Below are 230686 nucleotides of genomic sequence, written 5' to 3' on the forward strand. Positions count from 1 at the left end.
CAGGCTGTTAGAACTGAATAGTGATTATTGTGAGGAAGTAGATGGTGAAGTGACACCGCCTCCGACCAATTTGATGCAAAAGGATTTGAAAGAAGCTTACTCTGTTCAAACGCCTCACACGGCTGTTTCTTTATTTAATGTGCTGATGATGAACCGCTCTAGTGAAGAGCTTCACGGGCTCCTCTATGAAACTGCGAAACAAGCAGCAGCCCAAATCGAAGCCAATCTCAAACAGAAAACCGCTGCATTTCAACGCTTTAAACATTTTACACCCATCGATACAAACATCACGGTGTTAACGTATCATGAGCTGTACGAAAAAGCTGCTGAACGATCCGGCAAGCAGGAGGTCGAACGAATTGTCAACTACGCCTTTGCCAACCGGGGTGAGCTTGGGGATCGTGATTTTTCAACCAAAATTGTATCAGAACTGACGACCCTTTGTAAGGAAGATGGAGCACTGATTGTGTTGTTTTATAGTCCGCCATTTTACCCATCTGTTTCTTCAACAAACGATCTGCATATTCAAACGACCTTAAAGAAGATTCAAAGAGAAGCAAAAGAGATTTATGGAATCGAAGTAGAAGAAGTCAAATATTTTCCTGGTTTATCTGATTTAAGCTACTTACAGCTTGAAAATCAAGATATAGACGATTATACAGCCAACATGCCGCTATACCAAAAAGGCTACTCGTTACCACAAGGAGAAAAAGAAGCTCTTAACGTTCCTGTCATCAACGTTGGTCCATTAGGAAAGGATGCGCACAAATGGACAGAGCGGCTGCATGTCCCATTCTCTTTTGGCGTTTTGCCGTCGCTCTTAGAATCAACAATTCATGCTTTATTAGAAAAGAATTAAGTGAAAGCCCTATCGTCATGATAGGGCTTTTCTTTTTGATTTTAATCACCTTCTGTCTAAAGAAATAGAGTATGATATAGAATAATACTTACATATATTTGAAGGGGGATTGTGAGAGTGAAAACAGGAGTACTAACAAAAACTGAGATCATGACATCACTTCAAGAGAGTTTGCGTATGCTTGAGGAGTTATTATGGACATGTGATGAGGCTACATTAGATGAATCTTTTGGGGAAGGCAAGTGGTCGATTAAACAAATTGTTGGACATTTGTATGATACAGAAGAAGTCTGGTCAGAGCGGATAGAGCAGGCAATATCAAATGAGCACACGCTTTTCGCATCATATGATCCAGAGATATATGTGAAGGGAAGAGCTTATGAAACGTATACCGCACAAGAGGTCAGTGCATTGATCGAGCGCTTAAAAGAGAGCAGAAACAAAACACTACAACTATTAGAAAAGGATACATGGGATTTTTCAGGTCTCCATCCTGAAGAAGGGATGATGACAGTCCAAATATTAGCTGAAACCATTGCTTTACATGAAATTCATCACCTCGATCAAATCAAAGCCATCATGTCCATGAGAGCATCGAGTGATAGATGAAAAGCACCTGTCATCAAGGCAGGTGCTTTTCTATATTATTTATACGTACTCGCTGAAAACATGTCGTTTAATTCTGCTGCGCGTTTTGTCGCTGTTTTCACACAATCGACAATCGCTTCTTCAAATTGATAGGAAGCAAGGGTATTCAGTCCTGCTTCTGTCGTTCCACCTTCGCTCGTAATTTCTTTGCGCAATTCAGCAGGTTCCTTACCGCTATCCTGAAGCATATTTGCAGCGCCTGCAATCATTTGACAAATGAGCAATTTCGCTGTCTCTTGGTCCATCCCAAGTTCCGATGCACCTCGCTCCATTCCTTCAATCAAATGATAAATAAAGGCAGGACCGCTGCCTGCAATGGCTGTGACCGCATTCAGCTGTGATTCATCTAAAACCGTCACATGACCGATCGTTTCAAACAGCTGAACTGCTTTTTCCTTTTGCGCCTCTGTGACTTTATCACTGACAGCAATGCCAGTAGCTGATTGTTGTATGGCTGCTGATGTATTTGGCATCGCACGAACCACCGCCGTTTTTGCGCCAGCATAATGCTGAATGGTTTCAATAGAAATGCCCGCTAAAATAGAAATAATCAGCTGTCCATTTAAATGGGGCCTTACTTCAGAAATGCCACTTTCCGCATCTTTTGGTTTTAAAGCAAACACCAGCATATCGGCTTCTTCATAAATAAAGGAACGAGCGAAATCTGTTTTGACTCCATAACGTGCATTTAATTCTTCTAATCGTTTTTCATTTGTTTTATTTGTGACAATGATATCTTCATTTGACATAATGCCGCTCTTTAAAAGACCTTTAATCATAGACTCGGCCATTGAGCCTGCACCAATAAATCCAATTTTACTCATAAGCTGCTCCTCCTTGTAGAAAATAAAAAAACCTCTCGTCTGCAAAGGACGAAAGGTTTTTCGCGGTACCACCCTCAATTAGCATGCAATCATGCATACTCAGCTCTAGTCCCTTAACGCGGGAAACGTTTAGGTTTGCCTAACAGCTCAAAGGGCAGGTTCAGCAAATAAGAGGATGGTGAAGTCTTACAGCCGGCGGACCTCACTCTCTTGCATCGTTATTTTGCTTACTAATCCTTGTCATCGCGCATCTTATATTTGTTGTTCATTATGCAACGATGGACAAGTTTGTGTCAATAGGGAGAGATAAAAAAATTGACCATCTAAACCGCATGACAGTCTGCCCTTTGCAAGATACAATGAATAAAGAGAGTGAGTTCAGATGATCTATGAGTCAAAAATCAGGAGATGACGTATAAAAGTGAAAGAAGAAATGATTCAATTATCCATCCCTACACCGTTTGCGGTGGGGGATGTCCATGCATATGTATTAAAAGGCGATGCCGTGACCTTAGTCGATTGCGGACCGATGACACAAGAGGCGCAGCATGCCTTTGTCACGCAATTAAAGGAACATCATTTATCAATAGATGATATTGATCAAGTGGTTTTGACACATCATCATGCAGATCATGTCGGTCTTTTAGATCTGATGAAATCCCATGTCCGTGTCATCGGACACGAGTTGAATGAGCCCTATATTAGTCAGGATGAAGCGTTTAAACAGCGTCAAATCCATTTTATGAATGATTTTTTTCAGCAGTTAGGTGTGCCGCTTCGTCAAGGTGAGTGTGAAAGAATTGTGAGGCAGTCTTATACATATTCATGTACGGCACATGTCGATGACGTCATAAAAGAAGGCGATCGTTTGAAGGGACATGAGCACTTCCAAGTGCTGGAGACCCCGGGACATGCACAATCTCATCTTTCTTTTTTAGATGAAACAACAGGGAATTTCATCGGCGGTGATCTGCTGCTTACGACCATTTCTTCCAATCCGTTAATGGAAGCGCCAATGAAAGGAACAGAACGTCAAAAATCGCTGCTTCAATATAAAGCATCACTCGAGCGTTTATTGCATTTGCCCATTCAGGCGATTTATCCAGGGCATGGCCAGCTCATTACCTCTCATCACGAATTGATCGAAGAAAGATTTAAAAAACAGGGAAAACGGGCAAATACGATGTATCAGCTGCTTCAACGAAAGGAAATGACCGCCTTTCATCTTTGTCGCACCCTATTTCCGGGCCTGTATGAAGAAGCATTATTTCTGACAATGTCTGAGACAGTCGGACAGCTTGATGTGCTTTTAGCGGCTGGACATATTGAAGAAGTGCAAAAAGACGGAACCCTCTACTATCGAGCAAATGAAGGAGTGAAATAAATGGGGCGACTAACAGGAAAGAAAATATGGATTACAGGTGCTTCAGGCGGTATTGGTGAAAAGATGGCGTACTTGGCAGCAGCCGAAGGAGCAGAAATCATTGTGTCGGCAAGACGAATTGAAAAGCTCACAGGTGTAAAAGAAAAGATTATAAGTGCTGGCGGCGTATGTCACATCGTTCAGCTTGATGTCAGTCAGCTTGAGGACATTGATCAAGCCTATCAACAAGTGGGAGCTGTTGATATTTTGGTGAACAATGCCGGTTTTGGTGTGTTCGATCTCGTCGAGGACGCATCCATTGAGGAAATGGTGTCGATGTTTGAGGTCAATGTCTTTGGTTTAATTGCCTGCACAAAAAAGGTCCTTCCTGAGATGAAACAAAGAGGGAAGGGACATATTATCAATATTGCGTCACAGGCAGGCAAAATTGCCACCCCTAAATCCGCCATCTATTCCGCATCAAAGCATGCGGTTCTCGGTTTTTCAAACAGCCTGAGAATGGAGCTGGCAGACAGCGGAATTCATGTCACAACTGTCAATCCAGGACCGATTGCCACAGACTTCTTTACCATTGCAGACCGCAGTGGTGAATATGTGAAAAATGTTGATTTTATGATGCTCAGTGCTGACAAGGTAGCAGGGAAGGTCGTATCCGCCATGATGACAAAAAAAAGAGAGATTAATTTACCAGGATGGATGAATGCTGGCAGTAAGTTGTATCAATTATTCCCGTTTTTATTTGAAAAAGCAGCACGTAAAGCAATGATGAAAAAATAACAAAAAAAGAAACCGGTCACAGGCTGGTTTCTTTTTTTGTTTGATGGGGCTTAATATTGGTGACGCCAAAGACATTGCCATCAACATCTTCAAAGCTAAAACCGCCTAAGTCTGGGTCAGCTAATATTTGAATAACCGATACGGTCACTTCATGCTCGCTTAAATACTGGTGAAAGTTTTTTAAATCCTTCACAAATAGATCAATCATACTATGCCGAACTCCTGTAAAAGAGTTCATAAAGTAGATTCGTTTCTCGTGTTTTGTTTTGACGAGATAAAAAGAAGGTCCCTCGCCATGGGTAAAAGTGAGCATGGCGGCTTCTTCTGATTGATGTAGAACGATCATCTCTAAAATCTGTTCATACCAAGAGACAGCCCGGGTGATATCGGTCACAGGAATTTCAATCGTAGCAATTTGTTGAATGGTCAATGGCTTCACTCCTTTTTCTATATTCGTCTTGCCGCTTGCTGAAGTGGATCCCATACACTGTTAAAAGGAGGGGCATAGCTAATATCTAAATCTTCAAGGTCTGTCACAGTCAGCCCTTGATAAAGAGCAGTTGCCATGACATCAATTCGTTTATCAACACCTTCTTTACCGATGATTTGTGCGCCAAGCAAGGTGTGATCATCGCTTCTGTAAATCAGTTTCACTTTCATTTTCTCTGCATCTGGGTAATATCCAGCGTGGTCAGTGCTGTCGATAGTGATGGTGGAGAAAGGAAGGTCATCGTCTTTTGCTTCTTTCTCTGATAAACCTGTTCGTCCCGCCGTCACGTCCATAAATTTCATCACCGCTGTGCCGGTTACGCCTTGAAACGCACGGTTTGTTCCTGTCATATGAAAGCCTGCGATTCTTCCTTGTTTATTTGCTGTCGTGCCGAGCGGAATATAGTCCAGTTCCTTTTTGATACGGTGGTAGGTCGCTGCGCAGTCACCAGCCGCATAGATATCTTGTACATTGGTCTGCATGTATTCATTCACAACAACTGCACCATTTTGAAGACGCTGAATTCCTGTGCTGTCTAAAAAGGATGTTTGCGGAGTGACGCCAACGGCAATGATGACCATATCTGTTTCAATGGTCTGTTTGTCTGTTTGAACAGCTGTTACATGTGTCTTGCCCTTTAACTTTTGCACTGTTTCACCAAGTACCACGTGAATACTTTGATTGTCTGCTTCTTCTTTCAGATACTTTGCCATATCGGGATCAAAGCCTGGGCCAAGTGTTGCACCCCGCTGAATGATATGAACGTCTTTGCCTAGCCCTTTTAAATTTTCTGCCATTTCTAAGCCGATATATCCTCCGCCGATGATCGTGATATGTGTGACGTCTTTTTTTAGATTGTCTAAAATAGACAGCGCATGCGGGATTGTTTTTAATACGTGGACACCTTCTAATGAATGACTGTCTAGATCAAGTGTGACGGGGCTTGCTCCTGTCGCAATTAACAGGCGGTCATACGTTTCTGTAAAGGGCTTTTTTGTTTTAGAATGAATACCCGATACTGTTTTTTGCTCCGGGTCAATTGAGGTCACTTCGTGTAAGCATCTGGCATCAATTCCGTATTTGTCACGAAAAGTTTCAGCGCTGCGTGCGATGAGTTTTCTGTGATGATCAATGAGACCGCCGATCAAGTAGGGGAGTCCGCACTGTCCATATGAGAAAATCTCTCCTTTTTCAAAAGCTACAATTTGCGCGTCTGGATCCTCTCTATATATTTGCATAGCGCAGCTCATTCCTGCTGCATCTCCGCCAATCATCACATATTTCATTTGGTGTGCTCCCTTCTATCTATCAAACTGAATACTCTTATTTACCCTCATTTTCCTTTATTTAATGCTTTTTTTTCGCAAAAGAAGCAAACTTTCGTTGAAAAATAAAGACAGCGCCTTCATTTTAAGCTACAATCGGATTATCGTCTTTTTGGTTATGAGTTTAGTTTAGATTGGTGGGAAAGACTTTGGGTGACGAACGACTAGATTTTAATACACTATATACACGCCATACGAGAGAGGCATGGGCCGCTCTTGGAGAATATATGCCGGTATCTGTTTCAGAAGAAGAAGTGCGAGCACTTCAAGGATTAAACGACTACTTATCGCTAGAAGAAGTGCGAGATATTTACATACCGCTTATTCGGTTTCTGACATTACATGTCTTTGCAGAAAAACAAAAAAATCAGCATGTCAATGCTTTTTTAAACTACCCGCATCATGCGAAAATCCCTTTTTTAATTGGGATTGCAGGAAGTGTGGCCGTCGGCAAAAGCACGACAGCACGTATTATTGAAACACTTTTATCAAGGCTTGGAGATGGGCTGAAGGTGAGTCTCGTAACAACGGACGGCTTTTTGTATCCTCAAAAAGAGTTAAAAGATCGGGGGCTGATGGAAAAGAAAGGCTTCCCGGAAAGCTATGATGTTAAAGCGCTACTTTCGTTTTTAAATGAATTAAAATCAGGGAAACAAACTGTGCATGCACCTGTATATTCACATCTGACCTATGACCGTCTTGAAGGGGTGTATGAAACAGTAGAAGATGCAGATATTGTGATCATTGAAGGGATCAACGTGTTGCAATCACCGGCACTGGATGATCTGAAGGATGAGCCGCGCGTGTTTGTATCAGATTACTTCGATTTTTCGATTTATGTAGATGCCGCTGAGACGCAAATTCAATGCTGGTATAAAGAACGGTTCCGTTTGCTGCGGGAAACAGCCTTCCAAGATCCTGAATCTTTCTTTCATCAATACAAAGATTTGACGGATGAAGAAGCAGATCAGATGGCAAGCACGATTTGGAATACAGTGAACCGGCCTAATTTATATGAAAATATTTTGCCGACAAAATATAGAGCCGATTTGATTTTAAAAAAAGGCGATCAGCATAAGGTGGAAGAGATCGCCATCCGCAGGGTATAAAGAAAACCGCTCAAATTGAGAGCGGTTTTTTTAATGACCTCCACTTACTTTCACAGCCACGGCAGCCGCCGTTCGTTTTTTTAGGCGGTAGTATCCGATAAGTAAAAACGGAACGCCTGCAGCGGTGACAATCGCCAAGACTGAAAAAATAGAAAGGGGATGGGCTGCGCCAAATAAGTCAATACACAATCCTCCGACAAACGGTCCGACGACGCTGCCGAGCTGAGAAAACCCCATTGCGCCGAAGTATGACCCTTTCACTTCAGGTTTTGCAATATTGTCTACAAACAGATCCATCATCGCAAAGAGCAGCACTTCACCAATCGTAAACACGACAATGATGAAAGCAAGCGTACCGAGACTTTGTGAAAAAGCAATGGCAAACAAACTGCCTGCTAGAAGCACGTTCCCAGTCGTTAATGACAAAATCGTTGAATAGCGCTTAGCGATCATAATCAGCGGGTACTGAACGACAATGACAACCACTGCGTTTAAGGATAAAAGATACCCAAACAGTTTAGGGCCATCCTCAATCATAGGGGATGCCGATAAATATTGAGGCAGTGTTGAGCTTAGGTGTGAATAGCCAAATGAACATAAAGTAACGCCAATGAGGATGATGCTAAAGACCGTATCTTTCTGAATAATGGAAAGAGCTTTTTTGACGCCGATTTGTTTGGTGCTTTCTGGAGCAGCCACTGGATGCTTTTGAAATTGCCATGCCAGCGTTAACCCGTACAACAAGTAAATGAGGGCAGCGACGAGAAATGGAAAAGTCGTTTTTGATGACCCGAGATATAAGCCAAGCAGCGGGCCGAAAATGACACCAATGTTAATGGCCGTATACCGTAAGTTAAAGACAAACAACCGAATGCTCGATGGGGTGACATCGGATAAGAGTGCTTTAGACGTTGGTTCAAACAGCGCCCGGCACAGTCCATTTAAAGCATTCATAAAAAAGAAGACCCAAATGGCATCTGCAAATGCGAAGCCAACAAAGACAAGTGTCCAGCCAAAGATGGATAAAAGCATGACCTTTTTTCTGCCGATTCGGTCGGAAACATAGCCGCCGTAAAAACTCGCAACAATCCCAATAAGAGAGCTGACGGCAATGATCAATCCAGCTGAAGAGGCTGAGGCGCCTTTGACTTGTGTCAAATAAACGGCTAAAAAGGGAATGCTCATGGATGTCGCCATTCGACCAAATATCGTGCCGATGATGATCGTCCAACTAAGTGGATGTAAAGTGCGTAAGTTATTTTTCATGCTGTGTCTCCCCTGAGTTTGTAAGATGTTCCAATCATACATGAAAAATTGTGCAAATTAAATACACAATTTGATGGAGGAGTCATCCGTCAAATGACAGAGAAGCTTGAACCGTTCCGCTCATTCAAAGAGCATATGCCTCGTTTTCAAGGTTTTAAGCCTTGATGGGTCATAATTTTTCAGAAAAACGAAGCGTGTTTTTCAATGATCATGTTTTCGTTTTGCGAAAATCAATTGAGATCGATGGCAATAATTTGATGTAAGGAAAGGTTTAGAACATCTTCGTCATTCACGATTTTCATTTGGCGTGTTTCATAATGAATGGCTTTCACCCAGCCCCAAAACTGTGCTTTCATGCCTGATGAGACATATGTCACGCAAATCGCTTGATCCTCGGTAATCGACTGTGTGATCAAAACATTCATTTCCTCTAGCTGATCGGAGCTGAGCGGTAGAGGTGTATATTCTTTTTTCTTTCGTTTTTGAGCAAGTAGTTGCTCTCTGTGCTCTGGTAGCATCATTCGGCTTGATTCCCACATGATGTTGTATCCAGGTGTTAATTTATTGGGATTCATGCTTGTTCGCCTCCGTTATTTGTAATGCCCGCCAATTTTTTCGGCGCGGTGATATGCCTGCCCTGCGCTTGTCAGTGACGAAGCATGCAATAATGCCGCAGGTCCATATTTCAGATGGATTTCATCAAATACTTTGCTGAGTTGATCTTTCTTCAAATGATGATCAAATAAAGTCAGCTGATAGTGGCTGTCAGGCTGCAGTTGTGAGAGGGTAATGCCTACACTGCGAATGGGCTGGCCATCCCAGTGCTGCTGACATAGCTGAATCGCTGCCTCTGCAATATCTGAGCCATACTGTGTCGGTGAATGAAGCTTCATTTGTCGATGAAAGCCTGTTGGATGTGAAAAATCAGCCCCTCTTACACCAACAGACACCGTTTGACCGAGATAATGCTTAAAACGTGCCCGCCTAGCGACTTCCTCACTCAATTCAAGAAGAGCGACTTTGATCTCCTCAAAAGATGCGTAATCACGGGGAAGGGTCATATGATGCCCAACGGCTTTTTGTTGATCATGTGTGTGAATAGTGACTGGGGAGGGATCGTGTCCTAAAGCTGTTCGCTGCAGAAGCTCCCCATTGATTCCCCAGCGTTTTTTTAATCGGTCTAACGGATAAGTAGCAAGTGTGCCAATGGTACTGATGCCCATTCGTTTCAAATGATGCTCCATTCGTTTGCCGACGCCAAATAATTTTCCAATTGGAAGCGGCCATAAATCAGCAGCAACCCGGTCGGCACTCAGTTCATAGATGCCGGATGTGTTTTTTTTGGCAAAATGGTCACAGGCCATTTTAGCGAGCACTTTATTAGGGCCGATGCCCACACGTGCGTAAATGCCAGTCTGATTCATAATCGTTGTTTGTATATGTTGAGCGATCTTATGTGGAGAGCCGAATAGTGTAAGACTGCCTGTAATATCAAGAAACTGTTCATCAATGGAATATGGCTCGACAAGGTCTGTGTATTGTTCAAGCAGTTCTGTAATCATGACAGAGACATCGAGATAGCGCTGCATACGTGGACGTACAACCACTGCTTCAGGACATTTCTCCTGTGCTTCCCATAACCTTGATGCATTTTGTACGCCACGTTTCTTCGCGAGAGGGCAGGCTGCTAGGACGACTCCGCTTCTTCGTTCTGGATCTCCAGAGACAATGAGCGGTACATTCTCCAAATGAGGCGCCTCCACCTTCTCGACTGATGCATAAAATGACTGCATATCCACAAGCAGAATGGCTCGTTCATTCATTGTACTTCACCTCTAGGAACGTATGTTCTGTATCTATTGTAAACAACATGAGGTGAAATTCATACTGGTAAATCATTCAAAAGCTGTCCATACAAAAAAGACGAAGTGGTGAACACTTCGTCTCGTCTGCTGCAACGATTGTTAGGCATGTGCCATGTTGTGGAATGTTTGGAGCGGTTCAGAACGCAGACGATAAGCCATCAGCTTTTTCTTTGGCTTATGTGTAAACTGCCGAACCACATCCACATGGTCATCATAATGGAACAGATAAAGCGTGACATCATGTTTCCCATGCTTTGTTTGCATAGTAAGCGGCGCTGGCCCTTCATTCGGATGAAGAAAGCGTTCTTCATCACCAGGGTAAATATAATAGCGTTCAATAAAGATCGCATCATTAAAATGTTGAATGATTTCAGATGCTCGCTGCTCATCAAGCGAACGACCTTGAAAAGTAATATTTGTTTGCTCACTTGTTACTTTAGCATGTACGGCGTAGCGGCTAAAAAGGCGCTCAACAACACCAGAAGGCAAAGAGGTGACAAGCAGCTTTAAAAGACTAAATACAACAAGCGAAATAACAACCCAAACCAATCTCATCATCTCCAATAAACATTTGTACCATTTCCTATATGAACCATCTTAACATAACAAATGAATGAAACTTTCGCACAAAAAGTGAACTTTTTGAAATAAGTGTGAAGATTTAAAAGGAGATGACGGCTGAAAGACGAAGAACCAACAAGTGAATATGAAAAAAGACAGGCATACTGTCTTTACAACCATTTGATCAGACAGTAGACTATTGAAACAATCGCATTTTTGAGAAAAAACGAATCAAAGGAAAGCCAAAATGGAAAAAGGGGCGAGGCCATCATGATACGTCAAGTGAAACCGTCAGATTTTTACGCAGTCACATCCGTCATTCAAAGCTGGTGGGGAGGCAGAGATTTGCGTGCAAAATTGCCAAAGCTCTTTTTTGAACATTTCCAGCAAACAAGTTTTGTTGTCGTTGAAAAGGGAGAGCTGATCGGCTTTTTGGTTGGTTTTTTATCGCAATCTCATTCGGATGAAGCCTATATTCACTTTGTTGGCGTCCACCCAGATCACCGTAAATTAAAGATAGGTAAAATCCTCTATCAAGCTTTTTATGAAGCGGCTGAAAAGGAAGGAAGAACAACAATTAAAGCTGTCACAGCTCCTATCAATAAAGTCTCCATTGCTTACCATACAAAACTCGGGTTTCAGATAGAAAAGGGAGATAAAACAGTAGATGGCATCTCAGTCTTTTCAGATTACGATGGCATTCATGAAGACCGTGTGTTATTTGTGAAGAAGCTGGAGCCAATGAAATGATTGTTCATTTAGATCACACAATAAGTGATGTAGCAAAGCAAATCTTACATATTCAACTAGCTGCATACCAACAAGAAGCTGAACAAATTGGCTATGCTGATCTTCCGCCATTAAAAGAGACCATTCAAGATGTCATGAAAGCAAAAGAGCAATTTATTGGTTTTCAGCAACATGATCTCTTATTAGGTGTAGTCTCTTATGAAGAGCTGAAAGATTGTTTGATCATTAGTCGATTGGCTGTGCATCCAAAAGCGCTAAAGCAGGGTATTGGAACAAGACTTATGTCCACAATCATAGAGAAGAATGTTCCGATAGAACTGACCACAGGGCAGGAAAACACCCCTGCAAAAAGGCTATATGAAAAATTAGGGTTTTTTGAAACAAATGTCATTCATGTGGAAAAAGAGCTCACCCTATCAAAAATGAAATGGACACCGCGACGCAAGGTTGAGGTTGTCGAATTCAAAAAAGAATGGCATGAAGAATTCCGTCAAGAAAAGCAGCGACTCAAGCAAATCATTCAAAAGAGCTGGATAGAAGGATACCATATAGGCAGCACGTCAGTTACAGGACTTGTTGCCAAACCAATTATAGATATATTAATAGAAGTAAGCGATATAGAAGAGATTGATAGAAAAAAAGAGAGATTTGAACACCTTGGATACGAAGCGCTCGGTGAAAATGGTATAAAAGGGAGACGTTTTTTTCAAAAGGGTGGCTTGAATCGTACGCATCATGTCCATGTGTATGAAAGAAATCATCCTGATGTGAAAAGACATTTATTGTTTCGAGATTACTTAAGACTCCACCCAGAACGATCTGAAGCGTATGCGTCTGTCAAGGAACAATTAGCAAAACAGTATCCGGAAGATATACAAAGCTATATGGCGGGAAAGAATGAAATCATAAAAGAAATAGAAAATGAGGCATATCGCTGGGATAAAGAAGGAAGAGAGGGAGCTCTTAAATAAGCTGCCTCTTCTCCTCGGTTAATTAGGAAGCTGAACATTGCCTTTTACAATATAGGCCTGTGAAGCAGCAGTAGATGGAAGAGCGGGTAATTGATCCTTTACTATGACCCCGCGGATATCTGTGATTCGAACAGGAAGAGATGTAGACCCCATATGAAAGCCAAGGAAATGGTTGTAGTCGGTCTTTTCCATGTTCACCCATTGTCCATCTTTATAATATTCCATTTTCATAATCGGGTATTTATGATTGCGCACTTGAATCGCAGCCCACCACTCACTGCTACCTTCCTTTATTCTGTAAGCTACATTTCCGCTAATCGGTGCTTTTATAATTTTCCAACTAATTGGGATTTTTCCGTCTGCCATATTGCCAATTTTGGCAAAGGCATTAGGAGAAAGATCAAGAGCTCCTTTTGCTCCTTCTGGATATTTATCGGTTACATACACAACGGTTTTTCCTTTTGGTCCCGTTACTTCAAGGTAAGCCCCTGCAAGTGCCGCATTTACCCCTTTATAGTTATAGTCATGGGGATTTAAAGCCGTAATTTTCATGTCAGATGGAATAGGATCTAATAAAGCGGCGCCCCCTGAGTAACCAGATCCCGTATAAGTCGCATAGCTTTCTCGTACTTCATCAAGGATAGATACCGCTTTCATGTTGGGCATAGTGAAACTCAACATCAATATCAGCGCCCCGATAAAGCAGAGAGATAATCTTTTTTTCACGATCTAAAACCTCCTGTTTCTTCTTTTAAAATTGATAGCGTCATCAGTATAATTCTAAAAAACAGGATGCAGAAAGAGCCAATAGATAGATATAATCCTAGTGAGAAGAGCGTGTATTTCAAAGAGTATGACTTTCGGATTTAGTCGTGTGTCATGTTTTATGGTGTTTTATGTGTTACAATGTAAGCATCAATTTAAAAAGGATGTTCGCCATGTATATTCACATCACAGAACTGGCTAAAACGTATATAGAGAAACAGCAAACAGGAAACGGAACGAAGGAATTACTGCTTCGCTACGATTCAGAAGGTTGTGGCTGTGCAGTGAGTGGCGTACCGATGCTTTGGTTAACAAGTGAAAGAACAGGTGAATGGGAACCACTTAAAAATAGCCAACATTTAAAACTATATATACACACAGCACAAAAGGTGTTTTTTGACGAGGAAATGACGATTGATTTTAATGAAAAAGCCAATACACTTATGTTGAAAAGTCCTCAACAAATACTCAGCCCGAGAATGGGTATACTTGTAAAGTAAGGTGGAAACGTAGTGGATCAAAAGCTGAAAGTGATACAAAATACGGCACAAAATAAAACGTGGGTGTCGTTTTTAAATAATAATCATCCATATAGCCTTTTGCACTGGTCAATCGGTGGAATGGATTCAGTAAAAAAGGACGTCTGGCTTCTCCAAGATGAAGTCACATTTGAAACGGAAGAATTTCCAACGCTTGAATTAGCAGTCAGTTGGATAAAAGAGAATATGGAACACGTAACAGATGTGTTATAAGCCCTTTGCTGAAGAGGGCTTTTTTTGTGCCATCATCATCTCATCAAACAGGAGAACTGTCTAATTTGAAAAATGAGATTTTTCAACGATAAAAAGTCATTTTTAACAAACATTTAGACAAAATGAGAAAAATAGAAAGAGAAAAATAGAGACTGTAAATGCCGAAAAATCGGCAATGAAAGCGGTTATTGCGGGATACCGAAAACTTTACGAAAAACGACATTTCATATTTCTTCCATTCGAGGAAATATGATAGAATACAACATGTATCGTACATGAGGAGGGAGGTGCTAAGGTGAATTGAAGCTCAAGCTGTCATCGCCTCAGGTTGGAATCAAAATAAACGAATGGTATAGGCAGATTTGCGGATTTCATGTCATGAAAGCAGAGAAGCTAAAGGCCGAGATCGAGCAGGAAATCCTTGAGATGGAGCAAGATCAGAACTTGCTGCTTTTTTACCAGCTGATGGATTTTCGACATAAGGTCATGCTTGAATATTTTGAACCGGCAAAAAAAGCCTCGAATGATGAGGAGATTAAGAAGCTTCTAGAAACAATTGAACATTCGCAGACCAAATTAACAGATATGCTTGAATACTATGTTCATTTTTTTACAGGGATGTTTGAATTTGAACAGAGAAACTATTTGAGCGCCATTGCTTATTACCGTTCCGCAGAAAAAAAGCTCAATCTCATATCAGATGATATAGAAAGAGCAGAATTTTATTTTAAATTAGCAGAAATATACTACCACATGAAACAAACCCACTTTTCGATGCACTATGCTTTGCAAGCGTTAGATACGTACTCTGCCTACAGAACGTACATGCTGAGAATCATCCACTGTGAATTTGTCATCGGTGCAAACTATGATGATTTGAAATGCTATGAACATGCATTGCCCTACTTTAAAAATGCTCTAAAGCGAGCACGCTCAATTGGAAACCCTCGAGTCATAGGTTCGGCCCTTTTCAACTTAGGTAACTGCTATTACCAAATGAACGATCTTGCTACAGCAAGTCGCTATCTCAAAGACTCTCTTGAAGTGTTTGAAAAGGAGAATTTAACCCATCTGAATCGCTCTCTAGACCCACTATTTATGCTGACCCAAATCCTGTTTAAACAAAAACAAATAGAAGAGTCGTTAACCCTCTATCAACAAGGTATTATGAAAGCCTGTGAATTAGAAGATGAAATTTACATCTGCAAGTTTCAGTTTTTAAAAGCATTATACGTTGATGCAGAAATAAAAATCATAGACGATACATTAGATTTGTTGGAGGACAAGCGTTTATACCCAGATATTGAGGAACTGGCACTTGATGCGGCTCATTATTATAATGAGCTTGGATTATTTGAAGTTTCTACCCGGTATTACGAAAGGAAAATTCAAGCCATATCAAAAATTCAAAATGGAGGTCATTTATATGAAAATGAGTTTGATAGTTCTTTTATTGGCAGCAACTGCAGGGTTATCGGTCATGAGTCAGCAGCAATCGGAAGAGAGCCATATGGAGCTGGCGGGCAGACACCATACAACAGTGGTGACTATCGTATAAGTTAGCAAAAAGAGGAGACGAACGGCTGTTCATTCTCCTCTTTCATTTTGATTGAATTGAAATGCTTCCAGAAATGCTTCGACCTCTTGTTTATAGACTTCCTTATTGTCACTATAAGACATCGCATGCGCACCATGTGGCGCAATAAATAGCCGTTTATCACCTTTTTTGCGTGCGTATAACTGCTCGCTTTGCTCACAAGGGATATAGTCATCATGGAGGCTATGAATAAAAAAGATAGGTTCTTTCACCTGATCGATTACATCAAGTGGAGAAACTTGCCGAATGCTGTATCCGTCCCGCCATTTCAACACTTGATCACTTAGTGGAAGAATCCACTGTCCTGAAAGACGAAAATCTGTTTTTAATCGATACAGAAGCTGATCCTCAAAGGAAGCAAAAGGACAATCAGCGATGTAAAAATTGGCGTTTGCATCTGGTTTTGCAGCATATAATAAAGTTGTGACTGCGCCCATCGATTCTCCGTGTATCCCAATGATTGTTTTTTCCCCAAGCCTTTTTCTCAGCCACTTGACGACTTGAGCCAAATCTTCTTTTTCATAATATCCATAGCTCGTTGTTTTTCCGCCGCTCATCCCATGTCTTCTATGATCATAAAGCAGCACATTCCATCCAAGCTTTTGGAATAATTTCATATACTTTACGGAATTGATCAAACTGACTGTAACCCCGTGACAAAGAACGATGGTGCGTGTTGTATGAGGGAGCGGTACAAAATAGCCATGAAGATCATAACCAAATGCTGAAGGAATACAAACTTTCTCTTTTTGAAGCTGTTGAAACTCCTCGTGATGATAGTGCCCTTCATCTGATTCTCGTTTGATGAGCTCTTCATCCGTTAATTTTCGTATATACATCATTTTATTGGTAAAAAAAATGCCGATTGCAGCGAGTGGAAATAATACCAAGGCGAGTATAGCGAGCCATTTCTTCTTCAAGCTGATTCTTCCTTTCCGAAGGGTTTCTATGAAGATCATACCACATGTTGGGAGTTTGGCGTGACTCTTGCTGAGCAAATAAAACGGATGATACACTAAAGCAAAAGGAGAGAGGCAAAGTGAAAAAGAGCAATCAAGATCAAGCAAAGCTAAAGGACGGCATAAAGGATGATGTGAAACAGCAGCTCCTTCAAATGAAGCAGAATCTGGCCGCCGAGACAGAAAAAAGAGAAGAACAAAAACGACAAGACCTCCTTCGGCAACAGAAAGAAAAAGAAAAAAATAAAAGTTTCTCAGAGCTGCTAGATGAAAGTCATTTAGACTGGAGAAAGTATAAAAGTTAAAAAAGGGAGCTATGGTGCTCCCTTTTTTATGTTATATCATTGAGATGAATACATACTACATGAGCTGAGAGAAAACACGTCTGACTCCCTCGTATCACTTCATTTCAGAATCCCACCAATAGGATTTTACGTTCAAACCAAAACAAAACGTATTTTATAAACGATAAATTAAAACGAGGAGTATTGATTTATTTAAATTCCTTTTTATCCCAAAAATAGTAGTTAAGACCCTTTTGGGAAGGAGTCATTCCTCTTATAATTAAGATGTATTACAAAATTTGGGAATGGAGATGATTCACATGAAATTGAGAAGAACAATGACTGGAGTTGCTTTATCTTTAGGCTTGCTTTTACCTATTTCTGGACAAGCTCTTGCTACAAATCATTCAACGGATGCAGATCTGCGTACGAAGGCTACTAAAATTGTAGATTGTTCCGAAACTCCTTTTAAAAAAGAAACGAATAGATTATGTATGTACTCAGATAATGGTGTTTTTGCAAATAGTTTCAATAATTTCGGTACTACATTTTATTTTAAAGGCAAAGCTGGAAATTATGGATATTATGAAAGTAGCAGCAAAAGTTAATTAGTCAACGGGGGCTTTTAGCCCCTCAGTCTTAGAGGGAATCTTGATTAGCTCGCTGCTGTTGGATGAACGGGAAACAAAACGTAAGTGGCAAGTTGTTCTCCTATTTGCATGTAGAACATGAAAACGAACATCCATATATACATACGCTAAAAAGAGATCACATACATGTGATCTCTCAGCTTGTAGACAAAGTCTACAAGCTTTTTTGTATAATAAGGGTAATAACACAATTCTGTGGGGGATAAACATGTTATCGAAACGTGAAGAAGAAAGAAGAAATCAATTAGAAGTAGTGGCCTTAGATGAATTAGTGCCTGAAGATCATCTTGTACGAAAAATTGATCAAGCGATCGACTTTGATTTCGTTTATGATCTTGTCAAAGATCATTATAGTTCTGACAACGGTAGACCAAGTGTTGATCCCGTTGTTCTCATTAAGATGGTCTTAATTCAATATCTATTTGGCATTCGCTCTATGCGGCAAACCATTAGAGAAATTGAAACCAACGTGGCTTATCGTTGGTTTATTGGATATGGATTTTCCGAGAAAATCCCGCACTTTTCTACCTTCGGTAAAAACTACGTGAGACGCTTCCATGATACAGATTTATTCGAACAAATTTTTTACCGAATCTTAAGAGAAGCGATGAAAAAAGGACTCGTTGACCCTTCTATTGCCTTCATTGACTCCACTCATGTAAAAGCGAATGCCAATAAGAAAAAACTTGAAAAGAAAATCGTTCGAGTAGAGACGAGAAGTTATCAAAATCAGCTTCATGAGGAGATCAATATTGACCGTGAAGAACATGGAAAAAAGCCTTTACCCCTACAGAATAAAGAAGAGACAAAAGAAATCAAGGTAAGTACGACTGATCCAGAGAGTGGTTACTATGTGAAGGATGAGCGAGAAAAATCATTTGCCTATTCATTTCATACGGCTTGTGATTCTAAAGGATTTATTTTAGGATCACTGGTCACAGGTGGAAATGTTCATGATAGTCGTATGTTGGATTCACTCGTATTAAAGGTGACAGAAAAAGTCGGAAAACCATTTGTAGTCGCAGTAGATGCAGGATATAAAACACCTTACATCGCTAAGTTTTTAATGGATCAAGAGATAAGACCTGTCATGCCTTACACTCGCCCAAGAACAAAAGCTGGTTATTTGAAAAAGAATGAATACGTGTATGATGCATATTTTGATTGTTACATTTGCCCCAACGGGCAAATTCTCTCTTATCGTACAACGACTAGAGAAGGCTATAAGCAATATGCGTCTGATTCAGAGGTATGTAAATCCTGCTCGTTTTTAAATAACTGTACACAAAGTCAAAATCACACTAAACAAATTCATCGGCATATTTGGCAGGACTATCTAGATGAAGCAGACCATCTGAGGCTGACACAAATGAATAAAGACATCTATGCAAAACGGAAAGAAACAATAGAACGCGTTTTTGCGGATGCAAAAGAAAAGCATGGTATGCGTTGGACGAAACTTCGAGGACTGAAAAAAGTTTCAATGCAGGCGATGCTTACTTTCGCTGCCATGAATCTTAAAAAGCTAGCAAACTGGACATGGAAAGAGCCATGTCCAGCGTAAAACACATAATGTTTTTATCAAAAAATGTGAAAACCCCACTTTTACTTGAAGTAAAGGTTGGGTTTGTCTACGGTCTGAGAGATCACATACATGTGATCTCTTTTTGCTTTCTATTGATTCAAACGATGCGTCTCATACACAGACTGTTTTGTGAAATATGACAAAGCTTTTACTTCTTGGTCGCTTAATGAACGTGCATTTGCCGCTGCCACATTTTCTTTTAACTGTTTCACCGAGCTTGCGCCAAAAACAACAGAGCTGACTGCAGAATGCTTGAGCAAGTATTGAATGGACAGCTCTGTCAGTGATAGGTCATAAGCGACTTTCTTTAACGAAGGAATGATTTGCTGGAGCTCTTCAAATGAATATTCAAGATACCCGTTCTTTTGAATCGCCGCACTTGCTTGCGAAAGGGGTTTTTCAGTTAATAATCCTTTTGCTAAAGGACCTCTTGCCACGACACTAATGCTTTGTTCTTCAAGAAGAGAAAACCATTCTTCTGGGCGGCGATCGAGTAAACTATATTGCATCATCACACTCACGATATTTGATTTTTTGGCGTATTCTTTAATGACATTTGGACGGATTGACGATATGCCGTAATAGCGAATGACACCTTCTTCAACCAATTCTTCAAATGCCTCGATGGTTTCGTCAATTGGATCGTCAATTGTGCCGCCATGCAATTGATATAAATCAATATAATCTGTTTGAAGTCGTTTCAGGCTTTGTTTCACTGCCTCTTTTATATATGCTTTTGAAGGATCCCAGTCCCAGCCAGGTTTGCCTTTTTCAAAGCGGTTGCCGCCTTTTGTGGCCAAAATCAAATCTTGGCGTCTATTCTTAATAGCTTCCCCGACGATTTCCTCATTTGTTCCAAAATCATATAAGTCGGCTGTATCCAAATAGTTAATCCCAAGATCAATGGCTTCATCTAATAAAGAGAGCGCTTTTTCTTTTTCAGTCCCAAGGGACATACATCCTAGTGCCGCCTCACTAACCACGAGATCAGAGGTGCCAATTCGTCTTTTTTTCAATTCAATCACACTCCTATCCTTTCACATTAAGTGAAACAATTCTGGAATTCAAGCTAGGTGATTTCAAAAGGCGCATTGAAGCAGGCATCCGCATTTTGGCTTCTCCTAAAACATCTATGTTAAAATGAATGAAGTAAAAAGTGAAAGTAGAACGAGGAGCTGACAAAATTGAAGGACTTTGAAGAAAAAACATTATCGTCAAAAACATTATATAACGGAAAAATCATTGACTTGGTTCTTGAAGATGTAGAATTGCCGAACGGAAAACCAGGCAAACGCGAAATCATTAAACATCCAGGTGCAGTAGCAGTCATTGCACGTACAGACGAAAATAAAATCATTTTGGTCAAACAATACCGTAAAGCACTGGAGAGAGCCATCGTTGAAATCCCGGCTGGAAAACTAGAAAAAGGGGAAGAGCCGGCACATACAGCACTGAGAGAATTAGAAGAAGAGACAGGCTATACTACTCAGACGCTCCAAAAACTGACCGCTTTTTATACATCACCAGGGTTTGCGGATGAAATTGTTCATATCTACCTTGCCGATCAGCTGGTCCCGCTTGAAGAGAAACGAGAGCTGGATGAGGATGAATTTGTCGAAGTGATGGAAGTTTCGTTAGAAGAAGCGCTGCACCTCATCGAAAAACAGCATATTTATGATGCAAAAACAGCCTATGCCATTCAATACTTACAATTGCAAGAGGTACTTAAGTCTACAAAATGAGGGAATTCTTTGCAGATATCCATATCCATATTGGTCGAACAAGAACAGGCAGGGCTGTCAAAATTACAGGTGCAAGGTCACTGACCATTGACCAAATTCTCATTGAAGCGTCTCAAAGTAAAGGGATGGGGATGATTGGTGTGATTGATGCACAATCTCCTGAAGTACTAGAAGAATTGATAGAAGGTGTAGAGGAAGGCACGTACACTGAACTAAGCGATGGCGGTTTATCATTTGGAAAGACCGTTTTGCTTTTAGGCAGTGAGCTAGAAATCAATGATGACCAATCAAAAGGTCCGATTCATGTGCTTGCCTTTATGCCCACGCTTCGCAAAATGTCTGAGTTTTCCGCATGGCTTTCTCTTCATATGAAAAATGTGCATTTGAGTTCACAGCGATTATATGTGGATGGGAGAACGCTTCAGCATAAGGTGAAGGAACTAGGGGGATTATTTATTCCTGCCCATATTTTTACGCCGCATAAAAGTTTATACGGCAAAGGGGTCAATACGTCTTTAACCGAAGTATTCGATCCAGAACTCATTGATGCTGTTGAGCTTGGCCTTAGCTGTGATACGTCTATGGCCTCCCAGCTAAGTGAGCTAAACCGCTATCCTTTTTTAACAAATTCAGATGCCCATTCTTTAGGGAAAATTGCGCGGGAATATACTAAGATCCGAATGGATCATGCCTCCTTTGCTGAATTCGAGCTAGCGCTTCAAGGAAAAGATGGCAGAAACATCACTGGAAATTATGGGCTCGCTCCGCGGCTCGGAAAGTATTATCATACGACTTGTGAGAAATGCGGAGTAAGACCTGACAGTCAGGAGCAAGAACAGTGCCAAGCATGCGGCCATACCCGAATGACAAAAGGGGTGAGTGAGCGGTTAAAGGAGCTTGCTGACCAAGAAAGTGACAAAGGAATAAGGCCTCCTTATGTTCACCAGCTTCCTCTTCAATTTATTCCAGGTGTTGGAGCCAAAACGTTAGAAAAGTTAAAAGCTGTCTTTCATACAGAGATGAATATTCTTCATCAAGCAACAGAACAAGAATTAAAAGCGGTCCTGCCTGAGAAAACAGCCGATTACATCATCAAAGCAAGAAGAGGTGAAGTTGGACTGATCGCTGGCGGAGGCGGGGTCTACGGTAAGGTGGATATCAATCATGAATCAACTTAAATGGACATGTCACACATTTGAACAACTGTCTAAAGAAGACCTTTACCTGATTTTAATGGAAAGAGTGAATGTGTTTGTTGTAGAACAAACATGTCCTTATCCTGAAATTGATCATCGTGATCAAGAGGCGCTGCATGTAATCGCCAAAGAGAACGGCACGATTGTGGCTTATTGCCGCATTTTCCAAAGCGGGATCATGTACAAAGAGGCATCCATTGGCCGTGTCCTTGTGACGAAGACCGGCCGGAAAAAAGGTTACGGGAAGATCCTGCTCGATCAGGCGATAAAAAAGCTCAGTGAATTAGGCGAAACAAAGATTAAAATCCAAGCACAGGCTTATTTGAAATCGTTCTACGAATCGTTTGGCTTCGAAGCTGTCTCAGATTGTTATGATGAGGATGGAATTCCGCATCTTGATATGGTGAGAAAAGAAAGATAGGCGTGTATACGTCTATCTCAGCGTGTAGACAAACCCTCGCATTCTTTGTCAGTCCTGCGCTCCGGTGCTCACGAATGTCAAATTCGCTCCGCGCCAGTGCTCGTCCTTCCTAGACTGCAAAGGTTTTCTATCACGCTGAAAAGAAGACAAAAGGCTAAAATCAAGTACATTTTAGCCTTTTGTCAACAATTTGAGATAGGCGTCTATACGTCTATCTTTTTTAGGTTCTTTCATGTATCATAACGACAACGAAAGGGGTTTTGCGAAATGGGAAAAAGCAAAGCAAAGAAAAAGAGAGAACACCTTCAAAGGCAGCACAGTCGAAATCCAGAACAATCGAGAGGAAATATACCGCATTTTAGTACACACGAAAGAAAGACAAAAACAAAACAAGAAGCCTTGCAGCATATGATGAAAAAACATAAAGATAGGAATGCTTATGATCGCTATGAACAGGATCATAAGCATTTTTATTTAGCTTTTTTGTGACAAGTAGATCAAATAATTGGAAAAATTTTAAAAAATAGGACAAACGGTCGTTTCTTTTTGTCTAAAAATGTAGTTAAATGACAAAAAGAAATGAAAGGGAGAGTGGGTATCGTGAAGGTCAAATCATTTGGAGCAGGGCTTTGTATGGCAAGTATGCTGCTGGCATCGATGACATTCGGCGCATCAGATGTATCTGCAAAGGATCAAGCAAAAAAAGAGTATATGATCGGTTTTTCTTCTTCCGTTCAAGACAAAACACAAAAACAGCTTGTTGAAAAAGCTGGCGGTCATGTGAAAGAATCAATAGATAAAATAGATATGATGAAAGTTTCGTTGAACGAAGCATCAAAAGAAAAACTACATCAAGCAAAAGAAGTTACTTTTATTGAGGAAGACCAAAAAGCAAAAACAAGCGGTCAAAGCGTCCCTTATGGTATCAAAAGCATTAAAGCACAAAAGGTACATAAACGAGGATATGCCGGACAGAATGTCAAAGTAGCTGTTCTTGACAGTGGAATCGACGGCAAGCATGAAGATTTACATGTAACTGGTGGTGTCAGCTTTGTTCCAACAGAGTCCGATCCGCTCGTTGACCCGCATGAACATGGAACCCACGTTGCAGGCACGATCGCAGCATTAGATAATAAGGTAGGCGTCGTTGGTGTGGCACCAAAAGCTTCGATCTATGCGGTGAAAGTGGCAGATGAAAATGGTGACGGCTACTATAGCTGGATCATTAAAGGCATTGAATGGGCGATTGAGAATGAGATGGATGTCATCAATATTAGTATGGGGGGAGCAAGTGAATCGGAGGCGCTGAAAGAAGCGGTCGATCGAGCATATGACAACGGGATTCTCATTGTCGCATCTGCAGGAAATGCTGGGAGCTACGGGTCACTTAATACGATAGATTACCCGGCCAAATACAGCTCTGTCATGGCAGTCGCATCAGTGGATCAACGAAAGCAAAGAGCCTTTGATTCCTCTGTTGGGGAAGAAGTGGAAGTATCAGCACCAGGCGTTTCAACATTAAGTACCATTCCTCATAACGAATATGGATATAAGAGTGGAACGTCTATGGCATCACCTCATGTAGCTGGTGCTGCGGCAGTCATTCTATCAAAACATCCGAATCTCACAAATGATGAATTGCGTGAAAGGCTGACAAAAACGGCAACAAAACTTGGCGAACCTTTTTATTATGGAGCTGGGCTTGTGAACGTACAAAAAGCTGCACGATAAAGGAAACGAGAAAGCAGTGTGCAGCTGCTTTCTCGTTTTTCTTTTCATAAAACTGTCATGTTTCGTCTGCTCTCTCATAGAATCTAGTAACCTTTACTATTTGGGAGGAAGGCGCATGCGGAAAAAGTCTTGGAAAGAACATCTTCTTCAGCACGTGAAAGATCATTTATCAATTTATTTGTTTGTTTCTGTACTATTTTTAATGGGCGTCATTTTTGGAGCCATTATCGTCAATAGTATGACAATGAGTCAGAAAGAGGATTTATTCTACTATTTAAATCAATTTTTTGGTCAACTGACGAATGAGAAAGCAGCAGAATCAAAAGAAATGTTTTTGCAAAGCTTTTTGCATCATATGAAATATTTGGGCCTCATGTGGATACTCGGAATTTCCATCATTGGCCTGCCGCTTATTTTTCTTATGATCTTTTTAAAAGGGATTGTAGTTGGGTTTACTGTCGGTTTTTTGGTCAATCAAATGGGGCTTAGCGGTTTTTTTCTATCTTTTGTCTCGGTGCTTCCTCAAAATATCTTGCTCATTCCTGCGTATTTAGTGATCGGAACTTGTGCGATTGCGTTCTCCATTCGTTTAATTGGTCAGCTTTTTATGAAAAAAACCATCAGTCAAGCGCCAATCCATTGGTTTGGCCGGTATGCTTCTGTTCTACTGATGATTTTAACCCTCGCTGCTCTTTCGTCCTTTTTTGAATCATACTTATCATTCCTGCTGATGAAAAAGCTGGCAGGTGTTCTGTTTTGATGATTTTATAATCGTTATTAAATAATAATCAATTTATTTATCAATTTAAAATGATTATAGTTGGCTCTCTGCACATCATTTGATATAATGATCAAGTAATGTGGCGTAGGAGGGAAAGTCAATGGAAAATCGGATTGATCGAATTAAGAAACAGCTTCATTCTTCCAGCTATAAGCTCACGCCACAGCGTGAAGCAACAGTAAGAGTACTGCTTGAGAATGAAGAAGACCATTTAAGTGCAGAAGATGTATACCTCCTCGTAAAAGAGAAGTCTCCTGAAATTGGTCTTGCTACTGTTTATCGGACGTTAGAATTGCTTACTGAACTGAAAGTTGTTGATAAAATTAACTTTGGAGACGGCGTTTCGCGATATGATCTTCGCAAAGAAGGAGCCGCTCACTTCCATCACCATCTTGTCTGTATGGAATGCGGAACAGTCGATGAGATAGAAGATGATTTATTAGAAGATGTTGAAGAAATTATTGAACGCGACTGGAAATTTAAAATTAAGGATCATAGATTGACATTCCATGGTATTTGCCACCGGTGTCATGATGATGAATCCGGCAAATAATCCGAATTGGAACCTTTTCATTCAAAATGAAAAGGTTTTTTGCATGTTCGCTGTATATTCCTTGTCCCACCTGGCATATGCTGAAGTAATGAGAACACGAGAAAGGACATGAAGAACATGCGAAAATGGCTCAAAACAACAGGTGAAGTAATGAAAGTATTTATCTTGTTCACTGGTTTTACCGTCCTGTTCTATTATGCTATGATATGGATAAATTCAGAATATGAAAGCTATCATCGTTATGATAAACCAGAAGGTGCAGCGATAAAAGTGATGGAAATGGATCAGCCGAAACAAGACAGGTGGCAGGATCGATTGATTTATTTTTATCAAAACGGGGAGTAGAAACCATTGAAGGATCAATTATCCGACTTTATTCATTTTATGACAGTAGAGAGAGGACTCTCTGAAAATACCATTGTCTCTTATAAAAGAGATTTACAGAACTATTTGTCTTTTTTAATGACGCATGAACAATTGACAGATGTAAAAGACGTCACACGCCTTCATATTATTCATTATTTAAAACAGTTAAAAGACGAGGGGAAATCGAGTAAAACGTCCGTCCGTCATCTATCATCGATACGCTCCTTTCATCAATTCTTGCTCCGTGAAAAAGTGACAACAGATGACCCGTCATGGAACATTGAATCACAAAAAACAGAGCGGAAATTACCGAAAGTTCTATCATTAGATGAGGTAGAAAAGCTGCTCGATACACCTAAGCAGCAAACACCATTTGACTACCGTGACAAAGCCATGCTCGAACTTTTATATGCAACAGGTATTCGCGTAAGTGAAATGCTTGATCTGACTCTTGCAGATGTGCATCTGACCATGGGGTTTATCCGCTGTTTTGGAAAAGGAAGAAAAGAGCGAATCGTGCCTATTGGTGAAGCTGCTGCAAGTGCGATTGAAGTGTATATAGAAAAAGGCAGAAACAAGCTGCTCAAAAAACAGCCGGCCGATGCTTTATTTCTGAATCATCACGGAAAAAAAATGTCGCGGCAGGGCTTTTGGAAGAACTTAAAGAAACGAGCCATAGAAGCAGGTATTCAAAAAGAACTGACGCCTCATACGCTCAGACATTCATTTGCGACACATTTGCTTGAAAACGGTGCGGATCTTAGAGCCGTACAGGAAATGCTCGGACATGCCGATATTTCTACTACACAAATTTACACACATGTCACAAAAACAAGATTAAAAGACGTGTATCACAAATTCCATCCAAGGGCATAAGTAAAGCATGGCACGGTGAACGTGTATCATGCTTTTTTATGTTTGGACCGTTTATGGTTGTCAATTGACTTGAAAACGGTTTATACTTGAGATGTCTGACCTCTCCAGTTGTGAAAGGTGAAAGGACAAGAATATTGAAGGAGGCGCTTTTTTATGCCTGATTATCAGTATAAACGTATTTTCCTCATTGTGATGGATTCAGTAGGAATCGGGGAAGCACCTGATGCTGCTGATTTTAATGATGTAGGTGCAGATACACTTGGACATATTGCTGAAAAAATGAACGGGCTTCATATGCCGAATATGGCGAAGCTTGGGCTAAGTCATATTAAAGAAATTAAAGGAATTCCAGCGGACGAAAAACCGCTTGCGTATTATGGGAAAATGCAAGAAGCATCCAACGGGAAAGACACAATGACAGGGCATTGGGAAATCATGGGTCTTTACATCGACACACCATTTAAAGTCTTTCCAGACGGCTTTCCAGATGAACTGTTAAATGAATTAAAAGAAAAAACAGGGCGCGGCATCATTGGAAATAAACCAGCGTCTGGTACAGAAATTCTGGATGAGCTTGGCGAAGAGCATATGAAAACAGGCGATTTAATCGTTTATACTTCAGCAGATTCTGTGCTGCAAATTGCTGCACACGAAGAAGTTGTGCCATTAGACGAACTTTACCGCATTTGCGAAATCGCACGTGAACTGACTTTAGATGAAAAATATATGGTAGGGCGCATCATCGCTCGTCCATTTGTCGGGGAGCCGGGGGCATTTGTTAGAACACCAAATCGTCATGACTATGCATTAAAACCATTCGACCGTACCGTCATGAATGAATTGAAAGATGATGGACTTGATGTCATTGCGATCGGAAAAATCTCTGATATTTATGATGGTGAAGGAATCACCTCTTCACTCAGAACGAAATCCAACATGGATGGAATGGACAAGCTAGTGGAGACGCTGAAAACAGACTTTACTGGGCTGAGCTTCTTAAATCTTGTCGACTTTGATGCGCTTTATGGACATAGAAGAGATCCAGAAGGCTACGGTAAGGCACTAGAGGAATTTGACGCACGTCTACCTGAAGTGTTTGATCTATTAAAAGAGGATGATCTGCTTGTGATCACAGCAGATCACGGAAATGACCCGGTTCATCACGGAACAGATCATACAAGAGAATACGTTCCGCTTATTGCTTACAGCAAAAAGCATCAAGAAGCGAATGAGCTGCCAACAGCGAAAACATTTGCTGATCTTGGGGCAACGGTAGCAGATAATTTTAAATCAACGCTGCCAAAATACGGAACAAGCTTTTTATCTAAACTCAAATAGGGGGAAATCACGTGGGAGCACAGTTTTCAGAAGCGGCGGCATATATTAAACAAGCATCGACATATGTACCAACAGTTGGATTGATTTTAGGTTCAGGTCTTGGCATTTTAGCCGATGAGATTGAAAATCCAATCAAATTAAAATATGAAGATATTCCTGGATTCCCTGTTTCAACAGTAGAAGGGCATGCAGGCCAGCTCGTCATTGGAACGCTGAAAGACACGGTCGTTTGTGCCATGCAAGGACGTTTCCATTACTATGAAGGGTATGATATGAAGCAGGTGACATTTCCTGTCCGTGTAATGAAAGAAATCGGCATTGAGACATGTATTGTGACAAATGCAGCGGGCGGTGTGAATACGTCCTTCCATCCTGGCGATCTTATGTTGATTACAGATCATATCAATATGATGGGAACCAATCCGTTAATTGGACCAAACGACAGTCAAGGGGTTCGTTTCCCTGATATGTCTGCACCGTATGATAAAGATTTGTTGGCACTTGCAGAGAAAACGGCTAAACATTTAGGCATATCTGTGCAGCAAGGGGTTTATGCAGGAATGACAGGCCCTTCATATGAAACACCGGCAGAGGTTCGTTTCCTCAGAACGCTTGGCGCTGATGCAGTCGGTATGTCGACTGTGCCAGAAGTGATTGTGGCACGTCATGCAGGCATAAAAGTACTTGGTATTTCATGCATCTCTAATGCGGCTTCAGGTATTTTAGATCAGCCGCTTTCTCATGATGAAGTGATCGAAGTGACGGAAAAAGTGAAAGCAAGTTTCCTTGATTTAGTGAAAGAAGTTGTCAAACAACTCTCATAGATCGTGTGAAAAAGCCTTCTGTTCATAAACAGAGGGCTTTTTTTTATGGCAATCAAACGATCTCTGAATAAAACAGCCTTTATGAGGAAAAAATAGAAAGGATTACGATAATGGAGGTCTGCCACTTGAAACGTCATATATGTGCATTGCTTACTTTAATGATCCTTATCTCAATGGTTTCACCATCAGCGATGGCAAAAGAAAAGATTGAAAAGCCAGGAGAAAAACAAACATCAGAATTGGCGCATGAAGCCAAATCAGCGATTTTAATGGAACGTGACACGGGAAAAGTGCTTTACAACAAAAACAGTGATGAAAAACTTGCCCCTGCAAGTATGACCAAAATCATGACGATGCTTCTCATCATGGAAGCGATGGATCAAGGGAAATTAAAAATGACTGATAAAGTAAGAACGAGCGATCATGCAGCATCTATGGGAGGCTCACAAATTTTCCTTGAACCGGGAGAAGAAATGACGGTTAAAGACATGCTAAAAGGCATTGCGATTGCGTCAGGAAACGATGCTTCAGTTGCCATGGCAGAACATATTGCTGGATCTGAAGAACAGTTTGTTGAGCAAATGAACAAAAAGGCAAAAGAGCTTGGGCTCACCTCAACGGTCTTTCAAAATCCAACAGGACTTCCTGAAAAAGATCATTACAGCACGGCTCATGATATGGCAAAAATGGCGAAAGAGCTGTTGAAATATGAAGAGATCACCAAGTTCACAGGTGTATACGAAGATTATCTTCGTCAGAACACGGATAAAAAATTCTGGCTTGTGAATACAAACCGTCTCATTAAATTTTATCCAGGTGTGGATGGGGTGAAAACAGGGTTTACAGGCGAGGCGAAATACTGTCTAACTGCATCTGCTAAAAAAGGGAACATGCGCGTGATTGCTGTTGTATTCGGCGCAAGTACACCAAAAGACAGAAACGCCCAAGTCGTCAAAATGCTGGATTACGCCTTTAGTCAATATACAACGCATCCTCTGTACAAGCGTGGTCAAGATGTAGCAGAGATCAAAGTGAGCAAAGGGAAAAAGAAAAAAATTCAGCTTGTCACGTCTGAACCGATTTCTCTTCTAACGAAAAAAGGCGAAAATGTCGATCAGATCAAAAAAGAAATTAAATTAACTCAAGATGTCACAGCCCCATTTTCAAAAGGAACGAAACTTGGCACCATCATCTTGAAAAAAGATGGAAAAGTGCTTCATGAAAGTCCTGTTGAAGCGAAAGAAGATATGGAAAAAGCCGGTGTTTGGACGTTCTTCAAACGGGTTATGGCCGAATTTGTTAAATGGAAGTAAAAGGTGAAAGACTGCTGCAACTGGCAGTCTTTTTTGCTATGAACGAAAAGAACATCTAAATGTGACGAATGATCACTAGTTTTGTCATGGTGAAGGATTTGCATGTGAAGAAAGAGAAACATTCTTTATCCGAAAATAGAGCAAGGAGGAAGAAAAGATGAGCCTTGGTATTGATTTTCAAATAAAAGAGAGCGTACTTTGCATTCGGTTGACAGGGGAGCTTGATCATCACTCCGCAGAGACATTGAGACAAAAGGTGACGAATTATTTGGAAACAGAGGACATTCGCCACATCGTGCTGAATTTAGCTGATTTATCGTTTATGGACAGCTCTGGGCTCGGAGTGATTTTAGGAAGATACAAAGAAATTAAACAACTTGGCGGTGAAATGGTCGTCTGTGCGATCTCGCCAGCGGTGAACCGTTTATTTGATATGTCCGGCTTGTTTAAAATTATTCGTATGGAGCCTTCAGAGCAAACTGCGCTGCAAACATTGGGGGTGGCATCATGACAAATGAAATGAATCTGACTTTTTCTGCTTTAAGTCAAAACGAATCCTTTGCGAGAGTAACGGTGGCAGCATTCATCGCTCAGCTCGATCCAACATTAGATGAGCTAACAGAAATCAAAACCGTTGTATCAGAGGCGGTCACGAACTCGATCATTCACGGGTATGACGGGAATCCAGACGGCAAGGTGCACATTAGCGTTACGCTGGATGACCATATTGTGTATCTGACGATTCGAGACGAAGGTATGGGCATTTCAGATCTTGAGGAAGCAAGGCAACCGCTTTTTACGACGAAACCAGACTTAGAGCGCTCCGGGATGGGTTTTACGATCATGGAGAACTTTATGGATGATGTCATGGTGGACTCATCTCCAGAAATGGGCACAACGATCCGCTTAACAAAGCATCTATCAAAAAGCAAAGCGCTTTGTAATTAAGGAGCTGCTCATATGGATGTGGAGGTAAAAAAGCAAGCAAAAAAAGCACAGCTGTCTAATGATGAAGTGAAACAGCTCATCAAAAAAAGCCAAGACGGAGATCAACAAGCAAGAGACCTCCTCGTAGAAAAAAACATGCGTCTTGTTTGGTCCGTTGTTCAGCGCTTTTTAAATAGAGGATATGAACCAGATGATCTATTCCAAATAGGCTGTATTGGCCTGCTGAAATCTGTTGATAAATTTGATTTGTCTTATGATGTGAAGTTTTCGACGTATGCCGTTCCAATGATCATTGGTGAAATTCAGCGTTTCATTCGTGATGATGGGACCGTCAAAGTCAGCAGGTCTTTAAAGGAACTTGGAAATAAAATCAGGCGGGCAAGGGACGAATTGTCTAAATCTCATGGCAGAATGCCGACTGTTCAGGAAATCGCTGAATATCTGGACATCACACCTGAGGATGTCGTCCTTGCTCAAGAAGCGGTCCGCTCACCATCATCTATTCATGAAACCGTGTATGAAAATGACGGCGATCCGATTACGTTGCTCGATCAAATTGCCGATCATTCAGAAGAAAGATGGTTTGATAAAATTGCGCTAAAAGAGGCGATTAAAGAATTAGAAGAGCGTGAGAAACTGATTGTCTATTTAAGGTATTATAAAGACCAAACACAATCAGAAGTAGCAGAAAGACTCGGAATTTCCCAAGTGCAAGTCTCACGGCTTGAAAAGAAGATTTTAAAACAAATCCAAATCCAAATGGATCAAAAAGACAGCTAGCCAATTCGGCTGGCTTTTTTTGTGTGGTAATTACCGGTAAATCAAGTTCTTTCAGTATGAGAACCATTTTTCACCACATACTATTTTTAACCCATCGTATAGGAAGTGACTTGGATGGACGGACAAATCTTTATTCGGCTGCGCCATCGGATTAAGACTGGTAATGATCAGCTTATTTATTTAGAGGATATCGCCCAAATCACTGGAGATGACAGTGCTGTGCAAAAGCTGAGCAAAATGCCGATATACCATGTCAGCAAAAAGGATCGTCACATCGTTGTGTTAGATATCATGCATGTGGTCAAAACGATCAAAAAAACATGGCCTGACATCGACATTCAAACGGTCGGAGGCTCAGAAGCCATTGTTGAAATAGACACAGGCAAACGCCAGCTGTCCCCCGTATTATTCGTGTTTGTATGGCTTCTCTTATTTGTCGGAGCGGCTCTTGCCATCATGAATTTCCATGAGGATGTTAGTATGCGACTTGTTCATATCCGCCTTTACGAGATGATTACTGGAAACACGGTTGAGCATCCGTATTTATTACAAATTCCATATAGCTTTGGACTCGGTTTTGGCATGATTTTATTTTTCAATCATGTGTTTAAAAAGCGTTTAAACGAAGAGCCAAGCCCGCTTGAAGTGGAAATGTTTAAATATCAGCTCGATCTTGATCATTATGTCGCACTCAATGAAAACAAAGAAACATTGAAAGATATCCATGATCGGTAAATGGCTTTTTGTGGTGCTTGTTGGGCTCGGCGGCGGTTTAACGGTAGGGGCAGGATTTGTGGCGTTTCTCACAGTGCTTGGTATTATCCCTCGATTAATGCAATTAACGAAAACGCAGCGTTTTATTCAAGGATATGAGGCTGCCGTGATAAGTGGAGCGGTCGTTGGCGGCTGGGCTACTTTAAGTCAAGTCCATTTGCATTTATCCAAATGGCTGGCGCTACCGATCGGCCTTTTATCTGGCATTTTTGTCGGCATGCTTGCTGCCGCACTCACAGAAGTGTTAAATGTACTTCCTATCTTAACGAAAAGAATTGGAATGGACGGGAAAATTGTGCTGCTGCTCATGGCCATCGTCTTAGGAAAGGTGTTTGGCTCGCTATTTCATTGGCTTATTTATATTTAAAAATGTGGAGGGAACAACACGTGTCAAGTTTAAAAGAGAACTATCCATCTAAAGTGAAAACGTATCAGCCGAAACCTCCTTATGTACTGAACTGCATCAAGGCTTTTCTTGTCGGCGGTTTGATTTGTGCGATAGGCGAGGGATTGCAAAATTTCTATATTACTTTTTTTGATTTTAATGAGAAGACAGCAGGGAATCCAACGGTGGCGACCCTTATTTTAATTTCTTCTATTTTAACTGGTATTGGTATTTACGATAAAATCGGCCAGTTTGCTGGAGCGGGATCAGCTGTCCCGGTGACAGGATTTGCAAACAGCATGACAAGTGCGGCTCTTGAGCATAAAAGTGAAGGGCTTGTGTTAGGTGTAGCGACCAACATGTTTAAACTGGCTGGGAACGTCATTGTGTTTGGTGTCGTCTCGGCATATGTCGTAGGGATTATTCGATACGTCTTGGAAAAGATGTTTTCGTAGGAGGAATAAAACGTGAAACTAACAGGTAAGCAATCTTGGGTATTTGAACACAAGCTTTATGTGAATGCGGAAGGAACAGCTGCAGGACCGAAAGAAAAAGAAGGCCCAATCGGTCATCTCATTGATAAAACCTATGATGAAATGCACTGTTATCAAAAGAACTGGGAAATGGCTGAAAGGCAGCTCATGGATGATGCCATATCAATGGCCTTATCAAAAGCGAATTTGCAAAAAAGTGATATTGACCTTTTGCTGGCAGGAGATTTACTAAACCAAAACGTGACAGCCAACTATGTGGCAAGAGAACTCAAAATCCCGTTTCTTTGTTTATTTGGTGCCTGCTCCACATCAATGGAATCAGTCGCCATTGCCTCAGCGTTAATAGATGGTGGGTTTGCCAATAGAGCACTTGCTGCGACAAGCAGTCACAATGCGACGGCGGAGCGGCAATTCCGTAATCCAACAGAATATGGCGGGCAAAAACCAGATACAGCCACAAGTACAGTGACAGGGAGCGGTGCTGTCGTCATCAGCCAAGAACCTTCCCAAATTCAAATTACAAGTGCCACCGTTGGACGGGTGATGGATCTTGGGATTACAGATCCATTCGATATGGGTTCGGCTATGGCGCCTGCAGCGGCAGACACAATCAAACAACATTTAGAAGACTTAGGAAGAACAGTAGATGATTACGATCTCATCCTAACAGGAGATCTATCTGGAATTGGATCGCCTATTTTAAAGGATCTTCTGAAAGAAGATGGCATTCAGCTTGGACGGAAGCATGATGATTGCGGATTAATCATATACACACCTGATCAAAATGTATTCGCTGGAGGCAGTGGCTGTGCCTGCTCAGCTGTCGTGACATTCAGTCACATCTTTCAAGAAATGAAAGCAGGGAATTTGCAAAGAGTATTGGTTGTAGCAACCGGGGCGCTTCTCAGCCCAATGATGGTTCAGCAAAAAGAGACCATTCCAACCATTGCGCACGGAGTTGTATTTGAGCGTGCAGGAGGAGAAAGCTAATGGATTATTTGATTGCTTTTGTTGCAGGCGGACTGATTTGCGTGATCGGCCAGCTTTTACTTGATGTACTGAAACTCACACCGGCACATGTCATGACGACCTTTGTTGTGGCGGGGACGATTTTAGACGGGTTTGGTATTTATGATAAATTTATTGAATTTGCAGGAGCGGGTGCTACCGTCCCTATCGTAAGCTTTGGTCATAGCTTGCTTCATGGGGCGATGCATCAGGCCGATGTCCACGGATTTATTGGAATCGGAATTGGGATTTTTGAGTTAACCTCTGCTGGAATATCAGCTGCAATTTTATTTTCATTTATCATTGCACTTATCTTTAAACCGAAAGGATAACCTAATATGGGGCAAAGACGCAAAGTCATTTTAGTGACAGACGGAGATATATATGCTGCCAAAACGATTGAGCTTGTCGCAAAGAAAGTCGGCGGAAGATGTATTTCCAGCTCAAAAGGGAATCCGAGCAAACGAACAGGACCAGAACTGGTCCAGATGATTTTAAAAACGCCGTATGACCCAGTGTTTGTCATGTTTGATGATTCTGGCTTAACAGGTGAAGGAACAGGGGAGACGGCTATGAAGCACGTAGCACGTCACCCTGAAATTGAAGTGATTGGCGCCATTGCAGTGGCATCTAAAACCCATCAAGCGGAATGGACAAAGGTACATGTCTCCATTGACCGGGAAGGTGAACTGACAGAATACGGCGTTGACAAACATGGACTTCCAGAAATGGAACCACACAAAATGAGTGGAGATACAGTGTATTGTCTCGATTCACTACAGCTTCCGATTGTTGTCGGCATTGGAGATATTGGCAAGATGGGACGGAAAGATGATCTAAGCAAAGGGTCCCCCATCACAATGAAGGCAGTCGAATTAATTTTAGAAAGGAGTGGTTTCCATGAAGAAAGACAAGGTGCACGTGTACCGAGATCCGAAGAAAAATGAAGATTTTTTCAAAGACAATGTCGGGATGGGTCTCAGCTTTGACCTTGGCGTTCGGAAAATTTATGTCCATGATCAGGAAATCCAGCTTTACTATGTAAATGGATTATGTGATACACAATATGTGATCTATTTATTAAAAGAACTGATTGAAATCAATGACAACGAACCTGAATCAGATGATCTTGCACGTGTGGTAGAAAACCGTCTTGTCAATCAGCAAGTCTCAAAAGTTGAAACGCTTGATGAAGCAGTGGATCAAGTGTTGTCTGGACTTGTGGCAGTCGTTGTCGAAGGTGAAAATTACGCATTTATTATTGATGTCAGGAGCTACCCTGGCAGAATGCCGGAGGAACCGGATACAGAAAAGGTTGTCAGAGGTGCAAGAGACGGCTTTGTTGAAAACATCATTGTGAACACAGCACTCATTCGCAGAAGAGTGCGGGATGAAAAACTGCGATACAAAATGCTTAAAGTAGGCGAGCGTTCTAAAGCGGACGTCTGTGTTTGTTATATTGAAGACATAGCTGACCCTGATCTTGTTGATATTATCGAAAAAGAAGTGTCTGGGATTAAAGTTGACGGACTGACGATGTCTGATAAAACAATAGAAGAATTTATCATTAAGCAAGGATATAATCCCTTCCCGCTTGTGCGATACACCGAGCGCCCAGATGTAGCCGCTAACCATATATTAGAAGGGCATGTCATCATCATTACGGATACATCTCCTAGTGTCATCATTACACCAACCACTATTTTTCATCACGTTCAACATGCTGAAGAATACCGCCAGGCGCCAGCAGTTGGGACTTTTTTAAGATGGGTGCGTTTTTTAGGCATCTTATGTTCTACTTTTCTTTTGCCGATCTGGTTTCTTTTTATTCTAGAACCGAATCTTCTGCCAGACAATCTAAGCTATATTGGATTTAACAAACCCTCCCATATCCCTGTTATTCTCCAAGTATTCCTTGCTGATTTTGGGGTGGAATTTTTACGAATGGCGGCGATTCATACGCCAACGGCCTTGTCGACTGCTATGGGTTTGATTGCAGCCGTTTTAATTGGACAAATTGCAATTGATGTCGGTTTATTTACACCAGAGGTCATATTATACGTCTCGCTAGCAGCCATCGGCACATTCACCACTCCAAGTTATGAACTGAGTGTCGCTAATAAAATCATCCGACTGATCATATTAGCACTAGTAGCGATCTTTAAGCTGAATGGATTGATCATCGGTTTTACGCTGTTACTTATTTATTTAACATCCATTCGTTCCTTACAGACGCCTTATATGTGGCCGTTCATTCCTTTTAATGGAAAGGCTTTGTGGCAAGTGCTCATTCGGACGTCTGTTCCTGGCTCAAAAGTAAGGCCAAGCATCGTTCACCCTCAGAACAGATCAAAAATTCCGCCAAATTCTTAACGCTCGTTGAAAGTGGCTGAAGATTGTGATATTGTATTTTTAACTTTGAGAAACGGCAAAAGGCAGCTTGTGCAGCTGTCTTTTTTCAGCCGAGGCGGAGAAAGAGGGAATGACATTGTATTTACACGGCACTTGCAGACAAAATGAACTCGGACATTTAGAAATTGGTGGTGTTGATGCCGTTTCTTTAGCTGAAACGTATGGGACACCACTTTATGTATATGATGTGGCTTTAATACGGGAGCGTGCAAAAAGCTTTCAGAAAGCATTTATTGAAGAAGAACTAAAGGCTCAGGTGGCATATGCGAGTAAGGCGTTTTCTTCTATTGCCATGTTCCAGCTGGCAAAAGAAGAAGGCTTATCACTTGATGTCGTTTCAGGCGGGGAGCTGCACACAGCCATTTGTGCCGGGTTTCCAGTAGAAAAAATTCATTTCCATGGTAACAACAAAAGCAGAGAAGAATTAAAGATGGCATTAGCGCATGGAATCGGCTGTATTGTTGTTGATAATTTCTATGAAATCAACCTCATTGAACAGCTTGGGCAAGAGCTGTCAAAACAGGTGAAAGTACTCCTCCGCATCACGCCGGGCGTTGAAGCACATACGCATGACTATATTACAACAGGTCAAGAAGATTCAAAATTCGGTTTTGATCTTCATAATGGACAAGCAGACGAAGCGGTCAAACAAGTGCTTAAATCAGAAGTGATCGAGCTCTTAGGTGTTCATTGTCATATCGGCTCTCAAATCTTTGATACAGCTGGTTTTGTCCTTGCGGCAGATAAGATTTTCTTGAAGCTAGATGAATGGAGAGAATCATTTGGATTTATTTCCACAGTGCTGAACTTAGGCGGAGGCTTTGGCATCCGTTATACAGAAGAGGACGAACCACTTCCAGCAACTGAATACGTGGAGAAAATTATTCAAGCGGTGAAAGAAAATGTAGCCCGCTATGAGTTTAAGATGCCTGAAATTTGGATTGAGCCAGGCCGCTCCCTTGTTGGAGATGCGGGAACCACTCTTTATACGATCGGCTCATCCAAACATGTACCTGGCATTCGCGATTATGTAGCCATTGACGGCGGAATGAGTGATAACATTCGACCTGCTTTATATCAAGCAAAATATGAAGCAGCAAGCGCCAATAAAATGAGTCAAACGCATGATCAAACTGTGTCCATTGCAGGCAAATGCTGTGAAAGTGGAGATATGCTCATTTGGGATATTGATCTGCCAGAGTTATCACAGGGAGACTTGTTAGCTGTCTTTTGTACAGGAGCTTATGGCTACAGCATGTCAAACAACTATAACCGCATCCCGCGCCCGGCTGTAGTATTTGTAGAAGATGGGGAAGCGCAGCTTGTCGTTGAGCGTGAGACATATGAGGACATTGTCAAATTGGATTTACCTTATCAATCAAAAGTGAAATCATCGACTTAAAAAAAGCTGCCTGATCATCAGGCAGCTTTTTCTATGACATTTATTTTCCACCAGTAAATACAGAGACGATCGCGTTCCAAATGGAGACAAAGAAATCCCAAATCTTCTGTAGAAGGTTTTTCCCTTCATCTGATTCTATGAATTTTGTAATCTTGTCTTTTGCTTTATCAATTTGAGATCCGACTTGTTTCCAATCGATATTGATATTTTTCATCTTATCAAAGAGAGAGACAAGTTGATCTTTTTGGTCTTGTGTTAGATTTAAGTTCAAATCAGAAGCGGCTTGATCTACTTTTTCTTCCACTTCTTTTGTTGTTTTAGGAACTCCATTTTTGGCAATGTCATCTTTGATTTTTGCAATCAGGGCAGAAGCATTGTCTTTTCCAATAGAGTCTCCCAGTTTAGATGTTGTTACAAGCTCTTCGTTTGCCACCTGTTTCACATCTTCAGGAATGGCTTTGTCGCTTGACACTTCATAGGCTTTTAATAGACCTGTCAGTGCTGCTGTACCAGATACTTCAAACGGCGCCGTCACGACAACCTTTGCATCTTTCACGCCTGCGGTCATTAAAGCATTTAAATACATCTCATCTGTAATGGTCTTAATGTTATGTGTATCCACGGTCAGACCCGTACCTGATTTTTCAATGGTGATGGATGAAGATGATAATGCTCTCGTCCCGATAGAAGAACGAGGGATATACTTTCCTAAATATTCGTGCTCTTCTTTATTGGTTACTTCAATTTTTGTCGCATTTTCAGGTGGATTCAACTCGTCAAGCACCTTCTGACGATCAGCCGGTGTTAAGTCTTGCCCGAGTGTGACGATGACATCGCCGACAGCTGCATCCGCTAAGCTGACTTTTGGCGCACCAATCAGTAAAAGGAGCGCTGCCATCATACCAAGCATTGTTTTTTTAAACATGTTGACCTCCTTCAAGTCGAAAGCGTTTCTCGAGGGTGAGAAACTCATCTTTTGAGTACATGATTTGAATCGTACTCCATCATATAGACGTAACAAATCAGTCTGACGTTTCAATTTTCTTTTAAAGATGTTTGAAACCTCCAATATTATGAAGTGATTTGCTCAGTCTGTGATCATTTCCTTAGGAGAAAAGGATCAAGCTCTTTTATTTTATCAATGATGGCAAAAGAGGTAAATCACATTCGACAAGCAGGGGATGTTTAACATCACCGAAAATGTGCTATAATGAGCGTTGTTTAACCTGAAAGGAGAATGTGAAAAATGGCGAAAAAAGGATACATACAATTAACGAATGGAAAGAAAATTGAGTTTGAACTTTACCCAGAGGCTGCTCCAGGTACAGTAGCAAACTTTGAAAAATTAGCGAATGAAGGCTTCTACGATGGATTGAAATTTCACCGCGTGATCCCAGGGTTCGTAAGCCAAGGCGGCGATCCAAACGGTAATGGAACTGGAGGACCGGGTTACACAATTAAATGTGAAACAGAAGGAAACCCTCATCAGCACGAGAGAGGTTCATTATCAATGGCACACGCTGGTAAAGACACTGGCGGCAGCCAATTCTTTATCGTACATGACCCACAGCCGCACTTAAACGGTGTTCACACTGTTTTTGGCAAAGTAACATCTGGTATCGAAGCTGTTCTTGATATGGAACAAGGACAAGGCATGGAAAAAGTCGAAGTGATCGATGCTTAATCCAAAACACCGCTTAATTGCGGTGTTTTTTTATTTTACATCTGATGTTCCTGTGATCTGTGCCGTGAAGCGGTAGGTGATCATCCAATATAAAAGGGCTAAGGTGCTGATAGAGGCTCCAAATAAACATACCCCATTCCAGCCAGCGTTTGCGTATATGTTAGTTGATACAATAGAACCGAGCGCACTGCCGAGGGAATAAAAAATCATATAAGCAGCAGTCAGCCGGCTTCTCGCCTCAGGCCGGACCATGAAAATCATACTTTGATTGGTCACATGAACGGCCTGCACAGATAGGTCAAGAATGACTATACCAACGATTAATAAAATAAGGGAATATTCAGTGAAAAAAATAAAACACCATGAAAAGAGTAATAGGACAAGGGCGATGCACGTTGTTAACTGTCCTAAGCCTCGATCAGCAAGGCTTCCAGCTCGAGTGGCACCTAATGCTCCGGCAACTCCAGCAAGGCCAAATGCACCAATCGCCGTATGTGACAGATTGTATGGCGTAGTGCTGAGAGGCAGCACAAGTGAAGTCCACAGTGTGCCAAACACAACAAAGATCAGAAAACCCAGTACGCCACGAATACGTAGAATTCGTTCTTGTCTGAACAATATAAACATTGAAGCGAGCAAGTTCACATAGGATATGGAGGCTCTCTTGCTGTCAGCACGCGGAAGATACCGGTACAACACGCCAGTTATGATCAGCATCATCACGCCGGAAACGAGATAGACTGATCTCCAGCCGGCGAGATCGGTTAGTACACCAGCAAACGTTCGTGCGAGAAGAATACCAATCACAATTCCACTTTGAACCAAGCCCACTATGCGGCCACGTTCTTCAGGAGCGGCCCATGTCGCTGCGAATGCGACGAGTACCTGAGTGACTACAGCGAGCAGTCCCACCGCAGCTAGTCCTATGAACAGGACGGTGGCGGTAGGGGCGATACCGACTAGAATGAGAGATAACACGGATACTAGCATTTGAGCTACGATGAGCCGCCGTTGGTTGAACAGATCACCAAGTGGTACGATCAGTAGCAGTCCTAGCGCATAACAAAGCTGAGTAATCATAATGACCATACCAACGGATGAATAACTGATACCAAACTCGGATGCGAGGGAGTCTAATAATGGCTGTGCAAAGTATATGTTTGCAACTGCCATCCCTGAGGCTGTCGAAAACAGTAGAGCCATATTGCGAGTCATCGTTGATCGGGTGTTTATTTGTAAATGAGTCGTTTCCAGATCAGAATGTTCAACGGCATTCATTTTTTCTTTTTTCATGCATGTCATCCTCTCTTTTTGTACTAAATAGTATAATATACTGTTTGGTATAAAATAATTCCTGTTAAGGATAACCAGAGAAACGTTTTAAAGTCAAGATGATGTAGTGAAGATCTTGAGATGGGCAGTCGGTTTGACAATGATACGTCAATAAAATAAAATGATAATGTACCGATGAGTAAAAAATCCTTATAAGAAATAGATGATTGATTTAGTGAAGAGGTTTTTATGATAGAAATGAGGGTTGATGATGGTTCGACAACGGGAATTTGATGAGGAAAAAGCGTTAGATGAGGCCTTGTTGCTTTTTTGGGAGAAGGGGTACAGAGCGACTACATTAAGCGACTTAACTGCAAAAATGGGAATACAGCGACCAAGCTTATACTCAGCGTTCGGTGATAAAGAGGAATTGTTTGAAGCAGCATTACGCAAATATACAACTCAGCATGCTGCCCACATTCGAACAAAACTTCAAAACAATCTATCTGCAAAGGAAGCATTTCATACATTATTTGCTGAATTAATAGAAGAGGAATATGGACATGGGCCGAGTAAAGGGTGCTTCTGCATCAATACAATAGTCGAGCTTGCCCCCCATGAAGAGAAATTTGAAATTCTCACAAGAGAGCATCAGATGTATCTTTCGGTCATTTTTGAAGAAAAAATTGTACAAGGTATTCGCTCGGGTGAGCTCGAAAGCAGTCTGAATGCCAAAGCCTTAGCACAGGCGCTGGTTGTTTCTTTTATTGGACTTACAGTTCTCATGAAATCTCGCCCAGAGCGTTCATTTGTAGATCATTCTGTAGCGACGATCCTATCCATATTGAAATAAATAGTTTATATAAAGAAAGCGTATTTTGATCAATTGATTAAAACACGCTTTTTCTTTTAGGGTGTGATGGACACGTTTTTGTGATATGATAAGAGAACAAACATTCGTATTCGTGAGTGTCACCATATGTAGCTCTAAAAATAAGTGAAAGTGCACATCTAAAAAGCGTGTGATCATGCTGTAAGAAAGCAGGAGATACTTTGAAACCATTAACAAAAGAAGAAAAAAATCAGATGATGATTGCCATTCAGCGTTACTTTGCTGAAGAACGAGAAGAGGAGATTGGTGAATTAGCAGCCATCAATATATTAGAATTTATCACAAAACATCTTGGAAGCTACTATTATAATCAAGGGGTTCGTGACAGCCGAAATATCGCTGTTCAAAGATCTCAATTGTTAGAGGAAGATCTATTCGCATTAGAGAAAAGAATATAATCAAAAAGCTCGTCTTTCTTGTTCACCCTGCTAACAGATAAAGAGGAAAAAAGACCCCCTTAATAAAGAACGCATATTCGTATCATATGTAATGATGAAAAGGTGGAACCAAAAGTCCATTTGAATCGTTATATAAGTAACCATTAATGAAAATCAGCTTTTTTGGTTTTATTTCATCAAAAGAAGGAATAGAACATACAAATAGGCGAAGTGCAGATGATGGAGGTTCTAAATATGGGGAAAATTAAATTGAAAATCGCAATCTTATTTGTTTTACTGCTTTGTTTAGGCGCAGGTTATTTATACATGAATGGCATGAAAATTGAAGATGTGCCAACAGCCATTGGCGAAAGTTTAACGAATAATGATAAAGATTACACCATCTATGAATATACCATTACAAAAATTGATGGTGATGAGTATTACGGTCAAGCCAAAAATGGCACGAAAATCATTTTTAACGGAAAGAAATTTGAAGATGATGTGGCCGATCTGAAAAAAGGCGATCGTATTAAAGCATACTTTAGTAATGAAAAAAGAATAGACGGTCTTATAAAAGTAGTAAAAGTCGTCAATTAACAAGTCTCCTTTCCTATAGGGAGGCTTTTTTTATGAACAGGTGATAAATCTTGATTGTTGCATTTGACCACAAGGATCGCTATAATAGCCCCTAAGGACAGCTAAATATCGATTGTATCCTTCGGGGCAGGGTGAAAATCCCGACCGACGGTAATAAAGCAAATGCTTTACAGCCCGTGACCCGTTAATTTATTAACGGTTGATTCAGTGAGAAGCTGAAGCCGACAGTGAAAGTCTGGATGGGAGAAGGATAACGAAAGCTATGTATGAACAAAAAATATGTGTTGATCATAGTTTTATTTCTAATGCAAAAAAACCACAGCCCCGGAATTTTTCCGGGGCTTTCTGTATGTCAATATAGTCATCACATGCAGTGTTTATTAGGTGATCCCTCATTTACCTTGTATGGACCATAAAAAGCGACGAAGGTGTTCAATCGATCACATGTCCCAAACATCGCTTTTTCAAAAAGTGAGAAATACAAAAGAAAGAGAAAGGGAGGATCACATGTTTACGGGGATTATTGAAGAAGTGGGTACAGTCCAGTCATTAAGCAAAAGATCCGCAGATGCCATGGAAATTATCATCAAGTGCAGTCGTGTACTAGAAGATGTTCACCTAGGCGATAGTATCGCCATCAATGGCGTTTGTCTCACTGTCACAAGCTTCACAAAAGAACAGTTTGCGGCAGATGTGATGCCTGAGACGGTCAAAGCGACATCACTTGATCAGCTTGCGCCAGGTAGCCAAGTGAATTTAGAGCGAGCGATGTCATCAAATGGACGATTCGGCGGTCATTTTGTTTCAGGCCATGTTGATGGAACGGCTGTGATTACCCGTGTAGAAAAGAAGAGTAATGCCATTTACTATGATTTGAAAATGGACAAGACCCTCACAGATATGCTCACAAAAAAGGGATCGATCGCAATAGACGGCGTCAGCTTGACTATTTTCGATTTGCGAGATGCTCATGTGACAGTTTCTATCATTCCACATACGCTTGAAGGAACTATTTTCCCGACTAAATCTATGGGGGATGTAGTAAATATTGAATGTGACATGATCGGTAAATACATTTATCGCTTTTTAACAAAAGAGCAAAACGAAAAGCAGCCCTCACGATTAACCCCATCATTTTTAAAAGAGCACGGATTCTAGGAGGCGATTGTATGTATCATTCAGTTGATGAGGCAGTAAATGCCCTGAAACGAGGAGAAATCATTATCGTAGTAGATGATGAAGACAGAGAAAATGAAGGAGACTTTGTGGCACTTGCTGAGCATGCAACGCCGGAAGTCATTAACTTCATGGCTTTACATGGAAGAGGTCTTATTTGCACACCAGTTCATGCCTCGATTGCGAAACACTTGGATCTGCATCCCATGGTCGAGCGAAATACGGATGCACATCATACAGCATTTACAGTGAGCATCGACCATACGTCAACGACAACTGGTATAAGTGCTTTTGAGCGCTCAACGACCATATTGGCCATGTTAAATAAAGAGTCAAAACCAGAAGATTTTGCCCGACCAGGTCATGTTTTCCCTCTTATTGCGAAAGAGGGAGGCGTAGTAGAAAGACCAGGTCATACAGAAGCGGCCGTTGATCTTGCTAAACTTGCGGGTTCAGTGCCAGCGGGTGTCATATGTGAAATTATGAATGCAGATGGAACCATGGCCCGCGTACCCGAACTACAAAAAATTCAAAAAGAACACGATTTAAAGATGCTGACGATTGAAGCATTGCAGGCATATATAAACAAGCAAACAACGACAATGAAAACAAAATAAAAATCACAAAAAAGGATGATGAACATATGAATACAATACAAGGTAATGTAGTAGCAGAAGGATTAAAGTTTGGAATCGTCGTCGCTAGATTTAATGATTTTATTACAAGCAAACTGCTAGATGGAGCAGAAGATACATTGCTCAGACACGGAGCAAACGGTGACGATATTGATGTCGTGTGGGTGCCGGGGGCTTTTGAAATTCCGTATATGGCAAAAAAACTAGCAGAAACAAAAAAATATGATGCAGTCATTACACTTGGAACCGTGATTCGCGGGGCAACATCACATTACGATTATGTTTGTAATGAAGCGGCTAAAGGAATCGCACAAAGTGCCATCTCAACAGGGGTGCCGATTATCTTTGGTGTACTGACAACAGAATCTATTGAACAAGCCATTGAAAGAGCCGGTACAAAGGCTGGAAATAAAGGCAGTGAATCGGCTGCAGCTGCTATTGAAATGGCCAACCTAAATCGAACGTTTCGTTAATTTGATGAAAAAGAGTTTAAAAACAACCTAAAAGTGTTTATAATGTGTGATGAGCAAGTGATTCATAAGACATTTGCTGGAGAATAGGATAATTTTAATATTGAGGGGTATATATGTTAATTCGTTACAAGAGGTCTTTTGAAAAAATTGCCATGGGACTCCTGTCCTTTATGCCGGGTGAGAAAGACGTCAAACAGCTTCAGCAGACGATAAAGTCGTATGAAATGGATGAAGATCGGCAGCTGTTCCTTTGGAAAGATGGTGAGGATATCGTCGGTGCGATTGGTGTGCTGAAAACAGACGACCAAGTACAAATCGAACATATTAGTGTCAATCCGTCCCATCGTGACCAAGGCATCGGCAAGGAAATGGTATTAGCCGTGGAAGAAGTATTCAAAACGAAAACACTCATTCCAAATGAATTAACGCAAGGCTTCTTTCATAAGTGTCACAATGAAACAAACTAAATATCACACATGTAAAAGCAGAGGTTATATGCCTCTGCTTTTTTTACGTTCCATCTGTTTTTCACGTTCAAGCAATACGTCCGTCCGATCACGCAGTCTATGCTTTTCAATTAAGAATGTATGGGATAAGTTGCTCTCCTGTCCGAAGGTTAAGCCTTCTTTTTCCGCCATCTCTTGGCATAAAGAAAGAAGCGTTTCATCTCGGATTGGCAGCATCACACTTTCGTAGGGCATGTCTTCATCGATTTTCTTTTTCAGTGTTCTCAGCAGTAAAAGAAATGCCTCTTCATCAAGACCTAATTCTGTTAGTACGTTCCGGTCCGAATCTAATATATGAAGGCTGTTTGAAATCAGCCGTTTTGCTCCTTTTCCATTTCCTCGTCTTTGATGATACAAAGCAACAGCAAGCTGAATGAGACCCACCCAGTACTTTTTGCGCTGATGAGGAGGATCTTCTTTCCAAAATTCTTCAAGAATTTCATGACACTCAAAATAATCTCTTGTCGTATGAAATTCATGTAAAAAAGCCACGTACGCTTTAGGATACACAGCGGTCATCTCCTTTTCCACTATCAGTCTAACATACCGAAAAGAAAAGAAGAAAGAGCGCCCCTTTATGAAAGGACGCTCTGTTTCTTTAATAAACCCAAGCCGCGCCAACGATGATCAGCAAGATGAACAGCACAACAATAAGCGCAAATCCTCCGCCGAAGTAATAACCATCTCCCATAATGTTACGGCCTCCTTTTTCATCAGTTCTGATTACAATGGTATTCTATGTATAAATGCCCTCATTGGTATGGGCGAATCCACTGTTTTTCTTTTTTTGCCTGCTGCCTCATGGTCGAAATTATATTGGACGAGAGCTTTATCGTGTCTTATACTAAAGGTTAGCCGATGAAAACGGTACTTAGAAGACAGTAGAAATGGTGAGAAAAGAATGCTGGAATATCAGGTGAAAATAGATTCGTTTGAGGGTCCTTTGGACTTGCTTTTACATTTAATTAACCGTTTGGAAATTGATATTTATGATATTCCCGTCGCTAAAATTACGGAGCAGTATTTATTATATGTCCACACGATGAGGGAGCTTGAACTGGATGTTGCAAGTGAGTATTTGGTGATGGCTGCAACTCTCCTCAGCATTAAAAGCAGAATGCTTCTTCCAAAACAAGAGGAAGAGCTGTTTGATGAAGACCTGATGGAAGAAGAAGAGGACCCTCGTGATGAGCTGATTGGCAAATTAATTGAATACCGCAAGTATAAAAATGCAGCGCAAGAACTGAAGGAACGTGAAGAAGAGCGGCAAAACGCCTTCACAAAACCACCAAGTGATTTAAGTGAATTTGCAAAAGAAGCAGAAGCGAAGGACACAAACTTACATGTCACGGTGTATGATATGTTAGGTGCGTTCCAAAAGGTATTGAACCGCAAAAAAATAACAAAACCAGCACCATCAAAGATTACAAGACAAGAAATCCCGATTGAAGACAAAATGAATGAGATTATGAACCATTTAAGAAAAACAAAAAAGCGAACCAATTTCATGACTTTGTTTCAACATGATCAAAAGGAACACCTTGTCGTGACGTTTCTTGCTGTTCTCGAATTGATGAAAAGCCATCAAATCATGCTGGAGCAGGAAGGAAACTTTGAAGATATTTATATCATAGGGAGTGAAACGATTCATGACGCTTGATATCGTGAATTGGAAAGCCATCTTAGAAGCGCTGCTATATGCAGCAGGTGACGAAGGCTTAACAAGAAAACAGCTCATGTCTGTTCTTGAAGTTGATGAGGCAGCGTTGCTTGATATTATGTCTGCCGTAAAGGAAGAATATCAAAAACAAGAACGAGGAATTGAGCTTATTGAATATGCAGATTCATATATGCTGCTGACGAAAAAAGAATACAGCGTATATTTAAAAAAATTAGTAGAGACACCATCGAAAGGGTTGTCACAGGCAGCGCTAGAAGTGCTCGCCATTGTCTCGTATAAACAACCGATTACACGCAGCGAAGTCGAGGAGATCAGAGGCGTTAAATCAGAACGAGTGCTGCATAGTTTAGTTGCCAAAGCACTGCTCTGTGAAGTAGGACGTGCCGATGGACCGGGACGAGCGATCCTTTATGGGACAACACCTACCTTTTTAGAGCAATTTGGTTTAAAAGCCTTAGATGAATTACCGCCACTTCCAGAGAATGTGGAAGCAGATGGGGTGCAAGAAGAGGCTGATCTCTTTTTTGAAAACTTCAATCAAACATTTGAAGAGATAAAATAGTTCAAAATAAGGAAAAATGTATGATAAAATATAAAAAAGATTTTAGGTCTAAAATCTTTATTTGAAAGATAAAATGGTGACAAAGCCATGAGGGGAAGGTAAACACGAAACAAATGGCACATATGAATGTAAAGGCTCAAGTTGATCAAGCAGGCGTTTTTTTATCAAAGGTTGCAGTTGAAGTGAATGATTTTCTGAACGAAGCTACCTTATCAAGCTTGAAACGATTAAACCCGGAAGCGGAAGCCTATTATTGTGACATATTAAGTACATTGCGGAAGCTTGCAGTTTATAGCGAGGATGCCGCGGCGGTTTGTAGGAAAATCAGGCAGCAGCAGACATTCCCGCAGCAAGCCGCCCAGCAGACGCTTCATCGTATTTATCATCAATGTATTGAAGAATTTTTTACACCAAAAAAGGATACTTGGTATGAAAATAGCCGTTCAGCCTACACAGGAAAAAGCTGCATTGTTTTCCATCATGAAGTATCGGCTGAGGTCAAACGTTTGTTTTCTTCATTAGAAAAAGATTTTTTAACGATGAGAGAAGAGCTGGAATATACAACATCTCATCAGCAAATGAAAATGGTATAAAGAAGACAAGGCAACTCTCATATGAGAGTTGCTTTTTTTTATGGACGAGGCATCATAACTTTTTCAGCCGCGCATACACTTGTACAAAACGGACAAGGACGTGAATGAACATGCCCTATTTAAAAATTGGAACAGCAGTCCTTCTTCTATTAACACTCTTACTGCCTTTTTCCTCACACGCTCAAGCAGACGTCTCATTATCGGTGAGTGCGAGAAGCGCCATTTTAATAGATGGACAGTCAGGCAGAGTCCTATTTGGAAAGGACGAGCACGAAAAAAGAAGAATCGCCAGTATCACAAAAATTATGACGGCTGTATTAGCCATTGAATCAGGAAAAATGAACGACATGGTCAAAGTGTCAAAACGTGCGATTCAAGCGGAAGGTTCTTCGATTTATTTAAAGGAAGGACAGAAGGTGAGCTTAGAAGACTTGACATACGGGCTCATGCTACGCTCTGGAAATGATGCAGCTGTTGCCATTGCAGAACATGTTGGCGGCAGCTTAGAAGGCTTTATTTTTATGATGAACCAAAAGGCCTCTGAACTAGGCATGGAGAATACGAATTTTCAAAATCCGCATGGACTCGATGATCATAAAAACCATTATTCATCAGCTTATGATATGGCGATCTTAACGAAGTACGCCATGAAGCATCAGCAATATCAAAAAATTGCCGGTACCACCTTTTATAAAGCAAAAACAATCGAGGGTTATTGGAAAAATAAAAACAAGCTGCTCACGGGTTTGTATCAATATTCGACTGGAGGGAAGACAGGATATACAAAACTTGCAAAACGCACACTTGTCTCCACAGCTGCAAAAGGAGATGCTGCGCTCATTGCTGTGACGATTAATGCACCGGATGACTGGAAGGATCATATCTCAATGTTTGAGTATGCATTTGATCACTATAAAACGTATGTGCTTGCTGAAAAAGGCAGGCTCGCTTCGTTAAAAGGGACTTTTTACGAAAAAAAAGCGTTTATTAAGCGGGATGTGGACTATTTACTAAATGAGGATGAGAAAAAACTAGTGGAAATCGAAACGGAAATGCTGACGCCTGAAAAGAAATGGGAGAAAAACAAAGAAGCGATCCCAGATGTAGTAGGGAAAATGACGTTCTTACTGGATGGTCAGGTAATTGAGCAAGTCCCCATTTTTTATGAAAACAAACGCAACCGAATGCCCCAAAAAAGCTTTCAAGAAATGTTTAAGTCTGTCTTTCAGACATCGATAGGCGGATCTTCATGGTCAATCTGATTTGGGTATTCCTCACGGTCATCGGTCTTGTCTATGCAATGTTTAACGGAACGATGCATGAAGTGAATGAAGCGGTCTTTAAAGGATCAAAAGAAGCGGTCACCATTTCAATTGGGTTGATTAGTGTTCTTGTATTCTGGCTAGGATTGATGAAGATCGCAGAAGAAGCGGGGTTGTTACATTTTTTTAGTAAATTATGCCGGCCCTTTATCTCAAAACTATTTCCTGAGATTCCTGCGAATCATCCAGCGATGGGGTATATTCTGTCCAATCTCATGGCAAATTTCTTTGGGCTTGGCAATGCTGCCACTCCACTTGGGATTAAGGCGATGGAGCAGATGAAAGCATTAAATGGCGGGAAAAATGAGGCGAGCCGGTCTATGATCACTTTTTTAGCAGTCAATACATCTTCTATCACACTTGTGCCAACGACTGTCATTGCCATTCGTATGACCTATGGCGCAGATCAGCCAACAGATATTGTAGGCCCAACCATTTTGGCGACACTTATTTCAGGTATCGGTGCGATTATGATTGATCGCTATTTCCACTATCGCAGAAGCAGGCGGGGGTGATCTTGTGGCATTTATTAACTGGCTGTCACTTGCTTTGATTCCACTGATCATCGCAGGAATATTGATTGCAGGGACGATTAAAAAAGTACCGACGTACGAAACATTTGTAGAAGGCGGGAAAGAAGGCATTCAAATTGCCTTTTCAATTATTCCGTATTTAGTCGGTATGCTTGTCGCCATTACGATTTTCCGAGCATCAGGTGCCCTTGATTTTGTCATGGAATTATTGAAACCTGTGTTTACAGCGATTGGTGTTCCTACAGAAGTGGTGCCGCTTGCGCTTATTCGTCCTATATCAGGAACAGCGGCGCTTGGTATGACATCAGACTTAATTGCGACTTATGGTCCAGACTCTTTTATCGGCAAGCTTGCCGCCGTTATGCAAGGGTCAACGGATACGACCCTTTATATTTTAACCGTCTATTTTGGAGCAGTTGGTATTAAAAAAATGGGAGATGCACTGAAAGTGGGGCTACTTGCAGACCTGATTGGGATCATTGCATCAATTATTATCGTCAGTTTGTTATTTAGCGGCGCCTAATCAGGTGCTTTTTTTATTTCGTGGATGGAAAACAGCTTTTTTGTTGAAATTAGACAGATGAAACGCTTATTTTTCCGCGAATGCTTGTTTGTTTCAAGCCAAGCAAGTAAGATAGTACATGAGGTGAAAGACAAATGGAACGTTTACAGAAAGTAATTGCCCATGCCGGCGTCGCTTCTAGACGAAAGGCTGAAGAATTAATTAAAGAAGGACGAGTTACCGTTAATGGTGAAACAGTGACAGAGCTCGGAGTAAAGGTGGGCTCTTCAGATAAAATTGAAGTCAATGGCTTAAAGCTTGAAAGAGAAGAACCGGTTTACTTTATGCTTTATAAACCGCGCGGCGTCATTTCAGCTGCCGAGGATGATAAAGGACGCAAAGTCGTGACAGACTTCTTTGATGATGTTCCGCAGCGTCTGTATCCAATCGGCCGGTTGGATTATGATACGAGCGGTTTAATTTTGATTACAAATGATGGCGAATTTGCCCATAAGCTCATGCATCCGAAATATCAAATTGATAAAACGTATGCAGCGAAACTAAAAGGCATCCCTTCAAAAGAATTGCTTAGAAAGTTAGAAAAAGGAATCATGTTAGACCATAAAAAAACAGCACCTGCCCGTGCCAAAATGCTCTCGATTGATAAACGAAAGCAAACATGTATTGTGCAATTAACCATTCATGAAGGCAGAAATAGACAGGTTCGTCGCATGTTTGAAGCAATCGGCCACGACGTTCTAAAACTCAAAAGAGAGCAATATGCTTTCCTTCATATTGAAGGCATGAGACCAGGAGATCGCAGAGAATTGACGCCGCATGAAGTGAAACGTCTGAGAGCGATTGCGGATCATGGGAAAAGCGCTTTTTAATTTTCACATAAACTTCAAAAAATGAAGAAGCATCAAAAGAAGGAGAATGCTATAATTTACCTGAATGTCTATGGGGAAGGGGTACTTCAGATGAAGAAAAGACGATTTTTCATACGGACGGGCATTCTCCTCGTGATGCTTGCTGCACTGTGTTATACGATGTATAACTCAGTATTTGCCAAACAGGATCAAATCAAAGAAGGATCTATTGCGCCGAACTTTGTCCTTCAATCGGTAGATGGGGAACGGATTGAATTAAAGGACTTAAAAGGCAAAGGCGTCTTTCTCAATTTTTGGGGTACATGGTGCGGTCCATGTAAGCAGGAATTCCCTTATATGGCAAATCAGTATGAAGTGTTCAAGGATCGCGGTGTCGAAATTGTTGCCGTAAATGTGGGGGAATCCAATATTGCTGTGAAGAACTTTATGGATGCTTATGGCGTGAATTTTCCTGTTGCCATGGACAAAGATCGTCAAGTGACAGAGGCATATGATATTACGCCGCTGCCAACCACATTTTTAATTAATCCTGAAGGCAAAGTAATCAAAGTCATAAAGGGGACGATGACAGAACGTAATGTCTATGAATATATGAATTTGATTAAACCAAAGGGGTCATAGAATGAAAGAGGTAAAGTGCGAGTGTGGACATATTAATCCAATCGGTACTGTTCTATGTGAATCATGCGGGAATCCCATTTCAGTAAAAGAGAAAAATTCATCAAAACTGCTTGATATGAGATATGACGGCAGTGCAAGACGCTCGCAAACATACAACAAAACGATTGTTGATAAAGTATGGAACTTTTTTTCTTCCGTAAAAGTGGGTGTGTGGCTCATTGTCATCACACTGTTAGCTTCTTCGCTAGGAACTATTTTTCCGCAGGAGCGGTTTATTCCGCCAGGTGCATCAGCTTCCACTTATTATGAGGAGCAATATGGGTCGTTTGGTAAGTTATATTACATCCTTGGATTCCATGATCTTTATAATTCTTGGTGGTTTTTAGCCCTTGTCGCATCTATCGGAATTTCCCTTGTGATTTGCAGCCTTGATCGAGTGATTCCACTTTATCGTGCACTCAAAAATCAAGGGGTTGTCAAAAAAGAAGGCTTTATGAGAAGGCAGCGTCTTTTCAGTGAAACAAATCAAACATTAGATCAACATACATATGAAGGCATCGTTAGTAAGATGAAACAAAAGCGTTACCGCGTACGAGAAGAAGATGGACATATTTTAGCTGAAAAAGGCCGCTTTTCCCGCTGGGGACCTTACGTCAATCATATTGGATTAATTATATTTCTCATTGGATCCATGCTTCGGTTTGTCCCGGGAATGTACGTGGATGAAACATTATGGGTAAGAGAAGGCGAAACGGCACCAATCCCAGGGACGGGAGGCCAATACTTCTTAAAGAATAATGCGTTTTCAATTGACCGCTATGAATCTGAAAAAGAAAAAGAAGTCTTTGAAAATGCTATTGAAAAGGCTGGCGATGGTCAAGTCGTCAAAAGTTATAAAACCGATGCCGTTTTATACAAACGTGAAGGAGAAGTTGTTTTTGGTGAAAAGCCAAAGCTGAAGCAGGTAACAGAACACGATATTAAAGTGAATGAACCGCTTAAGTTTGACAATTTCTCATTATATCAAGTGGATTTTAAACAAAATGAACTCGATCAAATGGTCTTTCAGCTGATTCGAAAAGATACTGAGAAATCTTTCGGAACAGTGAAGATTAATCTGCTGGAGCCTAAGTCAGAATATGATCTTGGTAGCGGTTACAAAGTCAAGGTGATGAGTTATTTGCCTGATTTTTATTTTGACGAAGATGGCACACCTAGTACGAAAACGAGGAATCCGAATAATCCTGCGTTCGTCTTTGAAATGATCTCTCCTGAAAAACCAAAAGGTGAAAAAAGTTTTGTCGCGATTCAAGAGACAGTAGAGGGTTCTGATAACAATCTTTATAAAATGAAATTTGACCGGGTTGAAACAAAAAACGTGACAGGTTTAACGGTTCGAAAAGACTTAACACTCTGGGTACTTATTGTTGGCGGAATGATCTTTATGATTGGTGTCGTACAAGGGATGTACTGGCAGCATAGAAGAATCTGGCTGTCGGCAAAGGATGGAAAAGTATTTGTGGCAGGACATACAAACAAAAACTGGTTCGGCTTAAAGTCTGATCTCAAGGTGTTACTGCACGGCAGTGGCATCAAACAGCCAGTGGATCAAAAAGAACTGCCTGATACAACAAGTATCAGCAAAAGCAAGGGGGAAGGATTAGATGGCGGCAGTCAGTGAAAACCTGTTATTTGCAGCTTTTCTATTGTATTTAGCGGCAGTTCCTTTTTTTGGAGGGGCCATTAAAGGAAAAAAGAAAGAAGAGGGTCCGCGCAAAAACAAGGCGGCACTTATCGGCATAACGCTCACCATCATCGGTTTTTTGAGTCAATTTGGCTATTTTATTTCAAGATGGATCGCGTCTGGTCACGCACCAGTCAGTAATCTGTTTGAATTCACCACAGCCTTTGGCATGATGCTGGTGCTCGCATTTATTATTTTATATTTTGTCTATCAAGTGTCTGTGCTAGGTTTATTCACACTTCCAATCGCTTTATTAATCATTGCTTATGCAAGCATGTTTCCATCGGATATTTCACCGCTGATTCCTTCACTTCAAAGTAATTGGCTATATATTCACGTCACGACAGCAGCGCTTGGTCAAGCCATTTTGGCGATCAGTTTTGTGGCAGGTGTGATTTTTCTTTTGAAGCATGTCGATCAAACAAAACCGGGGAAGAAAACCTTTGGCTTAGAGCTGGTCATGTTTATGATTGTGGTCACCCTTGCATTTATCGCAGTCACGTCCATTTTTAGAATGACAGGGTATGAAGCGAAATTTAATTGGGTAGATAAAAATAAAGAAGAGAGCGTCATGGTCTATGAGCTGCCTGCTTTAGTAGGACCTCATAAAGGAGAACTTATCACAAAAGATCGTTTAGAGCCTGTAGTTGATCTGCCGCCTGTTTTTTCAGGTAGAAAGGTGAATACAGTGCTGTGGTCATTTGGCGTTGGGCTGATTATTTATGGACTGCTAAGATTGATCATTCGCAAACGACTAAGTGCGCTGCTTCAGCCGCTCGTAAGACAGGTGAATCTCGATTTAGTCGATGAAATTGGATACAGGGCTGTTTCCATTGGTTTCCCTGTATTTGCGTTAGGCGGCCTTATTTTTGCGATGATTTGGGCGCAAATTGCATGGACGAGATTCTGGGGATGGGACCCGAAGGAAGTGTGGGCTTTAATTACATTTTTATTTTACGCCGCCTATCTCCACCTTCGGTTATCAAGAGGCTGGCATGGTGAAAAGTCCGCTTGGCTTGCTGTAATCGGATTTGCGATCATTATGTTTAACCTCATCTTTGTCAACCTAGTGATTGCGGGGCTTCATTCTTACGCGTAATCGCATGAAAAAGGCCAACTTTTATGATTCAATTCGGCTTTTTGTTAAAATGTATGTAACAACGGAGAAAGCAGGAGGATTGTCTAATGGAACACACAACTCAAACGAAAATATTAGTCGTCGATGATGAGGCAAGAATTCGTCGCCTTTTAAAAATGTATTTAGAACGGGAAAATTATGAAATTGATGAAGCGGAAAATGGGGATGAAGCCATTCAAAAAGGACTTCAAACCGATTATGACCTCATTTTGCTTGATTTAATGATGCCTGGGACAGATGGGATTGAAGTGTGTAATCAAATCCGAGATAAAAAAGCCACACCAATTATTATGCTGACAGCAAAAGGTGAGGAAGCTAACCGTGTGCAAGGCTTTGAGGCAGGAACGGATGATTATATCGTCAAACCTTTCAGCCCGCGTGAAGTGGTCCTTCGTGTGAAAGCACTGTTAAGAAGATCGTCTCAAACGTCATACCTTAATACTGGAACAACCACAAAAGATGTTCTCGTGTTTTCTCATCTATCCATTGATCATGATGCACACCGGGTCACAGCAGATGGAAAAGAAGTCAGCCTCACGCCGAAAGAATACGAACTTTTGTACTTCTTGGCAAAAACGCCGGATAAGGTCTATGACAGGGAAAAGCTTCTCAAAGAAGTGTGGCAGTATGAATTCTTTGGGGATCTGAGAACAGTGGATACTCACGTCAAAAGGCTTCGTGAAAAACTAAATAAAGTGTCACCAGAAGCAGCGAAAAAAATCGTGACAGTATGGGGTGTCGGGTACAAATTTGAGGTCGGCGCTGAATGAAGCTGTGGAAAAGTGTCGTAGGAAAGCTATGGTTAACCATTCTTTTCCTCGTGCTCATTGTTTTATCGATTTTAACTGTGCTTCTTTTAGAGTTCATTGAGAATTACCATGTGGAAGAAGCAAAGTCTGATTTAACACAAATGGCCAACAAAGTAGCAGTCATTTTAGAAAGCCATGAGGATCAATCACTTGCAAGATCGATTACATCAGAACTAGCTGATAAATTGACAAGTATCGCGATTGTTCAAGAGGATGGACTAGAATGGTATTCGTCTGAAAAAGGCGGGAAGCTTCCTGCGATCACAAAAGAACAAATTGAAGCAGACAAAGATTTGAACAAAGCACTGACAGATCGAAAAAAAATCAGTAAACGAGCTGAATCTGATACAGGCAATCAGAAGGATGAACGCATTGTAGTAGGTGTTCCTTACGAGGCGAACGGAAAGAAAGGGATGGTCTTTCTTTCTCAATCCCTCCTCGCTGTAGAGCAGACAACAAAACATACGACGCGTTATATCTTCCTCGCAGCCGGAATTGCGATTGTGCTGACGACGATTTTCGCTTTCTTCTTATCCACTCGTGTCACCTATCCTCTCAGAAAGATGAGAGAGGGAGCACAAGATTTGGCGAAAGGGAAATTTGATACAAAGATTCCTATTTTAACGCAAGATGAAATTGGGGAACTGGCGATCGCCTTTAATCAAATGGGTAAGCAGCTTAAATTTCATATAACCGCTTTAAATCAAGAAAAAGAACATTTGTCCAACATTCTCAGCAGTATGGCAGACGGTGTCATCACGATCAATATTGATGGAACGATCCTCATGACAAACCCTCCTGCAGAAAGATTCTTGCAGGCTTGGTATTACGAGCAAAATATGAAGATCAAAGATGGGGATGAACTGCCGCCAGAAGCGCGTGAATTGTTTCATACTGCCGTCAGTACGGAAAAAGAGCAAATGATCGAAGTCACGCTGCAAGGGCGTACTTGGGTTCTTCTCATGTCTCCGCTTTATAACCAGCAAGATGTCAGAGGGGCGGTAGCGGTACTTCGCGATATGACAGAAGAGAGAAGACTGGATAAGCTAAGAAAAGACTTCATTGCAAATGTCAGTCATGAACTCCGTACACCTATTGCTATGCTCCAGGGCTATAGTGAAGCGATTGTCGATGACATTGCCGGATCAGAAGAGGAAAAGAAAGAGATTGCCCAAATTATCTATGATGAATCACTTCGAATGGGTCGTCTTGTGAATGATCTTCTCGATCTCGCACGTATGGAAGCTGGTCATATTACACTGAATCTTGAATCAACTGATACAGAAGAGCTGACTGAAAAAATCTACCGTAAATTCCTTGGAATTGCGAAAGAAAAACAAATCAACCTGACGTATGAAATTCAAGTAGAAGAACCGTATTTTGTATTTGATCCAGATAAAATAGAACAGGTTTTTACAAATCTCATCGATAATGCCATTCGTCATACACCAGAAGGCGGAGAAGTTCACTTCTCAGTTCAATCGGTGGAAAATGGGCTCAAAATGGATGTGAAAGACTCGGGAAGCGGTATTCCTGAAGAGGATCTCCCGTTTATTTTTGAACGGTTCTATAAAGCAGATAAAGCAAGAACAAGAGGACGTTCCGGTACGGGGCTGGGCCTTGCGATTGTGAAGAACATCGTAGAAGCGCATCAAGGCTCCATTCATGCACATAGTAAAGCTGGAACAGGTACTCACTTCACTTTCTATATTCCGAAAAAAAAGCAGGAACTCGTCTAATCTTGACGAAGAATCTTGTTACATGAGAAACACTTCTTTTCGAAAGAAAATGAAGTGTTTTTTCTATTTTCATATTTTTAAGGAGAAGTTAAACTAAAAGCCCTTTCCAAATTGTCGATCTTGTAATATATTTGTCATAAAGTTGTAATGTAACGTTTTGTGAGAGTCACTCGACAAAAATAAGTGAACGGAGGGGTTTCCTATGCATGAAACCTTTCAAAAAATATATGATTCGTACCATCAAGATTTGTACCAATTTTTATTTTATATGGTAAAAGATAAAAATCAGGCAGAGGATCTCGTTCAGGAGGTTTACATTCGGGTACTTCACTCATATAAAACTTTTGAAGGAAGAAGCAGCGAGAAAACATGGCTGTTTTCAATTGCAAGGCATGTGGCAATTGACTGGTTTCGCAAACAGCAAACCATCAGACAACGGGTGCTCGGCACGTTTGATTGGGATAAACAGGATGTAAAAGATCCAGACCTGCTCCCAGATGAATTGGCTGTACAGGATGAAAATATCAAAGAAATTTATGCCGCGCTTGATCATTGCACCATTGATCAACGAGCCGTCATCATTTTAAGGTTTATCCAAGGCTACTCAATCATGGAGACGGCCAAGGCGCTAAAGTTCTCGGAAAGCAAAGTCAAAACAACGCAGCACCGAGGCCTGAAAGTGCTCCGAAAACATATGGAGCTTTTGAAGGAGGAGCTAGTGAATGAAAACGAACAGGTCCAATTGGAGCGAAGAACGAATTAAAGTATTACTCAGTCAGCTTCCAAAGGTGGAGGACAACCGTTCATCTAAGCAGATTTACCAGCAAATGCTGATGGCAAGCGGGAAGAAAAAGAAAAGTGCCAGATGGATCGGTCCAGCGGTCGCAACCGTTGTGGTCTTATTTATGGCGTTTTTGATTTCTCCTCATTTATTTCAGCCGTCTGCTCAAGATATAAAGAAAGTGAAAATGGACTCGAGTGCTGAAAAAGGACAGGTGAATGCTACATTAGAGGCAGTAAAAAACACAAATGATCCTTCACATGTTGCTTACGCATCTGACAAAGAAAAGTATATGACGATTTCATACATAGATGAATCGACTTCTCAAGTTGTCCCAATCAGTATTCAAAAAGAAAATAAGCATGATGATGTGCAGGCGCTTCTTGATACATATGAAAAACTGGAGCTGCCTGAAATGACAAAACCTCTTCAAGCCTATATGGATATGGTGGATGTGAGTGAAAAAGGGGACACGCTGATTTTTCAGCTGAAAAATGATTTGTCTCTTGATACATTAAAAGAAGCCAATCGTTTTAAAGACATGGTCAAAGAAACGTTAAAATGGAGCCAATATAAACAAGTACAGGTCAAGTCTGTCAATGGCTCGCACCTTCAATTAGGGACGAATGGCCGTCTTGGTACCATTTCAATTAATAAACAAACAAAGCACGCTTACTACGTTTTAGAAAATAAGAGCGGGACATTTTTGGTGCCGTCAAAAGATGATTATCCTTCTTATAAAGATGCGGTAGAGGCGATGAAGCGGGCGAATGATGCAGGACTCGATCCACTCATTAAAGAAGAGCCTATTCAAAAGGTGACATCAAAAGGAAAACATGCAACCATCACGTTTGGAGCATCAGCACAATTAACGGACTCAATTGATCATATTTTACTTATTGAAGGACTGCTGCTCACAGCGAAAGATTTCGGTTTTACAGATGTCACGATACAAAATGCAGGAACAGATCAAGTAGGCCCATATGAATTAAAAGAACCGCTAGAGGTACCGGCACTGCCAAACCCAGTTGTTATCAAAGAACGCTAAAGGACGCAACTTATTGCGTTCTTTTTTCATGTATAGAAAAGGGCTTCCTTGAGGTATACTAAGCTGTCATGAAAAGAACTTCAAAGAAGGGAAGTCACTGATGAAAAGGTATTGCTACATATGTGCTAGCTGTTTCTTGTTCTTGACCTTATCACCGTTTGCCCATGCAGAGAAAACAACTGAGTGGGTGGAACCAATCAAAGGTGAAGTCACTGATTTGTTTGGGACAAGAGGTGGTTCGCATAAGGGGTTAGACATTGCTGCACCAGAAGGAGAATCCATTTTGGCTGCTAGCGAAGGTGTGGTTACTCGTTCCTATGTATCTGCTACATATGGAGAAGTTGTATTTATTCGGCATCCAAATGGATATGAAACCGTCTATGCGCATTTAAATGCGCGTTTTGTGAAGAATGGTGACCATGTACAAACAGGACAGCCGATCGGCATCATAGGCAACACAGGCGCTTCTAGGGGCACTCATTTGCATTTTGAGGTGCACAGGGGTCATTGGTCAGTTAGTAAAGAAGATGCAGTAGATCCGCTCACAATCATTGCAAGAGATCGTTTCCAAGAGCCAGCCCTTCATGTAGATGGATATGAGAAACATACATATGTCATACAACAAGGGGACACGCTCTGGTCCATTGCTAAAGCACATCAAATGACCGTTGATCAATTGAAAAAAATCAATGCACTGACAACGCATCTCATACGTACAGGTGAACGTTTAATCGTTTCAACAAAATAAACCTCATGCTTTTGCATGAGGTTTACCATTTTTTATAGGTCAATCAGACGTACAGAAAGAATATCGCTTACTTCAGTTAACGTTTGGACAATTTCATCTTCAAGGTGCTTGTCAAAAGAAAGCATCATGATGGCTTCGCCGCCTTTTTCTTTACGGCCTACTTGCATTGTCGCGATGTTCACATCGTGGTCGCCTAAAATCTTTCCAACTTGACCGATCACACCAGGTGCGTCAGTATGCTGAATATAGACAAGGTGCCCATCTGGGTAAAAGTCAATATTGAAACCATTAATAGAAACGACACGTTCACCTAGATGCGGGATATACGTTGCTTTTAATGTAAAGGTGGAAAGGTCACCTTTGACTTCAATGGAAATGCTGTTCTCATAACCAGATTCGCTTGAAGAAATTTTCTCGCTAAAGCTAATCCCGCGTTCTTTTGCCACCATACCAGCATTGACTTCATTTACAGTCGAATCGACACGCTCTTTCAAAAAGCCAGAAAGCAGACTTTTTGTAATAAATGATGTTTCGAGTTTTGCGATAGATCCTTCATATGAAATGCTGACTTCTTTTACAGGTTCTCTCATCGATTGAGAAACAAGACGTCCAAGTTTTCCCGCAAATTGATGATAAGGCTGGATTTTTTTGAACTCGTCTTTTGTCATCGCTGGTAGATTAATAGATGACATGACCGGGAGTCCTTTTGCAAATTGAAGGACTTCTTCAGAGACTTGTGCCGCCACATTTAATTGTGCTTCTTTTGTAGATGCACCAAGATGCGGAGTGGCAATGACGTTTGGATGATCCACAAGTGGATTCTCAGTAGGTGGTTCTACTTCAAATACATCGAGTGCAGCCCCTGCGACATGTCCATTTTCAAGTGCTTCAAGAAGGTCGCGTTCGTCAATGATGCCGCCGCGTGCACAGTTCACTAGACGAACACCTTTTTTCGTTTTTGCGATTGTTTCTTTATTGAGAAGTCCTCTAGTTTCTTTTGTTAAAGGTGTATGTACCGTAATAATATCTGATACTTCAAGCACTTCATCAAGTGATTTTGCATTAACACCAATTTTTTCGGCACGTTCTTTTGTGAGGAAAGGGTCGAATACGTTGACCGTCATGCCAAATGCTCTTGCACGCTGGGCGATTTCACTTCCAATTCTGCCTAAGCCAACAATCCCAAGAGATTTTCCGTAAAGCTCAGCACCAACATATGCGCTTCTGTTCCATTCTTTTGATTTCACAGAAATATTCGCTTGAGGAATATGACGCATGAGAGATGAGATCATCGCAAACGTATGCTCTGCCGTTGAAATCGTATTCCCATTTGGCGCATTGATGACAATCACACCATGTTTTGTCGCTTCATCAATGTCAATGTTGTCGACTCCCACCCCGGCACGGCCAACAATTTTTAATGAAGTCATTTTTTCATAAAGTTCTTTTGTCACTTTTGTGGCACTTCTGACAAGTAAGGCATCAAACGTGTGTAATTCATCTTCTGCTTCTGTTACATTTTTTTGAACAATTTCAACAAAATCTGATTCTAATAGTGGTAAAAGACCATCATTGCTCATCTTATCTGAGACTAATACTCGAAACATCGTAAGATTTCCTCCTAAAATAAACGTCATAAATATCTGATAATTTACCATATTCCTTTTCACTGTGTCAATCAAATTAAAGCAGTAAAGCGAAAAAGAAAACACGAACATTTTTTAGTGTCTTGATCAAGAATGGACACCTTTAAACAAAAGATAACCAATTTTTACGCATTTGTCATTATAAATTTTAGGTTTTTTACGATTTCTTAAAACTGATGAATTTGCTCAGGATTTTTATCTGTACAAATGCTCATATATCATATATAATGATGTCGAATTGAATAATGATCAATCTTCGGGGCAGGGTGTAATTCCCTACCGGCGGTGATGAGGCATAGTCTCTAAGCCCGCGAGCCTTTTTTGGCAGGATTCGGTGTGATTCCGAAGCCGACAGTATAGTCTGGATGGGAGAAGATGGAGGTTCGTAAACGTTGAAAACATGTCTGTTTATACGTTTATTTGTGTAGCCTAAATTTCCCGCTCCTGTGTATGTATTCAGAGCGGTTTTTTTGTGGCTAAAATTGAACAATCCTCTTTTCGAAAGATTTGATCGAAAAGGAGAGAGAATATTGAATCAAAGTAAAGTAAAACGTTTAGTTGTCATCAGCATGCTTAGCAGTATCGCATTTGTATTAATGTTATTGAATTTCCCTTTCCCTGGGCTTCCTGGGTATTTAAAAATTGATTTTAGTGATATTCCTGCGATTATTGCAATTTTAATTTATGGGCCAGGTGCTGGGATTGCTGTTGAAGCTTTAAAGAACCTACTGCACTACCTCATTCATGGTAGCATGTCCGGTGTTCCTGTGGATCAAGTAGCGAATTTTACAGCAGGTGTACTATTCATCTTACCGGTGGCTTTTATTTTTAAAAAGATTAAATCAGCAAGAGGGTTAGCGTGGTCCATGATTCTCGGAACATTACTCATGACAGTCATGATGAGCATCTTAAACTATTTCTTGTTCCTACCTGCTTATACATGGTTTTTGAATGCACCCGTCCTGTCAGATCATGTGCTAAAGGCAACCATTACAGCAGGGATCTTGCCTTTTAACCTGATTAAAGGAATCATCATCACCATCGTCTTTAGTTTCATTTTTGTCAAAATGCGTCCATGGTTTGAAAATAAACGCCGACTTCAAAATAGTTAATATAAAAAAGCCCCTTTTAAAGGGGCTTTTATCCTATTCATGCTTAAGTGGATCACCATCGAAAGTTTCGTCCGCAACTTTAATTGAGTCAGTTGGGCAACCTTCAAATGCATCAAGCATATCTTCTTCAAGTACTTCTGGAACTTCTACAGTCCCCTGATTGTCATCAAGCGTGACAAATGCAATGCCTTCATCATCATAATCATAAATGTCTGGAGCAGCTGCACCGCATGCGCCGCAAGCAATACATGTGTCTTTGTCTACAATTGTATATTTTGCCATGTTAAAAAAATACCTCCCAGATTGTTCGATGGAACAAATGGTTTAACCTTTTTAGTTTCACCGATAAAAAACCAATTTCCTCAAACCTTATTGTAATGATTTTAAATTCACATTTCAACTGTAAAGTGATTGAGAATGCTTATCACATAAGGGTTTGTTCATAACTTTCCCCCATTAATTGAGTTTAAACATTTCTTCTTCAATGAAATCTGTTAAAATGAAGGGAGAAAATATTCGAATTTTGTCAGGAAGACAGGTGCTTTGGTCAATGACGATTCATTACTTGGATGTCATGTTGATGGACAGCGTACATAAATTGAACGGCGAACGCTCCATTAGTGCTGTCTACCATCTCTTTAAAGGAAAAAAATCATCTCAAACGATACAGGATGCAAGTTTGTTTCAGCTTTCTAGCTACTTCGGCTGCTACCCAGCTTTTACGAGGGATCAGCTGAACCGCTCTGTACAAAGGCTAAAAGAGCAGCACTTAATCAGAAAGACAGGGGATACATTCATTGCCACAGATGCAGGAATAAGTATGCTCAGTCAGTGTTTCACTGAAAAACCGATGCCAGTTTATTTTAATGGTGCCAAGTATCATGATAAAGCAAAGGTGTTATGGATGAGGCTGTCTTTAATTGTGCAGGTCCTTTCGCATCATGCAGCGCGATCACAACACTATGTGCCGATTCAAAGAGATATATCGGTTCAAAACTGGACGAAATCCTTCTTCTCGCAATATCACCAGAAGAAAAAGCTTTCTGAAGATATCCATCATGAGCTTGAAACACTTCTTGCTCATTTAACTGATCAAGAGGCACTGCTTTTTGTTTATTCATTGACTTCCAATGAAAGAATCGGACGGACGTACCAGCAAATGGCGGAATGGATGAAAGAAGATGTATGGTATGTTTACTTGCTTTTTTGGAATGTGCTCCATTATTTTATTCAATGTGCGCAAAAAGGTGAGGCACCGATCATCCAGCGAATGATAGATGATCTTCAATTCAAACGTGTGCTGACCACCTCTACCCATAAAACGCTTGAGCTTGTACAAAAAGGGTTCAGTATTGATCAAATTGCTCATATTCGTTCATTAAAAAAAGCGACAATTGAAGATCATATTGTGGAGCTCTCGATACATGAGCCGAGTTTCTCGATCGAACCGTATGTCAGCAGTGAAGCTCAAAAGGCGATACATGAGGTAGCCGGTCAGCTCCAAACCAACAAGATGAAGCTGATCAAAGAAAGTCTCGAGCATTCATTTACTTATTTTCAAATACGATTGGCATTGACAAGGATGGTGAAAGCAAGTGGATAAGCTTCATCAGACGCTGATGCGATACTTTGGTTATGATGCCTTCAAAACAGGTCAGGAGGACATTATTCGAAGTGTACTTCAACAAAAAGATACGGTTGCCATGCTTCCTACTGGTGGCGGGAAGTCACTTTGTTATCAAATTCCGGGCTATTTGACAGATGGGTTAGTGCTGATCATTTCACCTCTTTTATCACTCATGGAAGATCAAGTGGAACGCATGAAAATGCGCGGTGAAAAGCGAGTGGCTGCGCTTAACAGTACACTGTCTTTTCAAGAAAGAAGACATATTATTCGGCATTTGCCATCATATAAATTTTTATTTGTCGCACCTGAGGCGCTTATGTCAGAGGTATTGTTAGAGCAGCTCAAAGCGATGCATGTGGGGCTATTCGTTGTAGATGAAGCCCACTGTATATCGGAATGGGGACATGATTTCCGCCCGGAATACTCCAAGCTTGGGGAATGGAGAGAAGCGCTCGGCAATCCTGTCGCCTTAGCACTAACGGCAACTGCAACGAAACAAACCTTAAAAGATACTGTGCAAACGTTGCGGCTAGAGCATCCAGATGTTCATATTCATTCAGTCAACCGGCCGAATATTGCACTATTAAAAGAGGCACATGAAACGAAAGAAGCAAAAGAGAAACGAGCACTGGAGCTTGTGGAAACCCTTCAAGGGCCTGGGCTGATTTATTGTCCGACCCGGCAAATGACAGAAGATATTTCACGTTTGGTGAAACAAAAAACGCATCAACGTGTAGAGTTTTATCATGGTGGAATGGAGTCAGGAGACCGCATGCTGATCCAGCAGCAATTTATCAGTGGTCAAATTGATCTCATTTGCTGTACAAGTGCTTTTGGAATGGGAATTGATAAAGCAAATATACGCTTTGTGATTCATATGAGTCCGCCTCAGTCAATTGAAGCATTTATGCAGGAAATTGGAAGAGCTGGACGGGACGGGAAAAATAGTGTGAGCGTTCTTTTATATACAGAAGAGGATGCGGATATTCAAAGTCATTTGATTCAAGCAGAAGGTTTTGATGATCCAGAAATTGATTTTTTCTTATCTCGAGTATCACAAATGCCGATAAATGATGAAAAGAAATTACGTGAACAATTGATGGAAGCAGGGCTTCAGGAGACGCGTGCGCGAATGCTCTCGCATTATTACAAGATGTACCAAACTGAACAGCCCCGTTTGCTCATGAAGAAGCTGAAAGAAAAGCTGCAGGATAGACAAACAGAAAAGCTAAAAAAAGTGTGGCAGTTTAAAGAGCATATCACTGGCCATCGCTGCTTTAGGCAATCTCTGTTATCATACTTTGATGAGCAGCTTGATCTAACGGAGGACGCTTCCTTTGGGAACTGCTGCTCTTCATGCGGACTTGACCTGTCTGATTATGAAAAAAAAGATCAACCATTGGAGCTGAATGAAATGAAACACTGGAAGACCGAGCTGGATCGTCTGTTTCACCTGACAAAAGAGGCGCAGCATTGATTGAACAACATCGCCGTATTATTGAAAAATTAACCGATCGACAAGTAGTAGAACAGTTGTATTTCACACAGCTGCTCATGCTGATTGTCTCTTTTTTACTAGGGATGTTTATGTTTGATCATTGGACTGATTTTACAGCCTTATGGCAGATCCGAGATATGCGTATCCTGACTTACGGAATTGGCGGCGCTTTGCTTGTGATTATTGTCGACGCTATTGTCATGAAGGTGTTTCCGGCTCATATGTATGATGATGGCGGATTAAATGAAAAAATGTTCAAAAACCGCAGCATTCTGCATATTGTTTGGTTAACGCTGCTCATTGCCTTTTCAGAAGAAATTTTATTTCGCGGGATCGTTCAGCAGCAATTTGGACTGGAGATTGCAAGCATTGTGTTTGCACTTCTTCACTTTCGCTATTTGTCAAAAATACTCTTGTTTATCCTTGTGGTTTCTATTAGTATTTTTTTAGGACTTTTATACGAGTGGACAGGGAATTTATTCGTTCCTGTCATGACACACTTTGTCATTGACCTAGTCTTTGCATGTCAAATTCGTTTTAAATATTGGGGGAGGGATGAACATGGAAGAAATGTCGAGAATGAAGAGAAAAAAGCAGCAGCTGACAAACATCCATGATGATGATGTAGAGGAAAATCTTGAAGAAGAAAAAGTGCATCCTTCAGATGACTCTCACTTTCCTACACGAGAAGATTTTCATGAATATAAAAAGCAGCGAACCAAAAAGGTGCGTAATCCATTGTTTACGACACTGGCTATTATCTTTCCTATTATTGTCGTCACGGTTTTCTTCCTGTTGATTTATTACACATCAAAGGAAATTAACGATAACAACAATCAAGGTGTTTATATTGATAAAACATCGAGTGCTGACACAGATCCAGTCCCGTCAGCACTTGTTGACACAAAAAATGATTCAAGCGCTGACAAAGCGGATGCGTCTGATGATGAGAAGAAAAAGAAAGATGCTGATAAAGAAAAGCAGCGTTCAAAAGAAAAAGCAGAGCAAAAGAAAAAAGAACAAGCCGCTAAAGAGAAGGCTGAGCGTGAAAAGGCCGAAGCTGCAAAAAAGCGTGAGCAGCAACAGCTCGCTCTTCAAAAACAGCAGGAAGAGAAAAAGCGAAAAGAAGCAGAAGAGAAGAAGAAGCAGGAAGAAAAGCCTGTTCGTGTCGTGCAGCATACTGTTGGACCAGAGGAAAACTTGTATCGAATTTCCATGAAGTATTATCAAAACCGATCAGGGGAAGAGAAAATTCGAGCTTACAATCATTTAAAAGGAAATAGCGTGTACAGCGGACAAGTATTGAATATCCCATTAGAAAATTAATATTTGACATGAATGAATCGAAAAGCACATACATATGTAGAAAAAAGGGACAAGGGTGTATGTGATGACTTTGCACGCAATCAGCCGCTATATGGATCAGCCGACACAGAAAATGATTGAAACATTGATCAAAAGGAAACGCAAATACGAGGGATTTGCAAAACAATGCAAAAGGTGGCAATGGACAGCCCTTTTATCACTTGCGATTCTTCTGTTTTATTTTGTGATAACAGCTAATAGCGGGGGCTCCCTGCAGCCGGAAGCGATGATTGCCACATTGCTTGGCCATGAGGTGTTTCTGTTTTGGATCATGGCTGAAGTGTTTGCTTTTTACGCATCGTATTATTATAAGAAAAAAGAAGAAAAGGCTGAGGATGAATATCATAAGCTCAGATGTGAAATTATACAGAAAAGCACAGATTTATGGCCTCAATCAAATCAGTGGAAAGAGCGCGAGGCCGTTTTTCACTTCATGCAGACGCAATATGACATCAACCTCTATTATGAAAGTAAATAAATGAGCAAAAGACGTTTAAACAGTTGAAACGTCTTTTTTCATTCAAGCGTCCTATAAAAGAAAGCTGATACAAGGGAGTCATTCATAATGAAATATGCCATCGGATTTACTGCTGCCATAGCCGCTGTGACAACAGGTGTGTGTGTAACAGCGAAAATGGTGAAAACGGCAAAACAAAACAACATCAAAAAGCATTACTTTACAATAGAAGGACTTCAGTCAGATCGACCTGCAGTCATTTTCTTTATTTCTGATACCCATCGCCGTCTAATTAGTGATACTTTATTAGCGGAAGTAGAAGAGCAGCAGCCTGATGTCATTATGATCGGCGGGGACTTAGCTGAAAAGGGAGTCCCTTATGCTAGAGTCGAAGAAAATGTGAAACGTTTAGCAAGGATTGCCCCGGTGTACTTTGTGTGGGGGAATAACGACCATGAGCTGCATCAGCAAAAACTCAAAGACCTCCTCCATACCTATCAGGTGACGACATTGCAAAATGAGACGGCTGTGTGGGATTTTGAAGGACAGCCCATTAAAATAGGCGGAATCGATGATATCAGGCTTGAAAAAGCAGATTATGAAGCGATACGGCCGGAGTTTGTCAAAGAAGACGTGAATATCCTTTTATCACACAACCCAGATGTGCATCACTTGATGAGTGAAGAAGAGGGAATTGATCTTGTTTTGAGCGGTCATACCCATGGGGGTCAAATTCGCATTGGGAAATTTGGTCCGTATGAAAAAGGAAGAACAGGCCAAGTCAAAGGTGCTTTCTTTCTGATTAGTAATGGTTACGGAACAACAAAGATCCCGATGCGTCTTGGAGCAGAACCAGAAACCCATCTGATCTATTTAATGCCGCTAAAAACGCGCTAAGTTGATGCCCCATCAATATTTTCCATAAAAGTCACCGTAAGCATAGCTTCATGCTTGTCTTCCGTCTTGACACAGTGTAAACTGAATACAAAATTAAGAACCTATGACTCATCATCTCATATACTACAGTATGATGTGTGTTAGAAGAGGCAGGAGGGAACGTTATGCGGCTAGAGCGTCTGAATTATAATAAAATCAAAATTTTTCTCACACTAGATGATCTGACAGACCGAGGTCTTACGAAAGAAGACCTTTGGAAAGATTCGTTCAAAGTTCATCAGCTGTTTAAAGACATGATGAACGAAGCGAATCAGGAGCTCGGTTTTGAAGCGAATGGACCGATTGCAGTTGAAGTATTTTCTCTTCAGGCGCAGGGGATGGTCGTCATTGTGACAAAGAGTCAGCAGGAAGATGCTGATGATGAGTTTGATGAAGATTACATTGAGATGCAAGTCAAGCTCGACGAGAGCAAGCATGTGCTCTATCAATTTGCCTCGTTTGAAGATGTGATTCAACTGTCCCATAGTTTAAGTCGTATTGGACTTTTGGGGGGGACAGTTTACCATTATGAAGGTCAATATTTTCTCAGCCTAGATGATTTCGAAGAACTGTCTGCAGATACGGTCATTTCTATTTTAGCGGAGTTCGGTTCTCCGACGACATTAACCATTCACCGGTTAAAAGAATACGGAAAAGTGATCATGCAGGAAGATGCAGTGAAAACGATTCAACTGTATTTTTAATCACTTTTTTCTATTATATTTAATACTGTTGTGATGAAACAACAGTATTTTTTTATATCCATTTTTATATTTATAAACGCTGATATTTTATTTTGATAAAAAACGCTTTTTACCTTTGCTTTACCAGTACGAAGGTGTATACTATTGCTTGAAAGGGAGCAGTAGATCATGAAAGATTTCTAGGGGGTTTATTTTAATGGCAGCCGATCAAAACGCCGCTCATAACGCAGAAGATAAGCTAGATGTTTTAAAGTCAACTCAAACCGTCATACATAAAGCGCTTGATAAATTGGGCTATCCGCAAGAAGTGTATGAATTGCTGAAGGAGCCAATTCGCCTATTAACGGTCAAAATTCCAGTACGTATGGATGATGGATCGGTGAAAATTTTCACTGGTTATCGTGCGCAGCATAATGATGCTGTCGGTCCAACAAAAGGCGGAATTCGATTCCACCCGAACGTTACTGAAAAAGAAGTAAAAGCGCTTTCAATTTGGATGAGTTTAAAATGTGGTATTGTGGATCTTCCTTATGGCGGAGGAAAAGGCGGTATTATCTGTGATCCAAGAGAAATGTCATTTAGGGAGCTTGAAAAACTAAGCCGCGGATATGTTCGCGCAATTAGTCAAATCGTTGGACCAACAAAAGATGTTCCAGCGCCAGATGTGTTTACAAACTCTCAAATCATGGCATGGATGATGGATGAGTATTCTAGAATTGATGAATTTAACTCGCCAGGATTTATTACAGGAAAACCAATTGTTCTTGGAGGCTCACATGGACGTGATACTGCAACGGCAAAAGGTGTAACGATCTGTATCAAAGAAGCGGCGAAGAAAAAAGGAATTGACATCAATGGGGCTCGTGTTGTCGTTCAGGGATTCGGAAATGCAGGAAGTTACTTGGCTAAATTTATGTATGATGCCGGAGCGAAAATCGTAGGAATTTCAGATGCTTACGGCGGTTTGTATGATGAAGATGGTCTCGATATTGACTACTTGCTTGACCGACGTGACAGCTTTGGAACCGTCACTAAATTATTTAATGATACAATTACAAACCAAGAGCTGCTTGAGCTAGATTGTGATATCTTAGTACCTGCAGCCATTGAAAATCAAATTACAGAAGATAATGCGGCGAACATTAAAGCCAAAATTGTCGTAGAAGCAGCAAATGGACCAACGACATTGGAAGGGACAAAAATTCTTTCAGATCGTGGTGTACTGCTTGTTCCAGACGTACTTGCAAGTGCGGGTGGAGTGACTGTTTCTTACTTTGAATGGGTTCAGAATAACCAAGGGTTCTACTGGACAGAAGAAGAAGTAGAAACTCGTTTAGAAGATATGATGGTGAAATCATTTAATAATATTTATGAAATGGCGCAAAACCGCCGTATTGATATGCGACTAGCAGCATATATGGTCGGTGTACGTAAAATGGCTGAAGCTTCTCGATTCAGAGGCTGGATTTAAGCGACTTATTTGCATCGCGCCTTAAAATCTCCTATCCTTAAATAGGAGATTTTTTTATGGAATCATGCAAAGAATCAAACAGCCCAGCAATTGTTATTGCAGTGAAACGACAGGAGTGGAACAAATGAAACAAGAAAAAGCGATCATAATAGGAGGCGGCCCGTGCGGTCTATCAGCTGCCATTGCATTCAAGCAAATTGGGATTGATGCACTTGTGATTGAAAAGGGCAATGTGGTCAACAGTATTTATCATTACCCTACACACCAAACCTTCTTCAGTACAAGTGAAAAGCTTGAGATCGGTGACGTCGCTTTTATTACTGAAAATCGGAAACCCGTTCGTATTCAGGCGCTTTCCTATTACCGAGAGGTGGTCAGGCGAAAAAGCCTTCGTGTGAATGCTTTTGAAAAGGTAAACGCTGTGACGAAAAAAGATGGCCGTTTTACGGTAAATACATCAAAAGACGACTATACATGTGACTATGTTGTGATTGCAACTGGCTACTATGATCATCCTAACTATATGAATGTAAAAGGGGAAGACCTTCCTCATGTGTATCATTATTTTAAAGAAGGACACCCCTACTTTGATAAAGATGTGACGGTGATCGGCGGGAAGAACTCTAGTGTTGATGCTGCCCTGGAACTTGTGAAATGCGGAAGCAGGGTGACGGTTTTATATAGAGGAACTGAATATTCATCCAGCATCAAACCTTGGATTTTACCAGAGTTTGAAGCGCTTGTTCGAAATGGCACCATTCGAATGGAGTTCGGTGCAGAGGTGAAGGAAATCACAGAACAGGATATTGTCTTTACAAACCAGCAGGGCCAAACGGATCGAGTGAAAAGTGATTATGTGTTTGCGATGACAGGTTATCATCCTGATCATTCATTTTTAGAAAAAATGGGTGTAACAATCGATCCAGAATCAGGCCGCCCAGCATTTGATGAACAAACAATGGAAACAAATGTAGAAGGTATTTTCATTGCAGGGGTCATTGCAGCTGGTAACAACGCCAACGAAATTTTCATTGAAAATGGAAGATTTCATGGCGGGTTAATTGCAGAAGAAATCAACAAAAGAATCAACGGGTAAAAAAAGAACTGGGTCCTTCTAAGGGATTCAGTTCTTTTTTATGTAAATTGGGATTATATAGAAGATTATTTTTGGGAAAATGGGCTCGAGTCATATAAAAAAGGGGTGATTCGTGGTACGATAATAAAGGATAATGTAGGGAAAGAGGTCTGATTATGATCGCAATCATTTCAGCAGGTTTAGCTCCCGGCATCGCACTTTTAAGTTATTTTTATTTGAAAGATCAATACGACAATGAGCCGGTTCATATGGTCATCAGATCTTTTATGCTAGGTGTCATACTTGTGTTTCCAACCATGTTTATTCAGTATGTCCTCCAAGAGGAAAATATCGCCACGAATCCTATCGTGATTTCATTTGTGACATCGGGTTTTTTAGAAGAATCATTAAAGTGGTTTATTTTAATGGTCAGTGTCTATGCGCATGTACAGTTTGATGAACACTATGACGGGATTGTCTATGGAACAAGTGTCTCGCTTGGATTTGCGACACTTGAAAATATTTTGTACTTAGTGGGTCATGGGGTAGAGTACGCGTTTACACGTGCCTTGCTGCCTGTATCAAGCCATGCTTTATTTGGTGTGGTGATGGGATTTTATATAGGTAAAGCTCGCTTCTCTGATAAAAAAGAGCAGCGAAAATGGCTGATTCTCTCTTTAATACTTCCTATCCTTTTTCATGGCTTATATGACTTCATTCTTCTCGGCATGAAAAATTGGGGATATATTATGTTGCCGTTCATGATTTTTTTATGGTGGTTTGGTCTGCGGAAAGCCAAAAAAGCCCGTGCGGTGAAGATGGTACAAATTTAAATTGGAAAACGTCCTATACGTCTTTAGGGCGTTTTTTGTCTTTTCCATCCAATTCCCTCCTGTGATGAATGTATAAAAATAGGGATCGGAAGAAACATATATTCAAACATCAAAAGTACAGGAGGATCAAATATGGACAAAGCTCGTTTCATGAAACAAATCGTCCTTATCTTCTCAATTGTTCTGCTCGCGTCTTCATTGATGACAGCTGAAAAAAGTGAAGCTTTCACGAATCAAGTGATTCAGCGGGGAGCTACAGGAGAAGATGTCGTCGAGCTCCAGGCAAGGCTCCAATACAATGGTTTTTACAATGGAAAAATAGACGGGGTGTATGGCTGGGGAACTTACTGGGCCGTGCGCAATTTTCAAAGCCAGTTTGGTGTAAAGAAAGTCGATGGACTCGTAGGGGAAAAAACAAAAAACCTATTAGTTCAAAAGACGAAATACTATAAAGAGTTTGTGCAGCAACAGCTGCAAAAAGGGAATCAGTTTACGCATTATGGCGGGAAACCTCTTGATCAGCAAACAAAGGCTCCTGCGCAAAGAAACACGCAAAAAAAGACAGCACAAGGTGCAAAAGAGAATCAAAAAAGTCAAAGCGGAGGAAACAGCTCGTCTGGAAAGCAGTCAGGAAATGGTCAAGCAAATCAAACGCCGAAACAAACAGCAGCCAACATGCCAGGTGGTTTTTCAAGCAATGACATTCAGCTTCTTTCACAAGCTGTTTATAGTGAAGCGAGAGGTGAACCTTATGAAGGACAGGTAGCGATCGCAGCCGTCATCTTAAACCGTTTAAACAACCCGACCTTTCCAAACACGATTGCTGGTGTCATTTTTGAACCGCTTGCGTTTACTGCTGTAGCAGATGGACAATTTTATATGGCACCAAATGAAACCGCTAAAAAGGCAGTATTTGATGCCATTAATGGCTGGGACCCATCTGAAAGCGCCGTTTATTACTTTAATCCTGATACAGCAACAAGCCCATGGATTTGGGGAAGACCACAAATTAAACGAATCGGGAAACATATTTTCTGTGAATAAAAAGAGGTGTAAATAAATGATCAGAGGAATATTGATTGCTATTTTAGGAATTGCTGTCATCTCAACAGGATACTGGGGCTATAAAGAGCATCAAGAAAAAGATGCAGTACTGCTTCATGCAGAGAACAACTATCAAAGAGCCTTCCATGATTTAACATATCAAGTCGATCAGCTGCACGATAAACTTGGCGCAACACTTGCGATGAATAGCCAAACATCTATATCTCCAGCACTGGCAGATGTATGGAGAATGTCATCAGAAGCGCATAACAATGTCAGTCAGCTTCCGCTCACATTGATGCCTTTTAACAAAACAGAAGAGTTTCTAGCGAACGTCGGTGACTTTAGCTACAAATCGTCACTTAAATCTTTATCAGATGAACCATTAAACAAAGATACACACAAAACCATTACCACTTTATATGATCAAGCGGCAGATATTCAAAACGAACTTAGACAAGTGCAGCATCTCGTACTCAACAAAAATTTAAAATGGATGGATGTTGAAATGGCACTGGCTGATGGAGATCGAAAAAACGACAACACCATCATTGACGGATTAAAAACCGTTGAAAGAAATGCTGATGCGTTTGCAGATGTTGATCTTGGCCCTACAAATGTGTCAACTGAATCAGAAACGCAAGGCTACAATCACTTAAAAGGGCAAAAGATTTCAAAAAAAGAAGCGATTCGCATAGCCCAGCAATTTGCGCCTGACCATAACAAAGATTTTAAGGTGAGAAAAAGTGGGAGTAAAACGAACCGTGATGTCTACAGCCTGTCAATGTCTGACCCAGACAACCGGGCAAACTTTTATTTAGACTTGACTGAAAAAGGCGGCCATCCTGTCTATCTTCTTCAGAACCGTGAAGTGAAAAAACAAAAAATCAGTTTAAATGATGCCTCAGAAAAAGCACTAAGTTTCTTAAAGAAGCATGGATTCGATACTGAATCATTTCATTTAGATGAGAGTGCGCAATTTGATAATATCGGCGTATTTACCTATGTACCTTTACAGAATAACGTATTGCTTTATCCAGATAGTATTCGAATGAAAGTCGCTTTAGATGATGGTGAGGTTGTGGGATTCTCAGCGAAAGACTATTTAATGAATCACAGAAAACGTGACATAAAAGCACCAAAGATTTCTCGAAAAGAAGCTGAAAAGACCTTAAATAAACATGTGAAGATCGAGGATACACATGTAGCTCTTGTTCAAAATGATATGTCAGAGGAAGTTCTCTGCTATGAGTTTTTAGGAACCATTAAAAACGACACGTACCGAATGTTTATTAATGCAGATACTGGAAAAGAAGAAAGAGTAGATAAACTAAAAAATGCAGAACCTATATATAAAGACCTATAGAAAAGGGAGCGAGGAAAAGGCGAATAAGCCTTTTCCTTTTGTTTTATACATGGTTTAATATAAGAGAGGATACGATTTCACAGATGAAAAGAGTGATGAGGAATGTTACAAATAGGGGATGCAATCACAATTGAGTATGTCAATGAGAACAAAGAAGTAAAAACTGCAAAATCGAAAGTTTTGGAAAATAATAACGATGATATTTGCATTAATTATCCAGCTGATAAAGAAACGGGGCGCACGATCTATTTAAATCAAGAAACAGAAATCACCGTCTTCTTTTTCGATGAAAATCAAATTCCATACAAATGTACAAGCAAAGTCATTGGGAAAAGAAAAGAAGATATCCCGATGATTGTCGTTTCGATTCCGCCAAAAGAAGAAATGATTCGGCTTCAGCGAAGAGAATATCTTCGAGTGGATACGATGGTGAAAGCGTCCATTACGCAAAATGGTGAAGAAACCTTCGACACATTTATTGTCAATATGAGTGCTGGCGGTGTAGCAATTGCTGTTCCAGAAGGTGTCTCACTAAAAGAATATGGCGAGGTCGTCACAGAGTTTGAACTTTCACTTAAAGAACCAGTGAAAATTAAAGCGATTGCAGAAATGAATCGTGTTTATCAAGATGAACAGACGGGGAAAACAAGAGCGATCATGGAATTTACTGAAATCACAAACGACCACCAGCAACACATCATGAAGTATTGTTTCCAGCAGCAGCTTCTAACACGTGTGAAAAAAGTATAAGAATAAAGGTTGTCAAAAGCTTCCATACTAGAGAGAAAGAATCTAGCGTTGGAGGCTTTTTGTATGAAAACAATGGAAAGATGTCTATTCAAAGCAGTGCTCATTCAGCTCATTCTGCTTTTGGCGGTTCAGGTCACCCTTCACTTGACGAAAGGAGAACTATTTTTGTCAAAAGTCGTACAATACGAGGGTGTGAATAACATGAGCATTGAAGATTGGATTGAGACATTTAAGCAAAAGGATTGATAGAAAATTCCCCCGTTTGAGCGGTGATCGTGTTACAATTCATAAGGGAGATTCAATCAAGGAGAGGTATTATGAAAAAGAAATTATCTATCGCAATTGACGGTCCTGCTGCAGCAGGAAAAAGCACTGTGGCAAAAATTGTCGCAGCGAAAAAATCATATATTTATATCGATACAGGTGCGATGTACCGCGCAATTACACTTGCAGCACTCAATCAAGGCGTAGACCTTGAAGACGAACAGGCACTTGATGCGTTATTGAAAAACACAGTCATTGAACTTGTGTCAACTGACGAAGGTCAAAAAGTACATTTAGACACGATCGATGTCACAGAAGATATCAGAACAGACCGCGTAAGCAATCAAGTCTCTGTTGTTGCAAAGCATCGAGCTGTTAGGGAAGAAATGGTCCGCAGGCAGCAAGAGCTGGGGAACCGAGGCGGTGTCGTCATGGATGGAAGAGACATTGGCACGCATGTTCTTCCAGATGCAGAAGTGAAAATTTTCTTGCTTGCGTCAGTAGAGGAAAGAGCAAAACGTCGTTTTGAAGAAAATCAGAAAAAAGGCTATGATGTCAACTACGATCAGCTGATCGAAGAGATTGCAAGACGTGACAAGCTTGATTCTGAGCGGGAGGTATCACCGCTGAAGAAAGCAGATGATGCCATCGAAATTGACACGACTTCCCTTTCTATTCAAGAGGTTGCAGGTAAAATTTTAGATGCAGCAGAGCGTGTAGAAAAACAGTAAGAAATTTTAGAAAACTTTTATAAGTTAGAGGTTTATCTCTTGACAAACAAGGTCTTTTATTAGAAGTTTATACTAATACTATTTTTATTGATCATTCAAGCAATTCTGTTGATTTGAATGTTTCTATAATACATATTCGGCTGGCAATCATCATGCTAAGGACACATATTCACCCAGTCGTTTTAACTAAGCTGTGTAGGTTTGGACCAAGGAGGTTATCGAAATGACAGAGGAAATGAATCAAATCGATGTTCAGGTACCAGAGGTTGGAGATGTAGTGAAAGGGATTGTTTCTAAAGTTGAGGACAAGCATGTCAATGTAGATATCGTCAATGTGAAACAACCTGGGATCATCCCAATCAGTGAATTATCAAGTCTTCACGTTGAAAAAGCATCAGATGTCGTGAAAGATGGCGACGAGTTAGAGCTTAAAGTAACAAAGGTCGAAGACGATGCTTTGATTTTATCGAAACGTGCTGTTGATGCAGACCGCGCTTGGGAAGACCTAGAGAAAAAGTTTGAAACAAAAGAAGTATTTGAAGCAGAAGTAAAAGACGTTGTCAAAGGTGGTCTAGTGGTCGACATTGGTGTTCGCGGATTTATTCCTGCGTCTCTTGTTGAGGCACACTATGTAGAAGACTTCACTGACTACAAAGGAAAAACACTCTCGCTTGTTGTGGTAGAGCTTGACCGCGAAAAAAACCGCGTGATTCTATCGCATCGTGCAGTCGTTGAGCAAGAACAATTAGACAAGAAGCAAGACTTCCTGCAAAAGCTTGCAGTAGGCAGTGTGATTGATGGAAAAGTGCAGCGCCTGACTGACTTTGGTGCATTTGTTGACATTGGCGGCATTGATGGATTAGTTCACATTTCTCAACTATCCCATGCGCATGTCGAAAAGCCATCTGACGTTGTTGAAGAAGGACAGGAAGTGAAAGTCAAAGTACTTGCTGTTGACCGCGATAACGAACGTATCTCACTATCTATTAAAGAAACATTACCAGGACCTTGGAGCCAAATTGGTGAAAAGGTAAAACAAGGTGATGTTCTCGAAGGAACCGTTCAACGTCTTGTGAGCTTTGGAGCATTTGTTGAAATTCTGCCAGGTGTAGAAGGACTTGTGCATATTTCCCAAATTTCACACAAACATATCGGTACTCCTCAAGAAGTCCTTGAAGAAGGGCAGACTGTGAAAGTGAAAGTGCTTGATGTCAATGAAGATGAAGAGCGCATTTCACTTAGCATTCGTGAATTAGAAGAGAATCCTGAAAAACAAATCGAAGAGGATTACCGTCAATATCAGGCGAAAGAAGAAAATACAAGCGGATTCCAGCTTGGTGACCTGATTGGTGATAAACTCAATAAACTAAAATAATTTGGTGATCAAAATTGACGCGAGCAGAAAGAAAGAAACAGCATATTGAGCATGCTTTGTCGACTGGCCAGCATGCAGCAACAGGTTTACAAGATGTTTCCTTCGTTCACGCCAGTTTACCAGATCTTGCGACATCACAAATTGATACACATACGACAATTGGCGGACTGACTTTCGGTTCGCCAATTTTTATCAATGCAATGACTGGTGGAGGCGGAGAATCGACCTATGAGATTAATCGCTCTTTATCTATCGCAGCGAAGGAAACCAATATTCCAGTAGCAGTCGGATCACAAATGGCTGCACTGAAAGATGCAGACGAACGTCGTACGTATGAAGTGGTTCGAAAGATGAATCCAGATGGACTCGTTTTTGCCAATTTGGGCAGTGAGGCGACAATTCAGCAAGCACGGGATGCCGTTGACATGCTGGGGGCAAACATGCTTCAAATTCACTTAAACGTGATTCAAGAGATTGTCATGCCTGAAGGAGATCGTGATTTCAGAGGTGCTGTTGAGCGGATCTCAGCCATTGCTGAATCAATTGAGGTGCCTGTTGTCGTCAAAGAAGTTGGATTTGGGATGAGTAAGGAAACAGCAAAGAAATTATTTGATGCTGGAGTTGCTGCTGTTGATGTAGGTGGATTTGGGGGAACGAATTTTTCTAAAATCGAGAACCTGCGCCGTCAAAAAGCACTTCGCTATTTTGACCAGTGGGGAATTCCAACTGCAGCGAGTCTGGCTGAAGTACATACAGCCTTTCCAGATCAAACCGTCCTAGCTTCTGGAGGCATTCAAGATGCACTTGATGTGACAAAATCAATTGCTCTTGGTGCGTCTGCCGTTGGATTAGCCGGCTTTTTCTTAAAATCCCTGACGAGTGGAGGAGAAAAGGGCCTCATCTCTGATATCATTGATCTACAAGATGATGTGAAGATGTTGATGACAGTACTTGGCATGAAAACAATTGAGGAGCTAAGGCAAGCTCCGATTGTGCTTACAGGGGAAACAAGTCATTGGCTGAAAGAAAGAGGCGTGGATACTACGTACTATAGTTTAAGAAATAAGAAGACAAAGGACTAAATGAAATGTAGCCCTTTGTCTTCTTTTCAGCGTGAAAGAAAACTTTTTTTGTCTATGAAAGAAAGCTACTTTTTGCGGAGCGAATTTGACATTCGTGAGCACCAATGCGCAGGACTGACACTGAATGCGAGGGTTTGTCTGCACGCTGAGACATGTGGTAATCACATGTCTTTTTTTATTGATTTCTTTTGCGAGCGTCTTCCGGGCCTTCTAAAGTTGTTGCCCCTTTGTGATGAATGGATTGATCGCGATCAGATTCAACTCTTCTTGACGCCTTTAGGCGTTTTTCCTGTCTATCCTTACCCATCATACATCCCTCCTCAATTATTAGGGTGTCACCTCTTGTTTATTTCATGCAAATCCCGCACCTTCTCATACGTTTAAAAACTGGAGATTTTCCCATAATGTAATTGAGGTGATGAGGGTTGGAGGCATTGTACTATTATTGGTCAATATGGTTCGTTTGGATTATGGTGACATTTATCATGGAGAAAAGCACGTGGCGCAATGTGCTGGGCGTATGTGTTCTCATTCATATTATATGCAGTCATGTCATGGTTTCTATTTTGGACATTAGGATCAATGCAGGATTTTTGATGACCTTTTTATATGCTTGCATGTCATTCGTGATCTTTCGGCCTGCTCATCGAATTATGCGAATCATGCAATTAGGTTCCATGGTCAGTGCGTATGCCTTTTTTATGATTTTTGCATTATATGATCCAGTTTGGTTCACGATAATAAAGGTGGACTGGGTTGTATTTGCCTTGCTGATCTTGATGTGTTTAACATATGGGCATCAGTTAACGGAACGGATCACTTTATGGATGATGGCTATATGTCTGGGGGAAGCCCTTTATGCGCTTACGATTCATCGCCTCACATCTTCCATTGTCATAGGAGATCTCTCGTTTCTTTCCATGGCTGTTCAAGGAGCTGTCTTTCTATTAGGTGTAGGTCAGCTTGAAAAACTCTTGAACACCCGTTCATCTAGAAAACCAGTAAAAGGGGCTGCAAAATCAACATGACGGATTACACGTTTCCTGTGATTATTGGTGTCATCTTTGGGATGGCGGCTAGGCTTTATATGTTAAGAACTGATTATCGGCAATATCCCACATATATTCATGGACAAGTGATTCACATTGCGCTAGGTTTTATCGCATCAGGGCTTGGTGCTATTATTATGCCTGCGCTGATCCAGGAAGAATTCACTGCAATTACCTTTCTGACGCTTGCAGCCACGCAATTTCGTGATGTGCGTAATATGGAAAGAAATACATTGACCCAAATGGATTCGTATGAGCTTGTCTCACGAGGCAGTACATATATCGAAGGCATTGCGATCGCCTTTGAAAGTCGAAATTATATTGCCATTCTTACTGCCCTTATTACAACGACCGCCTGTATTTTCTTTTCGCTCGTCGTTGGGACCGTGGTCGGTATTCTTTGTTTTTTCATGGCAAAACTATTAATGTCAGGGAGCCAATTAAAGGATATCGTGAATATTCAAAAAGGGGAACTGCGTTTTGACGGCGCAGGACTTTACGTAAATGATATTTACATTATGAATATCGGGCTGCCTGAAAAGCAAAAATTGATTTTAGAGCATGGAATGGGGTTCATCTTGACTCCGAAGAATTTTAACTCGGCCACAACCATCGCAAACCTTGGGCAGCGGCAAGCTATCTTATTTGATTTATCCAACGTGCTTGGTGTATACCGAGATTCTGGTGAACCATCGCTTTGTCCGCTCGCAAAACGTGATCTGAATAATGGCACACTTGGCGTATTCATTTTACCGCAATGGCAGCGTGAAGATTTAGCTGTCCGTGTATTAGAAGAGGTGCCTATTTTAGAAAATGCCATTAGAATGCCGACAGATTTCATTAAAAAGAAAGTGAGGTAATAGGGCATGGCGAACACCATTGAACAATTTATATTGGCTGTGGCGACAACAAATAAAGAGCGGGTCATTGGCGGAACAGCTGTTTTTTTCTGTGAAAATAAAGAAGAGCTCGACATGTATGCCATGAATTTAGAGGCCATTTTAGATGGAATTGCACACGGCATCGGAGAAGATCTTTACTTGATCGTCAAACATTTTTAAGTTATTCATTGTGGTCTGATTAAAAATTGATATAATATATAAGTTGAACCCTTCATGTTTGAAGGGTTTATTTCATAAAACTGAATGAAAATTATAAATCCCGGTTGAAACATGATGATGAACATATTGAATCGCGGCTGGATTGAAAGGAAGGGTACTATGGGTAAACCTGTCGTAGCCATTGTTGGAAGGCCCAACGTTGGAAAATCTACAATTTTTAATCGAATCGCAGGCGAAAGAATATCGATTGTAGAAGACACACCTGGTGTAACAAGAGATCGAATCTATAGCTCTGCTGAATGGTTAAATTATGACTTTAATTTAATAGATACTGGTGGAATTGATATTGGAGATGAGCCGTTTTTGGCGCAAATTCGCCATCAGGCTGAAATCGCAATGGATGAAGCGGATGTTATTATCTTTATGGTCAATGGAAGAGATGGCGTCACATCTGCGGATGAAGAAGTCGCAAAAATTTTATATCGCACAAAAAAACCTGTCGTACTTGCTGTCAATAAATTGGACAACCCTGAAATGAGAAGCGACGTGTATGACTTTTATGCACTTGGATTTGGCGAACCGTATCCGATTTCTGGAACGCACGGGCTCGGTCTAGGTGATCTGCTTGATGCTGTCGCAGAGCATTTCAAAAACTTACCAGATACACAGTATGATGAAGAAGTGGTCCAGTTCTGCTTAATCGGCCGCCCAAATGTAGGGAAATCCTCTTTGGTGAATGCGATGCTCGGTGAAGAACGTGTCATTGTCAGCAACATCGCTGGTACAACAAGAGACGCTGTAGATACAATGTTTACGTACAATCAACGTGACTTTGTCATTGTCGACACAGCCGGTATGAGAAAAAAAGGGAAAGTATATGAAACAACAGAGAAATACAGTGTACTCCGTGCGTTGAAAGCCATTGATCGATCGGATGTTGTCGCTGTTGTTCTTGATGGTGAAGAAGGCATTATTGAACAGGATAAACGTATTGCCGGCTACGCACACGAAGCGGGTAAAGCCGTTGTGATCATTGTGAACAAGTGGGATGCTGTTGAAAAAGACGAGCGTACAATGAAGGAATTTGAGCAAAACATTCGCGAGCATTTTCAATTCCTTGATTATGCACCTGTCTTATTCATGTCTGCTCTTACGAAAAAGAGAATTCACACGTTAATGCCAACAATCATTACCGCTAGTGAAAATCATGCGATGCGCGTTCAAACTAACATTCTAAACGATATTATCATGGATGCCGTAGCAATGAACCCAACGCCGACCCATAACGGACAGCGTCTGAAAATTTACTATGCAACACAAGTGGCGATCAAACCGCCGTCCTTTGTTGTGTTTGTAAATGATCCAGAACTTATGCACTTTTCTTATGAGCGTTTCCTAGAAAACCGAATTCGAGATGCATTTGGTTTTGAAGGAACACCAATTAAAATATTTGCGAGAGCGAGAAAATAAAAAGGGTGAGCAGGATGAAGAAAATTTCAGTACTTGGAGCAGGGAGCTGGGGAACAGCTCTTGCGCTTGTATTAGCTGATAATCATCATGATGTACACATGTGGGGACATAGACAAGAATTAATTGATCAAATCAACGAGAAACATGAAAATCATGATTACTTGCCTAATGTTGCATTGCCAGCGTCTATTCAAGCGACAACAGATATGAAACAGGCACTAGAAGGGACAGATGCGATTATTGTCGCTGTGCCAACAAAGGCTATTCGAGAAGTATTGAAACAGGCCAATGAGTTCATTACGTCAAAGGTGCCATTTGTTCATGTCAGTAAAGGAATTGAACCAGATACGCTTCTTAGAATTTCTCAAATGATTGAACAAGAAGTCCCAGAAGCGAAAAGGGAAGCAGTGGTTGTCCTGTCAGGACCAAGTCACGCTGAAGAAGTTGGCTTGCGTCATCCGACAACTGTGACTGTCTCGTCAGAAAATATTGAAGCAGCTCAATTTGTTCAAGATTTGTTCATGAACAATAATTTTAGAGTGTACACCAACCCTGATGTGATTGGGGTGGAAATTGGCGGGGCGCTGAAAAACATCATCGCTCTTGCGGCAGGGATCACAGACGGACTCGGATATGGCGATAATGCGAAAGCAGCGCTCATCACAAGGGGTCTTGCTGAAATCGCCCGCCTCGGCACAAAAATGGGAGGAAACCCTCTTACGTTTGCCGGATTAACAGGTGTTGGAGATTTGATTGTCACATGTACAAGTGTTCATTCGCGTAACTGGCGCTGCGGGAATTTACTCGGTAAAGGATATAAGCTCGAAGAAGTGCTTGAAAAAATGGGGATGGTTGTCGAAGGCGTCCGCACAACAAAAGGCGCTTATCAGCTCTCCAAAGAATACAAGGTCAGCATGCCGATTACAGAGGCTCTTTACGGCGTCCTATTTGAAGGGAAAAAGGTTGACGATGCTGTAGAATCCTTAATGGCACGTGTGAAAACACATGAGATGGAAGACCTTGTGAACATGTTCGAAAACCAAACAAAGTAATTGGAAGACTGAACTTAGGCGTGTAGAGGATGCAAGAAGGGAAAGACTTGCATAACATAACAATGAAGTTTGAATAGAGCTTTGCCTCTACAGAATGAGGAAAAATAGTCGACCTAATGACTGAAGCAGAGTCCCCCTCTTTGCTTCAGTTTTTTTATTCACTTTTTTCTGAATGATTGGAAAAATGATTGATATTTTACTTAATTTTGGTTTAGAATGAAATATAAACGCTTACAATTCGTTTATATTAAAGGGGGACAGGCACGATGAGTTTTGCTTTAATCAAGATGTGGTTTGCGCTTGGTTCAATGGGGCTCATGTTTTTAGCCGTTGTAACCATTTATCTGAGTAGGTTTAAGCTGAAGAGCCGATTTCTGAAAATAACAGCCTCAACTGTCGCGTACAGCTTAATGCTCATATCAGGTATCATTGTGTTTTTAGTTGTAGTTAGCGGGCCGGTCAATGAATAAAGAAAAAGGAAGAATGTGATGATCAAAGCAAAAATCAGTGTCATGCTGTTAACACTTATTTTACTTACGGGGTGCCTCTATCCAGAGAATCGCAAAGCTGAAAACCGCGTGCCATATAAAGAGCAGCTGCAAAGTGTGCAGACAGCGATTGAAGATTTTCAAAAAGCGACAAATGGCCTTTTACCGATTGAAACAAAAGAAGGCGACACACCTATTTATCAGAAGTATGTCATTGACTTTAAGCGTCTGTCACCAAGATATTTACACGATGTACCGTCGACATCTTTTGAAGGCGGGGGCGAATATATCTATGTCCTCACAGACGTCGAACAAAACCCAACGGTGAAACTGCTTGATGTCAAAATGACACAAACGATCAGTGAATTACGTCTAAGGATCAAAATATATCAAGATGAACATACATATCCGCCATATGGCAAAGTAGTATCCAAAGATTTATATACGTTAAATGAAAAAAAACTAGGGTTAAAAGCACCGCCTACAGTGACGAGCCCTGTCACGGGTGAATCACTTCCATTACTGATTTCCTCAAATGGCGAAATCTATGTTGACTATCGCAGTGATTTTGCCCAGATTTTGAAAAATACGAAACAAAAGCTGAAACCAGGTGAAAATATTCAAGATGTCTATTGGCAGGAAACCCCGTTTGTACCAGCGTTTTCTGTTCCATATACGATCAACAAAAAAGGTGAGCCGGCTTTTTTAGAAAAAAAGACGTCATAAACAAGAATGAACCTTTCTCCTCTGCATATAAATGAGGAGAAAGGTTTTTTTATGGCTAAACATACTCTCAAAACAAAAAAGGTGTCATATTCAAATAGGACAACGTCATACACATATATTGTCCTGACACCTTTCAAGCACCGTTTGATTGAAGTATAGAGTATTTTATTTGAAAACGAGGATAGCAAGTCCGGGAGGGGATCACTTGGAAAAAGTCGATATTTTCAAGGATATCGCTGAACGAACAGGAGGCGATATATATTTAGGAGTCGTTGGAGCTGTTCGTACAGGGAAATCTACGTTTATTAAAAAGTTTATGGAGCTCGTGGTGCTCCCGAATATCAATAATGAGGCAGACCGTGCAAGAGCACAGGATGAATTGCCGCAAAGCGCAGCAGGAAAAACCATTATGACCACAGAGCCAAAATTTGTGCCAAATCAAGCGGCATCCATTCACGTGAGTGACGGCCTGGATGTCAACATTAGGCTTGTCGATTGTGTAGGCTACACCGTGCCTGGTGCACGCGGATATGAAGATGAAAATGGTCCGAGAATGATTAATACGCCGTGGTATGAAGAGCCAATCCCGTTTCATGAAGCAGCGGAAATTGGTACACGCAAGGTCATTCAAGAGCATTCAACCATTGGTGTTGTGATTACAACAGATGGATCTATTGGGGAAATCCCAAGACATGACTATATTGAATCAGAAGAACGTGTCATTGACGAACTCAAAGAAGTTGGAAAGCCGTTTATTATGGTGATCAACTCTGTGAGACCTTATCACCCTGAAACAGAAGCACTGCGGCAGGAACTTAGTCAAAAATATGATATTCCTGTACTCGCGATGAGTGTCGAAAGTATGAGAGAACAAGACGTCCTCAGTGTACTTCGTGAAGCATTATATGAATTCCCAGTGCTTGAGGTGAATGTGAACCTGCCAAGCTGGGTCATGGTACTAAAAGAAGATCATTGGCTAAGAGAGAGTTATCAGGATTCAGTGAAAGAAACCGTCAAGGATATTAAGAGATTAAGAGATGTTGACCGAGTGGTAGGTCAGTTCAGTGAATTCGATTTTATCGAAAGAGCGGGCTTAGCGGGCATTGAAATGGGTCAGGGGATCGCAGAAATTGATCTGTATGCGCCGGATGATCTATATGATCATATCCTAAAAGAAGTGGTTGGTGTGGAAATTAGGGGCAAAGATCACCTTCTTGAGCTCATGCAAGATTTTGCACATGCGAAAACGGAGTATGATCAAGTGTCTGACGCTTTAAAAATGGTGAAGCAGACTGGTTATGGAATTGCGGCACCAGCTTTGTCGGATATGAGTTTAGATGAGCCGGAAATCATTAGGCAAGGATCAAGATTCGGCGTCAGATTAAAAGCAGTCGCGCCATCTATTCATATGATTAAGGTAGATGTAGAAAGTGAGTTTGCGCCGATTATCGGAACAGAAAAACAAAGTGAAGAGCTCGTCCGATACTTAATGCAAGACTTTGAGGATGATCCGCTTTCTATCTGGAATTCCGATATATTTGGACGCTCACTCAGCTCGCTTGTCAGAGAAGGCATTCAAGCAAAACTCTCGCTGATGCCGGAAAATGCAAGGTATAAACTAAAGGAAACGCTTGAACGAATTATTAACGAAGGATCAGGCGGTCTGATCGCGATTATTCTATAGGATGTGAGACCTCTCATTGATGGGGGTCTTTTTTTGCGTGCGGGTGAAGTCATAAAAAGACAATTGTATAAAGATTAGTCAGATTCAGGCTGAAATTAGGAATATTCGTTCGCAAAAGTGCCCTTAATCCTTGACGAATAAGGATTCTTCCCTTTAAAATGCTTGATATGGTATTTCATATGTGTTAATCTACTTACAGAAAATCTTCACTTTGTTGGACAAACATTCCTTCAAAGAGAAGTTTTCTAATGAAAAGCCATGTATGACGCTTTCTAGACGCTCTTTTTTTCAAAAAAAGTGTATAGAAAGAAGATGAATTGTGAAGAAATGATAACAATCTATTGAATGCATATTTTTGGGAGGAGGTGAAAGGCATGAACAAGACAGAACTTATTAACGCGGTTGCTGAAGCAAGCGAGTTATCTAAAAAAGACGCGACAAAAGCAGTTGATTCTGTTTTTGATACAATTTTAGATGCACTTAAAAATGGTGACAAAATCCAACTTATTGGTTTTGGTAACTTTGAAGTACGTGAGCGTTCAGCTCGTAAAGGACGTAACCCACAAACTGGTGCAGAGATCGAAATCCCTGCAAGCAAAGTACCTGCTTTCAAACCAGGTAAAGCACTTAAAGACGCGGTGGCAGGTAAATAATCGTTATGTGTAATGATCCTATTGAAGGAGTTATACATATACAGTTTCACACTGGTCTAGAAAAGCCCCTTTGATAAGGGGCTTTTCCTTTTGAATCAAATGGTTTGTTTAGAACGCTCTCCTTTGCTTTTAGGATCTGAAGTGTGCTAGAATCTGAATGAAATGTAATCGCCTTTGGAGGATATAATACATGAGTGAAATAAATAAAGAATTAATCGAACACGCGGTACGCGATATATTAAAAGCAATCGGAGAAGATCCAGATCGTGAGGGACTTCTTGATACCCCAAAACGAGTAGCAAAAATGTATGAAGAAGTGTTCTCGGGATTAAATGAAGATCCAAAAGAACATTTTAAAACCATTTTTGGTGAAGATCATGAAGAACTTGTTCTTGTGAAAGATATTGCTTTTCATTCAATGTGTGAACACCATCTTGTGCCATTCTATGGCAAAGCCCATGTCGCTTATATTCCGCGCGGCGGAAAAGTAACGGGACTCAGCAAGCTGGCGAGAGCAGTAGAAGCCGTGGCAAAGCGCCCGCAGCTTCAGGAGCGCATTACATCAACGATTGCAGATAGTATGGTGGAAACTTTAAATCCACATGGTGTGATGATTGTCGTTGAAGCAGAGCATATGTGTATGACGATGCGCGGAGTGAAGAAACCCGGCGCTAAAACCGTCACTTCAGCCGTACGCGGTACATTTGCAAATGATGCGGCAGCAAGAGCAGAAGTGCTTTCATTTATTAAAAACGACTAATCCATAGATGGAAGGTGAACAGATTGAGTGAAAATAAAGCATCTGATTTTGTGGTGATTAAAGCCATTGATAATGGTGTCAATGTGATCGGCTTAACTAGAGGTTCCGATACAAGATTTCACCATTCCGAAAAGCTCGATAAAGGTGAAGTCATTATCGCACAATTTACTGAGCACACATCAGCCATCAAAGTGCGAGGCGATGCTGTCATTCAAACAAGCTTCGGTGAAATTCAAAGCGAAGCAAAGAAATAACGCACGACCATGCACTTGATAGCATGAAAGTCAGGCCTGATATGGTATAATAAATCTCTATACAATGTAGAGAGCTACATATGAAACTGTAATTTTTGGGACAAGGGTGATATCTTTGCAAGACATCTACGGAATTTTATCTAATCTGAATATAAAATTAAACAAAAAGCTTTCTCATCCTTATTTGGCGAAGCATTTGCGTGCGCCGCTCATCGATGAAGATAAGCTCCTTCTTTTTCATGCAATGTTTGATGAAGCTCAAATCGATGCTGAGAAAAAAGAAAATTATATTTTAACGGCGATGCTTGTGCAAATTGCCCTTGATACCCATGACGAAGTCACAACTGCTGCAGCCATCAAACAAGACGAGTTCAAAAATCGTCAGTTGACCATCCTAGCAGGAGACTATTTCAGCGGTCTCTATTACTCTCTTCTCTCTGACATGAAAGATATTTACATGATCCGTACTCTCGCCACGGCGATCAAAGAGATTAATGAACATAAAATTAGACTATATGATCGATCCATTCAAGATGCAGCCCACTTTTATAAAAGTGTTGCTACAGTAGAATCTGCGCTATTCCAAAGAATTTCTGAGCACTTTCAATTGACGCATTGGAATGAAATTGCAAGTCGCTTCCTTGTTTATAAACGTTTTATGAAACAAGCAGAAGACGACAAACATTTAAAACTTTTTTTGAACGATAGCTATACGGACGCCTATACATGTTTTGACAACTTTGAAAGTGAAGGCTATAAAAAGGCCAAACGATCAATCAAGGAGCATCTAGTTTCATCTCCGATCGTTCAAAAAGAGCTATTAAATCGCTTGGATCATATGAAAAATGAACCTGCGTACCATCAGAAAGTGGAAGAAGGGTAAGTCATGCAGCAATCAAAAGAACAGCGAGTACACGGTGTATTTGAAAAAATTTATAAAAACTATGACCAAATGAACTCTGTCATTAGCTTTAAACAGCATAAAAAATGGCGCGATAAAACAATGAAGCTCATGAATGTTCAAAAAGGAGCCAAAGCGCTAGATGTATGTTGCGGAACTGCCGATTGGACGATTGCACTTGCAGACGCTGTTGGAGAAACAGGCGAGGTCAAAGGCCTTGACTTCAGTAAAAATATGCTGAGTGTTGGCGAAACGAAGGTGAAAACAGGCGGCTACAATCAAATTGAGCTGCTCCACGGCAATGCAATGGAGCTTCCTTTTGAGGACAACTCATTTGATTATGTCACAATCGGTTTTGGCCTTCGAAATGTCCCTGATTACTTAACAGTGCTAAAGGAAATGACACGAGTGGTAAAACCCGGTGGAATGGTTGTCTGCCTTGAAACATCACAGCCTGAGATGATTGGGTTTAAACAAGGATATTATGTCTATTTCAAATACATCATGCCGCTCTTTGGCAAGCTGTTTGCCAAAAGCTATCAGGAGTATTCATGGCTTCAAGAATCAGCCAAAACGTTCCCTGGCATGAAAGAACTGGCGTCTCTTTTTGAAGAGGCCGGTCTGTCTGATGTCTCGTATCATCCATTTACAGGCGGTGTAGCAGCAACACATATCGGAAAGAAGCTTTGAATAAACGATATTTGGGTGAAAATAATGAAACTAAAAGCAATGATTTCTTTTCTAAATCATGATATCGATATAATTGAAAAAGAGCTTGAACAAACCGTTCGCTCTGATTATGCATTATTAAGTGAAGCCGGTCTTCATTTGCTGCAAGCGGGCGGAAAACGAATCCGCCCCGTTTTTGTTCTCCTTTCAGGCATGTTTGGTGACTATGATATTAATAAAATTAAATATGTAGCCGTAGCGCTTGAATTAATTCATATGGCATCACTTGTCCATGACGATGTCATTGATGATGCAGAACTGAGAAGAGGAAAACCGACGATTAAAGCAAAATGGGACAACAGAATTGCGATGTACACGGGGGATTACTTATTTGCAAGGTCACTCGAGTACATGACGAAAATCAATCACCTAATGGCACATGAAATTTTGTCAAAAATGGTCGTCGAGCTCTGTCTTGGGGAAATAGAACAAGTCAAAGATAAATACAACATGGACCAAAACCTTCGTACATATTTAAGAAGAATTAAACGAAAAACAGCCTTGCTTATTGCAGGCAGCTGCCAATTAGGTGCGATTGCAGCTGGAACAGATGAAAAAACACATAAAGCCCTTTACTGGTTTGGGTACTATGTTGGTATGTCGTACCAGATCATTGATGATGTCCTTGATTTTACATCAACTGAAGAAGAATTAGGCAAACCTGTTGGCGGGGACCTTTTACAAGGAAATGTCACTCTTCCCGTTTTATACGCGCTTCAGAACCCGACGTTAGAAGGTCAGTTGAAGCTGATCAATAGTGAAACGACGGAAAAGCAGCTGAAACCTGTGATTGAACATCTCAAACAAACAGATGCGATCGACCGTTCCATTCGAGTGAGTGAAATGTATTTGAAAAAAGCATTTGAACAGCTCGATCAACTTCCGCGCGGGCGGGCTAAATCTTCATTAGCGTCGATTGCAAAATATATAGGTAAACGAAAATTCTGATCAACGTTTCGTTGATTGGTTTTTTTGTGAAATTTTTTGTCAAAAATTGATTATTATAAAAAAAAATGATACGATCACTTTGTAACAATGTAAGCCTATACATACATAATGACGGGGTGGAAAACGTATATGGACAAAACATTTCTTATGGTCAAGCCTGATGGTGTGGAAAGACAATTAATCGGTGAAATTGTGTCAAGATTCGAAAAAAAGGGGCTTCAGCTTGTTGGAGCAAAGCTCATGAGCATTCCAAAAGAAGTAGCAGAAACACATTACGGAGAGCATAAAGAAAAACCATTTTTCGGTGAATTGGTTGACTTTATTACGTCAGGACCTGTATTTGCGATGGTATGGCAAGGTGAACAAGTCGTTGACGTAACAAGGCAGATAATTGGAAAGACAAATCCGAAGGAAGCGCTTCCAGGAACAATAAGAGGCGACTATGGATTAACTGTTGGCAAAAACATTATCCATGGCTCAGACTCACCAGAAAGTGCCGAAAGAGAAATCAACCTTTTCTTTAAACAAGAAGAACTGACAAACTGGGATCAAACGATCTCAAGCTGGATTTATTAATGTTCAAGCCAAAGTGTTCATCAAATGATCACTTTGGCTTTTTTATATTGAGATTTCTATCCGAATTTTCGCATGAGATGATACAAATTTATGATAAAAACAGCTATACTAGGACAAAGATAGATGAGACAGGAGAGGACATTGATGGATCAGTATCAAGTATTTGTTGGAAAATGGAAAAAACTAACTGGGGTAGATCTGAATTTATATAAAGAAGCGCAAATGAAACGAAGATTAACATCTCTTTATGATAAAAAAGGATATAAAGATTTTGAGGCATTTGCGTCTGCTCTTGAAAAGGACAAAGCGCTATTAGATGAAACGATGGATCGAATGACGATCAATGTGTCAGAATTTTACCGAAACTATCAGCGCTGGGAAGTACTTGATCAAAAAATCCTGCCGCTGCTTTCAAAAAACAGCGGCACCCTAAAAATATGGAGTGCAGCTTGCTCTACTGGAGAAGAACCGTATACACTCTCAATGTTGCTATCAAGCCATCCGCTTGTGAAGGACTTCCAAATTATTGCAACGGATATAGATGATAAAGTCCTGCAATCTGCGCAAAAAGGAATATATCATGAACGATCTTTGCAAGAGGTGCCAGATCAAATCAAGCAAAAATATTTCACCAAAGAAGATTCTTCATTTTACACGGTGAAGGATGAGATTCGAAAGCACATTCAATTTAAGAAACACAACCTTTTAGCAGATCCATATGAAAAACAGCTGGATCTCATCGTGTGCAGAAATGTCCTCATCTACTTTACAGAAGAGGCGAAAGAAGAAATTTACTTAAAAATGAGCAGCAGTTTAAAGCAAAACGGCGTATTATTTGTTGGTTCTACAGAACAAATTTTTCACCCAGAAAAGTTTGGATTAACCTCTGCTGATACTTTCTTTTATCAAAAGAAGGGGTAGTAGCTGACTTTTTAGTAGGAAGTGTGTTATCATAGTTTTACTTAAAAGCGTTAATGCGATGAAGGGAGAATAAGTCATGAGGTACTTAACAGCAGGTGAATCACATGGTCCACAACTGACCACAATTATTGAAGGAGTTCCAGCGGGACTTTACATAGAGCAGGATGACATCAATTATGAACTGGCTAGAAGACAAAAAGGTCATGGCCGCGGAAGAAGAATGCAGATTGAAAAAGACCAAGCGAAAGTGTTAAGTGGTGTCCGCCACGGGAAAACATTAGGTTCTCCTATTGCACTTGTTGTTGAAAATAATGATTGGAAGCACTGGACAAAGGTCATGGGTGCAGAGCCGATTACTGAAGAAGAAGAGAGTGAAATGAAGCGTCAAATCTCTCGTCCAAGACCAGGGCATGCGGATTTAAATGGTGCGATTAAATATGGTCACCGTGATATGAGAAACGTATTAGAGCGCTCATCAGCACGCGAGACAACGGTTCGTGTAGCAGCAGGTGCAGTAGCGAAACAAATTTTGGCTCACCTTGGAATCAAAGTGGCTGGTCACGTCCTTGAAATTGGTGGAGTAAAAGCTTCCCATACCGCTTATGAATCTATTGAAGATTTGCAAAAAGTAACAGAAGAATCACCTGTTCGCTGCTATGACAGTGAAGCTGGTCAAAAAATGATGGATGCCATTGACGAAGCGAAGCAAAACGGCGATTCAATTGGTGGTATTGTCGAAGTCATCGTTGAAGGGATGCCAGTTGGGGTCGGCAGCTATGTGCACTATGACCGCAAACTGGATAGCAAGCTTGCAGGCGCAGTACTGAGTATCAACGCTTTTAAAGGAGTTGAATTCGGTATTGGCTTTGAGGCGGCTTCTAAAAATGGCAGTGAAGTTCATGATGAAATCATCTGGGATGAAGAAAAAGGCTATACGAGAAAAACAAATCGCTTAGGTGGTCTTGAAGGCGGAATGTCAACTGGCATGCCAATCGTCGTAAGAGGGGTTATGAAACCAATCCCAACCTTATACAAACCATTGCAAAGCGTGGATATTGAGACAAAAGAACCTTTCTCTGCAAGTATTGAGCGTTCTGACAGCTGTGCTGTTCCAGCCGCAAGTGTTGTCGCAGAAGCAGTCGTTGCATGGGAAATCGCCAATGCAGTGGTTGAGCAGTTTGGTCTTGATCAAATTGACCGCATTAAAGAAAATGTGGACAAAATGCGCCAGCTTCAGAGGGAGTTTTAATGAAAACACTGGAAGTGAAGACGTCTTCAGCCACTTATCCTGTATATATCGGTGATGGGATTAGACAAAATATCGTAGACTTGATTACTTCCACTGGGCGATCCTACACGAAGCTCTTCATCGTGACAGATTCAGCCGTCGATGCCCTTTATGGAGATGAAATGGTTCAATTACTTAAACAGAAATGGTCTGTACAAAAAGTAGTGGTGCCAAACGGAGAACAATCAAAATCTTTTGCGCAGTTTGAGCAGATTCATACGAAAGCTATCCAATTTCAACTCGACCGCTCCTCATGCATCATTGCATTAGGAGGCGGGGTGATTGGAGACTTGGCTGGCTTTGCTGCTGCCACTTATATGAGAGGCATTGATTTTATTCAAGTACCGACCACGCTGCTTGCACATGATAGTGCAGTCGGCGGAAAAACCGGAATCAATCATCCGCTCGGCAAAAATTTAATTGGTGCGTTTCATCAACCGGCTGCTGTCATTTATGATACAAGTATGCTAGAGACACTCTCACCAATAGAGCTGAGATCAGGCTTTGCAGAAGTGATAAAACATGCACTGATTTCAAGTGAAGTCTTTTTATCAGAACTGATGTCCATTCGTTCGTTGACAGAATTATCAAAGGATGAACTGGCACATATGCTTTATCAAGGGATTCAAGTGAAGGCATCCATTGTTCAAGAAGATGAAAAAGAACAAGGTGTGCGGGCATACTTGAATTTAGGTCATACACTAGGGCATGCCATTGAAGCGGAGTATGGATACGGTGCGATCACGCATGGAGATGCCATTGCAATTGGCATGCAGTTTGCTTTATATGTCAGTGAAAAAGAGCAAGGACTCAGCCTAGATCGTGAGAAACTTAAATTGTGGATGAAAGAACTAGGGTTCCCAGTACAAGTCACACAAACGATTTCAACCAAAACATTTGTCGATCGCATGATTGGTGATAAGAAGGCAAGAGGCGGGAGTGTTCAGTTTGTTTTGCTAAAACAAGTTGGAGACGTCACCCTGCAATCTTTCACAAAAGATGAGCTGTATCACTGGCTCGAAGAATGGAAACGGGAGGAGGGCTGTCTATGATGTTTCGCGGGATACGCGGGGCTACAACTGTGACAGAAGATACAGAAACAGAAGTGTTAACCAAAACGAAGCAGCTGCTAGAAGCGATCATTTCAAAAAATCAAGTAGATCCAGAGCGTGTCGTGCAGATCTTGATTTCAGCTACACAAGATATTCACTCTGTTTTTCCAGCAAAAGCACTCAGGCAGTTTGAAGGATGGACCTATGTGCCTGTCACTTGTATGCAAGAGCTTGACATTGATGGAGGTCTAAAGAAGTGTATTCGCGTTTTAATGACCGTTCAGACAGATGTCAAGCAGGAAGACATCCAGCACGTATACTTGGAAGAGGCTGTCACGCTTCGGCCTGATTTACAGTTGACAAAAAACAAGGAATTATAATACGATATGAACAGCCGAAGTTTACACACAGGTGTGAACGGCATTGCAAGCTTAGAGAAGATGAGAATGAGACTAGGGTAGTTGAGATGAGTAGAGTTGAGCAGAGATACGATACTTCTATTTAATCATACTGCCTAAAAGAGCGAAGCCTCTTTTAGGCTTATTTCGTATACTCAAACAAATCCTCAAGATGTCCCCTCATTCTCCTTAATTCCATTTAAGGAGTGTGCTTATGAAATCCCAATCAAGCCTTACCCAATTTTTAAGAGACAGTCAGTTTTACAAAACCATCCCGATTGTTGAAACCATTACAGTTGATACGCTCTCACCCATTCAAATTGTTGAGAAACTGAAACAGGATATTGTGTATTTGCTAGAAAGCAAAGACGAATCTTCTAGCTGGTCGAGATATTCCTTTATCGGATTACATCCTTTTTTAACATTACATGACGAGCAAGACCATTATATTGCTCGTGACGCTGCGGGAAAGTCAGTGATGCAAAAAGCGGAGCTGAAAGAGTTGCTTGACTGGATGAAAGAGCAATATCAAATCAAGACACCTGAAATTGATATCCCATTTACTGGCGGAGCCGTAGGGTACTTAAGTTACGACCTCATTCCCAACATTGAGCCGTCTGTCAAGCCGCATCCGAATGCATCAATAACAGATAATTGCACATTATTTGTTTGCCAAACAATGATCGCATTTGATCACGAAACAAACCAAGTTCATTTTATTCAGTACACGCAGCTGAACGGTCATGAAACAGAGGAAGAAAAAATTCTGGTTTATCGAGAAAATCAAAAGCAGCTTGAACTGATGATACAGCAGCTTCATACAAAAATTGATATGAAAGAACTGATTATCTCAGGGAATTTGAATGAACCCCCTTCGTTTGAACAGGTGACGTCTACCTATGAAAAAGCAAAATTTTTAAAGGATGTCGAAAAAATCAAGGAGTATATTCGAGCGGGTGATATCTTCCAGGGTGTACTTTCTCAGCGTTTTGACATTCCAGTGACAGTGAGCTCATTTGAATTATATCGTGTGCTTCGGATCGTCAATCCATCACCGTATATGTATTTTATGAAATTAAAAGATCGAGACTTAGTCGGAAGCTCGCCAGAACGATTAATCCATGCGAAAAACGGCCACTTAGAAATCCATCCAATTGCTGGTACAAGAAAACGAGGAATGACAAAAGAAGAAGATGATGCACTAGCAAGAGAGTTGCTCGATGATGAAAAAGAAAAAGCAGAACATTACATGCTGGTGGATCTGGCTCGAAATGATGTGGGACGTGTGGCAGAATACGGCAGTGTGTCTGTCCCAACTTTTACAAAAGTCGTGAATTTTTCGCACGTCATGCACATTATTTCTATTGTGACAGGGAAGCTGAAGCAGGATACACATCCAGTAGACGCACTTATGTCCGCTTTTCCAGCAGGCACATTGACAGGCGCCCCCAAAATTAGGGCGATGCAATTATTAAACGAAATGGAGCCTGAGCCAAGAGAGACGTATGGCGGCTGTATTGCCTATATTGGTTTCGACGGCAATATCGATTCCTGTATTACCATTCGCACAATGAGCGTCAAACATCAGACTGCTTCTATACAAGCAGGTGCCGGCATTGTCGCTGATTCCGTTCCAGAAAACGAATGGGAAGAGACGTGTAATAAGGCAGGAGCACTTCTAAAAGCCATTCAGCTTGCTGAACATATTTTCTCAGAAAAGGAGAGTGTGCCAAATGAATCAACGACTATCAGCTCTTGTTAATGGAGGAAAACTATCAGAAAAAGAAGCGAATGGCCTGATGCATGATATGATGAGCGGCTCGTTAACAGATACTGAAGTCGCTGCTAGTCTATCTATTTTAGCGCATCGAGGAGAAACCGCTGAAGAAATGACAGGCTTCGTGAAAGCCATGAGGCAGCATGCAGCACCAGTAGAAAGGTCACTTGATGTCGTTGATACGTGCGGGACAGGAGGCGACGGTTTATCAACATTTAATATATCAACAGCCGCTGCCATCGTTGCTTCGGCTGCTGGGGCGAAAATCGCCAAGCACGGAAATCGTTCCGTCTCCTCTAAAAGCGGGAGTGCTGACGTGCTAGAATGTCTTGGTATTCAAATTCAATCCACACCTGAAGAAACAAGACGGCAAATACAGCAGAAAAACATGGGCTTTTTATTTGCACCGCTCTATCATTCTTCTATGAAACAAGTAGCCACCGTACGCAAGCAGCTCGGATTTCGGACGGTATTTAACTTATTAGGACCGCTTTGCCACCCGATGCAGGCCAAAAAGCAAATCATCGGTGTGTATGCAAAGGAAAAGGCAAAGCTCATGGCGAAAGCTCTTGCTCCTTTAGAGCCAGAACATGTCCTGTTTGTTTGCGGAGATGATGGGCTGGATGAATTAACCATTACAGCAAATTCATACATCATTGAACTCAAAAAAGGTGTCATGACAGAATATACGTTAAACCCAGAAGACTTCGGACTTGAAAAAGGGCATTTATCAGACATTCAGGTTCAATCACCAGAAGAAAGTGCCAAATTGATTCAGAATATATTGAATTATCAAGCGGGTGGAGCACCGCTTCATATTACAGCGCTTAATGCTGGGGCCGCATTATATGTGGCAGGAAAAGCAGAGAGTCTGATGGCAGGCACAATGAAAGCATTAGAAACGATCAAAAACGGATCAGCTAAAGAACAATTAGCCCGTCTAAAACAAAAAACGAAAGAGGAAGAGATCTATGCTTAATCAAATTATCGCCCGTAAAAAAGAACATGTGCAAACCTTGCAATTACCTGAGGAAGGACATTATGAAAGACAATCATTTAAAGAAGCCCTTATGAATCCTCACCGGTCGATCGGACTGATTGCTGAGGTGAAAAAAGCGTCTCCTTCCAAAGGAATCATTCAGCCTCATTTTGATCCTTTACAGACAGCAAAAGCATACGAAGCATCAAATGCAGATTGTTTATCTGTCTTAACGGATGAACCGTTTTTCCAAGGGAAAAACGAATATTTGTCTCTTATTAAAGAACACATCACACGTCCTATTTTAAGAAAAGATTTCATTATTGACTCTATACAAGTAGAAGAATCGAAACGGATAGGGGCAGATGCCATTTTATTAATTGGAGAGGCGCTTGAGCCGCAAAAGCTGTATGAGCTCTATACAGAAGCGAAAGAAAAAGGACTGGATGTCCTCGTTGAAGTACATGCAGCACATACACTAGAAAAGATCTTACACCTATTCACTCCTGAGATTATCGGTGTGAACAACCGGAATCTCAATACGTTTACAACAACTGTTGAACAAACAAAAGAGATCGCGCCACTTGTTCCAAAAGACGTATTACTAGTAAGTGAAAGCGGGATAAAGACATTTGATGCTCTGACCTTTGTGAAACAGCACGGAGCAAATGCCGTTCTTGTTGGTGAATCTTTAATGAGGGAACAATCACAGGAGAAAGCCGTTCAGGCATTGTTCGGAGAATGAAGAAAAGTAAGCCTTACTTAAAATATTGCGGGGCTGTCTCACAAGAGGATGTTGCATGCATCTCGCAATCTCAAGCGGATGCCATCGGTTTTATTTTTGCGCCGAGTAAAAGACGAGTTGATCCAGATCAAGTGAAACACTGGCTGTCAAAAGTAAAATGCAAAAAAGAGATAGTGGGGGTATTTGTGAATGAAAAAACACCAAAAGTGTGCGAGATCACAAACAACCTCCCCTTAGATATTGTGCAGCTCCATGGCGATGAGACGCCAGAAGATGCAAGCGACATCAAACAACAAACGAAGGCGCTCGTTTGGAAAGTGTTCCATCACGAGCCCGATGTAAACAACACACTTGAACATATGACGGCATTTGCTCCAAGTGTCGACGGCTTTCTCATTGATGCGAAAGTAAAAGGAATGAGAGGCGGTTCTGGAACAGCTTTTGCATGGGAGGCGGTGCCTTCATATGTTCAGCATGCAAAACAACTGGGGAAAACTTGCGCCATTGCTGGCGGGATCACGCCAGACACCATAATAGATCTGCTTGCTTTTGGTCCAGACGCCATAGACCTTTCAAGCGGTATAGAAGAAAACGGAAAGAAAAGCAGTACAAAGATGAAAGTGCTCGAAGAAAGGATGTTGAACCATGTACGCATATCCAAATGAGATTGGCAGATATGGAGAATTTGGAGGGAAATTCGTTCCTGAAACGCTCATGCAGCCACTAGAAGAGATCGAACAAGCTTTTCGTGAATTAAAAGAAGACCCTGCTTTTCAAAAGGAATATATATCGCTTTTGAAAAACTATTCAGGCAGACCAACTGCACTCACATACGCTGATCAATTATCGGCATATCTCGGTGGTGCTAAAATCTATTTAAAAAGAGAAGATTTAAACCATACAGGCGCTCATAAAATTAACAATGCGCTTGGGCAGGCACTGCTAGCGAAAAAAATGGGGAAATCAAATATCATCGCCGAAACAGGAGCAGGTCAGCACGGTGTAGCTGCTGCAACAGTGGCCGCAAAATTCGGTTTATCCTGCACTGTATTTATGGGAAAAGAAGATGTGGAAAGACAATCACTGAATGTGTTCCGAATGAAACTGCTCGGCGCTGAAGTCATACCTGTCACAAGTGGGAACGGAACATTAAAGGATGCAACCAATGAAGCCATCCGCTATTGGGTCCAGCATTGCAGTGACCACTTTTATATGATCGGCTCAGTCGTTGGACCTCATCCGTATCCTCAAATCGTCAGTGAATTTCAGCGGATGATCGGAGATGAGGCAAAAGCGCAGATACTTGAAAAGGAAGGGCAGCTTCCTCATAAAGTCGTTGCCTGTGTTGGTGGCGGGAGCAATGCGATAGGGATGTACCGGGCGTTCTTAGATGAAGAGGTCGATATCATTGGTGTAGAAGCTGCTGGGAAAGGAATCGACACTCCGCTTCATGCAGCGACCATCACGAAAGGGACAAAAGGTGTCATACATGGATCTTTGACATACTTGATCCAAGACGAATTTGGTCAAATTATTGAGCCTTATTCGATTTCAGCTGGATTAGACTATCCGGGGATCGGACCAGAGCATGCGTATTTGCATGCGAGCGGCCGGGTTCAATATGTGAGTGCGACAGATCAAGAAGCACTAGATGCGTTAAAGCTGCTCACAGAAAAAGAAGGAATCCTGCCAGCGATCGAATCTGCACATGCTTTAGCAAAAGCGTTTGAAATGAGCCAGAACATGAGTGAAGACGACATTGTTCTTGTCTGCTTGTCAGGCAGAGGAGATAAGGACGTGCATACATTAATGAATGTGCTTGAAAGTGAGGGTGAAACAAAATGATCACATTTCAATTAGAGCAAGGTCAGAAATTATTTATTCCATTTATTACAGCGGGTGATCCATCAGAAGAGATCACCATTGATTTAGCCCTCGCGCTTCAAGCAGCAGGGGCACATGCGATTGAACTAGGTGTTCCGTATTCCGATCCGTTAGCGGACGGCCCCGTCATTCAAAGAGCTTCTAAAAGAGCACTTCATCATGATATGAATATCGTAAAAGCGATAGAATTAGCAGGAAAGATGAAAAAAAACGGCATAAAAATTCCTGTAATTCTATTTACGTATTATAATCCTGTGTTACAATTAGACATAGAATACTTTTTCGCTTTACTGCGCAAAAATCATATTTCGGGACTCTTAACACCCGACTTGCCTTTTGAAGAGAGCAGCGAGCTGCAGAAGAACTGTCAAGCACACGACATTTCATATATATCACTCGTTGCACCAACAAGCAAGGAACGATTAGAAAAAATTGTAGAGCAGGCAGAAGGTTTTGTGTATTGTGTTTCATCTCTCGGCGTCACAGGCGTCAGACAATCTTTCGACGCATCGATTACAGATTTTATTCAACAAGTGAAACAGTTGAGTCAAATACCAGTTGCTGTAGGTTTTGGTATTTCAACAAGAGAACAAGTAGACTCAATGAATAAAATGAGTGATGGTGTCGTTGTCGGCAGTGCGCTTGTCAAAAAAATTGAAGAGCTTCAAGAACAATTAGTAGCAAGTGATACACGCCAAGAGGCTTTAAGAGAATTTGAAACATATGCAAAAACATTTAGTCCCCTCTATTCATTCAAATGAGGTGAAACATTTTGCAAATCAAAGATCAATTAAAACAGCTAAAACCGTATCAACCTGGGAAACCAATTGAAGAGGTCAAAAAAGAATATCAATTAGACAAAATTGTGAAATTGGCTTCAAATGAAAACCCTTTTGGATGTTCCACACATGCAAGAGAGGCCATACAAGCTGAACTTGAACATTTAGCGATTTATCCAGACGGATACAGCGCAAGTTTAAGAACGGAACTGGCTGAGTTTCTTCAAGTAAATGAAAAACAATTAATATTCGGGAATGGCTCAGATGAACTTGTGCAAATTATTGCTAGGGCATTCCTTGATCAACATACAAATACGGTGATCCCATCCCCGTCATTCCCGCAATACCGTCACAATGCAGTGATTGAGCATGCAGAGATTAGAGAAGTACCACTTCTAAATGGTGGAGCTCATGATCTAAAGGGAATGCTGGATGCGATGGATGACAACACAAAAGTCGTTTGGGTGTGTAACCCGAACAATCCGACAGGAAATCATTTGTCAGAGTCTGAGCTCGTATCGTTTTTAGATCAAGTGCCTGCTCACGTGCTTGTCGTTCTAGATGAAGCATATTTTGAATATGTTCGCGCGGAAGACTTTCCGAACAGTTTATCTCTATTAAAAGCCTATCAAAATGTCATTGTACTGCGCACGTTCTCTAAAGCATATGGACTTGCGGCACTTCGAGTAGGTTATGGGGTTGCCTCAGAGGAGTTGATTACCGCCATTGAACCTGCGAGAGAGCCCTTTAATACAAGTCGTATCGCTCAGGCAGCTGCACGTGCAGCCATTAAAGATCAAGACTTTATTCAATCGTGCAGACAAAAAAATGAAGCAGGTCTCAAACAATATCAAGATTTTGCAGACCGTTTTGGATTATTTATCTATCCATCTCAAACAAACTTTGTGCTGATTGATTTTAAAAGAGACGCAGATGAGCTGTTCAATGCACTTTTGAAAAAGGGCTATATCGTTCGATCTGGTCAAGCTCTCGGATTCCCAACCTCTTTACGTATTACTGTTGGAACAAAGGAGCAAAATGAAGAAATCCTAACTACACTTGCCGATTTATTACAAGGCATTCGTGCGTAGCATAACAATGAAGTCATATCCTGTTTATGGGATATGGCTTTCGTTGTAACTCATCCAATATACATATAAGCTATTGAAACAGCTTGTTTAATTTACGCGAAAAATCAGGTGATGAACATGAATGAAGCAAACGAAACCATATTAATCGCTGGGCTTGGTTTAATTGGTGGTTCTATTGCACTGTCGATTAAAAAAGAATTTCCACATAAAAAAATTGTAGGCTATGATGTCTCTAAAGAACAAATGATTGCTGCAACAAAACTAGGAATCATCGACGCGACTGCCGAGTCCTTGATGGAAGGCTTAAAAGCATCAGCAACGATTATTTTGGCAACGCCAGTACAACAAACCGTCAAAATGTTAAGTGATATTGCAGCATCTGGTATTGAAAGAGAGCTCACGATTACGGATGTAGGGAGCACAAAGCAAAAGGTCGTTCACTTTGCTGAAAAAACGTTGCCTGATCATTACCAATTTATTGGCGGGCATCCGATGGCAGGGTCTCATAAGTCAGGTGTCATTGCAGCAAAAGACTTTTTATTTGAAAATGCATTCTACATTTTAACGCCAGCAAAGGTAACAAGTCGTCAAGCTGTTGACCGCTTGAAGGATCTACTGAAGGGAACCAATGCTCATTTCATTGAAATGACACCCGAAGAACATGATGCTGTGACAAGTGTGATTAGTCACTTTCCACACATCGTCGCTGCCAGTCTTGTGCATCAAGCGCATCATTTTGAAGAAGAATTTCCTCTTGTAAAACGGTTTGCTGCTGGAGGCTTTCGAGATATTACCCGTATTGCATCAAGTAATCCTGCAATGTGGCGCGATATCCTTTTGCACAATAAAAACAAGATTTTAGACCGATTTCATGAATGGAAAAAAGAGATTGACCGCATTGAATCCTTTGTGCAACAAGAAGATGCTGAGGGGTTATTCTCTTATTTCCAAGAGGCCAAGGAATATCGCGACGGCCTGCCTCTGAGGAAAAAAGGAGCGATCCCTGCTTTTTATGATCTTTATGTCGATGTGCCGGATCATCCTGGTGTTATTTCGGAAATTACAGGATATCTAGCAAATGAAAACATCAGTATTACAAATATCCGTATTATTGAAACGCGAGAAGACATTAACGGGATTTTACGCATTAGTTTTCAAACAGATAATGATCGAAAGCGGGCAGAACTCTGTATAAAAAATAGAGCAAATTACGATACATTTTATGCTGATTGAGGTGAGGAACATGAAAATTCATAAAAGTGCTCCTATGAATGGAGAAATTCATATTCCAGGAGATAAATCCATTTCTCATAGATCTGTGATGTTTGGCGCTATTGCTGACGGGACTACAGTAGTAAAAAACTTTCTTCCTGGCGCTGATTGTTTAAGCACGATTGATTGTTTTAGAAAAATGGGTGTCGACATCGAACAAAAAGGTACAGATGTTGTCATTCATGGTAAGGGACTAAAAGGACTTAAAGAGCCGAGCGATATTCTCGATGTGGGTAACTCTGGCACGACCATTCGTTTAATGATGGGAATCTTGGCTGGCTGTGAGTTCCACAGTACGCTGATCGGAGACGAAAGTATTGCCAAAAGACCGATGAAACGGGTAACAGGTCCGTTAAGACAATTAGGAGCCAAGATCGATGGTAGAGCAAATGGCGAGTATACACCGCTTTCTATACGTGGGGGTAATTTAAAAGCTATCTCTTATGAGTCTCCGGTTGCAAGTGCGCAAATTAAATCGGCTGTCCTTTTAGCTGGACTGCAGGCAGAAGGAACAACGACGTTAACTGAACCGCATAAATCAAGAGACCATACCGAAAGAATGTTATCAATGTTTGGTGTCTCGCTACATGAAGATGCACAAAGTGTTTCAATTGAAGGTGGACAAACGTTAAAAGCAACAGATGTATTTGTCCCTGGAGATATTTCTTCAGCTGCATTTTTCTTAGTGGCTGGATCTATCGTTCCAAACAGCCGGATTGTATTGAGAAATGTCGGTTTGAACAAAACGAGAACTGGTATTATAGATGTGCTAAAACAAATGGGTGCAGACCTCGACATTCAAGAAGTGGATGCTAAAGGCGGAGAACCGTACGGTGATTTAACGATCTCTACCTCTTCATTAAAAGGGATCGACATTTCAGGTGATATGATCTCTAGACTCATCGACGAAATTCCTATTATTGCGCTCCTAGCTACTCAAGCAGAAGGAACAACGATCATTAAAGATGCTGCTGAATTAAAAGTGAAAGAAACCAATCGGATTGATACAGTCGTTTCAGAACTTAAAAAACTAGGTGCTCATATTGAAGCAACAGATGATGGAATGAAGATTTATGGTAAAACGAGCCTTAAAGGCGGCGCAGTCGTCTCAAGCTACGGAGATCATCGAATTGGTATGATGTTAGGAATTGCGGCATGTATAACAGAGCAAGCAATCGAGATTGAAGATACAGATGCAGTACGTGTATCTTACCCAAATTTCTTTGAACACATTGAATACTTAACGCAAACAGTCTGAGGATTTCCTCAGGCTTTTTCTTTCCTTTTGCATATTTGAAAGAACTATAGCATAGCTTGTCTCAAGGTGAAACCTTGAAAAAGAGCATTTTGCTGATTCAAAAACAATTTTTTAGTGTATTCGGTTTACAAATCATCAGTTTAGTAAAGTATTGATTGAAAAAGAGTCTTCAAAACACAAAAATGGCTTCATGTTAAAAGAGCAACATATTTGCTGGATATGCAGCTGTCGATTATGATATGAAGTAACAACAGTTTAGGTTTTTGGAAACAGAAAGGAACGGTTTGATTTGAATAGTTCATTACAAGAAGCCATAAAATTAGTTGAGGCGGGTGAGACTGAAAAGGGACTCCAAACACTTGCTCAAGCAGAGAAGCATCTTCATGATGAAGAAAAAGCGCAGGCAGCTCAGTTATATTATGACTGGGGAGATATTGATAAAGCACGGAATCTCATTAGTGATTTACATGATTTATATCCAGAAGAAACAGGATTAACCTGTTTTTATGCAGAGCTGTTAATAGACTCTGATGAAGAAGAGAAGGCAATAGCAGTTCTTGAAACGATTCCTGAAGATGACGATGCGTATCCAGAGAGTTTATTGTTAATGGCAGATTTGTATCAAATGCAAGGACTATTTGAAGTTAGTGAACAAAAGCTTTTAAAAGCGAAAGAGTTACTACCTCATGAAGCCGTCATTGATTTTGCTTTAGGGGAATTGTATTTTTCCCAAGGTCTTTCAAAGAAAGCAGCCGACTATTTCTACAAAGTGGCCGATCAACAAAATGAAATTGGTGGTGTCAATGTATATCAGCGGCTCGCTGAATCGTTAAGCACAGCTGGAGAATTTGAAGATGCCCTTGAATGGTATGAAAAGGCTGTAAAAGATCAAGTGGATCCAAATACACTTTTTGGCTACGGATTTACAGCGATGAGGGCTGGCAGAACGAAAACGGCTATTCAGCAGCTCTCTGAACTAAAAGATATTGATCCTTCGTATTCATCACTTTATATGCCTTTAGCCAAAAGCTATGAGGAAGAAGGACTATATCATGAAGCTTTAGAGATAGTAAAAGAAGGAATTAAAGTGGATGAGTATAACAAAGAGTTATATTTATATGGGGCAAAGATTGATTTGAAAAATGGCCATTCGGAAGATGCGAAAAAATTGCTTCAAGAAGCACTTGCTCTTGATCCAGGATATATTGAAGCGGTTCAAACGCTGCTTGCGATCTATTTAAATGAAGAGCTGTTTGATGAAATTCTGGATGTGATTAAAGAGGTTAAAAGCTTTGGGGAAGAAGATCCAAAATGGAATTGGTATGCTGCTTCTGCTTCTGTCGGACGAGAAGAATACGATGAAGCCGCTGAGTATTTCAAACTTGCTCTGCCTGATTTTGATGAGGAACGTGACTTTTTATATGAATATGCTTCGTTCCTTTTAGAAGAAGGCAGACAAAAAGAAGCCTTGCCGTTATTACGAAAAGTTCTTCAGAAAGATGGCACGAATGAAGAAATTGAAGAAACGATTTTAAGAATTGAAGACGAAATTTCCTTATAGTTTGCAGGAATGAAGAACTGGTTTGTTGAATAATTCATGTATAGCAATTTAATTTACGATAGAGGAGGGAATAACATGCAGACCCCTGTTTCTGTCAATGAAAAGAAGGAATTTATCCGGTGGTTCTTAAACCATTATCAGTTAAAGCGAAGAGAGTGTGTTTGGATATTAAATTATTTAATGAGTCACGACTCTTTGATGGAAAAGGTTCATTTTGTAGAGCAAGCAGAATTTTGCCCAAGGGGAATTATTATGTCAACACACTGTGTGGATGAAGTTCCCTTTAGATTTTATAAAGAAAATATCATGACGACAGATGCAGAAAAATCATTTCATGATATTCGTTTGAATAAACAGCAAGATTTGTTTATTCAATTGAATTTCCGATCTGCATATCGTTCGCCGGAATATGCCGCTGTACTTGAAACAAATCCTCATATTCCTAAAGATCTTTATGAAAATGAAAAAGATAAAGATCTTGCTGAGAAAGTGCTAGAGCATTCTATCGCTACTTTCCAAAAAGAACGGCTGATGAAAGAAATCGATGAAGCGCTTGACCGTCATGATCAAGAAACATTTAATAAGTTAGCAAAAGAATTAAGCCTATTATCATAAACCAAGCCAATAAGCCTTGCCCTATACAGGCAGGGCTTATGTGATGAAAGAGGGGAACTAGATGAAGTTTCAGGCGGAGGACGCGAATCTCTTTTTACAATCTAAAGATTACATTGATACCGCTATCATTCCATTAGTTGGGATAAATGCAAGCCATATCAAACAAACCGTGTCTTTAGGTGAGTTTACAATGCTTGTGTCAGAGGATCTTGAAAGGCAACTGAAAGGCAGAGTGTTTCTTTTTCCTCCATATACATATTTAGAAGTAAACAATCGTAAGCAAGAAGACATACTTGCACTAAAACAATCATTGCAAGAACATTTTCAGCATGTTGTGTTTATCACATCTGATAACAAATGGAAAGAACAGCTAGAAGTGAGCGAATCGGCACTTATATTGCAGTCTGTTCCGCTTGAGCATTTAAAGGTCAATTTAAAGCAAAAAGTCATTCAAGACAGTGTAGAACAAATTTTGAACTTTTTGTTACAAAAATGGAACCCGTCATAAAAACCCTTACATTTGCATTGTACATAGCTTTTTAGGCTGTTGACCTTGTGAATAGATTGATATATTATGAGGGTGTCCTAGTTTTATGAAATTTTTTCTAATTCAGTTATAAAGTAGCTGACGACCTGAGGGGGGGAGAAAAAAATGAGCGAGAAGAGACATGGAGTGTCCAGGCGTCAATTTTTGAATTACACGTTGACCGGCGTGGGGGGATTTATGGCCGCTGGAATGCTCATGCCTATGGTTCGCTTTGCGCTTGACCCTGTGCTAAAAGGAACAGAGGATCAGGATATGGTTCAAGTTGTCAGTGTAGATGAACTGACAAAAGAACCGAAGCGCTTTGACTTTAAAATTGATCAAGTAGATGCATGGTATGAGTCAAAGGAATCTAGGTCTGCATGGGTGTACAAAGAAGGGGATGAAATTGTCGCTTTATCGCCAATCTGTAAACATTTAGGATGTACAGTGAACTGGAACAGTGATCCGAAAAATCCAAACAAATTTTTCTGCCCATGCCATTATGGGCTGTACGACAAGGATGGTACAAACGTACCCGGAACTCCGCCGCTTGCACCGCTTGACCATTATAAGCAGCAAGTGAAGGACGGATACCTCTATCTTGGAAAAGCTGTGCCGAAAGGGGAAGGGTAACGATGCTTAACAAGATTTACGATTGGGTAGATGAGCGGCTGGACATCACACCGATATGGAGAGACATTGCGGATCATGAAGTGCCTGAGCACGTCAATCCAGCACATCATTTCTCTGCTTTTGTGTATTGTTTTGGCGGTTTAACGTTTTTTGTGACGGTCATTCAAGTCCTTTCGGGCATGTTTTTAACGATGTATTATGTACCGGATATTAAAAACGCATGGGAATCTGTCTATTATTTGCAAAATGAAGTGGCATTTGGACAAATTGTAAGAGGGATGCACCACTGGGGTGCGAGTTTAGTCATTGTTATGATGTTTTTACATACGCTGAGGGTCTTTTTCCAAGGGGCGTATAAAAAGCCTAGAGAGTTAAACTGGATTGTCGGTGTGCTCATTTTCTTTGTGATGCTTGGACTTGGTTTTACAGGATATCTTTTACCGTGGGATATGAAGGCGCTATTTGCGACGAAGGTTGGTCTTCAAATTGCAGAGGCGACACCTTTCATTGGGAAAGAGATTAAAACGCTGCTTGCAGGTCATCCTGACATTGTAGGTGCACAAACGCTGACGAGATTTTTCGCTATCCATGTCTTTTTCTTGCCAGCGGCATTATTTGGGCTGATGGCTGCCCACTTTATTATGATTCGTAAGCAAGGAATTTCTGGACCGCTGTAAAATTTTGCGTTTGATGAATGTTCAATGAGGAGGGGATGACTTTGCATAGGGGAAAAGGGATGAAGTTTGTCGGAGATTCCAGAATACCGGCAGAAAGAAAACCTAACATACCTAAAGACTATTCCGAATATCCGGGAAAAACCGAAGCCTTTTGGCCGAACTTTCTTTTAAAGGAATGGCTTGTAGGTGCTGTTTTTTTAATTGGATTTCTTGTCCTAACTGTTGTTCATGCACCTCCGCTTGAGCGGATGGCTGATCCGACAGATACGGGCTATATTCCGCTGCCAGACTGGTATTTCTTATTTTTATACCAGTTGTTAAAATATGAGTTTGCTGCAGGGAGCTATACGGTGGTTGGCGCAATGATTATGCCTGGAATTGCGTTTGGTGCTCTTTTACTCGCACCATTTCTTGATTCTGGTCCTGAACGTAGGCCATATCGAAGACCAATTGCAGTTGGGATGATGATTCTTGCAGTTGGTGCAGCAACCTATTTAACATGGGAGTCTGTTGCTACTCATGACTGGGAAGCAGCAGCGAAGCAAGGTGAAATCAAGAAAGAAGCAGAGATTGATACCTCAGCTGAAGAGTATAAAATCTATCAAGAGCAGACATGTATCTCCTGTCACGGAGATAATATGCAAGGAGGGGCAGCTGGACCGTCACTTGTTGACAATGGCTTAGCACCAGAGGAAATTGCGAAAATCGCTGTAGAAGGAAAAGGCAACATGCCTAAGGGCATTTTTAAAGGCAGCGATGAAGAACTTGAAAAGCTCTCGAAATATTTATCTGAGGTCAAATCTAAATAATTCAGTTGTTTAAATGCAAGTACAAGGATATACTCAAAAGGAGAAAAAAGCTGGCGCTGTCAGCTTTTTTCTGATTTTAACAGATCGTGAGTGAAGAGAAATATGAGATGGATTCAATATCTGCTAGCCACACGCTACATGCTTGTGCTCGTGCTCATTGTCAACTTTCTTGGCACTGCGTACGGCTATTACTGGTATATTCCGCAGCTCGTAGAGACGCCGGCTGTCTTTTTACCTTTTGTACCGGACAGTCCGACGGCAAGCTTTTTCTTTTTATTTGTATTACTAGCCTTTCTAATGAAACGCCATGCTCCTTATTTTGAAGCACTGGCCCTTGTCACCTTGATCAAATATGGATTATGGGCTGTAGGGATGAATCTTTTCGTGCTCGTTTCTGTTGATGATTTTCCGTGGGAAGGATATATGCTAATTGGTTCGCACTTTGCGATGGCGGTACAGGCTGTGTTATTTGCGCCGTATTATCGTTTTCAAATGCGTCATTTGGTTGTAGCAGGCATATGGATTTTACATAATGATGTGATTGATTATGTGTTTGGAATGATGCCGCGTTATTCTATGCTTTCTGCCTATTCAAATGAGATCGGCTACGTGACGTTTTGGTTAAGTATTGCCGTTCTTCTTGTTTCGTATTATCTTGTCCTCTCGAAAAAATCGGTCAAGCTTGAACTCCCTTAACAATGTTGGTCTAACCTTGTCCTTTTCTTCATACGCTGTATGGAGAAAGGCTAGGAGGGACTTGCATGAAACGAAAGTCAATCGCGATGATTCTATTATTATTTCTCGTCTTGCATCCAGCTGCTGCAAAAGGTGAGGAAACAACAGCTGCTAAAGCGCTGCAAGAATTAACGGAACTATCAGATTCAATCTTTCAATTAACGAGACAAGCTAAATATGATGAGGCATTACAAGTCGCATTATATGCTGAAAAGACATTTAAAGCTGAGAATTGGCGTGGAACTCTGACGAATACGCAGGTTCGGCAAATTACACTTGGCTATCAAGATATCATTAAAGGACTCCCGCAGGAAGACTTAAATGAGCGCGAAAAACTTCGGTATGCCTCTCAGTTTAGAATGCTTCTTGATGCGATACAATCAAATTCGGAACCTCTTTGGGGTTCGCTCGAGAAGCCGATTATGGGGTCTTTTCCGACATTAAAGAAAGAAGTAAAAGATCCAGAATCGACGACGTTCTATGAAACTTGGAATGAGCTGGTTTCATTGTATGATATGATTTATCCGAGTTTAACCATTGATATCTCGCCTGAAAAGCTGCAGACGATTAAGCAGCACATGGAAGTAATTGAACAAGGTGAATTTTTAAAAGCATCGAGTGGGACAAAGCTTGAGCGTCTCACGAAACTTGAAGAAGATTTATCAAGTGTGTTTGCGAACGTTGATCAAGATGAAGCGGATCCATCGCTTTTATGGGTCATCTTAACAACAGGAAGTATGATTTTACTCACTCTAACGTATGTTGGGTTTAGGAAATACCGTGCTGAAAAAGAAAAAAAGCAAAAGCGACAAGCCGATTATCCAAAATCATAAAAAAAGAAGCACCGTTATCGGGCTTCTTTTTTTAGTGGGGATTGAGCGGCTTTTTATGTTCATCTAATGTGAAGCCTTCACCGAGTACGTCATGCACGTCACTCACTGATACAAAGGCATGAGGATCGACGGAAGTTACGACGCTCTTGAGGTGGACAAGCTCATTTTTTGGAACGACGCAGTAAAGGACGTTGCGTTCCTGTTTCGTATAGGAGCCGACACCCTTTAAAATGGTCACTCCGCGCTCCATTTCCTCTGTGATTTTCTTTTGAATGATGTCATCCTTTTCAGAAATAATCATCGCTCCTTTGGCAGCGTAAGCGCCTTCTTGCATGAAGTCGATGACTTTTGCAGCAACAAATACGGCAACAAGTGTATACATGGCTTCTTTGTAATTTAAATAGGTGAGAGAGATGGTAATGACGCATGCGTCGAAGATAAACATCGTTCTTCCCATTGCGACTTGATAATGTTTGTTGATCAGTCTTGCAATAATGTCCACGCCGCCTGTTGTCCCGCCGAATTTAAAGATGATTCCGAGGCCTGTTCCGATAAACACACCTGCAAAGAGTGCGGCTAAGGCTAAATCATGCTGAAGAGGCATATGTATTTGAAAGCGCTGGAAGATGGCTAGAAAGACAGAAAGACTGACGGTTCCGACAATTGTATATGTAAACATGGTTTTGCCAAGCATTTTCCAGCCGATAAAAAAGATCGGAATGTTTAACACAAGGTTTGAAATAGATGGATCAATGTGAAATAGAAAATATAAAAGCAGTGTGATACCTGTAAATCCGCCTTCCGCCAAGTTGTTCTGCATATTAAAATGAACAAGGCCGAAAGAAAAAATCGCAGATCCTATTAAAATAAATACGATATTTTTAAGACGAATTTCTTTTAGCAAAAGATCACTCCTTTTTTTGCTTAGACAGCGATAATATTATATGGTATGGAAGAGAAACAAGCAAACTGAGTTTTAAACATTTGTCAAATATTTATGATTTCGCTAACATGTAAGAGATGGATAGGAGGATGAGCTTCATGACGAATGAAAAAACGCTGCGTCACGTGCAGCAAGAAGTCGATGATTACATAGGACAATTTAAAGAAGGCTATTTCAGCCCGCTTGCCATGATGGCCCGTCTGACAGAAGAATTAGGTGAGCTGGCAAGAGAGGTCAACCATTACTATGGAGAAAAGCCGAAAAAAACAACAGAAACAGAAAAAAGCATGGAAGAAGAAATTGGCGATGTGCTGTTTGTGTTAACATGCCTTGCCAATTCACTCAATATATCACTTGAAGAAGCCCATGATCGTGTGATGCATAAATTCAATACAAGAGACAAAGACCGCTGGACGAAAAAAGAAGGGAAGTAGAGAAGATGACGAATCAAACCATCAAAGTTGTAATCGCTGGAGCAAGAGGAAGAATGGGGATAGAGGCTGTCAAGCTGGCAGAAGAAACAAGCCATTTTGAACTAGTAGCAGCACTTGATCACACACATGAGGGGAAAAAGCTATCAGATGTGCTTCTTACAACATCTGATGCGCCCATTTATACGGATATTGACGTGTGTCTTTCAGAAACAGCACCGGATGTATTAATTGATTTGACGACCCCAGAAATCGGGAAAGTACATACAAAAAAAGCCCTTGAACATGGCGTACGTCCAGTCGTAGGCACAACAGGTTTTTCAGAAGACGACCTAAAAGAACTTCAGCAATTAACAGAAGAAAAAGGGATAGGCTGTATTATTGCGCCTAACTTTGCTGTTGGTGCTGTTTTAATGATGAAGTTTGCCAAAATGGCAGCAAATTATTTTCCTGATGTTGAAATCATTGAGCTTCATCATGATAAAAAATTGGACGCTCCGAGCGGTACAGGACTAAAAACGGCTGAAATGATTGCTGAAGTAAGAGAAAGTAAAAAGCAGGGGCACCCTGAAGAAAAAGAACTAATCGAAGGTGCTCGAGGAGCAGATTATGATGGCATCCGTCTTCACAGCGTAAGGCTTCCAGGCATGATTGCTCATCAAGAAGTGCTGTTTGGAATGGACGGGCAGACGCTCACGATTCGTCATGATTCTTATAACCGTGCATCCTTTATGTCAGGTGTGAAGCTTTCTGTTGAACAGGTGATGCATATTGATCAACTCGTCTATGGCTTAGAAAATATTATCGACTAATAAGGAGTGGATCCCTGATGAACATTGCTTTAATCGCTCACGATAAGAAAAAAAGTGACATGATTCAATTCGCCATTGCGTATCGAGATCTTTTGGCAGATCATACACTTTATGCAACAGGAACCACAGGTTTAAGAGTGAAAGAAGCGACTGGGCTGCCCATTCATCGTTTCCAATCAGGACCACTTGGAGGAGATCAGCAGATCGGTGCTATGATTGCTGATAATGCAATGGATCTTGTGCTCTTTTTTAGAGACCCTCTCACTGCACAGCCGCATGAACCGGATGTATCTGCACTCATCCGGCTTTGCGATGTGTATGCCATCCCATTAGCAACCAATATGGGGACCGCCGAAATTTTAGTCAGGAATTTAAATAAAGGTACGTTTGATTTTCGAGATGTAGCAAAAAACGGAGGAACGCATGAAACCACTTGATATCCTTGCATTCGGTGCCCATAGCGATGATGTAGAGATCGGTATGGGTGGAACGATTGCAAAATACGTAAAAAAAGGGGCACGTGTTGGGATTTGTGACTTGACTCAGGCTGAATTATCTTCAAATGGAACGGTTGAAAGCCGAAAAGAAGAGGCCAGAGCAGCCGCTGCCATTTTAGGCGTCACGACTCGAATCCAGCTCACGCTGCCAGATAGAGGACTTTATCTGAATGACGAAGCGATGAAAGAAATTGCAGGTGTCATCCGAACATACAAACCGAGACTTATTTTTGCCCCGCACCACCAAGATCGACATCCTGATCATGGTCATGCGGGTTCACTTGTAGAAGAGGCCGCTTTTTCTGCAGGTATACATAAATTTGAAGATTCATACAAGCAGCCAGCGCATAAAATAAGCCAGATGTATTATTACATGATTAATGGCCACCATCGTCCAGATTTTGTGATCGATATTTCAGACGAGATGAAGCAAAAAATTGATAGCTTACATGCGTATAAAAGCCAATTTGTCAAAACAGAGAGTTCAGTGGAGACACCGCTTGTAAATGGTTATATCGATTTTGTCAAAATGAGAGAGTCGATGTATGGAAGGGAATTCAATAAACCTTTTGCAGAAGGGTTTCTGACAAAGAAGCCACTTTTGATGGACGATGACTTACTTGGGGGGTAATTATGAAAAAATTGAAGATCGGAATCACTTGTTATCCGAGTGTTGGCGGTTCGGGCATTATTGCCACAGAGCTTGGAAAACGTTTAGCTGAAAAAGGGCACGATGTTCATTTCATTACCTCAAGTATTCCGTTTAGACTCAATAAAGTGTATCCGAATATTTATTTTCATGAGGTGGATGTCACTCAATATGCTGTGTTTCAATATCCGCCTTATGACCTTGCACTGGCAAGTAAACTCGCAGAAGTGGCAAAACGAGAGAAGCTTGATATTATTCATGCGCATTATGCGGTCCCTCACGCTGTCTGTGCGTTCTTAGCCAAACAAATGACTGGACAGTCTGTCAAAGTCGTCACCACCCTTCACGGGACGGATATTACGGTTTTAGGCTATGATCCATCTTTAAAGGAAGTTATCCGGTTTGCGATCGAATCATCTGACCGCGTAACGGCTGTATCACATTCATTAGCTGCGCAGACATACGATCTGATTAAACCGAATAAAAAAATTGATACGATCCATAATTTCGTCGATGAGCGCGTATATTTGCGTGAAGATCACGAAGTGCTGAAGACGCATTATGGTCTTCTGCAGGATGAGAAGGTCGTCATCCATGTATCAAATTTCCGTAAAGTGAAGCGGGTGCATGACGTAATCCATGTGTTTAAACAGATTTCTGAACAGGTGAATGCAAAACTGCTACTGATTGGGGACGGACCTGAAAAATCGGTTGTTTGCGAGCTTGTGAAAAAGCTTGGATTAACGGACCGCGTGTTATTTTTAGGAAAACAAGAGAAGGTGGAGGAGCTCTATTCGATTAGTGATTTGAAGCTGCTGCTTTCTGAGAAAGAGAGTTTTGGTCTTGTACTACTTGAAGCAATGGCATGCGGAGTACCTTGTATAGGAACAGACGTTGGAGGAATTCCAGAGGTGATTGCACATGGAGAGACAGGATTCCTTGTTCCGCTTGGTGATGTAGATGGAGCAGCAAAACATGCTATCTCTATTCTGAAAGACAATGCGCTCCATAAGCAAATATCGATGGCAGCCAAGTCTAGTGTTGAAGCCAATTTCTCTTCTGACAAAATTGTGAGAGAGTATGAAGAGCTTTACTTAGAATTGATCGAAGGTGATGTTGAAGATGAATGAACCATTCACACATGCGATCCCTATTTTACATACACTGCATGAACATGGGTATCAAGCTTATTTTGTCGGCGGTGCGGTGAGAGATGTCCTTTTAGGCAGGGAAATTGGGGATATCGATATTGCGACAGATGCCACACCTGATGTGGTGGAGTCTTTATTTGATAAAACAGTAGATGTCGGCAAAGAGCATGGCACTGTTATTGTGTTACTTGACGGAGTCAGCTATGAGGTCACTACGTTTCGGACTGAATCAGAATATGAAGACTTTCGCCGGCCTAAAGAAGTGGCGTTTATTTCATCACTAAAAGAAGATCTTTTAAGAAGAGATTTAACGATCAATGCAGTGGCCATGGATATTCATGGTGACATCATTGACCATGTAGGCGGCAAGCGGGATATTAAGCGGAGACGAATTCAAACGGTTGGAGATCCTGCATGCCGCTTTCAAGAAGATGCGCTTCGGATGATGAGAGCGGTGCGGTTTTTAAGCCAGCTCGGGTTTGAGCTTTCTAAAGAGACGGAAGAAGCAATGAAAAAAGATAAACATCTGCTTGCTAATATATCTGTTGAACGCAAAAAAATCGAAATGGAAAAACTTTTAAAAGGACGCTACTGTGAGCAAGCCATCAAGGTGCTCATCTCCACCAAATTGTATGAAGAATTGCCCGGCCTCAAAAAGGATCAGCTGAATGAAACGTTCCAAGCTTTCCCGTATTATTTATTGGATGGGTTAGATGAGGTGTGGGGAGCCTTTATCCATTTACTTGGTCTAGATGAGGCGGAGGCGGTGTCCTTTTTAAAAGAATGGAAGTTATCAACGAAACTTTTAAAAGAAGCCGTTGCCATTAGCAAATATGTTGATTGTGACTGGGATGCGGAAAAAATGTTTGAAGCTGGTGAACATGTCCTGCTTTCTAGTATGAAAATCACGCAACTCAAACATGAGCGCCGCATTTTCTTTGATGAGCTGGAGGCGGCGAAACGGTCATATGATGCGTTGCCGCTTAAACAGCTTCAAGACCTTGCAGTGTCAGGAAAAGATTTGATGGCCTTTCGGCAAAAGCCAGCTGGTAAATGGATTGCAGAAGAGCTTGCTTCTGTAAAAAAAGCCGTTTTGCAAAACCAGCTTGAAAACCGAAAAGAAGCCATAGAGGAGTGGCTCATAGCGTGCGATCAGCGATTAGAAAACGATTAATTGAACTATTTACAGCATCTGAGCAAGATTTTGTCTCAAGCCAGCAAATATGTGATGAGCTTGGCTGCTCCCGAACGGCAGTATGGAAGCATATAGAGGATTTGCGAAAAGAGGGATATGAGGTCGAAGCGGTCAGAAGAAAAGGATACCGGCTGCTTCGTAAACCGGACAAAATTAGTGAAGACGAAATTCTGTTTGGTTTGGAAACAGAGCTGTTTGGCAGGCATATTTACTTTCAAGAAGAAGTCGCCTCAACTCAGCTCATTGCCCATGACCTCGTCAATAAAGGAGCCCCGCACGGCTCGCTTGTTGTCAGTGATCATCAGACAAACGGAAAAGGCCGCCTTCAAAGAACGTGGCATTCACCAAATGGGACAGGCATTTGGATGAGTTTGATTCTCCGGCCGGAAATACCGCTGCACAAAGCGCCGCAAATGACGCTTTTAGCATCTGTCGCCATCGCTGAAGCCATAGCGCAGCAAACGGGTCTCAGTCCATCAATCAAATGGCCAAACGATATTTTGCTAAACGGAAAAAAGGTCGTTGGTATTTTGACTGAATTAAAAGCAGAAGCTGACCAAGTTCACGCAGTCATTATTGGTCCAGGCATTAACGTGAATCAGACGGCAAATGATTTTCCTGAAGAATTAAAGGATGTTGCGACGAGTTTGCAAATGGAGCTGGGTGAAAAGGTAGACAGAGCGGCATTGATTCAAACCATCATGTCCACCTTTGAAAAAAGGTATGATGAATATATGACTTATGGTTTTGCTCCGATCAAACAATTATGGGAATCGTATGCGATGACCATTGGAAAGCGTATCATCGCACGCACCGTCAATGGACAATATGCTGGAACGGCGCTTGGGATTAATGATGAAGGGGTCCTCTTACTCGAAACGGAGGGCGGAATCCAAAACATCTACTCCGCTGACATCGAGATCAAGTCAACTTAAGTGGAACACCCGGCACATTTTTGATATACTTCGTGTGGGCAGTATCTGAAAAAGAACTGTACCTGTTAGGAAGAAAAATTCGATAAATTTCTGCCTTGATCCTAAGGGACTTGGACAGAGGGATGATTCGTCTGCACATGAGAGATAAAAGCGTGTGAGATCAGACAAGCCATCTCCTCTCCAGAATGAGGAGGAACAAATGAAGACAAAGTTAGATTTTTTCAAAATGAAAGAACAAAACGAACCTATTGTGATGCTGACAGCATACGACTATCCAGCTGCAAAGCAAGCGGAAAAAGCGGAAGTCGACATGATCTTAGTTGGTGACTCACTTGGGATGGTTGTCCTTGGACTTGATTCCACAGTGCAAGTGACGATGGATGATATGATTCATCACACAAAAGCAGTCAAAAGAGGCGCAAAAGACACATTTGTTGTGACGGATATGCCATTTATGTCTTATCATTATTCATTAGAAGAAACGATGAAAAATGCAGCACGCATTATGCAAGAAAGCGGTGCTGATGCCTTAAAGCTTGAAGGTGGAGACGGAGTATTTGAATCCATCCAAGCACTTACAAGAGGCGGTATTCCTGTTGTAAGCCATTTAGGGCTCACCCCCCAATCAGTCGGTGTCCTTGGCGGCTATAAAGTGCAAGGAAAAGACAAAGAGAGTGCACAGAAATTGATTGAAGATAGTCTGAAATGTGAGGAAGCAGGCGCCATCGCTCTTGTGTTAGAGTGTGTACCTGGTGAACTGACAAAACGGATTACTGACATGCTAAAGATTCCTGTGATCGGAATTGGGGCAGGGGCTGAAGCAGATGGACAAGTTCTTGTTTACCATGATGTGGTAGGGTACGGCGTGTCTAGAACACCTAAATTTGTGAAACAATACGCGCAAATCGATGCTGTATTAGAAGAAGCGCTCATACAATATACAAAAGAAGTAAAAGCACGCACATTCCCAGAGGATGCTCATACCTTTCATATGAAAGAAGAAGTCCTTGATGGTTTATATGGGGGGATCAAGGAATGAAGGTTGTCTCCCATATTCATGAATTAAAAGAAATGATCAAGCAGCATCAAAAGAAGCAGCATTCCATTGGATTTGTCCCTACAATGGGTTTCCTTCATGAAGGACATCTTACGCTTGCAAAAGAAGCAAGAGATCAAAATGACATTGTGGTGATGAGCATCTTTGTTAATCCATTGCAATTTGGACCGAATGAAGACTTTGAATCCTATCCAAGAGATATGAAAAGAGACCAGCGTCTTGCCGAAGAAACTGGAGTAGATATATTATTTACACCTGATGTGAAGGAAATGTACAAAGATGAGCCATCGATTACGATGACTGTCCAAAAGCGTACAGACGTCTTATGCGGGAAGAAACGCCCAGGACACTTTGACGGCGTTGTCACGGTGCTGACAAAGCTGTTTCACCTTGTCGCACCAACCAATGTATACTTTGGGCTAAAGGATGCACAGCAAGTCGCTGTTATCGATGCGATGATCAAGGATTTCTTTTTTGATCTTCACCTTGTGTCTGTTCCTACTGTTCGAGAAGAAGACGGTTTAGCGAAAAGTTCAAGGAACGTGTATCTGTCTGAAACAGAAAGGCAAGAAGCACCTGCTTTATACCGGGCATTAAAAAAAGGACAGACAGCTGTAGAAAATGGTGAACATGATGTAAATCGTATTTATCAATTAGTGGAAGAGGAGATTCTTCAAACGAGTGGAGAAATCGATTATATTGACATTTACTCCTACCCAGAGCTTGAACCTCTTCAGCACTTAACGGGCCAAGTGATCATTGCCACTGCTGTGAAGTTCTCCCGGGCAAGACTGATTGATAATGTGATTTTCCAGGTTCCTGAAAGCGGTGAAAAGCATGTATAGAACTTTTATGACCTCGAAACTTCATAAAGCGACAGTGACTGAAGCAAACTTACACTATGTAGGTAGTATTACCATCGACGAAGATTTGCTTGATGCGGCAGGCATGATGGCAAATGAGAAAGTGCAAATTGTTAATAATCACAATGGTGCTAGACTTGAAACATATATCATCCCTGGAGAAAGAAAGAGCGGTGTCATTTGTTTAAATGGTGCGGCAGCAAGATTGGTTCAGCCAGGAGATGAAGTCATTATTATCGCTTATGGGATGTTGTCAGAGGAAGAAGCGAAATCGCACACACCTAAAGTGGTCGTGTTAAATAAACAAAATCAAATTGAACAAATGATTGGGCAAGAGCCTGCGAGAACGATTTTATAACGCACGCTCACATGGAAACAGAACAGTTTCATATAAGGAAGCTGTTCTGTTTCAGCTATATTGCCCAGAGTGTGTTTCACTATAAGTGAAACAAGGAATTGAGGTGTCCATTTTATGACCGATCAAAGGTTTGTTGTCGTTGATATTGAAACCACCGGGAATTCACCAAAAAAAGGTGATAAAATCATTCAAATTGCTGCGGTGGTCATTGAAAATGGACAAATTGTCGAACGGTATTCAAAATATGTGAACCCAGGGAAAACGATTCCTGGATTTATTGAACAGCTGACAGGTATTAAGCAGCACATGGTTGATGACGCGGTGTTTTTTGAGGACATTGCCCAAGAGGTGTATGATCTCATACAGGGCGCTTATTTTGTTGCGCACAATGTTCATTTTGATTTGAACTTTTTAAACGATGAACTAAAAGCATGCGGGAAACATGAGCTGGATGTGCTAGCGATTGATACGGTTGAAATTTCTAGAATTCTTTATCCTGAGCTTGAAGGTTATAAGCTAACTGAATTAAGCGAAGAGCTCATGCTTCCACATGACCACCCGCACAGAGCGGATAGTGATGCGGAAGTTACTGCCATGTTATTTTTAACCTTATTACATCAATTAAGGAATACACCGCCAAATGTGTTAAAACAGCTGCGCAGATTATCCTCTTATCTTCTAAGTGATATAGGACTTTTAATTAAGCAGCTTGAAACCAATCACTCTAGTCAGGATGATTCGCTTGTAGAAGTAGGATCTTTTGCTGTGAAAGATGTGACCAATCCTATCACTGAATCGACATATGCAGTAGGCGCTGACGACGAGCAACTGTTTGAGGAGATAAAAGAGAAGCTTCCTCAAACATTAGAAGGCTATGAAGTAAGAGAAGGCCAGCTCACGATGATGAACAAAGTAAGAGATGCGTTCCATGAAAGAGCTTATGCGTTAATTGAAGCGGCGCCAGGAATCGGGAAAACACTCGCTTATCTTATACCAGCTGCTTTAGAAGCAAAGAAATCAGGAAAACCTGTCATTATCAGTACATATTCTATTTTACTGCAGCAGCAGATGCTTCAGCGCGATGTTCCGCTACTCAAGCAATTGCTCCCATTTGAGCCAGCCGCCTGTGTGTTTAAAGGGCGGGCACATTATATTTGTTTAGATAAGTTTGAGCATGTCCTGCATGAGGAAGATGATAACTATGATGTTGTCTTAACAAAAGCGCAAATTTTAATGTGGCTTCTTGTCACTGAAACAGGTGATTTGTCTGAACTGAATTTACCGTCAGGAGCTGCAAATATAAAAGACCGTATCTCTTGTGTGCACATGCCATTTACATCGAAAAAACGCCGTTTTAAAGAACATTGTTTTTATGAACGGGCTAAACGAAAGGCTCAAACCGCTGATTTAATTTTGACGAATCACCGTCTGCTTTTATCTCAAACAGAAGGAGCTTCTATCTTTCAGCATGCAGATGTCTATGTGATTGATGAGGCCCACCAATTTGAAAAAACAGCCAATGAAACGCTAGGTGACAGTGCGTCTTATATCCAGCTTCATGCGAAATTAACGCAGCTTGGCTCTTTGCATGGCGGGCTGCTTAAGAAATTGAAAAAGAGATTTCATGGGGCAGGTTTATCAACTGACACCTTTATTGAAATGGACGAGTATCTTCAGCAGCTTCAGATGGAAAGTGACGCATTTTTTAGTACCGTACATTCTTTTGTCAAAAGGACAAAACCAAAAGCGGACATCAATCGTCTCATTCATAGAGTCCGTCATCATTCAAAACATGCTCAGTGGGTCCGAATTAAAGAATCAGCGAGTAAGCTTTGTTCGTTATTGATTGCTTGTGAGAAACTGTATGAGCAGCAAAAAAATGAGTTGCTTCACAAAAGTGATCAGTTCATAGAGCAGTTTGCATTTGAAGCAGAAGAATACGATCAAGTGATGTCATTTATGCAGACATTCTGCAGTACGCTGTACCGGTTTATCTTTGAACCAAACAATGATGAAACCGTTTGGATTGAGATTGATGCAAAGGGTGCCAAGAATGCTGTCTTTATGCACGCGCAGCCGCTGGATACAGGGGAGCTGCTAGCTGATCGGTTCTTCATGAACAAAAAAAGCGTCGTCCTCACATCAGGGACGCTTACCATCAATCAACGCTTTGATTATTGCTTGGAACGATTTGGTCTGCAAGATTTTTACCCACACCTTGTCCAAATTGATTCACCTTTTGAACTTGAAAAACAGCTTAAGGTCGTTGTACCGGCTGACATGCCGCCGATCACAAACCGTGATGAACGCGAATATGTGAAGCAAGCTGCAAATTATATTAAGATCATGGAAAAGCAGGATCAAGCGAAAATATTGGTGTTATTTAATTCACATGAGATGTTAAAAGCAGTGTATGAAGAGCTGAAATCAGAAGGTATGCAATCGGCCTTGTTTGCTCAAGGTTTGACAGGCGGCAGCCCTGTAAAATTGACAAAAATGTTCAAATTGGCTAAGCAGGCCATCTTGCTAGGAACAGGGAGTTTCTGGGAAGGTGTGGATTTTCCTGGCTCAGAGCTAACGACCGTCATTATGGCAAGGCTTCCTTTCCGCCCGCCCGATTCACCGCTCATTGAAGCAAAATGCGAAGCGGCAAAAAAACAGGGGAAGAATCCGTTTAAAGCCGTCGCTCTCCCGGAAGCTGTGTTAACGTTTAAGCAAGGAGCCGGCCGCTTGCTGCGCTCGGAAAAAGACATCGGAACATTGCTGATTTTAGACCGCCGAGTGAAAACCGCTTCGTATGGAAAACTATTTTTAGAATCACTTCATCATGCGCCAGTTCACGAGATGTCCAAAGAGTCGCTTGAGGCGTATATAGAAAAGCTTAACAACGAAAAGCCGCTGTCATAAGCGGCCTTTCACTGGTGTGGGTTTGGAGTTAATTTATCGTAACGGTTTTTTATGTTCCGTTGTAAAAATAGTATCGGTTCTCACATTGAAAAGTATGACTAACAATATTTACGTACCGAGGAGGAATTAGAAGTGGAAAGTAAAATAGAGGTACTTTCAACTGTTCAAATTAAGCATTCAGAAGACCTATACAAAATCGTCGATTTGCTGAACAGAACGCTTAAAAGGGAAGATCTTATGTTTGGATTAGCATTAGATCAAGAAGATCAAAATCAAGCGATATTTACCATATATCGCACATAGGGGAAGCTTGACATGAAAAAAATAGTTTGGATTATTTCATCCATTGCTGCGCTCGTTTTACTCATTGGCATCATTAGCTTTTCGTGGATTTATCAAATTGCCATGGGACAAAAAGAAGAAGGTCATGAGGCAGCGATTGAACGAGCAAAAAAGCAAGCATCAATAGAACAAGTAGAGCAAGTGGATACCTTTGTTGGGAAAGAAAAGCAATTTATTGTGGAAGGTAAAAACAAACAAAACGAAGCGATCTATGTGTGGGTACCTGCCAGCAAAAAAGAAAAAGTCATTGCTAAAAAAGCAAAAGAAGGCATTACTTCAACCCAAGCAGTACAAGCCGTTCAAAAGGAGAACACCATTTCTAAGCTGAAAAATGTTCAATTAGCACGAGAAGGTGACGTCCTCCTTTGGGAAGTAACGTACTTAAATGAGAACGACCAATATAGTTTCAGTTATGTTGATTTTACGACAGGACGAGTGGAAAAAAATTTAACACCATAGTTTCTTCTGTCTTGCGTTGACCATGCTGATTTAGAACGGTTATAATAAAATGTATGAAAAAAGAATCACACCTATTTAACAAGGTGAGTTTCTTTCTGGCTTTGGAGGGAAATATGTTGAAAACAACTATTAATCAAGTGTTCAAACACGTCGATGAAGAAGTAACAATCGGCGCATGGATTGCCAATAAACGTTCAAGCGGGAAAATTGCATTCTTGCAGCTTCGCGACGGGACAGGCTTTATTCAAGGAGTCGTTGTAAAAGCAGAGGTGGAAGAGGAAGTCTTTAAGCTTGCGAAATCAGTGACACAAGAGACATCGGTCTATGTCACAGGACAAGTAACAAAAGACGAACGTTCACCACTTGGTTTTGAATTACAAGTGAAATCCATTGAAGTGATTCACGAAGCAACAGATTACCCAATTACACCAAAAGAACATGGAACAGAATTCTTAATGGATCACCGTCATTTATGGCTGCGTTCTAAAAAACAGCATGCCATTATGAAAATCCGTAATGAAATTATTCGTGCTACATATGAGTTTTTCCATCAAGAAGGCTTCGTGAAAGTGGATCCGCCAATCTTAACAGGAAGTGCTCCTGAAGGAACAACAGAGCTGTTTGCTACTAAATATTTTGATGAAGATGCATACCTTTCTCAAAGTGGACAGCTTTACATGGAAGCTGCTGCGATGGCACTCGGAAAAGTATTCTCATTCGGTCCAACATTTAGAGCAGAAAAATCGAAAACAAAACGTCATTTAATCGAGTTCTGGATGATCGAGCCTGAGATGGCATTTGTTGAATTTAATGAGAACCTTGAGTACCAAGAAAATTATGTGTCTCACGTTGTTCAAAGTGTACTTGAAAATTGTAAAGTAGAACTCCACACACTTGGCCGTGATACAGCAAAATTAGAAAACATCAAAGCACCATTCCCGCGCATCACATATGATGAAGCGATTAAATTCTTGCAGGATAAAGGATTTGATGACATTGAATGGGGAGATGATTTCGGTGCGCCGCATGAAACAGCGATCGCCGAAAGCTATGATAAACCAGTCTTTATCACTCATTACCCAACCTCATTAAAACCATTTTATATGCAGCCTGCACCAGACCGTGATGATGTCGTCCTTTGTGCAGATTTAATTGCGCCAGAAGGCTATGGAGAGATTATCGGCGGTTCTGAACGTGTTCATGATTTAGATCTGCTTGAAGCAAGACTAAAAGAACATGGGTTAGATCAAGAAACGTACAAATGGTACACAGAATTAAGACAGTATGGTTCTGTACCACATTCAGGTTTTGGTCTTGGACTTGAACGAACAGTTGCTTGGATTAGCGGAGCGCCGCATGTGCGTGAAACAATTCCATTCCCAAGATTATTAAACCGTTTATATCCTTAAGACGTGAAAGCCTCCAACATATGGAGGCTTTTTCAAACGTCTTAAGGGCAGCACGTATGAGAAAACGTGATATACTGAAAGTGAAGAGGTGTATCCGATGAAAAGGCAGCAATTTATAGATATGCAGAAAATGGGTTCGACCAGTTTGCCTAATTTGCTGATTGCCCATTATGAGCAATTAGGACTGAATGAATCACAAATGATGGTCATGTTAAAGATTAAAATGAATGAAGAACAAGGCGTCTTTTTTCAAACATTTGAAGAGCTTTCACATGGTATGACCATTTCGGCCGAAGAATGTGCTTATATGGTGCAGTATTTGATTCAAAAAGGGTTTATTTCGATCCAGCCGTTTGAAGACAGGTCTGGTATTCAGCATGACCGATACTCGGTAGAACCCTTATGGGGTGTGCTGTATGACTTTTTAGAAGCAAAACAGGCGAAAGACGTACAAAAAAATCATGTGCAGGCTGAAAAATCTTTATATGCGCTATTTGAAGATGAGTTTGGCAGACCACTTTCTCCTCTTGAAGGGGAAACACTCTCGATCTGGATGGACCAAGACCATCATGATGCTGAAATGATTCGTCTTGCTCTAAGAGAAGCCGTTTTATCCGGAAAATTAAATTTTCGCTATATCGATCGAATATTGTTTGAGTGGAAAAAGAAAGGGCTGAAAACAGCGGAAGAAGCGAAAGAGCATAGCCAGCATTTCCGTTCGCAGCAAAAAGCCCCACCTTCAAAAGAAGAAACATCTTCATATAAAAGACAAGTTCCTTTTTATAATTGGCTGGAACAATAACCAATAAAGGAGAAGGCATGTTATCAAAAAAACAAATCAATGAATGTTTAGATATTATAGGAGATATGTTTCCAGAGGCTGAGTGTGAGCTTGTTCATTCCAATCCATTTGAACTAGTGATTGCTGTCGCACTCTCAGCGCAATGTACAGATGTTCTAGTGAACAAAGTGACCAAACATCTATTTCAAAAATATAAAACACCAGAAGACTATTTAAGTGTGCCGCTTGAAGAGTTGCAGCAGGATATTCGTTCGATCGGTCTTTATCGTAATAAGGCAAAAAACATTCAAAAATTAAGCCAAATGCTGATTGAAGATTATGGCGGTGAAGTGCCAAGAGATCGAGATGAGCTAATCAAGCTCCCAGGGGTTGGACGGAAAACAGCAAATGTCGTTGTGTCTGTCGCTTTTGGAATTCCCGCCATTGCAGTAGATACACATGTCGAGCGTGTCAGCAAACGACTTGGGATTTGCCGCTGGAAGGATTCTGTTCTTGAGGTAGAGCAAACCTTAATGAAGAAGGTGCCAAAAGAGGATTGGTCCGTGACCCATCATCGTCTTATCTTTTTCGGCAGATATCACTGTAAGGCGCAGCGGCCACAGTGTGAATCTTGTCCACTTCTTGATATGTGCAGAGAAGGGCAGAAGAGGCTGAAAAAAGGGCTGGTGAAGCTGGCATGAGCGGAGCAGCTGTTTTCACCTCATATGTCGAAAAGCTAAAAGAGAAAAAGGTAGAGATAAGCGGCGAAAAAAAGGATATATTAAGAATCAATCCACTCGCATTTGATCTATCTTCAGAACCTTTACTAGATGAGCAACCGTGGCAGAAAACGGAAGAATTTGTTCCTTTGATGTTTGATCTGTGGAATGAATTAAAAGACAACATGCTTCCTCGCTTTCAAACGAGAAAATCTCGGTGTGAAGAGGATGATATGCTGCAAGGCATTGTCAGTATGATTGCAATGTTTTACTGGATCAAAGGAGAGAAGCTTCAAACCTTTGATTGGGAGGAAATCAAACAACAGACGTTTCCAGTAGCCCCCATTAACTGGACAGAACGATTAGAGTTTATTTTACTTAAACCTACTCAATATCATTGCTTTATTCAATTGGACGAGTTATACACAGAGCTCAAAAAGCAGTATGGAAAATACGAAGCACTCAGAAAGTTAAAACAAAATCGTTAAAAAAGCACTTGCCACATAGGGCAAGTGCTTTTTTGTTATTCGTCTTCTTTGCGAGAAGTAGAATTTGACTGAGTATTTGAGCTTTGAGAATTGGCTTTCTCGTCGTCTTTCTTTTTATCTTTATTGGCATCGCTCTGTGAGTTGCTGTTTCCATTTGTACTGTCTGAGCCATCACCATTTTCGGTATTTCCGCCTTGATCTTTTTTATCATCAGGCTTCTGCTCATCAGTGCCACCTTGGTTTTGATTATCATCTGTTTGATCTGTCTGCTCATCATCAGGTTGCTGTGGCTCTTCTTCTTCTTTGTTCTCATCATCTGCTTTTTCTTCCTCTTCTTCGTCATCTTTAATGGTGAGGAAGGTAGAAGCAGCTTTACTTGTGACATCGTCTACAGTCGCTGTCACTTGGAATTTATAGGTGGATCCTGGCTTCACATCAGAGATGACGGCTTCTTTAGAAGAGCTGTTTTGAATGTCTTTATAGCCTCCATCATCGACCGCTTGCTTCACATTAAATGTTGCATCTGCATCGTCATCATAACCCCAAGTGAGTGTAATCGATTTTTTCTCTTCATCATACACCGCTTTTAAGTCAGATGGTTTGTCAGCTTCTTTCTTTTCATATGTGTCAGAAACTTTTGTTGGGACAGTTCCTTTGACGAAGTATTCCGTTGTCTTCTTATCACTTGGTGTGTTTGGTCCAGCTAACTTCGCTGGATCTGATCCTTTTTCAACCGTTGCTTCAACGACACTGTCTGGCTTTTCAAATGAGCCGCTTCCATCATCAATTTGAGAAATTAATTTCTGGAAGACAACTTTGGCAACACGTTGTTCATAATCCGTGAGCCACATTTTGCCGTCTGCATCTTTTGAGTTGCCGATTCCGGTCCACACAGCTGCTGTGTATTGCGGCGTGTAACCGACAAACCATGAATCTTTCGCCCCGCCAGAAGGGATGTTGTATTTATTAATATCATCTTGTGTAAAGTTGGTTGTACCTGTTTTACCAGCTACTTGAACATTCGGTACTTGTGCGAGTGTACCTGTTCCAGATTGTACAGCAGTTTTCAGCATATCTGTGATCATAAATGCAGTGTAATCACTCATGGCTGCTTTAGAGTCTGGCGTTAAGTCAAGCTTCGTCCCGTCATTAAATTCAACAGACGTTACGGCATGCGGTTCATTATAGTATCCGTTGTTACCGAATGCACTAAATGCACCAGCCATTTTAAGAGATGAGACACCTTCGTCAAATCCGCCGATTGAGTAAGACTCAGGAATGTCAGAAGGTAAGTCCAAACCTAAGTTATTGGCGAATTGAACAGCATTATCTGTACCAGCTTCTTGGAAAGCTTTTAAAGCAGGGATGTTTCGTGATTGTGCCAAAGCACTTCTCATCGACATTTTCCCTAAGTGTCTTCTGTCAAAGTTGTTAATTGGTGTACCGTTAGAGTACGTATAAGGCGCATCATCAATTTGCTGATATGTTGACCATTTTTTGTTTTCAATTACAGGGCCGTAATCTAAAATTGGTTTAATTGTAGATCCCGGCTGGCGTTTTGCATCAGTGGCATAGTTAAAGCCGCCGGCTGGCACATCACGACCACCACCAATGGCACGAATTTCGCCATTTTTTGTATCCAGCAGGGTGACTCCAGCTTGCATACCTTTCGTAAATCCGGCTGAATCCCCATTGATGATGTCATCCAGATGATCCTGAGCTTTTCGATCAAGAGAAGTATAGATTTTTAATCCATCTGTTGATACATCTACTTTGGCTTTTTTCTGTACTTCTTCCATGACTTCTTCAATATAAGCAGAGTACTTACTTGAGTTTTGACTCTTATATTTATCAGCTGAAACAACTGTTTTGCTGACAGGTGTTGCTTTTGCTTCCTCATACTCTTTCTCTGAAATATAGCCTTGTTTTTTCATTAGGCCTAAAACGATATTACGGCGTTTTTCCGCTGCCTCTGGATGTTTCACTGGGTTATAGGCAGATGGACTTTGCGGCATACCTGCAAGTGTGGCAGCCTGTGCAACAGTTAGTTTATTTAAATCTGTCACTCCGAAAAATTGTTCAGCCGCTTTCCCAACACCATAAGCATAAGGAGAGAAGAAAATACGGTTTAAATACATTTCTAAAATTTCATCTTTAGAGTATTTTTGCTCAAGTTGAATCGAGAGCCATACTTCCTGTACTTTACGTTTTAACGTCTTTTGATTGTTAAGCAGGGAGTTCTTCACAACCTGCTGTGTAATCGTACTTCCACCTTCTGCTCCAAAACCGTCCTCGACGTTTGCGACAAGAGCACCGCCAATACGGATAGGATCAATCCCGTGGTGTTTATAAAAACGTGCATCTTCAGTTGCAATAAACGCGTCTTTTACCACGTCGGGTATATCTTTAATCGAGACATACGTTCTTTTTTCCGCCCCGACTTCTGCAAAGACTTTTTTGTCTTTATCGTAAAGTTTTGAAGAATACGGCGTTTTTAGCTTGCTATCATCAATAGAAGGAGCGCTTGATGCAAAAACGGCAAAAGTTGTGATTCCGGCTACTAAACAAAGAAGACCGATCACGAGTAAAGATAAAAATATTTTTTTAAATAGACCTGCTTTCTTTTTGCCTTTTTTGTTCTTTTGCTTCTTATTGTTTTCTTGACTTGCTTTACGTCGCTGTTCACGACTTGTAAATTGATCAGACATCACATCTCAACCTTTCGTGTTAAACCTTTTTCGAACGTAAATGTTGCTTGCTGTCATCCGAAAAATGAAGTGTCTCCACTACTTTAATATAATCAATTCTTGGCGAATATCCAAGTGTCATGAGGTGACCTGCTTCCATTAATTCATCTTTGCTAATGGATTTACGGCCGTTTTGCTGCTGCCGCTCCCAAAAGAAGAAGAGGTCAGTAGCGGACAAATAATAAACGGAACCAAATGCGGATATAATAACAAAACAAATACCGCCTTGCTTTTCAACCTGTTTCATATGCTCAATTTGATGGTCGTGGAAATTTTTGAGCGGAAACGAGGTGGTGCTTTTGGTTTCCTTTGCTTCAAAATCGATATAACGCCCTTTGTATACCCCGTTGTAGTCTGTTGTGGAGGATTGTTTAAAATAGGCTTCTTTAATGACAGCAGCGCTTCTTTTTGGATAATCCACATTGACAATTTGAACAGGGGTAGGCTTTTTATGAATGACTGCGATCCCGTTGACCAAATAGTACTGGTTCGTTTCATTTAAGTCAGCTTCAAGCGTCATCCCGCGGTTACTATAAGATGATTCGCCGCTGATTCTTTTTTTTGTCCCAATTTGTTGAATGGGCTGATACGATTTTCCGTTAGGATACCGAATCATCAAGTTTCAGCCTCCTTTTAATGCATTTTGTATTGGAGAGATCACCATGTTGTCACAACAAGAGCACATGATTACCCAGCATATTTTACATGAGACGAAAGCGAAAAATAAGGACAACCTGACAAGGACAAACGCGTACAAGCGCTTTTATGACCGTCATCCAGAGATGAAATGGTCTCTGCTTGCTTCTTTTGTCTCCAGAAATGCTGGATGGTCGATGACAGATTTAAAAGGCGAGCTCTTCCATCCGGGTTTAACGGATCAGCAAGGGCATCTGTTCTTTACAGCATATGAAAGAGCGAATTGGCTGATCTTTTCAGATGCTTACCCGCAGCTTCTCTTGTATGAATGGTCAAAAAGGTGCCGCAAACCTTTATTTCATCTGCTGCCCCATTTCAGTGTGTCTCGTTTTATGAGCGCTGAGTGGGAACGATTTTGGCAAACGCGTGACATAGAGCGACTGCTGCATGCACTCATCATAAATGAACAATATACTATACAATCTCCTATTATACAAAATCCTCTCCTGAAAAAGAATGTTTTTCACTCGATTCAATATCTTTTCAGCGAGTGGGCACATTTTCAAACCGTCGTTTTTCCGACAGTAGACGGGCATTTGTACGGGTTAACCATACGAAAGTTTTCCCAAGTAAAAGAGCGCATTACGTTAGGGAAAAAACTAGCAAAACTATTGTTTCGAGCCGATTTGTTTTCGGATTTTTATCATTTTTTGCATACCGTGCCGCATACGGGATCTCGATTTGATTTTGAACCGTTTTTAGGGATTGCGCGAAGGTCAAGCCCTTTCCTCAGAACGGTGTATCCAGTCATGACACATTCATTAGACGATCAAAGGGAAGATTGGTTTCAAAAGAAATTGAGTCCATCCTTGTTTGAAGCAGAGCGTTTACCAAAACAAATTGAGCTGACCGACTGGTATTTTCATAAAAAAAGGCAGCTTCGTTTTCTTTTCTCATTAGAACACTATTTTTTGCATAAATAAAAAGCAGGGGGTACCTGCTTTTTTTACGTGGATGGACGGTTAGGGCCACCGAGCTTTTTATCAAGCTGATCTGTACTGTTTTCTTTCCCTTTTGTTTTTTGCTCTTTTGGTGCTTGCTGCTTTTTCATGACATCTACCTCCTTTGTCCTTAGAATTTACACAATCGGACGCGATCATACAAAGAAGGACAAGCACGTGTCGAAATGGAAGAAATTGCGCTTATCTTCACTTAGATTGGCGATTTAGTTCTAGTTTTGTCATGTATGAAGGAGGGAGCAAAAGAAAAGAGAATGTAACGAGAGATGATAAAGGAGGAATCTGATGATGAGCGAATTTGTATCAAAAGAATCCATTATGCAGTTGTTAGAGGAAATTGAGCGAAAGATTGATGCGGTGGAAGAAGAACTGTCTTTAGCTGTCAAAAAAACAAAAAACGCTGCCGTAGAGGAGCAAGAACAAATCATTGACCGTCTTGAATCTGAAGTGAAGGAATGTGAATTGAAAATTCATGCAGCAGAGTATAAGCTGCAGGCAAGACCCGCATATCACGCCGGATAGCTTTTCTATTTGAGCAATAAGTAAACGTTTGATAGGATGGTTCATAGAGGTGAACACTTTGGATAATCAAACATTACTTAAACATACACAAGAGTTGATCACGTGGATCGAAGAAGCATACGAGCAGTACCTAAAGGGAAAGGCAGAAGAGGAATACCCAGTTTGTGATTTTTACAACGATATTCAACCGGCCGTTGTCAAATTTGATCAGCAAATGGAAGAGTGGCTTACTGCTGCTACCTCATTTATTCATCAGGCCAAACCTAGATACTTACATCAAGAACAGCTTGAAGCCGTCCAAGAAAATGGAAAAGAGGTTGTGCTGCAATCTTATTTTGGCAAACAGCATGCACCTCGTGTGAAAAATTTAGTTGAGTCAGTGATTTATACACTGAACCTTTTAATAGAAGAAATCAACAAACGCAGCTGATAAACAGCCTGCGTTTTTCTTATGTCTGCTGTAGGCACATCTTCTGCTTCCTGAACATAATATATCATTGACTTCAATATGTTTTCAGAGCGAGAGGAGCGAGATACATGTTCCCTTATTCAAACCAGCCATCTTATGAAATGAATCAATTTCAGCAACGGCCTTTTCCGTATCCAGATATGCAGCAGCCTCCAGAATATTTCATGCCCCCATATCAAGGTGAAATGAACCAGCCGCCGTCTGCAGGTTATCAGCCGCCTTTTGGATATCAGGAAAACTTCCAGCCTTATCAGCCGCAGCCTGAAGCAATGAATCAGCCGCAAATGCAGCCGCCGGGCATGATGCCTATGCAGCAGCCTATGAATCCTTATCCTTTGCCAAGGCCGCAAAAACAGCAATCATCTCAATTTAAAAGTGTGCTGTCACAATTTAAAAAAACGAATGGGCAATACGATTTTAATAAAATGTTTGATACTGCTGGACAAATGATGAGTACAATGAATCAAGTGGGCTCATTGGCGAAAGGATTTACTAGTATTTTTAAAGCATAGCAAAACCCAATAGATATACATCTATTGGGTTGTTTGTTTTGGCGCAGTCACACGAAGTGATTGATCTTTCCAAACGCTCTTCATATTGGTTTCATCTATTTTTGCAGGCATTAAAATGGTTTTGGTAAAGCTCGAATAGGAGGAAGTCGTGTCTGTTTTGATTTTTTCCTGTACCGATAAGTGTAAATATTGCGCTTTCACTTCTAGTGCGATATCACCTTCGACAAAATGGTCTGGAAATCGAATCTCAATATATACATATTGATCATCTTCTGTCACATCAGTTGTAATGGATGCAAGTGAATGGCTTGTGGTCATCAGCGCCTCTGCACTATTTAAAATGTCGTGAAACGGCGATGATGCAAAAAATTGTTCAATTGCTTCATATAGAATGTCTTCATTTGCTAACAACTCGTGTTTCTTTTCACTTTCATGTTTCATTTGAATCACCTCTCATCTACAGCCTATGCAAAAGGGGCTCAGGCGGTTATCAATTGATGAGAGGAAAAAATTATGATTAAATAGTGTTGAATGAAGCAAGGTGTATGGGCGTGAAAGTTTATACGCTGAATAGATCTAGAAGCAAAGCTTGAAGGGAGCAAATGAACATTGCTGAAAAAATTATTCGGTTTCGGAAAAAACCAAGATGATGTAAAGGAAGAAGTCATTTATTCTCCAGTTGATGGAGAGTTAATGGATATGACCGATGTACCAGATCCCGTTTTTTCTCAAAAGATGATGGGAGACGGCGTAGCTGTAAAACCAAAAAACGGAACCATTGTGTCGCCAGTAGATGGTGAAGTTATTCAACTCTTCCATACAAAACATGCAATTGGGATTCGAACACTCTCGGGGCTTGAGCTTCTGATTCATATCGGACTTGAAACGGTTGGATTAAATGGTGAAGGCTTTGAAGCACACATAAAAGAAGGGTATAAAGTGAAAGCAGGTGATCCTCTCATTACATGTGATTTAGCGCTGATTGAAGAAAAAGCGGCAAGCACAGTGACACCAATTGTCATCATGAATGGTGATTTAGTAGAACATCTTGACAAAGAACCTAAGGGCTCTGTAGAAAAGCAGACGTCCAAGCTTTTTACAGTGAAAATGAAATAATCCAAAAAAACTACCCTGAGTTGATAGGGTAGTTTTTTATTGAGGAGATTAATCCTCCATTGGAACCCAGCCTTTACTTGCTTCCATGACAGTCCATAAACCCTCTGGAATCATGTACTTGTCTTTTTGACTGCGTTTAATGACGGTCTCAATCTCGTTTTCTCTGCCTTCTTTAATCTTTACTGCCCAATCGGGATCAACAATGACTTCTCTTGCAACAGCGATGAGTGGAATCCCTTGATTGTATGCATTCAGTGCATCCTCAGCTGTAATGACGCTGCCGACGCCGATGAGTGGAAGCGTGTCACCACAGCGCTCTTTTAATAACTCCATCCGCGTCTTACTTGTATCAGCACCACGTCTTGCCTTAGCGTCAATCTCCATTAAAGAAATATGCAAGTAATCAAGGTTTTTCGTCTTAAGTACGTCCACTAAAGTAAATGTTTCTGTCATGGTTAAACCAGGTGTTTCTGGTTCTTCAGGTGATAATCGATACCCAAAGATAAATGGTTTTGTTACATGCTCTTTGATTGCTTCTTTCACCGCATCTACAACTGCAATTGGAAATGCGAGACGTTTTTCTTCGCTTCCGCCCCATTGATCTGTACGCTGATTACTATGCGGGGAGTAGAATTGCTGTAATAAATATCCGTTCGCTCCATGGATTTCGATCCCATCAAATCCTGCTTGGATTGCGCGCCTTGCTGCTTCTTTAAATGAGTCGATGATGTGAGGAATTTCTTCTTCTGTCAAAGCTCTCGCAATTTGTTTTCCATCTTTAAATACATCACTTGGCGCAACGACATCACCGTTTGGGACTAAATGAGGGAGAGCCTGAGTGCCGCCATGATGAATTTGCATAATGGCTTTTGTTCCTTTCGCTTGAATCGCAGAAGCAAGCTTTTGAAGGCCAGGTATATCTTCATCCCTTGCAATAGAAGGCTGTCCTTCAAACGCCTTACCATCTGGCGTCACGTTTGCACATGCGGTGATGACCATGCCCATTTCGCTTGATCTAGCGGTAATAAAATCAATTTCTTCCTTTGAGATCGTGCCATCCTCATGAGAACCGAAGTGTGTCATTGGTGCAACGACTAAACGGCCATCAATAGAGGCACCCCCTGGGAATGTAAAAGGTTCAAATAAAGGCTTAAATTCGTTTTTCAATCTGATCATCTTCTTCCTTGATAAAATCATTTCACTATAGAAGTGTAATAGATATTGTTACAACACATCAAAATATTTGCTCACAAGCGGTGCATCAAAAAATTGCCGCCTAGTCATGCAAACAAATATTCGGTACACTAGAATGAGAGGTGGATACCAGATGAAGAAAAAAACAATGAACGAACTCATAGAAGAATTAAAAAAAGACGAACAGGTCGAGCATTGGCATGAAATTGAAGCGAAGCCTGCACTGACTTCTTCAATTCCTGAAAGAGTAAATGACAGGCTCAAAGTGGCGCTTGAAAAAAGAGGTGTGAGCGAACTGTACATTCATCAAAAGGAAGCCTTTGAACGTGTGATGGATGGTGAGAATGTGGTGACTGTGACACCTACAGCTTCAGGTAAAACGCTTTGCTACAATCTGCCAGTTCTTCAGTCGATCGCAGAAGATCAGACAAGCCGCTCCCTCTATTTATTTCCAACAAAAGCACTTGCGCAAGATCAAAAAAGTGAATTAAACGAAATCATTCATGAGATGGATGTTCCAATTCACAGTGAAACCTATGACGGGGACACCTCCCCAGCGATTCGCCAGCGCGTCAGACAGGCAGGACATATTGTCATCACAAATCCAGATATGCTGCACTCAGCGATTTTGCCTCATCATACGAAATGGGTCAGTTTATTTGAGAACTTAAAGTATATTGTCATTGATGAACTTCATACATACCGAGGCGTGTTTGGCAGTCATGTCGCCAATGTCATTCGAAGACTAAAGCGAATTTGTGCATTTTACGGAAGTGACCCGACCTTTATTTGTACATCAGCGACCATTGCGAATCCGAAAGAGCTTGCAGAGCAGCTGACCGGAAGCAAGGTGCATCTCATTGAACGAAACGGAGCACCTAGCGGTAAAAAGAATTTTGTCTTTTACAACCCGCCAGTCGTCAATAAGCCATTAAATATTAGACAAAGTGCGGCCACTGTTGTGAATCAGCTCGCTAAAACATTTTTAAAAGAAAAAATTCAAACGATTGTTTTTGCTAGAAGTAGGGTAAGAGTTGAAGTCATCTTAAGTCATATTCAAGAACTAGTGAAAAAAGAAATTGGTCCTAAATCGATCCGTGGTTATCGCGGGGGCTATTTGCCGAAAGAGCGGCGCATGATTGAAAAAGGCTTAAGGGAAGGAGACATTCTCGGTGTTGTCAGCACAAACGCACTAGAATTAGGAGTAGATATTGGACAGCTAAAAGTCTGTATCATGACCGGATATCCTGGCAGTGTAGCGAGTACGTGGCAGCAGGCAGGACGAGCTGGAAGGCGTCATGAGGAAGCACTCATTATCATGGTCGCAAGCTCATCGCCACTTGACCAATATATTGTTAGACACCCTGAATACTTCTTTAACAGACCACCTGAATCGGCAAGAATCAATCCTGAGAACCTTATCATCCTAGTCGATCATCTAAAATGTGCGTCCTACGAGCTACCGTTTCGAGAAGATGAACAGTTTGGCGGTATGGAAGTAGAAGAAATCTTGCAATACTTACATGAAGAAGGGGTTCTCCATTTCAGCGGGAACCGTTATTATTGGTCAGATCAATCGTTCCCGGCTCATGGCATCAGTCTGAGATCTGCAAGTCAGGAAAATGTCGTCATTGTCGATCAATCCGATGTAGCGAATGTTCGAATTATTGGGGAGATGGATCGATTCAGTGCGATGACTTTACTTCATGATGAAGCGATTTATTTACATGAAGGGGTTCAGTATCAAGTGGAAAAGCTAGATTATGAGCATCTTAAGGCTTATGTGAAACAAGTCGATGTAGAATATTATACAGATGCGAATTTAGCAGTTCAGCTCAAGGTGCTTGAAATTGATCAAACAACAGAGAAAGAGGCGGTATCTGTTCACTACGGTGATGTGACCGTCAATGCAATGCCGACTATTTTCAAAAAAATTCGATTATCAACCGGTGAAAATATCGGTTCCGGCCCGATTCACTTACCTGAAGAAGAGATTCATACGAGTGCTGCTTGGTTTGAATTACATGAAGCAGAGCGGACATTTGAAGAAAAAACACTTGAACAGCTCTTGCTCGGTATTGCCAATGTTCTTCAACATATTGTTCCGGCGTTTGTCATGTGTGACCGTTCAGACATTCATGTCATTTCTCAAATAAAGGCAGCCCATACCGGGAAACCGACCGTATTTTTATATGATCATTACCCAGGTGGAATCGGTTTAAGTAAAGAGGTCCAGGCTCGCTTTGATGAAATTGCCCGTGCAGCCACTCAGCTCATTGAGCGATGCAGCTGCGAGAACGGCTGTCCATCTTGTATTGGCATGGAAATGAAAGAGATCGATGGAAAAAGCAGTATCATTCAATTGATGGCAGGATTTTAAGGGAAGGGGGAAAAGACGTACTCATGTCATTAAAAGGAAAATTAAACAGAATGAAAAAACACCTGTCGCACAATCAGTCAGATGAAAAGCGTGGGGCAGTAAAAGAAGGACAAACGCCCACTGTGACGGCTGAAACCATTCCATTTCTAAAAGAGTGGGGGGAATTAGGTGCAGCTCCTTACTACTTTGAAGACTCTTTCTGCCTCATTCGGGAAGTGACCTATCCACTTGACCATCAGCATGGGCGATATTCATTTGCAGAACTGCCGGAGATGGTGAGTGCATGGAACAAAAGTGAGATTCAGCATTCTCTTTCTGCAAAAGGCTACAAGCCTCACGAGCTATTTTTCTTCGATACAGAAACAACAGGACTATCTGGCGGAACGGGAAATATGATTTTTCTGCTTGGGCATGCGAGAGTTTATTCAGATAAAGTGGTGGTAAAACAACATCTGCTCACGAATCCAGGAAATGAAGCGGCACTTTACAAAAGCTTTCTTAGTGAGGTGGATGTCGAATCACTAGTGACATATAATGGAAAATCATTTGACTGGCCTCAAGTCAAAACGAGGCATACATTATTACGCGATCAAATACCTGCTCTACCTGAATTTGGTCATTTTGACCTTCTGCATGGGTCAAGGAGATTGTGGAAACATAAATATGAGCGTATGGCTCTTTCGGTTGTAGAAAAAGAAGAACTGCACGTCAATCGAGAGGGAGATACACCGGGGTTCCTCGCACCAATGATCTATTTTCACTTTTTAAAGGAACAAAACCCGAAACTGATTGAAGGAATTTTGACTCACAATGAACTTGATGTCTTATCGTTAATCAGTCTCTACATTCATTTGTCTAAAAAAATCTTATCCAAAGATGCGGTGAAGGAAGAAGATGAGAAATATGCATTAGCTAAGTGGCATCTTGCTCACCGTGATGTGCAGGAAGCAACAAAGCACCTGCAAGAATTAACGGGAGCAGCGTTTGAGCATGCGGATCAAGCAGCTTATGATCTATCATTACAGTACAAGCGATTAAAACAATGGGATGAAGCGGCATGCATATGGAGGCGTCTATTTGAATCAAGTGATGTTCATTTAAGATTAAAAGCGGGTGTAGAGCTAGCAAAGTATGAAGAACACCGTCAAAAAGACCCAAAAGCAGCCCTTTCCATTACCCAAACATTGTTATCACAATCGTCTTTAAGTGAACGAGACATTGTGGAACTTGACAAGCGAGAAAAGCGGCTCTTAAGAAAAGCTGGGCAATGAAATTATTGCCTGGGAAAGCGCAAAAAATGACAACGTTCGGCTCTCGGCCGAAAATAAAAATTGTTTAGCACTTTTATTGTAGAAAAGTCACGAATCCTGTAAAATAACGTTAGATATTGAATGAGGAGCGTAGAGCATGTATAAGGGTCTTTTCTACTTGTTTTTTCTTGTTGTCATATTGGTCGCGTTTGTGTTTTCAAACTATAAAGATGTTTTTCTTGCAAACTTTTAAAATAGGTTAATGCATTAGTACATGTACACCTCTTGATTCATACATTGTTAATGTAAGAAAATCAAGGAGAGGGGAATGCTACATGTACCATCATCATCATTGCAATCCAAATGTTACACAGCCAATTGTACATCCAACGAATCACTGCTGTACGCATAGTGAGTCAACTACAATTGTGCCGCACATCCACCCGCAGCATGTAACAAATGTTCATCACCAAAATTTCCAACATGTTCACTACTTCCCGCATACGTTTTCTCAGGTGGACCCGGCAACACATCAACACTTTAACTGCGGTGGACCTTGCTGTAACAGATAAAGTGAAATGGGACTTTTATAAGTCCCTTTTTTTAAAAGCAGGTGAAAAAATGAAAATTATTGCTGTCACAGGGTACAAGCCATTTGAGCTTGGGATCTTCAAACAAGACGAGCCTGCACTTCAATACATAAAAGCGGAACTTCGGAAAAGGCTGACGGCACTCATTGAAGACGGGCTGGAATGGGTGCTCATTTCAGGTCAGTTAGGGGCAGAAATATGGACAGCTGAAGTGGTCTTTGAGCTTCAAGAGGAGTTTCCAGATTTAAAACTTGCTGTCATTACACCATTTTATGAACAGGAAGAGCGCTGGAATGAACAAAATAAAGAGCTGTATGAAGGCGTTCTTGCACAAGCTGATTTTGTAGAAAGTGTCACGCATAGACCGTATGAAAGTCCGGCACAATTTAAACAAAAGAACCGCTTTTTTATTGAAAAAACGGACGGCCTTCTCGTCTTATATGATCCCGAGCACGAAGGCTCGCCAAAATATATGATCAAAGAAGCTGAAACCTATACCGACTACCCAATTATGTATATCACAATGGATGATTTAAGAGCACAGGTTGAGGCGGAAGATCCGTTTTTTGACTAAAAGCAAGAGAAAATTTGACAACGTCACGTATTTCTGAAAAAATATACTATGAATTCACGATATGAGGTGAAAAAGATGCTTGCTGATAAAGTAAAGCTTTCTGCGAAAGAAATTTTAGAAAAAGAATTTAAAACAGGTGTCCGAGGGTATAAACAAGAAGAAGTCGATAAATTTCTAGATATGGTCATTAAAGACTATGAGACATTCCATCAAGAAATTGAAAAACTCCAACAAGAAAACCTTCACTTGTCAAAACAACTTGAAGAAGCGGTTGAGCAAGGGAAAAGACAGCCTGCACAGTCCAATACAACAAACTTTGATATTTTAAAAAGACTATCTAATCTTGAGAAACACGTTTTCGGCAGCAAACTTTATGATTGAGTAATACCAAAAAAGCTTGTGTCAGATGACATTGTCGTTTATAATAACGCATGTTGATTAACGTTCGGGTAATCGCTGTAATGCTTTGACATTGCAGAGGAAAGTCCATGCTCGCACGGTGCTGAGATGCCCGTAGTGTTCGTGCCTGGCGAAAAAATAAGCCAGGGCAGCCTGGGAAAGGCTGACGGCAGGAAAAATGCCTACGTCCTTTTAGGATATGGCAAAGTATCCTTGAAAGTGCCACAGTGACGAAGTCTCACTAGAAATGGTGAGAGTGGAACGCGGTAAACCCCTCGAGCGAGAAACCCAAACTTGGTAGGGGAACTTTCTCAAAGGAACCAAACGGAGAGAAGGACAGAGAATTCTGTAGATAGATGATTACCACCTGAGTACGAGGCTTTTGCCGTTTGCAGTACGATGGAACAAAACATGGCTTACAGAACGTTATATCCGTTATCATAAACATGATGAAATCAAAGCTCTCCTATTTCTACATATGGAGAGCTTTTATCTTGATTAAGAAAAGAACGAGAAAACAGGTGATAAACAAATGAAAACCTATACACTCATCGCAACAGCGCCAATGGGAATTGAAGCGATTGTTGCAAAAGAAGTAAGAGACCTCGGGTATGAGTGCACCGTAGATAACGGAAAAGTTATTTTTCAAGGAGATGCGCTTGCCATCTGCCGTGCGAATCTATGGCTGCGTACAGCAGACCGAATCAAGGTCCAAGTTGCTGAATTTTCGGCTAGAACATTTGATGAGCTTTTTGAGCAGACTAAAGCCATTGACTGGGCCGCGTTTTTACCGAAAAATAGCACATTTCCCGTTATTGGTAAATCTGTTAAATCTCAGCTTGCCAGTGTGCCGGATTGTCAGCGCATCGTCAAAAAGGCTATCGCGCAAAAACTTAGATCATCTTACAACATACAGTCTGAATGGCTAGAAGAGACGGGCCCTGAATACAAAATTGAGGTAGCGCTTTTAAAAGATAAAGTATTGCTGACGCTTGATACGTCTGGTGTGGGTCTTCATAAACGTGGATACCGTGCAGATCAAGGAGGCGCGCCGATTAAAGAAACCCTTGCAGCGGCGCTTGTCTTATTAACGAACTGGACACCTGACCGTCCGTTTGTCGATCCTTTTTGCGGATCAGGAACAATTGCTATTGAAGCAGCGATGATTGGACAAAACATTGCCCCTGGATTTAACCGTGAGTTCGCATCTGAATCATGGGAATGGATCGGTGAGGACGTTTGGAACAAAGCACGCCTTGAAGTAGAAGAAAAGGCGAACTATGATCAGCCGCTTCACATTATCGCGAGCGATATTGATCATCGTATGGTAGAGATTGCGAAACTGAACGCAGAAGAAGCTGGTCTTAGTGAACTGATTCAATTTAAGCAAATGCAAGTGAAAGACTTTCAAACAAAAGATGAGTATGGTGTGATTGTCGGAAATCCGCCTTACGGTGAACGTCTGAGCGATAAGCCAGCTGTGGAAAAAATGTATCAAGGCATGGGCGAAGCATTGAAAAACCTAGATACGTGGTCCATTTACATTTTAACGTCACATGAAAAATTCGAAGAGTGTTTCGGAAGAAAAGCGACGAAAAAGAGAAAACTGTTTAATGGATTTATTAAAACAGACTATTATCAATACTGGGGAAAACGCCGGCCTAGGAAGCAAACAACTGAATCGTAACAAATGTCCACACCACGAGAAGGTGTGGATTTTTTATGCTAAAAAGGTATAAGTCTTCACGGGACGGAATAAACTGAACTTGATTTTAAAAAAAGAGGTGTCTTCATGATTCATTATGATCAATTTCAGTTAATTCAAAAAGCACTCGCTTCAACAGCCCGAGAAATAGAAGGGATTGAAACAGGACAATCTGCTAAACTTACGGCAGCCATCGAGAACTTAGCAATGGCTCAAAACTACATAGACCATTCAGAGCACGCATTTTTAATGAAGGAAAGCTACCAGCATCGCCTGCGCTCTTAAAAAAAGATTGTCATACCCCAGCATAAATGTTACTATTGAATGTCTGAATGATTCAAAAGTTGGGGGTTGAAGCAGGTGACAGCATCTCGTTTGCCTTTTTCATTAACAAAAGAACATAATTTTTACGAAGAACTGGGCAACTGGATTGGTGATGTGTTTTATGACATTTTGCCAGAAAAGGGCTTTGATCTTCGAGATGAACAAATATTCATGGCTTTTCAGTTAGAAAGGGCCTTTAAAGAAAAAAGTGTGATGTTTGCCGAAGCTGGGGTAGGCACAGGCAAAACAATCGTTTATCTTTTATTTGCGGTCACATATGCAAGATATACAGGGAAACCTGCGATCATTGCATGTGCAGACGAAACGTTAATTGAACAGCTGGTCAAACAAGAAGGTGATATCTATAAAATTGCCAATCACCTTGATATTCAAATAGATGCGAGATTAAGTAAATCGCATGATCAATATTTATGCTTAAAGAAACTAGAGAAAACGATGCAACGTGAAGATGATGAGAAGTGGCTCGACATTTATGAATCGCTTCCTTCATTTGTTCATGAATCTCATGGGATGCAGACATTTTATCCGTATGGTGATCGAAAAGAGTATCCAGAATTAACAAATGATGAGTGGTCAAGAATTGGTTATGACTCTTTTCAGGACTGCTTAACGTGCGACATGCGGCACCGCTGTGGTTTGAATTTATCAAGAGACCATTACCGAAAAGCAACAGACCTCATCATTTGTTCTCATGACTTTTACATGGAGCATGTATGGACAAAGGAGTCACGTAAACGTGAAGGACAGCTGCCGCTCCTTCCTGAGCATAGCTCTGTTGTATTTGATGAAGGGCATCTTCTTGAGTTTGCAGCACAAAAAGCGCTAACATACCGAGTGAAACAATCAACACTTGAGACGTTTTTGGAGCGTCTTTTGCAAAATGATATTCGTGAAGAGTTTGCAGAGCTTGTTGAAGATGCACTTGCAACAAACGATCAGTTCTTTTATCTCTTAAAAACGAATGCCAAAGAAATCAAAGGATCACACCGTCTTGAAATTGGTCGTGTAGATGAGGTAAAGCGTTCAGCAAGTGAATTATGTGATTTGCTTGAGAAGATTGGAGAAGCGCTCGTATTTGAATCAGAGATGTACACAATTGATCAATACGAATTGTCTGTTGTGGAAGAGTACATTGAACAGATGGCGTATTCTTTGTCGCTTTATCAGAAAAATGCCATTAGCTGGCTGGAGAAGCAGGAATTAGATACCACCTTTGTCGTCATGCCAAAAACGGTAGCAGAAGTTCTCGGTGAAAAGGTATTTTCGCAAAAAATCCCTTATATTTTCTCATCTGCTACGTTGTCTGAAAATCAATCATTTGATTATTTAGCTGAAAGCCTTGGGATCAAAGATTATTTATCCATGAGTGTGGCTTCGCCGTATGATTATGAGGAGCAAATGCAAATGCATTTCCACGGAATTCAGCAGCCAATGACAGAGTCAGCTGTAAAAGGTCAGCACGTGCTGTCTCAAGTAAAAGAAAATGGCGGTCGATCTCTTATTTTATTCCCTTCATTTGATGAACTGCATGTATTTAGAAAGCAGCTCGATGCATCAAATGAATCACTGCCTTTCCATGTGTATTTTGAAGGAGACGAGGAGATCAGTACCATTGTTCAAAAGTTCCAAGCGGATGAAACATCTGTGTTATGTTCCGTTCACTTGTGGGAAGGGCTGGATATTCCAGGACAGTCTCTAACAAATGTGGTCATTTGGGGACTTCCATATCCACCGCATGACCCAGTATTTGAAGCAAAACGGAATGAAGCGAAAGATGCATTTACTGAAGTGGATCTTCCGTACATGTTGCTTCGTCTAAGGCAGGGCATTGGTAGACTGATTCGGACAAGCCAAGATGCTGGCAGCATTCATATTTACTTTGGCAGTCAGAAAGATATTGAGCTGCAAAGTAAAATTGAATCCGTTCTTCCAGTAAGGCCAGTGATCTCTTAATGATAGAAAACCATTCAATAAGAGGAGGATACGATCAGCGTATCCTCCTTTTTCATTGACAAAAGAACATTTATTGAAGTAGCCTTGAAACGTACATACATATTTTAATGATTGGGGGAACGAACGCATGAGTCTTGAATCAAAAGAGAAAGCGTTTTATCAATTACTAGGAAAAATCGCCCATTATACAGAGGCGCTTCATTTACTTTATTGGGACTCTCGAACACAAGCACCTAAAAAAAGCGCTGATTTCAGAGCAGAAACCATCGGTCAATTATCCAGCGATATCTTTAATATGAAGACTTCTGATGAAATGAGAGATCTTCTTGATGCATTAAATAAAGAGAAAGAAAAGCTGTCAAAAGACACGCAGAAGGCACTTGAATTATCGCAAAAAGAATATGATGAAAACAGTAAAATTCCAAAAGAAGAATTTAAAGAATACTCCATTCTTCAATCAAAAGCTGAACATGTTTGGGTAGAAGCAAGGGAGAAATCAGATTTTTCACTCTTTGCACCCTATTTAAAACAGCTGATTGATTTTAACAAGCGTTTCATTCAGTACTGGGGCGTGAAAAAAACACCATATGATGTGCTGCTCAATAATTACGAGCCGGATATGACGGTTGAACAACTCGATCAAAAATTCGGTGCACTTCGAGACGCCATCGTTCCTCTCGTGAAAAAAATTGAAGCTTCGCCAAATAAACCGGATACTTCGTTTTTATCGAAAAGCTTCCCGATCGACAAACAAAAAGAGCTGAGTCTCTTTTTCTTAAAAGAGTTAGGGTATGACTTTGACGCAGGACGACTTGATACAACGGTTCATCCATTTGCTGTGACATTAAGCAGAGGGGATGTACGTGTGACGACGCGTTATGATGAGCACGATTTTCGCATGGCGATCTTTGGCACCATTCACGAATGCGGCCATGCCATTTATGAACAAAATATTGATGAGGCGCTGAGCGGAACGCTCTTATGTGACGGGACATCAATGGGTATTCATGAATCACAGTCTCTTTTCTTTGAGAACTTTATCGGCAGACATGAAGATTTCTGGAAAACGTATTATCAAAAGCTGCAAGAGGCATCTCCTGAACAATTTAAAGATGTCACTTTAGAAGAATTTGTGCATGCGGTGAATGAATCGAAGCCGACTTACATTCGAATTGAAGCAGATGAACTCACGTATCCACTTCACATTATTATTCGCTATGAAATTGAAAAAGCCATTTTCAATGAAGAAGTAGCAGTTGAAGATCTGCCAGCGTTATGGAATGAAAAATATAAAGCATATCTTGGCATTACGCCGCCTAACGATGCGCTTGGTATTTTGCAGGATGTTCACTGGTCTGATGGTAGTTTTGGTTATTTCCCTTCATATGCACTTGGTTATATGTATGCGGCGCAATTAAAGCAGCAAATGATCAAAGATTTACCGAATTTTGATGAACTGATTCAAAATGGGTCTTTTGCACCGATAAAAGAATGGCTAACTGAACATGTCCACAAGCATGGGAAACGGAAAAAGCCATCTGAGATCATTCAAGACGCAACTGGTGAAGAATTAAATGTTCAATACTTAATTGATTATTTAACAGATAAGTACACGAAACTATATTTATCATAAATGAAAGGCACCCTTTGATCAGAAGGGTGCTTTTTTGCTGGTTGAATATTCTAAAAACGAACGTTTAAAGCTTAATGATTATTTAAGTTCGGTATTTTTCTAGAAAAGTGCTTTCCAAGCGTCTGAAATCTTGTTATAATTTGAACACTATGAAACACTCATATAATCGCGTGATGAAGGCACGCAAGTTTCTACCGGACACCGATACCGTCCGACTATGAGTGAGCAAAATGAAACAGCTTTTGTATGAGCTGAAGATCCCGTGGATCGTTTTCGCATTGCTTGCTCCTTAATGGACAGCAATGCTTTTTTTATGCAAAAAAATGAAAGTTGCTAATATGCTGGGAGGAAGAATGATGGAATTGTTACGTCAAAAGATCGAGAACGAAGGAATCGTTCTGTCAAATCAAGTGCTAAAGGTAGATGCTTTTTTAAATCATCAAATTGACCCTGTGTTAATGCATGAGATCGGTCAAGAGTTTGCTAGATTATTTAAGCATGATGGAATTACTAAAATTATCACAATCGAATCTTCTGGTATTGCACCTGCTGTCATGGCTGGGCTTGCCCTTCATGTGCCAGTTGTTTTTGCCCGAAAGCGGCAATCACTGACTTTAACGGATAACCTTTTGACAGCAAGTGTGTATTCTTTTACCAAAAAAGTAGAAAGTACGATCGCTGTCTCTAACACGCACCTTAGTGAGGATGATTGTGTGTTAATCATCGACGACTTTTTAGCAAATGGAGAAGCCGCTAAGGGACTAGCTGCAATCGCAAAGCAAGCGAAAGCAAAAGTAGCTGGTTTTGGAATTGTTATCGAGAAATCATTCCAGCCTGGAAGAAAAGAGCTTGTGCAAATGGGCTATAGAGTCGAGTCACTCGCACGTATCGAATCGCTCGAGGAAGGAAAAGTCACGTTTGTACGCGAGGTACAATCATGAGTGCTGCTAAAAAAGCCAAAACCCTTTCGCTAGGGATACAGCATGTACTAGCGATGTATGCAGGTGCGGTTCTTGTCCCGCTCATTGTTGGAGATGCGCTTGGGCTCACGCCAGCCCAGCTGACGTACTTAATTTCGGCAGATATTTTCATGTGCGGTGCCGCCACACTGCTTCAAGTATGGAAAAACCGCTTTTTTGGCATCGGTTTGCCTGTTGTACTAGGCTGTACATTTACTGCGGTCTCTCCTATGATTGCGATTGGCTCTAAATATGGAATTTCATCTATATATGGAAGTATTATCGCCGCAGGATGTATTGTCATTGCTCTTTCATTTTTCTTTGGGAAGCTTGTGAAATTCTTCCCGCCCGTTGTCACAGGTTCCGTCGTCACGATCATTGGAATTACCTTAATTCCGGTAGCCATGAACAATATGGCAGGTGGTGAAGGAAGTGCAGACTATGGTTCTTTTGAGAATCTTGGACTTGCTTTTCTTGTATTGTTTATTATTGTCCTTCTCTATCGATTTACAAAGGGATTCATGAAAGCCATTGCCATCTTAATCGGCATTCTACTTGGGACAGCAGTTGCTGCTTTCTTAGGGAAGGTGGAGACGGCAGAAGTGGCGAATGCACAAGTTTTCCGCCTCATTGAGCCTTTTTACTTTGGGTTGCCTACTTTTGAATTTGCACCAATCATGACAATGACATTAGTTGCCATTGTGTCATTAGTCGAATCAACGGGTGTATACTTTGCGCTCGGAGATTTAACGAATCGTTCATTAAAAGAGAAGGATTTAGCAAAGGGATATCGTGCAGAGGGAATTGCCGTCTTATTAGGCGGTATCTTCAACGCTTTTCCATACACAGCCTACTCCCAAAACGTTGGATTGATCCAATTAACAGGTGTGAAGAAAAATCAGGTCATTGTGGTGACAGGGGTATTATTAATGGTATTTGGCCTTTTTCCTAAAATCGCGGCATTTACAACGATTATTCCAAAATCCGTTCTAGGCGGTGCGATGGTCGCCATGTTTGGCATGGTCATTGCGTATGGGATTAAAATGCTCTCACGCGTCGATTTTGCAAAACAGGAAAACTTACTCATTGTCGCATGCTCAGTTGGCATCGGGCTCGGAGTAACGGTGGTACCGCAAATGTTTGATCATTTGCCAGAATCGATTAAATTGTTAACAAGTAACGGAATTGTCGCCGGAAGCTTTACCGCTATTTTGCTTCATATTATTTATCACATGATTCCTTTTAAAAAAGAAACAGAGCAGGAGCTAATGGAAGAACCTAAGCAATCTGTTATGTGAACACTTCTCTTGGAGAGCTGAAAGCCCGCATCCTTTGGATACGGGCTTGTTGTGATTAGCGCTATTAATGTTGTACCGGCGGCATTGTTTCGTTAATGACTGCAAATGTATAGCCCCTTGCTTTTAGTTGTGTAATCAGGCTATCTAAATAGTTCGTGGTAGAGGGTTGATCATGCATTAAAATAACTTTTGGTTCCCATGGTTTATTTTTCTCAAACATTTGCAGTTGATTCAATACCTCTGGAACATATTGTGAGTTTTTATATCTCCAGTCAAGGCTATCAATCGTCCAATCCCAGTAAATAAAGCCATTTTGGTTTAAACGTACTTTTTGATCATATGTTAAATTTGGAACACTGCCATAAGGTGTTCTCACAAGACGGGTGTAAACGCCTGTAACAGAAGCAAGAATGAGCTGAGCTTCTCTCATTTCATTTGCGGGAGACTCACTGTTCTGATAAAAGCGGTTTATATCATGCGTCATGCCATGAAGCCCTAATTGATGTCCTTCTTGATAAAGTCTTTTCACCGCTGCTTGGTGAGCTTGGATTTGCGGTCCAAGCATGAAGAATGTCGCCTTCACTTGATGTGCTTTTAAGACATTTAACAGCTGATTTGATGTAGCAGAAGGGCCATCATCAAATGTTAAAAAGACCGTTTTATTCGTTGTCTGTTGGTTTGGATTGGTCCTAAATTGTTGATCCAATGTTCTTGTAGAATGATCTTTTGCATTCAGACTGATACTTGTGTCTCGGAAGTCACTGCTAGTAACAATTTTTGCTTGCCCATTTGTCGCCTGCAAATGGGGTTTAGACATATCCCAGATAAAAACGAGAAACAGTGTAAGAAGCACTAAACCAATTATCTTCGAGAGAAATATCGTGTTGTAGGGTGTCTGTTTTTTGGACACCTTTTTCATGACAATCACTCCAGTCAATTAAATTTTGTGCCGAATCATGTAGTAGATTCTGTCTTTTTTCACTGTTTTTCATGGTGTTCATATTGATTAAGTATACAGGAAAAAACCCCCTTTTCATATATAATCATCAAATAAATTAGCATTTTATGGTTATTTATTTGTGTTGATCAGAAAAAAGGTGATCCATTCATGTTTAAATGAAATAATTCTGAATAATGATCGAGACGTTGGTATTTATACGCTAAGATAGCAACAGATTTAACCATTAATGCGAAGTGAAAGGAGATTCTGTATAAAGTGTTGTAAAATGACGATTTCATTGAAAAAAGGATGCTCATGTGGATATTGGAGATAGAGGCTATCAAACGCGAAATACATAGAGAAAAGCTCTTACCCTACAAAATAAAGAAGAAACAAAAGAAAGCAAAGTCAGTACAACTGAATCAGAGATTGGCTACTATGTAAAAGGTGAACGTGAAAAGTCATTTGCTTATTCCTTTCATACAGCACTTTTACTTGAAGTAAAGGTGGGGTTTGTCTACGGTCTGCACTTCTCATTTGAGAGGTGTTTTTTTTGCATAAAGCTATGTTAACTAACTCTATTAATAATCGGTTGAAGGGATTTTTGTTCTTTAGATATAAAATAAGATGAGAGTGAATGGTTAAGAATCGTATTGAATGACATCAACCAAGAAATAGATCTAAACGAATAGGATGATTGTTGAAATCTGTCTGCTCTCTCCATATGGGACCTATGATAAAGTTGGTTTATTAACATTCTCCAAATGGGTGTTAAAAGGTGGGATAAGTAAATGTTAGGATTACCAAGAGGGGAAGTCTTTTTAGTTCCTTGGTCTATTGAGTGGACAAAAGAATTTGAAAGTGAAAAGCGAAAGATAATAGGTGATATTGGTCAATACATAATCAATGTACACCATATTGGAAGTACAGCAGTAAAAGGTTTAAGCGCTAAGCCAATTATTGATATTGCAATTGAAATAGAACATTTTTTTGATGGAGAAAAATGTGTAATAGCGTTGGAAGGACTCGGTTACTCATATAAAGGAACAAACGTATTACCTGAAAGACACTACTTTAATAAAGGAGAACCACGAACACATCAAATCCATATGTACCAAAGACATAATAAGTATTTACTTGAACAGTTAAATTTCAGAGATTACTTGAGAAATAATGAGCAAGCTAGAAGTGAGTACCAACAGCTTAAACTTAAATTATCAAGATTACATGGAAATGACAAACACAAATACGCACATGAAAAAACTTATTTTATTAAGTCCATCCTTGAAAAGGTTTAGGTGAGGGTTTGCTATTTAGATGTTCATAAGAGAGGTCATTCACAGAGGAACTCCCAATTAACGGAGTTCTTTTTTTTCATTAAATCACCATTATTTTTGAACATAAATTGCATAAAAAAAAGCAGGTTCGCTTGGCTTGGAACGAACCTGTGAAGGAGGAAAACTACATCATGTTTTCACCTATATTATCCAATATTTATCAATTGTCGTCAAGACAAAAAGTTAGACGGAGGAAAATATTTTGACTGAATTGTGTCGTTTTGGCATGTATATCCTTTTTTTGATTGGGGATATTAACCGAAAAAAGAGGTGAAGCCGATGGCATACATTCTTTCAGTTGGAACAAGTCTGCCAAAACATCATGTGGATCAGCAAGCAGCTGCTCAATTTGCAAGGTCTCAATTTAAACGATCGTTTAAAGATATTGATCGGCTATTAAAAGCTTTTAATAATGGCGAAATAGAGAGTAGGCAGTTTGTACAGCCTATTGATTGGTATCAAGAACATCACTCTTTTGAAGAGAAAAATAATCTCTATGTCGAAAAAGCATTGGCTCATGCGAAAGAAGCCGTTTTTCACTGTCTGCATGAAACAGCGTTCCTTACAATGCCAGTTCCTTTTGATGAGATTGATGCTTTGTTTTTCATCTCCAGTACAGGGTTATCAACGCCAAGTCTTGATGCAAAGCTGATGAATGTTCTTCCATTTTCTCCTTATACGAAACGAGTGCCAATTTGGGGGTTAGGATGCGGGGGCGGGGCGGCAGGCTTATCTCGAGCTTATGAATACATCAGGGCGTATCCAGAAGCAAAAGTGCTCGTTGTTGCCTGCGAGCTTTGCAGCCTCACTTTTCAGCCGCAAGATCAATCAAAAAGCAATTTAATTGGAACCTCGCTGTTTGGTGATGGGACTGCGGCCGTTCTTTTAACTGGAGAAAAGGCAGCCTCTAAGTATACGCAGTTAAAAACAGTACCTAAAGTGCTTGGCACGCAGTCAGTGACCATGAAAGATTCTGAGGATGTGATGGGATGGGATTTTACCGCCGACGGATTTCGGGTCATCTTCTCACGTGACATTCCGTCCATCATTTCTGGATGGTTAAAAGAGCAAGTGGATCAATTTTTACATCAGCTAGGGTTTTCAACAGAGGATGTATCCGTTTTTCTTGCTCACCCTGGAGGAAAAAAAGTGATTGATGCCTATCTTGAAAGCTTATCTTTACAAGAGCATCAGCTATTTTCTTCAAAAGAGGTTCTGAAACAGCATGGAAACATGTCCTCTGCCACTGTTTTATATGTCATGAAGCATTTTCTTGAACATCAGTCACTAGATGCAGGACAGGTGGGGCTTTGCGGAGCACTTGGTCCAGGCTTTTCGTCAGAATTATTGCTCATGAAATGGGAGGGGCTTTCGTGATGATTTTCTGGATAGTGATTGGCATTTTCATTTGTCAGCGTCTCATTGAAATGCTTGTGGCGAAAAGAAATGAAAAGAAAGTGAAGGCGATCGGAGCGATTGAATTTGGTGCAAGCCATTATCCTTATATGGTCGCTATGCATGCAGCTTTTTTCCTCTCGCTTATTGGAGAGACATGGCTGGTGCATCGTCAACCGTCTCGTTTTTTCCTATTGCTGCTTGTGTTTCTGTTTGCGACCCAGGTGATTCGGTACTGGGCACTATGTTCACTTGGAACGTTTTGGAATACAAAAATCTTAGTCGTTCCAAATGCGATGATTGTGAAAAAGGGGCCGTATCGCTGGTTAAAGCATCCTAACTATGTGGTGGTGGCAATTGAACTGATGTTCATTCCGCTGCTATTTAACGCATTTATTACTGCCATTTTGTTTACGTGTTTAAATGGATGGATGATGATGGTCAGAATACAAACAGAGGAAAAAGCACTGAATCAGTATTTACTAAATTAATATTGAAAATCATTATCAATTGTGCTACACTTTCATTAATGATAAACATTCTCAATCATGAAGGATGGACGGTGATCACATGACAATGATTTTCTTACTCGGTACGGTCTGTGTATATAGCTTATTGATTGGCTTCGTATTAAAAGGTGTTTCAAAAAAATCTGCTTCCTGATTGCAGTCCATTGTGACTGATCGGGTAGCAGATTTTTTTATTTCCTCAGATCAGAAGAAAAATCTCTTTATTTTGTGTAAAATGGTACACATACATAACTGACTTTTCTAAAAACAAAGGGGTTTATCGTCATGAAAGACTTGTCTATTCGAGATTCGCTCGTTCAAACTACAGGTGCTTTATATCAAAGCCTTCTGAAAAGGGATGATCACGAGCGCGCAGCCAAACTTGCATCTATTATGAAAAAGGAAGCTGAAGAAGAAGTATATATCGCATTTACCGGCCACTATTCTGCTGGTAAGTCATCACTAGTGAATCATCTTCTTCATGATCATATCCTGCCCACAAGCCCAATTCCAACGAGTGCAAATTTGGTTGTTGTCAGGAAAGGGGTCAGTGAAGTTCAGCTCCATACGTCTGATGGACGTTTTGCAAAAATGAGCGGTTCTTATGATAAAGAAGCGGTGCAGCGTTTTTGTAAAGATGGGGAACAAATTGAGATGGTGGAAATTAGCGGTGATTATAGTGGACTTGAAGAAAAAGTGGCACTCATTGATACACCGGGAATTGATTCAACGGATCATGCGCACTTTTTATCCGCTGCTTCTATTCTTCATCAAGCGGATGCTCTTTTTTATGTCGTTCATTATAACCATGTCCATTCTGAAGAAAACATTCGCTTCATTCGCTCGATTAAAGAGAAAGTGCCCAATCTTTATTTCATCGTCAATCAAGTGGATCGGCATGATGAACAAGAGACAACTTTTGAAAACTACAAAAAACAAGTCGTTGAGATGCTTTTAAAAGAAGGCATTGAAGAAGAACATCTATATTTTACTTCTGTGACGGATGAGGCACACCCAAAAAACGAAATGATCGGTTTAGTGAAGAAACTACAAGAATTACAAACCATGCCTAAAGCATCACTTCGAGCCTATACAGAGCAGAAAATCGAACATGTTTTAAAAGAACATATAGACTCGTTAAAAGAAGAACTGCATGAAGAGGACCTTGATAAGCAGCTTCAAGAAAAAAGGAACGAAGTGAAAGAACTAGAAGAGAAACGCCGATTTATTGAAAATGGTGCAAAGCAGGTAGAAGATGAAGTGTCTTCTGAAGTAGAGAACATCTTAAAAAATGCAAACCTCACGCCATTTAAGATGCGAGAGCTTGCAAGTGACTATATCGAATCGAAAGCACCTGGCTTTAAAGTGGGTTTACTTTTTGCCAAAAATAAAACCGAGCAGGAAAAGGAAAAGCGGGCAAATGATTTCTTAGCAGATGTAAAAAAGAGAATGAAAGCGGAAGTTGACTGGCACATTGCCGAGCTCCTTAAGAAAGCAATAAAACAGCATCAGCTTGGGGAAGCGTTATTAGACAAAGCCATGGCATTTGAGACACCTATTGAAGAATCCTTGCTTGAAAAGGTCATTCACCAAGGGGCAACTTTTTCTAACGAATATGTTCTTCAATATGCGAAAGATGCTGGTGAAGCATTGAAAAGACAGGCGAAACAGCAAGCGCTTCAATTGATTGAACAGATGATTGAAACCTTGAAAGACCAGCTCAAGAATGAACAGGAGAAGCAAGAGGAAAAACGGGAGCAAGCGAAACAAGAGCTTCAGAGCCTTGAGGAGTATAACGAAAAAAATGAACAAATAAGACAGGATATTCAGCATTTATGGGATATTTGGCAAAACGGAACGGATGAGCATATCCCAGGTGACTGGTTTTATGCGAAAAAGCAATGGATGCAGCACGACCAGCTGGAGAAGAATCACGCATCAATTCATGTTGAAGAGAGCGATCAAGCTGCTGAACGGACAGAGCGCGATCAATACCGCCAATCACAGCATTTAACAACAGCACAATCAATTGCACAATTTAAAGAGCTTTCCCGTATTTTATCGCCTTTAGATATTATAAAGTCTCAAAGAGATTCCTTTGAAAAACGAACAGAACGGCTGCAAGCAAAAGAATTTACACTCGCATTATTTGGCGCTTTTAGTTCTGGAAAATCTTCATTTGCCAATGCGCTTGTTGGACGGAAGGTGTTACCATCATCTCCTACGCCAACAACTGCAACAATTAACAAACTGACACGACCTACGGAAGATCATCCTCATGAAAGTGTTAAAGTGGTGTTTAAAACCAAGCAGGACATTCTAGAAGAACTCGATCAGATTCTTGGATTTTCGATCACAACAGAAAAAGGAGATTCGTTTAAGGCAAAGCTGGAAAGAGTGCTGAAAAAACGGCAGCTCGAACAGGATCACCGAATCATTGTAGAACATTTTCTACAAGCCTATGCCAAGTTTCATGATGACATTGACAACCAAACCAATTTACATGTCACACTTCAAGAATTAAAGCCTTATGTAGCGGAAGAATCTGTTTCTTGTGTGGTGAAGGAAGTGACGGTGTATTTAAGTACACCTCTGACAGATAAAGGGCTGACGATTGTCGATACACCAGGTGCTAGCAGTATGAATAAGCGTCATACAGAAATCGCCTTCCAGTATATGAAGGATGCAGACGCCCTTCTTTATTTAACGTATTATCAGCATTCTTTCTCAAAAGCTGATCGCTCATTTTTACGGAAGCTTGGACTCGTAAAAGATTCCTTTAGCATGGATAAAATGTTCTTTATCATCAATGCAGCTGATTTGGCTAAGGATCAAGCAGAGCTTGAAACCGTATTTGACTATGTACGAAGCGAGCTCACAAAAGAAGGCATTCGCAATCCAAACCTGCATCATGTGTCTAGTAAGGAAGAGATCGAAGGGAAAGAGCCGACATCTTATAATCAATATGCAACACTGAGAAAACAGCTTGACTATTTTATTGAGGAAGAATTAACGAAAGATGCCATTGAACTTTTGCATTTTGAAGCTAATACATTATGTACAACGGTCGATAGACTACGTGCGACCTTGCATCAATCAGAAGATGAGAAAGAAGCTGAAAAGAAAAACATCAAGACATCCTATGAAGCCATTCTCGAAAAAATGCAAGATGTGAAACGGTCTAAGCTTGTGACTGAAAGCGTAAAAAAAGACGTGCATGAACAGCTCTATCATATTGTACAGCGGCTTTCATTATTTGCGAATGATCTATTAAAGTCGGCTTTTTATCCTGGCATATCTCAAGGGAATTTTGGTCAGCAGTTAAAAAAGGCACTTGAGAAAGCGTTAAAGGAGTATGAATTTGAATTTGTGCAGGAGCTCAAGGCACTTGATATCCGAATGGAATCGTTTATCAATCATTATTTCCAGGAGGAGTGGGAAAAAGGGATGCAGGCTGCATGTGCGGAAGATCCTTACTTTTCTCTTAGCCTGTCAGCCCCTGAGGGGAAAAATGCTGAGCTAAAACAAATTGAAGTTGAAGCAGAGATTACACCATTTGAGCCGCTTTTAAAGAAACAAAAATCAGCGAAAGCCTTCTTTGAACAAAATGAAAAGGCTACGTTTATTGAAGCCATTCGAGATGTTCTACATCAAATGACAACACGTTGGGCAGATAACGAAAAAGAAGAGTTGCTGAGCAGATATGAAAAGCTAGTGAAGACCTATACTGAAAGGTACGAACAAGATGCTCTCCAACAGCTCAATGAGCAAAAACAGACATTTATGACAAGCCTTACAACAGATGCTGAAAAACAGGCGATCATTGAACAAGTTTATGAACAAACAAATGAATGGAAGAACCAGTTGAAAACGATATGATTCATGATAGACTATATAAAAAAGAAAGCAGTTGATAGACGATGACGAGCGTACACGAAGAAATTTCTGCACATTCACAGAAACAACATGCCCACATCCAATCTTTTCTTGCACTTGAACAAAAAAGAGAGCAGGCGATTGAATCGGCTGTGAAAAAATGTGAACACAATGAACCATTTTCAATAGATGAGATCAATGCCATCACGTCTAAAATGAATGAGCTTGCCCGAGGCGGAATTGTTCCGCTTCGTAAACATGTCACGATTGAGATGGTGGAGGAATACACCCAGCGTAAACAGAAATAAAGAGTAACTTTCTCATTTTTGGTCATCTTAACAAATGAACCAGAAAGGGGAATGCTCATGGCAAAAAAGCAAAACGTAAAGCAGCAGAAGGAGCGCATGCCGAAGGAAAAAGGCATGCCATCCTACGCAGAAGCGGAAACGAAAAAAATGCAATATGGTAAAAAGTAATCGGGCTGCCTCTTCTTTATCAAAAGAAGAAGGCGCCTTTTTTATGTTCGTTTCGATGTTCTATGATAGAATAGGAGTATTGTTTATAAAAAGGGAGCTTAGATGAATGAATAAACACGTCTTACTTGTAGATGGAATGGCACTTCTTTTTAGGTCGTTTTATGCGACGGCTGTCCATCGCAATTTTATGATAAATGATCGTGGTGTACCGACAAATGGAGTGAATGGGTATTTGAAGCATTTGTTAACAGCTGTCCAAACATTTGAGCCGACTCATATCGTATGCTGCTGGGATATGGGGAGCCAGACATACCGGAACGAATTGTTTCAAGATTATAAAGCCAATCGAGGCGAGGCGCCTGTTGAGCTTATCCCACAGTTTGATTTAGCAAAAGAGGCGACAGAAGAACTTGGGATCATGAACATTGGTGTGAAAGGTTTTGAAGCAGATGATTGTATTGGAACGCTTGCATCAATCTATCAAAACGAAGCACATGTGACCGTCTTAACAGGAGATAAAGATTTGCTGCAGATCTTGAATGAACAAGTGACCGTGGCTTTAATGCAAAAAGGCATCGGGAATTATAAGCATTATACAAAAGCCCTTTTTGAAGAGGAAATGGGCATATCTCCAAAGGCGCTGATTGATATGAAAGCGCTGATGGGTGATGCTAGCGATAATTACCCTGGTGTAAAAGGAATCGGCGAAAAAACAGCATTGAAATTTATCCAAACGTATCAAACGATTGATCGACTGTTAGAAAATGTTCATGCATTAACGGCAGCTCAGCAAAAGAAAATGCAAGCAGGATTAGAAGATTTGAAGCTTTCTCGTATACTGGCAGAAATTAAATGTGATGTACCACTCAGCTGTCCGATTGACGAAACAAAAATAAAAATGGACCCAGAGCGGGCAGCGGCAATGCTTCGCTTGCATCAAATTAAAGGGATCGAACCAATGGTTAACCGCTTAAGTCAATTAGGAATCAGTTAAGGTTGTTCTTATGTAGAAAAGAAACAAAGGGCTACATGTATTAGCCCTTTGTGTTGCTTTTTTTCGCCTTATTTTCTAATTGCGATATTGGCTGTTTATCTTTTGTTTGCGCATCACCTTGAGGAGTCGTTCCGTTTGTCACGCGGCCTCTGTTCTCTTTATCCAATTCGTATCACCTCACACATTAGCATAACCAAAAGAAAAGCGATTCATCCTTTTGAAAGGTGAATCGCTTTTCTAGCGAGCTGATCAGCCACTTGATTTTCCTTGCTCGGAATCCACTTAATGAAAAATAAATCAAATTCGTTTTGAAGCTGCAGCATTTCTTCGATAAAATGACGAAAAGATGGATTTTTGGCAAATCCTGCATTGGCTGCACGATCCACTACTTGTGAATCAGTGCGGAATGAAACGGTCCGTAATCCTTTTTCTACGCAAATTTTCATGCCTTCAATGAGCGCGGAAAACTCTGCTTCATGATTGCTCATGATGCCAAGAGGAATGGAGAAAGATTCAGCTTTTCCGTCATATTTCAAGAAAATGCCGATGCCAGATGGACCTGGGTTTCCGGCACTAGCACCGTCAATATATATTTCAGCTGGCAATTTATTTCCCCCTTTCATCAATCGGAACCATTTTTTTCGCCGCATAGGCATAAGGTGTGCCAATGGCAGCGACGATAAATTTAATCACATAAGTCGTGATGAAAATTTCGATCCATATATGAAATGGGTAGGTCCCAAGAAAGGCAATGGTTGTGAAAACAAGTGTATCAAGCAGCTGGCTAATCATTGTACTCCCCGCATTTCGCAGCCAGAGCGCACCATCTGAAGGAAATATCCGGCGAATAAACGAATATACATAAACATCTAACATTTGACTGATGATATAAGCAGCAAGACTACCAAGAGCGACCCTTGGCATAAAGCCAAATATCGTTTCTAATGATGATTGGGAAATGTCAGATGGAGCGGGATGGAAAAGCAAAGCCTCCTGCATGACAACAGTTAATGTTAAAAGGGTGGCAAAGCCAATCCAGACAGCTTTTTTCGCTTCGGTTTGTCCATATTTTTCATTGAGGACGTCCGTTGCAAAGAACACACTGCCATATAAAATGTTGCCAAGTGTTGCTGTTAAGCCAAATAATTCAACGGTTTTGACCACTTGTAAATTGGCAGCAACTGTTGCAAAACCAATCCATACGAAAAGCCCCATCTTGCCAAATCCTTTATAAAATAGAAGAACAATGATAAAATTAATGATCGCAAATAAGATCCAAATACCTTCATTAAACAAGTGACATGAACTTCCTTTCTAAATGTAAAATGTAACTTTTTGATTATAGCATAACGTATGTTTACCTTAAAAGGGTTGTACTAGCGATGATGACATCATCCGCAAACATAATGTTATTTCGGTCGACTTCTATTTTATTGAGGCCTTTTTTTATTTTAGTAGCCTTTTTTCTTTGAGACGGAGCATAGTATTACAGAGATTTGGATAAATCCGCAGTGGATGCGTATATGTACCAAACTGTTCATCAAGGGTAATCTGAACTTAATGAATTAAATAAATTCTAGAAGGGCAGGAGACGAATTTGAGAAAACAGCATTGGGACACAACCAAAATACCTGATCAAAAGGGAAAGGCTATTATCGTAACAGGCTCAACGAGCGGTCTTGGTAAAGAAGCTGTAAAAAACATTGCAGGTAAGAACGCAAAGGTTATTATGGCTGTAAGGAATGTAGATAAAGGTAAAGAAGTAGTCAACGATATCAAAAGGGAATTTAAACATGCGGATATTGACGTTCGGAAATTAGACTTAGCCAATCTGAGTTCTATTCGAGCTTTTGCAAATGTAATGGTGGAAAACTATGATCGGTTGGATATACTGATTAATAATGCAGGAATTATGTTTCCTCCTTACTCTAAAACCGTTGATGGGTTCGAGAATCAGTTCGGAACCAATCATCTAGGCCACTTTGCGTTAACTGGCTTACTTATGCCTCTTTTGAAAAAGACAGAAGGATCAAGAATTGTCGTGCTATCCAGTTTAGGCCATACGATGGGAAAACTCGATTTTGAAGATTTGAACTGGGAAGCGAGAAAATATGATACACAGAAGGCTTACGGTGACAGTAAATTAGCAAACCTTTACTTCACGTATGAACTTGCAAGAAGGCTCAAAAGAGAAGGTGATCACCCAAGAATTACGGCTGCACATCCGGGTTGGACAGCTACAGACTTACAGAGAAATTCAGCTTTTATGAGCAGGATGAATAGGTTTTTTGCACAGCGTGTGCATATGGGGGTTTTACCTACCCTTCGAGCTGCTTTTGATGAAAAGGCTAAAGCCGGAGATTTTTTTGGACCATCCAAATTGATGAATATGAGAGGGTATCCTGTAGCACATCAATCTAACAAACTATCGTATGATGAGACAATTTCAAGAGAATTATGGAAGCGTTCAGAGGAAATGACGGGAATAAAATTCTAACCTGAAGTAGAACGTTTATTCAAAGTAAAGAGAATTGAAATCATGAAAGAGTACAGACTATTTGTAATCATAAAAGGATGATAAGATGCACGAAACGACAAGGATTGATTCAATTTCTTCATTACATGAGTTTTTGGGGTATGACAAACCCAAACATCCTCAGATAACATGTATAGAACTAAACAAATTTAATCCTACAATGGTACATCAGACCAAACAGTTTATCAATGGATTTTATACGATATCATTAAAAAACGGTGCGAATTTTGATATCAAATATGGTCGACGCTACTATGATTTTAGTGAAGGAAGTATGATCTTCGTGGCACCGGAACAGTTATTAACGGTTGACTATGATCCAGGTGATACCGTTTCCGAAGGTTGGATGCTATGTTTTCATCCGGATTTGATTAGAAAAAGTTCATTAGGAAGTAAAATGGATGAGTATTCTTTCTTTTCTTATGCAGCTAACGAGGCACTTCATTTATCAGAGAAGGAGAAGGATACTGTAACAAAAATAGTGCACATCATAATTGAAGAGTGCAATCAAAATATAGATATATACTCGTCAGACTTAATTGTTTCCAGTCTTGAAGTATTGCTTAACTATGCACAACGATTCTATGGGAGACAATTTATTACCAGAAAAACGATTCATCATGATGTGGTAGACAAATTTGAACAATTGTTAAAAGAAAGCTTTTCCTTGCAGTATCTGGGTGAGAACGGTATACCTAGTGTTAAAGAGCTTGCGAAAGGAATGGGGTACTCAACAAATTACTTAAGTGATTTGTTAAAGAGAGAAACGGGAAAAAATACACAAGAACATATTCATTATCAGATCATCAATCATGCAAAAAACTTGCTATCCGGTACTTCAGAACCGATCTCTAATATTGGTTATAAACTTGGTTTCGAATACCCGGCCAATTTTTCCAAATTCTTTAAATCACGAACAGGAATGTCGCCGAATCAATTTAGAAAAAATTAGAGCAGATCGAACAAGCTAGAAAAAGAGCTAAGCTACAAGCTAGTTCCTGCATTCTACAGGAGCCAGCTTGTTTATATTTTTTCTTCGTTGTAAAAAATCGGATCAACTCTTCAATTCTCTTTTGTACCTCATCCAAACTTCGTATATCATTGGGATAAAGTGGTTTCGCGTTTAAATGCAAGAAAAAGCTCCTAACAACTGAATTGTCAAAGTAATTATCACGATGTGTCATGCTGATTTTGGTAGCGATGGAAGTATTTCTAAAAGCACGGGAAGGCGATGTGATCAATGAAATTAAGAGCACACTACACAATGAAAGTGAAATCGATTGGGTCCATTGCTTTTTTCCAAGAAGATTGGATGGAGCTCAAAGAGGCCTTGCTTTTGGCAAAACATATAGACAAAAAAGAACCGCAGTCACTTCTATCATTTGAAGATGAAAAGGGTGCGATGTGGTCGATGAAAGAACTTGAAAAGCTAAACGAAGAACTTAGGCTTGAACCCGATCAGCTTCAGGTCTATTTTGATGCGAGTTTTCGCAAAGAAACAGGTGATGCTGGGCTTGGAATTGTCGTGTATTATCAGCTCGGACAGGATGCATACCGGTTAAGGAAGAATCACCCTTTTCAGAGCACCACGAACAATGAGGCAGAGTATGCGGCTTTATTTGAAGCGGTAAAAGCTTTAAAAGAACTGGGGGCCAGCAGAAACTCTGTTACGATTAGAGGAGATTCTCTTGTTGTGATGAATCAGCTCAAAGGGGAATGGCCTTGTTATGATGATATACATAACAAATGGCTCGACCGAATTGAGGCTGCGATCAAAGAGCTGAAGCTCACGCCAACATATGAAGTCATCGATCGTAAACAAAATGCAGAAGCAGATCAGCTTGCCAGACAGATACTTGCAGACGTCCCTATCGAAAGTAAGTTGAAATTAGAAGCAGACGGAGCTGAATAAAGTGGATAAAAAAACAGCAGTAAAAGAATTAACAGATCTTCAAGACACGTATTGTTCAGATTGCTTGATTAAAAAGCACTTTCGTAAAGAATTTGGCAAAAAATACGCCCACTCCTTTTGTATACAGCAATGCACGGTAGGAGAGAAAATAAAAGAATACGGACAGACGTTGCTTAAAAAGTAAGCGGCTGCCGCCCCGGTTTTCCCTGCTCAAACATCCGCTCATGAAAAAAAACGAATAGAATGTGTAAAAAAAGAACATATTCTGAAAAATGAGCCGATATAACTATAGAAAGTTTTGGTTGAGTTACTTTTTGACTAAGTGACGGATAATAGAGGAAAAGGGGAAGGCCGGCATGGATAATAAGGATTTTGAAACGGTATTACATCGGACATTTCAAGAGGTGTACAGTGATCTAGAGCAACTGGTAGATGTAGCAAAGAAGGGAAGACCTTTTCTCGAAAAAGATATCTCTGAAATTGAACAAAGATTAAAGCAAAATATTTTAGCGATTGAAATTCAGCTGAAAATCAAATAAGAGAGGCATACGCCTCTCTTTATTTTGTCGTTTCATCATTGATTGAGTTGATTAGATTTTTGTTACGTTTGCAGCTTGAGGTCCACGATTACCTTCAACGATTTCAAAAGAAACTTCTTGTCCTTCTTCTAGAGATTTGTAACCGTCACCTTCGATAGCTGTGAAGTGAACGAATACGTCGTCTCCGCCTTCAACTTCAATGAAGCCGAAACCTTTTTCATTATTGAACCATTTTACTTTACCGTTTTGCATATTGCTTTTTCCTCCTAGTACTGTAGCACACCTTTCGGCATACTAAAAAAAATTTTTCATCACCTAACGACTTAAGAAGTTGTTAAATGATGGTTCCACTATACACCATCAAAAGTAAAGCGTCAAGCAGGCAAGCCAAATTTTGAGCAGAATGTTTGATTTTTTTGTTTTTTTAGTGAATGACATTTATCTATAAAACGTCCTAATCTCATGAAACCTAACGTATAACTTGTCCGTATATAGTAAAAATACAGAAAGAGGTGCGTCATGAATCGTTACACAATTGAGGAGTTTGTTCAGAATACGCAGCAAGAAGACAAAGGGGAAGGGGTTTTTGAACTTGAAACACCAAGATTGTTAGAAATTAATTTAACGGATACCATTTGGGCAAAAACAGGCTCCATGGTTTCATATCGCGGGAAAATAAAGTTTGAACGTGAAGGTGTGTTTGAACACGGTGTGTCAAAGATGTTCAAAAAAATGTTATCAGGAGAAGGAACTTCTTTGATGAAGGCCACAGGTGATGGGAAATTATATGTAGCAGACCAAGGGAAAAAAATTTCGATTCTTCGATTGGCTCAAGGGGAGTCTATTTTCGTTAATGGAAACGACTTGCTCGCATTTGAACCGTCTGTTCGGTGGGATATTAAATTAATGAAAAAGGTGTCTGGCATGCTTGCAGGCGGATTATTTAATGTCAAACTTGAAGGACCAGGTCTTGTGGCAATCACAAGTCATTACGAACCGCTGACGCTGATTGTTCAGCCAGGTGATTCTGTTTATACAGATCCGAATGCGACGGTCGCATGGTCAGGAGATTTGCAGACTGAATTTGTGACAGATGTATCGTTCAAAACGTTTATTGGCAGGGGAAGCGGAGAGTCCATTCAAATGAAGTTTAGCGGAAGCGGCTTTGTTGTCGTGCAGCCGTTTGAAGAAGTGTATACAACGAATGGGAATCAAGGTTAAAAGAAGAAAGGTGTCCGTCAATGACGGACACCTTTTTATGATAATGCTTGAGCATACGATTTGTTGCTCATGATCAGATCTGATTGTTCGACGATATCTTCTAAAATGGTTTGAGAAGACTGTTTTAAGTGTAATTTTTTGATGTTTTGTTTCATGGATTCTAATTTTTCTTCGTCTTGCAACAAGTTGGTGACAGATTCTAAAATGTCTTCGTGTCTGTTGATGACAATGGCAGCACCGTAATCTTCAAAGAAAAGAGCATTTTCTTTTTCTTGTCCTGGAACAGGTTTGTAAAGAATAACTGGGACACCAATTGCTGTTGCTTCTGTTAATGTAATCCCGCCCGGTTTTGTAATCATACAGTCCGTTACTCTGAACAATTCATCAATTTGTTCCACATATCCAAGCGCCTTCAATTGATTTGGGTGTGCTTGTTCAAGTTCGCTAAGCGATTGCTTCAGCGCTGCATTCTTACCGCACACAACAACAATTTGTACTTCACTGTCAAGAAGTAGTGCTTCACACAGTTCCTTCACATTTTTTAGTACACCATGGGCACCCGCCATAATGAGAAGGACTTTTTTGTCTGATGATAATCCATATTTTTTATAGATGATCGATTTAGGCACGTCTACTTCAAATTGTGGTCTAATCGGAATGCCTGTTACCTTGACATCGCTTGGATGTGTGCCGATTTCTACTAGCTTTTGTTTCACATAATCGGTTGCAACATAGTATCGGTCAATGTTTTCATGTACCCAAATTTTATGAAGACAAAAGTCTGTCATCACATTAAATGTTGGAATGACTTTACCTGTTTTGTTTCGGTATTCAGGTACAACAATCATCGGGAATGTAATGATGATGATATCCGGATTGTGTAATTGAATTAATTCATCTAGACGCTTATTTCCCATCTTTAAATAAATGTTAAATTTGCGTTTATTGTAAATTTTATCTACACCGTAATAAAACAAGCGATAAAATTGTTTCCCAATGGAGAAGCTCTTTAAATATAAATATTGAGTCACTTCGGACACAATGGGATTTGATTCTTGATACAAATTAGAAACTATCACATGTTCAAACCCTTGGGATTTGCATTCATCATACAGTGTTTTTGCAACCTGCATATGTCCATTTCCATAATTTGCGGTCAAGATTAATATTTTTTTATTGGTATTCAAGAATATTCACCTCAAATGTAATCAACAACAACAAAACTTCGTACGAAACTATAAATCTCATAGGTCTACATATACATAAAGATAACATATAAACAGCGAGAGCATATCATTCGTTACGAAAGAATTAAACTAATTTTAAAAAACAAACAGACTAAATTGATAATGGAAGACAGAGCCATTTGTATTTTAACACATTTTAAGCATTTATCATCAGACTACAGTCTATTTTATTCCCACACATATGGTGTTTCTTGATAAACATAGTAATTAAGCCAATTCATAAACAGCAAAGTAGCATGGGCTTTCCAGCGGTTCACTGGAACTAATGTGTCTCCATCTTCGATGAAATAGTGGACGGGTTTTTTGACTGTATCATGTTTCAACAAATCTCTTTCATATTCCTGCTTCAATGTATCTGTATCGTATTCAGGATGTCCAGTTAAAAATACTTGTTTATCATCATCTGAAACAATTAAACAAACACCAGCTTCCTCAGACGTGCTCAATACTTTTAGATTCGGCGTGTTTTTTAATTGTTCTGTATTAATATCTGTATGCCTAGAATGTGGGACATAGTATACTTCATCGAAACCTCTTACTAATCTTTCTTTTTTCTCTTTGACAAGATGCTCAAAAACACCGAATTTTTTCTCTGGAAGCTTGATTTTTTCAATGCCATAATGATGATAAAGACCGGCCTGTGCCCCCCAGCATATATGGAGAGTAGACGTCACATTCGTTTTACTCCAGTCCAAAATGTCCTGCAGTTCTTTCCAATAGGAAACTTCTTCGAAAGCTAAATGCTCAATTGGTGCACCTGTAATGATCATGCCATCAAATTTTTTATGGCGAATCGAGTCAAAGGTCGTATAAAATTCATCTAGATGCTCTCTCGATGTATTCTTCGGTGTATGTGTACTTGGAATCAAAAATGTAAAATACACTTGCAAAGGAGAATTTCCGAGCATTCTCAGCAGCTGCGTTTCAGTTTGTATTTTTTTTGGCATTAAATTTAAGATCACGATATTCAAAGGACGGATATCTTGTTTGAATGCCCTTGTCTCATCCATGACGAAAATGTTTTCGCTCTCTAGTATTTGTTTTGCCGGCAGATGAACTGGTATGTTAATAGGCAACTCGCCACCCCCTGAACCAAAGCTAATTTCACTTCATTATAGGAACTTTCTGGCGATATTTCAATGTTTCAATTATGTTACAATGAAAAATAGAGCAAAAAAGAAAGCTGTTTCTGTCAAAAAAGGAGGCCATTAATCATGATCACAAAGCATTTATCAGATATTGACATTGCCCAAAAGGCAAAGCTGAGACCGATTCAAGACATCGCAGCAAAATTACAAATACATGACGAAGAATTAGAATGCTATGGTTTCACAAAAGCGAAAATATCTTTGACTATTTTTGACCGTTTAAAGGAACAAAAAGAAGGAAATGTGATTCTTGTGACTTCGATCAACCCAACGCCAGCAGGTGAGGGGAAGTCCACCGTAACAGTTGGCCTCGGTCAAGCCTTCGAGAAAATTGGGAAAAAAGCGATCATTGCCATGCGTGAACCTTCACTAGGTCCCACAATGGGTATTAAAGGCGGTGCAGCTGGCGGCGGATATTCACAGGTGTTGCCTATGGAAGAAATCAATCTTCATTTCACAGGGGATTTTCATGCGATTACATCTGCACATAACGCTTTATCTGCTTTTATTGATAATCATATCCATCACGGAAATGAGCTTGGGATCGACGCACGCCGAATTGTATGGAAACGAGTGTTAGATTTAAACGATCGTGCTCTAAGACAAGTGGTCGTAGGACTTGGCGGTCAATTAAATGGGTACCCTAGAGAAGATGGATTTGATATTACGGTTGCATCCGAAATGATGGCCATCCTCTGTTTAGCAGACGACTTAAACGATCTAAAAAAACGTCTTTCTTCTATTGTTGTTGCCTACAATCAAGAAGGTGAACCGGTCACAGTTGGAAATCTAGGATATGAAGGCGTATTAACCTTGCTTTTAAAAGATGCGCTGAAACCAAACCTTGTTCAAACGATTGAAGGAACTCCAGCCCTTGTTCATGGTGGTCCTTTTGCCAATATTGCACATGGATGCAATAGTTTAATTGCCACAAAAATGGCGGCAAAACTAGCAGATTACGTCGTAACAGAAGCGGGATTTGGTGCAGACCTCGGCGCGGAAAAATTTCTTCACATCAAAACAAGAGCCGGTGATTTTAAACCAGGCGCTGTTGTCATTGTAGCAACTGTCAGGGCGCTTAAAATGCATGGCGGAATGCAGAAAACAGAGCTTAAGGAAGCAAATGCACAGGCTGTATTAGAAGGTATACATAATTTAGAGAAACATATTGAAACAGTGCAAGCCTTCGGTCTGCCATACATCGTTGCAGTGAACCGTTTTATTACCGATACAAAAGAAGAAATTCAAGCAATAGAAAACTGGTGCGAAACGAATGGACATCCAGTCAAAGCCGTCAATGTATGGGAAGAAGGAGGAGCTGGCGGCGTAGCACTTGCCGAAGAGCTCACGACACTCATTGAAAAGAATGAAAACAGCTTTTCTTATTTATATGAGGAGCAAGATTCCATTGAAGAAAAGTTGTCAAAAGTCGCCAAAGTGGTTTATGGTGCAGACGGCGTCAACCTTACATCAAAAGCAAGAAAGCAGCTAGCTGCAATTGAGAAAAATGGCTGGGCCCATTTGCCGGTTTGTATGGCAAAAACGCAATATTCACTATCGGATGATCCGGCTTTAATCGGCAGACCAAAAGGCTTCACCGTTACGATTCGAGAGTTAAAACCATCTGTAGGAGCAGGTTTTATCGTTGCACTAACGGGAAGCATTCTGACCATGCCAGGTCTCCCTAAAAAACCTGCGGCACTTGAGATGGATTTATTAGAAGACGGCAGTGTGACTGGACTCTTTTAGCAGGAAGCATAAAAAGCGATTTTCTAAAAGAAGCATGTTACGATAGGAAAAAGTGAATCCTAGGAGGCTATGAGATGTCAATTTATGATATTCAGGTCAAGACCATTAACGGTCAGGAAAAATCAATGGCAGATTACAAAGGGAAAGTACTGATCATCGTGAACACAGCGAGCAAATGTGGACTGACCCCTCAATTTAAACAATTACAAGAGTTATACGATCAATATCATGAAAAGGGCCTTGAAATTTTAGGATTTCCGTGCAATCAATTTATGAATCAAGAGCCAGAAGGGGAAGAAGCAATTCAAGAATTCTGTTCGTTAAACTATGGTGTGACCTTCCCGATGTTTGCAAAAGTAGATGTCAATGGTGACAATGCGCATCCGCTTTTCAAATACTTAACGAGTCATGCGAAAGGTGTGCTTGGTACAAAAACGGTGAAATGGAATTTTACAAAATTTATCGTTGACCAAAACGGAGAAGTGACTGAACGATTCTCTCCTAAAACACCACCAAAAGAATTAGAAAGCTCCATTATCGCTCTTTTGGAGAAATAAGCATGTATTCGAGTAAGCAGCAAGAACAATTGGAGGCAGCTGCCTCCTTTGTTTCAAAACAGCTAAAGAATGAACCGACTGGACACGATGAAGCTCATATCAATCGTGTGCGCCAGCTTGCCGTCCATATTGCACAACAGGAGGGCGGGTCGCTTTTTGTCATTGAAATGGCAGCGATTGTCCATGATGTAATTGATGACAAGCTGTCTAGTGAATGGAAGCTTTCACCGCATGATCTCAAGCAGCAGCTCCTTTTGTGGGAAGTGGACACGCGAGATATTCGCTATATCATGGATATCATTACAACGATGTCTTTTCGTCACCGGCATATGCAGCATAAGCCAGTGACATTAGAAGGGGCCATTGTTCAAGATGCAGATCGACTGGATGCGATAGGTGCAACTGGGATTGCAAGGGTGTTTACATATGCCGGTGCAAAAGGGGAGCCTCACTATACAGAGGGTGCTCACCAAGGCACAGTACTTTTGCATATGCAAGAAAAGCTGCTTCAATTAAAAGACTTGATGAACACACGTGCTGGAAAGCAGCTGGCTCATGAGCGACATGAGTTTATGTGTCTATTTATTAAGACATGGAAAGAAGAATGCGGCCTTACAGATGAGTAGGGTCTTTATGTGTGTAAGGAGGATGTATAGATGAAAATAACTGCCATAGAACCAACGCCAAGCCCGAATACAATGAAAGTCATTTTGACAGAAGCGCTTGCAGGCGGTAAAAGCAATAACTACAAAAAAGATCAAAAAGACGAAGCGCCAGAGATGATTAAGCGCATTTTAACCATTGAAGGTGTAAAAGGTGTTTACCATGTAGCTGATTTCTTAGCGGTTGAGCGCAATGCGAAATTTGACTGGCAAGGTATTTTACAGCAAGTCAGAGAAGCCTTTGGACAAGAAACAGAAGGGCTTCAGGGAGAATCGCAGTCAGGTGATGACACATTTGGAGAAGTCAAAGTGTTTGTTCAAATGTTTAATGGGATTCCGATGCAGGTGAAGCTGACAGACGGTGAAAGAGAAGAACGATTTGGAATGCCTGAACGTTTCCAGGCAGCGATTTTAAAGCTAAGAAGCAGTTCAGATAATGTTGTATTTGAACGTGTGTGGAAAGAACATGGCGTACGTTTTGGAGAATTCGCTGATATCGGTCAAGAAGTCACAGAAGAGCTGCAAGCTGCATATGACGACGAGCGTTTATCCCGTTTAACAGAGGCAGTGAAGGAAGGTCAAGAGGCTGTAGATAAACAAGTGAACCGAAAAGCATATGATGTGACAGAAGAGATGCTGCGCGATGAAGATTGGAAGAAACGTTTTGCTCATTTAGAGCAAATGCAGCCAGAGAAAAAAGATATACCTGTTTTAATGAAAGCGATGGAGGATCCAAAAACATCGATTCGCAGACAAGCTGTTGTGAATGCTGGCATGATTGAAGATCCAGCCATTTTGCCTATTTTGTATAAAGGGCTTGAAGATAAAACAGTGACAGTTAGAAGAACTGCAGGAGATTGTATTTCGGATCTTGGTGATCCTAGTGCGATTGAAGCGATGATCCAAGCCTTAAAGGACCCAAGTAAGCTTGTCCGCTGGCGTGCGGCCATGTTCCTTTATGAAGAAGGTGACGAAACAGCACTAGAAGCTTTAAAAGAAGCGGAGCAGGACCCTGAATTTGAAGTCAGTCTTCAAGTAAAAATGGCCATCGAACGAATTGAGCACGGAGAAGAAGCAAAAGGCTCTGTGTGGAAGCAAATGACAGAAAGTAGAAAAAATGCATCAGAATCATAAGAAAGACGAGCAGGCTGCCAATAAAAGGCAGCTTGTTTTCTGAAAATGGCTTTTTTATTGGCAGAAAAATTTTTTTAGAAAAATTATTTTGAATATTGTTGAAATATGAGAAAAAACTCTATATAGTAGTACCAATATAGAATATTGGAGGTCAGATTTTATGACACAATCCTTGCTGAGCACTTGCTTCAGCAGAGAAATCAGTCACTATCTATTATAGGTGGCTAAATAAACAGAAAATTTGTAAAATAAAATGAACTCAAAATCATACAGTCAACAAGACTAGTAGTATAGGAGGCTTTTTAAACAGATGGCAGAACTTCGCAGTAATATGATTAAACAAGGAATTGACAGAGCACCTCACCGAAGCTTACTAAGAGCAGCTGGGGTAAAAGATGAGGATTTTGGCAAACCGTTTATTGCCGTATGTAATTCCTATATTGATATTGTCCCAGGGCATGTCCATCTTCAGGAATTCGGAAAAATTGTGAAAGAAGCCATTCGTGAAGCTGGCGGTGTTCCATTTGAATTCAATACAATTGGGGTAGATGATGGTATTGCGATGGGGCATATTGGGATGAGATATTCATTGCCAAGCCGTGAAATCATTGCTGATTCAGTAGAGACCGTGGTGTCGGCGCACTGGTTTGATGGCATGGTTTGTATTCCGAACTGTGATAAAATCACGCCAGGTATGATGATGGCTGCCATGCGTGTGAATATCCCAACGGTATTTGTCAGTGGTGGACCGATGGAAGCTGGGAGAACAAGTGATGGCAGAAAAATTTCTCTTTCTTCTGTCTTTGAAGGCGTAGGCGCATACCAATCAGGGAAAATTAATGAAGAGGAATTAAACGAATTAGAGCAATTTGGCTGTCCAACATGCGGATCTTGTTCTGGTATGTTTACAGCAAACTCAATGAACTGTTTAGCAGAGGCGCTAGGGATTGCTCTTCCTGGAAATGGAACCATTTTGGCGACTTCACCAGAACGAAGAGAATTTGCGAAGAAGTCAGCAAAACAATTGATGGAGCTGATCAAAAAAGACATTAAACCACGTGATATTGTCACCGAAAAAGCGATTGATAACGCATTTGCTTTAGATATGGCACTTGGTGGTTCAACCAATACAGTTCTTCATACATTGGCGATTGCAAATGAAGCAGGCGTTGAATATTCACTTGAACGTATCAATGAAGTCGCAGAACGTGTGCCTCATTTATCGAAACTTGCTCCAGCTTCAGATGTTTATATTGAAGATTTACATGAAGCTGGCGGAGTGACCGCTGCACTAAATGAATTGTCCAAAAAAGAGGGGGCTCTTCATTTAGATACCATGACCGTCACAGCGAAAACGTTAGGCGAGAACATCGCGGGGCATGAGGTAAAAGATTATAACGTCATTTATCCAATTGACAAGCCATTTACTGAAAAGGGCGGTTTAGCCGTTTTATTTGGAAACCTTGCGCCAGATGGAGCGATCATTAAAACAGGCGGTGTACAAGACGGCATTACGCGTCATGAAGGACCTGCGATCGTATTTGAATCCCAAGAGGAAGCACTTGAAGGAATCATTAATCGAAAAGTAGAAGCAGGACATGTTGTCATTATTCGTTATGAAGGACCTAAAGGCGGTCCAGGCATGCCTGAAATGCTTGCACCAACTTCACAAATTGTTGGAATGGGACTTGGTCCAAAGGTTGCTTTAATTACAGACGGACGATTCTCCGGTGCTTCTCGCGGATTGTCTATTGGACACGTTTCTCCAGAGGCAGCAGAAGGCGGCCCGCTTGCCTTTGTTGAAAATGGTGATCATGTCGTTGTTGATATCGAAAAACGCATTTTAAGTGTAGATGTCCCGGAAGAAGAATGGGAAAAAAGAAAAGCAAACTGGAAAGGCTTTGAGCCAAAAGTAAAAACAGGTTACCTTGCCAGATACTCAAAACTTGTGACATCAGCCAATACAGGCGGAATCATGAAAATTTAATGTGAAATTGAACATTTGAAAATTGGCTCTCTCTATAGTATCCTTTATTCACAACATAAGGATTATAGAGGGGGCTTTTTTATGTCAATGGCATATGAAGAATATATGCGTCAGCTCGTCGTACCAATGCGCCAAGAACTGACAAGTGCAGGGTTTCAAGAATTGACGACTGAAGAAGAAGTAGAAAAAACGATGCAGGAAGCAGAAGGAACAACATTTGTTGTCGTCAATTCCGTATGCGGATGTGCTGCCGGTTTAGCACGCCCTGCTGCTACTCAAGCTGTCATGAAAGCAGAAAAAGCACCAGATCGAATGGTGACGGTCTTTGCTGGTCAGGACCGGGAAGCAACGGCTAAAATGAGAGAATACTTCACAGGTGAGGAGCCATCTTCTCCATCTATGGCACTTTTAAAAGGAAATGAACTCGTTCATTTTATCCCGCGTGACGAAATTGAAGGTCATGAAATGGAAGATATTATGAAGAACGTCTTATCTGCATTTGAAAAACATTGCTAATACAAATGTTGAAATGTCCTGTGATCCATCAGGGCATTTTTTCTTGATTATGATGGAGGAAGTCATGCTCATTACAACAAGCTTTAGAGCAAATGAACAAACAATTGAAACGGCAAAGGCCCTCGCAAAGGACTTGCATGGTGAGTATATCGAGCGGCGCAAACAATCTGTCAAACAGCTTGCGATCAAGCGGGGGGATGTACTGGTTGTTGGGAAAGAACGATTTGAATGGTATCAGCCAAATGGCGAAAAGTTCTTTTTCCATCCAAGCTCAGCGATGTTTAGGGTGAAGCGGGTTCTGCGAGGGGAAAAAGATCCATTAATAGAAGCAGCACAATTAAAGCCGGGCGATTCCTTTTTAGATTGTACGCTTGGCTTAGGATCTGATGCGATTACCGCAAGCAGCGCTACAGGAGCCAATGGAAAAGTGGCCGGTATTGAAAAAAATCCGATGACGGCATTGCTTGTTCGAGAAGGACTCAGCACTTGGGAAACGGGTGTGGAAGAGGCAGACGAAGCGATGAAACGGATATCTGTCATCAGCGGGGATAGTATTGAGCAGTTAAAGAAGCTCCCTGATCGATCCTATGATATCGTCTATTTTGACCCGATGTTTGAAGAAACCATACAAGAGTCTGCTAGTATGATGCCGCTTCGTCATGCAGCTGAGCATCATTTTGACCATGAAACCGCTGTGAAAGAAGCAATGAGAGTGGCTAGAAAAAGAGTGGTTTTAAAAGATCATTGGAAAAGCACACGATTTACCACTGATTCCTATCAATTTCAGGTGATGAAACGTAAAACCGCCCAATTCCATTACGGATATATCTCAATAGAAGAAGACAAATCAACAAAACTTTAATCACTCTTAACAATTAAAAAAGCCCTATTTCAGGGCTTTTAATCGGTGATCTCCATATAGACAAAATAAAATAACGTCAGCAAGGAAGCTGTGATGAAAAAACCTTCAAGCATATCCATTCCTCCCAAATTTTAGTCGTTGTTACTGTCATTGTAAACGTTTTATCATGAAAAAGAAAGTCTCAACTCAATGACCAAATTGAATGACTGAAAATTCATTATATGCTAGAATAGCAGTATGATAACTTATGGAAGGAATTAGATATCATGAAAATGTGGATGAGAAAAACGCTCGTTGCACTCTTTACGATTGCGACTTTTGGTTTAATCTCTCCTCCATCAGCTTTGATGACAGACAAGCCATCTGAACTTTCTTCATCTGATAAATCACCTTATACAGCAGTTTATGATACATCAGATGATACGCGCAGCTGGGAATTATCGCAAGAAGACAACAAAGAGCGGGTAGACCCCTTTGAGCAATATAAGCAAGAGGTTCTATCAAGTGCAGAAAACCAATCCTTTCTCAAATTTGGTCGTAAAATCACACCTGTCATTGAGGACGAGTATAGAGAAGAGATTCAACCAAAAATTGAACAAGTGTTAACCGACTTTTTAACAAATTTCAAAGATGACGAAAAATTTCAAGATGTTGTTTTAACTGATCAGCCTTCAAGCGGAAATGGGGAAAAAATCTTCCACATTTATAATAGAAAGACTGGAGAAGATTTGCTTCGTTTTCATGTCAGGAGAGATCAGCCGCCTCACAGCGGATATTGGTTTAACTTTCACTACCATACAGCAGAAGATGGATTCCAGACGCATCATGAACTCGGTAATATTTACTGGGATAAAAACACCCCGCCGAGCTGGATGAGCCACTAGAAGGAGATGTCATGCCAATTGAAAAAGTATACAATGAACGAAATGGTTCGCATTACAAAACAGATGTTAAACGAGCGTGGAGTAAAAATAGAAGATATTGCACACATTGTGCTGAAACTCCAAGAGAAATACAACCCAAATCTTCCACTTAGTGTCTGCATTGAAAATGTTGAAAAAGTGCTGAATAAAAGGGAAATTGTCCACGCAGTTTTGACAGGACTTGCTCTTGATCAGCTGGCAGAAAAAAAGCTTTTGCCAGAACCTTTGCAGCATTTAGTTGAAACAGATGAACCGCTATATGGAATTGATGAGATTATTCCGCTTTCCATTGTCAATGTATATGGATCAATCGGTTTGACCAACTTCGGTTATCTAGACAAAGAGAAATTTGGTATTATTAGAGAATTAGATGAAGGTCGTCCTGGTGAAGTACACACCTTCCTCGATGACCTTGTCGCTGCGCTTGCCGCTGCAGCAGCAAGTCGCATAGCTCACTCTCACCAAGATATTAAGGACGAAGAGCAGGATCGAGTGAATCAAGCATAAAAAAAACATGTCTGCTCATCTTGCAGACATGTTTTTTTGGTTTCAACAAAAGCAGAAATAAGGTAAACTACAACAAGAACATAAATAAAGGATGAAAAAAATGAAACAATACAAAGAGTTATGCCGTCATGTATTACAGCACGGGGATGAAAAAGGTGACAGAACAGGAACAGGCACTATCAGCACGTTCGGTTACCAAATGAGATTTGATTTACAGGAAGGGTTTCCTTTATTAACAACAAAGAAATTACACCTGAAATCAATCATTCATGAGTTACTGTGGTTTTTAAAAGGTGATACAAATGTCAAATATCTTCAAGAAAATGGTGTCCGTATTTGGAATGAATGGGCAGATGAAAATGGAGAGCTAGGGCGTGTGTATGGTGCGCAGTGGAGATCATGGGCGAGTGGAGACGGAGAGACAGTAGATCAGATCAGCAAGCTGATCCATGATATTGAGAATCATCCTAATTCGAGAAGATTGATTGTCAGTGCGTGGAATCCAGGAGAAATTGATCAGATGGCGCTGCCTCCTTGTCATTGCTTGTTTCAATTTTACGTATCAAACGGTAAATTATCGTGCCAGCTCTATCAACGTTCGGCAGATATCTTTTTAGGTGTGCCTTTTAATATTGCTTCGTATGCACTTCTAACGATGATGATTGCCAAAGTGACAAACCTTGAGCCAGGAGAGTTTATTCATACGCTAGGAGATGCTCATATTTATCAAAATCATCTTCCGCAGGTCAAAATGCAATTAGAGCGTGAGGAGCGCACACTTCCGCAGCTTCGCATCACTAGAGATGTCAAAAGTATTTTTGATTTTACGTTTGATGATTTTGTGCTTGAGAACTATGATCCACATCCGCATATTAAAGGAGAAGTCAGTGTATGATTTCCATGATAGTGGCGACAGGAAAAGACAGAGTCATTGGCAAAGATAATCAAATGCCTTGGCATTTACCCGCTGATTTAGCGTATTTTAAAAAAGTCACAAGTGGCCATACCATTGTCATGGGCAGAAAAACGTTTGAATCAATTGGACGAGCACTGCCTAACCGCCGGAATATCGTGTTAACCACAAGTTCTTCTTTTCAAGCTGAAGAATGCGAGGTAGTTCATTCAATCGATGATATTTTAACCATTGCGAAGACCGAGGAAGAATTATTGATCATTGGCGGGTCTAAGCTGTATGAGGAAATGATGCCATACGCAGATCGCCTATATATCACGCACATTCATCATTCATTTGAAGGCGACCGTTTCTTCCCTTATTACGATGAAGAGAATTGGACGGTTGTATCACGTGAAAAAGGCCATCGTGACGAAAAAAACCCCTACAATTATGAATTTGTCGTCTATGACAGAAAAGAAGGATAAGTGAGTAGGAGGAGTACGGTTGTTTCGTTATTGGTTTTTAACGATTTATGTTGTTGTATCCTTTTTTAAAAGTATAAGGCATTTGTATGATCATGAATTAACGGATCCACGCATTTCCTATACGAAACGAATGCATCTCATCCATGAGCATGCAAAAAGGTTTGCCAGAGGGTGTATTGATCAATCAGGGTCGGTCATGACCATTCATCAGCAAAAAAAGCTGCCAGATGGTCCTGTTATTTATGTCACAGAAGCACATCACCCAGTGACGACGACATTGCTGATTGGTCACTTAGAGAAGCCATTTGCTTTTATGGCAAAACCGCATCTGTTTCGCTATCCCATCTTAAAACAATGGTTGAAGAAGATGGCGGTGATCAAGCAGAATCAATCTGATGAGGCGTTATTAGAAGAAGCAAGAGAAAGAGTTCTATCTGGCCAGAGTCTGTTGCTTTCTGAACAGTATCGTGTCATGGCAGAAACGCTTGCTGAAGAATGTAACTGCTCACTTGTTCCGGTTGAAACAAGCGGCACAGACCGTCTTTTAACAGGGAAGATCGTCAAAAGACTTCGTCCAGTTAATGTCGATATCCATATAAAAGCACCGGTCAAGATGAGTGATTACGCACAAAAGCGCGCATAGAAAAAACCAGCATCCGAGTGTGGATGCTGGTTTTTTGATCATGCTGGGATGTTGACGCAATAAAATAGAATGCAGAAGAACATGGATGCACTTCCGCCGAGAACAAAGCTGTGCCAAATCGCATGATGATAGGGAATTTTCCGCCAAATATAAAAGATCGTTCCGACTGAATACAAAATACCGCCTAATAGTAAGAGGCTGAATCCAGCTCCTGTTAATTGAACGTACAGAGGTTTAATTGCGATGATAATCATCCAGCCCATTAATAAATAAACAAGGGTGGATACAATGATAAACCGTTTGACGAAAAAGATTTTAAAAACGATACCGCCTGCAGCAAGCGCCCATACGATTGCAAGAAGAGTATAGCCAAGTGCGCCTTTTAATGGGCCAAGCAAAAATGGCGTATATGTACCAGCAATCAATACATAAATCGCAGAGTGGTCAAGGATTTCAAATACATCTTTTGTTTTTTTGTGCCGAATGCTATGAAGCAAAGTAGAGCTTAAATAAAGCAGCAGCATCGACGCGCCAAATATCGAAAAGCTAATAATGTCAGTGACAGTGCCGTATTGAACAGCGAATAAAACGAGAAAAACAATGGCGGGAATGGATAAAATGACGCCAATGCCATGTGTAATTGCGTTGGCAATTTCTTCTTTTACAGTAAACAATGGATGTCCTCCTTTATTGAACCGGTATATAACCATCAAGCGACTTCAGAAATGAGAGACCTTCAAGTGTAATCTTCGTTCCAGCTCTGCCTTTCCCTTTTGTCACATAGGCTTTTTTCTCAAGATCATCTAATCGACTCCTGACTTGCTGAGGGGTCAGCGGGATGTCGCCTTGTTTGCTTAACTCAGACAAGATACGTCTGCTGGCTGCTTCTCCTTTTTCATTTAGAGACTTAATGGCTTCGAGTAAGAAAACAAATTCTTGTTTCTCCATAAGCGTGAGCTGGTGTTCTTCTTTTTTTCCTTTACCAGCTGTTTGTTGAGGTAATAATACAAAAGGTGGCAAGTGATGCAAGAAAACTGTTTGCCCTTCGAGAATCGCGGCTGCATAATGAACGATATTTTTGAGCTCCTGGACATTCCCTTCAAACGAATATTGCTGTAAGACTTCCCACACACTTGAGTCGATATCAGGCGTCATGTTCAGTTCTTGAAAGAAAGCAGCGGTTAAAATAGGAATATCTGTTTTTCGATCTTCTAAAGGCGGGAGAGGGATATGAAGCACATTGAGCCGATAAAACAGCTCAGGTAAAAAACTGGACAAAACGCTCATCGCCTCTAATGATAAAGACGAAGAAGCAATAATTTTTGTTGCAGGAGAAACTTCGAGAAAACGAATGACCTGATGCTGCATAGGAATACTGAGTGCGCTGACTTCGTCTAAATAAAGCACATGATTTGCCGCATGAGTAAATGCTTCCTGCAAAGTCACTTCATCTACAATGGGGCAATAGATATATTTCATCGAAGCCTGCGCAGCAAATGAATGGGCCATTTCTTGTGCAAAGCGTGATTTGCCTGTTCCAATTTCACCTGTGATCAACACAGGCTGATCGTTTTTCGTGAATTGTTTTGCCAAATGAATGGCGTGTTTTATATCTTGGTGTTCTCCATATATATTAGCAAACGGATGTGTGGTCATCGAGCGATTCCTTTCTTTTGGTTCTAATTGGTTTTATTATAACACCCAATTAGAACAAATGTATAGAAAAACGAAAAAGTTCATGAAATTTATCTCCGATCCATGATCTATTGGTTTATTTTTTGAATATTCATGTTATAATGACAAATTAAATAAGGTTAAAGAGAAAGGATCTTGTACATGAAACCGTTGCTCAAAGAAAACACGCTAATTCAAGTGAAAGACATCTTAAAAGCCCATCAAAATTTGAAGGATGTAGTGATTCATACACCACTTCAAAAAAATGAGCGACTTTCTGAACGATATGAATGTAATGTCTACTTAAAAAGAGAGGACCTGCAAGTTGTTCGTTCTTTTAAATTAAGAGGCGCTTTTAATAAAATGAGCCAGTTGCCAAAAGAAAAACTAGAAAACGGCATTGTTTGTGCCAGTGCAGGAAATCACGCACAAGGCGTTGCCTATTCTTGCAAATATTTAGGTATCCACGGGAAAATCTTTATGCCTGCTACCACACCAAGGCAAAAAGTATCGCAAGTGGAGCTTTTCGGAAAAGAATATGTTGACATTATCTTAACCGGAGATACCTTTGATGATTCGTATCATGAAGCAGTCAAATGCGGAGATAAGGAAAAGCGGGAATTTATCCATCCATTTGATGATTTAGATGTCATGGCAGGACAAGGAACAACTGCTGTAGAAATATTAAATGATATCGAAGTGGAGCCTCACTTTTTATTTGCAAGTGTTGGGGGCGGAGGTTTGTTATCTGGCGTTGGCACGTATATGAAAAATATCGCACCAGAAACAGAAATTATTGCAGTCGAGCCGCTTGGTGCCGCCTCACTTCATGCTTCCCACGAGAAAGGGGAGGTTGTCACACTTGATTCAATAGATAAGTTTGTAGACGGAGCAGCGGTTCAGCGGATTGGCGAAAAGACGTTTACATCGCTTCAGTCTGTTGTCGATAAGATTAGTCTTGTACCAGAAGGAAAAGTATGTACAACCATTTTAGAGCTGTATAATCAATGTGCAATTGTAGCTGAGCCAGCGGGTGCGTTACCGATCGCGGCTTTAGATGCACATCGTGAGGAGATTAAAGGGAAAAATGTCGTTTGTATTGTCAGCGGAGGCAATAATGACATTGGCCGAATGCAAGAAATCAAAGAACGCTCCATGATTTATGAAGGACTCCAGCATTATTTCATCGTTAATTTTCCGCAAAGAGCAGGTGCTCTCAGGGAATTTTTAGATGAAGTGTTAGGGCCAAATGATGATATCTCACGCTTTGAATATACGAAAAAGAATAACCGAAGCAAAGGACCTGCGCTTGTTGGGATCGAATTGAAAGAAAGAGATGACTATGCAGCGCTGATTGACCGAATGAATAAAAAAGGCTTCCACTATGTTGAAGTGAATAAAGATCAAGATTTATTCCACCTATTTATTTAGGCTTAACAGATAATTGGAAAAGAGGATTGATCGTTTGTGCTGCTCAAAACAATATGTTTTAGACGGATGGATGGAGCTCAGATCAAGGTAACAGAAGTCCCTGTTTTAAAGGGAGATGAATCCTATGGTTTCATGCTCACCTTTAGACTTGAAGCTTTCTTGAAAAAAGTCTATGTATCTAAGGGAAAGAGGCATGTGTACTCTTTCAGGGAGGATGTGAAACGTAACGTCAAGTGGAGCACATATGAACAGATCTACCAAGAGCCTACACTAAAACACAATGCGTAAATTGGAATCTTTGCCAAAGAGAGTGAGCGGCCATTTTCAAATGGCGGCTACTCATCTTGGCAAGGATTTTTTACATGAAAAGAAGAAAATGTGACAATTTCAAAAACGTTCTGACAGTTGTTTTCAAGTATGCACGAAATAAGGTAATATCATATGTAAAGACTAAGACAGCAAGGATGAGACGATAGTGAAACAAATTAAAATTGTAACAGATTCAACTGTGGACCTTCCGCTAGAAAAAATCAATGATCTTTCCATTCATGTCATTCCGCTCAATATCTCCATTTCTGGGGTTGATTATATTGACCGAGTGAACATACAGCCAGATGAATTTATTGAAAAAATGGAGGCCGCTGAGGAACTGCCGAAAACGTCTCAACCTGCCATCGGTCAATTCGTCGAATTATATGAAAAACTGACGGCAGATGGAAGCGAAGTCATTAGTATCCATTTAACTGGTGGGATGAGTGGTACGGTTCAAACTGCTGAAAGCGCTTCTAAAATGGTAGACGGAAATATCACTGTCATCGATTCGAATTTTATTTCCTATGGTTTAGGGTTTCAAGTCACCAAAGCAGCAGAGCTTGCAAAAAAAGGGGCAAGCCGTTATGACATCCTCAAAGAAATGGACAAAATTCGTCTTAAAACAAAGCTATTTGTCACAATCGATACATTAGAAAATCTCGTGAAAGGTGGACGAATTGGAAGAGGAAAGGCGCTGATCGGTTCACTTCTTCATATTAAACCAATTGCCAGCTTAACAGACGGCATATACACACCAGAAGCGAATGTGAGAAGTTACTCCGCTCTTGTCCGCTATTTGACAAAACAGTATGTACAGGCGGTGAAAGGGAAAACCGTTCAGGCAATTGGGATTGCACATGCAGACGCATTAGAACTTGCAGAAAAGCTTAAAGCAGCACTGCTTGATCACACACCTGATGCACTAGTTGACATCGCTTATACAACACCGATTATTTCCTGTCATACTGGTAAGGGCGCTATAGGCTTTACTTTTTATACCGATTGATTGAAAAGGGGATGTAATTGTCATGTATACAAAAAGGGGAGCCTTATTTGGTGCGCTTACGATTATAAGCGTGCTTCTTTTAGTCTCATGTTCAAATGGACAAATCAAGGATGCATTAAATTATCAAATCCAGCCGTTTGAGTATCAAAACCAGGATGGTCAAAAGGTGTCGCTCGACGATTTAAAGGGGAAAGTCTGGGTGGCAGATTTTATTTTCACAAGCTGTGAAACGATTTGCCCGCCGATGACCGCACATATGACAGAGCTACAAAAACGGTTAAAAGAAGAAAAATTGGATGCGCACATCATTTCATTTAGCGTCGACCCAGAGGTGGATTCACCGAAAAAGCTAAAGGAATTTGCAAAAGCATATCCATTATCCTTTAAAAATTGGGATTTTCTCACTGGTTACTCGCAGTCAGCGATTGAAAAATTTGCAATGAAAAGCTTTAAGACGATTGTGAAAAAACCTGAAGACGAAGACCAAGTGATACACCAATCTCTGTTTTTCCTCGTTGATCAAGAAGGAAAAGTGATGAAAAACTATGATGGTGTTCAAAATACGCCATATGATGAAATCATCAAGGACATCAAAACACTGAGTCGAAGCTAGCATAAGGATGTTCAAATGAGTGAAAACATGATACACTTTTTTAATCAGAAAAAGGAGGGACATCATCGTTTGAAGGCTCGTTTGATTTTGATTGTGATGTCTCTAGCTTTTGTTCTTTCTGCATGTTCCGCACAAGAGGCTGGCATAAAGGATAAACTAGAAGACACACAAAACGTAAAAGAACATATTACGATCGCAGCGGTTGGAGATTCCTTAACAGAAGGAATCGGAGATCAAAATAAAAAAGGGTATGCCGGCATCACCCGTGACAAGATAGAAGCAGTGGACGGTGTACAGTCTGTTACATTAAAAAACTATGCCATTAAAGGCAGTAGAACGGTAGATTTATTAAAAAGATTAAAAGAAAAAAAAGTGCAGGATGGACTGAAAGACGCTGATTATATTTTCTTTACGATCGGCGGAAATGACTTAATGCATGTCGTCCGTCAAAATGTGCTCAACTTGACATTTGCTCCTTTTCAAAAAGAGCAAGGTCCTTTTGAAGAGCGTTTTAAGACCATTCTTGCTCAATTAAGAGAGCATAATGACCATGCAAAGATCATGTATGTCAGTATGTACAATCCTTTTAAGTTCAGCTTGTCTGAGCTGAGAGATATTGATGAGGTCGTCAAAGACTGGAATGCTGCTGCCGAAAAAGAACTAAAAAAAGACGGCAATGCTGATATGATCGATGTAGCAGATTTATTTGAAGATGATAAAGATGAAAAATTACTGGCAGATGATGATTTCCACCCAAACCAAAAGGGGTACTCTCTTATGGCAAATCGTTTATTCTCAGAAGTGAAAAAAGAAGGACTGCCGAAGGAATAGGGTGAAAAGATGAAAAAATGGAAGAGTTTATTTTTTATTTTACTGTCAATTAATCTATTGATTGTTCTTGTATGCGGTATTTTCATGCTGCTGCCAAGCGATCAATCCGCTTCGAAAAAAGAAGTAAACAGCGAGTATGCTTTTAACATTTCTAGTTCAAAAGAGTCGCTTACCAGCTTTGTCAATGATTATTTGAAAAACCAAGGATCAAGCGATATGCCCGACTTTCATGTTGCGATTGACCAAGATGTGAAAGTAACAGGTGCAATCAAAGCTTTTTCTTCAACGATTAATGCAAATGTATCATTTACACCAACTGTTGAAGATAACGGGGATGTTCTGCTGAAAGTAGATGACTTTTCAATTGGACAATTAAGCATCCCAATCAGTTTTGTTTTAAGCTACATGGGTCAATTCTATGAACTGCCTGATTTCGTTCATGTGAAACCAGACCAAAAAACGGTGGAAGTGCGCCTTTCAGAAATGCCGCTGACGAATGATATGTATGTCAAAGCGAACAAAATTGATCTTGAGAATGATGAAATTGAATTCTCATATTATCATCCAAAGCAATAGAACGTGTAAGTCAGGAGTGAAACTATGAAGCGAGTCTATCAATATTTTAGTTTACTGTCGCTCTTATTTGCTGCATACTTTGGCATGACAGCTGCCTCTCATTTAAAAGCAGAAAATATCGACCAGTTTTACTTAAATATCGCCTATTGTGCATTATTTTTAGGTACCATGATTCTTGCTTTTGATTTTCAAAAACAAGAAAAAGCTGAAGATGTCTCGTAAATAGCCTTTTCCATTTGGAAAGGCTATTTATCTTCTTTTCAGCGGAATAGAAAACCTTTGCATTTTAGGAAGGACGAGTACCGGCGCAGAGTGAATGTGACATTCGTGAGCACCAGCACGCACGACTGACACCGAATGCGAGGGTTTGTCTACACGCTGAGAGCCTTTTCCATTTGGAAAGGCTCTTTTTACATTTGGTGGGACAAGACGACTTTTGCCATTAGCTCTGGCTCTCCGTTTGCAAATCCATGAAGTAAAATAAGATAGGCCCGCTTTGTTTGCAGGTGAACTTTCGGAATATCTAGCAGTACACTTTGAGTACCGGCAGCTTTTAATTCAAAGTGATACTTATTCGGAGAGAAGTGGTGGGTTTGGGTGCCGTTCACATATCCGAGTTCCTTTGATAACATGCCTTGGTCTCGTTCATATATATCAATGAAAGGGAGGTCTGGTGACAGCTGGATAAACGTGAGTGCTGATAGCTCTTCTTGCTTAATCAGCGAGTCTTGCTTTTCTGTGAGCAGCGCAAAGCCGGTACGAGCTCCTGTGATACATAGCGTGTAAGTCTCGTTTCCATTAATCATCATACGAGAAGAAAGAATTCTTTCTTTTGTAGCCAGCTTGAATACTTCTATCTCATAAACACCCTCATCCCATTCCATATAAGCAGACAGCTGACCGTATGGCAGCTTTTTTTGGATTGGCTGCTGATTTACAAATACAGCAAGCTTACTTAAATCCGGTGCAGCGTGAAATAATCGAATAACAGCTTTGGAAATGGTGTTTCTCGGATGGTATGGGGGAAAGGTAGCTAATGGACGATATTGAAATTGATTCATCTCGTAGAGCTGCTGCACGTCTTTATCCCTTCTTTCTCTGCAATGTGTTTTTTGTAGCGTATGCAAGAAAGGGACGATCTGTATAGGCAAAAGAAACATAGAAAAAAGCCTGACAAAAAGTGTCAGGCTCTCGTATTAAGAAGGAGATGAATATTGATGATATTCAGCCAACTTAATGAACGTTTTTTCATCCTCAATTAATCCGCAAACGCCGCACTGGACTTTGATTTTCGGTCCTTGATAGTTCATGTGAAAAGGAGAAAGCTGATCTCCTTCATATGTTTCGACAATAGCTCCAGTTGCTGGATCAAGTTTCACAGGTTCTGAATGCTGCTCGATGAGGTTAAAACGCGTTCTGTTGGTTTTGCAGTTCGGACAAAGATATGGACTTGTCATGGTTCATTCCACCTTTTTATCCGTAGCATGTCCTCCACGCTAAAATCTATGCTTAATCCTTTTGACTTTTATCCAGCTTTTTAAATAACTTGATCATCGTTTTCAGTTCTTCATCATCAAATGATTCAAATCGTTCCATGAAGTATTCTGTTTTCTTTTTCTCAAAATGCTCAGTAATTTCCTTACCCTTATCGGTTAAGTGGATTTTGATGATGCGTCGATCCTCTTTTGAACGGATACGAGTGATCCAGCCTTTTTCTACAAGTGTGTCGGTTACAGCTGTAATATGGCTTGCTGATACACCGAGAATTGAGGCGAATTCCGTTACTTTTTTTGCGCCTTGTTCACGCAGCAGATTTAAAATGAGAAATTCATTCCGAGATAATTCGTTTTCAAGCAAGCTGTTAATTTCATAACGTATTTGCTTAAATACGGTTCTCAGTAAAGTATCCATTTCATACATCATTTGTTTTCTTTGTTCCAATCATTAAACCCCCATTATATTTTAAGATACGACAGAATGCTTTCATTTGTTTTTAGGTATACAAGTCGTATCATTTTCATTATTTTTTATCATGTTATAATATGATGATACCATTTTTTAAATGAAGGGGGCACTAATATGTCTGAAAAACAAGAATTAGCCACATTTGCTGGAGGCTGTTTCTGGTGTATGGTTAAACCTTTTGATGAACAGCCAGGCATTATCAAAGTTGAATCAGGGTATACTGGCGGACATACAGTGAATCCAACCTATGAGGAAGTATGTACAAATACGACAGGCCATAGAGAAGCCGTTCAAATTACCTTTGATCCAGACGTTTTTCCGTATGAGAAGCTATTAGAACTATATTGGCAGCAAATAGACCCAACAGATGATGGAGGACAATTTGGTGATAGAGGAGAGTCCTACCGTACAGGGATTTATGTCCACAATGAAAAACAAAGGCAACTTGCAGAAACATCAAAAGAGCAGTTGAGCCAAAGCGGAATTTTCCAAAAGCCAATCGTGACAGAAATTTTAGAGGCTGGTCCTTTTTATCCTGCTGAGGAATATCATCAGCATTATTATAAAAAGAACAAAATGCACTACGAACGATACCATGTCGGTTCGGGCAGAGCAGGTTTTATTCAATCTCATTGGAGTGATAAATAATGGCTAACGAAAAAGAGCAGCGCATCAAAGAATTAAACCGAATGCAGTACGAAGTGACGCAAAATAATGGCACTGAGCCGCCATTTCAAAATGAATTTTGGGATCATAAGGAAGAGGGCATTTATGTAGATATCATTTCAGGCAAACCATTGTTTTCTTCTTTAGATAAATTTGATGCCCATTGCGGCTGGCCAAGTTTTACAAAACCGATTGAAGATCAAGAGGTAGAAGAGAAAGTAGATACGAGCCATGGCATGGTGCGGACTGAAGTTCGCAGCAAGACGGCCGACTCTCACCTTGGTCATGTATTCCCTGACGGCCCAGGGCCAAACGGTCTAAGGTATTGTATTAATTCTGCCGCTTTAAAGTTTATCCCGAAGGATGATCTTGAAAAAGAAGGCTACGGTCATTTGAAACACATCTTTCAATAATTGATTTAAAAATCGTCACATGGAAGTCAGCTGCTTCCGTGTGACGATTTTTTATTTTTTATGGTGGGTATGATGTAATTGTTCAATGATGTGAAACAGTTTCTCTTTTGTAATGAGCGGTGCTTCGTTTGATGTGTAATGGGTCAAATGGACTTTTTGAAAATGAGGGTGAAGATGTGGTCTTGGTAAAATGGCATAAAATTGTTCATGTTCAAACAGTGCATCTGCCTCGTGAGGGAATGTGAGTTCCTCGTGAAGTTTTTCTCCAGGTCTTTTTCCGACAACGAGAATATCAGGAGAAGGAACATTAATCTGACCGGCATATTCATGAAATGCTTTCAATAGATCAGCCAGCTGTAATGACTCCATCTTGAGGATGAATGTTTCGCCGCCTTTCATCATGATAGCTGCTTCAAGCGTGAGAGATACAGCTTCTTCGATAGACATAAAAAAGCGTGTCATCTTAGGATCAGTTACAGTTAGAGGTTGTTCATTTAACAACTGTTGAAGCATGATGGGGATGACGGAACCCCTTGATCCAAGCACATTGCCAAACCGGACAGAGCAAAACTTCGTTTTCTGATTTGAAATACTTTCATTCGCTTGAAAAAACAATTTTTCTGAAATTAATTTTGTAGCTCCCATGGCATTTGTCGGAGAAACCGCTTTGTCGGTTGAAATGTTGACAACATGACTAACTTCATGTTCAAGTGCTGCTTCAATGACATGCTGTCCGCCGATGATGTTGGTTTGGACAGCTTCAAACGGATTATCTTCGCAGGTGGGTACTTGTTTGAGTGCAGCTGCATGGAAGATGATATCTACCCCTTTGGCAAGCTGCCTGACGCGGCTGGCATCCCTCACATCTCCAAGTGCAAATACAACCTCTGGATTTGCCGCATATTCATTTTTCATCATGTATTGTTTACTGTCATCTTTACTGAAGACAATGACCTTTTTAGGAGAGCAGGCTGTTAATTTTTTCACAATCTGCCGGCCAATCGAACCCGTACCGCCTGTGACCAAGATGATTTTGTCGCGAAAAAAGGTCTTCAAACTCGTTTCTATTTGTTTGGACATATCTAATCCCCCAACTCTCATTTCTCTACTTTGCATCATATGTGAAAGAGTGGAAGACGTTTGAGGAAAAGAACCACTTCATGCATAAATTAGGTGAACCAATTATAACCATCTGCTTGACGACTTAATAGAATATGTAGAGATAGAAGATTAAGTAGAATAGCGAGGCACCTGAAGAACTTCAGTACGGTGATCAGTTCAGCTCTCAGAATGTATTCTCTGATACTGAGCCGCGAGGGGAGAAGATCATACATGTATAGGGGAAATCGTATTTTAGCTATGATACCAGCTTTTAGCAGCAAGCAGGGACATCATGCTGAACACATTCGCGTATTGGCGGAGCGGCCGCTGATCTATTGGACCATTCAGCCATTATTACAAATGATTGAATTAGATGAAATCATCGTATCTTCAGAGGATGTGAATACTCAAATCATTTCGTCCCACTATGGAGCAAATGTGATTGAACTGCCAAGCACACATGTGACGGAACAAACACCTTCTTTAGTAGCTGTGAAGCATGCACTTGCTTATTTAGAACGAGAGGGAAAGACGTTTGATATTGTTTTGTATTTGCATCCAGCATCACCACTAAGGCAGACGGCAGATATTGAGAACTGCTTGCAGCTTCTAGTAGAGGGGGGATATGATTGTGCGGCTTCTTTTACAGAGGCTTTAGAAAATCCAAATGAAACTTGGACACTTCATGACACCAATGAAGCCAGCCTGTATAAGGACAATCATTATTTTTTTGTACCAACTCAGGAGCACCCTTATACGTATGGACGTTTAAATGGAGCTGTCTATGCGTTTCATGTTCCATATGCAAAAGAATGCATTCATTCCTTTTTAGAAGGATCTGTTGGTGCATATATGATGGATCATGCGCAATCGCTTGTTGTGAAAAGTGAGGAAGATCGGAAAAAGGCAGAGAAGATTTTACTGGCTCGACAAGATGCAGAAGGAACGGCATAAGATGATGGCAATTAGAAAAAGCGCCCGGTCATAGGGCGCTTTTGACTATTTCATAAAGTCTGTAAGGCAGCGTATCAAATGTGTTCCAGCGAACGACTTGCTCGTAATTGTTCTCTGCAACCGATTGTCTTTGTTGAGGGTTTGTTACATAGTGCTCGACCTGCTTAATCAAATCGTTTTCATGTGTGTAAAAAGCGAAGCTTGAAAATGCCTGTGACGGTTGTAGATCTGTCAACTGAAAGCCTCCGCTTGCAGCGATATCAAATGCTCTGTTGTTCAGGCTCTTATTTTGAACATTGGCTTTGTTTTGATTATAGGCAAATTGCGCGGGCCTGTGCGGATTCAGAACAATGGCTGATGTTTGATAGATGTCTGCCATCTGCTCGGGACTCAGCCAGTGGGTCATCAGTGTGAGATCGCGATATCGTCTGCGTGATTTATTCAACACGCGATGCCACTCTTTTCCTGCTACGAGAATGCGCCATTTGTTTTGATGTAAGAGTGTATCAATGGCTTTAATGCGGTTTGGATAAGGGTAGCCAATGAGTGCAATGTCATAGCTGCACGACTCATGTGGTGATTCTTTTTTCTGAAATACGTGTGTATTGGTCGGAATGGGAAAGTAGTGCGTGTGATTAGCGCCTAGTTGTTTGTAAAATGACAAAGCACCTTCGTCAATCGTTAAGATCAGCTGTGCATCACTTACGCATGCAGCTGACACATCTATATAAAAAGGGTCTTCTGTCATCCACAGTACAACGGGGATCTTTTCTTGTTTGAATTGATGAAGCAGTTCTGTTGGAATATGATCACCGATCATCATGAAAACAAAATCCGGAGAAAATGTCCGGATTTTGTGCATATGAGCGGGTAGAGTTTCCCTATCCACCTTGACGCATGAAAGTGGGGAATCAATGAAGCTCTCTTCTATCCATTGATCGAACATCCGATAGATTCCACCGTAGCCAGAGCTGATATAAAGAAGCTTCATGATGGCCCTCTCACATTAAGATGTGAACGTAACACTTTCTACTTTATCTACATCTAATAGAGTCGTTGCAGAGCCTGTAGGTGTCACAGAGCTTTCTTGTGTGACGAAAACAACACCTGTTGAAGCATCGAATGATACGAATTGAACGGGTCCGATTAAGTCACCTGAGTCCATGACAATGCTAATGACTGTTCCAGGTGCAAGTCTTGCGAAAATCCATCTTGCTGGTTGAGATACGTCGAGTGTTGTAGCAGAATCTGAAGGTGATGCTTCAGCAGCTACCTCACTAAATAAATCGTTCAATTTTTCTTCCACTTGAACTCCTCCTTCTTCGAGATTAACTGTTAACGCATGACTAAGCGGTTTGAAAAACAGCTTTAATAGCTCTTTTTTTAATTCGGCACGCTTTTCGCTCATGTTTTCCCCATCCTTTCTTCATCCATTCAAACACACCACTATGTATATGCCGTTCTCTTTTTTTGGTATAAGCAGAATGCTCATTCCTTGTTCTTTTTTTCATTTAATGACTTCACACATTTTTGAAAAATGTTTTCAAATGCTGATGCTAAATGAAGTGATCCTCATACTCTAGTAAAGATCAAACGAGAAGAAAGAGGGAATCTGAATGGAATTTGAACAACTATTAAATGGCTGGAACGAAGAATTACTAGAAACAGAAGGAATACTTGAAGTTGTGTTGATTATACTTCTTCTTCATCTTTTAGAGGAAAGTGAGGAAGGGAGTGCGTCAGAGATTAAAGAATTGCTGCGCCCGTGGCTTGAGCTCGGCATTCCGCTGCCGCGTGTTCATTTAGTCAATGGAGATGTGCTGCAAAACGTGGTTGTCGTACAATTGTTTGACTCAGTAGCAGTCTTTAAAAATGCGACAAATCAGCTAAGAGTAAGTGTTCCTTATGTGAACATTGTCAGCTGGGGGGCTTTTTAATCTATTTAAAAAAGGATAATGGTCATGAAAGTATCAGTGATATTAACAAGCTACAACAAACCTGATTTCATTGAACGTGTGCTAAAGAGTGTGGTAGAACAAACGTATCAGCATTGGGAGCTTTTGATCATGGATGATGGCTCTGAACAAGAAACGATCCAAAAGATGCAGCCTTATTTAGTGGATAAACGCATTCAATTGTATTCTCATCAAATTCATCCTGCAAACCGGCTGAAGACTGTACGTTATGCAACGCTAATTAATGAAGCATTAACACGTATAACAGGTGAGCTGGTTTGTTATGTAACTGATGATACAGTCTACAGAAAAGATCGTTTAGAGAAAATGGTCGAGGTTTTTCAATCGAAGCCTCACATAGATATCGTCTATTCCTCGCAGCGTGTCGTGCATGTGAATCAGCATTTGGTGGAAACGGCGAGCTTCGTTCGAGAAGCAGATCAAGTGTTGGAGCATGCATCCTTTCAAGTCGACCATTGCTCTGTTATGCATAGAAGCCGGCTGCTTCCGCTTATTCATGAAAAATACGGACAATACTGGGCCGACGAACCAAAACATTGGCATCATGCTGACTCTGTGTTTTGGATGAGACTGAATCATTTTGCTGCGTTCTTTCCATTAAAAGAAGTACTTGATACCACATATAAAACGCCACAATCATTCCATCATATGTTTGCGAGTATGCCCTACGATTTAATTGACGGAGCTGTGATTGAAAGAGAAGGCGCTTATTATCAAATCGCTAGCGGATATCTTCATCGCATTGACAAGCGCTGGGTGAATGAAAAGAACAGGCGTGCGATTCGTGTTCCTTCCTTATGTACGATGAAATATGAAATGAACGAGCCGCTGACAGTCCCAAATTATACAGTCGTCACCGCAGATAACGGCAGAACATTTTATTATATTGAACATCAGACAAAAAGACGGTTTGCTTCAAGACGTGATGTGCAATATTTTCAGTTTCATCAAAAGGAGATATACACGGTCACAAAACAGCAGCTGGAGACGTTTAAGGATGGCAAGATCATTCAAGTATCTCCTATATTCAGCCCGCCAAATAGACGGCTGTTTAAATGGAAACAAGATGTCTATTTATTTGTGCATGATACCTTTTGCCGAATTGTCCCCGAGGTAGTGAAAATATTTGCGTTTTACCATCAGCCAATCAAACTACAACCTTCTCAATTTGCATTTTTTCAAGAAGGAAAGCCAATTGTGCCGCTGTATATGGAGTCTCTTCAGGAATTTGACTTGTCTCTTTATCAAACGTCAGGGCGAAAGCACTCCTCCTAAGAGGGGTGCTTTTTTTAGAATTGACGAAAAAAGCAGGAGATCGAAAGGAAAAAGCGAAACGTGAAAAGGATAGGGGAACACGTTGAATATCATCAAGCCGCTGAAAATTGGGCAATACAGTGCCGGATTTTCGGCATAGAAAGTGAGGGGGAAATAGTGGGGAAGGTTGTCGAAAGAGCGGATTGGTTTGAATTAATTTTAGAAGCCATCGATGAAGCGATTCACGTTGTAGACGATCAAGGGGTCACCATCTTTTATAATCATAATGCAGCGAAGTTCGACTGTTTAGCGAAAGAAGAGGTGATTGGCAAGTACATACTGGATGTGTATCCTTCATTAACTGAAAAGACAAGTACACTCATGCATGTACTTAGAACAGGAAAACCCATTTATCATTCGTTGCAAACCTATTTGAATAAAAATGGAGAAAAAATTGAGACCGTCAACACCACACTGCCCATTATGGAAGGCAGTAAGTTAATTGGGGCGGTAGAAGTAGCGAAGGATGTGTCGAAGCTGTCGGCGCTTTCGAATCGTTTAGATCAAAAAAAACGAACGGATGGTGCCGCAGAGACCACTCAAATGCTCGATTTTTCTTCATTTTTAACAAATGATCCACACTTAAAAGAGATGCTGGAGAAAGCGAAAAAAGCTGCTGCATATCCTTCATCGGTTATGGTCTTCGGGGAAACTGGGACAGGAAAAGAGGTACTCGTACAAGCGATTGTTCATGCATCTGATCGGAAAGATCAAGTCTTTATCCCGCAAAACTGCGCTGCTCTTCCAGAATCGCTGCTTGAAAGTCTGTTATTCGGGTCTGTCAAAGGAAGTTATACGGGCGCAATAGATCGCAAGGGGCTGTTTGAGTTAGCAGATGGCGGTACTCTTTTTCTTGATGAGCTGCAAGCGATGCCGCTTACGCTTCAAACAAAATTACTGCGTGTGTTAGAGGATGGTGTTGTCCGCCGGATAGGTGATGCAAAGGCGGTTCAAGTAAATGTCAGAGTGATTACTGCCCTCAATATCGACCCATTTGAAGCCGTTAAAAAACAAATGTTAAGAGAAGACTTATTTTATAGACTGCATGTGTCATCATTTCATATCCCGCCGCTTCGCACAAGGAAGCATGATATCCAGCTGTTATCCCGCCACTTTATTCAAACGTATCATCAGCAATTTTCTAAAAACGTCAACCGCCTTTCTGAAGAAACCGTCCAAGTATTTATGGCCCATCAGTGGCCAGGGAATGTCAGAGAATTAAAACATACGATCGAGCATGCCGTCTTGATGATGCCAAAGGAAGCAGAAGAAATCACCCCAGCATATCTCCCTGCCCATTTGCGGACGCATCAGATAGAAAGTCATCCGCCAGAGTCCTCATTAAAAAGTCAAGTGACGTCATTTGAACAAACGCTGATTCAAGAAGCTTTAAGACAGCACGCAGGGAATATTAAGCAAACGGCAGCCGCTTTAAAAATTCCTCGACAAACATTGCAGTATAAACTAAAAAAATATACAGATGCCGAAAAGTAGGCACTTCAAACAGGTGAATGTGACGGAAAAGCTCCTTTTGTAAAGAATAGGGGCATTTTCCCATGTTGGCACATAACTTGCATAGTATAAAGTGAATGCTGATAGGGGGAATGGATATGAATCAAAAACTGTATCAACCTGCGCGACATTGGAAGGACATTGAACTTTGGAAGGACGTACCCGAGGAAAAGTGGAACGACTGGATTTGGCAGCTGACGCATACGGTCAAAACGCTTGAAGATTTAGAAAAAGTCGTGAACTTAACAGAAGAGGAAAAAGAAGGGGTGAAGATTTCTACGAAAACCATTCCACTCAACATTACACCCTACTATGCCTCACTGATGAATCCAGACGATCCAAGATGCCCAATCCGTATGCAGTCTGTACCAATTGCAGAAGAGCTTCATAAAACAAAATATGACCTCGAAGATCCGCTCCATGAAGATGAGGATTCACCTGTTCCAGGTTTAACGCACCGCTACCCAGATCGTGTGCTGTTTCTTGTCACAAATCAGTGCTCCATGTACTGCCGCTATTGTACGAGAAGGCGTTTTTCCGGTCAGATCGGGATGGGCGTGCCGAAAAAGCAATTAGATGCCGCCATTGGATATATTAGAGAAACCCCTGAAGTGCGGGATGTGTTAATTTCAGGCGGTGACGGGCTGTTAATTAATGATCAAGTGCTTGAATATATTTTGAAAAACTTACGAGACATTCCTCACGTTGAAATCATTCGAATTGGAACACGTGCACCGGTTGTGTTTCCGCAGCGAATTACAGATGAATTGTGTGAGATTTTAAAAAAATATCATCCGGTTTGGTTGAACACTCACTTTAATACAAGCATTGAAATCACAAAAGAAGCGAAAGAAGCGTGTGAGCGACTTGTCAATGCTGGCGTGCCTGTTGGTAATCAGGCGGTGATCCTAGCAGGAATTAACGACAGTGTTCCAATTATGAAGAAGCTGATGCATGATCTCGTCATGATTCGCGTCAGACCTTATTATATTTATCAATGTGATTTATCTGAGGGGATCGGCCACTTTAGAACACCGGTTTCAAAAGGCCTTGAAATCATTGAAGGCTTAAGAGGACATACGAGTGGTTATGCTGTGCCAAGCTTTGTTGTAGATGCACCAGGCGGAGGAGGTAAGATCACCTTACAGCCAAATTATTTATTATCTCAAAGCCCAGAGAAAGTGGTCCTGCGTAACTTTGAAGGTGTGATCACCTCTTATCCAGAGCCGGAACATTACGTCGCAGGCCAAGCAGATGCGTATTTTAATGAAATCTATGAAGAAAAGAAAGAACCCGCCATTGGCATAACAGCTCTATTTGAGGACGAAGCAAGATCCTTTACGCCTGAAAATTTAAGCCGAATGAAACGAAGAGAGTCTTATGAGACGAATCCTGAACATGATACGCTCAAAAACAAACGCGAAAAACGAGATGAATTAAAAGAGAAGAAATATCAAGCCCAGCTCAAAAAAGAACAAACCGTAAAGGAGGAGAAATAACGTTGCTGACATGTGATTGGTGTGAGGAGAAGAAAGCGAACGCAGGACAGACCACAGTCTATTGGGAACTCATCACGGGCACACAATCGATTGAGATTTTGGAAACGCCTTCGATTTCTTGCACGCATTGCGGGATGACGTATCAGAAGGATGAGACAGTAAAAGAGATAGAAGATCAATTAATTTTAGTCGATCAAACAAAGCTTCCAGAAAAAATCTCATATGAAGAATTAATGAGCATGGAGCGGTTATTAAAGCGTAATTACTTTGATTTTTCTTCATAAGTTGTACCTCCGCCTATACAAGTCATCAAATTCCTGTATAATATAACAACAAAATAGAGTGTCGCGGAGGGAAAAACAGGTGAAGTCGTTTTACCATTATTTAATGAAGTACAGACATCCAAAACCGAAGGATGAAATCAGTCATTTTGCAAATGCTGCTTATGAAGATCACAGCTTTCCTAAAGCATCCACTGATTATCATGAGCTATGTGCCTATTTAGAGTTAAATGGGGACTATTTAAGCTCCATGACGACATTTGACGAGGCTTTTGAGCAATACGAAGTAGAAGTCAAAAAAAAATAACACACACAACCGCTTGTTCCGTATGGAAGAAGCGGTTTTTTCATGAAGAAATAAAATGGCGTTTTGCATGGTGTGGTTGCCCATGCAGAATTCCTTGCGCCGGCATACGATACGTTAAGACCAAAAGTCGGGCAAGGGGGAGACAGAATGAAGGCGAAAGCACCAAAATATAAAGTAGGGGATATTGTCGTCGTTGTCATGTACGGCACAGTTGGAACGATAACAAAAGTCCATCAAATTGACCAACATTATCTATATGAGGTCAATCATAATGAGGTGCTTTATTTTGAAACATCACTTCAGCTTTACGATGAGTACGACGGGGTGATTGTAGATACAGAAAAGCTGGACATTGAATATGAGTTCCTCATTGGCGATGTTGTATATGTAAAGGATTACGGGAAAGAGCTATTTAAAATCATTGGCCATCGGACTGAGATATGGCGCTACCTTGAAGATGGCTGGGAAGATGTCATTTATGAACTGACAAGGTTAAAAGACGGAGAATGGCTGGAAACAGAAGAAGAAGACTTGACGCTTGTCCTAAGGAAATATGAGATGGATCAGTTTGTTCATCAGCTTCTTTTTGTGCATTACGTTGGAGAAACCTCAAAAGAAATAGAGGAAGATATGGTGCAAACCGCTCTATTACAGTTAGAAGAGAAACAAGAAAGCGAAGCATCACTAGAATTTCTCGCTGTATCTATAGTGGATGAGCTTCTTGATATTTACAATGATTATAAAATTCTCTATGAATTTTTCAAAGACCCAGAATATAAGGATATGATGGACTTTATTTTGGAAAGTTTAAACGAACATTTTGGTTAAAAGAAGACTTGTCCTAACACGAATAAAAAGTAAGGAACACAGAAAAAAGCAATCACATAAAACCATCCCCTCAAGATACGGCCCATCACCTGATCAAAAGTATGTCCATCTAAAATGCTTAACCATTTCATTGCCTCATGCCCCTTTTCTTTTCGTTTACTGCATTTATATGTATGGAATAAGCCATTATGACAAACTGTAATAAAAATAAGGCAGCGTTCATACATCATAAAAAAGGAGGCGGAAAGCAATGAAAGAAGCAGATTTGGTGATTGATACAGAGGAAATTGCAGAATTCTTCTACACGGAGCTGGTCAAAAGAGGGTACATACCATCTGAGCTGGAAACGTTTGAGCTTGCCGATATTACATTTGAATATATGCTGAGGAAAGCAATGATAGTTGAAGAAGAGGCGCGGTAGGCACTATACTTTGAAGAGATTCTGAGTAGAAAGGGAGGGGAATTGTTTCGCGTGTATGTCATCATTTTTTTCCTTTTGTTTGGCGCCATCGCTGCGCTTATGGTATCTGGTAAGTTTCAAGAATTGGACAACCAGATCATCTTATCGTTTGAGAACATCAGACTTCCTTTTTTAAATGATGTCATGCTGACTTTGACTGACTTTGGTATCAGTGCGCTGCTTGTCCCAATCATGCTCATCTTTAGCGTGATGCTGTTTATGTATAAACGCTACCACTCTATTATGCTGCTTTTTCTACTATATATAGCAGAAAAAACGGTCAATCATGAACTGAAAGGACTGTTTGCTAGAGAGCGTCCAGCCTTTGATCATCTAGTGAATGAGAGCTATTACAGCTTTCCGAGCGGTCATTCTATGAATGCAGCAACGATCTATCCATTTATCGCCTATCTATTAATTGAAATGGTTCCGTGGCTGAAAAAGAGACAAAAAGCAGTCTACATGGTGACAGGGTGTTGTGTGCTGATGATCGGCATCAGCAGGATGTATATCGGTGTTCATTATGTCACTGATGTAGCAGGGGGCTTTGCAATAGGACTAGCTTTATTTCTCATATGTAAAAAGATTGACGAAAAATTGTCCGTCATTCGACAAAAATAGAAGAAGGAAATTCATAGATCCCAGCCAATTTTATATAAAAGGGGAGGGATTTGAATGCAATTGACGTTGAGATTTTTTCAAAAGAAACCTTCAGCTTATCACTTAACCATTTATCAAACACCTGAATATGGTGCAGAAAGCGGACATCAGCCTGTGTACCGGACAAAGATTGGCGGCAGGACACACCTTGATGTACTGGAAAAAGCATTCTCGACATTTAATGTACAAGATACAGTCCCTAATGATTACAATGCACGGTTTATCACAACAGGAGATATCGTTGTGATTGATGACCAGAAAAAAGGGAAGTGCTACTACCAGCTCTTTCCGGCAGGATGGAAACGCAGTGAACGCCTAATGACGATGAGTTAAATATAAACGACGATGCCAGCTTTACTTTCAGCTGGTATTTTCTTTTTTGATCTCAATCGTTTATAATAAATGGGACTAAACACATGTTAAACGTAAGTGGAGGCTAAAAAATGAGTGTACATATTGGAGCAGAAAAAGGACAAATTGCAGAAACGGTATTGCTGCCAGGCGATCCGCTTCGTGCGAAATATATTGCAGATACATATTTAGAAGATGTTGTGTGCTATAACGAAGTGCGCGGCATGTATGGTTATACTGGAACATATAAAGGAAAACGCATTTCTGTACAAGGTACTGGAATGGGCGTACCGTCTATTTCGATCTATGTGAATGAGCTGATCCAAAGCTATGATGTTCAAAACTTAATCCGTGTTGGTTCTTGCGGAGCGATTAAAAAAGATGTCAATGTACGTGACGTCATCTTAGCTCAAACCTCATCAACAGATTCTCAAATGAACCGTGTGGCATTTGGACCGATTGATTACGCACCATGTGCTGATTTTGGTTTACTGAAAAAAGCCTACGACACAGCAGAAGCGAAAAATGTAGCTGTGCGTGTTGGGAATGTATTTACAGCAGACCAGTTTTATAATGAAAAACCACTTGAGCTGATGGACCAATATGGAATTCTAGCGATCGAAATGGAGACAACGGCTCTTTATACGCTTGCTGCAAAATTTGGCAGAAAAGCGTTGTCGATTCTGACAGTGAGTGATCATGTGCTAACAGGAGAAGAAACAACTGCTGAAGAGCGTCAAACGACATTTGACGAAATGATCTTAATTGCACTAGATTCTGTTTTATAATAGTATAAAGGGTGTGCTACGATGTAGCGCATCTTTATTTTTTTAGTAGAGCAAAAGGAAGGTATGTCATGAAGAAAAGCTATAAAATACTCTCAATCGCATCGATTCTTGGTTTGACGGCCGCATTATCAGGCTGCCAGTTGCTGGATCAGAAAAGCGGTACCACTGAATCTAACAAAACAAACGAACAAAAGAACGCAGCAAGTTCATCACCCCAGCAAAACTCAAACGATACGGCAGATTCATCTAATCAAGAGCTGACGTTAAAGAGTGAATATTTCAATGACATCAAGGTAGTGAGCGGACTGAAGACCATTCAAAACCCTGAAAATGTGCTTGCTTTAGTGAACAAAGAATATGCACTGCCAGGAACCTATAAACCTTCTGATCTCGTTGTACCAAAAGTGGAATTCTCTTTTTCAGAGGATATTGAAAAACGATATATTCGAAAAGAAGCAGCGGAGGCACTTGCGAAGTTATTCAAAGGTGCTAAAAAGGAAAACTTTGAGCTTGCTGCAGTATCTGGCTATCGTTCCTATGATCGTCAAAAAGTCATTTTTGATAGTGAAGTGAAACTAAAAGGGAAAGAAAAAGCCCAAGAAGCCGTAGCCTTACCAGGCGAAAGTGAACATCAAACAGGTCTAGCTATGGATATTTCCTCAAAAAGTGCCGGCTTTGAAATCTCTGAAAAATTTGGTGAAACACCTGATGGTAAATGGGTAGCCAAAAATGCTTACAAATATGGCTTTATCATCCGTTATCCAAAAGGGAAAGAAGACATCACGAAATATGAATATGAGCCGTGGCACCTGCGCTATGTAGGGAAAGAAGCTGCAAAAGCGATGTATGATCATGATTTAACATTCGAAGAATACATGAACAAAGTGAAGAAAATATAAACAAATAAAAGGCCTCCCGAAGCTGGGAGGCCTTCTTTTATACGCCGTTTTAAAAAAAGAACAAACCTGCTAAAGCGAAGCCGGTAATAAAACCGAGACCAATGCCATAAGCTGCACCCCAGCCATAATAACCTCCGTAATATCCATAACCAAAGCCCCCGCGGGACCCGCCGACTGGACGAATATAAACTTTGCGGTTTGTCACCCGCTCAATACGTCCAACATGTACTCTGCCATTTCGATCAGTAATTCTAGCTACTTTCCCCATATGCTGCTGACAAAGTTTGTAGTAGCGCTCCATGTTTTTCCTCCTTATGACAAACTCTTTTCACTCTTATCCTATGCGAAAGACTTCATAGAGTTTGGACAAAACATATAGGAGATTCGCTCATTTTATACTGTACATTCAAATACAAGGTGACTCAGATGTTCTCGGTGTGTTTGAATCAGGTCATAGTGTGTCTGCAATGTATCATAAAGAGAAGGTGGTATTTGATCTGATAATTCCATTTCAGTCGGCTCCTCCTGCACCATGTGCTCATCGAATGAGAGAATCTGAATGTCACGGAATCCTGCGGACGCTAACTGTTTTTTCCATTCAGAAAATGAAAAGAGGGAGTGAAACCCATAAAACTCCCGAATGGCTGCCTGTTCTTCTGAGGAAAGCGGCACTTTTAACACAGCCTCATTTGCGATCAATTGTTTTCCAGGAGCAAGCACCCGTTTTATCTCAGCAAACGCAGCAGGTAAATGGGTGAAGCTTAAAACAGATTCACTGATCAGTAGAGAGAACGAGTCATCCGCAAATGGCAGGTGTTCGATCGATGCTTGCTGTGCACGGAAAGGTAGTTGTTCCCGCTCGAATCGCAGATTGGCTTTTTCAATCATCAAAGGGTGTGTATCAATCGCCTCTACTTCATAACCTAAATGTCCTAAATAGGCGGCTGTTTGTCCTGTGCCGCATCCAACATCCAGTATACGATCGTCAGACGCCAAGTTAAGATGCTCAATCATCGTTTTTGTTAGCTCAATTCCACCAGGATGGGCACCTGATACACCAAAATAAGCAAGCATTTCTACATAGTCACTCATGGAATCCCTTCTTTCTTTATCATGTTTCTCTCTAAAGATTATGCATTGCAGGGCTAAATGGCTTATCTTTTCAAATATAAGTTTGATCCTTTGGTTGACGGATGAAGAATCGTCCTTGATAATAATGAAAGGAGATAAAGGTGGTGTTTTTTTGAAAAAACAATTCAAGTTCGTGATAGCCATTCTGGTGACAGCAGCGCTTTCCTCAGCGATTACATTTGTGATCACAAAACAAGGTGCTGTCAGCGTTTCAGGAGATGAGAAGTTTAGTAAACTCATGGCTGCATATACGAAGGTAAAAAACGAGTATTACGAAAAAACGGATGATCAAAAACTAGTAGACGGTGCGATTCAAGGAATGATTGCATCACTTGATGATCCATACTCTACATATATGGATCAGGAGGAAGCCGAAGGGTTTAACAACACCATTTCATCTTCATTTGAAGGAATTGGTGCACAAGTAGAAGAGAAGGATGGACAAATTTTAATTGTCGCACCGATTAAAGGCTCTCCTGCTGAAAAAGCTGGTTTGAAACCTCATGATCGTATTTTAAAAGTGGATAGTAAAAGTACAAAAGGTATGTCAGTGAATAAAGCTGTTTCTCTTATCAGAGGGAAAAAAGGAACGGATGTCAAACTGCATTTGAACCGACAAGGTGTTGGAAATGTGGATGTGACGATCACAAGAGATACGATTCCACTTGAAACGGTGTATGCAAAACTAACAAAAGATAAAATAGGCGAAATCCAAATCACGTCTTTTGCTGAAACCACGTCTAAAGAGTTAGATAAAGCGATTGATGATCTCGAGAAAAAAGGGGCAAAAGGTTTTGTCATTGATCTGAGAGATAATCCAGGCGGCATTATGACAGAAGCAATTGAAATGAGCAATGACTTTATCGATAAAGGAAAAGTCATTATGCAGGTTGAGGAAAAAGGAAAGAAACAAGTGTACAAAGCGGAAAAAGAACGCAAAGTTCATCAGCCGACAGTTGTTCTTGTAAACGGCGGTTCAGCGAGTGCTGCTGAAATCATGGCGGCAGCTCTGCACCAATCCTCCAGCATTCAACTTGTTGGAGAAAAGACATTTGGTAAAGGGACTGTTCAAAATGCCCAAAGCTACAATGATGGTTCTAGTGTGAAATTAACCATAGCCAAGTGGCTGACACCAGACGGGTCTTGGATTCACAAAAAAGGAATTGAGCCACAGGTGAAAGCATCTCTGCCGAGTTATGCGAAGCTGCCATACTTAAGTCCGAAAAAGACGTATCAACTGAATGATGATGGAGATGAAGTCAAAGCGGCTCAAAAAATGTTCCAAGCGCTTGGCTACAAAGCAAAAGCCAATGGAGAATATGATCAAGCATTCCAGTCGGTCGTGAAAAGGTTCCAATCAGATCACGATCTAAAGGCTGATGGTATTCTGACAGGGGACACAACGACGGTACTGATGACAAACATCCAAGATAAGCTCAAGAAAAATGATACGCAAATGAAAAAAGCCATTGAAGTGTTGAAAAAAGAAATGAAATAAAAAAACAGTCTCATTAGAGGACTGGTTTCGAACTGTAGATTAACCCCACCTTTACTTTATAAGTAAAGTGGGGTTTTTATATTTTTTGATAAAAACTTAAAGTATTTTACGTTGGATATGGTTCTTTCCTTGTCCAATTTCGTGGCTTTTTAAGATTCATGGCAGTGGAAGTAAGCATTGCATGCACTGAAACCTTTTTGGGATAAGGTAAGAATTTCTTCTTTTTTTGCGCCATCTAACACTTGCTAAGTGTGAATATTTGTCCGAAAAAAGCTGTGACAAATAATTTATCTTGACAAAATAATTCAATTATGCTATAATTTACTTTTATATTTTTTGAGTATATAATAGGGTTCTCCTGGCCAGGAGAACCCTATTTTTTTGTTCTAAAATGAAGGAGTGTGTTTGTATGAAGAAAGATGAATCAAGTGTGACTTCATTAATATCGGCTTTTGCCAGATCCTATCATAGTCAATTTGATACCCCTAAAATCTTTAATGATTATTTAGCTAAAGAATTCATTTCGGAAAAAGAATTCACTGATATCAAAGAAAATATGGTCCAAGGCATACACTTCTTCAACAAAGATAACGCACAAAAATTCGAGGGAAATACAGAAGAAATATTAAAATGGATTACACAAGTCCAACTTTCTCCAATCACCTTGTCACGAGCTGCGTATTGCGAAAAAGTATTACTTCTTGAGGTAGCGTTAGGATTAAGACAATACGTCATACTTGGTGCTGGATTAGATACTTTTAGTTTCCGACATCCAGAATTGGAAAATAGCTTAGAAATATTCGAAATTGATCATCCCGCTACACAGGAATTTAAAAAGCAAAGGTTGGAAGAGGCTAAATTAAAAATCCCAAGTAATCTTCATTTTATTTCTATGGACTTCACCAAAAATTTATCCTATCAAAACCTAAAAGATAGAGGATTTGATAACAAAAAGACGTTTTTTAGTCTTTTAGGTGTTTCTTACTATTTAACTAAAGAGGAAGTTACAAGCTTAATAGATTATCTATTCACCAATGTTCCATCAGGAAGTTCAATCGTTTTTGATTATGCAGACGAAAAACTATTCGAAGAAAAAGGAATCTCTAATAGAGTTGAGAATATGGTGAAAATGGCTTCAATAGGCGGAGAACCGATGAAATCATGTTTTTCGTACTTTGAAATCGAAAAGATGTTAGAAAAATCAGATCTACTTATTTATGAACATTTATCTCCTGAAAAAGTTAATGAACTGTATTTTAACAATAGAGAAGATTACCTATCAGCTTTTGAGACCATTCATTACATTCATGCTATAAAAAAATAAAACACAACGAACATGGTGTTATACCAAAAATTTGTAGACTTTGTCTACAAGCTTTTTTGTATAATAAGGGTAATAACACATTTCTGTGGGGGATGAACATGTTATCGAAACGTGAAGAAGAAAGAAGAAATCAATTAGAAGTAGTGGCCTTAGATGAATTAGTGCCTGAAGATCATCTTGTACGAAAAATTGATCAAGCGATCGATTTTGATTTCGTGTATGATCTTGTCAAAGATCATTATAGTTCTGATAACGGCAGACCAAGTGTGGATCCCGTTGTTCTTATTAAAATGGTTTTGATCCAATACCTATTTGGCATTCGCTCTATGCGTCAAACCATTAAAGAAATTGAAACTAATGTGGCTTATCGTTGGTTTATTGGATATGGATTTTCGGAGAAAATTCCGCACTTTTCTACCTTCGGTAAGAACTACGTGAGACGCTTTCATGATACAGATTTATTCGAACAAATTTTTTATCGAATCTTAAGAGAAGCGATGAAAAAAGGTCTCGTTGATCCATCTATCGCTTTCATTGATTCAACTCATGTAAAAGCAAACGCCAATAAGAAAAAACTTGAAAAGAAAATTGTTCGAGTAGAAACGAGAAGTTATCAAAATCAGCTTCATGAGGAGATCAATGTTGATCGTGAGGAACATGGAAAAAAGCCGTTACCCCTACAGAATAAGAAAGAGAAAAAAGAAATCAAGGTCAGTACAACTGACCCAGAGAGTGGCTACTATGTAAAGGATGAACGTGAAAAATTATTTGCTTATTCATTTCATACGGCTTGTGATTCAAAAGGATTTATTTTAGGATCACTGGTCACTGGTGGAAATGTTCATGATAGTCGTATGTTAGATTCACTCGTATCAAAGGTGACAAAGAAAGTCGGAAAACCCAATGTAGTCGCAGTTGATGCTGGATATAAAACACCATATATCGCCAAGTTTTTAATGGATCAAGAGATAAGACCTGTCATGCCTTACACCCGCCCGAGAACAAAAGCTGGTTACTTGAAAAAGAATGAATACGTATATGACGCACATTTTGATTGTTACATTTGCCCAAACGGGCAAATTCTTTCTTATCGTACAACGACTAGAGAGGGATATAAGCAATATGCGTCCGATTCAGAGGTATGTAAATCCTGCTCGTTTCTAGATAACTGTACACAAAGTCAAAATCACACCAAACAGATTCACCGACATATTTGGCAGGACTACCTAGACGAAGCAGACCATCTGAGACTCACTGAAATGAATAAGAACATCTATGCAAAACGGAAAGAAACGATTGAACGCGTTTTTGCGGATGCAAAAGAAAAGCATGGAATGCGATGGACGAAACTTCGAGGATTGAAAAAAGTTTCGATGCAGGCGATGCTTACTTTCGCTGCCATGAATCTTAAGAAATTAGCAAACTGGACATGGAAAGGACCTAGTCCAACGTAAGGTAACTGATCAATTTTATTAAATTAAGTGAAAACCCCACCTTTACTTGAAGTAAAGGTGGGGTTTGTCTACGGTCTGAGCAGTCCTCATATGAGGACTGCTTTTTTAATCTCACACTTCGTTTACGGTCGTCGCTGTTTTGTCGTGATCTTTTTCAAATAGATCATTCATGACAGAATTGGATGTGATCTTCTTTTGGAAGAATGGATTCAAAATCAGGATGACCACAACGTTTGCTAATAAACCAAGAAATCCTTCATAAAGACCAAACGTGACTTGGGAGATATTAGCTGTAAAGGTGACGATGATGCCAACAACCAAACCCGCAATCGTTGCTTCTCTCGATTGTTTTTTCCAGAACAAGCTGATGGCAATGGCTGGGAAAATTTGAACCATTCCAGAAACACCGATCAGCTGAAGCGTGACAAGCGCAGTCGGGAACAGCATACCGAATAAAAGAGCAAGCCCGATCACGATAAATACCATCGAACGTGTAATGATCGTTAACCGTTTAGGTGACACATTTGGATGGATTAAATCACGGTACAAATTATTGGCAAATAAATTCGACGCCCCAATGGCCATGATCGAACATGGAATGAGAGAAGCAAGTGCAATCGTTGAATACGCAAGCCCCTGCATCACGCCGCCATATGACGTCTGAATTAAATGAAGAAGAGCAAATCTTGGATTTGTATCTTCCGGTAAGACTAAAAAGGCAATGAAGCCAAGGAAGATGACCAAAATCAATACAATGTTGTAAAGAGGTAAAAACATACTGTTTTTACGGATGGCATCTGCGCTTTTGGCTGTGAAAACACCAGTTGCTGCATGAGCCCACATAAATAATGCGAGTGCAGAAACACCTGATGCGGTAATAAACCACAAAATGCCTTTAGGGCCGCTTTCAGGAATCGTCAGAAGCTGTGGGGCCTCCTTAGCTAACGTATTCATCATTGGTGTCCAGCCGTTAAAATGAATAATCGGGAGGGAAACGACCATAAAGAGCATGATCACCCAAACAAGAATATCTTTAATAATGGCTGTATATGTAGGACCTTTAATACCACTGAAAAATGTATAAAGTGCAACTAAAATAAATGAAATCATAACCACTGCATTCACATTAATATAACTCGTTCCAGCGACAGTTAACGTATCTTGAATCCCGCTTAGCTGAAGACAAATGTATGGAATGAGCATAAGTACACCAACAATGGCAATCAAACTGGATAACAGTTTACTGTCAAATCGCTCACGTGCATAATCAGCAAGTGTTGTCAGCTTGTGATTTTTTGCAACCGTCCAAAGTTTTGGTAAGAAGAAATACGCAATAAAATAAGCAAGAACGGAATAGGGGATAGCGAAAAAAGCAACACTTCCTGCTGTATAAGCTGTACTTGTGAGCCCTAAAAAGGTATAAGCAGTATATAAGTCTGCGCCAACAAGGAACCAGACGAGAAGCCCGCCAAATTTTCTCCCGCCAACAGACCATTCTTCTACTGATTGTCTTGATGATTTATCACGACCAGCGGCAAAACCGATGACCACGACGATGAAAATGATACTTGCAGTAATCAATAAAGCTGTTAAGTTTCCTTGCATTCGTCAGTTCCTCCATTTGAATGTTGCATCCTGTAAATGATAAATGTGCAAACGGGTGTGAGTACAATCCATAGTAAGAGCCAGAAGTGGAAAAAAGGCAGCCCGATGACAAATGGATGAATACGATTCACAAAGGGGAGCAGTGCAAGCTGTCCAATGAATGGAATCGCGATAAGTAGCGCCAGTATCAGTTTTTTGTTCATGTTTTCCTCCTCTAATATTTTGTAATTTCATAATAATAGCAGTTGTCAGATTAGATCACAAGACCATTTTCAGAAAAAACAATCATTTTTATGAATATCATACTAATATAACGCTTTCATTTTTTAAAAGAGGTAAATACTGAAGAATGAGAAAGGAAGACTTGAAAATAAGTATGGAAAAATAATATTTAAAGCAAATAAAAAAGCCCCAGCATGACGCTGAGACTGTGCCGTTTTTTATAGGAAATCAGATACTTCTTCGATGTCAAAACGATTGCTTTTGTGAGCTTCTTTTGCTGCTTTCCCGACAGAAATCAACATCACTGGTTCGTATCGAGCACTCACATTGAATTCTTTTACGTACGCTTCTTTACTGAAACCGCCCATTGCGCATGTATCATATCCCATTGCTTTCGCCGCAATCATTAACTGCATAGCAGCTAACGAAGCGTTTGAATACGCAGCTTCACGTGCATATTGCTCGCTTTGGTAAGCACCATTGATTTGCGTCATCAATGTTTCTTTAATATCTTCTGTGATGAAGCCTTGTTCTGCTAGCTCACTGTAGATTTTTTCACCCTTTAGATTGGCTTCAAGGTCACCTAGCACAGCAATCACAGCTGATGCTTGTGAGACTTGTTTTTGGTTGTAAGCAATTGGAAGAAGTTTTGCTTTTGATTCAGCACTATGGAAAACAGTGAAATGCCAATGCTGAAGGTTCCAAGCAGATGGTGCTTTTGTTGTGATATCAAGAAGCTCTTTTAACTCTTCTTTTGTCATTTCATGAGTTGTATCATACTCTTTTACTGAAGCTCTTTCTTTTAAAATGTCAATCGTTTTTTGATCGCTCGCCATTTGGATATTTCCTCCCGTTTTTGCAAATAGTATGGTACAATAAATAAAAAAGTGAGAAACTTACTTATTGTAACTAGAGATATATTTTAAATTGTACACCGTTAGTTTGTCAAACGATTATGAAAAGAAAGGCTGAAATATATGGAATTTCAATTATGTCCAAACATTCAGCAAGCTTTTTTGCTTCTTGGCAAAAGATGGAATGGTCTCATCATTCATGTATTGCTTGATGGTCCGAAGCGGTTTAAAGACCTGACGGACATTATTCCATCCATCAGTCAAAAAATGCTCGCAGAACGCTTAAAAGAGCTTGAGCAAGAAGGAATCATAAAGCGCACTGTACTTCCTGAAACGCCAGTTAAAGTCATCTATTGTTTAACCGAAAAAGGGAGTGCATTACATGGTGTGTTCGGAGAAGTATCGCGCTGGGCAGGGGAGTATGCTGGATCTCATGTGAAAAAGGAGCAAGCCTAGTTTTAGGTTTGCCCAAACGTTTTGTCTCCTAATGAATATGCTGATGTTAGGCACATGACAAAGGAGGAGAAAAGCATGTACCCTCATACTCCGTATTTTCGAGGCGGTGCCCCTGGCATTCCGCCATATGAATCTAGAGTCCCTTTGTTTTTTGGTTTTGGCGCTCCTTTAGTCGGCGGACTGCTTGGCGGATTTCTAGGAAGTGCGATTTTTAATTATCCTCGTCCATATTACCCGCCACCACCGCCTGTTCCACCACCTTATGGTGGCGGATATCCACCATATTATTAAGAAAAAAGAGTAAGCCTGCTTCCATTTCAAAGCAGGCTTTTTATAATGGAATATCAATTTCAGAAATGCCTGGATCATCATGCTTTAAAAACATAATTTCTAAAATACCATCTTGATACGAAGCCTTCGTTCCTTTTCTTTTCACAGCAGCAGGCAGGACAACCTTCTTTTGCTTATTCTCTTCAGGAAAATGATCAATAAACAGCAGATTGGCTGTATGTTTGATTTTTACCTTTTCCGTGTTCGGACGATCGAGCTCTATTTTGACAAACACGTGATCTGTCGTCTCAAATACTTCAACATTCGGCTCTTTCTTTTTTTTATCGTCTGTCTCTCTTGTTTTCTGCTGCTGAGACAGCGGATCCTGAAAGGGGAATTGAGCAGAATAATTGGAGCCGAAAACACTTTCCATGACTTGATTGACATATTGCTCAACGTCTTTAGGATCTGAATTTTTTAACGCTTCTTTTGAAAATTGCTTTTGAAAAGGAAATAATCGGTTCCAGTCAAACATGCAAATCATCCTTTCTAAATGCCCTGAATTAGTATATGCCCATAAAGTGATGTGCGTGCTATAATATACGATAGGTTTAGAAAGGAATGGTTAGATTGAACGAACAACAATCAAAAGGTGCCTTATATACGGCTGCATCTTTTACATTATGGGGATTGTTCCCATTATATTGGAAACTGATGGAGCATATTTCGTCAGGCGAAATTTTAGCGCACAGAATAGTATGGTCCTTTATTTTTATGTGCGGTATTCTTTTATATTTAAAGCAAGTCCGTCCAGCGATGCAGACTGTGAAAGGTCTGATGATAGATGGAAAAGCACTTTTTTCATTACTTTTATCGGCTATTTTAATTTCGGTCAACTGGTATGTATACATTTGGGCTGTAAATCACGATCTTATGCTGGAAGCGAGTTTAGGGTATTATATTAATCCGCTTGTATCAGTTTTACTAGGCATCATTTTCTTAAAAGAACGACTGAATAAAATGCAAACCACCGCCATTCTCATTGCCGCAGCTGGGGTCATTATCTCAACTGTTCAGTACGGCTCATTTCCTGTCGTGGCTTTCGTATTGGCTTTTAGTTTTGGGTTTTATGGACTGATTAAAAAAAGAATGAGTTTTACGAGTGCCATTGGATTAACCATTGAAACACTGCTTCTTGCACCAGCTGCGCTTGTTTACTTATTCTTCTTCTTAAAAGAACCTGTTGTCACGATGAATCCGAGCAGCTTCGGCTCTCTTGGGCTATTATTTTTTGCAGGTGTCTTTACAGCTGTACCGCTTCTTTTATTTTCTGAAGGAGCCAAAAGAATTCCTTTATACCAAGTTGGTATTTTGCAGTATATTGCACCGACCATTACACTCTTTTTGGGGCTATTTGTGTATCACGAACACTTATCTGCAGCAAAAATCGTGACATTCCTCTGTATTTGGGTGGCGATTTTACTATTTACAACCTCTCAACTCCGAATGAAAAAAACAGCGAATTCTCATTAAAGAGACGAAGCAGTTTGCTTTTTTTTGCAGGCGGATCATGTCATAATAAGTTGTTACCAAAACTGTAGAGGTGATCACATGTCATCAGTCGATGAGCTTGCACACGCTTATCAATCTTTATGGAAAAATCGGCAGCTTGATGTAGTGGATATGACTTCATTACACGAGGCGATACGAGATGATTTGCTTGATGCACGCACCCATCCTCGCGCAAGAAAGTCATTGCATCAAAAGTATGTACTCGCTGTGGAAAGAATTTTAGAAAGCACGATTGAGCAGGGTCATCAACTACAGCTGATCAGCTTACATACAAAAAAGCTGCGAGAACTAATTCAAAATGAAGGAAGGAACCACTCATGAAACCAATTCAAACGGAAGATGTCACAGCACATCTTGAATCGTTTTTAAATCGGCCAGTCTTCGTTCATCTTGAAACGACAACTGGTTCTTATTCAGCTCATGTGAATGAGCAAAATATGACGGTCGTGGCGTATATCCGCAACGCAAAAGTCGTCTATTCACAGGCGAAAATAAAAGGACAAGGTCCATACCGTGTCGGGATGAAAACAGAAGATGGCTGGATTTACGCAGAAGGTTTAACCGATTACGTGTTTGATGAACAAGGCCGCCTGCTGTTAGCAGGTCACCTGCCAGACGGAAAACTAGCGATCTCATTACAAATTAGTGAAACACCATTTCAGGTGTAGGAGAGAGGGGAACAGTGATGAACGAACATGTACTTGTGATGCTGCCTCACCCCGACGATGAATCCTTCGGGGTCGCAGGGCTCATCGCGAAAAGCAGAAAACGTGGAATTCCAGTGACGTATGCATGCGGGACACTTGGAGAAATGGGAAGAAATATGGGAAGTCCAACATATGCTAACCGTGAGACACTTCCTGAATTAAGAAAACAGGAATTAATCAATGCATGTAAAGAAATGGATGTCACAGACTTGCGAATGCTTGGTCTTCGGGATAAAACGTTGGAATTTGAAGATGATGAGTATTTAGCGGATGTGATGGAAAGTATTATTGATGAAGTGAAACCAACCCTTATTGTCACATTTTATCCAGGTCATGGTGTACACCCTGATCATGACGCGACAGGTGAAGCGGTCATTCGTGCTCTATACCGCAAGAAAAAAGAAGACCGTCCCGTCACATACTGTATGGCCATTACGAAAAATCGAGAAGAAGTGCTAGGAAATGCCGATATTGTGATTGATATTACGGATGTAGCCGATATCAAATTAAATGCACTAAGAGCGCATAGAACACAAACAGAAGGCATGCTAAGAGAGCTTGAACAAAAGTTGAAAAACAAAGAACCAGTCGTCCAAAAATGGTTTGATGAAGAAATTTTCTGGACGTATCAATGGAATGACTAAATGAAAGGCAGCTGACTTCAGTCAGCTGCCTTTTCCTGTTGTATCAGAATGCATACTTCTTTCAATCAACCTGAGACGAACAAATAGGACGATGGCACCTGCGGCAAGCCCAGTAATCAGCCCAATCCAATAACCAAACGCTCCAAATGAGGTATACGTGCCAATCAAGTAGCCAGCTGGAAGGCCGATGACCCAGTAAGAGACAAACGCAGCAATCAGTGTATAATTCACATCTTTATACCCGCGTAGAGCTCCCTGAATTGGTGCGGCGATCGCATCTGACAGCTGGAAAAAGATCGCATACATCAAAAAGTGCTGTGTCATTTGTAAAACAGCTGATTCAGTTGTATATAAACCAGCGATCTCAGGTCTAAATAACAAGATGAGGGCTGCGGTACATAATGAGAACAAAACAGCTGTTGCAATGCCAATATAGCTGTAGCTTTTTGCGTCTTTATACCGCATGGCACCGGCTTCAAAACCCACAACAATCGTTAAAGCCATTGAGATACTAAGCGGCAGGATATATAAAATAGAAGCAAAATTCATCGCTGCTTGGTGACTGGCGATTGTCACGGTATCAAAGTGACCCATTAAGAGCGTGACAGCTGCAAAAATACTTGTTTCAAAAAAGATCGCAAACCCAATAGGGATACCGATTTTCAGTATTTGACCCATTCGGGAGACGTTAAAACGAGGTAATGTCTGAAACAACCGAAAGGATGCAAACGGTTCGGCTTTGATGACAATACAAATACTCATGATGAAAATTGCCCAATACGTCAGCGCAGATGCAAGACCTGCCCCTGCACCGCCAAGCTTTGGAAACCCAAAGTTTCCAAAAATAAAGAGATAATTTAAAACAAAATTAATAGGAAGTGCGGTTAACGTAATGAACATCGTCACACGTGTTTTTCCTAATGCATCAATGAACGATCTCATGACTGAATAACCAAAAAGCGGGATGATTCCAATAGCAAGGAAGCTGAGAAAATGACGGGCAATGATTTCTACGGATGGTTCAAGCCCAAGTCTCCCTAAAATAAAAGGAACACACAACGATCCAATGACAATCACCACGATACTTAAAAGAAAAGATAAATAAATGGCCTGAAAGACTGCACGAGGAACACCTTCCCTGCGACCGCCGCCCATCAACTGAGCCACTATAGGGGTAACAGCCATTAAAATACCAGCGAGACCAGTATAAACAGGTGTCCAAATGCTCGAACCGATCGCTACACCTGCTAGGTCTTCTGCACTCACTTTTCCAGACATCACCGTGTCTAAAAATGTGATGAGCGAAAGACCTGCTTGTGTAATTAAAATCGGAATCAATATGGTTAAAAATTGTGCCAACTTTGCTCGAATACTATTCGTTTCTCTCATCATAAGTTCCTCTCTGAACAGAAATAACGAGAGGAATTATATCACGCTATGTAAAAAAATCAATTCTCCGTCGGATTATTTTTCTTTGAGGGCTTCGTTTTTTTGAACATTTGGGCATAAATAAAAGAAAGACTGACAACACCTAAAATGCTGCAAGCATATTGAATCACTTTTTGAATGGTCATATTGAATTCACCTCCATACAAATAGAATGTGCACAATTTGTTATTTTATGACACAAGCGAAAGAAGGAGGGACATGGTGAGATGATCAATCGCACAAATGAAGAAGCGATGTTTAAGTTAGAAATGAAATCTCATTTAACGCAAATTATGATGGATGCAAGGAAAATTGTCGATTCGCTTGACCAGACGGAACAATGCCTTCTTTGTGAACTCGAATCATTGCATGATCAGTTTAATGAAATGCATGCAGAGGCTTCCTCATTTTATTTACAAGCATATATGGAAGAATTCACACCAGGTTTTGCTCAATTTTCTTTAGCCATTGAGAACTTATCAAAACAAAAGCATGGCGCACTGATTGTGATTCAAAGGAGAGATGAGGTGGAGGATTATATACAAAAAGGGACAAACCTCCATGCGAAAATTAGCGCATCATTAATAGAAAGCATTTTCTATCCTGGAAACCCACTTCATGATGGCGCCCTTTTAGTGAAAGAAAACACGCTTGTTTCCGCTGCAAATGTCCTACCGCTCACCTCGAAAAAAGTCAGCCCTTCTCTAGGCACAAGACACCGGGCAGCTATTGGACTTTCTGGCATGACTGATGCCCTTGTTCTTGTGGTATCAGAAGAAACAGGGAAAATGTCGTTTGCGAAAGAAGGCGTCCTCTATCCGTTAACTGTAAAAGATCAAGAAATCAGAAAGTAAACATGAACACAGCATTCTTCATTGGGAAGGGTGCTTTTTTTATTGAGGAGAAAAAACAGGCAATTAAGTAAAAAGTCATTTGATACAGAAAAATTTGTCATGTAGAATAGAACTATGAAACTAGCAACGTGCTTGTTTTGACAAATTTCTAAACGTCAACTTAAAAATTCCTTAAAAAATGTTTATAAATACAGCAAACAGCCGATAGAAACGATATGGCTTTGTTTTAGCATTTTGAGTTTGCTGCTCTAAAACCTATTTAGTATTGCCCAACGTCTTCATGTCGAGTAATATTATAGAAATAAAGATAAAATAGTGCAAGAGAAGCAGAACCATTAAATGCTAAACTCAAAACTAGTACATAAGTCTTATGGTATGAAATCATGAAAGGCGGAGATTCATCTATGAAGAAAAAAGTAGTAACCGGCCTCACAGTTTCAGCGATCGCAGGCTCAGCTGTTATTGCTGCACCGGCAGAAGCACAGACGATCAAGGTGAAAAGCGGTGACTCACTTTGGAAGATTGCCGAACAGTACAACACAAGTATTTCGGAACTTCAATCTCTTAATCAATTAAAAACGACGATGATTTTTGCAGGACAAAGCTTAAAGATTCCTAGTGCAAAAAGTTCAAAATCCAGCTCATCAACAAGTTCAAAAGCAACGAAATCAAGTGCTTCAACAACATCTAGCTATACAGTCAAGCTTGGGGATTCATTATGGCTGATTGCGAAGAATCACAAAATGTCAGTTGCAAGTTTGAAAAGTTTGAACAGCTTAAACAGTGACCTCATTCGTCCTGGACAAAAGCTGAAAGTGTCTGGAACAGCGAAAACGAGCGGCAGCCAGTCCTCAAATTCAAACTCAACATCTAATTCTAGCTCAAGTAACAAATCAACGAATTCTAATAGTTCGTCGTCAGCATCTAGTACATATAAAGTGAAATTAGGCGATTCACTTTGGAAAATTGCCAATTCGTTAAATATGTCGATTGGTGAAATTAAAACATTGAACTCGCTAAAATCTGATACGATTTATCCAAATCAAGTATTGAAGGTAAAAGGAACGGTGACGTCAAAACCAAGTCAGCCGAAAGCACCTGCTCAACCTAGCACGCCTTCAAACAGCAATCAGTCTTCAAGTAGTAAAACCACATCTTATACGGTTAAATCAGGTGATTCATTATGGAAAATTGCGAATCAGTTTAAGGTGCAGGTTCAATCAATCCGCACAGCAAACAGCTTGAAAAGTGATGTGCTGAGAATTGGACAAGTATTAAAAATCAACGGAACAGCTTCCGGTTCAACTGGATCTAATGGTTCTACGTCAAACGGTTCAACAACACCGGTCAACAATAATAAAAATGACGTTCCAATGAATGCAAAAATCACGACAATGATTCAAGAAGGTAAAAAGCTCACAGGCATACCTTACAGATGGGGCGGCAATACACCAGCTGGATTTGATTGCAGCGGCTTTGTTTACTATCTCATTAATAAGGTTTCATCAGTATCTAGATTGAGTACAGCAGGATATTGGAATATGATGACGCCTGTCAGCACACCACAAGTTGGAGATTTTGTTTATTTCACAACGTACAAAGCAGGTCCTTCTCATATGGGACTATACCTAGGTGGAGGAGATTTCCTTCATGCAAGTGACAGCGGAGTAGGAATTTCAAACTTAAGCAATCCTTATTGGAAAAAAGCCTATCTAGGTGCGAAACGTTTCTTCTAAAAAAGCCGATTTTCGGCTTTTTTTGTTTGCCCGTTGCTGTGATTGTCCATACTGATAACAAAAGGGGGCAGTCATAAATGAAAAAGTCAGTGTGGATGATGATGATATGTTTGATCTTTACCGCATCAGCATGTCATGCACCGCCGAAAAAAGAAACGACAGAAGAAACAAGAGAAGTTGCCGCACCTAAACAAGCACCAGTCACAACGTCACTCATAAACGAAAGCGGGCAAAAAATAGGGAGCATTGAAATAAGAGAGTCCTCAGAAAATGGGCTGGATCTGCATGTGAAAGCGAAAGGACTGCCGCCAGGTCCTCACGGCTTTCATATTCATGAAACAGGAATATGTGAAACGCCAGATTTTGAAACGGCGGGGGCTCACTTTAATCCGACACATAGAGAGCATGGCTTCGACAACCCAAAAGGGCATCATGCTGGAGATATGCCTAATTTAGAAGTAGGGGCAAATGGTCAAATTGACGTCGTTGTGAATGTTCCGAATGTGACGGTCAAAGGAGGCCCGAATCAATTGGTTGATCAAAACGGGCGAAGTTTCATCATCCATGCAGAAGCAGATGATTACTTAAGCAACCCTTCTGGCAACTCAGGGAAACGCATTGCTTGCGGAGCCATCACAAAAGAAATGGTAAAATAACAGAAGACGAACCTTTATGTATTGAGTGCATAAAGGTTTTTTTAGTATACTTGGTGAGGAAAATGATCGAAGAGAGGAATTAATCATATATGTTTAACCAACCAGCACTCCCAGAAGAAATTCAAGCAATGATCGAAGCAAAAGGAAAAGTTCTCGAAGAAGAATTTCGTCCGCTTATCGGAACAGGCGGCTATGAATCACAAGATACGTCTATTATTCAAGATGCCATGATTGCACTTGCCCTCGGAAAAAATGTTCTGTTAAAAGGACCGACAGGCTCAGGTAAAACAAAACTAGCAGAAACTTTATCCGCGTTTTTTCAACAGCCGATGCACAGTGTAAACTGCTCAGTTGACCTTGATGCAGAAAGTCTAATTGGCTATAAAACCATCCATAATGATGGACAAGTTGCTTCTATAGAATTCATTGAAGGACCCGTTACAAAAGCAATGAAAAAAGGACACCTTTTATATATTGATGAAATCAACATGGCAAAACCAGAAACACTGCCTATTTTAAACGGTGTGCTTGATTACAGAAAAATGATGACAAACCCATTTACAGGTGAAGTCGTTAGAGCAGAAGAAGGCTTTGGCGTGATTGCAGCAATCAATGAGGGGTATGTGGGGACAGTGCCGCTCAATGAAGCGCTGAAAAACCGTTTTGTCGTCATTGAAGTTCCTTACATTGGCGGTGGCATTTTAAAAGAAGTACTGCACACTCAATCTGTATTAAAGGATGAGCGTTTAATCGATCAATTCGTACAGCTCTCATCAGATCTCATCGTCCAAGCACACAATGGACAGGTCAGTGAAGAAGCCGCATCCATTCGCGCACTGTTAGATACATGTGATCTTGCGCAATATATCCCGCCGCTTCGTGCAATTGAACGAGGAATTGTAGAGAAGCTAGAAGATGACCGGGAAAAAGCAGCGGTAAGAAATATCGCTCAAACATTATTCGAGTGAGGTTCTGACTTTTGAAATTCATCAAATTTAATGACAGCAGAATCGATTCATTTCTATTTATGGAATTAACGGATTTAGCCAAAACACTTGCCAAAAGTGATGATGTGGAGCTTGAATACGGTGTTCAGTCGTACTATGAACCGTTTGAAAAGAAAATTTTCATCAGCCATTTTTGGGATGATCGTCATCAAGAGGATATGATGGCAGGCCTAAAAAGTGATGTGTTCCTGCGAGCAGTAGGGACGGTGTATAGCGATCTTACAGTATTTGAAGACATCATTCGCTATGCCCACACATTATCCATTCCTGATGTGTGCAAACAATTGTTTATGCTGTTTGAAGATATCCGCATTGAAGAGCGGATTAAACGTGACCGCCCAGGAACAAAAAAGGTATTTAAACGGAGAAGAGAGCTTTACAGACGTCACTTTAAAACACAATTAACGATTAACCAAGAGCGCAGTATTTTAACAGATGCACTCTTTTGTGCGATATACGTGAAGCTGACAGCCGAATCTCCGCTTGAAGAAATTCCACCCCTTCATGAGCGGATAGATCCAATGATTCCGTTTATTGAGTCAAGTCTTGAACGTGTATATGACGCACGCTCGACATCTGATATCGCCATCATTGTGAAGGAATTGACAGAAGGCTTCGATGAGCTCCTTGAAAAGGATATGCTGAACACATACTTTTTCTTCCCAGAATTGGACTATGAAAAAGCGGCAAAAGAACCGCTTTTCCATGACCTCAAAAGAAAGCCAAAATTAAGTGAGGATATAAAAGTCGATCGGGAAAAAGAGGGGGATGAAGACATCCATAATGAATATATGGAAGTATGGCATAGAGAAACGGAAGCACCATCTAAAAGTTTCCTTCAATTTGATTTAGAACACGGTGGTAAAAGCGATCTCGGTAAAGATGCGGCAAGAGAAGGTGACGATGGAGATCAGGCGCTTGGAACGGTTCAAGGTTCAGCCAAACAAACCCATCGAAAAGACTATTCAAAGCTTGAAGCACTAGAAGAGGCAGAAGGAGAAGAAAGCGGGGCAGATGCGCATGAGAATGGAAAAGAAAACAAATATGCGTTTCCAGTCATGATTTCACCAGAACCTCCTTCACCAGAGCAAATAGATGTGTACAAGCAGCACGCAAAGGCAATCGAGCCTTATCAGAAACGCTTAAAACAAATGATTCAAAAAACACTTGAGCATAAAAAAACATGGCCAAAAACAGATCTTCATGCAGGACGTCTCAGTAAAAAGCTCATTCGTTATTTTACAGAGTCCAATCCTCGACTATTTTATAAAAAACAAGCGCCATCTTCTCAAATTGATGCTGTGTTCACTTTATTAGTTGACTGTTCGGCAAGTATGTTTGACAAGATGGATGAGACAAAAAAAGGGATTGTTCTGTTTCATGAAGCTTTAAAATCAGTGCAGGTACCTCATCAAATTGTAGGGTTCTGGGAAGATACAAATGATGCAACTGAAACAAGTCAACCGAACTACTTTAACACCGTCGTATCGTTCAAAGATTCCTTATTTGACGCAGGACCATCCATTATGTCACTTGAGCCAGAAGAGGATAACCGGGATGGCTATGCGATTCGCCAAATGACAAAAATGATTTTAAAACGAAGAGAAGAGCAAAAGTTCCTCATTGTTTTCTCAGACGGAGAGCCGGCTGCATTCAGCTACGAACAAAATGGGATCGTGGATACACATGAAGCGGTTCTCGAAGCGAGAAAAAAGGGAATTGAAGTGATCAATGTGTTTTTATCCAATTCTCCGATTGAAGAGGCGCAGATGAAAACGATCCAAGATATGTATGGTAAGTTCAGCATTTTTGTACCGGATGTCGATACATTGCCAGATGTGCTATATCCATTACTCAAGAAATTGCTGCATAAAAGCATTGGGGCATAAGGTTTTGCCCCTTTCTTTAAAATATTTTTCGGAATGATTTAAATTTTTTGTTTTTCTTTGAATTTTTTATCTTTAATTGAACAAAGAATGTAGAAAGTAATCCGAAACAGTGGTAGAATATGATTGGAAGCGTTTTATTACATAAATTTGGTCATTGTGTTCTGGAAGTTATATCGAGATAGTGTTCAATCACTTGATGATCAAAGTTGGGGGTAGTGTTCAAAATGTTTCAAAATGATGTGAAACAACCGTTGAGTTGGGAAGAATTTCATGGTCCGAACCTCGGCTACGTGCTCGAGCTCTACGATCAATATGTCCAGGATCCTACTAGTGTTGATGAAGACATAAGAGGCATATTTGATGAACTTGGTGCACCACCGAGTGAAATGAAGGAGGAAATTGGGAAAAAAGAAAATAGCGTAGTTACTTCTGAACAAATCCAAAAGATAGCATCAGTCGTTAAACTGGCAGAAGACATCAGAACGTATGGCCATTTAAATGCTTCCGTCAATCCTCTTCGCAAAGAAAAGGAATTACAAGAGCTGTTTCCATTAAAGGAATACGGTTTAACTGAAGAAGACGTTAAGAATATTCCAATATCAATTATTAGCCCAGATGCACCTAAACACATTTCAAACGGCATAGAAGCCATTAACCATTTGAGAAATACGTATAAGCGTACCATTTCATTTGAGTTTGATCACGTACATGACTTCGAAGAGCGCAACTGGCTCTCTAAATCTATTGAGTCTGGCGAATTATTTAAGAAAAAACCAGCAGATAAACTAGTTTCTGTATTCAAAAGATTAACAGAAGTCGAGCAATTTGAGCAGTTCCTTCATAAAACATTTGTTGGACAAAAGCGTTTTTCTATTGAAGGATTAGACGCACTTGTTCCAGTACTTGATGAAATTATATCCGAGTCTGTTACACAAGGGACTTCAAATATTAACATTGGAATGGCACATAGAGGCCGTTTAAATGTATTAGCACATGTGTTAGGAAAGCCATATGAGATCATTTTCTCAGAATTCCAGCATGCGCCTAATAAAGAGCTTGTACCATCAGAAGGCTCTATCGGCATCAGCTACGGATGGACAGGGGATGTAAAATATCATCTCGGTGCTGACCGCCAAATCAAAGATGAAGATACAAAGAGTGCAAGAGTCACACTTGCCAATAACCCAAGTCACTTGGAATTTATTGACCCGATTATTGAAGGAAGCACTCGTGCTGCTCAAGAATCGCGTACTCAAAAAGGCTATCCAGTTCAAGACGTTGAAAAAGCGTTAGCCATCTTAATTCATGGGGATGCTGCATTTCCTGGAGAGGGAATTGTCGCAGAAACATTAAATTTAAGTCAATTAGTCGGCTATCAAGTGGGGGGAACGATCCATATCATTGCCAACAATATGATTGGATTTACCACAGAAAGCAATGAATCTCGTTCAACAAAATACGCTAGTGACCTTGCAAAAGGTTTCGAGATTCCAATTGTTCACGTCAATGCAGACGATCCAGAAGCTTGTTTAGCAGCTGTTCAGCTGGCGGTAGAATACCGTAAACGGTTTAAAAAGGATTTCTTAATTGACTTGATTGGCTACCGCAGATATGGCCATAACGAAATGGATGAGCCATCTACTACTCAGCCAATGCTGTACGATGCGGTCAGAAAGCACAAAACGGTCAAGAATATCTTCGCAGATAAGCTTGTCACTGAGGGCCTTCTGTCAAAAGAACAAAGAGAAGAAATTGAGCAGGCTGTCACGGCAAAAATTGAAGAAGCTTATAAAAAAGTGCCTTCAAAGAAAGAACATACGATTCAAGAAATCGAACTGCCAGAGCCTGTATCTAACGGCTTCCCTGCAGTTGATACATCTGTAGAGTTTGATGTATTAAGAAAGCTGAATGAAGAATTAATTAGCTGGCCGAAAGACTTCCAAGTATTCGGTAAGCTAAAGCGGATCCTTGAAAAACGTGCAAAAGTGTTTACAGATGATCGCAAAGTGGAATGGTCACTTGGTGAAGCACTGGCATTTGCATCTATATTAAAAGACGGTACGCCGATTCGAATGACCGGACAGGATTCTGAGCGAGGCACATTTGCTCAAAGAAACCTTGTTCTTCACGACAGTCAAACGGGAGATGAATTCATTGCTCTTCATGAACTGAGTGATGCAAATGCATCATTTACAGTCCATAATAGTCCACTGTCAGAAGGCTCTGTCATCGGGTTTGAATATGGTTATAATGTCTATTCTCCTGAAACATTAGTGATTTGGGAAGCTCAATTTGGAGACTTCGCAAATGCGGCTCAAGTGTATTTTGATCAATTTATTTCAGCAGGCCGCGCCAAGTGGGGACAAAAGTCAGGGCTTGTGATGCTCTTGCCACATGGATATGAAGGACAAGGTCCAGAACATTCTAGTGGAAGAACAGAACGCTTCTTGCAATCAGCTGCTGAGAATAACTGGACAGTTGCGAACCTGACAAGTGCAGCTCAATACTTCCATATTCTTAGAAGACAGGCGAAAATGCTACTTCGTGAAGAGATTCGTCCTCTTGTCATCATGACACCGAAGAGTCTGCTTCGTAACCCGAACACATTATCCGAAGTCCAAGAACTAACAGATGGACAGTTCCGTCCAGTTCTTGAACAGCCGGGCCTTGTGCATGATCATGAAAAAGTAACACGCCTTGTGCTATCGAGCGGGAAGGTATCGATCGATATTAGTGATCGTTTTACTCAAATGGAAGACTCAAAAGATTGGCTTCATATTGCGAGAGTGGAACAATTATATCCATTCCCGGCCAAAGATATTAAAGCCATTTTATCAAAACTGACGAACTTAGAAGAAATCGTATGGGTGCAAGAAGAACCGCAAAATATGGGCGCTTGGGGATATATTGAGCCATATTTACGTGAAATTGCATCTGAAAAAGTAAAAGTACGTTACATCGGCCGCAGAAGACGTTCAAGTACGGCTGAGGGTGATCCAACTGTTCATAAAAAAGAACAAGAACGAATTGTATCTGATAGCTTGACTCGCAAAAACTAAGGGGGAAATGAAAAATGGCGGAAATTAAAGTACCTGAACTAGCGGAATCAATCTCGGAAGGAACAATTGCTCAGTGGCTAAAACAGCCGGGCGATTATGTTGAGCAGGGGGAATACCTGTTAGAACTTGAAACAGATAAAGTCAATGTCGAATTGACAGCTGAAGAATCTGGTGTTCTAAAAGAAGTACTGAAAGATTCTGGTGACACTGTCCAAGTTGGAGAAGTCATCGGAACGATTGCAGCAGGTGAAGCTGGCGGAAGCGAGTCCGCAGCTCCAGCACCTGAGCAAGATTCTGCACCAGCTTCGAAAGAAGAACCAGCAGCTGAACAAAAAGAAGAGGCAGCAAAAGAAGAGCCGAAATCTGGTAATGGCAGAACGATCGCTTCTCCAGCAGCTAGAAAACTAGCAAGAGAGAAGGGGTTAGACTTATCTGAGATTCCAACCGCAGATCCGCTGGGCAGGGTACGAAAGCAGGATGTAGCTTCTTACCAAAAGAATGAAGCTCCTGCAAGTGCACCGAAAGCCGCGCCAAAAGCAAATGCTGCGGTGCAAAATGATCAAGCAGGGAAACCAGTTGAGCGTGAAAAAATGTCACGCCGCAGACAAACCATTGCAAAACGTTTAGTTGAAGTTCAACAAACGGCAGCGATGCTGACAACATTTAATGAAGTCGATATGACAGCTGTCATGGATCTAAGAAAGCGTCGCAAAGATGCCTTCCTTGAACAAAACGATGTGAAACTGGGCTTCATGTCCTTCTTCACAAAAGCAGTGGTAGCAGCACTTAAAAAATATCCACTTCTCAACGCAGAAATTCAAGGTGATGAGCTTGTCATTAAAAAATTCTATGACATCGGTATTGCTGTAGCCGCCAATGAAGGGCTTGTGGTACCAGTTGTCCGTGATGCAGACAGACTATCATTTGCTGGAATTGAAAAAGAAATCGGTCATCTTGCGAAAAAAGCAAGAGATAACAAATTATCGCTCAATGAATTACAAGGTGGATCATTCACGATCACAAACGGAGGAACATTTGGTTCTCTGCTTTCAACACCAATTTTAAACAGTCCTCAAGTTGGAATTTTAGGTATGCATAAAATTCAGCTTCGTCCTGTTGCAATTGATGAAGAACGCTTTGAAAACCGTCCAATGATGTATTTAGCTCTTTCATACGACCACCGTATTGTCGATGGTAAAGAAGCTGTTGGGTTCCTTGTCACGATTAAAAATCTACTTGAAGATCCTGAACAGCTATTGCTTGAAGGATAATCGAAAGAAAAAGCTAGTACCGATGAGGGTACTAGCTTTTTTGGTCTTTATTTTCTGGGTAGCCTCTTTTTGACCAAAATGTTGCCAGCCAAGAGCCAGATAAATTATGCCATACGCTAAAAATGGCACTGGGAACGGCGGCAAGTGGAGAAAAATGTGCGGTTGCAAGGGCTGCGCCAAGTCCAGAATTTTGCATCCCTACTTCTATTGAAATTGCTCGTTGAGAAGGAATGTCCATTTTACACCATTTTGCAATGAGGTAACCCAATAATAGACCAAGAGCATTATGTAAAACAACAACGGCAAAAATAAGCAGTCCAGATTGCAGAATCTGTTCTTTATTTGCGCTGACAACAGCTGCAATGATGGCGACAATGCCAGTAACAGATACAAGTGGGAGTGCTTGTACAGCATACGTCACTTGTTTTTTAAAAAACAATTTGACGATGACCCCTAAAATAATCGGAATTAAGACAACTTGGACAATCGACAAAAACAAAGCACCCGGTGATACAGATAACCAAGATTTTGCAAAGATATAAATGAAAACAGGGGTCAAAATGGGAGCAAGTAGTGTCGAGATCGTTGTCACGGCAACGGATAAGGCCGTATTTCCTTTCGCCAAAAAGGTCATTACATTGGATGCAGTCCCGCCTGGACAGCAGCCGACGAGAATGACACCAACAGCGATTTCAGAAGGCAAATGTAACCCATAGGCCAATAAAAATGCAATGAGTGGCATCAGTGTATACTGCGCTAAAACCCCGATCAATACATAAAGAGGCTTTCTAAAAAGCTCTTTAAAATCTTCAGAAGACAGCGTCAGCCCCATGCCAAACATAATAATGCCAAGTAAAAAAGGGATATAAGGTCCAATCAAAGAAAATGCCGCAGGAAAAGTAAAACCTAGACAAGCAAAGACAATGACCCATATAGCAAATGTTCTTCCCGCAAAGTGACTAATGTGTAAAAGGGTGTTCATACTATCTTTCAACTCTCTTTCTTTTCTATTTTAAATGAATTTTCTGAAAAAACAACCTATGATTTTGCATCTGGTACTCATAATATTATTATGTAAACTAATAAAAAACCCCACATAGTACATGAACTATGTGGAGTATGCGATCAAAAAGGTGTCCATTTCACTTGTTGAGCCTGTTTTAGTCTTGCTTCTGGCTCACGCCAGTCAACGACATTCCACCACTGGTCTACATATTGCGCCTTCTCATTTCGATATTGGAGGTAATAGGCATGCTCCCACACATCAAGAGCAAGAAGGGGGATGATGTCCCACTGCGAGAGGAACTGATGGCGCTCTGCTTGTAAAATGTCTAAACGCTGAGATCGCGAGGACCATACAAGGATCGCCCATCCGACACCTTCTACTTGTTTGGCAGCAGCTGAAAAATGTGACTTGAACGCCTCATAGCTGCCAAATGATTGATCAATGAGACGAAGCATTTGACCAGTAGGTTTTCTTTTTCCTGAAGGACTCATTGAAAACCAAAAGATACAATGTAAATAATGTCCTGCCCCATGAAAGGCAAGTTCACGTTCCCAATGCTTGATCATCGTAAAGTCATTGGTTCTTCTTGCTTTTTTTAGCGCAAGTTCAGCTTGATTTAGACCATTAACATAAGTTTGATGATGCTTTTGATGGTGCAAGTACATAATTTCTTTTGAAATATAAGGTTCGAGCGCGTCATACCGATAAGGCAGTGGTGGTAACTGATGATTTCCAGCTGCTACATCGCGCACTTCTTCGTGTGGCTGCATGTCTTCTGCAATCCTTTCGGCTAGTTCGTACCATTCTTGTTCACTCGAATGATCATCCTCCATTTTGAGTCGTAAATTTTCCACTTTTCGATGAATTTTATCATCTTGCCACACATGTTGGATCGTGCTAAGCCACTCTTTGAGCTGTGAGCGATATTCTTCTTTATTCATGTATACGCCTCATTTCGTTTAAAAATGTAGAACAAGCCATCATCGGAAACACAAATGGGTAGCTATGATAGGTGATGTAAAATTGTTTTGGCAGTCCAATGCCGACTGGATAGTACATGGCTTCTTCAGTATGGTGATGGTTCACTAAAAAGGAGACAGCTTTCAAAATGGCTGCGTTATTTGCTTTCTCATATTGGAGGAGCGCCTCGGTCGCCCATGCGGTTTGAACCACTGTGCCAAAGGGAAGCGGGACATAGGTTTTCAGTTCTGCACTTTTACACGATTCTCCGAAACTGCCATCTTCAAGCTGAATCTGCTTTAGAAAACGGCACGCTTGTTGCACAGCAGGGTGTGAGGAGGGAACGCCGGCCGCTTTCAGTCCTGTTAACGCTGCCCAAGTTCCATAAATATAACAAACACCCCATCTGCCAAACCATGATCCGTTTTTCTCTTGGTGGTCAATGAGCCATTTTACACATCGATCTTTTTGCCTGAGAATCGAGGGTGAAGCAGTATCTTTTTCTTCTAAACCAATCAAATGGAGCACACGACCAGTAATATCAGGAGTTGACGGATCAATCGCCGCATCCTCCGCAGATTCAAGCGGAAGGTGACGAAGTAGAAAGTGATCTTGATTTTTTTCAAAAGCAGAAAAGCCGCCATCACGGTTTTGCATGGAGAGAAGCCAGTCATATCCTCGTTTCCACTGAAGTGGAGCGTATTCTTTTGGGATCGCTTTTAACACAATTTGCGTGTCATCACAATCAGGATTATTCGTATTGATATGTGAGAAACCAAAGCCCCCGGGAGCAGCATGACGGTTATGAACTGCCCAATCCGCTTTCTTCATTTGCTGCCGGTCCAGCAAATAGGTGAAGGAATTCATGATCATGGGATCTTCTCGTTTTCTTCCTGTTCTTTGAGAAGCGTAACTGACAAGCGCTGTATCCCACACAGTCGAGGTGGAATTCTCAGCATATATCTTGCCTTGACAGGAGGTGACGAGCCTTTTCATACCTCTGACTGCTTTTTGGATGAGATGATGTCCAGGGGAGTACCCAAGGCTCATGAGGGCATAGACCATAAAGATGGTTGCACTTAAGTAACTATACAGCGTCCCATCTTTTTCAAGACGGTCAAACATGTATCGCTTTGCCGCTTCATATCCGAAAAAGTCGAGCCGGCTGTCGAGGGCTGTATATGACCGCATATACATGAGGAAGTCATCAGTCGAACGTTCTTCTCTTGCCATAAACCAGTCAAATGGATTTTTAGACATGTTTTCATCAAGATGGGCTAATGATGGAAACGCTGCATGAGAGGTGTACCGTTTGTTCAGTGCGATCATCATGGGTACAAAATGAATCCTTGCATAGGCACTAAGGTGGTAGAAGTGCAGTGGAAAAGCCGTAGGGATGAGTAAAAGGGAAAGAGGTGCATAGAAGTAGGGCCAAGGGTGCATGCCATTTACGGCAAGCATCCATTTTGTCATAAAATGAACGCTCTTTAGTCCACCTTTTGAGCGAATATATTGTGCTGCTTTTTCCATATGGGGCTCGTCTTTTTGAAATCTGCCAGATGCGAGCATGCCGCAATAACCTTGTACTGTAGCTGTGAGATGTCCCGACTGGTCATGATACAAAGAAAAGGAACCATCTTCATTTTGTTTGGCATGTATTGCTTCGGCCAATTGATGGATCAATTGCTGATCAGGGTCACCAACGGCTTTTAACAGCATAATGAAAAAAGCATTTGTCATCATAGGTCCTTCAAAGCAGAAAATAAATGCGCCATCTTCTCTTTGTCTGCGTTCTACCTGCATGTGCAGTTCATCGATATATTCGTTGACTCTCGTTTTAAAATCTTGCATTCGGCCATGCTCCTTTCCTTTATCACTATATTCAGGAGTCGGCCTGTCACATGCCAGCACAAAAAAAGCCGATGACATCGTCATCGGCTTTCTTAAATGATTAGTCTTGCAGATTAATCCACACGCTTTTGACTTCTGTATAGTTGTTAAGGGCATATGATCCCATTTCTCTGCCAAGGCCTGACTGTTTATATCCGCCAAACGGGGAGGCGGCATCAAAGACATTATAGCAGTTGACCCAAATGGTTCCTGCTTCTAGGCGTGCAGCGATATCGTGAGCATGCTTTAAGTTTTCTGTCCAAAGTCCTGCCGCTAACCCATAGTCAGATTGATTGGCCCGTTCGACCACTTCATCAATGGAATCGTAAGGAATCGCAGATAGAACTGGACCGAAGATCTCTTCTTTTGCGATTGTCATTTCATCTTCTACATCTTTAAAGACAGTAGGAGAGACAAAATAGCCTGCTTCATAAGGGCAGTCACCACCGACTACGGCTGTTGCACCTTCTGACTTCCCTTTTTCAATATAACCTAACACACGTTCATGCTGCTCTTTACTCACTAGAGGCCCAATCTGGGTATCATGATGAAGACCAGCTCCTTGTTTTAGTGATGTCGCATATTTAGCCATTTGATCGACGACTTCATCATATTGGCTCCGGTGCACAAAGACCCTTGATCCTGCACAGCACACTTGACCTTGGTTAAACATCACGCCGTTTAATGCACCTGGAATGGCTTTCTTTAAATCAGCATCTGGTAAAATAATATTCGGCGATTTTCCGCCAAGCTCTAAAGTAACACGCTTGATGGATTTGGCTGCTTTCTCCATGATCAATTTCCCAACACTTGTTGATCCAGTGAAAGCCAGCTTATTGACATCAGGGTGATCGGTTAATGCTTCACCGGCTGTTTCACCGAATCCAGGAACGATGTTAATCACGCCTTCTGGGAACCCGGCTTTATCCACTAATTCAGCTAAATATAAAGCAGATAGTGGCGTTTGTTCAGCTGGCTTTAAAACGATGGTGCAGCCTGTTGCTAGTGCAGCACCCATTTTCCACATGGCCATGAGCAGCGGGAAGTTCCAAGGAATGATTTGTCCCACAACGCCCACAGGCTCATGGCGGGTATAATTAAAATATCCCTGGCTGACAGGAAGGGTTTGTCCAGTCATTTTTGTGGTCCACCCTGCATAATAGCGCATGTGCTCAATGGCAAGAGGGATATCCGCATTGGTTGTTTCATTAATTGGTTTTCCATTATCAAGTGTTTCCAGCTGAGCCAGTTCTTCTTGGTGTTCTTCCATTAAATCTGCCAGCTTAAACATCAAGCGGGCACGTTCGGCTGCAGACATAGAACGCCAAGGTCCATGGAACGCCTTTTTAGCAGCTTTTACTGCCTCATCAATGTCGGCTGCACCTGCTTCATATACATCAATAAGGGTTTCTCCTGTGGCAGGGTTAGGCGTAGAGAATGTTTTGTTATCATGACTTGTGACAAACTGACCGTTAATGTAGAGTTTTTTCGTCCCTTGGAGAAAAGATTCGAGTTTTGAACTGATTTGAAGTGTTGTAGAGCTCATAAATAAACAAACCTCCTTAAAGATATGGGTTGTTCTGCGAGTTCTAGGTGGAAAAAGTGGACATGAAGCCATTTGTATACGCACACACATGTAAACGTATACATTTATCATATTACACGACATCTTTGAAAGCAATCGATAACACTCATTGCATTTCACGAAAAATTGGCTACAATAAATGTATAGATGAAAAAAGGAGTTTTTAAATCATGATCCATCAAAACTGGCAAACGGCTGAAACGGTAAAACAAGTAAAATGTGTACATACAAAT

261 protein-coding genes, 1 other RNA gene, 3 riboswitches and 1 other annotated feature (2 of these 266 running past the window's edge) are annotated in these 230686 nt (G+C 40.7%); of the genes, 211 read left to right on the top strand and 51 right to left on the bottom strand.

The features are described 5' to 3' along the window. Together MHH23_RS10170 and MHH23_RS10175 are read left to right on the top strand one after the other, a co-directional pair. Window positions 1-859: the 3' portion of a M20/M25/M40 family metallo-hydrolase gene (locus MHH23_RS10170; RefSeq protein WP_144668114.1), read on the top strand. Its footprint begins 755 nt before the window's first position; 859 of the gene's 1614 nt are visible here — the last part of the coding sequence; the start codon falls outside the window, past its left edge; its stop codon occupies window positions 857-859. Between the two features lie 117 nt (window positions 860-976). Continuing rightward, on the top strand, window positions 977-1468 hold the full coding sequence (locus tag MHH23_RS10175) for a DinB family protein (RefSeq protein ID WP_144665768.1): 492 nt from the start codon (window positions 977-979) through the stop codon (window positions 1466-1468). 35 nt (window positions 1469-1503) lie between these two features. On the opposite strand, the gene proC is transcribed toward MHH23_RS10175, so the two are convergent. After that, the gene (gene proC / locus MHH23_RS10180; RefSeq protein WP_268412591.1) at window positions 1504-2331 is read right to left on the bottom strand and encodes a pyrroline-5-carboxylate reductase; all 828 of its coding nucleotides are present in this window, start codon (window positions 2329-2331) and stop codon (window positions 1504-1506) included. Window positions 2332-2372: 41 nt separating this feature from the next. Next, window positions 2373-2584: a binding site (T-box leader), on the bottom strand. Between the two features lie 168 nt (window positions 2585-2752). Between proC and MHH23_RS10185 the strand changes: the two genes are divergently transcribed. Both MHH23_RS10185 and MHH23_RS10190 read left to right on the top strand, forming a co-directional pair. Then, window positions 2753-3715: an MBL fold metallo-hydrolase gene (locus tag MHH23_RS10185; RefSeq protein ID WP_326116670.1), complete on the top strand. Its 963-nt coding sequence runs from the start codon at window positions 2753-2755 to the stop codon at window positions 3713-3715. Next, window positions 3716-4492, top strand: a complete 777-nt coding sequence (locus tag MHH23_RS10190; protein ID WP_268382871.1) for an SDR family NAD(P)-dependent oxidoreductase — start codon at window positions 3716-3718, stop codon at window positions 4490-4492. It abuts the gene before it with no gap. A 16-nt stretch (window positions 4493-4508) separates the two neighbouring features. Here MHH23_RS10190 and MHH23_RS10195 read toward each other — a convergent pair whose 3' ends face one another. Next, a complete protein-coding gene (locus tag MHH23_RS10195; protein ID WP_268431863.1) occupies window positions 4509-4931 on the bottom strand; it encodes a VOC family protein in 423 nt (140 codons plus the stop codon). Between the two features lie 8 nt (window positions 4932-4939). Beyond that, on the bottom strand, window positions 4940-6268 hold the full coding sequence (locus tag MHH23_RS10200; RefSeq protein ID WP_268431864.1) for a CoA-disulfide reductase: 1329 nt from the start codon (window positions 6266-6268) through the stop codon (window positions 4940-4942). Window positions 6269-6456: 188 nt separating this feature from the next. Here MHH23_RS10200 and coaA point away from each other — a divergent pair, with 188 nt between their 5' ends. Beyond that, a complete protein-coding gene (gene coaA, locus MHH23_RS10205; protein ID WP_008342294.1) occupies window positions 6457-7416 on the top strand; it encodes a type I pantothenate kinase in 960 nt (319 codons plus the stop codon). A gap of 30 nt (window positions 7417-7446) precedes the next feature. Here coaA and MHH23_RS10210 read toward each other — a convergent pair whose 3' ends face one another. The 4 genes from MHH23_RS10210 to MHH23_RS10225 all read right to left on the bottom strand — a co-directional run bounded on the left by MHH23_RS10210 (window position 7447) and on the right by MHH23_RS10225 (window position 11096). Then, window positions 7447-8682 carry an MDR family MFS transporter gene (locus MHH23_RS10210; RefSeq protein WP_008343828.1) on the bottom strand — a complete coding sequence of 412 codons (1236 nt, stop codon included), beginning with the start codon at window positions 8680-8682 and terminating at the stop codon, window positions 7447-7449. Window positions 8683-8912: 230 nt separating this feature from the next. Beyond that, on the bottom strand, window positions 8913-9257 hold the full coding sequence (locus MHH23_RS10215; RefSeq protein ID WP_017367544.1) for a YolD-like family protein: 345 nt from the start codon (window positions 9255-9257) through the stop codon (window positions 8913-8915). Window positions 9258-9272: 15 nt separating this feature from the next. Continuing rightward, window positions 9273-10505, bottom strand: a complete 1233-nt coding sequence (locus MHH23_RS10220; RefSeq protein ID WP_135009215.1) for a DNA polymerase IV — start codon at window positions 10503-10505, stop codon at window positions 9273-9275. Window positions 10506-10646: 141 nt separating this feature from the next. After that, window positions 10647-11096, bottom strand: a complete 450-nt coding sequence (locus MHH23_RS10225; protein ID WP_024718948.1) for a YfmQ family protein — start codon at window positions 11094-11096, stop codon at window positions 10647-10649. A 282-nt stretch (window positions 11097-11378) separates the two neighbouring features. Here MHH23_RS10225 and MHH23_RS10230 point away from each other — a divergent pair, with 282 nt between their 5' ends. Then, window positions 11379-11858 carry a GNAT family N-acetyltransferase gene (locus tag MHH23_RS10230; RefSeq protein WP_024718947.1) on the top strand — a complete coding sequence of 160 codons (480 nt, stop codon included), beginning with the start codon at window positions 11379-11381 and terminating at the stop codon, window positions 11856-11858. After that, a complete protein-coding gene (locus MHH23_RS10235; protein WP_340959443.1) occupies window positions 11855-12829 on the top strand; it encodes a GNAT family N-acetyltransferase in 975 nt (324 codons plus the stop codon). Before MHH23_RS10230 ends, MHH23_RS10235 begins: the two co-directional genes overlap by 4 nt. 18 nt (window positions 12830-12847) lie before the next feature. Here MHH23_RS10235 and MHH23_RS10240 read toward each other — a convergent pair whose 3' ends face one another. Beyond that, window positions 12848-13555, bottom strand: coding sequence for an expansin EXLX1 family cellulose-binding protein (locus tag MHH23_RS10240; protein WP_340959444.1), 708 nt, complete (start codon window positions 13553-13555; stop codon window positions 12848-12850). Window positions 13556-13767: 212 nt separating this feature from the next. On the opposite strand from MHH23_RS10240, the gene MHH23_RS10245 reads away from it, so the two are divergent. The 3 genes from MHH23_RS10245 (at window position 13768) to MHH23_RS10255 (ending at window position 15909) form a co-directional block, all read left to right on the top strand. Continuing rightward, window positions 13768-14094, top strand: coding sequence for an iron-sulfur cluster biosynthesis family protein (locus tag MHH23_RS10245; protein WP_039165847.1), 327 nt, complete (start codon window positions 13768-13770; stop codon window positions 14092-14094). 12 nt (window positions 14095-14106) lie between these two features. Continuing rightward, window positions 14107-14346, top strand: a complete 240-nt coding sequence (locus MHH23_RS10250) for a YqkC family protein (protein WP_008343836.1) — start codon at window positions 14107-14109, stop codon at window positions 14344-14346. Window positions 14347-14646: 300 nt separating this feature from the next. After that, on the top strand, window positions 14647-15909 hold the full coding sequence (locus MHH23_RS10255; RefSeq protein WP_340959445.1) for a Rap family tetratricopeptide repeat protein: 1263 nt from the start codon (window positions 14647-14649) through the stop codon (window positions 15907-15909). Window positions 15910-15933: 24 nt separating this feature from the next. On the opposite strand, the gene MHH23_RS10260 is transcribed toward MHH23_RS10255, so the two are convergent. Next, window positions 15934-16863 carry an alpha/beta hydrolase gene (locus MHH23_RS10260; protein WP_340959446.1) on the bottom strand — a complete coding sequence of 310 codons (930 nt, stop codon included), beginning with the start codon at window positions 16861-16863 and terminating at the stop codon, window positions 15934-15936. Window positions 16864-16982: 119 nt separating this feature from the next. Here MHH23_RS10260 and MHH23_RS10265 point away from each other — a divergent pair, with 119 nt between their 5' ends. The 3 genes from MHH23_RS10265 (at window position 16983) to MHH23_RS10275 (ending at window position 19400) form a co-directional block, all read left to right on the top strand. Continuing rightward, a complete protein-coding gene (locus MHH23_RS10265; protein ID WP_041091974.1) occupies window positions 16983-17207 on the top strand; it encodes a YqkE family protein in 225 nt (74 codons plus the stop codon). 317 nt (window positions 17208-17524) lie between these two features. Further along, window positions 17525-17794 (top strand): LCI fold-containing protein, encoded by a 270-nt coding sequence (locus tag MHH23_RS10270; RefSeq protein WP_285711782.1) that lies wholly within the window; start codon window positions 17525-17527, stop codon window positions 17792-17794. A gap of 250 nt (window positions 17795-18044) precedes the next feature. Further along, window positions 18045-19400, top strand: coding sequence for an IS1182 family transposase (locus MHH23_RS10275; RefSeq protein ID WP_073416015.1), 1356 nt, complete (start codon window positions 18045-18047; stop codon window positions 19398-19400). A 110-nt stretch (window positions 19401-19510) separates the two neighbouring features. On the opposite strand, the gene MHH23_RS10280 is transcribed toward MHH23_RS10275, so the two are convergent. After that, entirely contained in the window at window positions 19511-20437 is a 927-nt protein-coding gene (locus MHH23_RS10280) for an aldo/keto reductase (RefSeq protein ID WP_025207571.1), read from the bottom strand. A gap of 168 nt (window positions 20438-20605) precedes the next feature. Between MHH23_RS10280 and MHH23_RS10285 the strand changes: the two genes are divergently transcribed. The 23 genes from MHH23_RS10285 (at window position 20606) to lysA (ending at window position 38765) form a co-directional block, all read left to right on the top strand. Then, the gene (locus MHH23_RS10285; RefSeq protein ID WP_047945964.1) at window positions 20606-21163 is read left to right on the top strand and encodes an NUDIX hydrolase; all 558 of its coding nucleotides are present in this window, start codon (window positions 20606-20608) and stop codon (window positions 21161-21163) included. Further along, window positions 21160-22341 carry a TIGR00375 family protein gene (locus MHH23_RS10290; protein WP_079919589.1) on the top strand — a complete coding sequence of 394 codons (1182 nt, stop codon included), beginning with the start codon at window positions 21160-21162 and terminating at the stop codon, window positions 22339-22341. The genes MHH23_RS10285 and MHH23_RS10290 overlap by 4 nt, the downstream gene beginning before the upstream one ends. Then, a complete protein-coding gene (locus tag MHH23_RS10295) occupies window positions 22328-22780 on the top strand; it encodes a GNAT family N-acetyltransferase (RefSeq protein ID WP_008343848.1) in 453 nt (150 codons plus the stop codon). The genes MHH23_RS10290 and MHH23_RS10295 overlap by 14 nt, the downstream gene beginning before the upstream one ends. Before the next feature lie 267 nt (window positions 22781-23047). Beyond that, window positions 23048-23269: a hypothetical protein gene (locus tag MHH23_RS10300; RefSeq protein ID WP_096881590.1), complete on the top strand. Its 222-nt coding sequence runs from the start codon at window positions 23048-23050 to the stop codon at window positions 23267-23269. Between the two features lie 111 nt (window positions 23270-23380). Continuing rightward, complete coding sequence (locus MHH23_RS10305) at window positions 23381-24511, top strand: S8 family peptidase (RefSeq protein WP_024718936.1); 1131 nt, start codon at window positions 23381-23383, stop codon at window positions 24509-24511. A gap of 115 nt (window positions 24512-24626) precedes the next feature. Then, complete coding sequence (gene spoIIM / locus MHH23_RS10310; RefSeq protein WP_340959456.1) at window positions 24627-25271, top strand: stage II sporulation protein M; 645 nt, start codon at window positions 24627-24629, stop codon at window positions 25269-25271. A 121-nt stretch (window positions 25272-25392) separates the two neighbouring features. Then, window positions 25393-25845 carry a ferric iron uptake transcriptional regulator gene (gene fur, locus MHH23_RS10315; RefSeq protein WP_003215577.1) on the top strand — a complete coding sequence of 151 codons (453 nt, stop codon included), beginning with the start codon at window positions 25393-25395 and terminating at the stop codon, window positions 25843-25845. Window positions 25846-25962: 117 nt separating this feature from the next. Next, window positions 25963-26190, top strand: a complete 228-nt coding sequence (locus tag MHH23_RS10320) for a YqzK family protein (protein WP_024718934.1) — start codon at window positions 25963-25965, stop codon at window positions 26188-26190. A 6-nt stretch (window positions 26191-26196) separates the two neighbouring features. After that, window positions 26197-27087: a site-specific tyrosine recombinase XerD gene (gene xerD, locus MHH23_RS10325; protein ID WP_007501057.1), complete on the top strand. Its 891-nt coding sequence runs from the start codon at window positions 26197-26199 to the stop codon at window positions 27085-27087. Between the two features lie 153 nt (window positions 27088-27240). Then, window positions 27241-28425, top strand: coding sequence for a phosphopentomutase (gene deoB / locus MHH23_RS10330; RefSeq protein ID WP_025207568.1), 1185 nt, complete (start codon window positions 27241-27243; stop codon window positions 28423-28425). An 11-nt stretch (window positions 28426-28436) separates the two neighbouring features. Further along, window positions 28437-29249: a purine-nucleoside phosphorylase gene (locus MHH23_RS10335; RefSeq protein ID WP_340959457.1), complete on the top strand. Its 813-nt coding sequence runs from the start codon at window positions 28437-28439 to the stop codon at window positions 29247-29249. A 158-nt stretch (window positions 29250-29407) separates the two neighbouring features. Beyond that, entirely contained in the window at window positions 29408-30562 is a 1155-nt protein-coding gene (locus tag MHH23_RS10340; RefSeq protein ID WP_411340203.1) for a D-alanyl-D-alanine carboxypeptidase family protein, read from the top strand. Window positions 30563-30719: 157 nt separating this feature from the next. Further along, window positions 30720-31073, top strand: coding sequence for an anti-sigma F factor antagonist (gene spoIIAA, locus MHH23_RS10345; protein ID WP_008344431.1), 354 nt, complete (start codon window positions 30720-30722; stop codon window positions 31071-31073). Beyond that, window positions 31070-31510, top strand: coding sequence for an anti-sigma F factor (spoIIAB, locus tag MHH23_RS10350; RefSeq protein WP_007501052.1), 441 nt, complete (start codon window positions 31070-31072; stop codon window positions 31508-31510). Before spoIIAA ends, spoIIAB begins: the two co-directional genes overlap by 4 nt. A 12-nt stretch (window positions 31511-31522) precedes the next feature. Further along, on the top strand, window positions 31523-32290 hold the full coding sequence (gene sigF, locus MHH23_RS10355) for an RNA polymerase sporulation sigma factor SigF (RefSeq protein ID WP_047945959.1): 768 nt from the start codon (window positions 31523-31525) through the stop codon (window positions 32288-32290). A gap of 114 nt (window positions 32291-32404) precedes the next feature. After that, a complete protein-coding gene (locus MHH23_RS10360) occupies window positions 32405-33025 on the top strand; it encodes a stage V sporulation protein AA (RefSeq protein WP_024718931.1) in 621 nt (206 codons plus the stop codon). Further along, window positions 33015-33431, top strand: a complete 417-nt coding sequence (locus MHH23_RS10365) for a stage V sporulation protein AB (RefSeq protein WP_007501049.1) — start codon at window positions 33015-33017, stop codon at window positions 33429-33431. Before MHH23_RS10360 ends, MHH23_RS10365 begins: the two co-directional genes overlap by 11 nt. A gap of 20 nt (window positions 33432-33451) precedes the next feature. Beyond that, window positions 33452-33904, top strand: a complete 453-nt coding sequence (spoVAC, locus tag MHH23_RS10370; RefSeq protein ID WP_024718929.1) for a stage V sporulation protein AC — start codon at window positions 33452-33454, stop codon at window positions 33902-33904. A gap of 12 nt (window positions 33905-33916) precedes the next feature. Next, window positions 33917-34933 carry a stage V sporulation protein AD gene (gene spoVAD, locus MHH23_RS10375; RefSeq protein ID WP_024718928.1) on the top strand — a complete coding sequence of 339 codons (1017 nt, stop codon included), beginning with the start codon at window positions 33917-33919 and terminating at the stop codon, window positions 34931-34933. Next, window positions 34933-35283, top strand: a complete 351-nt coding sequence (gene spoVAE, locus MHH23_RS10380; protein ID WP_007501045.1) for a stage V sporulation protein AE — start codon at window positions 34933-34935, stop codon at window positions 35281-35283. The genes spoVAD and spoVAE overlap by 1 nt, the downstream gene beginning before the upstream one ends. A gap of 6 nt (window positions 35284-35289) precedes the next feature. Continuing rightward, on the top strand, window positions 35290-35898 hold the full coding sequence (locus MHH23_RS10385) for a stage V sporulation protein AE (protein ID WP_007501044.1): 609 nt from the start codon (window positions 35290-35292) through the stop codon (window positions 35896-35898). After that, window positions 35852-37324 (top strand): spore germination protein, encoded by a 1473-nt coding sequence (locus tag MHH23_RS10390; RefSeq protein WP_007501043.1) that lies wholly within the window; start codon window positions 35852-35854, stop codon window positions 37322-37324. The genes MHH23_RS10385 and MHH23_RS10390 overlap by 47 nt, the downstream gene beginning before the upstream one ends. A 115-nt stretch (window positions 37325-37439) precedes the next feature. Then, window positions 37440-38765 carry a diaminopimelate decarboxylase gene (gene lysA / locus MHH23_RS10395; protein ID WP_039165814.1) on the top strand — a complete coding sequence of 442 codons (1326 nt, stop codon included), beginning with the start codon at window positions 37440-37442 and terminating at the stop codon, window positions 38763-38765. A gap of 40 nt (window positions 38766-38805) precedes the next feature. On the opposite strand, the gene MHH23_RS10400 is transcribed toward lysA, so the two are convergent. Further along, on the bottom strand, window positions 38806-39690 hold the full coding sequence (locus MHH23_RS10400) for a DUF1002 domain-containing protein (RefSeq protein WP_008344446.1): 885 nt from the start codon (window positions 39688-39690) through the stop codon (window positions 38806-38808). 321 nt (window positions 39691-40011) lie between these two features. On the opposite strand from MHH23_RS10400, the gene MHH23_RS10405 reads away from it, so the two are divergent. Then, on the top strand, window positions 40012-40449 hold the full coding sequence (locus tag MHH23_RS10405) for a peptidylprolyl isomerase (protein WP_007501040.1): 438 nt from the start codon (window positions 40012-40014) through the stop codon (window positions 40447-40449). Between the two features lie 30 nt (window positions 40450-40479). On the opposite strand, the gene MHH23_RS10410 is transcribed toward MHH23_RS10405, so the two are convergent. Next, on the bottom strand, window positions 40480-41742 hold the full coding sequence (locus tag MHH23_RS10410) for an MFS transporter (protein ID WP_116307100.1): 1263 nt from the start codon (window positions 41740-41742) through the stop codon (window positions 40480-40482). Between the two features lie 250 nt (window positions 41743-41992). On the opposite strand from MHH23_RS10410, the gene MHH23_RS10415 reads away from it, so the two are divergent. From MHH23_RS10415 to MHH23_RS10445, 7 genes are all read left to right on the top strand, one after another. Continuing rightward, window positions 41993-42574, top strand: coding sequence for a TetR/AcrR family transcriptional regulator (locus MHH23_RS10415; protein WP_047945955.1), 582 nt, complete (start codon window positions 41993-41995; stop codon window positions 42572-42574). A 200-nt stretch (window positions 42575-42774) separates the two neighbouring features. Next, window positions 42775-43011, top strand: coding sequence for a DUF2164 domain-containing protein (locus MHH23_RS10420; protein WP_017359788.1), 237 nt, complete (start codon window positions 42775-42777; stop codon window positions 43009-43011). A 234-nt stretch (window positions 43012-43245) separates the two neighbouring features. Then, the gene (locus tag MHH23_RS10425) at window positions 43246-43590 is read left to right on the top strand and encodes a hypothetical protein (RefSeq protein WP_008344451.1); all 345 of its coding nucleotides are present in this window, start codon (window positions 43246-43248) and stop codon (window positions 43588-43590) included. Window positions 43591-43703: 113 nt separating this feature from the next. Continuing rightward, a riboswitch (FMN riboswitch) is annotated at window positions 43704-43845 on the top strand. Between the two features lie 252 nt (window positions 43846-44097). Further along, a complete protein-coding gene (gene ribE / locus MHH23_RS10430; RefSeq protein ID WP_026050106.1) occupies window positions 44098-44748 on the top strand; it encodes a riboflavin synthase in 651 nt (216 codons plus the stop codon). Window positions 44749-44759: 11 nt separating this feature from the next. Next, window positions 44760-45383: a 3,4-dihydroxy-2-butanone-4-phosphate synthase gene (gene ribB / locus MHH23_RS10435; RefSeq protein ID WP_017359786.1), complete on the top strand. Its 624-nt coding sequence runs from the start codon at window positions 44760-44762 to the stop codon at window positions 45381-45383. A 26-nt stretch (window positions 45384-45409) separates the two neighbouring features. After that, window positions 45410-45874, top strand: a complete 465-nt coding sequence (gene ribH, locus MHH23_RS10440) for a 6,7-dimethyl-8-ribityllumazine synthase (RefSeq protein ID WP_007501031.1) — start codon at window positions 45410-45412, stop codon at window positions 45872-45874. Window positions 45875-45987: 113 nt separating this feature from the next. Beyond that, entirely contained in the window at window positions 45988-46341 is a 354-nt protein-coding gene (locus tag MHH23_RS10445) for a GNAT family N-acetyltransferase (protein ID WP_017359785.1), read from the top strand. Window positions 46342-46365: 24 nt separating this feature from the next. On the opposite strand, the gene MHH23_RS10450 is transcribed toward MHH23_RS10445, so the two are convergent. Together MHH23_RS10450 and MHH23_RS10455 are read right to left on the bottom strand one after the other, a co-directional pair. Then, a complete protein-coding gene (locus MHH23_RS10450) occupies window positions 46366-46890 on the bottom strand; it encodes a DUF309 domain-containing protein (RefSeq protein WP_072367786.1) in 525 nt (174 codons plus the stop codon). An 88-nt stretch (window positions 46891-46978) separates the two neighbouring features. Next, entirely contained in the window at window positions 46979-47071 is a 93-nt protein-coding gene (locus tag MHH23_RS10455; RefSeq protein WP_008359694.1) for a YjcZ family sporulation protein, read from the bottom strand. A gap of 210 nt (window positions 47072-47281) precedes the next feature. On the opposite strand from MHH23_RS10455, the gene MHH23_RS10460 reads away from it, so the two are divergent. The 15 genes from MHH23_RS10460 (at window position 47282) to MHH23_RS10530 (ending at window position 61091) form a co-directional block, all read left to right on the top strand. Beyond that, the gene (locus tag MHH23_RS10460) at window positions 47282-48040 is read left to right on the top strand and encodes a segregation/condensation protein A (protein WP_007501021.1); all 759 of its coding nucleotides are present in this window, start codon (window positions 47282-47284) and stop codon (window positions 48038-48040) included. Next, window positions 48030-48623 (top strand): SMC-Scp complex subunit ScpB, encoded by a 594-nt coding sequence (gene scpB, locus MHH23_RS10465; protein WP_008344462.1) that lies wholly within the window; start codon window positions 48030-48032, stop codon window positions 48621-48623. The genes MHH23_RS10460 and scpB overlap by 11 nt, the downstream gene beginning before the upstream one ends. 113 nt (window positions 48624-48736) lie before the next feature. After that, window positions 48737-49216 (top strand): YpuI family protein, encoded by a 480-nt coding sequence (locus tag MHH23_RS10470; protein ID WP_024718922.1) that lies wholly within the window; start codon window positions 48737-48739, stop codon window positions 49214-49216. 110 nt (window positions 49217-49326) lie between these two features. Further along, entirely contained in the window at window positions 49327-50478 is a 1152-nt protein-coding gene (locus tag MHH23_RS10475) for a D-alanyl-D-alanine carboxypeptidase family protein (RefSeq protein WP_017367523.1), read from the top strand. Then, window positions 50466-51053 carry a nucleoside recognition domain-containing protein gene (locus tag MHH23_RS10480; protein ID WP_007501015.1) on the top strand — a complete coding sequence of 196 codons (588 nt, stop codon included), beginning with the start codon at window positions 50466-50468 and terminating at the stop codon, window positions 51051-51053. The genes MHH23_RS10475 and MHH23_RS10480 overlap by 13 nt, the downstream gene beginning before the upstream one ends. Window positions 51054-51057: 4 nt before the next feature. Next, a complete protein-coding gene (locus MHH23_RS10485; protein ID WP_017359781.1) occupies window positions 51058-51594 on the top strand; it encodes a spore maturation protein in 537 nt (178 codons plus the stop codon). Between the two features lie 134 nt (window positions 51595-51728). Continuing rightward, entirely contained in the window at window positions 51729-52463 is a 735-nt protein-coding gene (gene rluB / locus MHH23_RS10490; protein WP_008344472.1) for a 23S rRNA pseudouridine(2605) synthase RluB, read from the top strand. A 90-nt stretch (window positions 52464-52553) separates the two neighbouring features. Continuing rightward, a complete protein-coding gene (gene resA, locus MHH23_RS10495; RefSeq protein ID WP_017359780.1) occupies window positions 52554-53084 on the top strand; it encodes a thiol-disulfide oxidoreductase ResA in 531 nt (176 codons plus the stop codon). A gap of 1 nt (window position 53085) precedes the next feature. Further along, window positions 53086-54765 (top strand): cytochrome c biogenesis protein ResB, encoded by a 1680-nt coding sequence (resB, locus tag MHH23_RS10500; protein WP_045034330.1) that lies wholly within the window; start codon window positions 53086-53088, stop codon window positions 54763-54765. After that, window positions 54749-55927, top strand: coding sequence for a c-type cytochrome biogenesis protein CcsB (gene ccsB, locus MHH23_RS10505; RefSeq protein ID WP_017359778.1), 1179 nt, complete (start codon window positions 54749-54751; stop codon window positions 55925-55927). The genes resB and ccsB overlap by 17 nt, the downstream gene beginning before the upstream one ends. An 86-nt stretch (window positions 55928-56013) precedes the next feature. Continuing rightward, window positions 56014-56736, top strand: coding sequence for a response regulator transcription factor (locus tag MHH23_RS10510; RefSeq protein WP_003215596.1), 723 nt, complete (start codon window positions 56014-56016; stop codon window positions 56734-56736). Next, on the top strand, window positions 56733-58514 hold the full coding sequence (locus tag MHH23_RS10515) for an ATP-binding protein (RefSeq protein WP_058336692.1): 1782 nt from the start codon (window positions 56733-56735) through the stop codon (window positions 58512-58514). Before MHH23_RS10510 ends, MHH23_RS10515 begins: the two co-directional genes overlap by 4 nt. Window positions 58515-58716: 202 nt before the next feature. Next, window positions 58717-59277, top strand: a complete 561-nt coding sequence (sigX, locus tag MHH23_RS10520; RefSeq protein ID WP_007501006.1) for an RNA polymerase sigma factor SigX — start codon at window positions 58717-58719, stop codon at window positions 59275-59277. Next, entirely contained in the window at window positions 59237-60343 is a 1107-nt protein-coding gene (locus tag MHH23_RS10525) for a sigma X negative regulator (protein ID WP_340959462.1), read from the top strand. The genes sigX and MHH23_RS10525 overlap by 41 nt, the downstream gene beginning before the upstream one ends. Before the next feature lie 100 nt (window positions 60344-60443). Continuing rightward, window positions 60444-61091, top strand: coding sequence for a M23 family metallopeptidase (locus MHH23_RS10530; RefSeq protein WP_340959463.1), 648 nt, complete (start codon window positions 60444-60446; stop codon window positions 61089-61091). Window positions 61092-61123: 32 nt separating this feature from the next. Here MHH23_RS10530 and serA read toward each other — a convergent pair whose 3' ends face one another. Next, on the bottom strand, window positions 61124-62698 hold the full coding sequence (serA, locus tag MHH23_RS10535) for a phosphoglycerate dehydrogenase (protein WP_340959465.1): 1575 nt from the start codon (window positions 62696-62698) through the stop codon (window positions 61124-61126). A gap of 287 nt (window positions 62699-62985) precedes the next feature. Next, window positions 62986-63118: riboswitch (FMN riboswitch) on the top strand. Window positions 63119-63267: 149 nt separating this feature from the next. Here serA and MHH23_RS10540 point away from each other — a divergent pair. After that, entirely contained in the window at window positions 63268-63849 is a 582-nt protein-coding gene (locus MHH23_RS10540; protein ID WP_008344490.1) for an ECF transporter S component, read from the top strand. 33 nt (window positions 63850-63882) lie between these two features. Here the strand turns inward: MHH23_RS10540 and MHH23_RS10545 are convergent, their stop codons facing one another. After that, a complete protein-coding gene (locus MHH23_RS10545) occupies window positions 63883-64131 on the bottom strand; it encodes a ferredoxin (protein ID WP_008344492.1) in 249 nt (82 codons plus the stop codon). A 268-nt stretch (window positions 64132-64399) separates the two neighbouring features. Between MHH23_RS10545 and MHH23_RS10550 the strand changes: the two genes are divergently transcribed. The 17 genes from MHH23_RS10550 (at window position 64400) to fni (ending at window position 80427) form a co-directional block, all read left to right on the top strand. Beyond that, complete coding sequence (locus tag MHH23_RS10550) at window positions 64400-65452, top strand: helix-turn-helix domain-containing protein (RefSeq protein ID WP_340960140.1); 1053 nt, start codon at window positions 64400-64402, stop codon at window positions 65450-65452. Then, on the top strand, window positions 65445-66953 hold the full coding sequence (locus tag MHH23_RS10555) for a RecQ family ATP-dependent DNA helicase (protein WP_340959466.1): 1509 nt from the start codon (window positions 65445-65447) through the stop codon (window positions 66951-66953). The genes MHH23_RS10550 and MHH23_RS10555 overlap by 8 nt, the downstream gene beginning before the upstream one ends. Then, a complete protein-coding gene (locus MHH23_RS10560; protein ID WP_017359770.1) occupies window positions 66950-67591 on the top strand; it encodes a CPBP family intramembrane glutamic endopeptidase in 642 nt (213 codons plus the stop codon). The genes MHH23_RS10555 and MHH23_RS10560 overlap by 4 nt, the downstream gene beginning before the upstream one ends. Continuing rightward, window positions 67536-68300: a LysM peptidoglycan-binding domain-containing protein gene (locus MHH23_RS10565; protein ID WP_039963980.1), complete on the top strand. Its 765-nt coding sequence runs from the start codon at window positions 67536-67538 to the stop codon at window positions 68298-68300. The genes MHH23_RS10560 and MHH23_RS10565 overlap by 56 nt, the downstream gene beginning before the upstream one ends. A 64-nt stretch (window positions 68301-68364) precedes the next feature. Beyond that, window positions 68365-68817 (top strand): DUF2663 family protein, encoded by a 453-nt coding sequence (locus MHH23_RS10570; RefSeq protein ID WP_007500988.1) that lies wholly within the window; start codon window positions 68365-68367, stop codon window positions 68815-68817. Window positions 68818-68904: 87 nt separating this feature from the next. Next, on the top strand, window positions 68905-69693 hold the full coding sequence (locus MHH23_RS10575) for a metallophosphoesterase (protein ID WP_061419508.1): 789 nt from the start codon (window positions 68905-68907) through the stop codon (window positions 69691-69693). Window positions 69694-69857: 164 nt separating this feature from the next. Continuing rightward, window positions 69858-70436 (top strand): genetic competence negative regulator, encoded by a 579-nt coding sequence (locus MHH23_RS10580; protein WP_007500984.1) that lies wholly within the window; start codon window positions 69858-69860, stop codon window positions 70434-70436. A 196-nt stretch (window positions 70437-70632) separates the two neighbouring features. Beyond that, window positions 70633-71907: a Glu/Leu/Phe/Val family dehydrogenase gene (locus MHH23_RS10585; RefSeq protein ID WP_007500982.1), complete on the top strand. Its 1275-nt coding sequence runs from the start codon at window positions 70633-70635 to the stop codon at window positions 71905-71907. Between the two features lie 124 nt (window positions 71908-72031). Beyond that, window positions 72032-73003 carry a YpdA family putative bacillithiol disulfide reductase gene (locus tag MHH23_RS10590; protein WP_024718498.1) on the top strand — a complete coding sequence of 324 codons (972 nt, stop codon included), beginning with the start codon at window positions 72032-72034 and terminating at the stop codon, window positions 73001-73003. A 155-nt stretch (window positions 73004-73158) separates the two neighbouring features. Further along, window positions 73159-73815, top strand: coding sequence for a glutamic-type intramembrane protease PrsW (gene prsW / locus MHH23_RS10595; protein WP_008344507.1), 657 nt, complete (start codon window positions 73159-73161; stop codon window positions 73813-73815). Window positions 73816-73947: 132 nt separating this feature from the next. Further along, window positions 73948-74859 carry a spore cortex-lytic enzyme gene (gene sleB, locus MHH23_RS10600; protein WP_041091660.1) on the top strand — a complete coding sequence of 304 codons (912 nt, stop codon included), beginning with the start codon at window positions 73948-73950 and terminating at the stop codon, window positions 74857-74859. A gap of 16 nt (window positions 74860-74875) precedes the next feature. Then, complete coding sequence (ypeB, locus tag MHH23_RS10605) at window positions 74876-76225, top strand: germination protein YpeB (protein ID WP_008344510.1); 1350 nt, start codon at window positions 74876-74878, stop codon at window positions 76223-76225. 102 nt (window positions 76226-76327) lie between these two features. Beyond that, window positions 76328-76975, top strand: coding sequence for a flagellar brake protein (locus MHH23_RS10610; RefSeq protein WP_007500975.1), 648 nt, complete (start codon window positions 76328-76330; stop codon window positions 76973-76975). A 63-nt stretch (window positions 76976-77038) separates the two neighbouring features. Next, window positions 77039-77221 carry a YpfB family protein gene (locus tag MHH23_RS10615; RefSeq protein ID WP_116307086.1) on the top strand — a complete coding sequence of 61 codons (183 nt, stop codon included), beginning with the start codon at window positions 77039-77041 and terminating at the stop codon, window positions 77219-77221. 71 nt (window positions 77222-77292) lie between these two features. After that, window positions 77293-77970: a (d)CMP kinase gene (gene cmk, locus MHH23_RS10620; protein ID WP_017359766.1), complete on the top strand. Its 678-nt coding sequence runs from the start codon at window positions 77293-77295 to the stop codon at window positions 77968-77970. A 223-nt stretch (window positions 77971-78193) separates the two neighbouring features. Further along, a complete protein-coding gene (gene rpsA / locus MHH23_RS10625; RefSeq protein WP_008344519.1) occupies window positions 78194-79345 on the top strand; it encodes a 30S ribosomal protein S1 in 1152 nt (383 codons plus the stop codon). A 14-nt stretch (window positions 79346-79359) separates the two neighbouring features. After that, a complete protein-coding gene (gene fni, locus MHH23_RS10630) occupies window positions 79360-80427 on the top strand; it encodes a type 2 isopentenyl-diphosphate Delta-isomerase (RefSeq protein ID WP_340959471.1) in 1068 nt (355 codons plus the stop codon). Between the two features lie 175 nt (window positions 80428-80602). Here fni and MHH23_RS10635 read toward each other — a convergent pair whose 3' ends face one another. Further along, the gene (locus MHH23_RS10635) at window positions 80603-80734 is read right to left on the bottom strand and encodes a YpzI family protein (RefSeq protein ID WP_008344525.1); all 132 of its coding nucleotides are present in this window, start codon (window positions 80732-80734) and stop codon (window positions 80603-80605) included. A gap of 127 nt (window positions 80735-80861) precedes the next feature. Between MHH23_RS10635 and MHH23_RS10640 the strand changes: the two genes are divergently transcribed. From MHH23_RS10640 to ypjB, 36 genes are all read left to right on the top strand, one after another. Beyond that, window positions 80862-81455, top strand: coding sequence for a YphA family membrane protein (locus MHH23_RS10640; RefSeq protein ID WP_418202139.1), 594 nt, complete (start codon window positions 80862-80864; stop codon window positions 81453-81455). After that, on the top strand, window positions 81452-82336 hold the full coding sequence (locus tag MHH23_RS10645) for a YIEGIA family protein (RefSeq protein WP_007500964.1): 885 nt from the start codon (window positions 81452-81454) through the stop codon (window positions 82334-82336). The genes MHH23_RS10640 and MHH23_RS10645 overlap by 4 nt, the downstream gene beginning before the upstream one ends. A 6-nt stretch (window positions 82337-82342) precedes the next feature. Next, the gene (locus tag MHH23_RS10650; RefSeq protein WP_008344527.1) at window positions 82343-82537 is read left to right on the top strand and encodes a capping complex subunit for YIEGIA; all 195 of its coding nucleotides are present in this window, start codon (window positions 82343-82345) and stop codon (window positions 82535-82537) included. Window positions 82538-82696: 159 nt separating this feature from the next. Continuing rightward, the gene (gene der / locus MHH23_RS10655) at window positions 82697-84007 is read left to right on the top strand and encodes a ribosome biogenesis GTPase Der (RefSeq protein WP_008344528.1); all 1311 of its coding nucleotides are present in this window, start codon (window positions 82697-82699) and stop codon (window positions 84005-84007) included. 14 nt (window positions 84008-84021) lie between these two features. Continuing rightward, a complete protein-coding gene (locus MHH23_RS10660) occupies window positions 84022-85059 on the top strand; it encodes an NAD(P)H-dependent glycerol-3-phosphate dehydrogenase (RefSeq protein WP_039165750.1) in 1038 nt (345 codons plus the stop codon). Between the two features lie 266 nt (window positions 85060-85325). Then, the gene (locus tag MHH23_RS10665) at window positions 85326-85529 is read left to right on the top strand and encodes a DUF2768 domain-containing protein (RefSeq protein WP_024718503.1); all 204 of its coding nucleotides are present in this window, start codon (window positions 85326-85328) and stop codon (window positions 85527-85529) included. A gap of 18 nt (window positions 85530-85547) precedes the next feature. Then, window positions 85548-86273 (top strand): hypothetical protein, encoded by a 726-nt coding sequence (locus MHH23_RS10670; RefSeq protein ID WP_007500961.1) that lies wholly within the window; start codon window positions 85548-85550, stop codon window positions 86271-86273. A gap of 205 nt (window positions 86274-86478) precedes the next feature. Continuing rightward, window positions 86479-87957, top strand: a complete 1479-nt coding sequence (gene spoIVA / locus MHH23_RS10675; protein ID WP_008344534.1) for a stage IV sporulation protein A — start codon at window positions 86479-86481, stop codon at window positions 87955-87957. Window positions 87958-88331: 374 nt separating this feature from the next. Further along, on the top strand, window positions 88332-88610 hold the full coding sequence (gene hbs / locus MHH23_RS10680; RefSeq protein ID WP_003215863.1) for a non-specific DNA-binding protein Hbs: 279 nt from the start codon (window positions 88332-88334) through the stop codon (window positions 88608-88610). Between the two features lie 190 nt (window positions 88611-88800). Beyond that, window positions 88801-89370 (top strand): GTP cyclohydrolase I FolE, encoded by a 570-nt coding sequence (gene folE / locus MHH23_RS10685; protein WP_003215789.1) that lies wholly within the window; start codon window positions 88801-88803, stop codon window positions 89368-89370. A 23-nt stretch (window positions 89371-89393) separates the two neighbouring features. Further along, window positions 89394-89624: a trp RNA-binding attenuation protein MtrB gene (gene mtrB, locus MHH23_RS10690; protein WP_008344541.1), complete on the top strand. Its 231-nt coding sequence runs from the start codon at window positions 89394-89396 to the stop codon at window positions 89622-89624. A 115-nt stretch (window positions 89625-89739) separates the two neighbouring features. Further along, the gene (locus tag MHH23_RS10695; protein WP_268431884.1) at window positions 89740-90507 is read left to right on the top strand and encodes a heptaprenyl diphosphate synthase component 1; all 768 of its coding nucleotides are present in this window, start codon (window positions 89740-89742) and stop codon (window positions 90505-90507) included. 3 nt (window positions 90508-90510) lie between these two features. Next, window positions 90511-91215 (top strand): demethylmenaquinone methyltransferase, encoded by a 705-nt coding sequence (locus tag MHH23_RS10700; RefSeq protein ID WP_007500957.1) that lies wholly within the window; start codon window positions 90511-90513, stop codon window positions 91213-91215. 24 nt (window positions 91216-91239) lie between these two features. Further along, complete coding sequence (hepT, locus tag MHH23_RS10705; protein ID WP_340960141.1) at window positions 91240-92202, top strand: heptaprenyl diphosphate synthase component II; 963 nt, start codon at window positions 91240-91242, stop codon at window positions 92200-92202. A 129-nt stretch (window positions 92203-92331) separates the two neighbouring features. Then, window positions 92332-92778 (top strand): nucleoside-diphosphate kinase, encoded by a 447-nt coding sequence (gene ndk, locus MHH23_RS10710; protein WP_003216015.1) that lies wholly within the window; start codon window positions 92332-92334, stop codon window positions 92776-92778. A gap of 144 nt (window positions 92779-92922) precedes the next feature. After that, window positions 92923-93699, top strand: a complete 777-nt coding sequence (locus tag MHH23_RS10715) for a CheR family methyltransferase (RefSeq protein WP_282900957.1) — start codon at window positions 92923-92925, stop codon at window positions 93697-93699. Between the two features lie 76 nt (window positions 93700-93775). Then, window positions 93776-94948 (top strand): chorismate synthase, encoded by a 1173-nt coding sequence (gene aroC / locus MHH23_RS10720; protein ID WP_008344548.1) that lies wholly within the window; start codon window positions 93776-93778, stop codon window positions 94946-94948. Beyond that, window positions 94948-96039, top strand: coding sequence for a 3-dehydroquinate synthase (aroB, locus tag MHH23_RS10725; RefSeq protein WP_056704669.1), 1092 nt, complete (start codon window positions 94948-94950; stop codon window positions 96037-96039). The genes aroC and aroB overlap by 1 nt, the downstream gene beginning before the upstream one ends. Next, a complete protein-coding gene (gene aroH / locus MHH23_RS10730) occupies window positions 96036-96419 on the top strand; it encodes a chorismate mutase (protein ID WP_008344549.1) in 384 nt (127 codons plus the stop codon). The genes aroB and aroH overlap by 4 nt, the downstream gene beginning before the upstream one ends. A 232-nt stretch (window positions 96420-96651) precedes the next feature. After that, window positions 96652-98199 carry an anthranilate synthase component I gene (gene trpE / locus MHH23_RS10735; protein WP_268431892.1) on the top strand — a complete coding sequence of 516 codons (1548 nt, stop codon included), beginning with the start codon at window positions 96652-96654 and terminating at the stop codon, window positions 98197-98199. Further along, entirely contained in the window at window positions 98171-99193 is a 1023-nt protein-coding gene (gene trpD, locus MHH23_RS10740) for an anthranilate phosphoribosyltransferase (RefSeq protein WP_340936870.1), read from the top strand. Before trpE ends, trpD begins: the two co-directional genes overlap by 29 nt. Further along, window positions 99186-99938: an indole-3-glycerol phosphate synthase TrpC gene (trpC, locus tag MHH23_RS10745; RefSeq protein WP_340936868.1), complete on the top strand. Its 753-nt coding sequence runs from the start codon at window positions 99186-99188 to the stop codon at window positions 99936-99938. Before trpD ends, trpC begins: the two co-directional genes overlap by 8 nt. Next, window positions 99935-100603, top strand: coding sequence for a phosphoribosylanthranilate isomerase (locus MHH23_RS10750; RefSeq protein ID WP_251185249.1), 669 nt, complete (start codon window positions 99935-99937; stop codon window positions 100601-100603). Before trpC ends, MHH23_RS10750 begins: the two co-directional genes overlap by 4 nt. Then, window positions 100584-101783, top strand: coding sequence for a tryptophan synthase subunit beta (trpB, locus tag MHH23_RS10755; protein ID WP_007500937.1), 1200 nt, complete (start codon window positions 100584-100586; stop codon window positions 101781-101783). The genes MHH23_RS10750 and trpB overlap by 20 nt, the downstream gene beginning before the upstream one ends. After that, on the top strand, window positions 101780-102583 hold the full coding sequence (gene trpA, locus MHH23_RS10760) for a tryptophan synthase subunit alpha (protein WP_340936865.1): 804 nt from the start codon (window positions 101780-101782) through the stop codon (window positions 102581-102583). Before trpB ends, trpA begins: the two co-directional genes overlap by 4 nt. Window positions 102584-102594: 11 nt before the next feature. Beyond that, a complete protein-coding gene (gene hisC, locus MHH23_RS10765) occupies window positions 102595-103692 on the top strand; it encodes a histidinol-phosphate transaminase (RefSeq protein WP_024718511.1) in 1098 nt (365 codons plus the stop codon). A gap of 117 nt (window positions 103693-103809) precedes the next feature. After that, window positions 103810-104925: a prephenate dehydrogenase gene (locus MHH23_RS10770; RefSeq protein ID WP_041507024.1), complete on the top strand. Its 1116-nt coding sequence runs from the start codon at window positions 103810-103812 to the stop codon at window positions 104923-104925. Window positions 104926-104935: 10 nt separating this feature from the next. Next, entirely contained in the window at window positions 104936-106222 is a 1287-nt protein-coding gene (gene aroA, locus MHH23_RS10775; RefSeq protein WP_251211233.1) for a 3-phosphoshikimate 1-carboxyvinyltransferase, read from the top strand. A gap of 289 nt (window positions 106223-106511) precedes the next feature. Continuing rightward, on the top strand, window positions 106512-107783 hold the full coding sequence (locus MHH23_RS10780) for a tetratricopeptide repeat protein (RefSeq protein WP_035702924.1): 1272 nt from the start codon (window positions 106512-106514) through the stop codon (window positions 107781-107783). A 75-nt stretch (window positions 107784-107858) separates the two neighbouring features. Then, a complete protein-coding gene (locus MHH23_RS10785) occupies window positions 107859-108398 on the top strand; it encodes a ReoY family proteolytic degradation factor (protein ID WP_008344562.1) in 540 nt (179 codons plus the stop codon). 61 nt (window positions 108399-108459) lie between these two features. Continuing rightward, entirely contained in the window at window positions 108460-108906 is a 447-nt protein-coding gene (locus tag MHH23_RS10790; protein WP_251211231.1) for a YpiF family protein, read from the top strand. Window positions 108907-109050: 144 nt separating this feature from the next. Continuing rightward, window positions 109051-109557: a ubiquinol-cytochrome c reductase iron-sulfur subunit gene (locus tag MHH23_RS10795; RefSeq protein ID WP_007500911.1), complete on the top strand. Its 507-nt coding sequence runs from the start codon at window positions 109051-109053 to the stop codon at window positions 109555-109557. A 2-nt stretch (window positions 109558-109559) separates the two neighbouring features. Beyond that, entirely contained in the window at window positions 109560-110234 is a 675-nt protein-coding gene (gene qcrB / locus MHH23_RS10800; RefSeq protein ID WP_003215804.1) for a menaquinol-cytochrome c reductase cytochrome b subunit, read from the top strand. Between the two features lie 41 nt (window positions 110235-110275). Beyond that, window positions 110276-111043: a menaquinol-cytochrome c reductase cytochrome b/c subunit gene (locus MHH23_RS10805; protein WP_008344567.1), complete on the top strand. Its 768-nt coding sequence runs from the start codon at window positions 110276-110278 to the stop codon at window positions 111041-111043. A 102-nt stretch (window positions 111044-111145) separates the two neighbouring features. After that, window positions 111146-111739, top strand: coding sequence for a DUF1405 domain-containing protein (locus MHH23_RS10810; protein ID WP_159145779.1), 594 nt, complete (start codon window positions 111146-111148; stop codon window positions 111737-111739). Between the two features lie 65 nt (window positions 111740-111804). After that, window positions 111805-112611, top strand: a complete 807-nt coding sequence (ypjB, locus tag MHH23_RS10815) for a sporulation protein YpjB (RefSeq protein WP_008344572.1) — start codon at window positions 111805-111807, stop codon at window positions 112609-112611. Window positions 112612-112642: 31 nt separating this feature from the next. On the opposite strand, the gene MHH23_RS10820 is transcribed toward ypjB, so the two are convergent. After that, window positions 112643-113515, bottom strand: a complete 873-nt coding sequence (locus tag MHH23_RS10820) for a YitT family protein (RefSeq protein WP_106031060.1) — start codon at window positions 113513-113515, stop codon at window positions 112643-112645. A 137-nt stretch (window positions 113516-113652) separates the two neighbouring features. Between MHH23_RS10820 and MHH23_RS10825 the strand changes: the two genes are divergently transcribed. The 17 genes from MHH23_RS10825 to MHH23_RS10905 all read left to right on the top strand — a co-directional run bounded on the left by MHH23_RS10825 (window position 113653) and on the right by MHH23_RS10905 (window position 128607). Continuing rightward, window positions 113653-113988, top strand: coding sequence for a nucleotide pyrophosphohydrolase (locus MHH23_RS10825; RefSeq protein ID WP_008344575.1), 336 nt, complete (start codon window positions 113653-113655; stop codon window positions 113986-113988). A gap of 5 nt (window positions 113989-113993) precedes the next feature. Continuing rightward, entirely contained in the window at window positions 113994-114797 is an 804-nt protein-coding gene (gene dapB, locus MHH23_RS10830; protein WP_058336705.1) for a 4-hydroxy-tetrahydrodipicolinate reductase, read from the top strand. 17 nt (window positions 114798-114814) lie between these two features. Further along, on the top strand, window positions 114815-115234 hold the full coding sequence (gene mgsA / locus MHH23_RS10835) for a methylglyoxal synthase (protein WP_035702930.1): 420 nt from the start codon (window positions 114815-114817) through the stop codon (window positions 115232-115234). Further along, complete coding sequence (gene bshB1, locus MHH23_RS10840; RefSeq protein ID WP_268431907.1) at window positions 115221-115925, top strand: bacillithiol biosynthesis deacetylase BshB1; 705 nt, start codon at window positions 115221-115223, stop codon at window positions 115923-115925. The genes mgsA and bshB1 overlap by 14 nt, the downstream gene beginning before the upstream one ends. Before the next feature lie 2 nt (window positions 115926-115927). Then, window positions 115928-117073, top strand: coding sequence for an N-acetyl-alpha-D-glucosaminyl L-malate synthase BshA (gene bshA / locus MHH23_RS10845; protein WP_024718520.1), 1146 nt, complete (start codon window positions 115928-115930; stop codon window positions 117071-117073). Beyond that, window positions 117066-118268: a CCA tRNA nucleotidyltransferase gene (locus MHH23_RS10850; protein ID WP_268431909.1), complete on the top strand. Its 1203-nt coding sequence runs from the start codon at window positions 117066-117068 to the stop codon at window positions 118266-118268. Before bshA ends, MHH23_RS10850 begins: the two co-directional genes overlap by 8 nt. Further along, on the top strand, window positions 118241-119224 hold the full coding sequence (locus tag MHH23_RS10855; RefSeq protein ID WP_017367494.1) for a bifunctional biotin--[acetyl-CoA-carboxylase] synthetase/biotin operon repressor: 984 nt from the start codon (window positions 118241-118243) through the stop codon (window positions 119222-119224). Before MHH23_RS10850 ends, MHH23_RS10855 begins: the two co-directional genes overlap by 28 nt. Window positions 119225-119423: 199 nt before the next feature. Continuing rightward, the gene (panB, locus tag MHH23_RS10860) at window positions 119424-120263 is read left to right on the top strand and encodes a 3-methyl-2-oxobutanoate hydroxymethyltransferase (protein WP_008344587.1); all 840 of its coding nucleotides are present in this window, start codon (window positions 119424-119426) and stop codon (window positions 120261-120263) included. Continuing rightward, window positions 120260-121126: a pantoate--beta-alanine ligase gene (gene panC / locus MHH23_RS10865; protein ID WP_251211229.1), complete on the top strand. Its 867-nt coding sequence runs from the start codon at window positions 120260-120262 to the stop codon at window positions 121124-121126. Before panB ends, panC begins: the two co-directional genes overlap by 4 nt. After that, window positions 121119-121502, top strand: coding sequence for an aspartate 1-decarboxylase (gene panD / locus MHH23_RS10870; RefSeq protein ID WP_017359738.1), 384 nt, complete (start codon window positions 121119-121121; stop codon window positions 121500-121502). The genes panC and panD overlap by 8 nt, the downstream gene beginning before the upstream one ends. Before the next feature lie 114 nt (window positions 121503-121616). Then, window positions 121617-124409 carry an ATP-dependent DNA helicase DinG gene (dinG, locus tag MHH23_RS10875; protein WP_268431914.1) on the top strand — a complete coding sequence of 931 codons (2793 nt, stop codon included), beginning with the start codon at window positions 121617-121619 and terminating at the stop codon, window positions 124407-124409. Between the two features lie 132 nt (window positions 124410-124541). Further along, on the top strand, window positions 124542-124712 hold the full coding sequence (locus tag MHH23_RS10880; RefSeq protein ID WP_008344594.1) for a YpmA family protein: 171 nt from the start codon (window positions 124542-124544) through the stop codon (window positions 124710-124712). 12 nt (window positions 124713-124724) lie between these two features. Next, complete coding sequence (gene tseB, locus MHH23_RS10885) at window positions 124725-125210, top strand: cell wall elongation/penicillin-binding protein regulator TseB (protein WP_144665682.1); 486 nt, start codon at window positions 124725-124727, stop codon at window positions 125208-125210. A 116-nt stretch (window positions 125211-125326) separates the two neighbouring features. Then, entirely contained in the window at window positions 125327-126619 is a 1293-nt protein-coding gene (gene asnS / locus MHH23_RS10890) for an asparagine--tRNA ligase (protein ID WP_024718525.1), read from the top strand. Between the two features lie 97 nt (window positions 126620-126716). Next, window positions 126717-127421 carry a DnaD domain-containing protein gene (locus MHH23_RS10895; protein ID WP_008344601.1) on the top strand — a complete coding sequence of 235 codons (705 nt, stop codon included), beginning with the start codon at window positions 126717-126719 and terminating at the stop codon, window positions 127419-127421. Between the two features lie 17 nt (window positions 127422-127438). Continuing rightward, the gene (gene nth, locus MHH23_RS10900; protein ID WP_008344602.1) at window positions 127439-128101 is read left to right on the top strand and encodes an endonuclease III; all 663 of its coding nucleotides are present in this window, start codon (window positions 127439-127441) and stop codon (window positions 128099-128101) included. Next, a complete protein-coding gene (locus MHH23_RS10905) occupies window positions 128098-128607 on the top strand; it encodes a YpoC family protein (RefSeq protein WP_251185260.1) in 510 nt (169 codons plus the stop codon). The genes nth and MHH23_RS10905 overlap by 4 nt, the downstream gene beginning before the upstream one ends. Before the next feature lie 35 nt (window positions 128608-128642). Here the strand turns inward: MHH23_RS10905 and MHH23_RS10910 are convergent, their stop codons facing one another. After that, window positions 128643-131315, bottom strand: a complete 2673-nt coding sequence (locus tag MHH23_RS10910; protein WP_035702944.1) for a PBP1A family penicillin-binding protein — start codon at window positions 131313-131315, stop codon at window positions 128643-128645. Window positions 131316-131334: 19 nt separating this feature from the next. Continuing rightward, window positions 131335-131970, bottom strand: a complete 636-nt coding sequence (gene recU / locus MHH23_RS10915; protein ID WP_017359733.1) for a Holliday junction resolvase RecU — start codon at window positions 131968-131970, stop codon at window positions 131335-131337. Window positions 131971-132016: 46 nt separating this feature from the next. On the opposite strand from recU, the gene MHH23_RS10920 reads away from it, so the two are divergent. Next, entirely contained in the window at window positions 132017-132973 is a 957-nt protein-coding gene (locus MHH23_RS10920) for a DUF2515 domain-containing protein (RefSeq protein ID WP_340959480.1), read from the top strand. Window positions 132974-132996: 23 nt separating this feature from the next. Here the strand turns inward: MHH23_RS10920 and sspM are convergent, their stop codons facing one another. Further along, the gene (gene sspM / locus MHH23_RS10925) at window positions 132997-133101 is read right to left on the bottom strand and encodes an acid-soluble spore protein SspM (RefSeq protein ID WP_017359731.1); all 105 of its coding nucleotides are present in this window, start codon (window positions 133099-133101) and stop codon (window positions 132997-132999) included. Window positions 133102-133297: 196 nt separating this feature from the next. On the opposite strand from sspM, the gene MHH23_RS10930 reads away from it, so the two are divergent. The 3 genes from MHH23_RS10930 to MHH23_RS10940 all read left to right on the top strand — a co-directional run bounded on the left by MHH23_RS10930 (window position 133298) and on the right by MHH23_RS10940 (window position 134512). Then, window positions 133298-133531 (top strand): DUF5446 family protein, encoded by a 234-nt coding sequence (locus MHH23_RS10930; RefSeq protein ID WP_224558417.1) that lies wholly within the window; start codon window positions 133298-133300, stop codon window positions 133529-133531. 49 nt (window positions 133532-133580) lie between these two features. Continuing rightward, on the top strand, window positions 133581-133961 hold the full coding sequence (locus MHH23_RS10935) for a YppE family protein (RefSeq protein ID WP_340959481.1): 381 nt from the start codon (window positions 133581-133583) through the stop codon (window positions 133959-133961). Window positions 133962-134068: 107 nt separating this feature from the next. After that, the gene (locus MHH23_RS10940) at window positions 134069-134512 is read left to right on the top strand and encodes a YppG family protein (RefSeq protein ID WP_206113935.1); all 444 of its coding nucleotides are present in this window, start codon (window positions 134069-134071) and stop codon (window positions 134510-134512) included. Window positions 134513-134533: 21 nt separating this feature from the next. On the opposite strand, the gene MHH23_RS10945 is transcribed toward MHH23_RS10940, so the two are convergent. After that, window positions 134534-134953, bottom strand: a complete 420-nt coding sequence (locus MHH23_RS10945) for an Hsp20/alpha crystallin family protein (protein WP_007500867.1) — start codon at window positions 134951-134953, stop codon at window positions 134534-134536. A 168-nt stretch (window positions 134954-135121) separates the two neighbouring features. Here MHH23_RS10945 and MHH23_RS10950 point away from each other — a divergent pair, with 168 nt between their 5' ends. After that, complete coding sequence (locus MHH23_RS10950; RefSeq protein ID WP_340959484.1) at window positions 135122-135628, top strand: PTS sugar transporter subunit IIA; 507 nt, start codon at window positions 135122-135124, stop codon at window positions 135626-135628. 48 nt (window positions 135629-135676) lie between these two features. Here MHH23_RS10950 and MHH23_RS10955 read toward each other — a convergent pair whose 3' ends face one another. Then, complete coding sequence (locus MHH23_RS10955) at window positions 135677-136795, bottom strand: NADH-dependent flavin oxidoreductase (protein ID WP_340960142.1); 1119 nt, start codon at window positions 136793-136795, stop codon at window positions 135677-135679. A 160-nt stretch (window positions 136796-136955) separates the two neighbouring features. On the opposite strand from MHH23_RS10955, the gene MHH23_RS10960 reads away from it, so the two are divergent. The 12 genes from MHH23_RS10960 (at window position 136956) to pbuX (ending at window position 149908) form a co-directional block, all read left to right on the top strand. Further along, window positions 136956-139202: a DEAD/DEAH box helicase gene (locus MHH23_RS10960; RefSeq protein WP_340959485.1), complete on the top strand. Its 2247-nt coding sequence runs from the start codon at window positions 136956-136958 to the stop codon at window positions 139200-139202. A gap of 23 nt (window positions 139203-139225) precedes the next feature. Next, window positions 139226-140473 (top strand): ribonuclease H-like domain-containing protein, encoded by a 1248-nt coding sequence (locus tag MHH23_RS10965; RefSeq protein WP_340959486.1) that lies wholly within the window; start codon window positions 139226-139228, stop codon window positions 140471-140473. Window positions 140474-140787: 314 nt separating this feature from the next. Then, complete coding sequence (gene cotD / locus MHH23_RS10970) at window positions 140788-141024, top strand: spore coat protein CotD (protein ID WP_072368252.1); 237 nt, start codon at window positions 140788-140790, stop codon at window positions 141022-141024. Window positions 141025-141073: 49 nt separating this feature from the next. Then, a complete protein-coding gene (locus MHH23_RS10975; RefSeq protein WP_202394241.1) occupies window positions 141074-141616 on the top strand; it encodes a DUF1273 domain-containing protein in 543 nt (180 codons plus the stop codon). A 75-nt stretch (window positions 141617-141691) separates the two neighbouring features. Next, window positions 141692-141997, top strand: a complete 306-nt coding sequence (gene gpsB / locus MHH23_RS10980) for a cell division regulator GpsB (RefSeq protein ID WP_008344631.1) — start codon at window positions 141692-141694, stop codon at window positions 141995-141997. A gap of 60 nt (window positions 141998-142057) precedes the next feature. Then, window positions 142058-142439: RNase P RNA component class B (rnpB, locus tag MHH23_RS10985), an RNA gene on the top strand. Window positions 142440-142547: 108 nt separating this feature from the next. Beyond that, entirely contained in the window at window positions 142548-143702 is a 1155-nt protein-coding gene (locus MHH23_RS10990) for a THUMP domain-containing class I SAM-dependent RNA methyltransferase (protein ID WP_039165648.1), read from the top strand. 105 nt (window positions 143703-143807) lie between these two features. Further along, complete coding sequence (locus tag MHH23_RS10995; RefSeq protein ID WP_017359721.1) at window positions 143808-144005, top strand: hypothetical protein; 198 nt, start codon at window positions 143808-143810, stop codon at window positions 144003-144005. 75 nt (window positions 144006-144080) lie between these two features. Next, window positions 144081-146018, top strand: coding sequence for an ATP-dependent DNA helicase (locus MHH23_RS11000; RefSeq protein WP_039165643.1), 1938 nt, complete (start codon window positions 144081-144083; stop codon window positions 146016-146018). A 127-nt stretch (window positions 146019-146145) separates the two neighbouring features. After that, window positions 146146-147651 (top strand): carboxypeptidase M32, encoded by a 1506-nt coding sequence (locus MHH23_RS11005; RefSeq protein WP_024718539.1) that lies wholly within the window; start codon window positions 146146-146148, stop codon window positions 147649-147651. 138 nt (window positions 147652-147789) lie between these two features. Then, a riboswitch (purine riboswitch) is annotated at window positions 147790-147889 on the top strand. A gap of 118 nt (window positions 147890-148007) precedes the next feature. Beyond that, window positions 148008-148592 carry a xanthine phosphoribosyltransferase gene (gene xpt / locus MHH23_RS11010; protein ID WP_008346333.1) on the top strand — a complete coding sequence of 195 codons (585 nt, stop codon included), beginning with the start codon at window positions 148008-148010 and terminating at the stop codon, window positions 148590-148592. After that, window positions 148589-149908 (top strand): xanthine permease PbuX, encoded by a 1320-nt coding sequence (gene pbuX / locus MHH23_RS11015; protein ID WP_327871816.1) that lies wholly within the window; start codon window positions 148589-148591, stop codon window positions 149906-149908. Before xpt ends, pbuX begins: the two co-directional genes overlap by 4 nt. A gap of 64 nt (window positions 149909-149972) precedes the next feature. Here pbuX and MHH23_RS11020 read toward each other — a convergent pair whose 3' ends face one another. Then, on the bottom strand, window positions 149973-150827 hold the full coding sequence (locus MHH23_RS11020) for a polysaccharide deacetylase family protein (RefSeq protein WP_327855406.1): 855 nt from the start codon (window positions 150825-150827) through the stop codon (window positions 149973-149975). 812 nt (window positions 150828-151639) lie between these two features. Between MHH23_RS11020 and MHH23_RS11025 the strand changes: the two genes are divergently transcribed. The 7 genes from MHH23_RS11025 (at window position 151640) to MHH23_RS11055 (ending at window position 159435) form a co-directional block, all read left to right on the top strand. Next, window positions 151640-152146: a GrpB family protein gene (locus MHH23_RS11025; RefSeq protein ID WP_251185266.1), complete on the top strand. Its 507-nt coding sequence runs from the start codon at window positions 151640-151642 to the stop codon at window positions 152144-152146. Window positions 152147-152464: 318 nt separating this feature from the next. Further along, a complete protein-coding gene (locus MHH23_RS11030) occupies window positions 152465-153562 on the top strand; it encodes a type III polyketide synthase (RefSeq protein WP_340959489.1) in 1098 nt (365 codons plus the stop codon). Then, window positions 153562-154071 carry an isoprenylcysteine carboxyl methyltransferase family protein gene (locus tag MHH23_RS11035; RefSeq protein ID WP_340959491.1) on the top strand — a complete coding sequence of 170 codons (510 nt, stop codon included), beginning with the start codon at window positions 153562-153564 and terminating at the stop codon, window positions 154069-154071. The genes MHH23_RS11030 and MHH23_RS11035 overlap by 1 nt, the downstream gene beginning before the upstream one ends. An 85-nt stretch (window positions 154072-154156) precedes the next feature. Further along, window positions 154157-154243 carry a Fur-regulated basic protein FbpC gene (locus MHH23_RS11040; RefSeq protein WP_223251174.1) on the top strand — a complete coding sequence of 29 codons (87 nt, stop codon included), beginning with the start codon at window positions 154157-154159 and terminating at the stop codon, window positions 154241-154243. Between the two features lie 131 nt (window positions 154244-154374). Further along, complete coding sequence (locus MHH23_RS11045; protein WP_283933140.1) at window positions 154375-157968, top strand: dynamin family protein; 3594 nt, start codon at window positions 154375-154377, stop codon at window positions 157966-157968. Between the two features lie 41 nt (window positions 157969-158009). Then, window positions 158010-158273, top strand: a complete 264-nt coding sequence (locus MHH23_RS11050; RefSeq protein ID WP_340959492.1) for a YpbS family protein — start codon at window positions 158010-158012, stop codon at window positions 158271-158273. 274 nt (window positions 158274-158547) lie between these two features. Beyond that, the gene (locus MHH23_RS11055; RefSeq protein ID WP_047946659.1) at window positions 158548-159435 is read left to right on the top strand and encodes a 5'-3' exonuclease; all 888 of its coding nucleotides are present in this window, start codon (window positions 158548-158550) and stop codon (window positions 159433-159435) included. Between the two features lie 40 nt (window positions 159436-159475). Here MHH23_RS11055 and MHH23_RS11060 read toward each other — a convergent pair whose 3' ends face one another. From MHH23_RS11060 to MHH23_RS11070, 3 genes are read right to left on the bottom strand one after another with little or no spacing between them, the layout of a single operon-like run. Continuing rightward, window positions 159476-159601: a hypothetical protein gene (locus MHH23_RS11060; RefSeq protein ID WP_008346357.1), complete on the bottom strand. Its 126-nt coding sequence runs from the start codon at window positions 159599-159601 to the stop codon at window positions 159476-159478. Window positions 159602-159644: 43 nt separating this feature from the next. Continuing rightward, window positions 159645-160040, bottom strand: coding sequence for a reverse transcriptase-like protein (locus MHH23_RS11065; RefSeq protein WP_079919900.1), 396 nt, complete (start codon window positions 160038-160040; stop codon window positions 159645-159647). A 1-nt stretch (window position 160041) separates the two neighbouring features. Beyond that, on the bottom strand, window positions 160042-160731 hold the full coding sequence (locus MHH23_RS11070) for a queuosine precursor transporter (RefSeq protein WP_007500834.1): 690 nt from the start codon (window positions 160729-160731) through the stop codon (window positions 160042-160044). A gap of 301 nt (window positions 160732-161032) precedes the next feature. On the opposite strand from MHH23_RS11070, the gene MHH23_RS11075 reads away from it, so the two are divergent. The 5 genes from MHH23_RS11075 (at window position 161033) to MHH23_RS11095 (ending at window position 164422) form a co-directional block, all read left to right on the top strand. Next, window positions 161033-161932: an oxidoreductase gene (locus tag MHH23_RS11075; protein WP_251211157.1), complete on the top strand. Its 900-nt coding sequence runs from the start codon at window positions 161033-161035 to the stop codon at window positions 161930-161932. 85 nt (window positions 161933-162017) lie between these two features. Then, window positions 162018-162923 carry a helix-turn-helix domain-containing protein gene (locus tag MHH23_RS11080; protein WP_138278656.1) on the top strand — a complete coding sequence of 302 codons (906 nt, stop codon included), beginning with the start codon at window positions 162018-162020 and terminating at the stop codon, window positions 162921-162923. A gap of 288 nt (window positions 162924-163211) precedes the next feature. Next, the gene (locus MHH23_RS11085) at window positions 163212-163883 is read left to right on the top strand and encodes a ribonuclease H family protein (RefSeq protein WP_047946658.1); all 672 of its coding nucleotides are present in this window, start codon (window positions 163212-163214) and stop codon (window positions 163881-163883) included. A 1-nt stretch (window position 163884) separates the two neighbouring features. Then, window positions 163885-164067 (top strand): zinc-finger domain-containing protein, encoded by a 183-nt coding sequence (locus MHH23_RS11090; protein ID WP_160757575.1) that lies wholly within the window; start codon window positions 163885-163887, stop codon window positions 164065-164067. 172 nt (window positions 164068-164239) lie between these two features. Next, window positions 164240-164422 (top strand): hypothetical protein, encoded by a 183-nt coding sequence (locus tag MHH23_RS11095; protein ID WP_008346368.1) that lies wholly within the window; start codon window positions 164240-164242, stop codon window positions 164420-164422. Between the two features lie 51 nt (window positions 164423-164473). Here MHH23_RS11095 and cspD read toward each other — a convergent pair whose 3' ends face one another. Continuing rightward, the gene (gene cspD / locus MHH23_RS11100) at window positions 164474-164674 is read right to left on the bottom strand and encodes a cold-shock protein CspD (protein ID WP_003215784.1); all 201 of its coding nucleotides are present in this window, start codon (window positions 164672-164674) and stop codon (window positions 164474-164476) included. Between the two features lie 267 nt (window positions 164675-164941). On the opposite strand from cspD, the gene MHH23_RS11105 reads away from it, so the two are divergent. Then, window positions 164942-165643: an AIM24 family protein gene (locus MHH23_RS11105; protein ID WP_007500832.1), complete on the top strand. Its 702-nt coding sequence runs from the start codon at window positions 164942-164944 to the stop codon at window positions 165641-165643. A 35-nt stretch (window positions 165644-165678) separates the two neighbouring features. Here the strand turns inward: MHH23_RS11105 and MHH23_RS11110 are convergent, their stop codons facing one another. Both MHH23_RS11110 and metA read right to left on the bottom strand, forming a co-directional pair. Beyond that, window positions 165679-166830, bottom strand: coding sequence for a diglucosyl diacylglycerol synthase (locus MHH23_RS11110; RefSeq protein WP_007500831.1), 1152 nt, complete (start codon window positions 166828-166830; stop codon window positions 165679-165681). A 227-nt stretch (window positions 166831-167057) separates the two neighbouring features. Beyond that, a complete protein-coding gene (gene metA / locus MHH23_RS11115) occupies window positions 167058-167966 on the bottom strand; it encodes a homoserine O-acetyltransferase MetA (RefSeq protein WP_008346374.1) in 909 nt (302 codons plus the stop codon). A gap of 138 nt (window positions 167967-168104) precedes the next feature. Here metA and MHH23_RS11120 point away from each other — a divergent pair, with 138 nt between their 5' ends. From MHH23_RS11120 to MHH23_RS11175, 12 genes are all read left to right on the top strand, one after another. Beyond that, on the top strand, window positions 168105-169787 hold the full coding sequence (locus tag MHH23_RS11120; RefSeq protein ID WP_017359707.1) for a formate--tetrahydrofolate ligase: 1683 nt from the start codon (window positions 168105-168107) through the stop codon (window positions 169785-169787). A gap of 74 nt (window positions 169788-169861) precedes the next feature. Then, window positions 169862-170344, top strand: coding sequence for a glutathione peroxidase (locus MHH23_RS11125; protein ID WP_007500827.1), 483 nt, complete (start codon window positions 169862-169864; stop codon window positions 170342-170344). A 2-nt stretch (window positions 170345-170346) separates the two neighbouring features. Then, on the top strand, window positions 170347-170970 hold the full coding sequence (locus MHH23_RS11130; protein WP_039165605.1) for an HD domain-containing protein: 624 nt from the start codon (window positions 170347-170349) through the stop codon (window positions 170968-170970). A gap of 30 nt (window positions 170971-171000) precedes the next feature. Beyond that, a complete protein-coding gene (locus MHH23_RS11135; protein ID WP_017367471.1) occupies window positions 171001-172140 on the top strand; it encodes a conserved virulence factor C family protein in 1140 nt (379 codons plus the stop codon). Between the two features lie 310 nt (window positions 172141-172450). Continuing rightward, complete coding sequence (gene ilvD, locus MHH23_RS11140; protein ID WP_007500822.1) at window positions 172451-174127, top strand: dihydroxy-acid dehydratase; 1677 nt, start codon at window positions 172451-172453, stop codon at window positions 174125-174127. 81 nt (window positions 174128-174208) lie between these two features. Further along, window positions 174209-174643, top strand: coding sequence for a BrxA/BrxB family bacilliredoxin (locus MHH23_RS11145; RefSeq protein ID WP_008346384.1), 435 nt, complete (start codon window positions 174209-174211; stop codon window positions 174641-174643). 64 nt (window positions 174644-174707) lie between these two features. Next, complete coding sequence (locus tag MHH23_RS11150; RefSeq protein WP_173408080.1) at window positions 174708-175505, top strand: class I SAM-dependent methyltransferase; 798 nt, start codon at window positions 174708-174710, stop codon at window positions 175503-175505. 266 nt (window positions 175506-175771) lie between these two features. Further along, window positions 175772-176389 (top strand): YpjP family protein, encoded by a 618-nt coding sequence (locus MHH23_RS11155; RefSeq protein ID WP_024718552.1) that lies wholly within the window; start codon window positions 175772-175774, stop codon window positions 176387-176389. An 18-nt stretch (window positions 176390-176407) separates the two neighbouring features. After that, on the top strand, window positions 176408-176935 hold the full coding sequence (locus tag MHH23_RS11160; protein WP_008346387.1) for a phosphatidylglycerophosphatase A family protein: 528 nt from the start codon (window positions 176408-176410) through the stop codon (window positions 176933-176935). A gap of 100 nt (window positions 176936-177035) precedes the next feature. Further along, entirely contained in the window at window positions 177036-177830 is a 795-nt protein-coding gene (locus MHH23_RS11165) for a thymidylate synthase (protein WP_017367468.1), read from the top strand. Next, window positions 177827-178315, top strand: coding sequence for a type 3 dihydrofolate reductase (folA, locus tag MHH23_RS11170; RefSeq protein WP_340959495.1), 489 nt, complete (start codon window positions 177827-177829; stop codon window positions 178313-178315). The genes MHH23_RS11165 and folA overlap by 4 nt, the downstream gene beginning before the upstream one ends. Before the next feature lie 19 nt (window positions 178316-178334). Further along, window positions 178335-178958: a lysophospholipid acyltransferase family protein gene (locus MHH23_RS11175; protein WP_035703293.1), complete on the top strand. Its 624-nt coding sequence runs from the start codon at window positions 178335-178337 to the stop codon at window positions 178956-178958. Window positions 178959-178996: 38 nt separating this feature from the next. Here MHH23_RS11175 and trhA read toward each other — a convergent pair whose 3' ends face one another. Together trhA and MHH23_RS11185 are read right to left on the bottom strand one after the other, a co-directional pair. Then, the gene (gene trhA / locus MHH23_RS11180) at window positions 178997-179632 is read right to left on the bottom strand and encodes a PAQR family membrane homeostasis protein TrhA (RefSeq protein WP_039165595.1); all 636 of its coding nucleotides are present in this window, start codon (window positions 179630-179632) and stop codon (window positions 178997-178999) included. 13 nt (window positions 179633-179645) lie between these two features. Further along, window positions 179646-180614, bottom strand: coding sequence for a sigma 54-interacting transcriptional regulator (locus tag MHH23_RS11185; RefSeq protein ID WP_340959496.1), 969 nt, complete (start codon window positions 180612-180614; stop codon window positions 179646-179648). 180 nt (window positions 180615-180794) lie between these two features. Between MHH23_RS11185 and ilvA the strand changes: the two genes are divergently transcribed. From ilvA to ypmT, 7 genes are all read left to right on the top strand, one after another. Beyond that, window positions 180795-182063: a threonine ammonia-lyase IlvA gene (gene ilvA, locus MHH23_RS11190; RefSeq protein WP_008346398.1), complete on the top strand. Its 1269-nt coding sequence runs from the start codon at window positions 180795-180797 to the stop codon at window positions 182061-182063. A 36-nt stretch (window positions 182064-182099) separates the two neighbouring features. Beyond that, complete coding sequence (locus MHH23_RS11195; RefSeq protein ID WP_008346400.1) at window positions 182100-182351, top strand: YpmP family protein; 252 nt, start codon at window positions 182100-182102, stop codon at window positions 182349-182351. Window positions 182352-182538: 187 nt separating this feature from the next. Continuing rightward, window positions 182539-183381, top strand: a complete 843-nt coding sequence (locus MHH23_RS11200; protein WP_340959497.1) for a DegV family protein — start codon at window positions 182539-182541, stop codon at window positions 183379-183381. 22 nt (window positions 183382-183403) lie between these two features. After that, on the top strand, window positions 183404-183994 hold the full coding sequence (locus MHH23_RS11205) for an SCO family protein (RefSeq protein WP_035391723.1): 591 nt from the start codon (window positions 183404-183406) through the stop codon (window positions 183992-183994). Between the two features lie 69 nt (window positions 183995-184063). Further along, complete coding sequence (locus MHH23_RS11210) at window positions 184064-184825, top strand: SGNH/GDSL hydrolase family protein (RefSeq protein WP_017359696.1); 762 nt, start codon at window positions 184064-184066, stop codon at window positions 184823-184825. Between the two features lie 9 nt (window positions 184826-184834). Beyond that, on the top strand, window positions 184835-185401 hold the full coding sequence (locus MHH23_RS11215) for a YpmS family protein (protein WP_007500787.1): 567 nt from the start codon (window positions 184835-184837) through the stop codon (window positions 185399-185401). Between the two features lie 24 nt (window positions 185402-185425). Then, window positions 185426-185623: a protein YpmT gene (ypmT, locus tag MHH23_RS11220; protein WP_008346409.1), complete on the top strand. Its 198-nt coding sequence runs from the start codon at window positions 185426-185428 to the stop codon at window positions 185621-185623. A gap of 188 nt (window positions 185624-185811) precedes the next feature. Here the strand turns inward: ypmT and MHH23_RS11225 are convergent, their stop codons facing one another. The 3 genes from MHH23_RS11225 to MHH23_RS11235 form a co-directional block, all read right to left on the bottom strand. Further along, window positions 185812-186480 (bottom strand): DUF4397 domain-containing protein, encoded by a 669-nt coding sequence (locus tag MHH23_RS11225; RefSeq protein ID WP_340959500.1) that lies wholly within the window; start codon window positions 186478-186480, stop codon window positions 185812-185814. A gap of 117 nt (window positions 186481-186597) precedes the next feature. Beyond that, on the bottom strand, window positions 186598-186858 hold the full coding sequence (locus MHH23_RS11230; protein ID WP_008346413.1) for a hypothetical protein: 261 nt from the start codon (window positions 186856-186858) through the stop codon (window positions 186598-186600). A 52-nt stretch (window positions 186859-186910) separates the two neighbouring features. Next, window positions 186911-187342 (bottom strand): MarR family transcriptional regulator, encoded by a 432-nt coding sequence (locus tag MHH23_RS11235; protein WP_007500780.1) that lies wholly within the window; start codon window positions 187340-187342, stop codon window positions 186911-186913. A 138-nt stretch (window positions 187343-187480) separates the two neighbouring features. Between MHH23_RS11235 and msrA the strand changes: the two genes are divergently transcribed. Together msrA and msrB are read left to right on the top strand one after the other, a co-directional pair. Next, on the top strand, window positions 187481-188014 hold the full coding sequence (gene msrA, locus MHH23_RS11240) for a peptide-methionine (S)-S-oxide reductase MsrA (RefSeq protein ID WP_017367464.1): 534 nt from the start codon (window positions 187481-187483) through the stop codon (window positions 188012-188014). Continuing rightward, the gene (gene msrB, locus MHH23_RS11245) at window positions 188014-188445 is read left to right on the top strand and encodes a peptide-methionine (R)-S-oxide reductase MsrB (RefSeq protein WP_007500777.1); all 432 of its coding nucleotides are present in this window, start codon (window positions 188014-188016) and stop codon (window positions 188443-188445) included. Before msrA ends, msrB begins: the two co-directional genes overlap by 1 nt. A 51-nt stretch (window positions 188446-188496) precedes the next feature. Here msrB and MHH23_RS11250 read toward each other — a convergent pair whose 3' ends face one another. Beyond that, complete coding sequence (locus MHH23_RS11250; protein ID WP_340959502.1) at window positions 188497-189525, bottom strand: SDR family NAD(P)-dependent oxidoreductase; 1029 nt, start codon at window positions 189523-189525, stop codon at window positions 188497-188499. Window positions 189526-189777: 252 nt separating this feature from the next. Between MHH23_RS11250 and MHH23_RS11255 the strand changes: the two genes are divergently transcribed. Next, a complete protein-coding gene (locus tag MHH23_RS11255; protein WP_335352716.1) occupies window positions 189778-190500 on the top strand; it encodes an acylneuraminate cytidylyltransferase family protein in 723 nt (240 codons plus the stop codon). A gap of 28 nt (window positions 190501-190528) precedes the next feature. Here the strand turns inward: MHH23_RS11255 and MHH23_RS11260 are convergent, their stop codons facing one another. Together MHH23_RS11260 and MHH23_RS11265 are read right to left on the bottom strand one after the other, a co-directional pair. Then, window positions 190529-191323 (bottom strand): CgeB family protein, encoded by a 795-nt coding sequence (locus MHH23_RS11260; protein ID WP_340959503.1) that lies wholly within the window; start codon window positions 191321-191323, stop codon window positions 190529-190531. A 183-nt stretch (window positions 191324-191506) separates the two neighbouring features. Then, entirely contained in the window at window positions 191507-191908 is a 402-nt protein-coding gene (locus MHH23_RS11265; protein WP_007500770.1) for a hypothetical protein, read from the bottom strand. Window positions 191909-192116: 208 nt separating this feature from the next. Between MHH23_RS11265 and cgeC the strand changes: the two genes are divergently transcribed. The 7 genes from cgeC to MHH23_RS11300 all read left to right on the top strand — a co-directional run bounded on the left by cgeC (window position 192117) and on the right by MHH23_RS11300 (window position 198217). Beyond that, on the top strand, window positions 192117-192437 hold the full coding sequence (cgeC, locus tag MHH23_RS11270) for a spore maturation protein CgeC (RefSeq protein WP_007500768.1): 321 nt from the start codon (window positions 192117-192119) through the stop codon (window positions 192435-192437). A gap of 18 nt (window positions 192438-192455) precedes the next feature. Continuing rightward, window positions 192456-193751: a glycosyltransferase family 2 protein gene (locus MHH23_RS11275; RefSeq protein ID WP_306160333.1), complete on the top strand. Its 1296-nt coding sequence runs from the start codon at window positions 192456-192458 to the stop codon at window positions 193749-193751. Window positions 193752-193907: 156 nt separating this feature from the next. Beyond that, window positions 193908-195284: a sigma-54 interaction domain-containing protein gene (locus MHH23_RS11280; RefSeq protein ID WP_024718563.1), complete on the top strand. Its 1377-nt coding sequence runs from the start codon at window positions 193908-193910 to the stop codon at window positions 195282-195284. Window positions 195285-195400: 116 nt separating this feature from the next. After that, entirely contained in the window at window positions 195401-196801 is a 1401-nt protein-coding gene (gene ablA / locus MHH23_RS11285; RefSeq protein ID WP_008346434.1) for a lysine 2,3-aminomutase, read from the top strand. 2 nt (window positions 196802-196803) lie between these two features. Then, a complete protein-coding gene (locus MHH23_RS11290) occupies window positions 196804-197085 on the top strand; it encodes a YokU family protein (RefSeq protein WP_024718564.1) in 282 nt (93 codons plus the stop codon). A 79-nt stretch (window positions 197086-197164) separates the two neighbouring features. Next, complete coding sequence (locus tag MHH23_RS11295; protein ID WP_003215834.1) at window positions 197165-197389, top strand: YozE family protein; 225 nt, start codon at window positions 197165-197167, stop codon at window positions 197387-197389. A 147-nt stretch (window positions 197390-197536) separates the two neighbouring features. Next, the gene (locus MHH23_RS11300) at window positions 197537-198217 is read left to right on the top strand and encodes a hypothetical protein (RefSeq protein ID WP_008346441.1); all 681 of its coding nucleotides are present in this window, start codon (window positions 197537-197539) and stop codon (window positions 198215-198217) included. On the opposite strand, the gene MHH23_RS11305 is transcribed toward MHH23_RS11300, so the two are convergent. Continuing rightward, window positions 198214-198348, bottom strand: a complete 135-nt coding sequence (locus tag MHH23_RS11305) for a hypothetical protein (RefSeq protein ID WP_017359686.1) — start codon at window positions 198346-198348, stop codon at window positions 198214-198216. The two genes, MHH23_RS11300 and MHH23_RS11305, sit on opposite strands and share 4 nt — an antisense overlap. 119 nt (window positions 198349-198467) lie before the next feature. Here MHH23_RS11305 and MHH23_RS11310 point away from each other — a divergent pair, with 119 nt between their 5' ends. The 5 genes from MHH23_RS11310 (at window position 198468) to MHH23_RS11330 (ending at window position 201375) form a co-directional block, all read left to right on the top strand. Beyond that, complete coding sequence (locus MHH23_RS11310; protein ID WP_008346445.1) at window positions 198468-198638, top strand: YozD family protein; 171 nt, start codon at window positions 198468-198470, stop codon at window positions 198636-198638. Window positions 198639-198689: 51 nt separating this feature from the next. After that, window positions 198690-199298, top strand: a complete 609-nt coding sequence (locus tag MHH23_RS11315) for a phosphatase PAP2 family protein (RefSeq protein ID WP_340959505.1) — start codon at window positions 198690-198692, stop codon at window positions 199296-199298. 54 nt (window positions 199299-199352) lie between these two features. Beyond that, window positions 199353-199670 carry a YodL domain-containing protein gene (locus MHH23_RS11320; protein WP_007500756.1) on the top strand — a complete coding sequence of 106 codons (318 nt, stop codon included), beginning with the start codon at window positions 199353-199355 and terminating at the stop codon, window positions 199668-199670. A gap of 110 nt (window positions 199671-199780) precedes the next feature. Beyond that, window positions 199781-200476 (top strand): purine-nucleoside phosphorylase, encoded by a 696-nt coding sequence (gene deoD, locus MHH23_RS11325; RefSeq protein ID WP_007500754.1) that lies wholly within the window; start codon window positions 199781-199783, stop codon window positions 200474-200476. Between the two features lie 68 nt (window positions 200477-200544). Beyond that, the gene (locus MHH23_RS11330) at window positions 200545-201375 is read left to right on the top strand and encodes a M15 family metallopeptidase (protein ID WP_340959506.1); all 831 of its coding nucleotides are present in this window, start codon (window positions 200545-200547) and stop codon (window positions 201373-201375) included. 49 nt (window positions 201376-201424) lie between these two features. Here MHH23_RS11330 and MHH23_RS11335 read toward each other — a convergent pair whose 3' ends face one another. Both MHH23_RS11335 and MHH23_RS11340 read right to left on the bottom strand, forming a co-directional pair. Then, window positions 201425-201676: a hypothetical protein gene (locus tag MHH23_RS11335; RefSeq protein ID WP_047946638.1), complete on the bottom strand. Its 252-nt coding sequence runs from the start codon at window positions 201674-201676 to the stop codon at window positions 201425-201427. A gap of 92 nt (window positions 201677-201768) precedes the next feature. Then, window positions 201769-202467, bottom strand: coding sequence for a class I SAM-dependent methyltransferase (locus tag MHH23_RS11340; protein ID WP_340959508.1), 699 nt, complete (start codon window positions 202465-202467; stop codon window positions 201769-201771). A 151-nt stretch (window positions 202468-202618) separates the two neighbouring features. Here MHH23_RS11340 and MHH23_RS11345 point away from each other — a divergent pair, with 151 nt between their 5' ends. From MHH23_RS11345 to MHH23_RS11355, 3 genes are all read left to right on the top strand, one after another. Further along, window positions 202619-204004 (top strand): S41 family peptidase, encoded by a 1386-nt coding sequence (locus tag MHH23_RS11345; protein WP_138278644.1) that lies wholly within the window; start codon window positions 202619-202621, stop codon window positions 204002-204004. A 409-nt stretch (window positions 204005-204413) separates the two neighbouring features. Beyond that, a complete protein-coding gene (locus tag MHH23_RS11350) occupies window positions 204414-205328 on the top strand; it encodes a class I SAM-dependent methyltransferase (protein ID WP_340959511.1) in 915 nt (304 codons plus the stop codon). Window positions 205329-205426: 98 nt separating this feature from the next. Next, a complete protein-coding gene (locus MHH23_RS11355; protein ID WP_268357090.1) occupies window positions 205427-206782 on the top strand; it encodes an IS1182 family transposase in 1356 nt (451 codons plus the stop codon). Window positions 206783-206893: 111 nt separating this feature from the next. Here MHH23_RS11355 and MHH23_RS11360 read toward each other — a convergent pair whose 3' ends face one another. The 3 genes from MHH23_RS11360 to MHH23_RS11370 form a co-directional block, all read right to left on the bottom strand. Beyond that, a complete protein-coding gene (locus MHH23_RS11360) occupies window positions 206894-208387 on the bottom strand; it encodes a sodium:solute symporter family protein (protein ID WP_340959512.1) in 1494 nt (497 codons plus the stop codon). Further along, the gene (locus tag MHH23_RS11365; protein WP_017359680.1) at window positions 208372-208590 is read right to left on the bottom strand and encodes a DUF3311 domain-containing protein; all 219 of its coding nucleotides are present in this window, start codon (window positions 208588-208590) and stop codon (window positions 208372-208374) included. Before MHH23_RS11365 ends, MHH23_RS11360 begins: the two co-directional genes overlap by 16 nt. Before the next feature lie 237 nt (window positions 208591-208827). Continuing rightward, window positions 208828-209445, bottom strand: coding sequence for a nitroreductase family protein (locus MHH23_RS11370; RefSeq protein ID WP_340959514.1), 618 nt, complete (start codon window positions 209443-209445; stop codon window positions 208828-208830). A 141-nt stretch (window positions 209446-209586) separates the two neighbouring features. On the opposite strand from MHH23_RS11370, the gene MHH23_RS11375 reads away from it, so the two are divergent. Both MHH23_RS11375 and MHH23_RS11380 read left to right on the top strand, forming a co-directional pair. Then, window positions 209587-209919 (top strand): winged helix-turn-helix transcriptional regulator, encoded by a 333-nt coding sequence (locus tag MHH23_RS11375; protein ID WP_008346466.1) that lies wholly within the window; start codon window positions 209587-209589, stop codon window positions 209917-209919. 75 nt (window positions 209920-209994) lie between these two features. Beyond that, window positions 209995-210210 (top strand): hypothetical protein, encoded by a 216-nt coding sequence (locus MHH23_RS11380; RefSeq protein WP_044141204.1) that lies wholly within the window; start codon window positions 209995-209997, stop codon window positions 210208-210210. Window positions 210211-210250: 40 nt separating this feature from the next. Here MHH23_RS11380 and MHH23_RS11385 read toward each other — a convergent pair whose 3' ends face one another. Beyond that, complete coding sequence (locus MHH23_RS11385; protein ID WP_024718570.1) at window positions 210251-210724, bottom strand: spore gernimation protein GerT; 474 nt, start codon at window positions 210722-210724, stop codon at window positions 210251-210253. 86 nt (window positions 210725-210810) lie between these two features. Between MHH23_RS11385 and rarD the strand changes: the two genes are divergently transcribed. The 4 genes from rarD to bshB2 all read left to right on the top strand — a co-directional run bounded on the left by rarD (window position 210811) and on the right by bshB2 (window position 213112). Beyond that, a complete protein-coding gene (gene rarD, locus MHH23_RS11390; RefSeq protein WP_235683752.1) occupies window positions 210811-211722 on the top strand; it encodes an EamA family transporter RarD in 912 nt (303 codons plus the stop codon). 78 nt (window positions 211723-211800) lie between these two features. Then, window positions 211801-212082, top strand: coding sequence for a hypothetical protein (locus tag MHH23_RS11395; protein ID WP_008346472.1), 282 nt, complete (start codon window positions 211801-211803; stop codon window positions 212080-212082). Then, window positions 212079-212429 carry a YojF family protein gene (locus tag MHH23_RS11400; RefSeq protein WP_008346474.1) on the top strand — a complete coding sequence of 117 codons (351 nt, stop codon included), beginning with the start codon at window positions 212079-212081 and terminating at the stop codon, window positions 212427-212429. Before MHH23_RS11395 ends, MHH23_RS11400 begins: the two co-directional genes overlap by 4 nt. 17 nt (window positions 212430-212446) lie before the next feature. Further along, window positions 212447-213112, top strand: a complete 666-nt coding sequence (bshB2, locus tag MHH23_RS11405; protein ID WP_144665631.1) for a bacillithiol biosynthesis deacetylase BshB2 — start codon at window positions 212447-212449, stop codon at window positions 213110-213112. Window positions 213113-213133: 21 nt separating this feature from the next. On the opposite strand, the gene MHH23_RS11410 is transcribed toward bshB2, so the two are convergent. Together MHH23_RS11410 and MHH23_RS11415 are read right to left on the bottom strand one after the other, a co-directional pair. Next, window positions 213134-214501 (bottom strand): MATE family efflux transporter, encoded by a 1368-nt coding sequence (locus MHH23_RS11410; RefSeq protein ID WP_144665629.1) that lies wholly within the window; start codon window positions 214499-214501, stop codon window positions 213134-213136. 59 nt (window positions 214502-214560) lie between these two features. Beyond that, window positions 214561-214686, bottom strand: a complete 126-nt coding sequence (locus MHH23_RS11415; protein ID WP_003215647.1) for a hypothetical protein — start codon at window positions 214684-214686, stop codon at window positions 214561-214563. Window positions 214687-214767: 81 nt separating this feature from the next. On the opposite strand from MHH23_RS11415, the gene cdaS reads away from it, so the two are divergent. The 7 genes from cdaS (at window position 214768) to odhB (ending at window position 225012) form a co-directional block, all read left to right on the top strand. Next, on the top strand, window positions 214768-215394 hold the full coding sequence (gene cdaS / locus MHH23_RS11420; RefSeq protein ID WP_024718575.1) for a sporulation-specific diadenylate cyclase CdaS: 627 nt from the start codon (window positions 214768-214770) through the stop codon (window positions 215392-215394). 404 nt (window positions 215395-215798) lie between these two features. Further along, the gene (locus MHH23_RS11425; RefSeq protein ID WP_024718576.1) at window positions 215799-217130 is read left to right on the top strand and encodes a C40 family peptidase; all 1332 of its coding nucleotides are present in this window, start codon (window positions 215799-215801) and stop codon (window positions 217128-217130) included. A gap of 77 nt (window positions 217131-217207) precedes the next feature. After that, a complete protein-coding gene (locus tag MHH23_RS11430; RefSeq protein WP_047946569.1) occupies window positions 217208-217786 on the top strand; it encodes a superoxide dismutase family protein in 579 nt (192 codons plus the stop codon). Window positions 217787-217875: 89 nt separating this feature from the next. Then, on the top strand, window positions 217876-218754 hold the full coding sequence (locus MHH23_RS11435) for an ATP-binding protein (protein ID WP_017359496.1): 879 nt from the start codon (window positions 217876-217878) through the stop codon (window positions 218752-218754). An 11-nt stretch (window positions 218755-218765) separates the two neighbouring features. Next, on the top strand, window positions 218766-220682 hold the full coding sequence (locus tag MHH23_RS11440; protein ID WP_047946568.1) for a vWA domain-containing protein: 1917 nt from the start codon (window positions 218766-218768) through the stop codon (window positions 220680-220682). Between the two features lie 224 nt (window positions 220683-220906). After that, on the top strand, window positions 220907-223741 hold the full coding sequence (gene sucA / locus MHH23_RS11445; protein WP_017359494.1) for a 2-oxoglutarate dehydrogenase E1 component: 2835 nt from the start codon (window positions 220907-220909) through the stop codon (window positions 223739-223741). 14 nt (window positions 223742-223755) lie between these two features. Beyond that, complete coding sequence (gene odhB, locus MHH23_RS11450; RefSeq protein ID WP_007500721.1) at window positions 223756-225012, top strand: 2-oxoglutarate dehydrogenase complex dihydrolipoyllysine-residue succinyltransferase; 1257 nt, start codon at window positions 223756-223758, stop codon at window positions 225010-225012. A 31-nt stretch (window positions 225013-225043) separates the two neighbouring features. Here odhB and MHH23_RS11455 read toward each other — a convergent pair whose 3' ends face one another. From MHH23_RS11455 to MHH23_RS11470, 4 genes are all read right to left on the bottom strand, one after another. Further along, window positions 225044-225994, bottom strand: coding sequence for a bile acid:sodium symporter family protein (locus MHH23_RS11455; RefSeq protein ID WP_159159725.1), 951 nt, complete (start codon window positions 225992-225994; stop codon window positions 225044-225046). A gap of 143 nt (window positions 225995-226137) precedes the next feature. Beyond that, entirely contained in the window at window positions 226138-226959 is an 822-nt protein-coding gene (locus MHH23_RS11460) for a superoxide dismutase (protein ID WP_178930268.1), read from the bottom strand. Beyond that, window positions 226952-228829 (bottom strand): terpene cyclase/mutase family protein, encoded by a 1878-nt coding sequence (locus MHH23_RS11465; RefSeq protein ID WP_340959515.1) that lies wholly within the window; start codon window positions 228827-228829, stop codon window positions 226952-226954. The genes MHH23_RS11460 and MHH23_RS11465 overlap by 8 nt, the downstream gene beginning before the upstream one ends. A 100-nt stretch (window positions 228830-228929) precedes the next feature. Beyond that, window positions 228930-230414 (bottom strand): aldehyde dehydrogenase family protein, encoded by a 1485-nt coding sequence (locus MHH23_RS11470; protein WP_019743300.1) that lies wholly within the window; start codon window positions 230412-230414, stop codon window positions 228930-228932. Window positions 230415-230623: 209 nt separating this feature from the next. Between MHH23_RS11470 and MHH23_RS11475 the strand changes: the two genes are divergently transcribed. After that, window positions 230624-230686, top strand: the beginning of a protein-coding gene (locus MHH23_RS11475; protein WP_017367443.1) for a DUF6501 family protein. The gene runs 150 nt beyond the window's last position; the window shows 63 of its 213 coding nt (coding positions 1-63); it begins with the start codon at window positions 230624-230626; its stop codon lies beyond the right edge, outside the window.

The organism is Bacillus sp. FSL K6-3458, from assembly GCF_038005045.1.
Classification (GTDB): Bacteria; Bacillota; Bacilli; order Bacillales; family Bacillaceae; genus Bacillus; species Bacillus altitudinis.

Excerpts from the sequence above, each read along its gene's own strand:
- MHH23_RS10635 (WP_008344525.1), bottom strand. The coding sequence starts at position 80,734 with ATGGGTAAGGATAGACAGGAAAAACGCCTAAAGGCGTCAAGAAGAGTT.
- MHH23_RS10750 (WP_251185249.1), top strand. The coding sequence starts at position 99,935 with ATGAAGAAAAGTAAGCCTTACTTAAAATATTGCGGGGCTGTCTCACAA.
- msrB (WP_007500777.1), top strand. The coding sequence starts at position 188,014 with ATGGCTAACGAAAAAGAGCAGCGCATCAAAGAATTAAACCGAATGCAG.
- MHH23_RS10795 (WP_007500911.1), top strand. The coding sequence starts at position 109,051 with ATGAGCGAGAAGAGACATGGAGTGTCCAGGCGTCAATTTTTGAATTAC.
- cdaS (WP_024718575.1), top strand. The coding sequence starts at position 214,768 with ATGATCAATCGCACAAATGAAGAAGCGATGTTTAAGTTAGAAATGAAA.
- trpE (WP_268431892.1), top strand. The coding sequence starts at position 96,652 with ATGAAATCCCAATCAAGCCTTACCCAATTTTTAAGAGACAGTCAGTTT.
- MHH23_RS11260 (WP_340959503.1), bottom strand. The coding sequence starts at position 191,323 with ATGATGATCGGTGATCATATTCCAACAGAACTGCTTCATCAATTCAAA.
- MHH23_RS10575 (WP_061419508.1), top strand. The coding sequence starts at position 68,905 with ATGAAATATGCCATCGGATTTACTGCTGCCATAGCCGCTGTGACAACA.
- cmk (WP_017359766.1), top strand. The coding sequence starts at position 77,293 with ATGAAAAAGAAATTATCTATCGCAATTGACGGTCCTGCTGCAGCAGGA.
- qcrB (WP_003215804.1), top strand. The coding sequence starts at position 109,560 with ATGCTTAACAAGATTTACGATTGGGTAGATGAGCGGCTGGACATCACA.
- MHH23_RS10895 (WP_008344601.1), top strand. The coding sequence starts at position 126,717 with ATGAAAAGGCAGCAATTTATAGATATGCAGAAAATGGGTTCGACCAGT.
- MHH23_RS11355 (WP_268357090.1), top strand. The coding sequence starts at position 205,427 with ATGTTATCGAAACGTGAAGAAGAAAGAAGAAATCAATTAGAAGTAGTG.
- MHH23_RS10665 (WP_024718503.1), top strand. The coding sequence starts at position 85,326 with ATGAGTTTTGCTTTAATCAAGATGTGGTTTGCGCTTGGTTCAATGGGG.
- MHH23_RS11080 (WP_138278656.1), top strand. The coding sequence starts at position 162,018 with ATGCACGAAACGACAAGGATTGATTCAATTTCTTCATTACATGAGTTT.
- MHH23_RS11035 (WP_340959491.1), top strand. The coding sequence starts at position 153,562 with ATGATTTTCTGGATAGTGATTGGCATTTTCATTTGTCAGCGTCTCATT.
- MHH23_RS10715 (WP_282900957.1), top strand. The coding sequence starts at position 92,923 with ATGGATCAGTATCAAGTATTTGTTGGAAAATGGAAAAAACTAACTGGG.
- MHH23_RS10590 (WP_024718498.1), top strand. The coding sequence starts at position 72,032 with ATGAAACAAGAAAAAGCGATCATAATAGGAGGCGGCCCGTGCGGTCTA.
- MHH23_RS11380 (WP_044141204.1), top strand. The coding sequence starts at position 209,995 with ATGTACCCTCATACTCCGTATTTTCGAGGCGGTGCCCCTGGCATTCCG.
- ilvA (WP_008346398.1), top strand. The coding sequence starts at position 180,795 with ATGAAACCGTTGCTCAAAGAAAACACGCTAATTCAAGTGAAAGACATC.
- MHH23_RS10790 (WP_251211231.1), top strand. The coding sequence starts at position 108,460 with ATGAAGTTTCAGGCGGAGGACGCGAATCTCTTTTTACAATCTAAAGAT.
- MHH23_RS11085 (WP_047946658.1), top strand. The coding sequence starts at position 163,212 with ATGAAATTAAGAGCACACTACACAATGAAAGTGAAATCGATTGGGTCC.
- MHH23_RS11410 (WP_144665629.1), bottom strand. The coding sequence starts at position 214,501 with ATGAGAGAAACGAATAGTATTCGAGCAAAGTTGGCACAATTTTTAACC.
- MHH23_RS10385 (WP_007501044.1), top strand. The coding sequence starts at position 35,290 with ATGGGGCAAAGACGCAAAGTCATTTTAGTGACAGACGGAGATATATAT.
- MHH23_RS10300 (WP_096881590.1), top strand. The coding sequence starts at position 23,048 with ATGGGAAAAAGCAAAGCAAAGAAAAAGAGAGAACACCTTCAAAGGCAG.
- MHH23_RS10410 (WP_116307100.1), bottom strand. The coding sequence starts at position 41,742 with ATGAAAAAAGAAAAAATGAATGCCGTTGAACATTCTGATCTGGAAACG.
- proC (WP_268412591.1), bottom strand. The coding sequence starts at position 2,331 with ATGAGTAAAATTGGATTTATTGGTGCAGGCTCAATGGCCGAGTCTATG.
- MHH23_RS10580 (WP_007500984.1), top strand. The coding sequence starts at position 69,858 with ATGCGGCTAGAGCGTCTGAATTATAATAAAATCAAAATTTTTCTCACA.
- MHH23_RS10290 (WP_079919589.1), top strand. The coding sequence starts at position 21,160 with ATGAGGGAATTCTTTGCAGATATCCATATCCATATTGGTCGAACAAGA.
- MHH23_RS10455 (WP_008359694.1), bottom strand. The coding sequence starts at position 47,071 with ATGGGAGATGGTTATTACTTCGGCGGAGGATTTGCGCTTATTGTTGTG.
- MHH23_RS11425 (WP_024718576.1), top strand. The coding sequence starts at position 215,799 with ATGAAGAAAAAAGTAGTAACCGGCCTCACAGTTTCAGCGATCGCAGGC.
- MHH23_RS10415 (WP_047945955.1), top strand. The coding sequence starts at position 41,993 with ATGGTTCGACAACGGGAATTTGATGAGGAAAAAGCGTTAGATGAGGCC.
- der (WP_008344528.1), top strand. The coding sequence starts at position 82,697 with ATGGGTAAACCTGTCGTAGCCATTGTTGGAAGGCCCAACGTTGGAAAA.
- MHH23_RS11155 (WP_024718552.1), top strand. The coding sequence starts at position 175,772 with ATGAAAATGTGGATGAGAAAAACGCTCGTTGCACTCTTTACGATTGCG.
- MHH23_RS10230 (WP_024718947.1), top strand. The coding sequence starts at position 11,379 with ATGATACGTCAAGTGAAACCGTCAGATTTTTACGCAGTCACATCCGTC.
- MHH23_RS10405 (WP_007501040.1), top strand. The coding sequence starts at position 40,012 with ATGGCGAAAAAAGGATACATACAATTAACGAATGGAAAGAAAATTGAG.
- MHH23_RS10245 (WP_039165847.1), top strand. The coding sequence starts at position 13,768 with ATGTATATTCACATCACAGAACTGGCTAAAACGTATATAGAGAAACAG.
- MHH23_RS11330 (WP_340959506.1), top strand. The coding sequence starts at position 200,545 with ATGAAGAAAAGCTATAAAATACTCTCAATCGCATCGATTCTTGGTTTG.
- deoD (WP_007500754.1), top strand. The coding sequence starts at position 199,781 with ATGAGTGTACATATTGGAGCAGAAAAAGGACAAATTGCAGAAACGGTA.
- MHH23_RS11150 (WP_173408080.1), top strand. The coding sequence starts at position 174,708 with ATGCTCATTACAACAAGCTTTAGAGCAAATGAACAAACAATTGAAACG.
- panD (WP_017359738.1), top strand. The coding sequence starts at position 121,119 with ATGTATAGAACTTTTATGACCTCGAAACTTCATAAAGCGACAGTGACT.
- mgsA (WP_035702930.1), top strand. The coding sequence starts at position 114,815 with ATGAACATTGCTTTAATCGCTCACGATAAGAAAAAAAGTGACATGATT.
- MHH23_RS10945 (WP_007500867.1), bottom strand. The coding sequence starts at position 134,953 with ATGAAACATGAAAGTGAAAAGAAACACGAGTTGTTAGCAAATGAAGAC.
- MHH23_RS11400 (WP_008346474.1), top strand. The coding sequence starts at position 212,079 with ATGAAACCAATTCAAACGGAAGATGTCACAGCACATCTTGAATCGTTT.
- MHH23_RS10215 (WP_017367544.1), bottom strand. The coding sequence starts at position 9,257 with ATGAATCCCAATAAATTAACACCTGGATACAACATCATGTGGGAATCA.
- MHH23_RS10190 (WP_268382871.1), top strand. The coding sequence starts at position 3,716 with ATGGGGCGACTAACAGGAAAGAAAATATGGATTACAGGTGCTTCAGGC.
- MHH23_RS11250 (WP_340959502.1), bottom strand. The coding sequence starts at position 189,525 with ATGTCCAAACAAATAGAAACGAGTTTGAAGACCTTTTTTCGCGACAAA.
- trpB (WP_007500937.1), top strand. The coding sequence starts at position 100,584 with ATGTACGCATATCCAAATGAGATTGGCAGATATGGAGAATTTGGAGGG.
- sucA (WP_017359494.1), top strand. The coding sequence starts at position 220,907 with ATGTTTCAAAATGATGTGAAACAACCGTTGAGTTGGGAAGAATTTCAT.
- sspM (WP_017359731.1), bottom strand. The coding sequence starts at position 133,101 with ATGAAAAAGCAGCAAGCACCAAAAGAGCAAAAAACAAAAGGGAAAGAA.
- ypjB (WP_008344572.1), top strand. The coding sequence starts at position 111,805 with ATGAAACGAAAGTCAATCGCGATGATTCTATTATTATTTCTCGTCTTG.
- ilvD (WP_007500822.1), top strand. The coding sequence starts at position 172,451 with ATGGCAGAACTTCGCAGTAATATGATTAAACAAGGAATTGACAGAGCA.
- MHH23_RS11470 (WP_019743300.1), bottom strand. The coding sequence starts at position 230,414 with ATGAGCTCTACAACACTTCAAATCAGTTCAAAACTCGAATCTTTTCTC.
- folE (WP_003215789.1), top strand. The coding sequence starts at position 88,801 with ATGAGTGAAATAAATAAAGAATTAATCGAACACGCGGTACGCGATATA.
- MHH23_RS11120 (WP_017359707.1), top strand. The coding sequence starts at position 168,105 with ATGATCACAAAGCATTTATCAGATATTGACATTGCCCAAAAGGCAAAG.
- MHH23_RS10650 (WP_008344527.1), top strand. The coding sequence starts at position 82,343 with ATGGCGAACACCATTGAACAATTTATATTGGCTGTGGCGACAACAAAT.
- MHH23_RS11300 (WP_008346441.1), top strand. The coding sequence starts at position 197,537 with ATGAAGGCGAAAGCACCAAAATATAAAGTAGGGGATATTGTCGTCGTT.
- MHH23_RS11415 (WP_003215647.1), bottom strand. The coding sequence starts at position 214,686 with ATGACCATTCAAAAAGTGATTCAATATGCTTGCAGCATTTTAGGTGTT.
- sigF (WP_047945959.1), top strand. The coding sequence starts at position 31,523 with ATGGATGTGGAGGTAAAAAAGCAAGCAAAAAAAGCACAGCTGTCTAAT.
- MHH23_RS10920 (WP_340959480.1), top strand. The coding sequence starts at position 132,017 with ATGTTGTCACAACAAGAGCACATGATTACCCAGCATATTTTACATGAG.
- cotD (WP_072368252.1), top strand. The coding sequence starts at position 140,788 with ATGTACCATCATCATCATTGCAATCCAAATGTTACACAGCCAATTGTA.
- MHH23_RS10275 (WP_073416015.1), top strand. The coding sequence starts at position 18,045 with ATGTTATCGAAACGTGAAGAAGAAAGAAGAAATCAATTAGAAGTAGTG.
- trpD (WP_340936870.1), top strand. The coding sequence starts at position 98,171 with ATGAATCAACGACTATCAGCTCTTGTTAATGGAGGAAAACTATCAGAA.
- trpA (WP_340936865.1), top strand. The coding sequence starts at position 101,780 with ATGATCACATTTCAATTAGAGCAAGGTCAGAAATTATTTATTCCATTT.
- dapB (WP_058336705.1), top strand. The coding sequence starts at position 113,994 with ATGACGAATCAAACCATCAAAGTTGTAATCGCTGGAGCAAGAGGAAGA.
- ribH (WP_007501031.1), top strand. The coding sequence starts at position 45,410 with ATGAATACAATACAAGGTAATGTAGTAGCAGAAGGATTAAAGTTTGGA.
- sigX (WP_007501006.1), top strand. The coding sequence starts at position 58,717 with ATGCATGAAACCTTTCAAAAAATATATGATTCGTACCATCAAGATTTG.
- sleB (WP_041091660.1), top strand. The coding sequence starts at position 73,948 with ATGGACAAAGCTCGTTTCATGAAACAAATCGTCCTTATCTTCTCAATT.
- tseB (WP_144665682.1), top strand. The coding sequence starts at position 124,725 with ATGAAAAAAATAGTTTGGATTATTTCATCCATTGCTGCGCTCGTTTTA.
- MHH23_RS10975 (WP_202394241.1), top strand. The coding sequence starts at position 141,074 with ATGAAAATTATTGCTGTCACAGGGTACAAGCCATTTGAGCTTGGGATC.
- MHH23_RS10660 (WP_039165750.1), top strand. The coding sequence starts at position 84,022 with ATGAAGAAAATTTCAGTACTTGGAGCAGGGAGCTGGGGAACAGCTCTT.
- ribB (WP_017359786.1), top strand. The coding sequence starts at position 44,760 with ATGTATCATTCAGTTGATGAGGCAGTAAATGCCCTGAAACGAGGAGAA.
- MHH23_RS11030 (WP_340959489.1), top strand. The coding sequence starts at position 152,465 with ATGGCATACATTCTTTCAGTTGGAACAAGTCTGCCAAAACATCATGTG.
- MHH23_RS10220 (WP_135009215.1), bottom strand. The coding sequence starts at position 10,505 with ATGAATGAACGAGCCATTCTGCTTGTGGATATGCAGTCATTTTATGCA.
- rarD (WP_235683752.1), top strand. The coding sequence starts at position 210,811 with ATGGTTAGATTGAACGAACAACAATCAAAAGGTGCCTTATATACGGCT.
- MHH23_RS10360 (WP_024718931.1), top strand. The coding sequence starts at position 32,405 with ATGGACGGACAAATCTTTATTCGGCTGCGCCATCGGATTAAGACTGGT.
- MHH23_RS11055 (WP_047946659.1), top strand. The coding sequence starts at position 158,548 with ATGAATAAACACGTCTTACTTGTAGATGGAATGGCACTTCTTTTTAGG.
- cgeC (WP_007500768.1), top strand. The coding sequence starts at position 192,117 with ATGGAATTTGAACAACTATTAAATGGCTGGAACGAAGAATTACTAGAA.
- MHH23_RS11455 (WP_159159725.1), bottom strand. The coding sequence starts at position 225,994 with ATGAACACCCTTTTACACATTAGTCACTTTGCGGGAAGAACATTTGCT.
- aroH (WP_008344549.1), top strand. The coding sequence starts at position 96,036 with ATGATGTTTCGCGGGATACGCGGGGCTACAACTGTGACAGAAGATACA.
- fur (WP_003215577.1), top strand. The coding sequence starts at position 25,393 with ATGGAAAATCGGATTGATCGAATTAAGAAACAGCTTCATTCTTCCAGC.
- MHH23_RS11040 (WP_223251174.1), top strand. The coding sequence starts at position 154,157 with ATGATTTTCTTACTCGGTACGGTCTGTGTATATAGCTTATTGATTGGC.
- hepT (WP_340960141.1), top strand. The coding sequence starts at position 91,240 with ATGAAACTAAAAGCAATGATTTCTTTTCTAAATCATGATATCGATATA.
- bshB2 (WP_144665631.1), top strand. The coding sequence starts at position 212,447 with ATGAACGAACATGTACTTGTGATGCTGCCTCACCCCGACGATGAATCC.
- MHH23_RS10475 (WP_017367523.1), top strand. The coding sequence starts at position 49,327 with ATGCCCTATTTAAAAATTGGAACAGCAGTCCTTCTTCTATTAACACTC.
- trpC (WP_340936868.1), top strand. The coding sequence starts at position 99,186 with ATGCTTAATCAAATTATCGCCCGTAAAAAAGAACATGTGCAAACCTTG.
- MHH23_RS10525 (WP_340959462.1), top strand. The coding sequence starts at position 59,237 with ATGAAAACGAACAGGTCCAATTGGAGCGAAGAACGAATTAAAGTATTA.
- MHH23_RS10905 (WP_251185260.1), top strand. The coding sequence starts at position 128,098 with ATGAGCGGAGCAGCTGTTTTCACCTCATATGTCGAAAAGCTAAAAGAG.
- MHH23_RS11130 (WP_039165605.1), top strand. The coding sequence starts at position 170,347 with ATGTATTCGAGTAAGCAGCAAGAACAATTGGAGGCAGCTGCCTCCTTT.
- MHH23_RS10990 (WP_039165648.1), top strand. The coding sequence starts at position 142,548 with ATGAAAACCTATACACTCATCGCAACAGCGCCAATGGGAATTGAAGCG.
- MHH23_RS11375 (WP_008346466.1), top strand. The coding sequence starts at position 209,587 with ATGGAATTTCAATTATGTCCAAACATTCAGCAAGCTTTTTTGCTTCTT.
- panC (WP_251211229.1), top strand. The coding sequence starts at position 120,260 with ATGAAGGTTGTCTCCCATATTCATGAATTAAAAGAAATGATCAAGCAG.
- MHH23_RS11045 (WP_283933140.1), top strand. The coding sequence starts at position 154,375 with ATGAAAGACTTGTCTATTCGAGATTCGCTCGTTCAAACTACAGGTGCT.
- MHH23_RS10940 (WP_206113935.1), top strand. The coding sequence starts at position 134,069 with ATGTTCCCTTATTCAAACCAGCCATCTTATGAAATGAATCAATTTCAG.
- MHH23_RS11305 (WP_017359686.1), bottom strand. The coding sequence starts at position 198,348 with ATGAAATGGTTAAGCATTTTAGATGGACATACTTTTGATCAGGTGATG.
- MHH23_RS11275 (WP_306160333.1), top strand. The coding sequence starts at position 192,456 with ATGGTCATGAAAGTATCAGTGATATTAACAAGCTACAACAAACCTGAT.
- odhB (WP_007500721.1), top strand. The coding sequence starts at position 223,756 with ATGGCGGAAATTAAAGTACCTGAACTAGCGGAATCAATCTCGGAAGGA.
- resB (WP_045034330.1), top strand. The coding sequence starts at position 53,086 with ATGAAAGAGGTAAAGTGCGAGTGTGGACATATTAATCCAATCGGTACT.
- MHH23_RS10470 (WP_024718922.1), top strand. The coding sequence starts at position 48,737 with ATGGCACATATGAATGTAAAGGCTCAAGTTGATCAAGCAGGCGTTTTT.
- pbuX (WP_327871816.1), top strand. The coding sequence starts at position 148,589 with ATGAGTGCTGCTAAAAAAGCCAAAACCCTTTCGCTAGGGATACAGCAT.
- MHH23_RS10320 (WP_024718934.1), top strand. The coding sequence starts at position 25,963 with ATGCGAAAATGGCTCAAAACAACAGGTGAAGTAATGAAAGTATTTATC.
- MHH23_RS11050 (WP_340959492.1), top strand. The coding sequence starts at position 158,010 with ATGACGAGCGTACACGAAGAAATTTCTGCACATTCACAGAAACAACAT.
- MHH23_RS10235 (WP_340959443.1), top strand. The coding sequence starts at position 11,855 with ATGATTGTTCATTTAGATCACACAATAAGTGATGTAGCAAAGCAAATC.
- MHH23_RS10295 (WP_008343848.1), top strand. The coding sequence starts at position 22,328 with ATGAATCAACTTAAATGGACATGTCACACATTTGAACAACTGTCTAAA.
- serA (WP_340959465.1), bottom strand. The coding sequence starts at position 62,698 with ATGTTTCGAGTATTAGTCTCAGATAAGATGAGCAATGATGGTCTTTTA.
- rpsA (WP_008344519.1), top strand. The coding sequence starts at position 78,194 with ATGACAGAGGAAATGAATCAAATCGATGTTCAGGTACCAGAGGTTGGA.
- MHH23_RS10910 (WP_035702944.1), bottom strand. The coding sequence starts at position 131,315 with ATGTCTGATCAATTTACAAGTCGTGAACAGCGACGTAAAGCAAGTCAA.
- MHH23_RS11265 (WP_007500770.1), bottom strand. The coding sequence starts at position 191,908 with ATGAGCGAAAAGCGTGCCGAATTAAAAAAAGAGCTATTAAAGCTGTTT.
- MHH23_RS11125 (WP_007500827.1), top strand. The coding sequence starts at position 169,862 with ATGTCAATTTATGATATTCAGGTCAAGACCATTAACGGTCAGGAAAAA.
- MHH23_RS10550 (WP_340960140.1), top strand. The coding sequence starts at position 64,400 with ATGACGATTCATTACTTGGATGTCATGTTGATGGACAGCGTACATAAA.
- resA (WP_017359780.1), top strand. The coding sequence starts at position 52,554 with ATGAAGAAAAGACGATTTTTCATACGGACGGGCATTCTCCTCGTGATG.
- MHH23_RS10645 (WP_007500964.1), top strand. The coding sequence starts at position 81,452 with ATGACGGATTACACGTTTCCTGTGATTATTGGTGTCATCTTTGGGATG.
- MHH23_RS10460 (WP_007501021.1), top strand. The coding sequence starts at position 47,282 with ATGCTGGAATATCAGGTGAAAATAGATTCGTTTGAGGGTCCTTTGGAC.
- MHH23_RS11430 (WP_047946569.1), top strand. The coding sequence starts at position 217,208 with ATGAAAAAGTCAGTGTGGATGATGATGATATGTTTGATCTTTACCGCA.
- MHH23_RS10480 (WP_007501015.1), top strand. The coding sequence starts at position 50,466 with ATGGTCAATCTGATTTGGGTATTCCTCACGGTCATCGGTCTTGTCTAT.
- MHH23_RS11145 (WP_008346384.1), top strand. The coding sequence starts at position 174,209 with ATGTCAATGGCATATGAAGAATATATGCGTCAGCTCGTCGTACCAATG.
- MHH23_RS10610 (WP_007500975.1), top strand. The coding sequence starts at position 76,328 with ATGTTACAAATAGGGGATGCAATCACAATTGAGTATGTCAATGAGAAC.
- aroA (WP_251211233.1), top strand. The coding sequence starts at position 104,936 with ATGAAAATTCATAAAAGTGCTCCTATGAATGGAGAAATTCATATTCCA.
- MHH23_RS10530 (WP_340959463.1), top strand. The coding sequence starts at position 60,444 with ATGAAAAGGTATTGCTACATATGTGCTAGCTGTTTCTTGTTCTTGACC.
- MHH23_RS10585 (WP_007500982.1), top strand. The coding sequence starts at position 70,633 with ATGGCAGCCGATCAAAACGCCGCTCATAACGCAGAAGATAAGCTAGAT.
- deoB (WP_025207568.1), top strand. The coding sequence starts at position 27,241 with ATGCCTGATTATCAGTATAAACGTATTTTCCTCATTGTGATGGATTCA.
- MHH23_RS10825 (WP_008344575.1), top strand. The coding sequence starts at position 113,653 with ATGACGAATGAAAAAACGCTGCGTCACGTGCAGCAAGAAGTCGATGAT.
- MHH23_RS10965 (WP_340959486.1), top strand. The coding sequence starts at position 139,226 with ATGTCATTAAAAGGAAAATTAAACAGAATGAAAAAACACCTGTCGCAC.
- MHH23_RS10770 (WP_041507024.1), top strand. The coding sequence starts at position 103,810 with ATGAATGAAGCAAACGAAACCATATTAATCGCTGGGCTTGGTTTAATT.
- MHH23_RS10930 (WP_224558417.1), top strand. The coding sequence starts at position 133,298 with ATGAGCGAATTTGTATCAAAAGAATCCATTATGCAGTTGTTAGAGGAA.
- MHH23_RS11360 (WP_340959512.1), bottom strand. The coding sequence starts at position 208,387 with ATGCAAGGAAACTTAACAGCTTTATTGATTACTGCAAGTATCATTTTC.
- MHH23_RS10340 (WP_411340203.1), top strand. The coding sequence starts at position 29,408 with ATGATCCTTATCTCAATGGTTTCACCATCAGCGATGGCAAAAGAAAAG.
- folA (WP_340959495.1), top strand. The coding sequence starts at position 177,827 with ATGATTTCCATGATAGTGGCGACAGGAAAAGACAGAGTCATTGGCAAA.
- nth (WP_008344602.1), top strand. The coding sequence starts at position 127,439 with ATGTTATCAAAAAAACAAATCAATGAATGTTTAGATATTATAGGAGAT.
- aroB (WP_056704669.1), top strand. The coding sequence starts at position 94,948 with ATGAAAACACTGGAAGTGAAGACGTCTTCAGCCACTTATCCTGTATAT.
- MHH23_RS10995 (WP_017359721.1), top strand. The coding sequence starts at position 143,808 with ATGATTCATTATGATCAATTTCAGTTAATTCAAAAAGCACTCGCTTCA.
- MHH23_RS10565 (WP_039963980.1), top strand. The coding sequence starts at position 67,536 with ATGGAAGAAATGTCGAGAATGAAGAGAAAAAAGCAGCAGCTGACAAAC.
- panB (WP_008344587.1), top strand. The coding sequence starts at position 119,424 with ATGAAGACAAAGTTAGATTTTTTCAAAATGAAAGAACAAAACGAACCT.
- MHH23_RS11435 (WP_017359496.1), top strand. The coding sequence starts at position 217,876 with ATGTTTAACCAACCAGCACTCCCAGAAGAAATTCAAGCAATGATCGAA.
- MHH23_RS11335 (WP_047946638.1), bottom strand. The coding sequence starts at position 201,676 with ATGGAGCGCTACTACAAACTTTGTCAGCAGCATATGGGGAAAGTAGCT.
- MHH23_RS11025 (WP_251185266.1), top strand. The coding sequence starts at position 151,640 with ATGTTAGGATTACCAAGAGGGGAAGTCTTTTTAGTTCCTTGGTCTATT.
- MHH23_RS11310 (WP_008346445.1), top strand. The coding sequence starts at position 198,468 with ATGAAAGAAGCAGATTTGGTGATTGATACAGAGGAAATTGCAGAATTC.
- MHH23_RS10445 (WP_017359785.1), top strand. The coding sequence starts at position 45,988 with ATGTTAATTCGTTACAAGAGGTCTTTTGAAAAAATTGCCATGGGACTC.
- MHH23_RS10785 (WP_008344562.1), top strand. The coding sequence starts at position 107,859 with ATGCAGACCCCTGTTTCTGTCAATGAAAAGAAGGAATTTATCCGGTGG.
- spoIIAB (WP_007501052.1), top strand. The coding sequence starts at position 31,070 with ATGACAAATGAAATGAATCTGACTTTTTCTGCTTTAAGTCAAAACGAA.
- MHH23_RS11395 (WP_008346472.1), top strand. The coding sequence starts at position 211,801 with ATGTCATCAGTCGATGAGCTTGCACACGCTTATCAATCTTTATGGAAA.
- ypmT (WP_008346409.1), top strand. The coding sequence starts at position 185,426 with ATGAAGCGAGTCTATCAATATTTTAGTTTACTGTCGCTCTTATTTGCT.
- aroC (WP_008344548.1), top strand. The coding sequence starts at position 93,776 with ATGAGGTACTTAACAGCAGGTGAATCACATGGTCCACAACTGACCACA.
- MHH23_RS11095 (WP_008346368.1), top strand. The coding sequence starts at position 164,240 with ATGGATAATAAGGATTTTGAAACGGTATTACATCGGACATTTCAAGAG.
- MHH23_RS10810 (WP_159145779.1), top strand. The coding sequence starts at position 111,146 with ATGAGATGGATTCAATATCTGCTAGCCACACGCTACATGCTTGTGCTC.
- MHH23_RS10960 (WP_340959485.1), top strand. The coding sequence starts at position 136,956 with ATGAAGAAAAAAACAATGAACGAACTCATAGAAGAATTAAAAAAAGAC.
- MHH23_RS11350 (WP_340959511.1), top strand. The coding sequence starts at position 204,414 with ATGAAGAAAGATGAATCAAGTGTGACTTCATTAATATCGGCTTTTGCC.
- MHH23_RS10425 (WP_008344451.1), top strand. The coding sequence starts at position 43,246 with ATGGGGAAAATTAAATTGAAAATCGCAATCTTATTTGTTTTACTGCTT.
- MHH23_RS11020 (WP_327855406.1), bottom strand. The coding sequence starts at position 150,827 with ATGAAAAAGGTGTCCAAAAAACAGACACCCTACAACACGATATTTCTC.
- MHH23_RS11215 (WP_007500787.1), top strand. The coding sequence starts at position 184,835 with ATGAAAAAATGGAAGAGTTTATTTTTTATTTTACTGTCAATTAATCTA.
- MHH23_RS10510 (WP_003215596.1), top strand. The coding sequence starts at position 56,014 with ATGGAACACACAACTCAAACGAAAATATTAGTCGTCGATGATGAGGCA.
- prsW (WP_008344507.1), top strand. The coding sequence starts at position 73,159 with ATGATCGCAATCATTTCAGCAGGTTTAGCTCCCGGCATCGCACTTTTA.
- MHH23_RS11255 (WP_335352716.1), top strand. The coding sequence starts at position 189,778 with ATGTATAGGGGAAATCGTATTTTAGCTATGATACCAGCTTTTAGCAGC.
- cspD (WP_003215784.1), bottom strand. The coding sequence starts at position 164,674 with ATGCAAAACGGTAAAGTAAAATGGTTCAATAATGAAAAAGGTTTCGGC.
- MHH23_RS10670 (WP_007500961.1), top strand. The coding sequence starts at position 85,548 with ATGATCAAAGCAAAAATCAGTGTCATGCTGTTAACACTTATTTTACTT.
- ribE (WP_026050106.1), top strand. The coding sequence starts at position 44,098 with ATGTTTACGGGGATTATTGAAGAAGTGGGTACAGTCCAGTCATTAAGC.
- dinG (WP_268431914.1), top strand. The coding sequence starts at position 121,617 with ATGACCGATCAAAGGTTTGTTGTCGTTGATATTGAAACCACCGGGAAT.
- MHH23_RS11340 (WP_340959508.1), bottom strand. The coding sequence starts at position 202,467 with ATGAGTGACTATGTAGAAATGCTTGCTTATTTTGGTGTATCAGGTGCC.
- rluB (WP_008344472.1), top strand. The coding sequence starts at position 51,729 with ATGGAACGTTTACAGAAAGTAATTGCCCATGCCGGCGTCGCTTCTAGA.
- MHH23_RS11465 (WP_340959515.1), bottom strand. The coding sequence starts at position 228,829 with ATGCAAGATTTTAAAACGAGAGTCAACGAATATATCGATGAACTGCAC.
- MHH23_RS10700 (WP_007500957.1), top strand. The coding sequence starts at position 90,511 with ATGCAGCAATCAAAAGAACAGCGAGTACACGGTGTATTTGAAAAAATT.
- MHH23_RS10210 (WP_008343828.1), bottom strand. The coding sequence starts at position 8,682 with ATGAAAAATAACTTACGCACTTTACATCCACTTAGTTGGACGATCATC.
- msrA (WP_017367464.1), top strand. The coding sequence starts at position 187,481 with ATGTCTGAAAAACAAGAATTAGCCACATTTGCTGGAGGCTGTTTCTGG.
- MHH23_RS10850 (WP_268431909.1), top strand. The coding sequence starts at position 117,066 with ATGAATGAACCATTCACACATGCGATCCCTATTTTACATACACTGCAT.
- spoIIAA (WP_008344431.1), top strand. The coding sequence starts at position 30,720 with ATGAGCCTTGGTATTGATTTTCAAATAAAAGAGAGCGTACTTTGCATT.
- xpt (WP_008346333.1), top strand. The coding sequence starts at position 148,008 with ATGGAATTGTTACGTCAAAAGATCGAGAACGAAGGAATCGTTCTGTCA.
- spoIIM (WP_340959456.1), top strand. The coding sequence starts at position 24,627 with ATGCGGAAAAAGTCTTGGAAAGAACATCTTCTTCAGCACGTGAAAGAT.
- MHH23_RS10390 (WP_007501043.1), top strand. The coding sequence starts at position 35,852 with ATGAAGAAAGACAAGGTGCACGTGTACCGAGATCCGAAGAAAAATGAA.
- MHH23_RS11205 (WP_035391723.1), top strand. The coding sequence starts at position 183,404 with ATGTATACAAAAAGGGGAGCCTTATTTGGTGCGCTTACGATTATAAGC.
- scpB (WP_008344462.1), top strand. The coding sequence starts at position 48,030 with ATGACGCTTGATATCGTGAATTGGAAAGCCATCTTAGAAGCGCTGCTA.
- MHH23_RS11230 (WP_008346413.1), bottom strand. The coding sequence starts at position 186,858 with ATGACAAGTCCATATCTTTGTCCGAACTGCAAAACCAACAGAACGCGT.
- ablA (WP_008346434.1), top strand. The coding sequence starts at position 195,401 with ATGAATCAAAAACTGTATCAACCTGCGCGACATTGGAAGGACATTGAA.
- MHH23_RS11005 (WP_024718539.1), top strand. The coding sequence starts at position 146,146 with ATGAGTCTTGAATCAAAAGAGAAAGCGTTTTATCAATTACTAGGAAAA.
- spoVAE (WP_007501045.1), top strand. The coding sequence starts at position 34,933 with ATGGATTATTTGATTGCTTTTGTTGCAGGCGGACTGATTTGCGTGATC.
- MHH23_RS10200 (WP_268431864.1), bottom strand. The coding sequence starts at position 6,268 with ATGAAATATGTGATGATTGGCGGAGATGCAGCAGGAATGAGCTGCGCT.
- bshA (WP_024718520.1), top strand. The coding sequence starts at position 115,928 with ATGAAAAAATTGAAGATCGGAATCACTTGTTATCCGAGTGTTGGCGGT.
- recU (WP_017359733.1), bottom strand. The coding sequence starts at position 131,970 with ATGATTCGGTATCCTAACGGAAAATCGTATCAGCCCATTCAACAAATT.
- hbs (WP_003215863.1), top strand. The coding sequence starts at position 88,332 with ATGAACAAGACAGAACTTATTAACGCGGTTGCTGAAGCAAGCGAGTTA.
- MHH23_RS11320 (WP_007500756.1), top strand. The coding sequence starts at position 199,353 with ATGCAATTGACGTTGAGATTTTTTCAAAAGAAACCTTCAGCTTATCAC.
- ypeB (WP_008344510.1), top strand. The coding sequence starts at position 74,876 with ATGATCAGAGGAATATTGATTGCTATTTTAGGAATTGCTGTCATCTCA.
- MHH23_RS11135 (WP_017367471.1), top strand. The coding sequence starts at position 171,001 with ATGAAAATAACTGCCATAGAACCAACGCCAAGCCCGAATACAATGAAA.
- bshB1 (WP_268431907.1), top strand. The coding sequence starts at position 115,221 with ATGAAACCACTTGATATCCTTGCATTCGGTGCCCATAGCGATGATGTA.
- MHH23_RS11370 (WP_340959514.1), bottom strand. The coding sequence starts at position 209,445 with ATGGCGAGCGATCAAAAAACGATTGACATTTTAAAAGAAAGAGCTTCA.
- MHH23_RS11185 (WP_340959496.1), bottom strand. The coding sequence starts at position 180,614 with ATGACCACACATCCGTTTGCTAATATATATGGAGAACACCAAGATATA.
- gpsB (WP_008344631.1), top strand. The coding sequence starts at position 141,692 with ATGCTTGCTGATAAAGTAAAGCTTTCTGCGAAAGAAATTTTAGAAAAA.
- MHH23_RS10545 (WP_008344492.1), bottom strand. The coding sequence starts at position 64,131 with ATGGCAAAATATACAATTGTAGACAAAGACACATGTATTGCTTGCGGC.
- MHH23_RS11105 (WP_007500832.1), top strand. The coding sequence starts at position 164,942 with ATGAATCGTTACACAATTGAGGAGTTTGTTCAGAATACGCAGCAAGAA.
- MHH23_RS11460 (WP_178930268.1), bottom strand. The coding sequence starts at position 226,959 with ATGAATAAAGAAGAATATCGCTCACAGCTCAAAGAGTGGCTTAGCACG.
- ccsB (WP_017359778.1), top strand. The coding sequence starts at position 54,749 with ATGGCGGCAGTCAGTGAAAACCTGTTATTTGCAGCTTTTCTATTGTAT.
- MHH23_RS11165 (WP_017367468.1), top strand. The coding sequence starts at position 177,036 with ATGAAACAATACAAAGAGTTATGCCGTCATGTATTACAGCACGGGGAT.
- MHH23_RS11365 (WP_017359680.1), bottom strand. The coding sequence starts at position 208,590 with ATGAACAAAAAACTGATACTGGCGCTACTTATCGCGATTCCATTCATT.
- MHH23_RS10615 (WP_116307086.1), top strand. The coding sequence starts at position 77,039 with ATGAAAACAATGGAAAGATGTCTATTCAAAGCAGTGCTCATTCAGCTC.
- MHH23_RS10270 (WP_285711782.1), top strand. The coding sequence starts at position 17,525 with ATGACTGGAGTTGCTTTATCTTTAGGCTTGCTTTTACCTATTTCTGGA.
- MHH23_RS10365 (WP_007501049.1), top strand. The coding sequence starts at position 33,015 with ATGATCGGTAAATGGCTTTTTGTGGTGCTTGTTGGGCTCGGCGGCGGT.
- MHH23_RS10400 (WP_008344446.1), bottom strand. The coding sequence starts at position 39,690 with ATGTTTAAAAAAACAATGCTTGGTATGATGGCAGCGCTCCTTTTACTG.
- MHH23_RS10570 (WP_007500988.1), top strand. The coding sequence starts at position 68,365 with ATGACTTTGCACGCAATCAGCCGCTATATGGATCAGCCGACACAGAAA.
- MHH23_RS11385 (WP_024718570.1), bottom strand. The coding sequence starts at position 210,724 with ATGTTTGACTGGAACCGATTATTTCCTTTTCAAAAGCAATTTTCAAAA.
- ndk (WP_003216015.1), top strand. The coding sequence starts at position 92,332 with ATGGACAAAACATTTCTTATGGTCAAGCCTGATGGTGTGGAAAGACAA.
- MHH23_RS10515 (WP_058336692.1), top strand. The coding sequence starts at position 56,733 with ATGAAGCTGTGGAAAAGTGTCGTAGGAAAGCTATGGTTAACCATTCTT.